The sequence below is a fragment of the Terrabacter sp. Root85 genome (genome assembly GCF_001429185.1).
In the GTDB taxonomy this organism is placed as follows: Bacteria; Actinomycetota; Actinomycetes; order Actinomycetales; family Dermatophilaceae; genus Terrabacter.
In genome coordinates this window covers 1-229160 of the sequence record NZ_LMIW01000013.1, presented here as the reverse complement: position 1 = coordinate 229160, position 229160 = coordinate 1, and the positions used below count along the sequence as shown (strand labels likewise).

Below are 229160 nucleotides of genomic sequence, written 5' to 3'. Positions count from 1 at the left end.
CAGGTGGTCGAGTCCCAGCTCGCTGCTCTCGGCGAGCTCCTCCTCGATGATCTCGTTGCAGAGGTCGATGCACTCGTCGCAGATGTACACACCGGGACCGGCGATGAGCTTCTTGACCTGCTTCTGGCTCTTCCCGCAGAAAGAGCACTTGAGGAGGTCTCCGCCTTCTCCGATGCGTGCCACCGATTCGCTCCTGGTTCGTCGGCGCCGAACGCTGGGGTGCACCCGGCAGGCCCCAACCTAGGGGCCGACTCCTATTAGACGACGAGGTGGCCCCCTCCCGCTCGCGCAACGCCGCTTGTCCGCTGATGGCGGACAAACGACGAGGCTGTCACTTGAACGGCGTTCCATTCGAATCGCGCTGTGGCGCATCGTCGCTGCCATCGGTCCGGCCACGCCGCCGACGGGTGAGGAGCCCGAGACCGATCGCCAGCGCGAGACCCCCGAACGTCACGACGAGCAGCCCCACGAGCGCGATGACGAGCATCGTCGTCAGCGACATCCCTCCGCCTCCCACGTCGACAGCCGCAGCACCGGGGAGCACGGCGCCGTCCGCAGCCGGCGCCCGGGCCGGACCGGCGGCAGCCATGAGGGCTCCGGCAGCATCGGTGCCGGTGGCGACGACGTCCTGGCAGCCGGTGCCCGTGAGCTCGCCGCCGGACTCGACGAGGGCGAAGACGTAGCTCCCGCCCGAGCTCACGAGGTCGGGACTCTCGGTCAAGGCCCGGACGTGCGTGGTCTGCGGCGCACTGCCCCGGTGGACCGCGCTGACCGCAATGGTCCAGGCGACCGGACGCGGGTTGTGGTCACCACCCGAGTCGTCCACCGCGGTGACGCGCCCGGTGAGCACGACGTCCGAGTCCGCGACCACCTGGGCGGGCTCGCGGCCCGCGCACGAGGCGAGCGCGGACGAGGGGGTCGCCACCAACCCGACGACCACGAGACCGACGAGCGCGACCAGCCGCACGACATACGTCCTCATGACGCGCAGCGTAGGGCGCGAGCTCCCGACGTGCCGCCTCGCCGGTCGCGCCGTGGCTGGATCGTTGCGGTCAAGCGGACGCCCCGACCGCAAACATCCCGCCACGGCGGGACCCACGCTCATGCCGGCTCCCGCAGGTCCTCCGACGTGCTCGGGAAGTGCCGCCGCCACTCGTCGTCGACCGGCGGGACCGGCATGCCACGGCCCCGCATCGCCGCGCGAATCCTGGACAGGGTCGCTGCCGGTGTGCGGTGGAGGTCCTTGGCGATGACGACGACGATGCGCCAGTCGTTGCCGTCGAGCCACTCGCGCCGGTCGCGGTCGGAGCCCCACTGCGTCTGCGAGTCCACCTGCTGCCACCCGTCGTACTCGATGACGAGGCCGTCGTCCGGATAGCTGAGGTCGAGACGGAACCGCACCTCACCGTGGGGCCAGTGGATCTTGTGGTTGACCACGGGTTCGGGCAGGCCCGACAGCACCATGAGCATGCGAAGGCGCGACTCCATGGCCGAGTCGACATCGGCGCGCACCAACCGTGCAGCCTTGCGAGCCAGCCGCCCACCCGTCCCTCGATGGGCGGTCGCTGCCTCGACGAGCAGGTCGACCGTCACTCGCTTCCGCCGCACGAGCGAGTCGCCGAGCACGACCAGGTCGACGAGGCTGAGCACAGCGGCGAGGTCGAGGAACGTCTGGACCGGGGTCGTGACGGGTAGGCCACGCCACCTCGTCGCCCGCTTCGGGCGGCCGCACCGATGGGTGCGGATGCCCTCGACCTGCGGACGGCGAGTAGGACAGGTCAGGTGCACGAAGCCGTCGTCCGGAACGACCGCTCCCCACAGGCGCGCTGCGCTGTGGTGCGAGACCGTTGCGTCCGGCGCGACGAGGAGGGCTCCCCTCGCCAGCAGGAGCGGCGTGAGCTCGGCCTCTCGGTCGACGTAGACGTCGTGGAAGAGCCGTCGAAACCGTGACGTGCGCAAGTGCCAGTCGGTGACGCCAGGAGGCCGCTGACCTCGGCGGAACGGCTGTGCAGTCGGCATGCCCGATCGTTGCGCGGTCCGGACGGCGTTCGCAGAAGTCGTCCACAGGCCTCCAGACCCCAGCCGTGGTGGGATGATCGCGGCCGCAGCGCCCGGTCCGCCGCAGAGATCCAGCCACGGCGGGACGAGGGCGGGTCAGGCGGACGTGAGGTCGCGGACGATCGCGACGTACTGCTCCTGCGCCGCCTCCGGGGCCGTGCCCGAGAGCTTGGCCCACGCGTCGTACTTCGCGCGCCCGACCGGGTTGGTGAAGCCGGGACGCGACCCGCTCACGTCGCCGGCCGTCGCCTGCTTGAAGAGGCCGTAGAGCCGCAGCTTGACCTCGTTGCCGGGGTCGGTCGTCAGGCCCTTGACCGACTCGACAGCCTGCTCGAACTCCGCACTCGCCATGACCGCACCTCCACGCTCGACACCAGGTTCACCGAACATCCAAGCAGGTACGCCGAGGGCCGGGTCCCGGCGGAGCCCGGCCCAGCGGCACACGTGCTCGTGACGAGCGGGAGGTCAGTCCTCGAGCGAGGCCTTGCGCGAGGCGAGGACCTCGTCGATGAGGCCGTAGGTCTTGGCGTCCTCGGACGACAGGATCTTGTCGCGCTCGATGTCGCTGCGGACCTGCTCGGACGTGCGCCCCGTGTGGTGCGCGAGGGTGTCCTCGAGCCACGTCCGCATGCGCAGCACCTCGTTGGCCTGGATCTCGATGTCCGAGGCCTGGCCGTAGTCGCCGCCCGAGAGCGCCGGCTGGTGGATGAGGATGCGGGCGTTCGGCAGGGCGAAGCGCTTGCCCGGTGCACCGGCGCCGAGGAGCACGGCGGCGGCCGAGGCGGCCTGTCCGATGACGAACGTCTGGATGTCGGGCCGGACGAACTGCATCGTGTCGTAGATGGCCGTCATGGCCGTGAACGAGCCACCCGGGCTGTTGATGTACATGAGGATGTCGCGGTCGGGATCGAGCGACTCCAGCACGAGCAGCTGGGCGATGATGTCGTCGGCCGACGCGTCGTCGACCTGCACGCCGAGGAAGATGATGCGGTCCTCGAAGAGCTTGTTGTAGGGGTCGGACCGCTTCATGCCGTAGGAGGTGCGCTCCTCGAACTGCGGCAGGATGTAGCGGCTCGAGGGCTGGGCCACCGCGAGGCGGTTGGTGGGTTCGATGTTCATGCGTGTCTCCAAGTCCTGGTCAGGCCGCGGTCAGTTCTCGGCCTTGGCGTCGGCCTGGCCGACACCCTTGCCCTCGACCGCCTGGTCGGAGCGGCTGAACACGTGGTCGACGAAGCCGTACTCCTTGGCCTCCTCCGCGCTGAACCAGCGGTCGCGGTCGGAGTCCTTCTCGATCTGCTCGACGGTCTGCCCGGTGTGCTCGGCGATGAGCTGCGCCATCTGCTTCTTGACGTAGAGCATCTGCTCGGCCTGGATCTTGATGTCGGTGGCGGTGCCGCCGATGCCGCCCGAGGGCTGGTGCATCATGACGCGGGCGTGGGGCGTGGCATAGCGCTTGCCCTGCGTGCCGGCCGACAGCAGGAACTGGCCCATCGAGGCGGCCATGCCCATCGCGACGGTGGCGACGTCGTTGGGGATCCAGTTCATCGTGTCGAAGATGGCCATGCCGGCGGAGATCGAACCGCCGGGGCTGTTGATGTAGAGCCAGATGTCCTTCTCAGGGTCCTCGGCCGAGAGCAGCAGCAGCTGCGCGGCGATGGCGTTCGCGTTGTCGTCGCGCACGTCGGACCCGAGGAAGATGATCCGCTCCTTGAGCAGGCGGTTGTAGATGTGGTCGTCCAGACCACCCGGCATGCCGTTGCCGTTGGCGGAGGTCTCCGAAATCACCGTGTCTCCATCGTCGAAGTGGTCCAGCCTCTCGCCACGGGATGTGGCGCCTGGCTGGCTCGTCACTGACCCTAACGCCCGACCCCTCGGCCAGATTTCCCGAACCGCGCCGTGTTCGCCGTGAGCGCACAAACCTGAGCGGGAGGGGCGCAACCACACGCACGGACCCCACCGGTCGTATGCCGTCCGGCGGGGTCGGTGGGTCGAGCGCGGTCAGTCGGTCAGGCCGTTGTCCTGGCCCGAGTCGCCGAGGTCGGAGGCGTCGCTCTCGGGGCCGGTCTGCTCGGACGCGTCGTCGAAGGAGCCGTTGCCGCCGGCCTGGTCGAGCGAGCGGTCCCGCGGCTCGTCGACGGCGTTGCTGCCGTCGAGGTTGCCGCGGTCGGCGTCGTCGCCCTGGCCCTGCGGCGCGGGCCCGTCGCTGCCGTCGTCGTGCCCGGGGACGTTGGTGCCGTCGGCGTCGGTGCTGTTGATGTCGGTGTCCGCCATGCCTGCGGCCGACTCGTCGGTGCTGCTCATCTCTGGCTCCCTCGTCGAGGTGCGTGCCGCCGGACGGCGACCGTAGGCCACGTACCCGGGCCACCGGGTGGACAACCGCGGGGACACCAGCGGGGCCACCCCGTAGGTGGGACCCGGACACGGCGTGAGGCCGGCTCCCGAGCGGGAGCCGGCCTCACGGCGTTCGTGGTGGTGACGGTCAGGCGTCGGCCTTCTCGGCCTTCGCCTCGTCGGTGCCCTCGGCGGCGTCGACAGCCTCGTCCTCGTCGCCCTCGGTGCCGGGAACGGCCTCGTTGAGGTCGATGACGTTGCCGGCGGTGTCCTTGACGGAGACCTTCTCGAGGACCGTGGCGAGCGCCTTGCGGCGGGCGACCTCGGCGACCATGGCGGGGATCTGACCCTCCTGGTCGAGCGACTGGGCGAACTGGTTGGGGTCCATGCCGTACTGCTGCGAGCTCATGACGAGGAACTCGATGAGCTCCTGCTGCTCGACCTTGACCTCTTCCTTCTCGGCGATGGCGTCGAGGACGAGCTGGGTCTTGAGGCCCTTGCGGGTGCTCTCGCCGACCTCGGCACGGTGCTCGTCGTCCTCGAGGCGACCCTCGCCCTCGAGGTGGCTGTGCACCTCGGCCTCGACGATGCTCTCGGGGATCGGGACCTCGATCTTCTCGAGGATGGCCTCGAGGAGCTGGTCGCGGGCCGCGACGCCCTGGGCGAACTTGGCGTCGACCTCGGCCTTGGCCGTGAGGTCGGCCTTGAGCTCGTCGAGCGTGTCGAACTCCGAGGCCAGCTGGGCGAACTCGTCGTCGAGCTCGGGCAGCTCGCGCTCCTTGACCGCGGTGACGGTCACGGTGCAGCTGGCGTCCTGGCCCTCCTGGTCGCCACCGGCGAGGGGGGCGGTGAACTGCTTGGTCTCGTCGGCCGTCATGCCGACGAGCGCCTCGTCGAGGCCCTCGAGCATGTTCTTGCTGCCGACCTCGTAGGAGACACCGGTGACCTCGTCGATCTGCTCGCCGTCGATCTCGGCGGACAGGTCGATGGAGACGAAGTCGCCGTCCTGGACGGCGCGGTCGACGCCCTTGAGCGTGCCGAAGCGGGCACGGAGGTCGGTGAGGCGCTGCTCGACGGCCTCGTCCTCGACCTTGGCCTCGTCGACGGTCAGCTCGATGTCGCTGAAGTCGGGCAGGTCGATCTCGGGACGCTTGTCGACCTCGGCCGTGAAGACGAAGTCCTCGCCGTCGGTCGCGGGCACCTGGAGGTCGGTGATCTCGGGCTGGCCGAGCGGGCGAACCTCGTTCTCCTCGAGGGCCTGGCCGTAGAACGTCGGAAGGGCGTTGTTGACGGCCTCCTCGAGGACGGCCGCACGGCCGACGCGCTGCTCGATGATGCGGGCCGGCACCTTGCCCTTGCGGAAGCCGGGCACCTGGATGTGCTCACCGATGTGCTTGATGGCCGCGTCGAGGCTCGGCTTGAGCTCCTCGAACGGGACCTCGACGGTCATCTTGACCCGGGTCGGGCTGAGGGTCTCGAGCGCACTCTTCACTGCGGGGTACTCCATAGGGGCTGGTGCCGACGTGGTCGTCGACGGTGAACGGACGGGCCAGCGCACCATGCTATAGGCCGCGCGGCGGATGGCTAAATGCGCGGATCGTCCGCCGGGCCCCCGCGCCTATGCTCGGGAGCCATGAGCACCCCTCCCGGCCCCTTCGCCTCCCCCGAGAGCGCCGCCCTGCGCCCGATCCAGATGGTGTCGGTCGCGGTCGGCATGGGAGCCCTGATGCTCAGTGCCGTGCGGATCCTCGTCGACCCGTCGGCGCCCCTGCCGTCACCGTGGGCCGTCGGCATCGTGCTTGCCACGCTCGTCGGGTCGGCCACCCTGATCCGCTACGTCGGGTATGCCGTTCCGGCGCTCCCGCACGGCCTGCCGCGCGAGAACGCGGAGACGACGAGCCTGCGCTACTTCACGTCGACGACGACCCTGCGCACCGCGCTGGCCGAGGCCCCCGTGCTCGTGGCGTTCGCGTGCTCGTTCGTCTTCACCCCGCACTCGTGGCTGACCCTGCTCATCGCGCTGCCGGGCGGGCTCGCGCTCTTCTGGGTGCACGGGTGGCCGTCGCCGCGCACGGCTGCCGCCGTCGAGGCCGGTCTCGAGGCCGACGGCGCCGAGAGCTGGCTCAGCGAGGCGCTCGGCTTCCGCTGAGCCCGAACTGACGTATGCCGTGTGGCGCGGGCTGAGGGACCGGCGCAGTCAGTCGACGGTCCCGCCGCTGCGCCAGTAGAACCCGTCGGCCCGGTCGAGGAAGCCCTCCTCGACGAGGTAGCGGCGCAGGGCCGCGACGTCGGGGTGGAAGGCGCGCAGGCGGTTGTTGACCTGGCTCTCGTCGTAGCGCTCGCCGGGCTCGAACTCCTGCGACAGCAGGTCGAGGACGACGAGGCGCTTGCGGATCTTCGTGGGGATGCTCGTCAGGGTGCCGTCGGCGGCGAGGAACGAGCGGAGGACGGCGTCGCGGTCGCGGAGGGCGTCTTGCAGGTCTGGGCGGAACATGCGACCCACGCTAGGAAGCGGGGCGTGCCGACGCCAAGGGAGTTTTGGAGCGGGCGACGAGAATCGAACTCGCGTGATCAGTTTGGAAGACTGAGGCTCTACCATTGAGCTACGCCCGCGGGGCACCGGTCTTGCCGGCGATCCGAGGCGTCAGCCTACTGGTTCGCGCCCGATGCACAGAAATCGACCCGCCCGCGCCGCGTGGGAAGAGGTCGGTTCGCCCGCCGGTTGTCGGCTACGATTCCGACGCCACGGGGTGTGGCGCAGCTTGGTAGCGCATTGCGTTTGGGACGCAAGGGCCGCAGGTTCAAATCCTGTCACCCCGACTTCGCGAAGCGGGGAAGGAAGCAGCCGACGCAGTCGGCCCTCCTTCCCCGCTTCGCTGCGTCGGGGAGACAGGATGCCGGGAGGCCGAGCAGGCGCGGCGAGGAACGAGCCGCGGCAGCGAGGCCGGCGTCCTGTCTCCCCGAGAGGCAGCGACGCGGCTCGGTCCGAAGGTCGTGGAGATCATCCGGCACCAGGCGCCGAAGGAACTCCTCGACCTGCCCGGCTGACGGTCGCACGGCTAGGGCAAGAGGTCCAGGCGCAGCTCATTGATCGTGCGCCCGGCCGCGATCCCCTTGGCCTCGAAGCCGTCCCGTGGCCGCCACTGCGGCCGGTCGATGCGATGGGCCTCGAAGCGCGGGTGTGCCGCGACCTCGGCGAGCGCGTGCTCGGCGTAGAAGTCCTGGTCGGTGGCGATGAGCACGTGGCCGCGCGGCTTGAGCACGCGCGCGAGCAGGTCGAGGTTGGCGGGGCTGACGAAGCGCCGCTTCGTGTGCTTCTGCTTGCGCCACGGGTCGGGGAAGAAGAGGTGGACGGCGTCGAACGTGGCATCGGTGACCCGCTCCTCGAGGAAGAGCACGGCGTCGCCGATCTCGACACGCAGGTTCGGCACCCCCGCCTCGTCGGCATCGGCGAGCATCCGGGCGAGTCCCGGGGTGTGGACGTCCATGGCGAGGATGTCGCGCTCGGGGAACGCGGCGGCATACGCGATCGCGGCGTGGCCGTGGCCGCAGCCGATCTCGAGCACGACGGGGGCGGTGCGCCCGAACGCGGCAGCGGGCTCGAAGGGCCCGTCTGGCACGGAGCGCGCGGGCGCGAGCCGCTCGACGCGGTCCTTGGTCAGGGACGACAGCCGGCCCCGGCGCACGAAGGTGCGGACGCGCGCGGGCGCGACGCCGGGCGGCAGGTCGGGCACGACGTGCTCCTTGCGCCGGTCGGGGCCGGCCTCGCGGGTCGGCGTCGTCGCTTCGGTGGGGTGCTCGCTCACGCAGGCATCGTAGTGACGGGCGGCGTCCACCCGAAGTTCGCGGCGGCACGCCTGCTCCGAGGAGGCCCGCGGGGCTACGGTGACAGGTGCACGGGGGCCACGAGACGGTCCTCGACGACGGAAAGGCTAGTCATGGGCGTCTTCGACAACATGAAGGACAAGGTCAGCGGGCTCGTCGACCAGCACGGCGACCAGGTGGGCGACGGCGTCGACAAGGCCGGCGACCTCGTCGACGAGAAGACGGGCGGCCAGTACGCCGACAAGGTCGACCAGGGTCAGGACGGCCTGAAGAACGCGCTCGACGGCCTCGACGGCCAGGACGACGACATCAACTGATCGTCACGGCCCCGCGCGCCGGGACGCGAGAGGCGGTGACCCGGCCGGGTCACCGCCTTCGTCGTGCACCGTCCGGGCCCCCGGAGGGTCGCGACCCGTCAGGTGCGCCAGATCGTCACGACGGCGCGGTCGTCGCCGAGACCGGCCGCGGCCTGGTCGCAGAGCCGCTGGGCGAGCCCCTCGAAGCCGGTGCGGATGAACGACTCGGCGCGGCCGAGCATGCGGTCGATGCCGTCGACGAGGGCCTTGTCGCGGGCCTCGATGACCCCGTCGCTGTAGAGCACGAGGGCGTCGCCGCGACGGATCGTGCCGGTCTCGCGGGGGTACTCGGCGTGGTCGATGACGCCGAGCAGCGGCCCGCGACCACCGGAGAGCATCCGCCAGCGGCCCGACCCGGCCGCGAACTGCGCGGCGGCGGGGTGGCCGGCGTAGCCGATGGTGAAGTTGCCGGTCTCGAGGTTGACGGCGACGTGCACGGCCGTCGCGAAGCCCTCGGGCCAGCGCAGTCGCAGCAGGTGGTTGTTGGCGGACTGGAGGAAGCCCCGCTCGCTCATCTCGCCGAGCAGGCCCCCCAGCGCGCCGGAGAGGAGCAGCGACCGGGCCCCGACCTCGCGACCCTTGCCGGAGACGTCGACGAGGGCGATCTCGAGGGTGCAGCCGTCGGTGGAGCGACTCGCGACGACGAAGTCGCCGGCGAAGCTGTCGCCGTACGCCGACTCGAGCGCGACCTCGGCCCCCCACTGCGCGGGCAGCGGCGGCAGCTCGCCCTGGGCGCGGAGCCGGTCGCGCATGTCGACGAGCATCGACTCACCCGTGACCCCGACGACGCCGACCTGGGCCCTGGCGTGCGAGAGCCAGATCATGAGCAGCATCGTGACGACGGTGACGATCTGCGCCCCCGTGGTGGTCGGCTTCACCGGACCGAGGTAGGCCCCGAGGATCGCCATGGCTAGGAAGAGGCCGATGTAGACGACGAGCAGGTAGCGCGGCTCGAGGAACAGGCCGGCGGCCACGACGATGAGGCCGTAGACGCCCCACGGGACCACCGTCGGCCACACGAAGACGGCCGCCGTCGCGAGGATGCTGAGGAGCAGGAACGCCGTGACGACGACCCAGGGGGCACGGCTGAGCCACGGGCCCAGGAGTCGGAGTCGTCGCATCGGTCCGGCAGCGTAGCGCGGGCGTCGAGAGACGGAGCTCTCGTTGTGGGCCACGTGCCTCCCTTGCGGCGATGAAGGGGGACGGCGGACGTCGCGACGTCAGCGTGCGTCCGAGTCCGGCAAAGCCGGCAAGTCCCCCGTGGTCTCGTACGCGGAAACCATACCCAGACGACGGCTGTGGCGCGCCTCATCCGTGAACTTCGTCGCCACGAAGGTGTCGACGATCTCCTTGGCGACGTCGTCGGCCGTGAACCGCGCCCCGATGGAGACGACCTGCGCGTTGTTGTGCTCGCGCGCGAGGCTCGCGAGCTCGGCGTTGTAGGCGAGCGCCGCCCGGATGCCGCTGACCTTGTTGGCCGCCATCTGCTCGCCGTTGCCCGACCCCCCGAGCACGACGCCGAGCGAGCCCTCGTCGGCCGCGACGGCCTCGGCCGCACGGAGCACGAACACCGGGTAGTCGTCCTGGGCGTCGTACGTGAACGGGCCGTGGTCGACGACCTCGTGGCCCGCGTCGCGCAGGTGCGTGGCGAGGGACTGGTGGAGCTCGTAGGCCGCGTGGTCGCCGCCGATGTGGATGCGCATGTCCGTCCTTGGGTGCGTCGAGTGAGGAAGGGTCAGGTGAAGATGGGACCGAGAGTGCGGGTGCGCTTGAGCTCGAAGAAGCCGGGCGTGCTCGCGACGAGCACGCAGCCGTCCCAGAGCCGGGCGGCGTCCTCGCCCTTGGGCGCGGGCGTCACGACGGGGCCGAAGAAGGCGACGCCGTCGACGGCGATGATCGGCGTGCCGACGTCGGTGCCGACGAGGCTGATCCCGCGCTTGTGGCTGCGGTGCAGGGCCGCGTCGTGCTTCTTGTGGTGGGCCTCCTTGGCCAGGTCGACGGGCAGGCCCACCTCCTCGAGCGACTCGCGGATGACCTCGTCGAAGTCGTTCATCTTGCGCAGGTGGATGCGGGTGCCCATGGCGTCGTAGAGCGGCTTGATGACGGAGTCACCGTGCGCCTCGACGGCGGCGATGATGACCCGGACCGGGCCCCACGCCTCGTCCATCCGTGCCCGGTAGGCGGCGTCGAGGTCGTGACGGTGCTCGTTGAGGACCGCGAGGCTCATGACCGACCAGGTCACCTCGATGTCGCGCAGCGTCTCGACCTCCATGAGCCAGCGGGAGGTCATCCAGGCCCACGGGCAGATCGGGTCGAACCACATCTCGACGGCGTCGCGGCTCGTCTTCGGGCTGTCCTTCACATCGGCCATGCGGCCCATCATGGCACTGCCACCTGCCCGCCCATCGCGGTGGTGGACGGGTCGGGGTTCCGTGCGAGGATGGCCCGCGACGACGGCGTCCGACCGACGATCCGTCGCGCCCCCAGCACCCTTCCCAGGAGGTCCCTACGTGCCCGGCAAGAACCTGACCCGCGACGAGGCGGCGAGCCGCGCCAGCATCCTGCGCGTCGACTCCTACGACGTCCGTCTCGACCTGACGACGGGTCCGGACAACTTCCACACCGTCACCACGGTCACGTTCAGCTGCTCCGAGCCCGGCGCCGACTCGTTCATCGACCTCATCGCCGACTCCGTCGAGAAGGTCACGCTCAACGGCGTGGACCTCGACCCCGCCGAGGTCTTCGCGGACTCCCGCATCGCCCTCGCCGGCCTGGCCGCCGAGAACGAGCTCACCGTCGACGCCACCGGCCGCTACACCAATACCGGCGAGGGGCTGCACCGCTTCGTCGACCCGGTCGACAACGAGGTCTACCTCTACACGCAGTTCGAGGTCCCGGACTCCCGGCGGATGTATGCCGTCTTCGAGCAGCCCGACCTCAAGGCGTCCTTCCGCTTCACGGTGACCGCCCCGGCGCACTGGAAGGTGATCAGCAACTCCCCCACGCCCGCCCCGCAGGCCGCCGGCGTGGCCGACGGCGTCGAGCGCGCGACGTGGTCGTTCGAGCCGACGCAGCGCATCTCCTCGTACATCACGGCACTCATCGCCGGCCCCTACGACGAGGTCCGTGACGAGGTCGAGACCCGCAAGGGTGTCGTGCCGCTCGGCGTCTTCTGCCGCAAGTCGCTGACGCAGTACCTCGACGCCGACAACATCTTCGACTGCACCAAAAAGGGCTTCGCGTTCTTCGAGGAGGAGTTCGACCAGCCGTACCCGTTCGAGAAGTACGACCAGATCTTCACGCCCGAGTACAACATGGGCGCGATGGAGAACGCCGGCGCGGTGACCTTCGTCGAGGTCTACATCTTCCGGTCCAAGGTGTCCGAGGCGAAGATCGAGCGCCGCGCCCTGACGATCCTGCACGAGCTGGCCCACATGTGGTTCGGCAACCTCGTGACGATGAAGTGGTGGGACGACCTCTGGCTCAACGAGTCGTTCGCCGAGTGGGCGTCGACGACGTGCCAGGCCGAGGCCACCGAGTGGACGAGCGCGTGGACGACCTTCGGGACGTCGGAGAAGGCGTGGGCCTACACCCAGGACCAGCTCTCCTCGACGCACCCGATCGCGGCCGACATGCGCCACCTCGAGGACGTCGAGGTCAACTTCGACGGCATCACGTACGCCAAGGGTGCGTCCGTGCTCAAGCAGCTCGTCGCGTATGTCGGGCGCGAGCCCTTCGTGGCCGCGCTGCGCGAGTACTTCCGCAAGCACGCGTGGGGCAACACGACGCTGGCCGACCTGCTCGGCGAGCTCGAGAAGGCCTCGGGCCGCGAGCTGACCGAGTGGAGCAAGCTGTGGCTCGAGACGGCCGGCGTCAACACGCTGCGCCCCGTCTTCGAGGTCGACGCCGACGGCCGCTACAGCTCGTTCGCGGTCACGCAGACCGCGACCGAGGAGTACCCGACGCTCCGCCCCCACCGCATCGGCATCGGGCGGTATGCCGTCCGTCCGGGTCAGGGCGGCGACGTGCTCGAGCGCATCGGCTACGACGAGGTCGACATCGCGGGAGAGCGCACCGACCTGGCCGAGCTCGTCGGCCAGGAGCAGCCGGACCTGCTGCTGCTCAACGACGACGACCTCGCCTACGGCAAGATCCGCCTCGACGAGCGGTCGCTCGCGACGGCGCTCTCCCTCCCCCGCGGTTTCACCGACTCGCTGCCGCGCTCGCTCGTGCTCGGCGCGACGTGGGACATGACGCGCGACGGCGAGATGCCGGCTCGTGACTTCGTCCGCTTCGTCCTCGAGTCGATGCCGGGCGAGACGGACTCCACGCTGCTGCGGGTCCTGCTCGGCCAGGTGTCGACGGCGGCCCGGCTCTACACGGCTCCGGAGCACCGGTCCGAGGTGTCGGCTCTGCTGTCGTCGTCCCTGCGCTCGCTCGCCGAGACGGCCGAGGCCGGCAGCGACGCCCAGTTCCAGCTCGTCGAGGCCTGGGCGGGCTCGACGTCCGACCCGGCCGACGAGGCTCGCCTGCGCGCGCTGCTGACCGGGACCGAGACGCTGCCGGGCCTCACCACCGACACGGAGCTGCGGTGGACCTTCCTCAAGGCCCTCGCGGCCCTCGGGGTGGCCGACGACATCGAGATCGAGACCGAGCTCGACCGTGACCCGACGGCCACCGGCAAGGAGCGCGCCGCCGAGGCGCTCGCCGCGCGACCGACCGCCGAGGCCAAGGCCGACGCCTGGGCCAAGGCCGTCGAGCGCAACGACCTGTCCAACCAGATGGTCGAGGCGGTCAGCGCCGGCTTCCGACGCAGCCGCGACCTGACGCTGCTCGAGCCGTACGTCGAGAGCTACCACGCGATGCTCGTCGACGCGTGGGCCGAGCGCAGCGTCGCCATCGGTGAGCGGGTCGTCGGCGGCTTCTACCCGTTCTCGCTCGCCAGCCAGGAGCTCAAGGACGCCTCGGACGCGTGGCTCGCGGCCAACGCCGACGCGGCGCCCGGCCTCGTGCGCACGGTCGCCGAGAACCGCGACACCATCGCGCGCGCCCTCGTGGCGCAGGAGCGCGACCGCCGCGGCTGAGCCCGTGGTGCGGGGCCGTCCGGACGGGCCGCCCCGCACCCAGGCTCCGCCGAGCCCGACTCCGAGCCTTCCTGACCGACCCTGACCGAGACCCTTGACGAGACCCTGACCGAGACTCCTGTGATCGACGCCTTCACGAACCTGACCGCTTTCGGCTCCACCCCGACACCCAGCCCGCCACCCGCCCAGGACCCAGCCATGACGCTTTCCATGCCCGACCTGTCGACCCTGACGTGGGCCGGGGTCGGCGACTGGCTCGCCGGTGCGCCGTTGCTGATCCTGACGACCGTCGTCCTCGGTGTCGTCGCGCGCTGGGTGCTGCACCGGCTCATCGACCGGGTGGTCGCGACGGCGACGTCCCGGCGGGCGGAGCACCTCGCGAGGATCCCCGGCGCCGGGCGGGCGCTACAGGCGGTGGGCGGCGTCGCCAACGCCCGCCACGTGCAGCGCACCGAGACCGTCGGAGCCCTGCTCAAGAGCATCACGACGTTCGTCGTCTTCGGGATCACCGCGCTCACGGTGATGTCGCTCGTGGGCATCCCCCTCGGGCCGATGCTCGCCTCCGCCAGCGTCGGCGGCGTGGCCCTGGCGTTCGGAGCCCAGAGCCTCGTCAAGGACTTCCTCTCAGGCGTCTTCATGATCGTCGAGGACCAGTACGGCGTCGGCGACGTCATCGACACGGGTGAGGTCGTCGGCACGGTCGAGAACGTGTCGCTGCGCGTCACCCAGCTGCGCGACGCGGGCGGCATGACGTGGTACGTCCGCAACGGCGAGATCATCCGCATCGGCAACAAGACGCAGGGCTGGTCGACGGCGATCGTCGACGTACCGATAGCCTACGACCAGGACGTCGAGAAGGCGATCACCGTGATCCGCGACGTCGTCGGCGTCATGGACGACGACGACGCCTTCAAGAACATCCTCCTCGAGGAGCCGAACGTCGTCGGCGTCGAGTCGATCGCGAACGGCGTCATCACGATCCGCATCATCGCCAAGACGATCGCCAACGAGCAGTTCGGCGTGCAGCGCGAGATGCGCGAGCGGGTCAAGGCGGCCTTCGACCGTGCCGGCGTGCGCAGCCCCCAGCCCGTCATGCCGCCCTACGGCGGGGCGGCCCCGCAGTGACCGCCGGCACCGCTCTGGGAGACTGGCCGACGTGACGTTCTACGACGACTTCGGTGGCCACGAGACCTTCGACCGGCTCGTGCGCGAGTTCTACCGCGGCGTCGCGGAGGACCCTCCGCTGCGTGCTCTCTATCCCGAGGAGGACCTCGGACCGGCGCAGGAGCGCCTGCGGATGTTCTTCGAGCAGTACTGGGGCGGACCCACGACCTACTCCGAGCAGCGTGGACACCCGCGGCTGCGGATGCGCCACGTGCCGTATGCCGTGACGCCCGACATGCGTGACCGCTGGCTGCTGCACATGATGAACGCCGTCGACACGCTCGAGCTCTCCCCCGAGAACGACGACCGGCTGCGTGACTACCTCACCCGGGCGGCATACTCCCTCGTCAACGCGCCGGGACCCGACGGCACCTTCTGAGCACGGCCTCACACTCCCGAGGACTCACAGCAACTCACAGCACATTCACGGGTCAGGGTCCTCGAGCCGGGTGTTCTCTGGAGTCAGGTGTTTCCACGGTCGGACCACGCGTCCGACGACGACGGAGGGATGCGGCATGGTGTCGATCAACAAGAAGGTGGCAGGCGTCGCCGTGGTGGGTGCCGCGGCAGCCGCCATCGGACTCGGTGTCTCACAGGGGGCCCGCGCCGACGACGCCACGACGACGACGACCCCCACCCCGACGGCGACCTCGACCTCGACCTCGACCCAGGGAGACCCCAACCAGGGCACGACCGACAGCACGCCGGGTAACGGGCGCGGCTGGGGCCCCGGTGGCCGCCACGGCGGCATGGGACCCGGCATGGGCAAGGGCGTGGACCTCGCGGCGCTCGCAACGAAGCTCGGCGTCGACCAGACCAAGCTCGAGGATGCCCTCAAGGCCGTGCGACAGGACCTCAAGGCCAAACCCACTCCCGGCCAGGGCACGGCGACGAAGCCCGACCCCGCGACGATGCAGGACGAGCTGGCGACGAAGCTCGCGAGCGAGCTGGGCATCGATGCCGCCAAGGTCAAGGCGGCGTTCGCCGACCTTCGCGCTGCGCACGAGGCCGATGAGCAGAAGGCGTTCGACGACCGCCTCGCGCAGGCCGTCAAGGACGGCACGCTGACCCAGGCGGAGGCCGACGCGGTCAAGAAGGCCGCCAAGGCCGGCGTCATCGACATGCACGACGGACCCCACTGACGGTGGGCTGACTGCGCCGACGCAGGGCGTCACACGGGTCCCGGGTGACGCCCTCAGCGTGTCGCGAGGTGCGCCCGCAGGGAGGGCACGACGTGGTTGCGCAGGAGCGGCGCGAGGTCGGCCGGCAGCTCGTCCTCGAGACCCAGCCAGCGCTGCTCGGCGATCTCGGCGAGCGGCGCCGGGGAGTCCTCGGGGAGCAGGTGGGTGACGTAGACCGTTGCGTCGACCCAGGCACCCGGCTCGTTCGCCGCGACGTCGTGGAACCGACCCAGCGGCTCCCCGACACCCGACACGTCGAGTCCGACCTCCTCCATCACCTCGCGGACGGCCGCCTCGCGCGCGGACTCGCCCGGGTCGATCTTGCCGCCGGGCAGCATGAACCGCGTCGAGCCGGCCTTGCGGACGGTGAGCAGGTGGCCGTCCCTCACGAGGCAGAACGCCGCGGTGACAAAGGTCGTCATGCCCCCGACGGTAGTGCCGACTCCTCGGCGGTCTGCTCCCCGGGCTCCCAACGCACCCGGTGACCCGTGATCCAGGCGCTCGAGCGCTCGGTGACGACGAAGCGGAAGACGAGCCGCATCATAGCGTCGCGGACCGCGCGGCCCGCCCGTCCCGGGATCTTCGAGCTGCTGCTGCGCGCACCGGCGGCGACGATGCGCTCGACGCGCGCCCGTCGCGCGGTGTCGTATGCCGTCAGGGCCTCCTCCACGGTGCCTGCATCGCGCAGGCACGTGGCGAGGACGACGGCGTCTTCGAGCGCCAGGGCGGCTCCCTGACCCGAGCTCGGGGACGGCGCGTGCGCGGCGTCGCCGATGACGACCATCCGGTCGCGGTGCCAGCGGGCGACACGCGGCAGGTCCTGGGTGTTGTCGGCCCAGAGCTCGAGCCGGCCGCTCCGCACGAGGTCGGCGGCAGGCCCGGCGTCGGCGGCGAGCAGCCCCTCGAGGTGGTCGCGCCACTGTTCCGGGGTGCGCGCCGCGCGTTCGGCCGGGGTGATCGCCGGGCCGGGGACGTTGACGAACCACACGACGTCGCCGTCTGGCGTCGGGTGGGCTCCGAAGAAGGCGCGCGACCCGAAGACGAAGTGCCACTCCCGGGCTGGGAGGGCGCCGGCGATCGACGTCGCCTCGGTGATGCCTCCGAAGTTCGTCAGCCCGACGTAGCGCGCCGGAGCGGCTTCGGGATCGATGGTGCGACGGACCAACGAGCGGACACCGTCGGCGCCGACGAGCAGGTCGCCCTCGAGCGTCGACCCGTCCTCGAGTGTCACCGTGACCCCGTCGGGGCGGCTCGCCACGTGCACGACCCGGCTGTCGTGACGCACGTCGATCCCGCGTCGCCCGGCCTCGTCGAGGAGAGCCGCGGCGAGGCGGGAGCGCTTCATGGTCACCGCGACGGTGCCGTCGTCGAGCGGCACGCCGAGGCTCATCGTGCCGAGCACGCGACCGGTGGCGCCGACCATGACATTGCGCTCGCTCGGGAAGCCGATCGGTGCGACGAGGTGCCGTGCGCCGAGCAGGTCGAGGGCGTGCAACCCGTTCGAGGCGAGCGTGAACCACGACCCGGCCTCGCCGTCGGACCGTGGCCAGGCCTCGAGGACGACGGGCTCGATCCCGGCCTGCTGGAGGGCGAGCGCGGCGGCCGGACCGGCGATGCCACCTCCCACGACGAGAGCCTTCATCTTGATATCCTTCCTTACGAGAATCGAATGTTTCGAGATTCGAAAGGTAAGGCCGATGTCGTCCGTCCGTCAACCCCCTGACCCCGGCAGGCGCGAGCAGCTCGTCCACGCGCTCGGGGACGCGATGCAGCAGTACCAGCGCTCGGTGCAGGCCTTCGACGACACCGTCGGGCGGGCCCTCGGCCTCGGACCGGCCGATCTGCGGTGCCTCGACTGGCTCGTCGACGGCCCGAAGTCCGCCGGCCAGCTGAGCACTGCGACGGGCCTGCGTCCGGCCGCGACGACAGCCCTCATCGACCGGCTCGCCAAGCGGGGCCTCGTGCGGCGGACGCGCTCTGAGGCCGATCGCCGCACCGTGCTCGTCGAGATGACCGAGCTGGGCCAGACGCGGACGTGGGAGGCCTACGGCCCGCTGGTCCGGGCCGGCCAGCCGATGCTCGACGAGCTGGACACCGAGCAGCTGGAGTTCATGGGCGACTACCTCCGCCGGATCACGGCGCTGACCGACGAGCACCGGACGCTGCTCGCTCGGCACGCACCCGAGCCCGCCTGACCGACGCCACCCCACGGCATACGCCGTCTGGTTCGCGCGCACGACGTGGCGGGCTCACCGGGTCGTGGGCGGACCCGCCTCGACGCGGCGGCGCACCTCGGCAAGACCGCGCGGCCCCGGCTCGAGGTCCCACCAGCTCTCGATCCACCACGTGGCGCCGGCCTGCTCCCAGGCGGCCGGCTGGGCGGGCTCGAGCGCGGTGAACGAGCCCCACGAGTCGGCCTCGATGACGACGTCGTAGGGCTCCGGGGCCAGACCCGCCTCCGCACGGAGCCGGTGCACCGCATCGACCACGGCCGCGAACGCCTCGACGGTCTTCGGCTGCCCGTCGGGCGGATGGATCGCGGGGATGAGGCCCTGCCAGCGCGCCGCCCGCTCGAGCGAACGCTGACGCCCACGCCCGGGCGTCGGTGCCCCGACGACCCAGACGGGCGGGTGGGGACGCTGCGGCGTCGGAGGCGGGAGCATGAAGTCGTTGGGCCCGGCGCTGTAGTGCTCACCGGCGTACGTGAAGGTCGAGGCGTCGCCGAGCAGGCCGGCGTAGATCGCCAGGCACTCGTCGAGCTTGCGGGCGCGCACCGCACGACCCTCGTCGGCCTCGAAGGCCGTCCACCCGGGGTGGAGAGCGCCGAGACCGACCGACATGAACGCCCGTCCGCCGCTGATCCGGTCGACCGAGCCGACGCGGGAGGCGAGGTCCCACGGGCGGTGACGGGAGGCCGGCGTCAGCAGGGTGCCGAGCCGGATGCGCTCGGTGACCATGGCGGCCGCGCCGAGCTGCACCCACGCGTCGACGCCGTAGAGCGCCTCCCAGCCGAGGACGGCGTCCCATCCCCGCTCCTCGCCGAGCCGCGCCAGATCGGCGAACTCACGCTCAGTGGCATACGGGACGACGAAGCCGCTCTTCATCCTCCGTTCCTACCAAGGGGCGGTGACAGCCGGGCACTGGCGACGCGTTGCAAGATGTTGCAGAACTTTCTTTGAGTTTTCGGCGTGATGCGGAACGATGGTGGCCCGTGACGCGATCAGCAACCCAGACCCTGAACCACCCGGCGCGCGACCTCGAGGTGCGCGAGGACGCCACCCCCGTGCACGCCGCGGACCGGCCGGACGCCGCCTGGTGGCGCCAAGCGGTGATCTACCAGATCTACCCGCGCTCGTGGGCCGACAGCGACGGCGACGGCATCGGTGACCTCCCCGGCATCACCTCGCGCCTGCCCCACCTGCGCGCGCTCGGCGTCGACGCCATCTGGCTCTCGCCGTTCTACACCTCGCCGCAGGCCGACGCGGGCTACGACGTCGCCGACTACCGCGACATCGACCCGATCTTCGGCACGCTCGCCGATGCCGACGCGATGATCGCGCGCGCCCACGAGCTCGACCTCAAGGTCATCGTCGACATGGTGCCCAACCACTCCTCCGACGAGCACGTGTGGTTCCAGGCCGCCCTGGCCGCCGGCCCCGGCTCGGCCGAGCGCGAGCGCTACATGTTCCGTGAGGGACGCGGTGAGCACGGCGAGCTGCCCCCGAACAACTGGGAGTCCGTCTTCGGCGGAGCCGCGTGGACCCGGGTCACCGAGGCCGACGGCAAGCCCGGCCAGTGGTACCTCCACATCTTCGACACGAAGCAGCCCGACTTCAACTGGGAGCACCCCGAGGTGCGCGCCGAGTTCGAGTCGATCCTGCGCTTCTGGCTCGACCGCGGCGTCGACGGCTTCCGCGTCGACGTCGCCCACGGCCTCATCAAGGAGCAGGGCCTGCCCGACACCGAGGAGGAGCGCACGACGATGCTCGGCCACTCCGAGCACGAGCACGGCCTCGAGGGGCTGCACGAGGCCGCCCCCGTCGAGGAGGCGCCGCGGATCGACCACACGAAGCGCAGCCCGATGTGGGACCAGGACGGCGTCCACGAGATCTACCGCGCCTGGCGCCAGATCCTCGAGTCCTACGGCACGCCCGACCGCATCCTCTGCGCGGAGGCGTGGGTCGAGCCGCAGGAGCGCGCCGTCGCCTACGTCCGTCCCGACGAGATGCACCAGGCGTTCAACTTCGACTTCCTCACCGCCTCCTGGACGGCCGAGGACCTGCGCGCCGTCATCACCTCGTCGCTGCACGCCGCGGACTCCGTCGGCGCCCCGTCGACGTGGGTGCTGTCCAACCACGACGTCGTGCGCCACGCCTCGCGTCTCGGCTTCGCACCGGGCACGCCCCGCATGAACGGCATCTCGGCGACCGACCCGCAGCCGGACCGCGCGCTCGGCCTGCGCCGTGCCCGCGCGGCCACCTCGCTCATGCTCGCGCTGCCCGGTGGCGCCTACATCTACCAGGGCGAGGAGCTCGGCCTGCCCGACTCCACCGACATGCCGGCCGAGTTCCGCCAGGACCCGACCTTCGCCCGCACCCACGGCGCCGAGACCGGCCGCGACGGCTGCCGCGTCCCGATCCCCTGGTCGGTCCACGGCCCCTCGCTCGGCTTCGGCCCGAGCGACAGCACGTGGCTGCCGCAGCCCTCCGTCTACGCCGACTACGCCGTCGACCGCCAGGAGGGCGTGGCCGGCTCGACCCTCGAGCTCTACCGCTCGCTCCTCGCCGCGCGCCGCGAGCTGTCCCTCGGGACCGGCTCGCTCACGTGGGTCGAGGGGTATGCCGGCGACGTGATCGCGCTGACCAACGGCTCGTCCCGGCGTGACCGGGTGCTCGTCGTCGCCAACCTCGGAGCCGAGCCCATCGCCCTCCCTGAGGGCGCGGAGCTCATCGTGGCCTCCGGGCCGCTCGAGGACGGCCTCGTCCCGACCGACACGACGGTCTGGGCCCGCTGGTCCTGATGTCCTGACGACGGGTCCACGACCCGCCCGCACGTGAGGCCCCGTCCTGCTGGACGGGGCCTCACGGCATACCCGGGCCTGTGGATGACGGCGGAGACGGCGTCGCGGGCTCTCCTACGGTCGGGGCATGACGCGCTACGCCATCGACTCCGACGGGGTGTCCCGGGAGCGGCTCGCGCTGGCGCACGACCCGGCGGAGCTGCGCGAGTGCGCGTCGCACGTGGCCACGGCGACCGCCGGCGCGATGGCCTCGACCGGCGACGAGGGCGACGTGCTGAGGGTCGAGCTCGACCGCTTCCGGGTGGTCCATGCCCACGCACTCGACGCCGTCGCCGATGCTGCCGGCGCCCTGGCCGACCGGCTCGACCGGTCGACGCTCGAGGCCCGGTCGGTGGAGCTCTTCGTGACCGCCGGTTTTGCTGGGGTAGCGGCGAGCAGCACTGTGAATCTTGGTGATCCGGTCAGCGCAGTGGCGCCGTGAGTCGCGTCCACGAGGTCGGCCACGCGTCCGCGGCGATTCCCGGCGACGTTGCGCTTCCCCTCCCGACGGGTGACGTCGCGGGTCTTCGTGCTGCGGCGCGCTCGCTCGGCCGAGCTGCGTCCCGGGCGCGTGCGACGGCCACGATGCGGGGGACGCTGGGACCGCGGCTCTCGGCCGTCTGGACCGGGGACGCGGCGACCGCGGCTCGCTCGGAGGCGGACGAGCTGGGCGCCCGCGCACGCCGTGTCGTCGAGGCGCTGCCCGACGCCTCCCGCTCGCTGCTGACGTATGCCGCCGCGCTCGACCACGCCCAGGCGCGCATCCGCTCGTTGCAGCGGCAGTGGGACGCTCTCGACGCCGAGCACGCGCTGGCTCTCTTGCGGATCGCAGCACTCCCCGATCCGACGGGTGCCATCGGGGTGCTGGTCACTGAGCGGGCTCGGTCGGAACAGGCGGAGGGGCGGGTCCGACTGAGCCGGACGTACGCCGGCGTCCTCGACGACCTGCGCGCGACGGCTCGGCGCTGCGCGAGACTCGTGGCGCGCGCTTCCGACGTGACGTTCTCGTCCGGGGCCTCGGCCAGTGCGGGACGGGTGCGCTCTGCTGTCACCGGCGGACTGTGGTTTGCCGACGGCGTGGTCGCAGCGCGGGCATCGCGCGACGCTGCTCTCGCCGACGGCCTGATGGCACGCACGGTCATGGCCGGGGGTCGCGCGTCGGGCGGGCTCACGGACGCCGAGGTGGCCGAGCTGGCGACGCATGTCCGTGCACGAGCGGACGACCCGGTCTACGCGCAGGCGCTGCTGTCGGAGATCGGGGCCGACGGACTCGCCAGGGTGCTCATGGCCGCCGGTGTGACCCGGAGCGCGTCAGGTGCAGACGTCGACACCGTCCGTGAGCTCCTCGGGGCGTTCGGCTCGCTCGTCATCACGGGCACGAGTCACGGAGCGCCCGTCGGGACCGACCCGCGGACGCGCGCCCAGCTGGCCTCCGGGGCGGCCCTGCTCGCAGACGACCTCGTCGCCGCTGTCGACACGGTCCAGGTGGACCCCGTGGGAGGGGGCCGGGCGACCGGGGCGTGGCTGTTGGGCCAGCTCCTCTCGGGCGCTCGGACCTCGGGTGACCGCCGTCGCCTACCCGGGCGGTTCGCGCGACGTGCAGCCGCCGCGGCGGCCACCGCCGAGATCGCTGAGACGCGCGATGACGACGTCGCCCTGGCGCACGGGACGACGCTCCATGCCGACGCCGGAGCGACGTTCGCGTCGTGGTTCGACGACGGCTCGCGCACCGGTGACCCCGTCCACGCCCTGCTCGGGCACGTCGTTGACGATCCAGCCGAGACGTCGGCGCTGCTGGCCGAACCGCTTCCGGACTCGGAGGTCCCTGCCGGCGCCCTGGCCAACAGCCGGGGTGACCGGATCACCCTGGGTGAGTACCTCGTGCGTCGATGGGTCGCCTACGAGGCCAACGGGATCGAGAGTCATCCCGATCTCCGGCTCTCGACGGACGCCGACCTCGCGAGACTCCTCTCGAGCGTGTCGACCGCGACCGACGAGGGGGCCGCCGAGACCCGGTCGCGGGTGATGCTCGAGGTCTCCCGCACCAGCACCCACGCGATGCTCGAGGCCTCGACCACGCACCTCTACTCGGGTGCCACCGCACCCCTCGAGCACCTCGTCGCCGACTGGCTCTCGGCGATGCGTCAGAACGTCGACGCCGCCCTCTCGACACCACTTTTGGGCGCAGCACCTGCCACGGGCTACGTCCGGCAGACCTCAGGGGGCATGGAGCCGTGGCTCGACGCCGAGGAGCTGACCGGAGTGGTCGGCGCCCTGGCCGTCGACACCGGGATGGGCTTGCGCGCCAAGGACGCCGGCGCGGCATACAGACGACTCGTCGACCGAGAGCTCCGAGCGGCGCAGGACACCGCGGAACGTGGTGGCGACGTGCCTCGCGATGTCGTTCGGCTGGGCTTCCTCGACCAGGCGGCCTCCGCCGCGCTCGTGGCCGTCGCCCGACGGCAGGACGTGCTGAACCGCTCGGCCTGGCAGGGACTTGCAGAGGCCGGTCACGTCATCGAGGAGATCCGTCGCGGGAGCCTGGCGGGCTTGGCGTCGACGGTGCGCACCTACGTCGACGGCGGGACGACGCGCACGGCCGACGACGACCTCGTCATCGCACTGGTCCGCTCCGACGTCGAGCTGGCGCAGACCGAGCTCGACGACGCACGACGGGCCCAGCTGGTGACGCGCATCGGTGCGGTCACCGGCGGTCGCGCCGACGTGCTCCCGGCCGTGCAGCTCGGAGCCGCCCGCGCTCCCCTGCTCCTGACGGTCGCCGAGCTCCGGGCGGCCCGTGACGCCGAGATCCGGGCTGCCTTCGACGCTGCCGTCAAGGACGGCTCGCGAGGCGGCGCCACCTCGGCCGCGGACCGCCTCAAGCAGCGCACCGCCCCCACCGACCGCGTCCGCGTCGTCGACCCATCCGTCGGGAGCCCAGCCCGTCCACTCGGCACGGTCGACGAGACCCTTGCCAGGGACGTCGCCCCTCACGAACGAGCGACTGCTACACGACTTGCGGCCCACGGATACGACGTCACGTTCCTGCCGGCGACCGGGCAGGGCAAGTCTGCCGATGCTCTCATCAACGGTGAGCGCTGGGAGTTCAAAGGAGTGAAGGGGAAGGGCAAGAGCACCGTGGTCGGCCTGCTCAGACAGGGGCGTAGGCAATCCCCACGGATGGTCCTGGACATGGCGGAGTCAGAGTTGTCGCTCGAGGAAGTCCTGCGCCAGGTCGACTACACACTGCGTCGTTACGATGGCATCACCGCCATCCGTGTCATCACCAAGGACGAGCGCATCGTCGAGAGGAGACCGTGAAGTGTCCGGATGGATGATCAACATCGACCTAGCCGTCGATGAGGTCGTACCCCTCCTGCAGGCGATGCCGGGCGCCCAAGCGGGTGGAACGCCCCCACCTGCTGCCGTGGTGTGGGAGGACGAGAGCTCGATCGAGATCTGGGACGCGTCCCCTGATGCAGGTACGGACATCAGCGTCTATGACTTCACGGAACGACGTGGATGGGTGGTCTTCGACTTTCTGGTCGACCGCACCGCTGCGAACATCTGGATGATGGACGATGGCGGCTTGCTGTTGAGCGGGCGAGGTGTCGACCCGGAGGGGCTGGGTCTGGACCTGGCGACGAACCGCACCCCGGTCAGGGTCATCCACCGCGACGACGACGGCGAGACCTCCGAGTGGAGTCCGCTGAAGAACAAGCGGGACGGCATCCTCGAAGACACCGACCGCTGACGGGCCGGTGGATCGCGGGGCACTCCGGGTCGGGAGCCCATCGGTGCACCCGCTGGCGCGCTGAACGGCCCGAATGGCTCCACGCCACCCACCTGGTGACCCATCTGTGACCAGCTCTCGCCACGCTACCCACGGCGGTTCACTGAACGCACGCGGGGCGAGTGTCCTTGACCTAGCATGGGCCTGCCGCAGCGCGCGGCCAGCGGTTCGAGACGACTTCCGGGGGGCGGGATGGACCTGCGCGACCACGATCGAAGCAGTCTTCGGCGCGGGATGCGAGGAGTCGCGCTTCATACCAGTCGAGGCTCCGTGGCGGAAGCGGCTGGGCTCGCAGTGACCTGCGTGCGAGCAACCGCTCGGTCTGGCGTGGCTCGAGCGTGAGTGCAGCCGACGGTCGACGGCGCCTCCACGCGTATGTCCTCGCAGCAGATCCCTGGTGGCTCGAGGAGAGCGTCTCGAGCTACTACGACATCGTGGATCGCATCGTGGTCTCCTACGATGAGGACTCCCTTTCCTGGACCGGCACCCCGCTGCCCGTCGCCGAATGCCTCGACCGGCTGCGCTCCGTCGATCCCCTCGGCAAGCTCGACTTCAGGCCGGGACGCTTCTCGCACTCCGACCGAACCGCGCTTGAGAACGACACCGCGCAACGCCAGGTCGCTCTCGACCAGGCATCCGATGGCGCGGACTGGGTGCTTCAGCTCGACACCGACGAGGTGCTGCTCGACCCCCATGCTCTCTTGGCTGCCATCGACGAGGCAGAGTCCCGCGCGTGCGGAGCGGTGGAGTACCCGGCCCGCTACCTGTACGCCCGGGCCCGCTCCGGCTGGATGTTGGAGGCCACCCGCCCGTTGTGGCGACGACGTGCCGGCTACCCCGGGCCGGTTGTCATCCGCCCCGGCGCCACACTCGTCCACTGCCGCCAAGGCACGCTGCCGATCCTGCGGGTCGACATGTCGGCGGTCAACACCGATCCCACGCATGCGCGGAATGCAATCGTTCACCGGGTGGTGCGTCCGGACCAGGCGATCCTTCACTACAGCTGGGTGAGGGACGACGACTACATGACTCGCAAGGCCGCCTGGTCGGGCCACAGCGACACGTACACGAAGATGCTCCGCAGCTGGCGATGGCGCACGCGCCGTCCCCTGCTGGCCGTCGCGCTCGGCTGGCTGCGAGCGGATCACGAGTGGCACAGGATCACACGGCTGTCGCCGGACCGACGGTACTGGAGAGGCGAGCATGAGTAGCCGACTGGTCTTCGTGAACAACAGCCGCGAAACCTTCACTCCGACGCACAGCGGGGCGATCGCGACGTGCATACGGTCCGTCAGCGAGCGGGCTCTGCTCGATGGGGTGCGACCGACGATCATCACCCGAGCCCACTCGTCCGTGTCGCAGACCGTTCCGTGGGGCAGCACGGTGGTCCTGCCGGCGATTCCGCCACCCCGCAGCGGGTTGGCCGGCAACGTTGACCGTGCTGGACGTCGACTGACCGGTTGGGCGCGGCCGGATCAACGGTCCTACGCGAAGGAGGTCGCGAGGGTGCTCCAGGGCGAGGCGCTCGACAGCGTCGTCCTGAGCAACGACCCGGAACTGGCCGTGTACCTTCGACGCCGGTTCCCGACGGTGCGCGTCGTCCACTGGTTTCACAACTTGGAGGTCTCGTCGGACCGATTTCGTCGGATGTATGCGGCAGACTCCGGCATCATCTCGATGGCGGTCAGCGCCTACCTGGCGCGGGCTGTTGAGCAGGTGTACCGGTTGACGCCCGGTCGCGTCCAGGTCAACCTCAACGGGGTCGATGTAGCGCGCTTCGTGGGCGCTGAGCGGCCAGAACGGGTTCCCGTCATCGGATTCGTCGGCCGGATCGCCGTGGAGAAGGGCGTGGACGTCCTCTTAGATGCTGCGACGCTGATCTCTGATCGCGGAATCGCCTTCTCGCTTCAGGTGACGGGAGACACCAACTGGGGAGAGAGGCACGGGAACTCCTACCTCGACAGCATCGAAGCGCGTATCACGTCGCTGAGGGCCCGTGGCGTCACGGTCAACACGCTTGGTCACGTCACTCACGCGGAGCTCCCGGCGGCGCTCGCAGCATCCGACATCCACGTGCTCCCGTCGCGTTGGGACGAGCCCTGCGCACTCGCGCTTCTGGAGGGAATGGCAAGCGGTCAGCCCGTGGTCGCCAGCGCAACGGGCGGATCGCCGGAGATCCTGGCGGGATCGGGCGCTCTCTTCAGCCGGGAGGATCCGTGCGCACTCGCCGGTGACCTCGAGCGTCTGCTCCGCGATCCAGGTCTACGCCGCCGCCGCGGAGTCGACGCACTGGTGCGCGCGCGGGAGCTGACGTGGCAGGCGACCTGGCAGCGCCTCGACGCACTACTCAAAGGGAACTCACGATGAAGCCCGACGCCACTGCTCCTGACGTGTCGGTGCTCATCTGCACTCGCAACCGTGCGGCTCGTCTCGCTACGTCGATCGAAGCGGTACTGCGATCAATGGACGTGGCTCAGGCCTCCGGGATCTCCAGCGAGCTGGTCATCATCGACAACGGATCCACTGACGCCACACCGAGCGTCGTCGCCGCCGCGGCCGAGGATCCCCGCGTCCGCCGAACGGTGGAGGCCCAGGCCGGCATCGGCCGTGCCCGCGAGCACGGCTGCACCATCGCGCGTGCGCAGGTGATTCTCTTCACCGACGATGACGTCATTGTGCCGGGCCCGTGGGTGCTCACCATGGCTCGCGCGATGCTCGACGGTGATGCGGATGTCGTCAGTGGCGGCATAGCCATGTCGGAAGGACTGTGGCGTCCGTGGATGACACCGACGCTGGCGGCGCGGTACTTCGCCCACAATCCGACCCCGCCTCTCAGCAACCCCGGACTTGCGGGCGCGAGCATGGGCATCACGTCCGAGGTGGCGAGGCGGATCGGGTTCGATGATCTGCTGGGAACTGCCCGCTGGCCCGGGGCGGAGGACGTCCTGCTGTACGTGCAGGCGCTCGAAGCCGGTTACCGCGTTCGCGGAGTGCGCGACGCGCTGGTCGAGCACCGCTTCGACGAGTCTCGCCTCGACGCTCGGCGGCTGCGTGGCATCGCCGAAGGCTATGGGCGGTGCGACGCCTACTACTTCCATCACTGGCTCCATGTTCGACTGGCGATGCCGCGGGTGCGGGAACTGAGCCACCGACTCAGGTACGCCGCACGATGCGTTGTCGCGGGCCGCGACCCGTACGACGAAGTTCTGCTCGACCGGCGACGATCGAGCGCCTTCCATCGCGAGCTGCGCCTCCTGCGTGACCAGCCCCGGCGGTACGCGTTCCGCGGGGTGGGCAGGGTCGGTCGGCCCGTGCCCGACGACGACCTCGCGGCGAGCTTCGAGGGTCCGACACGCTTCCGACAGTCTGGAGAGATCTGACATGCTCACCATCGCGGTCGTCATACCGACGTACAACCGACCTGGACGGGTGGTCGACTGCCTCCGCCACCTCGAGCAGCAAAGCCGGCGTCCGGAACGGATCGTCGTGGTCGACTCGTCGTCGGACAACAGGACCAGAGATGCCCTGAGGGCCTTCCCCGACGTGGTCTACGCCCGCAACCCATTGGGTCGCGGTCATACTCCGGAGTCGCGAGCCATCGGAGTCTCGCTGTGCTCGGAGGATGTGATCGCCTTCCTGGACGACGACGCCAACGCGCGCACGGACTGGCTCGTCGAGCTCGTGCGGAGGTACGACGACGCCACGGTTGACGGCGTGGGCGGGAGCGCGCTCAACGGCTACCCCGGTGAGCGCGAGGAGGGCATCGGCTCCATCGGTTTGCTCCTGCCCGACGGACGACTCACCGGCTTCTTCGCCTCGGACCCGGGCCGCGACGTCGACGTCGACCATTTGCTGGGAGCGAACATGTCGTTCCGCCGGCGGGCCATCGAAGCCGTGGGCGGCATCCATGGGGGCTACCCGGGGACGTGCCTACGTGAGGAGAGCGACCTTGCCCTGCGCGTACGCCAGCAGGGCGGACGCCTCGTCTACACCCCCGACGCGATCGTCGACCACCTGCCCGGCGAGTACGCCAAGGGGAAGCGGTTCGACCGACGGTACGTGTACTTCGCGAACCGGAACACCGTGGTCCTGTTAGGCAGGGTGTACGGGATCGGTTCGCCAATCGTGGGGAGGTATCTCGGACTCGCATCACGTGAAGTCCTGGATGAGCTACGACGCTCGGTCCGCGCGCTGAGCTCCGCTCCGCGTGTCGGGGCCACTGCGACCGCTCGGACCATGGTCGGCGGCGTCACGCGGGCCGCTGCGGTTGCCGCCGGGGTCGCGGCGGGCTTCCCCGCAGCCATGACCGGCATCCGACGCGACCGCGCCGCCATGCGGCGCTGAACGCATGCGCTTCACGTTCGTGTTGCCCGTCGACGAGTACTTCACGCCCGGCTGGTCGGGAGCCGTCGCGACGGTGACCCGGCAGCTCGTCACGGAGCTGGGCCTCATGGGACACGAGTGCGTGGTGCTCGCACCCGACGACGGCGAGGACGTGTATCCCGACCTGTCCGTGACGCGACTGGACTTCGGGCCGGCACATCCACGGCCCGTCGTGGCCCGCAAGCTCGCCAGCCTGGCGGCACGCGTGCGCGGCCTCCCCCGATGGGACTACGCCGCCTACTGGTCAGCGGTCCGACGGGGACTCGACCGAGCCCCGCACGGTGATGTCGTCATCGCGAACGACCCCGTCGCAGCAACCCGGCTGGCTCGTCGCGACCGGAAGGCGCGAGTCGTGCTCTGGCTGCACAACTTCCCGGACAGCCAAGCCACCGAAGCGCTGCGCGACGTTCCCGACGAGGTGCTGGTCCTCGCCGTCAGCGAGGCAGTGGCGCGGGCAACGGCAACCGGCTCGGACGGCCGCGTTTCGCCACTGGTGGTCCACAACGGCGTCGACACGCGCCTGTTCCACCCGCCGAGCGAGCCGCCGTCTGGTCGTCCGCTGCGCGTCGTCTGCCACGGAAGGATCGACCCGAACAAGGGCCAGGATGCGGCCGCCCTCGGCGTGGCGATGTTGCGTCAGGAGGGCCGCGACGTCGAGTTGACCGTCATCGGCGAGCTGCGCACCTTCGGATTCGATCAGGCCGTCGCCGACGCGTACGCCTCTCGGGTCGCCGACGCGGTGGCCCTCGCAGGGGGACGGATGCTCGGATGGATGCCCCACGACCAGCTCGCCGTGGAGCTGCGCACGTACGACATCGCCTGCGCGCTGTCGCGCGTGGAGGAGCCGTTCGGCCTCGCAGCCCTGGAGGCAATGGCATCGGGATGCGCGGTCGTCGCGACCTCGAAGGGCGGGCTGCCCGAAGTCGTCGGATCGGCCGGGGTGATGGTCGCACCTGACTCACCGGAGGAGGTCGCCGCAGCGATCCGCGGCCTGAGCGACCTCGAGCGGCTCCGCGACGTGCGGAGGGCGTGTTCGGAGCGCGCTGCAGGCCTGACGTGGAGTGCGACCGCGAACCGGTTCCTCCAGGTCCTCGACGAGCCTCGCCGAGCGCGTGCCGCCACGCGCGCAACTGACCGGCCACGCACCGATCCCCTGAAGAGCGACGGCACGGGCACGACCGGGTGAGCGCTCCGATCCGCTGGTGCGACGCTGGAGTCGCGTGAACACAGCACCGGACGGATCCGGAAGCACGTTGCGGTACCGATAATGTCGGCGTCATGGTGACGACACGGGCTTACCTCGCGCACACGCCCGTGGCGCTGGCCCACCGAGGCGGCTCGCTCTACGCGCCGAACGTCGGGCTCGAGAACACGATGACGGCCTTCGGCAACGCCGTCGACCTCGGATACACCCACCTCGAGACCGACGTCCACGTCACCCGCGACGGCGAGCTCGTCGCGTTCCACGACACGAGGCTCGACCGGGTCAGCAACGCTCGCGGGCGCATCCGCGACCTGCCCTGGTCCGAGGTCTCGCACGCCGAGGTCGGCGACAGCGGGCACGTGCCGTTGCTCACCGACGTCCTCGACGCGTGGCCCGACATCAGCCTCAACATCGACCTCAAGGCGCCGGGCACGGCCGAGCCGCTCTGGCGCATCATCGAGGAGCGCGGGCTGCACGACCAGGTCTGCGTCGGCTCGTTCTCCCAGCGCAACATCTCGCACTTCCGCCGCCTGTCCCGCGGCACCGTCGCGACTGCGGCGGCCCAGGTCGGCACGGCCCTGGCCCGCTTCGGACCCGGCGTCCTGACCTCGGTCTTCCGCACGCCGGCGGACGTCTTCCAGGTGCCTCCGTCGATCCCGCTGCGCGGACGGTCGGTGCCCGTCGTCACCCGTCGCCTCGTCGACACCGCGCACCGCTTCGGCAAGCAGGTCCACGTCTGGACCATCGACGACGCCGACGAGATGCGGCGGCTGCTCGACCTCGGCGTCGACGGGCTGGTCAGCGACCGCATCGACGTGCTCAAGGACGTCCTCCTCCAGCGCGGCGCGTGGACCGGGCACGCCTGAGCCGCCTCCCCGCGCCACGTCGCGACCCCGCCGCACCCCCGACCGCGGCGGACGGCATACGCCATCGGGTCAGCGGACGAGGACGTGCCCCCGCGACGTGCTGAGGCGCGTCCACCGGCCGTGGGCCGCGATCGACGCCGGCTCGCCCGGAGCCGTGAAGCCGAGCACGTGCGCACCGAAGGCGAGTCCCGCCGCGATGGGCGGCACGGTGTCGCTCATGGCACCCCAGGTCCGCCGCCGGAGCGCGTCGACCGCGTGACCCCCGGCGTTCTCGGGAGTGCCCTCGGCGACCTGCGAGATGCCTTGGCGCGCAATGGAGTCGATGGCCCCACCGTCGAGCTGGCCAACCGGCTCCCAGCCGTCCCGCGGGGGCGTGAGCCCGCTCCACGGAGCGCGGACGGTCGTCGGCGGGACGCTCAGCAGGGCGCTCGCGCCGTCGCGGGCGAGACGGTCGGCGACCGACGCGAAGGACACGGTCGTGTCGACGGCGTCGGAGGGCGCGATCGTCACGACGCGCATGCCGAGGACGGTGCCGTCACCCATCAGCCCCGTGCCCTCGATGACCGCCACCGTGGTGACGAGGAGAGTGCCGAGCACCTGGAGGCGCACGGCACCGTCGGGGTTGGCGCGGCTCGCCCGGGCGAGGTAGGTGCCGAGGTCGGCGAGACCGCGCGGGTCGCCGAAGTCGATCTGCGGCGTGCCGGTCACCGGCGTCGCTTCCGGAAGGGCGCGGGACCGCCGACGTGGGCCTGCACCGACGCGCGCTCGTCGGGGCGCATGCGCCGCGGCGCCTCGCTCGCGAAGTCGTAGAGCGCGAGCTCGGTCTCGGCGACGGCGTAGACCGGCCGCTCGCCCTCGCCGACACCGTCGGGGTCGGTGACGATGTAGGCGACGTCGAAGCCTGCGCCACCCACTCGCGAGACCCACATCTGGATCTCGACGGGGGCGTGTCGGAATCCGAGGGGGCGGCGGTACTCGATCTCGTGGCGCGACACGAGCACGCCCTCGTCGAGCAGGGTCTTGTCGCCCGCTCCCCCGCCCTCGAACCAGTCGCGGAACGCGATGACGCGCGCATCCTCGAGCAGTCGCAGGAACTGCACGTTGTTGATGTGCGCGTAGGCGTCCATGTCGGACCAGCGCAGCGACACGTGGGCGGCATACGGCGTGGCCTGCGGTTCGGTCTCCGTCATGCCCCCATCCTTCCAGCCGCCTGTCTCGCCGCTCGTCCACATCCCCTCGGTGGGACGCGGGCCCCTCCACAGCCCGGGTATGCCGGTCGGCCCGGTCGGTGGGGACCCGTAGGTTGGGTGCCATGACGTCACCCCCCGCCGCTCCCCCCGTTGCCGACGTCGACCCCGCCCTGCGCGAGCGGGCGACGACAGCGCTGCGGCGCCTCGTCGGGCGCGACGACGTCGACTTCCGCGACGGGCAGCTCGAGGCCGTCAACGAGCTCGTCGCCGGTCGTCGGCGCGTGCTCGTCGTGCAGCGGACCGGGTGGGGCAAGTCCGCCGTCTACTTCGTGTCCACCGCGCTGCGCCGTGCCGAGGGTGCCGGGCCGACCGTCATCGTCAGCCCCCTCCTCGCTCTCATGCGCGACCAGATCGCTGCCGCCGAGCGCGCCGGCATCAAGGCCGTCACCCTCAACTCGACGAACGCCGACGAGTGGGGCGCCGTGTCCGGTGCCCTCGCCCGCGGCGAGGTCGACGTCCTGCTCGTCAGCCCCGAGCGCCTCAACAACCCCCGGTTCCGCGACGAGCAACTGCCCGCCCTCGCCGAGTCGTGCGGGCTCCTCGTCGTCGACGAGGCCCACTGCATCAGCGACTGGGGTCACGACTTCCGCCCCGACTACCGCCGCATCCGCGACCTGCTCATGACGCTGCCCGAACGGACGCCGGTCCTCGCGACGACGGCCACGGCCAACGCGCGCGTGGTGACCGACGTCGTCGAGCAGCTCGGCGCTGGTGGCCGTGACGTCCTGACCCTGCGCGGCCCCCTTGCCCGGGCGTCGCTGCGGCTCGGGGTGCTGCCGCTCGCCGCACCAGAGCAGCGTCTCGCCTGGCTCATCGCGCACCTCGGTGAGCTGCAGGGGTCGGGCATCGTCTACGCCCTGACCGTGGCCGCTGCCGAGGACGTGGCGGTCGCGCTGCGCGAGGCCGGCCACAAGGTCGCTGCTTACACCGGCCGCACCGAGCCCTCAGAGCGGATCCGCCTCGAGGAGGCCTTGCGCGACAACGAGGTCAAGGCCCTCGTCGCGACCTCGGCCCTCGGCATGGGCTTCGACAAGCCCGACCTGGGCTTCGTCCTGCACCTCGGGGCACCGTCGTCACCCGTCGCGTACTACCAGCAGGTCGGGCGAGCCGGCCGCGCCACGGAGCGCGCCGACGTCCTCCTCATGCCGGGGCCCGAGGACAAGGACATCTGGCGCTACTTCGCGTCCGCGTCCATGCCCAAGCAGGACCAGGCCGATGCCGTCGTGCGCGCCCTGTCCGAGTCCCCCCGGGCCCTGTCGACGGTCGCCCTCGAGTCCATCGTCGACGTGCGCCGCACGCGTCTCGAGCTGCTCCTCAAGGTCCTCGACGTCGACGGCGCCGTGCACCGCGTGCCCGGCGGATGGACCGCCACCGGTGAGCCGTGGACCTACGACGCCGAGCGCTATGGACGCGTCACCGAGGCGCGCGAGCGCGAGCAGCAGCTCATGGTCGACTACGAACGCACCGACCGCTGCCGCATGGCCTTCCTCCAGCAGACCCTCGACGACGACTCCGCCGAGCCCTGTGGGCGGTGCGACCGGTGCACCGATCCCTGGTTCGACACGACGATCCCCGAGGCCGCCGTGAACACCGCCCGCTCGCGCCTCGAGCGCCCCGGCGTCGTCCTCGAGTCCCGTGCGCAGTGGCCGTCGGGCATGGACCGTCTGGGCGTCCCGCTCAAGGGCAAGATCGCGCCGTCGGTCTCGATGCAGGAGGGCCGCGCCGTCGCCCGCCTCAGCGACCTCGGGTGGGGTCAGCGGCTCCGTGAGCTGCTCCGCGGCGAGGACCGTGAAGTCCCCGCCGAGGTCGTCCGCGCCTGTGTCGACGTGCTCGCCGGGTGGGGGTGGCAGGAACGGCCGGCGGCCATCGTCTCCGTGCCGTCGCGTCGGCGCCCGCTGCTCGTCGAGTCGCTGGCCGCCGGCCTCGGACAGCTGGGACGGCTCCCCTACCTCGGTGCGCTCGACCTCGTCGAGGGCGGCCCCGTCGGCGAGCCCGGCGGCAACAGCGCCTTCCGGCTCGCCAACGTGTGGGGTCGGCTCGCCGTCGGCCCCGAGCTCGCGGCCTCGCTCAACGGCGTCCCGGGTCCGGTCCTGCTGCTCGACGACGTCAGCGACTCACGGTGGACGCTCACGGTCTGTGCCGGGCTGCTGCGCGAGGCCGGTGCGCCGGCCGTCCTGCCGATGGCCCTGGCGATGGAAGGGTGACGCGCGTCGCGGGCAGCAGCGAGCACTCGTCCGGGGCCACTAGGGTCGACCTGTGAGTGCCGACGCCCCCGCCGAACCGCGCCCGCTGCCCCCACTCGAGGACCTCATCGAGGTGCTGACCCTCCGTGACGTCGGCACCGCGCAGATCGCCGTCACCGACGTCCAGGGACGTGACGCCGCGGAGTCGATCGGCGCATCATCCGCCCGGGTCTTCGAGGGGCGCAGCCAGAAGATGCCGCACGGGCGCGTCTTCGGGGGTCAGGTCCTCGCCCAGTGCGTCATGGCCGCCGGCATCACCGTGCGTGACCTCAACGACGGCGACGGCGCGCGGCCGATTCACTCGCTGCACGGCTACTTCATGCGGCCGGGCGACGACACGCTGCCGATCCGCTTCGCCGTCGAGGAGATGCGCGACGGCAACTCGTTCTCGACCCGCCGTGTCCATGCAGTCCAGAAGGGCGCGCCGATCATGTCGATGGTGTGCTCGTTCCAGGAGCGTGCAGGGGGTCTCGACCACCAGAACGCGATGCCGCAGGTCGCCGGACCCGACGGGCTCACGTCGCTGGCCGACGCGTTCCGCGGCGTCGACCACCCCGGCGCCCGGCACCTCGCCGAATCGCGACCGATCGAGCTGCGGCCGGTCGAGAGCAACATGTTTCTCGACGCCGGGCCCGAGCAGGTCGCGACGAACCACGTGTGGATGCGCGCCATCGACCGCCTGCCCGACGACCCCCTGCTGCACGCCGCGGTCCTGGCCTACTCGAGCGACTACTCGCTCCTCGAGCCGGTGCTGCGCCGGCACGGTCTGGTCTGGACCGACCGTCGCCTGCGGGTCGCGAGCCTCGACCACTCGATGTGGTTCCATCGCGACGTGCGCGTCGACGAGTGGCTGCTCTACGCCCAGCAGTCTCCGTCGGCCGTCAGCGGTCGCGGCCTCTCGATCGGTGAGATCTTCAGCCAGGACGGCACCCTCGTCGCCACGACGGCCCAGGAGGGCATGGTCCGCGTCAAGGAGTCGTGACGCACCGGGGTGGGCTCCGCCAGATCGACCGGCAGTGGGCCCTGCCCCCTCACTCGCTCGCTCGTCCGCCCGCTCGCGTCAACGCTCGGTCTCACTCGAGTGACCTCTTCACCCCACGCCTACCACCGAGGGTGGGACCAGAGTGACGTGGCGGCCACTCGAGCTGCTGGGCGCTGGGACCAGGGAGACGTGGCGGCCACTCGCGTGGCGTCTGAGGTCAGGCGGTCGTGCGCAGGACGGCGACGTCGTGGCCGTCGAGGCTGACACCGTGCGAGTCGACGATCGGCGACCGCCCCCACGAGGCGAGCACGTGCTCGACCTCGCCCGCGAACGGGACGACGCCGGCGCGGCCCGCGAGGTTGGCCACCACGTGCACCGACCCGCGCGACAGGATCATCCAGCGGGCAGTCTCGTCGAAGGTCACCGTCGTGGCACGCAGGTCACCCGAGGCGACGTCCGGCTGCGTGCGCCGGACCTTGATGAGCTCACGGTAGAAGTGGAGCATCTCGTTGTGGCCCGGCGCATTCGGCTCGCTCCAGTCGAGCACGCTGTGCGCCCGGGTCGCGGGGTCCTGGGGGTCGGGGACATCGGCCTCGTCCCACCCGTGGGCGGCGAACTCGGCACGTCGGCCGGAGCGCACTGCGTCGGCCAGCCATTCCTCCTCGAAGGAGGTGAAGAACGCGAACGGCGTGCTCGCACGCCATTCCTCGCCCATGAAGACCATGGCCGTGAACGGGGAGAGCAGGTAGAGGGCGGCGCCGATCGCCTGCTGCCCGGGCGAGACCTGGTCGCTGATGCGGTCACCCGTCGCGCGATTGCCGACCTGGTCGTGGGTCTGCAGGTAGGCGAGGAACTCGTGCCCCGAGCGCGTCTCAGGGTCGACCCGCGCACCCCAGCGCTCGCCCCGGAAGGTGGAGACCCGACCGTCGTGCAGGAAGGCGTCGGTGAGTGTCTTGGCCAGCACCGAGATGGCGCCGCCCTCGGGCCACGCCTCGTTGCCGCCGGCGAAGTCGGCGTAGTAGCCCTGCGTCTCGCCGGTCAGGGCGACGTGGAGGGCGTGGTGGATGTCGTCGTCCCACTGGGCCGTCATGCCGCGGCCGCCCTCGGCGGTGGGCGTCACCATGACGGCGTCGTTGAGGTCACTTTCGGCGATGAGGTCGAGTGGCCGGCCGAGCTCGTCTGCGAGAGAAGTGGTCTCGCCGGAGAGCTGGGCGAGGATGTGCGGCTCGGACGTGTCGCGCAGCTCGTGCACGGCATCGAGCCGAAGCGCGTCGACGTGGAAGTCGCGGAACCACCGGACGGCGTTGTCGACGACCCAGCGGCGCACCTCGTGGCTGCCGTCCGCGTCGAGGTTGACGGCGGGCCCCCACGGCGTCGTGTGGGTGTCGGTGAAGTAGGGCCCGAACTCGGCGAGGTAGTTGCCGGTGGGACCGAGGTGGTTGTAGACGACGTCGAGGCACACGCCAAGGCCCCGGACGTGGCACGCGTCGACGAAACGCTGGAAGGCGGCCGGGCCGCCGTACGTCTGCTGGACGGCATACGGCGCGACCCCGTCGTAGCCCCAGCCGTGTGTGCCGGCGAAGGCGGCGACGGGCATGACCTCGACGATGTCGACTCCGAGCTCGACGAGGTGCTCGAGGTGGGCGATCGCCGCGTCGAAGGTGCCCTCCGGCGTGAACGTCCCGATGTGCAGCTCGTAGACGACGCCGCCGAGGACGCCACGGCCGTCACGGGTGCCGCGCCACTCAGCGTCACCCCAGGTGTGAGCCGCCGCGTCGAAGGTGCGGCTTGCCGCGTGGACACCGTGCGGCAGCCAGGCACTCCGCGGGTCGGGCCTGGGGTCGCCTCCGTCGATGCTGAAGGAGTAGTCCAGGGTGACGTCGTCCGGGCGCGGCCACGTCCACCAGCCGCCGTCGCCGGCGGTCATGGCGTGCCGCTGCGCCGCCGAGGTCGGCTCGGCGCCGGACCCGTCGACCCGGGCGACGACGACGTCGACCCGTGACGCTGATGGCGCCCAGACGCTGAGGCTCTCGGGGGTCATGACTCGTCCCGTACCCGCACGAGCAGCGCGACGGGCAGGCCGTCGTCACCGACGAGGTCGGCGAGGCGCGTGCGCCCACCGTCGAAGGTGCGCGCGGACACGACGTCGGACCAGCGCCCCTCGGGCAGGTCGAGGGTGGCGTCCCCGAAGCCGCCGGCGTCGGCGAGCCGGCCGGCGAGCCGCGTCACCACGGTCACGACCTCCACGTCGTCGCCCGTCCCCCGACCGAAGGCGACGGCGTGCTCATAGCCCGTCGCGACCGGGACATACGTTGCGTCCTCACCCGTGAAGCACTCGGGCCACTCGCGGCGCGTGCGCAGGGCGGCCGTGGTGACGAGCAGCTTCTCGTCGTCGAGGTCCGCCGGGGCGCCGCCGCCGTCGAGGCGGGCGAGCCGGTCGCGACGGTCGTCGTAGTCGACGAGCCGCCGGTTGTCGGGGTCGACGAGCGACAGGTCGACGAGGTCGGTCCCCTGGTAGACGTCAGGCACGCCCGGCATCGTCAGCTGGACGAGCTTCTGGCCGAGGACGTTGGCACGCGTCTCGCGCCCCGTCGAGTCGACCCAGTCCTCGACGTGGGCCACGATCTCCGGTGTCGTGACGACGCCCGAGACGAACCGCTCGACCGCCGACTCGTAGGCCTCGTTCGGCTCGGTCCAGCGCGTGAAGAGCTTCGACTCGCGGATCGCCTTGAGCGCGTAGGCCTGCAGCCGCTCCTCACTGATCGGCCACGCCCCGACGAGGGTCTGCCAGAGGAAGTACTCGGTGAGCGTGTCGAGCTCCTGGGCGCGGACCGGTGTCGCCAGCTCTCGTGCCGCGCGCACCCAGGTCGCCCACGCCTCCGGTCGTTCCGCGAGCACGAAGAGCCGCGCCCGCACGTCCTCGGACCGCTTCGTGTCGTGCGTCGAGAGCGTCGTCATCGACTGCGGCCACTCACCGAGCAGGTTCTCGGCGAACCCGTGGAAGGCGGACGTCGGCAGGCCCACCCGGGTCGGGTCGCCGCCGACCTCGTTGAGCCCGACGAGCCGGACGTACCGGTAGTACGCCGTGTCCTCGATCGCCTTGGCCATGGCGGGACCGCACGTCTGCTGGAACCGCACGACGAACTCGTCGCGCGCCGGCTCGTCCTGTGAGTCCCCCTCGCCGAGGGCGAGGTCGACGAGACCTTCGACGCACGCGCGGTCGAGCGAGTCGTAGCGGGATCCGGCTCCCTCGACGACGGCAAGCTCGAGCGGCTCGGCCGACAGACCTTCGCGTGGGTGGCCGGGGCGGATGTAGACGCGGTAGCGGTCCATGCCGACGAGCATCGCCTCGAGCACCTCGCGAGCGGCGACCTCCTCGAGGTCCGGCCGCGCCCGCGCGACGAGTCGCATGAGCCGGCTCACCTCGGTGGCAAGCATGACCTGGACGACCCACCGCTTCGACTCGGTGACGATGTCCCCGAGGTCCTGCCGCTCTCCGAGCAGCTCGGTCGACAGGTCGTCGAGGGGTTCGGCCCCGGCGGGGTCGACGAAGAGCCCGCCGATGCGCAGCAGCGCGTCGTAGCCGGTGGTGCCTGCCGTCCGCCACGAGTGCGGCAGGTGCTCCTCGCCCTCGAGGATCTTCTCGACGACGATCCACGCGTCACCGGTCGCCTCGGCGAGTCGCTCGAGGTAGCCCTCGGGGTCGGCGAGGCCGTCCGGGTGGTCGATGCGCAGCCCGTCGATCGCGCCGGAGCGGATCCCGTCGACGAGGAGGGCGTGCGTGGCGTCGAAGACCTCGGGCTCCTCGACCCGCACCGCGATGAGCGACGTGACGTCGAAGAAGCGGCGGTAGTTCACCTCGGAGTCGCCGACCGTCCACGACGCGAGGCGGTAGTGCTGGGCGTCGAGCAGCTCACCGATCGGCAGCCGCGGGTCCGTGCCGGGCGCGAGCGGGAAGACGTGGTCGTAGTACTGCACGACCGCCTCACCCTCGTGCTCCCCCACGGAGATGTCCCCCGCTGCGAGCACCTCGTCGAGCGGCGCCCCGAGCACCGGCATGAGGAGGTGCCCGTCCTGGGCGTCCCAGTCGACGTCGAACCACGTGGCGTATGCCGACTGCCGGCCCTCGCGGAGCACCGACCACAGCGGGCGGTTGAGCGAGAGCGGCGTCGGTGTCGTCATGTGGTTGGGCACGACGTCGACGACCACGCCGAGCCCGGCCTCGTGGGCGGCCTCGACGAGGCGGGCGAAGCCGGCGTCGCCGCCGAGCCCTGCCGCCACCGACGTGTGGTCGGTGACGTCGTAGCCATGCTTGGATCCGGCGGTGGCCTGCAGGATCGGCGACAGGTAGAGGTGCGTGATCCCCAGTGCCGCAAGGTGTTTCACCTGCGCGAGCGCGTCGCCGAGAGTGAAGTCCGGCTCGAGCTGGAGCCGGTGGGTCGAGACCGGTGCGCTGGCATACCTCACGCGGTGGCCTCCTCCGTGACGCCCGGGATGATGGGCGAGACGATCTCGCGTGGGCACCTCAGCACGACGATGCTGCGCGGCTGCACCTGGATCTGCCACGTGGCGTCGAGGTGGTTGGCCTCGACCTCGTGCAGGGCCGTGTCGATGACCGGGATCCACTCGGCGCCGTACTCCTCGTCGGGCAGCGTGAAGGTCAGCGGCTGGTCGTGAGCGTTGAACATCACGAGGAACGAGTCGTCGAGGATCTGCTGGCCGCGCGGGTCCGGCTCGGGGATCGCCGAGCCGTTGAGGAAGATCATGAGCGACTTGGCCAGGCCGTTGCTCCAGGCCTCCTCGTCCATGTGCTGTGCCTCGGGCGTGAACCAGGCGATGTCGCCGAGCTCGCTCTCGCCGCCGTGGTCGGCGTTGCCGGCGAAGAAGCGGCGACGCCGGAACACCGGGTGCTCGCGCCGCAGCTTGACGAGCGACTGGGTGAAGACGAGAAGCTTCTGGTCGTCCTCGTCAAGGACCCACTGGATCCACGAGATGTCGTTGTCCTGGCAGTAGCCGTTGTTGTTGCCGCCCTGCGTGCGACCGAGCTCGTCGCCGTGCAGCATCATCGGCACGCCCTGCGAGAAGAGCAGCGTCGTGAGGAAGTTGCGCTGCTGGCGCAGCCGCAGGTCGCGGATGACCGGGTCGTTCGTCGGCCCCTCGACACCGCAGTTCCACGAGCGGTTGTGGCTCTCGCCGTCGTTGTTGCCCTCGCCGTTGGCCTCGTTGTGCTTGTCGTTGTAGGACACGAGGTCGCGCAGGGTGAAGCCGTCGTGCGCCGTCACGAAGTTGATCGAGGCGATCGGCTTGCGGCCCGAGTGCTCGTAGAGGTCGCTGGATCCGGTGAAACGAGAAGCAAACTCGCCGAGGGCACCACCCTCACCGCGCCAGAAGTCGCGCACCGTGTCGCGGAACTTGCCGTTCCACTCGGTCCAGAGCGGCGGGAAGTTGCCGACCTGGTAGCCGCCCTCGCCGACGTCCCACGGCTCGGCGATGAGCTTGACCTGGCTGACGACCGGGTCCTGCTGGATGAGGTCGAAGAAGGCCGACAGCTTGTCGACCTCGTGGAACTGGCGGGCCAGCGTCGCGGCGAGGTCGAAGCGGAAGCCGTCGACGTGCATCTCGGTGACCCAGTAGCGCAACGAGTCCATGATCAGCTGCAGCACGTGCGGGCTGCGCATGAGGAGGCTGTTGCCCGTGCCCGTGGTGTCGTAGTAGTGGCTGAGGTCGTCGCTGACGAGGCGGTAGTAGCTGTTGTTGTCGAGCCCGCGGAAGGCCAGCGTCGGGCCCATGTGGTTGCCCTCGGCCGTGTGGTTGTAGACGACGTCGAGGATGACCTCGATGTTCGCCGCGTGCAGCGCCTTGACCATGGCCTTGAACTCGAGCACCTGCTGCCCGCGCTGGCCACCGGCGGCGTACTCGTTGTGCGGGGCGAGGAAGCCGATGGTGTTGTAGCCCCAGTAGTTGGACAGGCCGCGGTCGACGAGCGGCGCGTCCTGGACGAACTGGTGCACGGGCATGAGCTCGATGGCGGTGATGCCGAGGTCGCTCAGGTGCTTGATCATCGCCGGGTGCGAGATGCCGGCATAGGTGCCACGGATCTCCTCCGGGATCTCCGGGTGGAGCATCGTCAGGCCCTTGACGTGGGCCTCGTAGATGATGGTCTCGTGATACTCGTGGCGCGGCGGGCGGTCGTCGCCCCAGTCGAAGAACGGGTTGATGACGATGGAGTGCATCGTGTGGCGCACGTTGTCGTCGGTGTTGATCTTCGTCGTCGTCGCTGCCTTGGCGTCGCCGAAGGTGTACGAGTAGAGCGACTGGTCGTTCTCGGCCTGGCCCTCGATCGCCTTGGCGTACGGGTCGAGGAGGAACTTGCTCGGGTTGCAGCGGTGGCCGTTCGCGGGGTCGTAGGGTCCGTGCACGCGGAAGCCGTAGCGCTGCCCGGGCTGCACGTAGGGCACGTAGCCGTGCCACACGAAGCCGTCCGTCTCAGGCAGGTCGAAACGCGTCTCGTTCAGGTCGTCGTCGAGCAGGCAGAGCTCGATGCGTTCGGCGACCTCGGAGAAGACGGCGAAGTTGACCCCCGAGCCGTCGTACGTCGCTCCGAGTGGGTAGGGCTTGCCCGGCCAGATCTCCATGGACCTTCTTCCGTCGTTCGGTCGCGGCAACGCCGCGGCGCCACGGCGTGGCGACCTGCGGACGACGGTGGCCGCACAGCGCATTCTCCCCTGCCCGGGCCCGTCGAGCGCAAGCGGCCGTATGCCGGTCGGCGCGCCGTGCCGCGACGCGCCGTCCGGGCGGGGTGGAGAAAGGCGCTGCTCAGCCGGAGCGTCCCTGCTTCCAGTACCCCATGAAGGCGACCTGCGGACGGGGCATGCCTCCCTCGCCCACGAGGAGGCGCCGACAGGCCTTGACCGTGTCGGAGTCGCCGGCGACCCAGGCATACGTGTCGCGATCGCCTGGTCGTGGCCGCGCCCGCCGGGATGCCGTGACGTCGTCACCCGAGGAGCTGTGGGCCGGGGTCTCCCACACGGCGTCGTCGAGGTCGGTCGATGGGCCGAGGGACGAGGCGTCGGCGACGGCACGCTCCGGGTGCAGGTCCAGGCGCTCGCGCAGCACGGCGAGGGTCTGCTCGCCCCTGGGGCGGGCCCCGCGAGCGATCCAGTGACGCTCGATCCCGGCCGGGAAGCGGACGTCGAGGAAGTCCGTGGCGTCCGGCACCTCCACGACGGCCACGCCCCGGGTGCAAGCCGGCAGGGACTCGACGATGGACGCGAGCGCAGGCAGGGCCGTCTCGTCGGCGACGAGGAGCAGTCGCCCCGCGGCGCCCGGGTCGAACTCGATCCCTCCGAAGGCGTGTTCGTGACCGCGGCGCGGGGCAAGCAGGCCGACCTCGTCGCCGACGGCGGCTCGCGCCGCCCACGTGCCGGCGGGACCGGCAGCCGCGCCGCCTGCGCCGAGCGGGTTGGCCGCGCCGAGCGGGCCGTGACCGTGCAGCACGAAGTCGACGACGAGCTGGCGGTCGTCGCCCTCCCCCTCGACGCCGCGGGCCGTGTAGGTGCGCAGGTGACCACGGTCGGCCTCCGGCAGCGCGAGCCACGCGGCATACCACCCGTCGGGGTCGAGGAGCGCGCTCGGCGCCGGCCTCCCCGGCGACGGGATGAGCAGCTTGACGCGTTGGTCGAGCGTGGGCCCCTCGGGGCCGAGGTGCTCGAAACCGTTGCCGCCCAGACGGATCCGGACGAAGGACGGACTGAGTCGCTCGACCCGTCGGACGACGGCGGTCAGGAGCAGGACGGGGCTGACCGCGGTGGTGGTCACGAGGTGGCTCCGCTCTGGTGGTGGGTGGAGGTGGGCACGACGAGCGGCGAGCCGGTGACGGGGTCGGTGATGACACGGCTGCGGAGGCCGAAGACCTGCGCCACGAACTCCTCGTCGACGAGGTCGGCCGGCGCGCCGCTGCCGACGAGACGGCCGTCGCGCAGGGCAACGACGTGGTCGGCGTAGCGGGCCGCCAGATTGAGGTCGTGCAGCACCATGACGACGGTCGTCCCCCGGCTGCGGTTGAGGTCGCGCAACAGGTCCAGGACGTCGACCTGGTGCGCGAGGTCGAGGTAGGTCGTGGGCTCGTCGAGGAGCACGACGTCGGTCTCCTGGGCGAGGGTCAGGGCGATCCACACGCGCTGTCGCTGGCCGCCGGACAGCTCGTCGACGGGTCGCTCGGCGAGCTCGATGGTCCCGGTCGCCCGCATGGCCCTGGTGACAGCCTCGTCGTCGGCCCGCGACCACCGGCGGACCAGTTTGCGGTGCGGGTGCCGGCCGCGGCCGACGAGGTCGACGACGGTGATGCCCTCGGGCACGGGCGGGCTCTGCGGGAGGAGCGCGACGTGGCGGGCGAACCCCTTGGGCCGCAGCGACCAGACGTCGTCGTGGGCGCCGTCGGAGGCGAGGTGGACGCTGCCCTCGGTGGGGCGCAACAGACGTGCGAGCCCGCGCAGGAGGGTCGACTTGCCGCAGCCGTTGGGCCCGACGACGACGGTGATCCTGCCCGCCGGCACGTCGAGGTCGAGGTGCTCGACGACCCGCCGACCGTCGTAGGAGAGGGTGAGGTCGCGGGCACGCAGGGCCGTGCCGTCCACCGGGGTGGGGGCGAAGGTCGTGGAGGTCATGTCAGGCCTTTCCGGCTCGGCCCGCGGTGACGACGACCGCGAGCATGAGGGGTGCGCCGAGGGCGCCCGTGACGACGCCGACGGGGAGGTTGACGTCGGGGATGAGGTAGTCACCGGCGAAGTCCGACAGCACGACGACGACGGCCCCGATGAGCGCCGCCGCCCACAGCGAGGGGCGCCCACCGCAGAGGCGTCGCGCGATCGGCCCCGCCAGGAAGGCGACGAACGCGATGGGACCGGTCGCGCTCGTCGCGACGGCGGCGAGGGCCACGGCGACGACGAGCCCGAGACGAGCCCGACCTGCGGGCGCCCCGAGGGTCGCCGACAGGTCGTCCCCGAGCTCGGCGAGCCGCATCCACCGCGCGCACACCGCGAGCAGGGGCGCGAGCACGAGCACCGCGACCGAGAGCATCCCGATGACCGGCCACGTGGCGCGTGCGAGGCTCCCGGTGAGCCAGACGAGGGCAGCCTGCGCGTCCTGGATCGAGGTGCGCGTCATGACGAACTGGATGACGCTCGACAGGAGGGCGGCGACGCCGATGCCGACGAGCACCATCCGCTGGCCGGCGAGCGTGGTCCCCCGACCGACGGCATGCATGAGCAGGCCGACGGCCACGGCACCGACGAGGGCTGCGGCCGGCAGCCAGAGGCCCTGCGCGTCGAGGAAGGTCAGGGCGATGACTGCTGCGGCGGACGCGCCGACGCTGATGCCGATGATGTCGGGGCTCGCGAGCGGGTTGCGCAAGGTGGTCTGGAACATCGCACCCGCCGCCCCGAACGCCAGACCCGCGAGGAGCCCCAGCAGGGCACGCGGCACCTTGGCCTCCATGACGATGAAGGAGGCGCCCGGAGCGTCGGGGAGCGCCTCGCCCCGGAGGATGGGCAGCAGGTCGGTGAGCGCGACGACGTAGTCGCCGAGGAGCACGCGGACGAGGACTGCGGCGACGGCAGCCACCGCGAGGGTCGCGATGACGAGGCGCACCCGACGCGTGGGACGCCTGCGGGCTCGCACGACGCGGGCGAGGTCGGCGGGTTCTTCCGCGGCCACGGCACGCGGGTCGGCGCAGGCCCCGGTCGGGGTGAGCACGTCGGCGGTCACAGGCTCGCCATCCGTCCGCGGCGCACGAGCACGACGAAGAAGGGCACGCCGATGACAGCGGTCATGATGCCGGCCTGCACCTCGCTCGGCCGGGCCACGAGCCGTCCGACGATGTCTGCGGCGAGCAGCAGGATCGGCCCGGCGGCGAGACACACCGGGATGACCCGCCGGTGGTCGGGGCCGACGACGGAGCGGGCGACGTGCGGCACGACGAGGCCGAGGAAGCCGATCGGCCCTGCGAGCGCGGTCGAGGCGCCGCAGAGGACGGCGACGCCGACGGCGACGGTGGCCCGGGCGAGGATGACGTTCTCGCCGAGACCGCGGGCCAGGTCGTCGCCCAGCGCGAGGGCGTTGAGCCGGCGCACGGCGAGGAGGACGACGACGAGCCCCACGGCGAAGAACGGCAGCACGGTGACGACGAGGTCGAGCCCCCGGCCCCCGATGGTGCCGACCTGCCAGAAGCGGAAGGAGTCGAAGGACTGCTTGCTCGAGACGAGGAGCCCGGACGACCAGCTCGCGAGACCAGCCGCGACGGCGGCCCCGGCGAGCGTGAGGCGCAGGGGCGATCCACCACCGGCGAGCCCGGCGAGCGCGTGGACGAGGACGGCCGCGAGGCCGGCACCGGCCATCGCCCACCAGACGTAGCCGCTGAGCGAGCCGACGCCGAAGACCGAGATCGCCACGACGACGGCCAGTCCGGCGCCGGCGTTGACGCCGAGCAGTCCCGGGTCGGCGAGAGGGTTGCGGGTCAGCCCCTGCATCGCCGCGCCCGCGACGGCGAGGGCCGCACCGACGAGGACGCCCACGACCGTCCGGGCGACGCGGGCCTCGACGATGCCGCTGTCGGCCACGCCGTCGCCGTGGCCCGTGAGCACCTGCACGACGTCGCCGAGAGGAATCGCTGTGGATCCCAGCACGATCGACGCGACGACGGCCATGACGAGCACGACGAGCAGGGCGAGCAGGAGGGCTGCGAGCCCGGGGAGGGTCGCCTCGCCGGGGGCCACCCGCTCCTCCCGTGCTGCGGTCTGGGTGGCGCTCATCGGGCGGCGTCGGCCTTGTCGGCCGCGGCCGCCACGAGGGGCACGAAGAGACGGGTCATGTAGGGGATGGACAGCGGCGTCGGCGAGCTCATCGTCAGACCGACCTTCTGGTCCTTCGTCGCGACGAGCGCACCCGCCTTGATCGCGGGCATCTGGCCGACGAGCGGGTCCTTCCTCATGACCCCGACCTCGGAGTCCTCGGTGATGTACGTGAGGAAGACGTCGGCCTCGAGCGTCGAGGCACGCTCGGCGCTGACGGTCAGGTAGAACTCCTTGGAGCCCTTGGCCTGCTCCTCGACGACCGTCGCGTTCTTCATGCCGAGCTCGGTCAGCATCTGCGGCCGGAGGTCGCTCGGGGTGTAGAAGCCGATCTGCGACAGGTCGGTCGGGGCGACGTAGCCGTAGATGAAGGTCTTGCCGGCGAGCTGCGGGTACCTCGCCTTGGCCGCCTCGAGCGCCGCGACGGTCTTCGCCTCGACGGCAGCCGCCTGCTTCGAGCGCCCGAGCGCCTTCCCGATCGTCTCGAGCGAGTCCTGCCACGGCGTGCCGTAGGCGACCTCCGGGTAGGCGACGACGGGTGCGAGCTTGCTCAGCTTGTCGTACTCGTCCTTCGTGATGCCGGAGTTCGTCGCGAGGATGAGGTCGGGCTGCAGCCGGGCGATCTCCTCGACGGGGTTGCCGTCGGCGTCGTCGAAGCGTGTCGGCGCGGTGCCGCCGAAGGTGGCCAGCTGCGCGTCGAACCAGTCCGTCGAGAGGTTCGCGTTGCCGCCCCACGTCACCTTGGGGGCACCGACGGGGGCCACCCCGAGCGCCGCCACGTGGTCGGCGTCGGACCAGCCGAGGGTGACGACCCGCTGCGGCTCCTTCGTGATGGTGGCCGTCCCGAAGGCGTCCTTGAGGGTGACGGGGTATGCCGTCGGGTCGGCTCCCCTGGCGCCGGCCCCTGCCGCCGCTGCGCCCGCGGGGGTCGGGGCGGAGCCCCCGGTGGGTCCGGTGGTGCAGCCGGCGAGGACGAGGGCCGCGGCGACGGCGGCGAGGAGGGCGGTGCGAAGTCGCGACACGGTGGGATCTCTCTGTCGAGTCGACGAAACATTAGGTGAGGCTTACCTTAGTAAGCCTCACCTAACTGATGTCAAACCCGACCCGGCATGCGTCCGGCCCCGTGCGCTCGCACGGGGCCGGACGGCATACGTCGTCGTCGAATCGCCTTGCGGCGGAACGGATCTCCTAGAGGGCGCCACCCAGGGTGACGCCACCGTCGATCGTCAGCGTCTGACCGGTGACCCACGACGCGTCGCTGCTCAGCAGGAAGCTGACGGCGCCCGCGACGTCCTCGGGCAGGCCGAGGCGCTTCATCGGATAGGCGCGGACGACCTTCTCCTCGCGCCCCTCGTAGAGCGCCTCGGCGAACTTCGTCTTGACGACCGCGGGGGCCACGGCGTTGACCCGCACGTCGGGACCGAGCTCGTAGCCGAGCTCGGTCGTCAGGTGGATGAGCGCCGCCTTGGACACGCCGTACCAGCCGATGACGCCGCTCGCGCCCTGGCCGGCGACGGAGGCGAGGTTGACGACCGCCCCCGGATGGGCCTCGTCGCCGAGCCCGGCCGCGACGGCCTTCTTGATCCACGAGAAGGCGGCGACGACGTTGACGTCGAGCACCTTGCGCGCGATGTCGAGCCCGGTGTCGAGCATCGGCCCGTAGACAGGGTTGATGCCGGTGTTGTTGACGAGCAGGTGCAGCCCGCCGAACGTCTCGCGCGCCGCGCTGATGACCTCGTCCTGGTGGTCCTCGTCGGCTGCGTTGCCGGCGATGCCGAGGGCGTGCTCCGGACCGCCGAGCGTGGCGACCGCCTCGGCGAGCGCGTCCGGCTTGCGCGCCGTGATGACGACCTTGGCCCCCTCGGCGACGAGGCGCTCGGCGATCCCGAGACCGATCCCGCGGCTGGCACCGGTGATGATCGCGACGGCACCATCGTGGCGCCCGCCGCGTGCGTCGGCCGCCATCAGAAGCCGAGGTCCCGGCCGATGAGCTCTTTCATGATCTCGTTGGAGCCGGCCCAGATCTTCGTGACGCGGGCGTCGCGCCAGGCGCGGGCCACGCGGTACTCGTTCATGAAGCCGTACCCGCCGTGCAGCTGGACGCAGTGGTCGAGCACGTCGTTCTGCACCTCCGAGCTCCACCACTTCGCCTTGGCGGCGTCGACGGCCGAGAGCTTGCCCTCGGCGTGGGCCGCGATGCAGTCGTCGACGTAGGCCTCGGCGACCTCGATCTTCGTCACGAGCTCGGCCATGAGGAACTTGTTGTGCTGGAAGGCGCCGATCGGCTGGCCGAACGCCTTGCGGTCCTTGGCGTACTGGATCGTCTCCTCGAGGATCGCCTTGGCGTGCGCGACGTTGGAGACGGCGGCGCCGACGCGCTCCTGCGGGAGGCGCTGCATCATCGAGATGAAGCCCATGCCCTCTGGGCCGAGGCGGTTCTCGTCGGGGACGCGGACGTTCTCGAAGAAGAGCTCGGCCGTGTCGGACTCGTCCATGCCGACCTTGTCGAGCTTGCGGCCGTTCTCGAAGCCCTCCATGCCGCGCTCGACCATGAGCAGCGTGATGCCCTTGGCACCCTTGGACGGGTCGGTGCGCGCCGCCACGATGACGAGGTCGGCCTGGTAGCCGTTGGTGATGAAGGTCTTGGAGCCGTTGAGGATCCACGAGTCACCGTCCCGGACGGCGGTCGTCTTGAGCGCGGCGAGGTCGGAGCCACCGGAGGGCTCGGTCATGGCGATGGCGCAGATGAGCTCACCGCTCGCCATGCCGGGCAGCCAGCGCTGCTTCTGCTCCTCGGTGCCGAGGTCGACGATGTAGGGCGGGCACACGTCGGAGTGGATGCCGAAGCACGAGCTCGTCGCGGCGTTGAAGCGCGACATCTCCTCGGCGACGACGGCGTTGAAGCGGTAGTCGTCGACGCCGGCGCCGCCGAACTCCTCAGGGATGTCGAGGCCGAAGAAGCCCTGCTTACCGGCCTCGAGCCAGATGTCGCGCGGGATCGACTTGCCCTCGATCATCTCCTCGGCGCGCGGCGCGAGCGTGCGGGCGACGAACTCGCGCGCGGAGGCGCGCATCGCCTCGTGGTCCTCGTCGTAGATGTTGCGGGGCATAACGTCCTCCATCGGGCGTGCTCACGGGTGCGACGCGCTGGTACCCGTCGGTAACTAAGCGCTTGCTTAGTTTCCCTCCCCTGCGGCATGCTGTCAACGTGCCGCAGCCCACCACGACTCCGCCGTCCGTCGGCGCCCGGACGTCCGACCCCGACGCCTCGACCGTCGAGCGGCTCCTCCAGGCCGCGGCCCACGCGTTCGCCGACAAGGGCTTCCACGCCACGACCACCCGTGACATCGCCTCCGGGGCCGGGCTCTCGCCCGCCGGGGTCTACGTCCACTTCGGCTCCAAGGAGGAGCTGCTCTTCGCCCTGAGCCGCAGCGGCCACGAGTCCGCGCTGCGGCTCCTGCGCTCGGCCATCGCCGAGGGCTCGACGCCTGCCGAGGAGCTCGTCACCGTCATGGCGCGCTTCACCGAGTGGCACGTCGAGCAGTACCAGGTGGCCCGCGTCGTGCAGTACGAGCACCACCACCTGACCCCCGAGCACCACGCCGAGGTCCTCAAGCTGCGCAAGGAGATGGACTCCCTCGTGCGCGACGTCCTCGACCGTGGGGTGGCCGACGGCACGTTCTCCGTCGACGACAGCGCCGACACCGCGCTGGCCCTGCTCTCGATCGTCGTCGACGTGGCCCGCTGGTACTCCCCGACGATCCGACGCAGTCCCGCCGAGATCGGCGCGACGAACGCCGCACTCGCGCTGCGGCTCGTGGGCGCCGGGCACTGAGCGTGCCCCCATCGTGACCTCAGCCGTCACCGGCCACTCGGTGCTCCAGGTGCCGGTGCCGGCCCTCGAGCCGTTCGTCCTCGCCCGCACGCGGCACTACGACGCCGGCTACGTCTCGGCAGACCCGGACTTCGTCCACGCGCACGTCACGGCGCTCGCGCCGTTCCTCGACCTCGAGTCCCTGACGCAGACAGCGCTCGACGTCGTCGCCGAGATCGCCGCAGCGACAGAGCCTTTCGCGTTCACGCTCGAGGCCGTCGACACCTTCCCCAACGGGATCGTCCACCTGCTGCCCGAGCCGTCGGCGCCCTTCGCCGCCCTCACCTCGCGGCTGTGGGACGCCTTCCCCCAGTGCCCGCCGTATGCCGGTCGCTTCGGTGACGTCGTGCCGCACCTGACGCTCGACGCCCTTTCCGACGTGGTCACCGAGGAGTCGACCCGCAGGCTGGCCGCTCCCCGTCTCCCGGCCCGCTGCCGGGCCGAGCGACTCGACCTCGCGTGGTACGAGCCGGGCGCCTGCAGGGTGCTCCGGTCCTGGCGCCTCACCGGCGCCTGAGACGTCAGCTCGTCGTCGAGCCCATCGCCGACGTCGGCGTCACGGGGGCGGCGGCGCCCTCCTCGGGCGCGGCGGCGCCCTCCTCGGGCGCGGCGCCGTCCTCACGCGGCGGCGCTCCCGCAGGGCCGAGGTCGATGGTCAGCCGGGGCAGGAAGAACTGGACCAACGGGCCGATCGTCACGGCATACAGCACGGTGCCGAGGCCGACGGGTCCACCGAGCAGCCAGCCGACCGCGAGCACGACGACCTCGATGGTGGTGCGGACGAGCCGGATCGACAGCCCGGTGCGCCGCGCGAAACCCGTCATGAGCCCGTCGCGGGGGCCGGGACCGAGCTGGCTGCCGATGTAGAGGCCACCGGCGACGCCGTTGAGCACGATGCCGGACGCGAGGAGCGCCACCCGGGCCGACATCGCCTCGGGCGGCGCGATGAGGGCGAGACCCGCGTCGGCGGCGAGGCCGATGACGACGACGTTGGCCACGGTGCCGAGACCGGGCCACTGTCGCAGCGGCACCCAGAGCAGCAGGACGAGCGCACCGACGATGATCGTCACCTGACCGAAGGTCAGCGGCACGTGCGTGGCGATCCCGGCATGGAAGACGTCCCACGGGTCGAGGCCGAGCGTCGAGCGGATCATCATCGCCATGGAGACGCCGTAGAGCACGAGTCCCACGAGGAGCTGGACGACGCGGCGCGGGAGGCGGCCGGCGCGCAGCTGCTGGCGCGGCGTGAGGTTCGCGAGGGGGACGTGACGTCTCATACCGTCCATGATGCCGGCCAGTGGACTGCCTTTTAAGGGCCAGTCGTGGGACAGTGGACCGGTGCGCACCATCTCGGCCCGGTCACTGGCCCTGCTTCTCGGGTCCGGTCCTCTCCCCCGGCCGGCCTATCGCGGCCTCGCCGACGGCATCCGCCGGCTCGTCTCCGACGGACGGCTCCTCGTCGGGACGCGGCTGCCGAGCGAACGCACGCTGACGACCGAGCTGGGCCTGAGCCGCACGACCGTCGGTGCGGCCCTCGACGCCCTGCGCGACGAGGGGTTCGTCGCGACGCGGCGCGGCTCGGGAAGCGTCGTCTGCCTCCCGGCCGGGCCCTCGGGCCTCGCGCTTTCGCAGGCCGGCCTCATCCCCACCGACGTGCCGCCGGACGTCATCGACCTCACGTATGCCGCCCTCCCGGCCGCCGCCGGTGTCACCGCGGCCTACGAGCGGGCCCTTCTCGAGCTGCCGCGCTTCCTCGCGACCGCAGGCTACGACCCACGCGGGCTGCCGGAGACACGCGCCGCGGTGGCCGCCTGGTTCGAGGGCCGGGGGCTGTCAACCTCCCCCGACCAGGTCGTCATCACCTCCGGTGCGCACGGCGGACTGTCGGCCGTGCTCCGCTCCCAGCTGGACACCGGTGACCGGGTCCTCGTCGAGAGCCCCACCTACCCGAACGCCATCGTGGGGGTGCGGCGTTCGGCATACCGCGCAGTGCCCGCGCAGCTGACGGCGACGGGGTGGGACGTCGAGGCGATCGAGGTCGGGCTGCGTCAGAGCGGTGCTCGGGCGGCATACCTCATCCCCGACCACCAGAACCCGACCGGACTCGTCATGGATGCGCCCACGCGACAGGCGCTGGCCGGCGTGCTGGCCCGGGCGAACACCGTCCCGGTCATCGACGAGACGTTCGTCGAGCTCGGCCTCGACGACCCGGACGGCGCGGCACGAGCGGCGCCCTTCGCGGCCTCCTCCCCCGCCGCCCACACCCTCGGCAGCGCCGGCAAGACGTGGTGGGGCGGCCTGCGCGTCGGCTGGGTGCGAGCACCCCGCGGTGGTGCCGAGGCCGTCATCGAGGCCCGCCACAGCCTCGACCTCGGCACGGCGATCCTCGAGCAGCTCGTCGTCACCGACCTGCTGCGGCAGGGTGAGTCCCTGCTGACCGAGCGCCGGCGCGAGGCGCGATCCCGGCGCGACGCCCTCGTCACGGCCCTGCGCCAGCACGTCCCCGACTGGCGCCTCACGGTGCCCTCGGGCGGCCTCAACCTCTGGTGCGAGCTGCCGGAGGCCAGGGGCGACGAGCTCGCTCGGGTCGCCGAGTCCGCCGGCGTCCGGCTGGCCCGCGGTGGACAGTTCGGGGTCGAGGGCGGTTTCACCCGCTGGGTCCGGGTGCCCTTCTGCGTGGCACCCGACGAGGCCGACGAGGTCGGCCGACGGCTCGCCACCGCCTGGCAGCTCGCGCTCGGCGAACGCCCCACGACTCGCGAGGTCACGCCCCTCATCGCCTGACCGTGCCAGCGCCTCGGGGCTGCGAGACTGGCCCGGTGAGCAACGACGGAACCGGGCGCATCACCTCCTGCCGGTGGGAGCACGGCAAGGTCGTCGACGAGGGCTTCCCGCTCGAGGACGTGTCCGAGCTGCTGGGTCGCGAGGACTCGCTCATCTGGGTCGACCTGTGCGAGCCGGACCACGCCGGCCTGCGCGCCCTGTCCGCGGAGCTCGGGCTCGACCCCCACGCCGTCGAGGACGCCGTCTCCGCCGGCGAGCGACCGAAGGCGACCCGGCACGCCAAACACACCTTCCTCACCGTCTATGCCACCCGGCTCGAGCCCGGCGGCACCTCGACGGGCGCCAACGGTCCTGAGCCCCTGGGGCCGGAGTCCCGCCTGCGCACGGCACGGATCTCGGCGTTCGTGTTCCCGGGCGGCATCATCACCGTCCGCGGCAGCGACGAGGTCGACATGCAGCAGGTGCTCGACCGGTGGAACGACGACCCCGAGCTGCTCGCGCTCGGCGTCGGAGCACTCGTGCACGGGCTGCTCGACACCGTCGTCGACGGGCACTTCGAGGCGATCCAGCAGCTCGACGACGCGATCGAGGACCTCGAGGACCTCCTCTTCGACGAGAGCGGCCGCACGCACGCCGTCCAGGTGCGCACCTACCGGCTGCGCAAGGAGCTCGTCGAGCTGCGACGTGTCGTGCTGCCGATGCGCGACGTCGTCAACGCGGTGCTGCGTCACCGGGGTGAGCTCGACCAGCGGCACACCGAGCTCGACGGCTTCTACGACGACCTCTACGACCACGTCCTCCGGGCCGCCGAGTGGACCGAGTCGCTGCGCGACATGGTGACGACGATCTTCGAGACCAACCTGTCGCTGCAGGACGCCCGGCTCAACACGGTGATGAAGAAGCTCACCGGCTGGGCCGCGATCATCGCCGTCCCGACCGCCGTGACGGGATGGTTCGGCCAGAACGTGCCCTACCCCGGTTTCGGTCGACCCTGGGGCGTCCTCTTCAGCGCGGCCGTCATCGCCGGCGTGGCCGTCACGCTCTACGGCGTCTTCCGGCGCAAGGGCTGGATCTGACGCGAGAGGGCCGGGATGCGTGCATCCCGGCCCTCTCGTCGACGGCGTCGCCCTCGCTCGCGGTCAGTCGCGCGTCAGCTTGCGGTAGGTGACGCGGTGCGGACGGGCGGCCTCCGGACCGAGGCGCTCGACCTTGTTGGCCTCGTAGGACTCGAAGTTGCCCTCGAACCAGTACCAGCTGGCGGGGTTCTCCTCGGTGCCCTCGTAGGCGAGGATGTGCGTCGCGACGCGGTCGAGGAACCACCGGTCGTGGGTGATGACGACGGCGCAGCCGGAGAACTCGAGCAGCGCGTTCTCGAGGGAGCCGAGGGTCTCGACGTCGAGGTCGTTGGTCGGCTCGTCGAGGAGCAGCAGGTTGCCGCCCTGCTTGAGCGTGAGCGCGAGGTTGAGACGGTTGCGCTCACCACCGGAGAGGACGCCCGAGAGCTTCTGCTGGTCGGGGCCCTTGAAGCCGAACTGCGACACGTAGGCCCGTGAGGGGATCTCGACGTTGCCGACCTTCATGTGGTCGAGGCCGTCGGACACGATCTCCCAGAGGTTCTTCTTCGGGTCGAGACCCTCGCGGCCCTGGTCGACGTAGGAGATCTTGACGGTCTCGCCGATCCTGACCTCGCCACCGTCCGGCTCCTCGAAGCCGACGATCGTCTTGAAGAGGGTCGACTTGCCGACGCCGTTGGGGCCGATGACGCCGACGATGCCGTTGCGCGGGAGGGAGAAGGAGAGGTTGTCGATGAGGACGCGCTCGCCGAAGCCCTTCTTGAGGTTCTTCACCTCGATGACCGTCGAGCCGAGGCGCGGGCCCGGCGGGATCTGGAGCTCCTCGAAGTCGAGCTTGCGGGTGCGCTCGGCCTCGGCCGCCATCTCCTCGTAACGGGCCAGACGTGCCTTGCTCTTGACCTGACGACCCTTGGCGTTGCTGCGGACCCACTCGAGCTCGGTCTTGAGCCGCTTGGCCAGCTTGGCGTCCTTCTTGCCCTGGATCGTCAGTCGCTCGGACTTCTTCTCGAGGTAGGTCGAGTAGTTGCCCTCATAGGGGTAGAGGCGACCGCGGTCGACCTCGGCGATCCACTGGGCGACGTTGTCGAGGAAGTAGCGGTCGTGGGTGACCGCGATGACGGCGCCGGGGTAGCCCTCGAGGTGCTGCTCGAGCCAGAGGACCGACTCGGCGTCGAGGTGGTTGGTGGGCTCGTCGAGCAGCAGCAGGTCGGGCTTCTGCAGGAGCAGCTTGCACAGGGCGACGCGGCGGCGCTCACCTCCGGAGAGGTTGGTGACGGGCGAGTCCGGCGGCGGGCAGCGCAGGGCGTCCATCGCCTGCTCGAGCTGGCTGTCGAGGTCCCACGCGTCGGCGTGGTCGATGTCCTCCTGCAGCTTGCCCATCTCGGTGAGCAGCGCGTCGTAGTCGGCGTCGGGGTCGGCCATCTCGGCCGAGATCTCGTTGTAGCGGTCGAGCTTCGCCTTGATCTCGCCGGCGCCCTCCTCGACGTTGCCGAGGACCGTCTTGTCCTCGTTGAGGGGCGGCTCCTGCAGGAGGATGCCGACGGTCGCCCCGGGGGCCAGACGCGCCTCGCCGTTGCTCGGCTGGTCGAGTCCGGCCATGATCTTGAGGATCGTCGACTTGCCGGCGCCGTTGGGGCCGACCATGCCGATCTTCGCGCCGGGGTAGAAGGACATCGAGACGTCATCGAGGATGACCTTCTCGTTGTGTGCCTTGCGCGCACGGGTCATGGTGTAGATGTACTCGGCCATGCGCAGAAGGCTATCTGTCAGCGAGCGCGGCACCGAATCGGTGTCCGCGCTCGCGGACCCTCGTCGGCGTCAGGCCGTGAGCCGCTCGACGACCTCGTAGTCGTCGGTCTCGGGATCACCGGTGGCGAGCACCCCGCCGGCGTCGTCGCGCGCCCCGTCGGCCGGGGCCGCGCCGGGGTCGTAGTCGTCGTCGACGACCCCGTCCGCGTCGACGTGGGCGGGGCGCTGGTCGGCGACGGCCGACTCGCCCTCGGTCAGGGCGCGCACGGACGCCTGGACGTCGGGGTCAGCCGTGCGGTCCTGGCCGAGCGCGGCCGCGCGGCTGACGCGCTCGAAGCTCGCGCGTCCCCACGACAGGTCGTGACCGACGTGGTCGGCGTCGATCTCGGGCGAGGTGCGCGGCTGGCCGTCGTTGCCGACGTACTGCTTGATCGACAGGTTGCCCTCGACGATGACCGGCTGGCCCTTGCGCAGCGCCGAGGCCGCATTGGCCGCGAGCGCGTTGAACGCGATGACGCTGTAGAAGCTCGTGTCCCCGTCGACGAAGCGACCGTCGGCAGTGCGGCGGTAGGGCGTCGTGGCGACGCGGAAGGTCGTGAAGATGCTGCCGTTGCGGCCGTGTCGCTCGACGGGCTCGGTCACGACGTTGCCGTGCACGGTGATGCGGGTCTCGTTCATCGCTGCTCCTCGGAGGGTTCCAGGGGCGGCCTCGCGCCGCCTGCACCCACCCTCGGACGCGACGGGCCCGGGCGACAGCGGGCGTCAGCCGCCTGTGGACACCAGGACTCCGGGCCGAGGGGATGTGGACAGCGCCCCCTGCGCCCGGGGGCGCGTCAGCCGGCTGCGGCCTCGAGGTGCTCGCGGGTCTCGCGGTGACGCAGGAGGACCTCGTCGACGGGGATGAGGATGTGCTCGTCGGCCACGGCCGCCACGGACTCGGTCAGCCGCTTGCCGACGACGGTCCGCCGGTGCCGAGCCCCGACGCGCGCCCACCACCGGGACAGGATCCCGAGCCCGACACCGATCAGCACGCCGACGACGAGCATGACGAGCGGGAGCGGCAGGATGCCGACGGCGGGGGTCTCGGGGCGCGGGAGCTGCAGCAGCGCGAAGCCCCACAGCACGGCGTACCAGATGAGCCCGGCCAGGGCGACGAGACCCAGCACCCACTGGAGGATGTTGACGACGAACCACCAGACCGGCCGGCGCGCGCGAAGGGAGGTGCCGATGACAGCACGGTCGAGCGAGTCGCTCAGCGCGCCGTCGCCGCCGTCGACGGCGTCCTCGACGGCCTGGGCCCAGCGGACCGGCAGCCCCTCGGACGCGTCGCGCACGAAGCTGCGCGTGGCCAGGTCGACGGCAGAGGCGGTCGACACGGTCGGGGCCGGGATCGACGACCGGCCGAGCACGGCACGCACGTCGGCGCCGTCGATCTCGACGGGGATCGGCGGCCGTCCGCCGGTGCGGTCGAGACGGAGACGACGGAGCGGGTCCGAGGCGAAGCCCTTCGTCCATCGGGCGAAGAGCCAGCCGGTGTGCGCGAACGCCTCGCGACGGTAGTCGCGCGCGACGGCGTCGAGGACGATGGGGACACCCGCTGCGCGAGCCAGCGAGGTGTCGAGGGCCTCGCGCGGGACACGGCCCACGTCCGCCTCGGAGTCGGCGACCCCGGGACGCAGCTTCGTCGCGGCACCGACGACATCGGCCTTGAGGCGCTGACGCGAAGCGGCATGTCCGGCAACGGCATTCGCCAGTCGCTGCTTGAGCTCGGGAATCCCCTGGCCGGTCAGGGCGGACGTCGCGAGCACCTTGGCGTCGGCGACTCCGTCGGCCACGAGGAGCTTCGTGAGGTCCTGGGTGAGGACCTTGACACCCTCGGCGGTCAGACGGTCGGCCTGGTTGAGCACGCCGAGGGTGACGGCGTCGTGGTGCGACAGGAGGCTCACGAACTCGTCGTGCAGGCGGGCGTCGGCGTACTTCTGTGGGTCGGTCACCCAGACGAAGACGTCGACGAGCTCGAGCACGCGCTCGGCCTCACGACGGTGCTCGAGCTCGCGGGAGTCGAAGTCCGGCAGGTCGAGGAGCACGAGCCCGTCGAGGGAACCGGCGACCTGGACGGGCCTGTCCCCCGCACCGGCCGACGACTCGACGACGTGACGGGAGGCCACCCCCAGCCACTCGAGCAGCTCGGACGCGTCGGCGTCGCCCCAGAGGCCGGCCGTCGGGCGGGACGTCGTCGGGCGACGGGCACCGATCGTGGCGACGTCGGCGCCGACGAGGGCGTTGAAGAGCGAGGACTTGCCGCTGCCCGTCGCCCCGGCGAGGGCGACCACCGTGTGGTCACCGGCGATGCCGGAACGCTCGACGGCCCGGTCGACGACCCGTCGCGCGACCTCGACGCCCGAGGGGTCGAGCTCGTCGGCACCCGACACGAGCGCCATCGACAGCTCGGTCGTGCGCGTGCCCAGCTCAGCCGCCGAGACCGTCGCCACCCGGGCGCGGCCCATCCTGATCGGGCTCATCGCGCAGCCTTGACCGCTGCAGCGGCCGCGGTCAGGTGCTCGGTCTGGTCGGTGTCGACGTGCAACGTCGTGACAGCTCCTTCGTAGCGGGCGAGCTCGGCGGCATACAGCACGTCGACGCGCGCGGTCAGCTGCTCGCGGGCCTGGCGCGCGAGCTCTCGGACGGCCTGGTCGCCGAAGACGGCCTCGAGCAGCTTCTGGCCGACGACGGCCGTGCCGCCCGCGATGCCGACCTCGGCGCCCGTGATCCCAGCCGTGCTCGCGAAGGTCACGAGCATGAGGACCACGCCGAGACCGTTGACGCCGTAGGCCATGATCCGGGCCGTCGTGCGGCGGTCGCGACCCTCGTCGCGGACCATCTGGAGGATGTCGCCCTGCCAGTCGCGGACGAGGCGCTGGATCCGCTTGTCGAGGTCGGTGCCCGAGCGCGCGAGGGCCGGGTCGGCGGTGAGCAGCTGGTCGCCGCCGGGCAGGGTGCGCCACGAACGCGAGATGGCGCCCGCCGCGAGCTCGGCGCGGTTGACCACGAGGGACTCCACACCGGACTGGAGCGCCTCGCCGAGGTGGTCGGCCCGGGCCGGCTCTCCCTTGAGGAACGACGTGAACCGGTCGCGCACCCTCGAGACGGTCGACTCGACCTGCCGGAAGAACTCTCCGGTGCCGACGAACTCCTGCCAACGGGCGAGCACCTCGCCGCGCAGCAGCGTGCCGTCGAGCATGCCCGCGTGGACCTGCGCCCTGGCCTCGTCGTAGGCCGCTGCGGCCGCGTCGACGAGCGCCCGGCCCGCCGCGGTCTGGTCCTCGGAGGCGGCCACGAGCGACTGGGTGCGGGTGTCGAGCGAGACCAGCGCCCCCTGGAGGGTCTGGCGCACGACGTCGGCGCGAGCCTGCGCATCACCGGCGAGAGCCGCGAGCCAGCCCCGCAGTCGTTCGGTCTGGTCGGCAGGCAGCAGGCCGTCGACCAGCTCGGACTCGACGACCGTGAAGATCGGCGCCTGGTCGAGCCCCTGCTCGCGCAGCATCGACGCGAAGTGCGTGCGGATCTCGTCGACGGCGCCGGCGGGCACGCGGTCGAGGACGACGGCGACGGCGGTGCCGCGTTCGAAGGCCTCGCGCAGCAGCTCCCACGGGACGGCGTCGGCGTAGCGGGCGGCCGTCGTGACGAAGACCCAGAGATCGGCGGCCGCGAGCAGCTGCGTCGCCAGGTCACGGTTGGCCTCGACGACGCTGTCGATGTCGGGCGCGTCGAGCAGGGCCAGCCCGGCGGCGACCTCGTCCGTCGAGACGAGGCGCACCGCGCCCGGGCCGTCCGACGACGAGTGACGACCGGTGATGCGGGCCAGGGTCGGCAGGATGCGCGGACCCGAGAACCACGCGGCGTCGGAGGGGTGGTGGATGAGCACCGGCGAGCGGGTCGTCGGCCGCAGGACGCCGGGCAGGGTCACCTCGCGCCCGACGACGGAGTTGACGAGCGTCGACTTGCCGGCGCCGGTCGACCCGCCGACGACGGCGAGGAGCGGGGCGTCGAGCGAGGTCAGGCGCGGGATGACGTAGTCGTCGAGCTGGTCGAGCAGACGGGTGCGCGCCAGGCGCGCAGCCGGGGCCGACGAGAGGTCGAGGGGCATGGAGGCGTCGGAGACGGCAGACCGAAGTGCCTGAACGCTCGCGAGGAGACGGGCATTGCCCACCCCTGAATCACCTGCCACGCCCGTATCCTTCCGTGTCGCACTGGCACAACCAAACTGAAAGGCGGCGCGCCTCTACGACATACCCCGAGTCGTGACCTGAGAGTGCCACGCGGGCACCGGATCCGCCCGGTGGACACGGGCGTCCGGCCGCTCACTCGTCCGGCCGACCAGCCCGTTCCCGGCGCTCGGCCGCCACGGCACGGGCGACGTTGCCGTGGAGGTGGTCGGCACCGAGCCGTTCCATGACGCCGTCGAGCTCGAGCGTCGACCGCACCGAAGCCTTGAGCCTGGCCAGCCGCAGGACGACCCCGGAGTCCTCGGCCAGGTCGAGCACGTCGGCCAGCTTGGCCGACCCCTGGGAGTCGACGTAGTCGATGCCGCCGCAGTCCAGGACGATCCCCTTGACAGCCGGGTCCTCGTGGATGACCTCACGGACGCGGTCCTCGAGGGCGTCGGACGTGGCGAAGAACAGCCCTCCGTCCATCCGGATCACCACGATGCCGGGGACCGTCTCACCGTCGGGGTGGTCGGCGAGGTCGCGGTAGACGTCCGTGCCCGGCTCGCGTGCGAGCGTCGGGATGTGCGGTCGGGTGGAGACCTTGATGAGCCAGAAGATCGACAGCGCCACCCCGATGATGACGCCGGCCAGCACGCCGAAGACGAGCGCGCCGAGCAGCGCCGCGACGGCCACCGCGAAGTCGAAACGCTTGACACGGAAGAGGCGTCGCATCTCCGGGAGATCCATCATCCCCATGACGACGGCCTCGATGATGATGGCGGCCAGCACCGGCTTGGGCAGGTCGGAGAAGAGCGGCGCCAGGAGCAGCAGCGTCAGGAGGACCGCGAATCCCGTGGTGAGCGAGGCCAGCCCCGACTTGGCGCCGGAGTGGTCGTTGAGCGAGCTCGCCGACAGGCTGGTCGAGACGGGCATCCCCTGCAGGACGCCCGAACCGGCGTTGGCGAACCCCTGCGCGACCGACTCCTGGTCGATGTCGATCTGGTAGCGGTGCTTGGCGGCGAAGGCGCGCGCGTCGCCGGCGGTCTGGGAGAAGCCGATGAGCACCAGGGCGAAGGCCGCCACGGCCCCGACTCCGACGTGGTCCCACATCAGCTGCATGTCGGGCAGCACGAGGGTGGGCAGACCTCTCGGCACGTCTCCGACGAGGGCGACGCCGTGGTCACCCAGACCTAACAGCCACGAGGCGAGCAGACCGCCGACCACCAGCACGAGCGCACCCGGCACCTTCGGCGCGACGACGCGCAGACCGAAGACGACTGCCAGCGAGAGGACGCCCACCAGCACCGTCGTGCCGTGCGCGTCGCCGAGCGTCGTGAACCACGACCGCAGCTCCTGGAGCGGGTTGCTCCCCGACACCTTCGTGCCGGTGAGCTTGGGCAACTCGCCGATGACGACGTCGATCGCGGCCCCGAAGAGGAATCCGGTGACGACGGCACGGGAGAGGAACTGGGCGATCCACCCCATCTTCAGCACCGCGACGAGCAGGTAGAGGACCCCGGACGCGAGGGTGATCCCCGCGACGAACGACGCGACGGCCTTCTCGTCGGCGATGCCGGCCGCGAGGACGGCGCTCGCCGCGACGGCCGCGAGTCCCGAGCTCGGCCCGACCGAGATCTGCCGGCTCGTGCCGAAGATCGCGTAGAGGATCGCCCCGGCGGCTGCCGCGTAGAGGCCGTTCTGCACGGGAATCCCTGCGATGCCGGCATAGCCGAGGTTCTTCGGGACGACGAGCGCGAGGACGGTGACGCCGGCGATGAGGTCTCCCCTGAGCCAGCTGCGGTCGTACGAGCGCAGCCAGCCGATGATGGGGATCCTGCTGACTCCAGAGGCTCGATCCGACATGAGCGCGCCGCCCTCCCGTCAGGCGCGCGGGCGACACCGGGGGCGGTGCGATCCATCACACGCCGGCTGACGCCTCCAGCATCGCAGCCGACGACGGAGCGCGCCGAGTATTCCGGCAGGCCGGTGCACAGTGCCCCCGGCAGGACTCGAACCTGCGACCAAGAGATTAGAAGGCTCTTGCTCTATCCGCTGAGCTACAGGGGCGGGTCGCCCGATCCGGGCGCGGTCCAATGATAGGCACCGCGAGGCGCCGCGCCGGCTCAGGTCACGGGCGAGCCGACGAAGTCACGACGGTGCGACGTGATCGCCTCGAGCAGCACCAACTCGCGCTCCGACGCCCCGTCCTCGGCGGTGCCGTGGACGAGCCGCGAGCGCAGCAGCGCCAGGTCGCTCGCGCTGTCCTGGAAGGCGTCCATCGACCGCTTCGCAGGGCGACCGCCGTTCTGCCGCGCCCAGGCCCGCGCCGCACGACGCAGCCGCAGGTGGGAGAGCATCGTGACCTCGGCGTGGGTGAGCCAGCCGGCGTCGGCGTACGGCGAGAGGTAGCGCCCGATGAGCCGACCCTCCCGCCGACGCAGCCAGAGAAGGAAGCCGATGAAGGCGAGGAAGAGCGGCACCTGGTAGGAGACGTAGGCCGCGAAGAAGCCGTCCATCCCCGCGAGCGCCGAGAGGTTCCAGAGGCCGTGGAGCAGCATGGCGCAGAACCACCCGGCGAGGATCGAGACGACGCGCACCGCCGGACGTCGGGCGGACACGGCGATGCCGATCCCGATGCCGGTCAGCGACGTGAAGAGCGGGTGACCGAACGGACCCATGAGCCCACGGACGAGGAAGGTCGACGTCAGGCCCTCACCGCCGTACTCGTTGTAGGCCTGCCCGAGGTAGAGGATGTTCTCGCTGAAGGCGAAGCCCGCCCCGATGAGCCCGGCGTAGACGATGCCGTCGATGATCCCGTCGAACTCGCGCCGACGGAACAGGTAGATGAGCAGGATGCCGAGGCCCTTGAGCGTCTCCTCGGTGACCGGCGCGAGGTAGACGGCACCCGTCTCGAGCGGGTCGGTCCAGCGCGCCTCGACGAGCATCTTGAGGCCGAAGGTGTTGAGGAAGAAGGCACCGACGACGGCGACGAGCGCCCCCCAGAGGAAGGCGAAGACGATGTAGCGCGCCGGCTCCGCCTCGTAGCGGTCGAGCCAGAGGAAGGTCGGCACGATGACGAGCACCGGGATGATCGCCATGAGCGCCGACGTGACGATCGTCTGGGTCGTGAGCCGGTCGCCGAGGATGCCGAGCAGGATGAGCAGGCAGACGAGGAAGACCGACGCGGCGACGCCGATGGTGAGCGCGGTGCGCAGCATCGGCCGTCGGGTCGGGTTGCGCGCCGGGCTCCATTGCTGCTCCTGCCCGCCCGGGCTCGCGCCAGTCCCCTGTGTCGTCACGTCCCCTGAGGTCATGAGGGCAGGCTAGTGCAGCGCTGTGGCCGCCGACCGGGGCTCGTCCCCCTCAGCCTCTATGGTGGTCCGGTGAGTGACACCAACCACCGAGCCATCGCCGACCGGATCATCTGGATCGACTGCGAGATGACGGGCCTGTCCCTGAAGTCCGACGCCCTCGTGGAGGTGGCCGCCCTCGTCACGGACTTCGAGCTCAACCAGCTCGGCGACGGCATCGACGTCGTCGTCAAGCCGCCGGACGAGGCCCTCGAGCAGATGGACGACTTCGTCCGCGACATGCACACGAGCTCGGGTCTCATCACCGAGCTCGACTCCGGGGTCACGCTCAAGGAGGCCGAGCACATCGTCCTCGACTACGTCCGCACCTTCGTCCCCGAGCCGCGCAAGGCCCCGCTCGGCGGCAACACCGTCGCGACCGACCGCGGCTTCCTGTCGCGCGACATGCCCGTGCTCGAGTCCTACCTGCACTACCGCATCATCGACGTCAGCTCGATCAAGGAGCTCTCGCGCCGGTGGTACCCCCGGGTCTACTTCAACGCCCCCAAGAAGTCCGGCGGGCACCGGGCGCTCGCCGACATCCGCGAGTCGATCGCCGAGCTGCGCTACTACCGCCAGGCGGTGTTCGTGCCGCAGCCCGGCCCCGACAGCGCCACCGCCAAGGCGCTCGCGTCGCCTCACGTCATCGAGCACTGAGCGCTCCGGAGCAGCCCTTCGGGCGATGACGTATGCCGTCAGCGGTGCCGTCGACGGGGTGGTCACGAGCACCTCACGAGAGCCTGTAGCATTGTCGACGCCGTGACACGGCGCCGAGCCCTCGGGCCCGGCTCGTGTTGTGCATGGTGGGTGTAGCTCAGCTGGTAGAGCACCTGGTTGTGGTCCAGGTGGCCGCGGGTTCAAGTCCCGTCACTCACCCCAACGGTCCTGCTCGTCAGGACGAACGCATGGCCCGGCTCCCCGAGGGGAGCCGGGCCGTGCTGCATCTCGGACCGGTCCCGGGCTGAGGCAGGCCGGCGCCGATAGGCTCGTGCCAGCCGCTCACACCGGCCCGCAGCCCGCAACGCTGCTCTGCGGTCGCTTCCCCGACGACCCCGAGGTGACCCATGAACGACCCGAGCGCGCCGTCGGTGGACGCGCGGTTCTCACCGTCTGCCGGTCAGACCCTGGGCGTCGAGTGGGAGATCGGTCTGCTCGACCCGGCCACGCTCGACCTCACCTCGCGCGCTGTCGAGCTGCTCGGCCTCGCCAACGGACCCGAGGACACCGGTCACGCCCGACCGACGAAGTCGCGGTCGACCGTGACGCAGGAGCTGCTGCGCAACACCGTCGAGATCGTCACGGGCATCTGCGCGAACGCCGAGGAGGCAGCCGCGGACCTCGCCGACGGACTGGGGCGCGTCCAGCGCGCGGCCTCCGAGCTCGACGTCCTGCTCTACGGCGGCGGCGCGCACCCGTTCGCCCGGTGGGAGGACCAGGAGGTCACCGAGGGCCAGCGCTACGCGACGCTCATCGACCGCACCCAGTGGTGGGGCCGGCAGATGGTGATCTTCGGGGTCCACGTCCACGTCGGCGTCCGATCCGCCGCGAAGGTCTGGCCCCTCGTCAACGCCCTGCTGACCTACCACCCGCACCTCACGGCGCTGTCGGCGTCCTCCCCCTACGGCTCGGGGGCCGACACCGGCTACGCGAGCAACCGCACGATGCTCTTCCAGCAGCTGCCGACAGCCGGCCTGCCCTTCCAGTTCGAGACGTGGGCGCAGTACCGCGCCTACCTCCACGACGTCTTCACGACCGGGGTCGTCACCGACGCGAGCGAGCTGCGCTGGGACGTCCGGCCGTCGCTGCGCCTCGGCACCATCGAGGTCCGGGCCTGCGACGGCTTCTCGCGCCCGCAGGACGTGGCCGCCGTCGCCGCCCTCATCCACTGTCTCGTCGCCCACCTCGAGCACCAGCTCGACGAGGGCGTCCTCGCCCGCCCGCTGCCCCCGTGGCACGTGCAGGAGAACAAGTGGCGGGCGGCCCGCTACGGGCTCGACGCGATCATCATCCGCGACGCCGACAACACCGAGGTCCACGTCGTCGACGACGTCCACGACCTCCTCGAGCAGCTGCAGCCGACCGCGCGGCGCCTCGCGTGCACGCGTGAGCTCGCAGGGATCGAGGACATCCTGCGCGACGGCGCGGGCTACCAGCGGATGCGCGCGGCCGTCATGGACGACGGCACCGGCGACCTGAGGGCCGCCGTGCGCGCCATGCTCGTGTCAGACGGCCGGTGACGTCCGGCGGGGCCCGGCGGGCAACCGCGTCCGCTACTCCCCGACCGTCGCCATCGCCGTGCGTGCGGTCTCGCCGTCAGTGTCGGGCGGGAGCACCGTGAGGACGAGCCTGCCGTAGTTGCTCAGTGACAGCAGGACGTGGTCGGGGAAGCGACTGTGCTCGAACCAGCCGAGGTGCGTGATCCCGATCGGGCTGCGCACCGTGCGAGGTCCGTCCTCCCACCCGGCACGCTCGTAGCCGAACCGTGCGATCCGAGCGCGGGTGCGGTCGTGCACGGCGACGTCGAGCAGCGGCACCTCCACTCGGAGGTCGCTCGACCTCGGCCACCACACGCCGTCGGAGGCACTCATCCCCGGATGGGGCGACAGGGCGAGGCGACTCGTGAGCTCGTCGAGCGGCGGCCCGGCCGCGGCCTTCGGTAGGGAGGTGTCGATGGGCGGGGACAGGGGCATGGCGTTCACGGTGGCTCCTCCGGGAGCATGACGAGATGGGTGGCCGCGGCTCGCTCGTCACTTCCTGCCCTGGAGGACCGACGCCGCGCAAGGGTCGGGCCTCTGCTGCCGACGGGGCACCCTGACCGGGTGACCCTGTCTCCACTTCAGCGTACGCCCGCGGCGACGCACCGGCGCCTCGGCGGCATACCGCACAATGGGGTCATGCTCATGGGGAACAAGAAGGCCCAGCGGATCACGGTCGGTGTCATCATCGGTGTCATCGTCGTCAGCCTCGCGCTGTCACTCATCTCGACGGCGAGCGCGACCCCGTAGTCACGCGAATCCGCCCGCAGCACCGGGTCGCCCGGTCGCTGCGAGGGTCCTGGTGCGGGGCTCGGGACACCTCCGAGCGACCGATTTTGTCCCGGCGCGGGACGGCTGCTAACGTTTCCCCTCGTTGCGCCGCTAGCTCAATTGGCAGAGCAAGTGACTCTTAATCACTGGGTTCGGGGTTCGAGTCCCTGGCGGCGCACTTCAAGACCCCCGTTCGGAGCGATCCGGACGGGGGTCTTCCCTTTGTCCCTCTTGATTCGCGTATCAGGCTGACAGCGCCGCGCCTCCCTTGGACGATGGAGGTTCCACCCGGGGCGCGGGTGACCGCGTCGCCGGCTCGAGGGGAGATGCGATGAGCGGCTGGGACGACGAGCTGGACCGAGGCGACCAGTGCGAGCGGGAGGTCACGCCCGACCTGCCGTGGACCGAGGAGCCACCACCCCCGGGCCGCGGCGACCGCGGCGTCACGGTGCGCGGGCCGGGAGCGAGCGTCGGCAAGGCGCGCGCCTTCACGACGTACCTTCCCGTCGGGATGTGCTGCAACTTCGTGTGGAACTGCATCGCCGCTCCGCACACCTTCGGGCTGGCCGACGCCAACGCCGCCTGGGCACGCGCGGCGCAGCGCCGCGGTGGCACCGACGCCCCTGCGGGCGCCCCCGTCTACTGGGCGGGCGGCAAGCACGGCCACATCGCCCTGTCCGTCGGCGCGGGCCGCGTCCGTTCGACGGACTGGCCCGCCAAGGGCAAGGTCGGCGAGGTCGACATCGACGTGATCACGAAGGCCTGGGGCATCACCTACCGAGGCTGGTCGGCAGACTTCGCCGGCACCGCGATCCCCGGGCTGGGCGCGGGCCAGACCGCGCTGGCCGGTGGTGGCGGCGGCGCCGTCGACGACGAGGCGATCCGGCCGGGCAAGCGCAACCCCTCGGTCCGGCGCTTCAACCAGGCGCTGTGGGACTCGATGCCCGCCGACTACCGCGCCTCTCACCAGAAGGCGTGGATGAGCGAGGCCTCCGACCTCTACGGACCGGTGTCGCAGCAGGTCTGCTTCGACAAGTACGTCATGCTCAACCAGAAGGACCCGAAGAAGTGGCCACTGCCGACCAAGCCGGTGTGGCCCGGTCCGGGACTGCTGCGCAAGCTCGGACTGCGCCCCGACTGACGCCCGACCGACGCCCGACCGATGCCCCGACCGACGGAGCGAGCCTCAGAGGTAGAGGCCGGTCTGGCCGTCCTCGACGCGTCGCGCCGCGACGGCGTGAATGTCGCGCTCGCGGAGCAGGACGTAGTCCCTGCCGTGCAGCTCGACCTCGCCGCGGTCCTCCGGGTCGAAGAGGACGCGGTCGCCCAGCTCGACCTGGCGCACGTTGGCGCCGGTGGCGACGACCTCGCCCCACGCGAGGCGCTTGCCCACCGACGCGGTCGCGGGGATGAGGATGCCGCCGCCGGAGCGCCGCTCGCCCTCGTTCTCGAGGGAGACGAGGACGCGGTCGTGCAGCATCCGGACGGGCAGTCGGGCCGCCGCTGCGGCAGCATCCTTCCTGGCCACGGCAGTGGGTGGGCCGGCCGGCCGGATCAGCGCCGGCGACGCAGGAGGCCGACGGCGACCACGACGACGACGGCTGCCGCCACGACGGCGCCGATGCGCTCGATGCGCAGCTCGCCGTCCTCGGTGTGGGTGGCCGCGGCGAGGCGCAGCCTGAGGCCCTGCACCTGACGCTGGGCGATGACCTGCGGCTGGGCGCGGTAGGCCAGCTCGTTGACGGTGCCCTCGAGGCGCGCGCGGGCGGCCTGGATGTCCTGCTCGATCCGTGCGGTGTCGCTCATCTGGCTTCCTTTCGGGGGACGGTTGCGACTCTAGTCGGCGATGCCGAGGTCGCGGCGGAGCTTGGCCACGTGGCCGGTCGCCTTGACGTTGTAGAACGCATGGCTGACCTTGCCCTCCTCGTCGACGACGAACGTCGACCGGATGACGCCCTCGACGGTCTTGCCGTAGAGCTTCTTCTCACCCCAGGCGCCGTATGCCGTGTGGACCGCGAGGTCCTCGTCGCTGAGCAGCGGGATGGTGAGGTGGTCGCGCTCGCGGAACTTCGCCAGCTTGGCCGGCTTGTCCTTGGAGATGCCGACCACCTCGTAGCCGTCCTTCTTCAGCGAGTCCAGCGACTCGCTGAAGTCGCAGGCCTGCTTGGTGCAGCCCGGCGTCATGGCGGCCGGGTAGAAGTAGACGATGACCTTGCGGCCCGCGAAGTCGGCGAGGCTGACGGTCTGGCCGGTGTCGTCGGTGAGGCTGAAGGCAGGCGCCTGCTCGCCGGGCTCGAGTCGTGCGGTCACGATCTGCTCCTTCGTCGTCATGTCTGCCGGGCTCGTACCCGTTCCGGACACGAGGTCGGTCCGGCTGGTGCGGACGGCGGGACTCGAACCCGCACACCTAGGGCACAGGAACCTAAATCCTGCGTGTCTACCAGTTCCACCACGTCCGCTCGCGGGGTGCGCGGCCCCCACTGTAGTTGGCGGCGCCCGGGTATCAGGAGCCGCCGTCCGCGCTCCGTCTCCCATGACCCACGGACGAGGAGGTGCGTCATGGACAGGACGAACGCATCGGTCGGGGCCGCGCTCGACACGACGACGTGCCCGGAGTGCGGAGCCCTCGCCGAGGTGACGGAGCGCACGGTGCTCGAGAGCACCGACGGGCCCGTCGAGCACGCACGGGTCCTCTGCGTGGCCCGGCACTGGTTCCTCCTGCCGGCCGCGTCCCTGTCGAGCCCACCCGCACGCTCACCGGTCAGGACTAGCCTGCGCTCATGAGGCGCAACATCGGCACGGGCGGTCCGTGGGAGGGCGTCGTCGGCTACTCGCGGGCCGTCCGCGTCGGGGACACCGTGCACGTGGCGGGGACCACGGCGATCCGCGAGGGCCGGGTCGTCGCGCCCGGCGACGCGTACACGCAGGCCAAGGTCGCGCTCGAGATCGTCGTCGAGGCGCTCGCCGAGTGCGGGGCCTCGCCCGCGGACGTCGTGCGGACCCGGATGTTCGTCACCGACATCCGTGACTGGGAGTCGGTGGGTCGCGCGCACGGCGAGGTCTTCGCCGACGTGCGGCCGGCCTCGACGATGGTCCAGGTGACCGCCCTCATCGACCCCGACCTGCTCGTCGAGATCGAGGCCGAGGCCGTCGTCGGCTCAGGGACCCCCGGCGTCACTCCACCCTGACGTTGACGACGTGGATGCCGGTGGCGCCGTCGGGTGCGGGCGGCTCCTCGAGCGGCGACTGCACCTGCCCCTTGGCGTCGTAGGCGCGCACGCGGATGTCGTGGCTGCCCGGCGTCGCGTCCCACTCGTAGACCCACTGGCGCCACGTGTCGATGCTCGCGTCGGCGGCGAGGCGAGCCTCGGTCCAGGGCTGCTGGTCGACCTGCACCTCCACCTTGGAGATGCCGGTGTGCTGCGCCCACGCGACCCCGGCGACGGCGACCGTGCCGGCCTTGACGCTCGCCCCGGCCGTGGGGACGTCGATGCGCGAGGCCGTCTTGATCGGTCCGGTCGCCGACCAGCCACGCGGCGTCCAGTAGGCCACGTCGGCGGCATACGTCGTCACCTTGAGCTCGGTGACCCACTTCGTCGCCGAGACGAAGCCGTAGAGGCCCGGCACGACGACACGCACGGGAAAGCCGTGCTCGAAGGGCAGCGGCTCGCCGTTCATCCGGATCGCGAGCAGGGCGTTGCGGTCGTCGGTGAGCGCGCCGAGCGGGGTCGAGGCGGTGAAGCCGTCGATGCTCGTCTGGAGCACCATGTCGGCACCGGCCTTGGGGCCGGCCATCGCGAGGAGCTCGCGCACGGGCCAGCCGGTCCAGACGGCGTTGCCGATGAGGTCGCCCCCGACCTCGTTGGAGACGCATGTCAGGGTGACCAGCGCCTCTTGCATCTGCTTGCCCTGCAACGTCTTCCAGTCGATCTCGACCTCACGGTCGACCATGCCGGTGACCTTGAGGTTCCAGTCGTTGGCGTCGATGCGCGGCACGACGATCGCCGTGTCGATGCGGTAGAAGTCGGCGTTCGGGACGATGTACGGCGTCAGACCCGGCACCTTGAGCTCGGCGCCGGCGGGGATGGCGAGCTTCGTGCCCTTGAGCGGCGTGCTCTTGAGCGCGTCGCGCGAGACCGTGGCGGCCGCCGAGTCGCCCCCGAGGTAGCTGCCGGCGTATGCCGCGACGGCGCCGACCGCTCCCCCGATGACCCAGCGTCGGCCGGGACCGGCAGCGCCCGTCACGCTGGACGAGGGGGCCGAGGCGCGGCTGAGGAACCAGATGCCGGCTGCGGTGCCGAGGATCGTCGGCAGGACGTCTGCCGGGCCGGCGCCCGGACGGGTGAGCACCGCGGCCGCGCCGACGACCCCGACGACGGCGAAGACGACGAGGCCGGCGACGAGGTGGCGGCTCGCGAGCACGCCGACCGCGGCACAGGTGAGGGCGAGCACGACGACGGTGCCGACGAGCAGGGCCCGCTTGTCGTTGGTGCCGAAGGTCGCGATGGCGAAGTCCTTGAGCCACGGCGGCGTCCGGTCGATGAAGGCCCCGCTGACCGCCGCGATGGGTGCCGGCTGGCCCGAGGACTGGCCGACGGCCGTCAGCAGCGCTGCGGCGAGCGTCGCGAGCCCGACCGTGAGCAGCCCGGCCACCAGCCCGTCGACGGCGCCCCACCAGAGCGGACGGGCCGGCTGCTGTGGGGCGGTCTCGGGACGGGTCGCCGGGCTGGTGGTGGTCATGGCCTCAGGTGCTCCTTCAGGTGTGGCACGAGTGCACGGAAGGCGAGCGCCCGGTGCGAGACGTGGTTCTTCTCGTCGGCGTCGTACTCCGCCAGTGTGCGTTCGTTGCCGTCCGGCTGGTCGGATGGCACGAAGATCGGGTCGTAGCCGAAGCCGTTGGTGCCCCGCGGCTCGCGGCCCACGGTGCCGGGGAAGCGCCCGAGCTCCGCGGCCGAGCGTCCGTCCGGCAGCACGATGGCAGCGGCACAGACGAAGGCGGCGGCGCGGTGCTCGTCCCGGACGTCGCCGAGCTGTGCGAGGAGCAGCTCGAGGTTGGCGCGGTCCCCGCCCCCACCGGACCAGCGGGCGCTGAAGATGCCGGGCGAGCCGCCGAGCACGTCGACGGCCAGGCCGGAGTCGTCGGCGAGGGCGGGCAGGCCCGTCACGTGGGCCGCGGACGCGGCCTTGAGGATGGCGTTCTGCTCGAAGGTGACGCCGTCCTCGACGACGTCCGGCGCGTCGGGGAAGCCGTCGAGACCGACGATCTCGAGCCCGAGGTCGGCGCTGACGTCGGCGAGGATCTCGCGAAGCTCCTCGAGCTTGTGGGCGTTGCGCGTGGCGAGGACGACCTGCGTCACGGGGCGACCTCCCCGGCCAGGGCAGCGTGCTGCCGGTCGGTGAGGTCGGCGCAGCCCTTCGTGGCGAGGTCGAGCAGCTGGCCGAGCAGGTCGCGGTCGAAGGGCGCACCCTCGGCGGTGCCCTGGACCTCGATGAAGCGGCCGTCGCCGGTCATGACGACGTTCATGTCGGTCTCGGCGGTCGAGTCCTCGGGGTAGTCGAGGTCGAGGACGGCACGGCCCTCGACGATGCCGACGGAGACGGCTGCGACCGAGCCGGTCAGCGGCTGGGCCTTCTTGCCGATGAGGCCCTGGGAGCGGGCGTGCTCGACGGCGTCGGCCAGGGCGACGTACGCGCCGGTGATGGCGGCGGTGCGGGTGCCGCCGTCGGCCTGCAGCACGTCGCAGTCGAGGACGATGGTGTTCTCGCCCAGGGCCTTCGTGTCGATGACAGCGCGCAGGCTGCGCCCGATGAGGCGGCTGATCTCGTGGGTGCGGCCGCCGATCCGGCCCTTGACGCTCTCGCGGTCGGAACGGGTGTTGGTGGCACGGGGCAGCATGGCGTACTCGGCGGTGACCCATCCGGTGCCCTTGCCCTTGAGCCAGCGCGGGACGCCCTCCGTGAAGGACGCCGCGCACAGCACGCGCGTGCGCCCGAACTCGACGAGGACGCTGCCCTCCGCGTGGTCGAGCCAGTTGCGGGTGATCCGCACCTCTCGGGTCTCGTCGGGGGCACGGCCGTCATGTCGGTCAGTCATGCCCACGAGGCTAGCCATGACTCCACGCTAGGCCTCAATCGCGGGTGCGGGGACGGGCCCGGACGGCTCGTTCGTGAACCGTAAGGACCCGTCCCCGCGACGCGATGACGGGCTGTTCAGTCGAGCGTCTCGGCTGAGAGTCGCTCGACCACGTCGGCCGACAGCTCGAGGTCGACGGCCTGCACCGAGTCCTGGATGCTCTCGGGACGGGAGGCTCCCGGGATGGGCACGACGGTCGGCGCGAGCGCCAGCTCCCATGCGAGGGCCACCCGCTGCGGGCTCACGTCGTGTGCCTTCGCCACCTCTGCGAACGCGTCGTGCCGGCTCCCGAGGTCACCTGCCCTGCTGATGCCGCCCAGCGGGCTCCACGGCAGGAAGGCGATGCCGAGCTCGGCGCACAGGTCGAGCTCCGCGCGGCTGCTGCGGAAGGCCGGCGAGAACTGGTTCTGCACCGACACGAGGCGGCCGCCGAGCACATCCTGCGCCTCGCGGATCTGGGCCGGGTCGGCGTTGGAGATGCCGGCCATCTCGATGACTCCCGCGTCGAGCAGGTCCACGAGCGCACCGACGGACTCGGCATACGGCACGTCGGGGTCGGGCCGGTGGAACTGGTAGAGCCCGATGGCCTCGCCGCCGAGCCGCTGGAGCGAGGCCTTGGCGGCCTCCTTGAGGTGGTCGGGGCGGCCGTTCTGGGTCCAGGACCCGTCCCCCGGGCGCAGGTGCCCACCCTTCGTGGCGACGAGGACGTCAGCCGCGCTGCCGGACCACGACGAGAGCGCCTTGGCGATGAGGGACTCGTTGTGGCCCACCTCGCCGGCGTCACGGTGGTAGGCGTCGGCCGTGTCGATGAGGGTCACGCCGGCGTCGAGCGCGGCGTGGATGGTCCGGATCGAGCGGTCCTCGTCGGGCCGCCCCTCGATGGACATCGGCATGCCGCCGAGACCGATCGCGCTGACCTTCCTCGATCCGATGGTTCGCTGCTGCAACGGTGCCTCCTTGGTTCGGTCGTTCCGGTCGTCGGCGGACGTCCGGCGACTGCCGGGCGCGCGACGCACCGTCAAGGTCCATACCCGGCTTCGGGGGCCGTCACCCGCAGCCGGATCCGTCAGAGGCGGTAGGTGGCGTCCGGCTCGGCGAGCTCGACGCAGCCCGGCCACACGGCGGCAGCCTCCGCCCGACACACCTCGGCGTCGTTCCAGGCCGGGATGTGGGTCAGCATGAGGCGACGCACTCCCCCGGCCCGGACGGCCGCCTCGGCGGCCCGGCGACCCGAGAGGTGGATGTCGGGCACCGTGTCGCGGCCCTCGACGAAGGCCGAGTCGGCGAGCACGAGGTCGGCGCCCGTCATGAGCTCGTCGAGCTGGTCGCACGTGTCGGTGTCGCCGGTGTAGGCGAGCACACGACCGTCGGCCTCGACCCGGAAGCCGTAGGCCTCGACCGGGTGGTTGACGTGCACCGGCGTGATCGTGAACGGCCCGACCGTCACGGGCTCGCGGTGGCGCAGGTCGTGGAAGTCGAAGACGGACAGGACGCCCTCGGCCTCGCCACCGCCGTAGGCGCGGGCGAGGTGCACTCCGGTGCCCGCGGGCCCCCAGACCGGCATCGTCGCGCGCCCGGGACCGCCGGGGAGGTAGCGCATCATGACGTAGAGCCCGCACATGTCGATGCAGTGGTCGACGTGCAGGTGGCTGAGCAGCACCGCGTCGACGGCATACGGCTCGATGTGGCGCTGCAGGGCGCCGAGGGCGCCGTTGCCGAGGTCGAGCACGATGCTCCACGTGCGACCCTCGTGCTCGGTGCGGACGAGGTAGGACGAGGCGGGCGAGCGTGGACCCGCGAAGGATCCCGAGCACCCGACGATCGTGACGTCCACGTCACGAGCCTAGGTGCCGGCACCGACTCCGGCCCGGCGACATGGCGTCGGGTGCGTCACACCGTGCCGTCCGGGCGCCGGCCTTCGTCGTCGTCGACGTCCTCCTCGAGGTCGTCCTCGACGTCGTCGGCGTCGTATGCCGCCACGACGTCACGCAGGTCGGTTCCCATGAGCGCGTGGGTGAGGGTCTCCTGCAGCCAGGTGAGGAAGTCGTACCACGCCATCGCGTAGCCGAGCGGGTCGTCGTCGTCGATGTCGTCCATCGCGGCGTGCAGCGCCTCGGCGTCCTCCTCGGTGCGCATGCCCATGCGTTCCCCGAGCAGCAGGCGCACGTCGGTGAGCGCCATGAGGAAGGCCGGCGCCTGCGCCTCGTCGAGCACGACCCGGTTGCCGACGGCCCCGTCGACGCACGCGAGCGCGACGTCGAGGTTGCCGCTCTTGCGCTGGCGCAGGCCCTCCTCGGTGAGGCGACGGAACTCGGCCGCGATCTCGTCGTCACCGCGATGGGCCGTCGGCAGGAGCCGGTCGAGAGCCGGGTCGCGGTCGTCGAGCGACGCCGAGTCGGTCTGCTGGTCGGCTGCGCTCAGCGACAGGCCCATGGACGCCACGAGGTCGTCGAACGCGTCACCCGTCGGCTCGATCTCGGGCGAGAGCAGCAGGCGCGTCTGCTGCATGAGGCCGAGGAGCACCGTGCGCTCGGTGGACTCGAGGAGCGCGACGTAGTGGTCCTTCTCGCGCAAAAAGGCGCGGGCCATCAGCTGTCCTTCTCGAACGTGGCCCAGAGGCCGTAGCCTTGCAGCGCCTCCGCGTCGCGCTCCATCGACTCGCGGGGGCCGTTGGAGACGACCGCACGGCCCTTGACGTGCACGTCCATCATCAGCTTCTCCGCCTTCGGACGGGCGTAGCCGAAGTAGGTCTCGAAGACCCACGTCACGTACGTCATGAGGTTGACGGGGTCGTTCCAGACGATCGTCACCCACGGCACGTCGGGTGCGACGGCCTCGTCCGTGGAGGTCACCTCCTGCTCGGCGGGAGCGAGGGAGAGGGTGGCTGCGGTCACAGGGCCACCCTAGGTCCACCGAGGCCGCGGGGCAGACGGTCCCCGAGGCCCGCGACACCTAGGGTGGGCACGTGAGCCCGACGAGCCCTCGCGCCGCGAGCACGGCGCTGCTGACCGACCACTACGAGCTGACGATGCTCCAGGCCGCCCTCGCCTCGGGCGAGGCGCACCGGCGCTGCGTCTTCGAGGCGTTCGCCCGCCGGCTTCCCGACGGCCGCCGCTACGGGGTCATCGCGGGAACGGGCCGGGTGCTCGAGGCGCTCGAGCAGTTCCGCTTCGGCGACGACGAGCTGCGCTTCCTCTCCGACCGCAAGGTCGTCGACCGGGCCACCGTCGACTGGCTCGCCGACTACCGCTTCTCCGGGGACGTCAGCGGCTACGCCGAGGGCGAGTGCTACTTCCCGCAGTCACCGGTGCTCGTCGTCGAGTCCACCTTCGCCGAGGGCGTCATCCTCGAGACTCTCGTGCTCTCGATCCTCAACCACGACACGGCGATCGCGTCCGCTGCCTCGCGCATGACGACCGCCGCCATGGGCAGGCCCTGCATCGAGATGGGCTCACGACGCACCCACGAGGAGTCGGCCGTCGCAGCCGCTCGCGCGGCCTACGTCGCCGGGTTCGACGCGACGAGCAACCTCGAGGCCGGGCGTCGCTACGGCGTGCCGACGACGGGCACGGCCGCGCACGCCTTCACCCTCCTCTACGACTCGGAGAAGGAGGCCTTCACCGCGCAGGTCGAGTCGCTCGGCAAGGGCACGACCCTCCTCGTCGACACCTACGACGTGCGGACGGCCGTCGCTCTCGCCATGGAGATCGCCGGGCCCGGCCTGGGGGCGGTCCGGCTCGACTCGGGCGACCTGCTCATCCTGGCCACCGAGGTGCGCGCCCAGCTCGACGCGGCGGGCAACACCGACACCCGGATCATCGTCACCTCCGACCTGGACGAGTACGCCATCGCGGGCCTGGCTGCCGGACCCGTCAGCGGCTACGGCGTCGGCACGGCCCTCGTGACCGGCTCCGGGGCCCCCACGGCATCCATGGTCTACAAGCTCGTCCAGCGCGAGGACGCGTCCGGGCAGATGCAGGGCGTCGAGAAGAAGAGCAAGGACAAGACGTCGGTCGGGGGCCGCAAGTGGGCCATGCGGCGCCTTCGCGACGACGGGATCGCGCAGGCCGAGGTCATCGGCATCGGTGAGCAGCCGCGCGACGACGGCAACGACCGCCGGCTCATGATCGACCTCGTCCGCGCCGGCGAGGTCGTCGACCACCAGGACATCCACGAGGCCCGCGCCCGCCACGAGGCCTCGCGCGCGGAGCTGCCCCGGGCGGCGGCCCAGCTGTCGAGGGGCGAGCCCGTGATCCCCACCGTCTACGAGAAGGACTGAGCCATGGCCGGACCCACGCATGCCGACGGCGCACGGGCGCTGATCATCGTCGACGTCCAGAACGACTTCTGCGAGGGCGGGTCCCTCGCCGTCACCGGCGGCGCCGACGTCGCCCGCGAGGTGAGCGAGCACGTGGGCCGGCACGCCGCGGACTACGACCACGTCGTCGTGACCGCCGACTGGCACGTCGACCCAGGACCGCACTTCTCGTCGACCCCCGACTTCGTCGACTCGTGGCCGGTGCACTGCGTCGCAGGCAGCGAGGGTGCCGAGTTCCACCCGAGGCTCGCCGGCGCCCTGGGTCACGTCGAGGCGGTCTTCCGCAAGGGCGAGCATGCGGCTGCCTACAGCGGATTCGAGGGACGGTCGGTCGACGACCAGCACAGCACCCTTGCCGCATGGCTCACCGAGCGCGGCGTCTCCCGCGTCGACGTCGTCGGCATCGCCACCGACCACTGCGTGCGGGCCACCGCGGCCGACGCGCAGCGTGAGGGCTTCGAGGCCACCGTGCTGCTCGACCTCACCGCGGGAGTCTCCAGGTCCACGACCGACGCGGCCCTCGCAGAGCTGCGCGAGGAGGGTATCCGGCTGCTCGGCACACCACGGGTCGGCGGCTGACCCCGCTCCTCCCACGCGAGTGAGCGCCACGTCCCATCTGCGTTGGGTCACACGGGAATTCGCTCTCACTCGACTGGGGCTGAGCGCTCACTCGACGGGGGGAGGGTGAGGGGGTCAGCGGAGGACGGCTCGGAGGGCGCGGGCGGCGTGCTCGAGCCGCGGACCCACGGTGCGCACGTCGAGCGGCTCGAGCGAGACGACACCGACCGAGGCCTCGACGCCACCCGGGGCCGGGTCGGTGCGGGTCGACAGCGACACCGCGAGCCCGTGCGCCCCCGCCTGCAGCTCCCCGTCCGTGCCGACGACGCCGCGCTCCCCCGTCCGACCCGCGAGGATCGCCCGTCCCGCAGCGCCCTGGTCGAGCCGGTGCCGGGCGCCGGAGCGGTAGGCGACGTGGACGTCGGTCCACGACGGCTCGACGACGACGAGAGCCAGGGCCTCGTCGCCTTCGGCGATCGTCAGGTGTGCCGTCGCCCCCACGGCGTCGGCGAGCTCGCGCAGCACGGGCCGGGCCTCGCTGCGCACGACGGGAGTCACGGCCGAGGCGAGTCGGCTGATCCCCAGCGCGAGACGCACCCGCCCGTCGGATGCCCGGGAGACGAGGTGGTGGTCCTCGAGCGTCGTCACGAGACGGTAGACGACCGGCCGTCCGACGCCGAGGCCTGCAGCGAGCTCGGTGATCGTCAGACCGGCCGACCCCTCGGTGCCCGCCAGCGTCTCGAGAACGCGGATACCGCGATCGAGGGTCTGGGAGGACTCACCTCGAGGGGCGGCCGGACCGGGCACGCGGTCAGCCCTCGGAATGGGCGCCGCCGGGCGTCCTCGCGCGGCCCGCCCCCTTGGACCACGACATCGCGTAGAGGCCGTCGTCGACGGCCACACCGCCCTCACCGAGCTCGAGCGGACGGAACGTGTCGACCATGACGGCGAGCTCGTCGAAGCTCTCGACGCCGATCGAGCCCTCGGTCGCACCGGGCTGCGGGCCGTGCGGGTGGCCGCCCGGGTGCACCGAGACCGACCCCTTGCCGATGCCCGATCCCTTGCGGGCCTCGTAGTCGCCATCGACGTAGAACATGATCTCGTCGCTGTCGACGTTCGAGTGGTAGTAGGGAACGGGGATCGCGAGCGGGTGGTAGTCGACCTTGCGGGGCACGAAGTTGCAGATGACGAAGTTCCAGCCCTCGAAGACCTGGTGCACGGGCGGCGGCTGGTGGACGCGGCCGGTGATCGGCTCGAAGTCGCGCACGTTGAAGACGTAGGGGTAGAGGCAGCCGTCCCAGCCGACGACGTCGAGCGGGTGGAACGGCAGCGTGTGGATCGTGCCGACGACGCCACCCGGGCCGTTGCCGCGGTGCTTGATGTAGACGTCGGTCTCCTCGTCGGGGCTCGCGCCGACGTCCTCGGCGAGCAGCGGACCCTCGGGCTGGCGCAGGTCGCGCTCGCAGTAGGGGGCGTGCTCGAGGAGCTGGCCGTACTTGCTGAGGTAGCGCTTCGGAGGCGCGATGTGGCTGTTCGCCTCGATGCAGTACGCCCGCAGCGGCTCGTCGCCGGAGACCTCGGGGAGCCATCGGTGCGTCGTCGCCCTGGGGATGATGACGTAGTCGCCCTCGGCGACGTCGAAGGCGCCGAAGACCGTCTCGACGCGAGCCCGGCCGCGCTCGACGTAGACGCACTCGTCGCCGATCCCGTTGCGGTACCACGGGCTCGGCGCGCCGGCAACGGCATACGAGATGCGCACGTCGCCGTTGCCGAGGACGAGGCGGCGCCCCGTGACGACGTCGGTGCCCTCGACGGACGCGGCGTCGAAGAGGTCATGGAGCTTGAGGTGCCGAGGTGTCAGCGGGTGGTTCGGCGTCGTCGACTGGTCAGGCACCTCCCAGACGGCGGAGCCGACCGTCGTCGAGGGGATGTTGCGGTGGTAGAGCAGCGAGCTGTCGGAGCTGAAGCCCTCCTCGCCCATCAGCTCCTCGTAGTAGAGCTCGCCCGGGGCGCTCCCGGCGCCGGGTCGGCGGTGCTGGGTGTGCCGCTTGGGCGGGATGCTGCCGACCGACTGGTAGTGCGCCATGGGCGAGGGCCTCTCCGTCGAGCGCGTCCGATGAGCGGACGCTGGTGTATCGCTATTGCAACAGTGGAGTACGCTCCCGGACATGTCAAGGACGCCGTTCGCGCCCCTCTTCGACCGCCTCGTCGACGACGCCGCGGTCTTCCCGCCAGGGCTGGCCCCGCTCGACGTGGCCGTGCGCGAGCACCTCGACCGACGCACGGGTCCGTATGCCGTCCACATCGGGCCGCTGCTCGTCCCCGCCGCGTCGGCGGGCGAGCTCGCAGCCTTCGCCGCCACGGACCCCCGCACCGCCCAGGCACCGCTCGAGGTCAGCCTCGTCGTGCGCCCCGGCAGCCCGGCGCGGCCCCTCGTCGACGCGCTCGCCTCGCTGCGCGACGACGAGCGGGTGCTCGTCACGGCAGCCGAGCTCGGATGGTCACCCGAGTGGCGGCAGGTCCTCGACGCCGAGATCCCCGTCGTCGTCGAGGTGGGCCTCGGGGACGACCAGGCTCGCGGCCTCGACGACATCGCTGCCGCCGTCGACGAGGAGCACGACGTGATGGCGAAGTTCCGCACCGGGTCGACCCCGACGTGGCCGTGGCCCGACGAGGCGACGCTCGGCGGCTTCCTCGACGCCGTCGTGCTGCACGGCCTCCCGTTCAAGCTGACCGGAGGCCTGCACCACGCGGTCCGGGGCAACCACGGCGGCGAGCCGATGCACGGGCTGCTCAACGTCCTGCTCGCGACGCACGAGGCGCTGGGCGGTGCCGAGGCGCACGACCTGGCCGGCATCCTCGCTCGTCACCACGCCGAGGTGCTCGTCACTGCTGTCTCGAGCCTGCCCACGGAGGACGCGGAGCAGGTCCGCGAGAGCTTCACCGCCTACGGCTGCTGCGGCGTGCTCGACCCCCTGACCGAGCTCGAGGCACTCGGGCTGATCACCACCGAGGAGTCCCACGCATGACGCCGCCCACCCGGCCGAGCACCTGGCTCGACGTCCCCGCCGACCACCCGTTCGGCATCGACACCCTCCCCTACGGCGTCTTCAGCACGGTAGGCGACCCGGACCGGCGCGTCGGGGTGCGCATCGGTGACCTCGTGCTCGATGCCGGAGCCGTCGCTGCGATCGGCCGCGACGCCGGGCTCGTGGGTGACGGACCCGATCTCGCGACGGCATGGCAGACGCCGAGCCTCAACGCCTTCCTCGCCCTCGGCCGCCCGGCGTGGACCGTCGCCCGGGAGTGGCTGACCGAGGTGCTCCGCGACGAGGTGCACCGCGACGGCGTCTCGCCGCACCTGCACCCCGTGGAGGAGGTCACGCTCCACCTGCCCGTCGACGTCGCCGACTACGTCGACTTCTATGCGAGCGAGGACCACGCGAGCAACGTCGGCCAGATCTTCCGCCCGGACAACGCCGCGCTCCCACCCAACTGGAAGCACCTGCCCATCGGCTACCACGGCCGCGCCGGCACCGTCGTCGTGTCGGGCACCGACGTCGTCCGCCCGACGGGCCAACGCAGGGGCCCGAACGACCCCACCCCCGTGTTCGGCCCGAGCATCCGCCTCGACATCGAGGCGGAGCTCGGCTACGTCGTCGGCGGCGCGACCGCTCTCGGGTCACGGGTCTCGGTCGACGACGCGCCCGACCACCTCTTCGGCGTCGTCGTCCTCAACGACTGGAGCGCCCGCGACATCCAGGCCTGGGAGTACGTGCCGCTGGGCCCGTTCCTCGGCAAGTCCTTCGCCACGTCGGTCTCCGCGTGGGTCACCCCGCTCGAGGCGTTGACCGCGGCCCGCGTTCCCCTTCCGGGACAGTCGGATCCGGAGCTGCTGCCGTATCTGCGCGGTGACGCCTTCGGCCTCGACGTGCACGTCGAGGTCAGCCTCAACGGCACGGTCGTCTCGCGCCCCGAGCACGCCGGGATGTACTGGTCGCCGGCACAGATGCTCGCGCACCTCACCGTCAACGGCGCCTCCCTGCGTGACGGCGACCTCTTCGGCTCGGGCACGATCAGCGGCCCGACGCGCGACACCCGGGGCAGCCTGCTCGAGCTGACGTGGAACGGCACGGAGCCGCTGACGCTCGCCGACGGCACGACCCGCGGCTTCCTCGAGGACGGCGACACGGTCACCATGACGGCCTGGGCGCCGGGACCGGACGGCTCGCGCATCGGCCTCGGCGAGGTCACCGGCACCATACGACCCGCCCGCTGAGGGCTCTGGGGGCCGGCCTCAGTGGATGACGACCGGCGCCGCCTCGGCCTGGTCGTCGAGGAAGTGCGACTCCTCGTGCTTGCGGGGCAGGAACGACGCCGGGATCAGCGTCAGCGCCACGAGGATCGCGGCGACGAGGAAGGTGGCGCCGAATGCGTCGGCGGCCTCGGCCAGGCCCTGTTGCACCGCGGCCGGCCCGCCGACGTCGTCGACGAGGGTCGGGTCGTGCAGCGCCGCGATGGCCGGGCCGGCCAGCGCCGAGGCACTGAGGTAGTTCGTGAAGACCACGGAGATGACGGCGACACCGACCGAGCTCGCGATCTGCTGGGTGATGTTGAGCAGCGTCGATCCGCGCGCCACCTGGTGGCTCTGCAGCGTCTTGAGCGCCGAGGTCATGAGCGGCATCATCGTGCCGCCCATGCCGAGACCCATGACGAAGAGCACCGGGACCATGAAGCCCCAGTACGGGGTGTCGACACCCACCTGTGTCAGCGCGAACATCCCGCCCGTGATGGCCAGCAGCCCGAAGGGCACGATGCGGCCCACCGGGATGCGGTCCGACAGGGCGCCCGCGATCGGCATCGTCACCATCGCGCCGAGGCCCTGGGGCACCATGAGGAACGCCGCGTGGAGCGTGTCGAGTCCCCGCACCTGCTGGAGGTAGGTCGGCACGAGCAGCAGGCCACCGAAGAAGGCCGCGGCGAAGAGGAACATCGTGATCGTCGCGACGCTGAGGCGGCGGTTGCGGAAGAGCCGCAGGTCGAGCAGCGGGTGCTCGGGCCGGAAGCTGTAGAAGACGAAGGTGACGAGCATGACGAGCCCGATGCAGAGCGGGACGAGCACCTTCGTGGAGATGATCGTGCCCTCGCCGGGGATCGAGCTGATGCCGTAGAGGAAGAGCGCCAGGCCGGGCGACATGAGCAGCATGCCGACGACGTCGAAGGACTCGGAGGGCTCAGGGGCATCGGACGGCAGGGCCCACAGGGCGTAGAGCGCCGCGACGATGCCGATCGGCACGTTGATGAGGAAGATCCAGTGCCAGCTCGCGACCTCGATGAGCCAGCCACCGAGGATGGGTCCGAAGATCGGGCCGAGCAGCATCGGGACACCGAGGATCGCCATCAGCCGGCCCATCCGGGCCGGGCCGGCGGCGCGCGTCATGATCGTCATGCCGAGCGGCATGAGCATGCCCCCGCCGAGTCCCTGCAGCACGCGGAAGCCGATGAGGAACTCGATCGACCCGGCGGTGGCACACAGGGCCGAGCCGGCGGTGAAGAGCGCGACGGCGAGGACGTAGAGCCGCTTCGTGCCGAACCGGTCGGCGGCCCAGCCCGTGAGCGGGATGACCGTCGCGAGCGCGAGGGTGTAGGCCGTCACCGTCCACGCGACGGTGGAGTAGGGCAACGGCTGCTCGGGGCTCTCGGCGAAGACCGTCTGGAAGGTCGGCAGGGCGATGTTGACGACGGTGATGTCGAGGATCGACATGATCGCCCCGAGCACGACGACGCCGGCGATCTTGAGGACCGGCCCGTCGATCTTGTCGGGGTAGCTGGGCTGGCTGGTGGCGCTGGGAGCAGACACGATGACTCCGGGGGACGAGGGGTGCGCGACGGCATCGGCGCCGTGGGCGCGGGACTACCCGCGCAGTCTCCATTGTCGCGCCGACCACCGACGACGGCGCAAGGGAGTTACGCCGCCGGCCGAGCCGTCAGGGCATCAGCCCTGCTTGCGCGGCTGCTTCCCCTCGACGACCTGGGTGCTCGCGACCTTGTCGTGCAGGGCCTGGCGCTTGTCGTCCCACAGCGGCCAGAGGCCGTCGAGCAGGGACAGGAAGGGGACGAACTGACCGGCCAGCGGGACGAGCCGACGCATGACTGCGGTGCCCAGCGGCAGCGGGCCGGGCTCGGCGGCACGGCGGACGCTGATGCCGAGCGCCATCTTGCCGGGGGTCTGAGCGATCGTCGTCCAGAACACGAGGCAGTAGGCCGTCGCCACGAGCCACAGGAAGAGCGAGAACTGCACTGCGGGTCCGGTGAGCTCGTTCTGGATCTCGACGAGGCGCGCCTGGTCGCCGGCCTGGGCGGCGGTCACCATCTGGGAGAAGAGCTCGGACAGTCGAGGCGTCGCGAACCACGAGATGATCCCGCCGACGACGGCGAGGATGAGCCCGTCGACGACCCACGCCGCAAAACGCTTGCCCCACGGGGCGAGGGGCACCCCGTCGGCGGTGGTCTTGATGTTGTGCATCCACTGCGTGTTGGCGGGGGCCTGCTGGTAGTAGCTCTGCTGCGCCGGTGACTGGGTCTGCCAGCCGCTGCCCTGAGGCATCGGTGTCGTCGGCGTCGGGACGCCGGTGCGGTCCGGCGGGACCTGTCCCTGCGGGCTCTGCGGGCTCTGGTGCGGCAGGCCGATGGTGCTCTGCGCGATGGTCGGCGACTTCTTCGGGGCGGTGTGGTTGGTCCACGACACGCCGTCCCAGTAACGGAGCATGTCGGTGTTGCTGGGGTCGTCGTACCACCCGGAGGGCTGCTGGCTCATGCCCCAACTGTGCCACGGCATCGGCGTTCCCAGACCAGCGGCGCCCCGACTGGTGGCGGGTGCGCCTCGGCCCCGGCCCGTTCCCGCCCGAAGGCAGGGACCGGACCGGGGCCGAGGGTCACGTCGGTGCGACTCAGAGGTTGCCGCGCTTGTCCTGCTCGCGCTCGATCGCCTCGAAGAGCGCCTTGAAGTTGCCCTTGCCGAACCCGAGCGAACCGTGCCGCTCGATGAGCTCGAAGAAGACCGTCGGGCGGTCGCCGAGCGGCTTGGTGAAGATCTGCAGGAGGTAGCCGTCCTCGTCGCGGTCGACGAGGATCTTGCGCTTCTGCAGCTCCTCGATCGGCACCCGGACGTTGCCGATGCGCTCGCGCAGCTCGGCGTCCTCGTAGTACGAGTCAGGGGTGTCGAGGAACTCGACACCGTTGGCGCGCAGGGCATCCACCGAGGCGAGGATGTCGTTCGTCGCGACGGCGAGGTGCTGCGCGCCGGCGCCGCGGTAGAACTCGAGGTACTCGTCGATCTGGCTCTTCTTCTTCGCGATGGCCGGCTCGTTGAGCGGGAACTTGACGCGGTGGTTGCCGTTGGCGACGACCTTGCTCATGAGCGCGGAGTAGTCGGTGGCGATGTCGTCACCGATGAACTCGGCCATGTTCACGAAGCCCATGACGCGGTTGTAGAAGGAGACCCACTCGTCCATGTGGCCGAGCTCGACGTTGCCGACGATGTGGTCGAGGGCCTGGAAGAGACGCTTGGGCTGGCCCTCGCGGCGGACGATCGACGACGCGGTCGGGACGTAGCCGGGAAGGTACGGGCCGGCGTACCTCTGCCCGTTCACGGCACGCTGGACGAGGGTGTGGCGGGTCTCGCCGTAGGTCGCGATGGCGGCGGTGCGCACCGTGCCGTGCTCGTCGGTGTGGTCGGTGGGCTCCTCGAGGACCGTCGCACCGGCCTTGACGGCCTGGGCGACGCACTTGTCGACGTCGGGCACCTCGAGAGCGATGTCGACGACGCCGTCGCCGTGGCGGCGGTGGTGGTCGGCGAGGGGGCTGTCAGGGTCGACGGCGCCCTTGATGACGAAGCGGATCGAGCCGCTCTTGAGGACGAACGCCTTGTGGTCGCGGTTGCCGTTCTCGGGGCCCGAGTAGGCGACGAGCTCCATGCCCCAGGCGCTCTGGTAGTAGTGCGCGCTCTGCGTGGCGTTGCCGGCGACGAAGACGATCGCGTCCCATCCGGTGACGGGGAAGACGTCGGTGTTCTCGTCGTACTCGACGAGACCGACGAGCTGCTTGAGCTGGTCGAGGTCGAGGTCGGCCTCGCGCTCCTGGTCGGTGAGGTCGGCGGCCGGAGACGGCATCGTGTCGGTCATGGAGCGAGAGTGACCGAGAGCGTCGAGGTGTGCAACAGCGGCCTTCGCGGCTGAACACAGTGCACAAAGTGTTGCCCGTATGCCGTGTGGTGATGGACACTCTGTCCATGACCTCAGGAGCGGGACCGTCGGTGCGCGCACCGGTCGACGCGCTCGACTGCCGCATCCTGCTCCTGCTGCTCACCGAGCCGGGCATCGGCGTGCTCGGCGCCTCTCGCCGCCTGGGCGTGGCCCGCGGCACCGTGCAGGCCCGGCTGGACCGGCTGCAGCGCACCGGCGTGCTCCGCTCGATGGCCCCGGACGTCGACCCGGCCGCCATCGGCTACCCCGTGACGGCGTTCTGCACCCTCGAGATCCGGCAGGGTCGCGGTGGGCACTCCCCCGTCGTCGACCACCTCGCCGCCATCCCCGAGGTGCTCGAGGCGCACACGATCACCGGCTCCGGTGACGTGCTCATCCGCATCGTCGGTCGCGACAACGCCGACCTCCAACGGGTCATCGACCGCGTCGTCGACGACGCGCACGTGACGCGGGCCTCGACCGTCATCTCGCTCGCCACGCGCCTCGACCACCGCACGATCCCGCTCGTCGAGCACCTCCTCGACACGTCGTCCTGACGTGCGACGCTCGCACCACCTGCAGCACCGGAACGACCCACCGCACCACTCATCCCACCGAGCCGGACCAGGAGCCACCGTGACCGCCAACCCCTACGCACCGCGGCCCGACGTCGAGCTGACCCACCCGGAGTGGAGCCACAGCGCGACGATCTACCAGATCAACCAGCGCCACCTCACGCCCGAGGGCACGTTTCGCGCCGCCGAGGCGCACCTGCCCCGCATCCGCGACCTCGGCATCGACATCGTGTGGCTCATGCCGGTGCACCCGATCGGGGAGCTGAACCGCAAGGGCGTGCTCGGCAGCCCGTACGCCGTCAAGGACTACCTCGGCGTCAACCCGGAGTTCGGCACGCTGGAGGACCTGCGCCACTTCGTCGACACGGCCCACGGTCTCGGTCTGCGCGTCATCCTCGACTGGGTCGCCAACCACACCGCGTGGGACAACCCGCTCGTTGAGGAGCACCCAGACTGGTACGCCCGTGACTGGAAGGGCGACCTGCGCCCCACGCCATGGTGGGACTGGGACGACATCATCGACCTCGACTACGACAACCCCGACCTGCGTCGCTACATGACCGAGGCGATGAAGTTCTGGGTGCGCGACGTCGATGTCGACGGGTTCCGTTGCGACGTGGCCGGATTCGTGCCCGTCGACTTCTGGGACAACGTACGCCGCGAGCTCGACGAGATCAAGCCGGTCTTCATGCTCGCCGAGTGGGAGTCGCGCGACCTGCACGTCCGCGCCTTCGACATGACGTACGGCTGGAGCTGGAACGAGACGCTCCACAAGATCGCCCACGGCAAGGCCGACGTCGAGGCCCTCAAGGTCTACTACGCGTGGAACGACCGCTTCTACCAGCGCGACGCCTACCGGATGCTCTTCGTCAGCAACCACGACAAGAACGCGTGGGAAGGCACCGAGTACGAGCAGTTCGGCGACGCCCTCCTTCCGGCGATCGTCCTGTCCGTCGTCAGCGAGGGCATGCCGCTCGTCTACAACGGGCAGGAGGCGGGCAGCGACAAGCGGCTCATCTTCTTCGACAAGGACGAGATCGAGTGGCGCGAGGACGAGCAGGGCGAGCTCTACCGGCAGCTCTTCGCCCTCAAGAAGGCGCACCCCGCGCTGTGGAACGGTGCCGCGGGCGGGCGCATGGTGCGCGTCCCCAACTCGGCCGAGGCGGCGGTGCTGAGCTTCGTGCGAGCCGTCGGCGACGACCGGGTCTTCGGGGCGTTCAACTTCAGCGACGAGGACCGGACCGTGACGCTCGGCGACGGCCCGCAGGCGGGCTCGTGGCGTGACGCCTTCAGCGGCGAGACCCTCGAGCTGGCGCAGGGCCAGCAGTACACCCTGCCGGCCTGGGGCTACCAGGTCCTCGTCGGCGCCTGACGCGACGGAGCAGGGCCTCGGGCGCTCCTCCACGGGCGGCCCGAGGCCCCGGACGGCACAGGGGTCGTGTCCCGTCGACTGGTAGACGATCGAGCGCCCAGATCATGACGTGATCCCGTCGAAACCGTGCACGCAGCGGCCTTCGATCCGCGAGAATGGAGATGCGTACCCGTCGGTGCTCCCCTGTCCCGGCGGGTACGCCTCTGCCGTGCCGACGTCCCACCAACCGGTCGGCCGGGACGGGGCGTCCCGCTGAACTCCCAGGCGGCGGGACGCCCCCCGAGCGGACGGGGCATCCGCCGGCACGGGTCAGCGCCGGCGCGCCTCGACGAGGTGTCGCGTCGAGTGGGCGACGAACGGCCGGCCCGCCCGCATCCCGGCGTCGAGACGTTCGAGGGTCTCGCGGTAGGTCTCGACGGTGAAGTCCGGGACCCACCAGACGCACCGACGCAGGAGCCACACGACGGCGCCCACGTCGTACAGCTCCATCCGGCACCGCGCGGTCTTCAGGTCGACGACGTCGAGGCCCGCCGCGCGAGCCTCCCGGGCCTCGGCCTCCGGGTCGCGACCCAGCCGCTCCCGCGGGAGCGGGCCGAGGAACTGCTCGATGAGCTCGAACGCCGAGGCCGGGCCGACGTGCTGGGCGAGGTAGGTGCCGCCGTCGACGAGCACCCGCGCGATCTCGTCCCAGGCCGGCCGCACCGGGTGGCGGCTCGTCACGAGGTCGAAGGTCGCGTCCGGGAAGGGCAGCGGGTCACCCGGCGTGACGGGCACGACCTCGACGCCGCGGGGCCCGAGCAGGGCGCGCGCCCGCTCCATGTTGGGCGCCCAGCCCTCGGTGACGACCATCCGCTCCGGCAGCACCGGCACCTGCGCGACGATCTCGCCACCGCCGGTGTCGAGGTCCAGGGCAACCGTGGCCCTCGACAGCCGAGCGGCGAGGAGCCGGGCGTAGCCCCAGACCGGCCGCTCCTCGGTGGCTCGGCCGTCGAGCCAGCCGAACCCCCAGCCGGTCACGTCGGCGTCGACCGCCTCGTCCACGAGCTCCTCGAACGCACGCATCCGCTCATCCAACCGGCCCGTGGGCCCGGCCTCCACCGGATAACCGACGACGGCACCGGCCCGGCCGGGGCATCCCGGCCGGGCCCGCGACGTCAGGGCGTGACGGTGATCGGGCTCCCGTTGCTGACGAGCTTCCAGTCGACGCTCGAGAAGGCCGCCGGGTCGATGACCTTGTTGGCGGTCGCCCAGTCGATGAGCAGCTGGCGGATCTCGATCTGACGGTTGTAGACGACCGGGGCGGCCACGACGCCCGGGAAGTTGCCGCCTCCCGACTGGCGGTAGTTGTTGATCGCGACGACGAAGCGCGCGTCCGGCGCCACCGGGCTGCCGGCATTCGCGAGGTTCACGATCCGCGAGCCGACCGCCTTGGCGAGGTCGATGTCGTAGGTGAGGTCCGCGTCGAGCCCACCCATGACGTCGTAGTTGTAGTCGGGGGTCGCGTTGGCGTTGGTGATCGTGTCGGCGGCGACCGGGCCCGTCGTCGTGCAGGGCTTGAAGTACTCCGCGCTCTTCTCGAGGTACGCCTTGACCTGGGCTCCGGTGAGGACGATGCCGAGGAGGGTGTTGTCGTAGATGTAGAGGCCCGCCACGTCGCGGATCGTCACGTCGCCGGCCGGGATCGCGGCGAGCTTGTTGAACGGCGCGGCGATCGACAGGACCGGCAGGGACGCCTCGGGCGTGCCCGCGAGCGCCTTCTTGACCGCGTCGGCCTGGACGTAGTTGATGAAGTCGATCGCGGCGGTGTCCTCGTAGCGCGACGTGGACGCCGACATGGCCTGCGTGCACGTCCCGATGACGCCGTTGACGTAGGTCAGCACCTTCTGGTGGGCGGCTGCGACGGCGCCGGTCACAGCGGGGTCCTCGGGCGCGACGTTGGAGTTGTAGAGCGTCGCCTCGGAGTGGACGACCTGCCACTGGCCGCGCACCTTCTGGACGTCGATCGACATCCGCGTCACGCGCATGCCCCAGTAGTAGGGCTCGGAGAGGAGGACCTTCTTGCCGGTCTGCGCGTTCGTGACGTAGCGCTGCGGGATCTCGAGGTGCGCGTGGCCGACGAGGACGGCGTCGATGCCGGGGACCTGCTCGGCGAGCAGCGCGCTCGCGTTCTCGACGTAGGGCAGCGCGTCGCCCCACGACGACTTGCCGTTGTCGCCTGAGTGGCACGCGACGATGACGATGTCGGCGCCGGCGGCCTTGAGGCGGGGCACCATGACCTTCGCCTGCTCGATGATGCCGGGGAACTTCACCTTGCCCTCGACGTTGGCCTTGTCCCAGATCGCGACGCCGGGCGTCACGAGGCCGAGGATGCCGACCTTGATCGCCTTGGTGTCGGGCAGCTTGACCGTCTTGATGACCCACGGCTTGAAGACCGGGGCGCCGGTGTTCCAGTCGACGGAGTTGGCCGACAGGAGCGGGAAGTTCAGCTGCTTCTCGAAGGCGCGCAACGTGTCGAGGCCGTAGTTGTACTCGTGGTTGCCGAGCGCGGCGGCGTCGTAGCCGACCTGGTTCATCGCCGCGGCCATGGGGTGCGTCGAGCCGCCGGTGATGGGGTCGATCTTGGCGTAGTAGTACGCGAGCGGCGTGCCCTGGATCGTGTCGCCGGCGTCGATCGTCAGGGTGCGCTCTGCGCCGACCTCGGCCCGGATCGCCTTGATGATCGAGGAGGCCTTGGCCACGCCGATGTCGTTGGCCTTGGCGTCGGTGTACTCGGCGTTCTTGAAGTAGTCCCAGTTGTAGACGTTGCCGTGCAGGTCGGTCGTGCCGAGCACGGTCAGCCGGACGACCTCGCCGTTGGTGCCCGGGGCGGTGGCCGCCGGAGCGGCGTCGGCGGGCACGGCCGAGCGCACGGCCGCGAGCCCGGCGCCGCCGACGGCGGCGAGGGCCAGCAGCTGGCGACGGGTGGTGGAGGATCCGAGGAGGTCAGGGGTGTGGTCGGTGCTCATGTCGTCCTTCGCTGTCAGGTGCTCGATCGGAGCAGTCCCGGTGCACGGTGCGCGGCTCGCCCCCGAGGCGCAGTGCACGACCATAGCCGGACACTTCCGCCCATAGGCCGACAGCACCGGTCGGTTTCGTGAACCCTCAGCGTCGGCCGACGAGCCAGAGCCGGATCTTGTCGATGCGCTCGGTGACCTGCTCGGTCGAGGCGGCCGCGAGGTCGGGTCCGCCACAGACGCGCCGGAGGTCCATGTGGACGTTGGCGTGCGGCAGCCCCTTCTGACGGGCGTACGTCGAGACGAGCGTGTTGAGCTCCTTGCGCTGGGCGGCAAGGGCCCGGTGGGCGGCGACGGGCATGGGGGCGGTGGCGCCCTGGGGGGCCTTCTTGACCTGACGGCTCTGCCGCTCGCGGAGCAGCGCCGACACCTGGTCGGGCTCGAGCAGGCCCGGCAGGCCGAGGTACTCCTCCTCGTCCTCCGACCCGATCTGGGCGTGCATGCCCCACTGCTGCTTGTCGAAGAGCACGTGGTCGAAGTGGGCGTCGGACTCGAGCGCCTCGAAGGCGCCCTCGTCGAGGGCACCGCTCGCCTTGTCGGCCCGGTTGGCCTCGTCGAGCAGGCTCTGCTCCTCGGCCCACATCTGGCCGATGTCGTCAGGGTTGGGCTTGCGGTCGAGGGCGTGGTCGCGCTGCTCCTCGAGGCGCGCCGCGTGGTCGAGGACCACGGGCACCGAGGGCAGGAAGACCGACGCGGTCTCACCCCGCCGTCGGGCGCGCACGAAGCGTCCGACGGCCTGGGCGAAGAAGAGCGGCGTCGAGGTGGACGTCGCGTAGACCCCGACCGCGAGCCGCGGCACGTCGACCCCCTCGGACACCATGCGGACGGCGACCATCCAGCGCTCGTCGCTCGCCCCGAAGTCCTCGATGCGCTTGCTCGCGCCGAGGTCGTCGGAGAGGACGACCGTCGGGGCCTCGCCGGTCAACGAGCGGAGGATGGCGGCATACGCCCTCGCCTGGGTCTGGTTGGAGGCGATGACGAGGCCGCCGGCGTCCTCGACGTGGCGCCGCACCTCGGTGAGGCGCCGGTCGGCGGCGGCGAGGACCGCGGGGATCCACTCCCCCTTGGGATCGAGCGCCGTGCGCCACGCGTGGGCGACGAAGTCCTTTGTCATCGGCTCGCCGAGGCGCGCCTCGAGCTCGTCGCCGGCCTTGGTGCGCCAGCGCATGCTGCCGCCGTAGGCCATGAAGAGGACGGGTCGCACGACGCCGTCGCGCAGCGCCTCGGCGTAGCCGTAGGTGTAGTCGCTCGAGCTGACGAGGGTGCCCTCGGCGTCGAGCTCGTACGTGACGAACGGGATCGGCGAGGTGTCGGAGCGGAAGGGCGTGCCGGTCAGCGAGAGCCGACGGGTCGCGGGCTCGAAGGCCTCGCGGATGCCGTCGCCCCAGCTCTTCGCGTCACCGCCGTGGTGCACCTCGTCGAGGATGACGAGGGTCGAGCGCGACGTCGTCAGCTCGCGGTGCAGCGACGGGCGCGAGGCGACCTGCGCGTAGGTCACGGCGACACCGTGGTAGTCGTCGCTGTGCCGGCCGATGCTGTTGCTGAACTTCGGGTCGAGACTGATGCCGACGCGGGCGGCGGCGTCGGCCCACTGGGTCTTGAGGTGCTCCGTGGGAGCGACGACCGTGACGCGCGAGACGATGCCCGCGCTCAGCAGCTCGGTGGCCACGCGCAGGGCGTACGTCGTCTTGCCGGCGCCCGGTGTGGCGACCGCGAGGAAGTCGCGCGGCGACTTGCCGAGGTAGAGGTCGAGCGCCTCCTGCTGCCACGCGCGCAGCTTGCTGGCGGTACCCCACGCAGCCCGCTCTGGGAAGGCGGGTGGGAGGTGGAAGGCGGCCCCTGAACTCATAGAGAGGCCACCGTAACGAATCCCCGAGGACGACATGCCGAGGCCCCGCCTTGCGGGCGGGGCCTCGGCCTGGATGGTATGCCGCGCAGTCGGTTTCGCGACGTCGAGCAGGCGCGCTGGTGGTCACCGGCCGGCGCGGTACGCCGTCCACTGGGCCTGCATGCGCGAGACCTGGCCGGTCGTGAAGGTGTTCATGCAGGAGTCGTACGTGTAGTCCATGAAGTTCTTGATCGGGTCGAGGCCGGGGCTCGTGCACGTGTCGCGGCCGGTCGGGCACTGGTAGGCGGCGCTGGCCTCGGCGGGCGTGTCGTCGACGTAGTCGCCGTTGCCGTTACAGCCGCCCTGGAAGGTGTGGTAGAGCCCGACCCAGTGGCCGACCTCGTGGGTGGCCGTGTCGCCCTGATTGTAGTTCGTCGCGCTGCCACCGGGCAGGGAGGCCGTGAGGATGACGACGCCGTCCATGGCGTCGTAGGTGCCCTTGGGGAAGGTCGCCCAGCCCAGCAGCCCCTGACCGATGTTGGCCGAGTAGAGGTTGAGGTCAGCCATCGTGCCCTTGCGGAGCGTCGTCTTCATGCTCTTCTCGGCCGCCGAGCCGGGCGTCACGGTGTACCAGGACGAGTTGCTCGTCGAGTCGGAGCCGGCGAGGCTGAAGCTGAGACCGGTCCCCGAGTAGGCCTTGTTGAGGACGCTGATCTGGCTGCTGATCGCGCTGCCGCTGACGGTGCCCTGGGTGCCGTTGGTGATGGTGTGCCAGTAGACCTTGACCGTCGTCGGTGCGAAGGTGCTGCCCGTGCCCGGCTTGCCCTGCTGGCCCTCCCTGACGACCTTGCCCGACGAGTCCCGGGTCAGCCCCTTGGCCTCGAGGGCCTTGGTCAGGGCGGCCTCGTTGGCGCGCACCTGTGCGTCGGTCAGCTCGTGCGGGTCCTTGGCGGTGCCGTGGGTGCCGCGGGCTCCGACCGCGCCCACGGCCGCCGGGTCGAGGCACGCGGCGCTGCCGTGGCCCTCCATCACGGGCGCGGCCTGCGCCGGTGCGCCGAGGGATGCTGCGGCGAGTGCGAGCGGTGCCGCGAGCATCAGGGAGCGAAGCTTCATGGGGTGACCTTTCTCGTCCGACACGACGCCCGATCGGGCGACGATCCCAGCGACTGTAGGTACGCGACAGTCAGTGGCGGAGCCGGGGCGAGTAAAGAACCCTTAAGGAAAGCCCCTCGGTCGGGCGGTGGTGGTCAGGCACCCGCGGACGCGTCGCTCAGGACTGTCCGCCGCCGCCCTGGTCGCCGTCGCCGCCGTCCTGGGGGTCGCGAAGGCCTTCGTAGATCTCCTTGCAGACCGGGCAGACCGGGAACTTCTGGGGGTCGCGGCCCGGGACCCAGATCTTGCCGCAGAGGGCCACGACGGGCTCACCCGACAGCGCGCTCTCGAGGATCTTCTCCTTGCGCACGTAGTGCGAGAAGCGCTCGTGGTCACCGGGCTCCTGGAGCTCCTCGCGAACCTCCTCACGCTCGATCGTGGCCGTGCTCGTGCGCCGCAGCGGCTCCGGCTCGGGCTCGAACGGGTCGGGAGGCATCGTGCTCATGACGAGAGTGTATGCCGCCCTGCCGCACCCCGAAGGAGCCGCTCCCCCGCGGGATAGGCCCCCCACGACGCCGGGAGCGCGCCGGGTCGGCCGCTGAGCAGCACCGCCTCGACACCGGCCTCTGGGCCGTCCGGCGCCGGCTCGAGGCCGAGGCGCCGCAGGGTCTGGCGGGCCACCGCGACGGGAGAGTCGTGGATCGTCACACCGTCCCCGAGGGCCGCGACGATCCGGTCGACGACGAGCCCGTAGTGGGTGCACCCGAGGACGAGCGAGCGCACGCCCGCGGGGGTCTGCGACGCGGCATACGCGATGCAGGCGTCGACCGCGTCGGGGTCACCGGACTCGATGGCCTCGGCGAGCCCCAGGGCCGCAACGGCATACGTCTCGACGTCGGCGGCGAAGGCGTCGACGAGGCCCCTGAGGTAGTCGCTCGACGTCGTGGCAGCCGTGGCCCACACGGCGACCGGCCCTCCCCCGGCGGCCGCCGGGCGGATGGCCGGCACCGTGCCGATGACGGGGACGGCCGGCTCGAGCTCGGCGCGGAGGGCGCCCAGCCCGTGCACCGAGGCGGTGTTGCACGCGACGACGATCGCGGCCGGCTCGTGGGGAAGGGTGGCGCGCGCCGAGGCGAGGATCAGTCGCTGGACCTCGGCGGGCGTGCGCGGGCCGTAGGGCATGTTGTCCGGGTCGAGCGACAGCACGAGCCCGAGGTCGGGCCGCAGCGCGTGGAGGGCGTCGGCGTACCCGAGGAGCCCGAGACCGCTGTCGACGAAGGCAACTCGCCTGGTCGACCTCGGCATCCCGGGATGCTCCTCGGTGTCCGGCCGCACGGGCCCCGTGACGCCCATGTCAGTTCATCGACGGGTCGTCGGGGAAGTTCGCGACGTACGCGAGGCTGTCGCGCTGGCGTCGGAGCACCTCACGCCACAGCCCCTCCGGCCGCGGCGTGAAGGCGTCGCGCACCTCCGCATCGACGACGTACCAGTCGCCGCGCAGCACCTCGTTCTCGAGCTGGCCGGACTCCCACCCGGAGTAGCCGGCGAAGATCCGCAGCCCCGCCAGCTCGGCCGCGACGACAGGGGTCGGCACGTCGAGGTCGACGAGGCCGATCGAGCCGAAGAGGCGCTTGACCCCGAGCGGCTCCGGCTCGTCGCCCGGCACCGTGACGAGCCCCAGCGCCGACGACGTCGACACCGGCCCGCCCTGAAAGAGGACGTGCGGGGCGGTCACGACACGCTGCCAGCCCGGCAGCACCGAGTCCACCTCGGCCGACAGGGGCTTGTTGAGCACGACGCCCTGGGCGCCGCCGTCGTCGTGGTGGAGCATGAGGATGACGGACCGATGGAACACGTCACCCCCGACGGACGGCGTCGCCACGAGGAGGCGGCCGGTGTGGAACATCGAGCTCACGGGCCCAGCCTTCCACACCGGCGACTGCTCAGAAGCGCGCGCCCCGCTGACCACGGCGGTCGTCGTCGCCCCAGCGGGACACGAGACCGTCACCGCGGTCGGTGCGACGGCCCCGACGGTCGTCGGAACGACCGCCACCGTGCTGCGGACGCGAGCCGCTGCGCTGGCCCTGGCGCGGACCGCGCGGACCGGCCGGCCCACGACGATGCGCCTTGGGACCGGCGATGAGGCGCTGGAACTCGTCCTCGGCGATCGCGACACCGCTCGGGGTCGTCGCACCGGTCGCCGCGATGATCGCATCGCCGGGCGTGGCCCGCACGGGCGAGATCTCGAGACCGGCGTCCTTGAGCTGACGCTCCATCGTCCGACGCTGGTGCGGCAGGGCGAGGGTCACGACGGTGCCCTTGTCACCGGCGCGAGCCGTACGACCGGAGCGGTGGAGGTAGTCCTTGTGGTCGGCCGGCGGGTCGACCTGCAGGACGACCGAGACGTCGTCGACGTGGATGCCGCGGGCCGCGACGTCGGTCGCGACGAGCACCGGGAGGGTGCCGTCACGGAACGCGCCGAGCACGCGGTTGCGCTGGCCCTGGTTGAGGCCACCGTGGAGCGCGGCCGCCATGACGCCCTGCTCGCGCAGCTGGAGCGCGATGCGGTCGGCGCCGAGCTTGGTGCGACAGAACACGACGGTGCGGCCCTCGCGGTTGGCGACCTCGGCCGTGATGACCTTCTTGTGCTGCGGGTCGATGAGCAGGACGTGGTGGTCCATGCCCTCGACCGACGCGGTGGCGTCGTTCGTCGAGTGCGTCACCGGGTCGGTGAGGTACTTCTCGACGAGCGCGTCGATGCCGCGGTCGAGCGTCGCCGAGAAGAGGAGGCGCTGGCCGTCGGACGGGATCTTGTCGAGGCTCGTCGTGATCTCGGCCATGAAGCCCATCTCGGCCATGTGGTCGGCCTCGTCGAGCACAGTGATCGCGATGTCGTCCATCTCGACGGCGCCACGCTCGAGCAGGTCGTTGAGGCGGCCCGGCGTCGCGATGAGGATGTCGACGCCCTTGTTGAGCGCGTTGATCTGCGTCGTGTAGCTGAGGCCACCGGCGACGAGCTTGTGGCGCAGGCCGGCGACGTGCACGAGCGGCTCGAGCGCGTCGGAGATCTGCATCGCGAGCTCGCGCGTCGGCGTGAGGATGAGGGCGTGCGGCTTGCGCGGGCGACGCTTGAGGTCGGCCTCGAGCAGCCGGGCGATGAGCGGCAGGCCGAAGGCAAGGGTCTTGCCCGAGCCGGTCTGGCCGCGGCCGAGGACGTCCTTGCCGGCCAGCGCGTCGGGGATCGTCGCGGTCTGGATCGGGAACGGCGAGGTGATGCCCTCCCGGGCGAGGCGCTCGACGATCCGCTCGGGCAGGCCGAGAGCGGCGAAGCCGTTGTCGGCGGCGACGTCGACGGGTCCGTCGGACACGTCCGCGCGGGTCGACTTGGTCCAGGTGTCGGCGTCCATGCGCTCGGCCTCGGCGTCGTCGAAGCTCACGGGAGCCCGGTCGGCGAAGCGGTCGGCGAAGCGGTCGGCGCCACGGTCGTCGCGGCGCTCGAAGCGCGGGCGGTCCTCGCGGCGCTGGAAGCCACCACGGTCGCCACCACGGTCATCGCGGCGCTCGAACGACGGGCGGTCCTCGCGACGCTGGAAGCCGCGGTCACCACGGTCGTCACGACGCTGGTACCCGCCACGGTCGTCGCGGTCGCCACGGGGACGGTCGAACGACGGACGGTCCTCACGACGCTGGAAGCCGCGGTCACCACGGTCGTCACGACGCTGGTAACCGCCACGGTCGTCGCGGTCGCCACGGGGACGGTCGAACGACGGACGGTCCTCACGACGCTGGAAGCCGCGGTCACCACGGTCGTCACGACGCTGGTAACCGCCACGGTCGTCGCGGTCGCCACGGGGACGGTCGAACGACGGACGGTCCTCGCGNCACGGTCGCCACCACGGTCATCGCGGCGCTCGAACGACGGGCGGTCCTCGCGACGCTGGAAGCCGCGGTCACCACGGTCGTCACGACGCTGGTAACCGCCACGGTCGTCGCGGTCGCCACGGGGACGGTCGAACGACGGACGGTCCTCGCGACGCTGGAAGCCGCGGTCACCGCGGTCGTCACGACGCTGGTAACCGCCACGGTCGTCGCGGCGGTCGGACGAGGGGCGGTCGTCGCGGCGCTGGTATCCGCCACGGTCGTCGCGACGCTCGAAGCTCGGGCGGTCCTCGCGACGCTGGAAGCCGCGGTCGTCGCGGCGCTGGTAGCCACCACGGTCGTCGCGGCGGTCCGAGGAACGGTGCTCGTCACGCGGGGCTCGCCACTCGCGGCCACCGACGTGCGAGGAGCCCGACGATGCCGGGCGGGAGGTCTTGGGGCCGGAGAAGGAACCGGAGGACTTCTGTCCACCCTGTCCGCGGTGCGGCTTCTTGGTCGCGGCGGCCTTCTTCTCGGTGGACCAGCGGGCCTTCTTGGGCGCGCCGGAGGAGGTGTGCTTGGGCATTGCGTATTCAACTCTCTTGACTCGATGCAGACTTCGCCTCGAGCCGTGAGTCACACCACGACCATGCAGACGAGCCTCAGGCGCAGGAATCTCTGCGCCCCATGTGTACCGGTCCCCGGCATCTGTGCCGTCCGGTGTTCGGATCCGCTCCGCGTCGGTGCCGGGCCGCGCCGTCTGCGCGGTCTTCCGGTAGGGGTGTCACCTCGTCGGACGAGCCTGCCCGCCGGGCATCCCCGGCGCCATCTCTTCCGTCGTGATCCGAGGAGACCTCGGAGTCGGATGCCGCCAAGTCTACCAGCGACGCAGCCGGGCCCCGACCACGAGCACGGCCGCCCCGAGCGCCACGCCGACGAGGTCGACCACCGCGTCCCACACGTCGCCGGAGCGCCCGGGGAGGAGGAAGTGCTGCACCAGCTCGCTCACCGGAGCATGGATCGCGAAGATGACGACCGCGGTGCGCACGGACCGCAGGGCGCGCCCCACGGCATACGTCGGCACGGCGAAGACGAGGAGGTGCACGACCTTGTCGGTCCAGCTCACCGGGCCCTCGACGGTGACGACGGGCCAGTAGAGGACGAGCAGCTGCGTCACGACGGCCGCGACCGCCAGGCCGACGACGAGGCGCGAGGTGGGGGCGGACCGTCGCGGGAGGCTCGTCATGGCACCGCAGTCTAGGTAGGTTGCGACGAGGGCCCCGACCCGCTCCGCGAGGGCCGCGACGAGAGGAACCCCATGGGCAAACGCACGGTCACCGTCAACGGCGCCGGCAGGGCCGCCGTCTCCCCCGACGTCGTGCGCCTCGACCTGCGGGTCGGGCACGACGCCGACGACGTCGCGACGGCCCTCGCCGGGGCGGCCGAGGGCATCGCGAAGGTCGGGGCGGTCGTGCGCGACCACGACGTGGCCGACGCCGACATCCGCACCCTCGACGCGGGCGTCAACCAGCGTTGGGACAACACCGGTGTCGCGGTCGGCTTCACGGCCCAGCAGCGGCTCGCCGTCACCGTGCGCCGGCTCGAGTCGGTCGGCGAGATCCTCGAGGCCGCCGCGTCCGCGGTGGGCAACGCCCTGCTCGTCGACCAGGTGCGCCTCGACGTGTCCGACCGCAGCGAGGGACTGCGGCGCGCCCGGGAGGCCGCCTTCGCCGACGCCCGCGACAAGGCGCAGCAGTATGCCGCCCTCTCCGGCGCCGAGCTCGGCGCAGTCCTCGGGGTGGCCGAGGCGGGCACCATCCCGGTCCAGCGCCGCGAGATGAAGCTCATGGCGGCCTCGATGGACGCCGGCGGCATGCCCGTCGAGGGCGGTGACCTCGACCTCGGGGCTTCCGTCACCGTCACCTGGGAACTGCGCTGAGGGCGGAATACCCGTCACACGCCGATCGTTGGGAGAGACATGGCTACCACTGACCTGACCGCGCAGTCCTTCGAGAAGACCGTTCTCGACAACGACATCGTCCTGGTCGACTTCTGGGCGTCCTGGTGCGGCCCGTGTCGGCAGTTCGCCCCGGTCTACGACGCCGCCTCGCAGAGCGGTGACAACGAGGGCATCGTGTTCGGCAAGGTCGACACGGAGGCCGAGCAGTCCCTCGCATCGGCGGCGAACATCACCTCGATCCCGACCCTGATGGCCTTCAAGGAGGGCGTGCTCGTCTTCGCCCAGCCCGGTGCGCTGCCGCAGTCCGCGCTCCAGGACGTCATCGAGCAGGTCAAGAACCTCGACATGGCCCCGATCAAGGAGCAGATGGCGGCCGAGGCGGCCGGCGCCGCTTCCGGCGGCCAGACCGAGCAGGCCTGACGAGCCCGGACAGACGGCATACGGCATACGGCACAGACGAAGAGGGCGTCCCGCGAACGGGACGCCCTCTTCGTGCTTGTCAGCGACAGCGTGACGTGGCCACCACGTGAGTGGTGGAGGTGGCGGGAATTGAACCCGCGTCCGATGACGAGAAACCAGGGCTTCTCCGGGTGCAGTGCGCTATGGCTTTTCTCGGCCCCAGGGCTCGCACGCACGCGTCCCCTGACAGGCCCAGTTGAGTAAGAGTCCCGTGCAGCCCCCCAACATGACTGCACAGCAAGTTTCCTAGCTGATGCCAGACACTGAGTCGGAAACTAGCTCAGGCTGACAGACTTCGAGGCTCGCTCAGGCGGCGAGGGCGAAGTCGGTGCGCTTGGAATTGGCACCTATGGTTTTGCAAGGAGCGTTTACGAGATAACCCTGCATCCTCGACCCGCTTCCCCTGACATGTCGACCACCGTCGAAACCGATCACCCCCATGAGGGGTGTCCACGTCACGCTGTTCACTTGTCAAGCTGCTCTGCGTCCCACCGGGGTGGAGTCCACAGTATGCAGGAGGAACGCTCGGGCGGTCCAAGCCATTCCCGTCTCGGATGGGAACACCCCTCTCGGGAGCGACAGGCCCGCCACTAGGCTGCCGACCGTGGTCGACGCGGACCACACCCGTCGCCCCCGGCACCCTGGAGGTCCGATGTTCCGCAAGGTTCTCGTCGCCAACCGAGGCGAGATCGCCGTCCGAGCCTTCAGGGCCGCCACCGAGCTCGGCGCCCGCACGGTCGCCGTCTTCCCCTACGAGGACCGCAAGAGCGAGCACCGGCTCAAGGCCGACGAGGCCTACCAGATCGGCGACGAGGGCCACCCGGTCCGGGCCTACCTCGACCACGAGGCCATCGTCGCCCAGGCCGTCGAGGCCGGGGCCGACGCGATCTACCCCGGCTACGGCTTCCTGTCGGAGAACCCCCTTCTCGCCGAGGCGTGCGACGCCGCCGGCATCACCTTCATCGGTCCCCCGGCCTCGGTGCTGCACCTCACGGGCAACAAGGCCCGCGCCATCGCCGCCGCGCGTGACGCCGGCCTGCCGACGCTGCGCGGCTCCGAGCCCGGCACCGACCTCGACACTCTCGAGGCCGCGGCCGAGGACATCGGCTATCCCGTCTTCGTCAAGGCGGTCAGCGGTGGCGGCGGTCGGGGCATGCGCCGCGTCGAGGGCCGAGAGGGTCTGCGCGACGCGCTCGAGGCCGCCCAGCGCGAGGCCGAGTCGGCGTTCGGTGACCCGACGCTCTACCTCGAGGAGGCCGTGGTCAACCCGCGCCACATCGAGGTCCAGGTGCTCGCCGACAGCACGGGCGAGGTCGTCCACCTCTACGAGCGCGACTGCTCGCTCCAGCGCCGCCACCAGAAGGTCGTCGAGATCGCGCCGGCGCCCAATCTCGACGCGGCGACGCGCGAGAGCATGTGCGCCGACGCCGTCGAGTTCGCGCGCTCGATCGGCTACGTCAACGCCGGGACGGTCGAGTTCCTCCTCGGCGAGGACGGGCGCTACGTCTTCATCGAGATGAACCCGCGCATCCAGGTCGAGCACACGGTGACCGAGGAGGTCACCGACATCGACCTCGTCGTCATGCAGATGCAGATCGCGTCGGGCGACACCTTCGCGTCGATGGGCCTGCGCCAGGACGACATCCGCACCAAGGGCTTCGCGATGCAGTGCCGGATCACGACGGAGGACCCGGCCAACGGCTTCCGTCCCGACGCGGGCACCATCACCGTCTACCGCTCGGCCGGCGGCAGCGGCGTGCGCCTCGACGGCGGGACCGTCTTCGTCGGTGCCGAGATCAGCGCCCACTTCGACTCGATGCTCGTCAAGCTCACCTGCCGTGGGATGACCTTCCCGATCGCCGTGCGCCGCGCCCAGCGCGCCCTGGCGGAGTTCCGCATCCGCGGGGTCTCGACCAACATCCCCTTCCTCGAGGCGGTCCTCGGCGACCCGGTCTTCCAGGAGGGCCTGGCCACGACGTCGTTCATCGACCAGCGTCCCGAGCTGCTCTCCGCGCGGATCAGCGCCGACCGCGCGACGAAGCTGCTCAGCTACCTCGCCGACGTCACCGTCAACCAGCCCAACGGCCCGGTCACGACGCGGATCCGCCCCCGCACCAAGCTTCCCCAGCTCCCCGACGCGCCCCTGCCGCCCGGTGCCCGCGACCGTCTCGTCGCCGACGGGCCGGCGGCCTTCGCGCGAGCGCTGCGCGAGGCGAACGACGTCGCCGTCACCGACACGACGTTCCGCGACGCACACCAGTCGCTCCTCGCGACCCGCATGCGCACCCGCGACCTGCTCCACGTCGCCAAGCACGTCTCGCACCTGACGCCGCAGCTGCTCTCGATGGAGGCCTGGGGCGGCGCGACCTACGACGTGGCGCTGCGCTTCCTGGCCGAGGACCCGTGGGAGCGGCTCGCCGCGCTCCGTGAGGCCATGCCCAACATCCCGCTGCAGATGCTGCTGCGCGGGCGCAACACGGTCGGCTACACCCCCTACCCGACGGCCGTGACCGACGCCTTCGTGCGCGAGGCCGCGTCGACGGGCCTCGACATCTTCCGCATCTTCGACTCGCTCAACGACGTGTCGCAGATGCGCCCGGCCGTCGAAGCGGTGCTCGAGACGAACACCGCGGTCGCCGAGGTGGCGCTCTGCTACACGGGCAACCTGATGAGCCCCGGCGAGAAGCTCTACACGCTCGACTACTACCTCCACCTCGCCGAGCAGATCGTCGACACCGGCGCCCACGTGCTCGCCATCAAGGACATGGCCGGGCTGCTCCGCGCTCCGGCGGCGGCGCGGCTGGTCCGCGCGCTGCGCGAACGCTTCGACCTGCCGGTGCACCTGCACACGCACGACACCGCGGGCGGCCAGATCGGCACGCTCCTTGCCGCCATCGACGCCGGGGTCGACGCCGTCGACGCCGCCACGGCGACGATGGCCGGCACGACGAGCCAGCCCTCGCTCTCGGCCCTCGTCGCGGCGACCGACGACACCGACCGCCCGACGGGGCTCGACATCGAGAACGTCTTCGCGCTCGAGCCCTACTGGGAGGCCGTGCGTCACCTCTACCGGCCCTTCGAGTCGGGACTCGACTCCCCCACCGGCCGGGTCTACTTCCACGAGATCCCCGGCGGCCAGCTGAGCAATCTCCGGCAGCAGGCGATCGCCCTCGGTCTCGGCGACCGCTTCGAGGCGATCGAGGACATGTATGCCGCGGCGAACCGGATCCTCGGCAACGTCGTCAAGGTGACGCCGAGCTCCAAGGTCGTCGGCGACCTCGCGCTCGCGCTCGTCGGCGCCGGCGCCGACCCGAAGGACTTCGAGGACGACCCCCAGCGCTTCGACATCCCGGACTCGGTCATCGGCTTCCTCAACGGCGAGCTCGGCGACCCTCCCGGTGGGTGGCCAGAGCCCTTCCGCACCAAGGCGCTCGCCGGCCGCCAGTCCAAGCCGCGCCTCACCGAGCTGACGCCGGAGCAGGAGCAGGCTCTCGTCGAGGCCCCGCGACGCACCCTCAACGAGCTGCTCTTCCCCGGACCGACGAAGGAGTTCGAGAGCTCGCGCGAGTCCTACGGCGACCTGTCGGTGCTCGGCACCGTCGAGTTCCTCCACGGCCTCGAGGCAGGTGAGGAGTACGAGGTCGAGATCGAGCCGGGCAAGCGGCTCATCCTCGGGGTCCAGTCGATCGGCGAGGCCGACTCCAAGGGGATGCGCACCGTCATGTGCACCCTCAACGGGCAGTTCCGACCCATCACCGTCCGCGACCGCTCGGTCGAGGCAGACGTCAAGTCCGCCGAGAAGGCCGACGCGGGGGTCACGGGCCAGGTCGCAGCGCCCTTCGCCGGCGTCGTCACCCTCGCAGTGTCCGAGGGTGACACCGTCGAGGCCGGCGGCGTCGTCGCGACGATCGAGGCCATGAAGATGGAGGCCAACATCACGAGCCCCACCGGAGGCACCGTCTCGCGGGTCGCCATCGGCGCGCACCAGCAGGTCGAGGGTGGCGACCTGCTCGTCGTCATCGGCTGACGTCAGCCGCGTCAGCCGCGTCAGCCGCGTCCGAGTGCACGCACGAGGCCCAGCGCCTCCTCGACCGACCCCGTGACGTCGGGGATCGGGAAGAGGGTGGCGCGCACGACACGGTCCCGGTCGACGACGAACGTCTGGCGCTTGAGCCGGGTCGTGCCGCCCGCACGGAAGGTCGGCAGGCGCAGCGCGGTCGTCAGCTCGAGGTCGGCGTCCGAGAGCAGGGGGAAGCGGATGCGGTTCGCCGCAGCGAACGCGGCCTGCTCCCCCGGTCGCTGGGTCGAGACCCCGACGACCGAGGCCCCGAGGTCGGCGAACTCGCCGAGCCGGTCGCGGTACGTGCACGACTCGAGCGTGCAGCCGATGCCACCAGGGATCTCGTCGGCCCCGGGGAACGCGTTGCCGGGGTAGCAGTAGACCACCGTGAACGGCTCGTCGGTGACGGGGTCCAGGGCGTGCAGGCGCGGGATCGCCTGTCCGACGAGGCCGCTCACCCGGGTGACCTCGTTGGAGTCGGTGGCGGCACCGGCGTCGGGGCTCCCGTCGCCGAGCAGCCACGTGTCCCCGAACTCCTGCAGGGCAGCGAGGACCGGGAGCGCCCCCCGGCCGAGGGCGGTGAGGACGTACTCGTGCCGCGGCGGACGGTCGGAGTAGGCGCGGCGCTCGAGGACGCCGTCTGACACGAGGGCGTCGAGACGCTGCGCGAGGACCTTGCGCGAGATCCCCGTCTCGGCGACGAGCTGGTCGAAACGGGTGCGCCCACCGGCGACGTCGCGCAGGACGAGCAGGCTCCACGGGTCACCGAGGACGCCGACGGCGTGGGCGATGCCGCACGGGTCGACGGCGCTCGCGTGTCGCCTGGTCATGGCCTCATCCTAACTGAGTTCCTAAAAGAGACTCACTGTGGTCTGATGTTCGGGTGCGCGACCTCCGTGACCTCCCGAGCGTCGTCTGGGTGCTGGCCGCCGGGCGCTTCGTCAGCTCGGCCAGCGCCTTCCTCATGCTCTTCCTCGTGCTCTACCTCACCGGACCGCGGGGGCTGGGCGTCGTGCCGGCGGGCATCATCGCCGGCTCGAACGGTGTCGGCGCGCTCCTCGGGAACGTCACGGGCGGCCGGTTCGGCGACCGCTACGGCCACCGCCGGGTCCTGCTCCTCACGGCCAGCGTGGTCGGCGTCCTCACCGCCCTGATCCCGTGGCAGCCGGTGTGGCTGCTCGCCGTGACGATGCCGCTGACGGGCTACCTGGGCGCCGTCGCGTCCCTCGGGCAGGGTGCGCTCGCGGCACTCGCCGTGCCGGCCGGATCACGCCGGTCGTCGGTCGCCGTGAGCCGCGCCGCCTCCAACGCGGGCTTCGTCATCGGCCCTCCCGTCGGCGCCCTGCTCGCCACGCACGGCTACGACACGCTCTTCGTGGTCGACGGCGTCCTCACCCTCGTGCTGCGCCACGCCACGTCGCGCTTCCTGCCCGACGAGGCGCCGGTGGCCGCGGAGCCCGACGCCCCGGCCGGCCTCTGGCGGGCGGTCAGGGCCGACCGGTCGCTCCTGCTCCTCCTCCCGGGCGTCGTGCTCGTCGACCTCGTCTACCGTCAGCTCTACTCGACCCTCCCCCTGCACCTGCGCGACCACGGGCAGCCGCTCGCGCTCTACACGCTCCTCGTCGCGATCGGGTCGGGGCTCATCCTCGCGCTCGAGATCCCCGTGGCCCTCTGGCTCCGAGACCGACCTGCCATTCCCATCATCGCGACCGGATACGCCCTCGTGGCAGTCGGTTTCGTCATCTTCGGGCTCACGTGGATGGGCGTCACGGCCGCAGCAGTCGTCGCCATGGTGGTGCTCACCGCCGGCGAGATCCTCTACAAGACGACGGCAACCGCGCACGTCCTCGACGCGGCGCCCGCCCATCTCGTCGGCCAGTACCAGGGCCTCTACACCGGCGCCGCCACGAGCGGGACGATGCTCTCCGCCCCGCTGGGCGGGATGGTGTATTCCGTCGCGCCCGGTCTGCTGTGGCCGCTCTGTGGCGTCGTGGCCGGCGTGGGAGCCCTGCTCGCCCTCGCGTCGCGACGACCGTCCCGAGACGCCGAGCCGGCAGCGTCGTAGCGACGGCGTGTGTCACCGGGACCTGCCCCGCACCGAGGGTCACATCGATCCTGCGGGCTACCAGGAGCCGGAGGACGACCCGCCGCCACCGCCGCCGGAGAAGCCACCGCCGCCGGAGAAGCCGGACGATCCCGACGAGCCCGGCGTCGAGGTGAAGGTGCCCGTCGACGTCGTCGAGAAGGAGTCGACACCGTCGGCGATGCTCGTGAAGTCGGGGAAGGCGTTGCCGCTCCAGACGTACCACGTCGGCATCACGAGAGGCTGATTGGCGGCCTCGGCCGCCTTCGCGACGTCGGCGAACGTGCTGGCCCACCGGTCCGCGACACCGAAGACGACGGCATACGGCAGGTAGCGGCTGAAGATGTTGGACGCCTCCTCGAACACGATCTGCCCGGCCTCGGCGGTCGTGAGGTACTCCTTGAAGCCGAGGGACTGGGCGAGCACGGCCGAGCCCTCGGCGGTCTTGGCGGCCATCCGCCCGCCGAGGAACCAGACGATGAGGCCGGCGACGACGAGACCGATGCCGAGTGCGACCCCGCCACCGAAGCTGCCGCCGAGGATCGCGCTGATCGCAGGTCGGCCGTAGAAGAGCATGAGCCCGCCGAGCACGGCGATGACGAGCCCGAGGCCCTGCCACGCGCCGCGCTGGGTCTGGGGCGAGGAGCGGAACCATCCCCGTGTCACGACCTCCTCGTACATCCCGGACTGGATGCGCTTGAGGGTGCTCGCGAAGGTGTTCTTCATCTCCGAGAGACGCACGACGTCGCCCCGGCTGGAGAAGATGCCGTCGAGCAGCTGGCGCTCGTAGGGCAGCAGTCGCTCGTCTGCCGGGGGCGCGAGCCGGGTCAGCGTCCAGTCGGTGCGGCTGAAGGCTCCCCCGCCGTCGCTCTCCTCGATCCGGATGAAGCCGCGCACCGCGAGGTCGATGACCGTGGCCGAGACGTCGATCGGGTTGGCGGTCTCGTCGATGATCGTGCCGACCATGCCCGGCTGCACGCCCTTCGGCGGCTGGAACTGGACGGCGACGGTGGACGACCCGCCGCGCACCGTGGCGGCACTCGGGGTCCCGTCGCCCGCCGCGCCGGTGCCGTACGCCGGCGAGAGGCCCGGCGTGAGGTCGGCGTAGCGCTCGTCCCGACCGCGGGTCCAGACGAGGGCACCCATCACGGCCAGTGCCAGCACCGGAGCGCCGATGGCGCCGGCCCAGGCGGCGGCGTTGGCGGCCGGGGCCGCGTCGGAACCGATCGAGGACGCCGAGTCACCCTGTCGGACGTCGGGGCGCACGTTGCCGAAGGCCGAGGCCGGGTAGGAGGCGAGCACCGACATGGCATCCCCCGCGGTCAGCCCGGTGGCCGAGAACCTGGCCGGGTCGCCCTTCGTCGCCTGGCAGGGCGTGTCCGACCGGTTGACGCCCTGGTAGCAGGCCACCTGGGTCGGCGTCGCCGGCGCCTTGACGGTGATCGACACGCGGTCACGCACGGTGGTCTCGTTGGTCCCGAAGACGTTGTAGTAGAGCTCGACGGTGTCGGCCGTGCTCGAGTCGGCGGCCGGCTTGCCGTCGGCGGTGATCGGGTTGAGCACGTCATGAAGCGTGTAGCTGATGGTGTAGACCTGAGTGCCGCTGGTGTACTCGTCGAGGGAGCCGATCCGGATCTCCTTGGCCGCACCGCTGTCGGTGACGCGGAAGGCGTCGGGGGCGCCGCTCGGGCTCGACACCGCGACGTCCGTCAGGTCGTAGTAGCGGTAGCGGTTCTCCTCGCCGTTCCAGCCCATCCGCACCACGACGTCGCGGAAGATGCCGTGCTTCTGCTCGCCGCTCGGGAAGCGCCACGTGATGGTCTCGGTGACCTTCATGCTGCCGTCGGGCTGCACGTCGTAGACCGCGGCGAAGGAGTCCATGCCCTCGTCGCCGGCAGCCTGCGCGGTGGCCGGTACGAGCAGGAACAGCGCGGCTGCCAGGAGCAGACCCAGCACCCCGAGTCGGCGGCCGCGCGTCACGCTCGATCGGGTCGGTCCGGTCGGTCCAGCCATCGGAGTGCCTCCACGTCGTTGGTCCCTTGCATCCTGACACCGGACGCTGCGTCGGGTCGCGCGGTTCCGGCGGAAGGGTCAGCGGCGGCGGTTGGCCGCGCTCATCGCCCGGTCGGCCTCGCGGTTGTCCTGGCGCTCGCGCAGCGCGTGGCGCTTGTCGTACTCCTTCTTGCCGGTCGCGATGGCGATCTCGACCTTGGCGCGGCCGTCCTTGAAGTAGAGGGCCAGGGGCACGATGGTGCGCCCGCTCTCACGGGTCTTGTGCGCGATCTTCGTCAGCTCGGCGCGGTGCAGGAGCAGCTTGCGCTTGCGACGCGGGGCGTGGTTGTTCCACGTGCCGTTGAGGTACTCGGGGATGTGGACGTTCTCGAGGTAGAGCTCGTCACCGGTGAACATGGCGAAGCCGTCGACGAGGGACGCGCGCCCCATCCGCAGCGCCTTGACCTCGGTGCCGGAAAGGACGATGCCCGCCTCGAAGGTGTCGTCGATGAGGTAGTCGTGTCGGGCCTTGCGGTTGCTCGCGATGAGCGACCGCCCCTTCTCCTTCGGCACCAGACCGTCCTTCCGCCTTGAGGGTGTGTGGTCAGCGCACCAACGCTACCCCGAAGGGGCCCTCGGCTCAGAGTCGGTTTTGTCCGGGAGGGTTGGTCAGAGCCACTTGCGGGGGTTGACCGGCGTGCCGTCCTCGTAGGTGCCGAAGTGCAGGTGACAGCCCGTCGAGTAGCCCGTCGTGCCGGAGTAGCCGATGAGCTGGCCGCGGTTCACGCTGCCGCCGAACTTCACGATGCTCGACAGGTGGTTGTAGCTCGTGACGAGGTCGACGCCGCGGTGGATCCCGTGGTCGATGAGGATCTGGTTGCCCCACCCGCTCGCCCGCCAACCCGCGCGGATGATGTCGCCCGGCGCCGCGGCATACACCGGCGTGCCGCACGCGATGCCCCAGTCGAGACCGTCGTGCAGCATCCACTTCTGGAGCACTGGGTGCCACCGCATGCCGAAGCCGGAGGTCGTCGGGCCGATGGCGGGGTAGCTGAGGTAGTTCGACGGAGTCGGGTCGCTCTGCACCGGCGGCGGCGTCTTGGGGATGTAGACCTGTCCGCGCTTCTTGGCGGCGGCGGCCTTGGCCCGCTCGGCGCGGATCTTCGCGGCGCGCTCGGCGCGCAGCCTGGCCTGGCGCTTCTGCTCGGCGATCCGGGCCTGGCGGGCCCGCTCGACGAGGACGGCCTGCAGGCGGGCCGACTCGGCGCGGGCGGAGGCGAGGTCTGCGGCCTCGCCCTGCTTCTGCACCGCGAGGTCGGCGGTGTAGGCCGACTGCTTGGACTTCAGCTGGTCGAGCTGCGTCTTGGCCGCGGCGGCGTTCTGCGCGGCGGTGACGGCGTTGTTCTTGGCGATGATCGCCTGGTTCTTGGCCTGAGTGGCGGCCGCGGCGGCCGCCTCGGCCCCGCGCAGGGCGGCCTCGGCCTGTCGCTTGAGTTCGGCGATCTCGCCGCGCACCGAGGTGAGGTACGAGCGGGTCGAGGTGTTGTCGGCCGTCATCGCGGCGAGCTTGTCGATGGTGTCGCTGGCGACCGCGCTCGCGGTGTCGGCCATGACGAGTCGGTTCGCGAAGTCCTCGGGTGAGGTGGATCCGAAGACCATCCCGAGCTGCGACTCCTGGCCGGACCCCTGGAAGACCTCGGCGGCGTACGAGTCGAGGGCGTCCTGGCTGCTGACGAGGTCGGCGCCGCTCTTGGCGAGCTGCTCCTTGGCGCGCTGCTCGTTGGCCTTGGCCACGGCGAGCTTCTGGGCCACGGCCTCGTTGTGGGCCCGGGCCTTCGCCTCGGCGGCGATCGCGCGGGCCTCGGTGGCCTCGGCCGCCACCTGGGCGGCCTGGGCGCGCGCCTGGGCCGCCTGCGCGGAGGTGACGCGCTGCTGGGCGATCGGGAGCGCGGCGTTGGTGCGCTGGAGGTTGACGTAGGCGCGCGCGAGCGCGGCGTTGGTGCCCTCGAGCTGCTGACCGAGCGCGGCGATCTTCTGGTCGTTGCGCTTCTTCTGGTCCGACACGGAGTCGGCACGCGCGACGAGCGCCGATCCCAGGGAGACGGAACACGTGATGACGAGCCCGGCGGCCGTCAGCCTGGTCGCGGGCCCGCTCTTCTCAGAACGCCTCATGAGCCACATATGCTCCATTGGTACCACACGTCACTCGCGTTGGGGAGAAATCGTCACGATCAGGGCCGCATGCGGCCCGGGACAGCATGCGACGCCGCCTCGGCCCCCTGCAGCAAATTCGGGAAATTGTGCAGTTCGGGCCGCGTCAGACGCGCAGGTAACGGCGCAGCGTCACCCAGGACGTGAGGCTCGAGAGCACGATGACGCCGACGACGACGAACGGCGCGACGTAGTAGACGTCCGCCACCCCGATGAAGGCGGTGTCCGTCAGGGTCTGGCTCAGGAAGCCGACGACGCCGTAGCGCACCGTGGCCCAGAGCATGCCCATCGCCAGGACCGCGCCGAGCACGCTCGACAGGACGGTCTCCATGACGAACGGGAAGCGGATCGTGAAGTTCGAGGCGCCGACGAGGCGCATGATGCCGGTCTCACGCCGGCGGCTGAAGGCGGTCTGGCGGATCGTCGTCGAGATGAGCATGACGGCCGCGAGGACCATGAGTGAGGAGAGCGCGATCGCCGCCCAGGACACGGTGTTCATGAAGGTGAAGAACTTCTCGAGGAGCTTCTTCTGGTCCTGGACGTCGGCGACCCCGGGCATGCCCTTGATCGAGCTCGCGACGACGTCGAACTTCCCGGCGTCGTTGAGGTTGACCCGGTAGGAGTCGGCGAAGTAGGACTCCCCCGCCCGCGCGAGCGGCGAGTTCTTGTAGGTCTGCTTGAACCGCTCGAACGCCTCGTCGCGCGACTCGTAGTAGACCTCCTTGACCGTCGGCTTGAGGGCCTCGAGCTCGGCCTTGATCGCCGTGCGCTGGGCGTCGGTCGTGGCCTCGCCCGCACAGTTGGTGAAGCGGGTCTTCTCGGCGCAGAGCATCACCGTGACCTGGACGCGGTCGTACCAGTAGTCCTTCATGGTGTCGACCTGCCGTTGGCCCATGAGGCCGAGGCCGAGGAGGTACATCGAGATCATCGTGACGATGACGACCGAGACGGCCATCGAGAGGTTGCGCCGGAGGCCGTTGCCGATCTCGCCGAGGAGGAACTGGAATCGCATGTCGTGTCTCGCTTCGTCTCGCGCTCAGCGGTCGCTCGTCTGGACGGCCTTGTGCCGCCGGAAGATTCCGCTCTTGCCGCGTGGCGCGTCGGCATCGCGCCCGATGGGAGGCAGGCCCTCAGACTCGCCGTCCTGGTCGTATGCCGTGGGGTCCCCGTCGTCGTATCCGTCGGACACCTCGGGCTCGGCCGCGCGGCGCGGCGCCTCGGCCTCCTCGTCGAGCCGGATGCGCGGGATGGAACCGGTCGTGTAGTCGCCGGCCTCCATGTCGCTGACGAGCACGCCGCGGTCGAGGCGGATGACGCGCTTGCGCATGGCGTTGACGGTGACGGTGTCGTGGGTGGCCATGACGACGGTCGTCCCGGTGCGGTTGATGCGGTCGAGCAGCTGGACGATGCCCAGGCTCGTGTCGGGGTCGAGGTTGCCGGTGGGCTCGTCGGCGAGCAGGACCGGCGGCCGGTTCACGAAGGCCCGGGCGATGGCGACGCGCTGCTGCTCACCACCCGAGAGCTGGTGCGGCAGGCGCTTCTCCATGCCGGCCAGGCCCACGAGCTCGAGCGTCTCGGGCACCGTCTGGCGGATGCGGGCCCGGCTGCTGCCGAGAACCTGGAGGGCGTAGGCGACGTTCTGGAAGACCGTCTTGTTGGGCAGCAGTCGGAAGTCCTGGAAGACGCAGCCGATCTCGCGCCGCAGGGCCGGCACCTTGCGCTCCGGCAGCCGGTCGAGGTCGCGCCCCGCGACGAGGATGCGCCCCCGGGAGACGTCCTGCTCCTTCATGACGAGCTGCATCATCGTCGACTTGCCCGAACCGGACGTGCCGACGACGAAGGCGAACTCACCGCGCGGGATCTCGAGGCTGACGTCGTCGAGGGCCGGACGAGTCGTCCGCGGGTAGGTCTTCGTGACGTTCTCGAAGAGGATCATGCGACGGGCCTCGACTCGTACTGGACATCAGCTGGGCATCAGCGGGACGGCGGCTGGCCCCCGTGGCACGTGACGGCATACGCCGGCGTGAACAGGACCGGCTCCGAGGCTACGGGCCGACGGACGAAACCCCCGGAAAACGGCCGGCCCCGGCGTGGCGGCCCGCGATGCCCCGCCGGGGCTCAGCAGACGAGCGTCGTGAGGCCCTGGGCCGACTCCGAGCCGGCGCGGGAGAGCTTGCCCCAGCCCTGCGTGCAGAGCGAGGTCGTGCGGACCGGGGTCGAGTAGCTCAGCTGCTGGCGGCTGGCGCCCGTCGTGAAGCCGCGCGCCTCGGGCTCACCACGCACGGCGACGCCGGCGAGCGAGCGGTAGGCGAAGCCGCGCACGTGGTACTGGTCCCAGACGTAGACGGACGTGAAGTTCATCCACGCCGACCCTCGGGCGTCGCGGCACCAGCCGACGTACTGGCGGACCGTGAAGGCGGACATCCCGAGGTCGGAGACGACCTTCCGGTCGCCGATCTGGCGGACGCTGCTGCACGGCGGGGAGGCGCTGGTGGCGGCCGACGCCGCAGGAGCCAGCCCGACGGTGACGGTGGCGGCGACGAGAAGGGCGGCGAGGGTCGTGACGAGGCGGTGGAGGGGTGACATGGGCGGAACCTCTCAGGCGGGAGCGTGAGCTGCGCCGACCCACCCGTGGGCGGGGGCCGTCGGGTGGAGCCGACGACGCGACCCTACGAGCGCGGAGGCCGGCGCGCCCGCCGAAAGCGGAGATCGCCCGAGATGTCAGTCCTCGCGGCGGTTCTCACCGATCTGCCACCGGATGCCCGCCTCGATGAAGCCGTCGATGTCACCGTCGAAGACGGCGCTCGGGTTGCCGGTCTCGAACTCGGTGCGCAGGTCCTTGACCATCTGGTACGGGTTGAGCACGTAGGAGCGCATCTGGTCGCCCCAGCTCGCCTTGACGTCGCCCGCCATCTCCTTCTTCACCGCGGCCTCCTCGGCCTTGCGCTGCAGGAGCAGGCGCGACTGGAGGACGCGCAGGGCGGCGGCGCGGTTCTGGATCTGGCTCTTCTCGTTCTGCATCGAGACGACGATGCCGGTCGGGATGTGCGTCATGCGCACCGCCGAGTCGGTCGTGTTGACGCTCTGGCCACCGGGACCGCTCGAACGGAAGACGTCGACCTTGAGCTCGTTCTCGGGGATGTCGACCGAGTCGTCGCTCTCGATGAGCGGGATGACCTCGACAGCCGCGAAGCTCGTCTGCCGACGACCCTGGTTGTCGAACGGGCTGATCCGGACGAGGCGGTGCGTGCCGGCCTCGACGGAGAGGTGGCCGAACGCATACGGCACGTTGACCTCGAAGGTGGCGGACTTGAGGCCGGCCTCCTCGGCGTACGAGGTGTCCATGACCTTCGTCGGGTAGCCGTGGCGCTCGGCCCAGCGGAGGTACATCCGCATGAGCATCTCGGCGAAGTCGGCGGCGTCGACGCCACCGGCACCGGAGCGGATCGTCACGACGGCCTCCCGCTCGTCGTACTCCCCCGACAGCAGGGTGCGGACCTCGAGCTCGCCGACGTCCTTCTTCAGCGTGGAGAGGTCGCGCTCGGCCTCCTCGAGGGTGGCGGCGTCGCTCTCCTCCTGGCCCATCTCGACGAGGGTCTCGAGGTCCTCGATGCGCGCGTCCATCCCGAGGATGCGGTCGCGCTCGGAGTTGGCGCGGGAGAGGGCGCTCGTGACCTGCTGCGCCGCGTCGGGGTCGTCCCAGAGGTCGGGGGCGGAGGCCTGCTGCTCGAGCTCGTCGATGGTCCGGGCGAGCTCGTCGAGGTTCGTGACCCCGCGCACGGAGTCCATCGTCGCGCGCAGGTCCTTGATCTCTTGCGTGAAGTCAACAGCCACGATCGAACAGCCTACGGCAGCGGCGAGCCGCCCCGCGCACGCCGGGCTGCGCTCCCGGGGCATCTCCCACCCCGTGACCGGGGTCGCCGGTACGCGCATCGGGCCCACGGCATACGCCGTGGGCCCGATGTGGTTGTGGTGCAAGCTCCCCCGAGCAGTGGTGCGGGTCGATCAGTAGTTGCCGGCCATCCAGCGGATGTCGGCGGCCGTCGGCCGGGTGAGTGCCGTGTTGGAGTTCGTCGACGGGTACATGACGCTCTTGGCCGACGTCGAGTGCGGCAGGCCGCCGCAGTGGCCGAGCTCGTGGATGGCGAGGTGCTCGCCCGCGTACATGGTCGCGAACAGCGGGTCGAGACGAACGGTGCAGCCCGTGATGACACCTCCACCACTGACGAGGGTTGCATCACCGATCGCGCCGTCCGAGGTCGCCTGCTGCGCGAGGACCTTGATGTTGGCCTTGGTGGCGTCGCTCGTCATGGCCACGTTCCACCCTGACTTGCGCCACTCCGAGACTGCCTCAGCGACCTTGTACGAGTTGTTTCCGCCGGTGGAGTCGTAGACGAGTGCCTGGGTCGCCCAGTGGCCCCAGTAGGCCGCCGTGACGGTGGGCGTGGGGGTGGGCTTGGCGGCCTGCGAGGGTGCGGCCGCGCCGACGGCGAGACCGACGGCTGCGAGGACGACGAAGATGATCCGCTTCATGTGCCTTCTCCTGCTGTGGGGGATGTGCTGGGGGCTCAGGACTGATGGGGCTCCATGCGGTGTGTTCGGACAGACGCCGAGACCACCCGTGGGGTAGGTGGTCTCGAGGGGAGTTGGCGCTGTTTGTCCAAATTATCGACTTCGCGACGTAATGCGGCCTTTTTGACGATCTCTTGACCATTACTGGCGCGTTGGTGGGACAACTCCCAGATATGGGGGCACGACGAAGGCCCGCCCCGGATGCGGGGCGGGCCTTCGATCTGCGGCGTCGGTCGTGCGGAGCTGGGCTCAGCAGTACTTCGCGGTGCCGCCCCCGCTCCACGCGCACGTGTCGACCGTCGTGCCCGAGGCGTTCTTGAGGTATGCCGTGTCGCCCGAGTTGTTCCAGACGTACCAGGTCTTGTTGTAGTAGCGGTGCGTCGACGTCGCGGACCCGCGGCCGGTGTGGACCGTCACGGTGGCGCCCGCCTTGAGGGTGAAGGTCGGGAACCGGTAGGTGTAGCCGGTCTTGTCGCGCAGGGTCCAGCCGGTGAGGACGCGGTTGCTGCGCGTCGTGTTCTTGATGACGACGAACTCCGCGTTGAGGCTCGTGTTGCTGCCGGTGTCGGAGCCGGGCGAGTCGTACTGGACCTTGTAGATCATGATCGCCGGGAGCGCCTGGGCCGAGCTCGCGGCGGCGATGGGTGCGGCCACGGCGAAGCCGAGACCGGCGGTGGCCACGAGGGCCTTGGTGATGAACGTGCGCATGCTTCCCTGTCTGTCGTCGCGACCCCGTGGTCGCGGCACGTGCGGATGGCGCCGCCCTTCGGACGGCGCCATCACTCCCTGTCTCGACGTGCCACGCCGCCAGGCCTTGGACGTGCTGGGCGGTGTGGGCGTCGTCGACGGACGCTAGTGCGGATCAGTCTGGCGTGTGAGCGTTTTGGGGGTTTTTGCGTCGGTGAGTGGGCGATCAGGGTTGGCGACGTCCTGGGTGCGGCCCAGCTTCCCCCGACCACTCCGGTGCGAGCCACGACCCCCGCCGCGAGGACGGTGTCGGTGTCCACGTCGAGGCACAGGTAGGACATGGACTGGGTGCCGTCGGCCGAGAAGCGGTCGGGGAGCCAGAGTGCGCGGCTGGACGTCGTCATGGTGACGTCGCCCTTGCCGGAGCGCACGAGCACCGCGTGCGTGGTCGGCCGCTCGTGGTCGGAACATCCACCGGCTCCGGGCGCGAGGTGGAGCCACTCGAGCATGCGCGCCGTCGCCCACGCCGACCGACCGGTGGCCGGCGTGGCTTCGACCGAGACGAGGAACGCGTCGACCTGGCCGAGCACGAGCGTCCCCTTGTCGGCCACGAGCGCCACGGCGGCCAGGTGCTCCTGTCCGGCGGCGAGGCCGAGGGGCGCCACCTCGACGGCATCCTCCAGGGACTGCTCTCCGAGTCCGGGACGGGCGGGTCGGCAAGGAGGTCGGCGAGCTCGGCCTTCGCCTTGGCCAGCACAGCGGTGGCCTTGGCCAGCGCAGCGGTGGCCTCGGCCACGGCGGTGGCTGTTCCCGCCTTGGCGGTCGCGAGTCGCCCCCAGGGCGAAGGTGCTCACGGCGGCCCCCGAGGCGACCGAGCCGTTTCTGCAGCGGACTGCGACCCAAGGTCCGGAAGGTGTCGAGGGACACCGTGCACCCGGCAGTGGCGAGTGCGTCGACCACCGCGACCGCACACGTGGAGTCCTCGTGCGTCACGGCAGACGTCGCGCCGCAGCCTTGTCCGCCTCGGCCCGGGCCTTGTCCACTGCGGCTTGCTGGGCCTCGCGCCGCAGGTCAGCCGGAAGGTGCTCGAACGGATCGGGGTCGGCCGCGGGAACTCCTGTCGATCGGCGACGCGGATCAGGCGGTTGCGCCACGTATCTCCGTCACTCCTCTCGACGGACGGTGATCACGACAGGTGGTCCGTGTGCCGCGGCGCCGCCCCGAGTCACCCGAGCGGCGCACGGGCCCGGGACGTCACGGTGATGGTGACGCTGCCGCCGAGGGACTCGAGGACCCACCCACTCATCGGCAGCGTCGCCGTCCCCTGGATCGTGACGACGGCTGTGGCGCCGTCGCTCGTGCCGGTGTCGGGGACGACGGACCACGCGGTGATCCCGGACGGCAGCGGCGTGCGCGCCAGATGGGCCGTGGCGGCGCTGGCCACGGACTCGTCGGTGATGGCGAGCTGGTCGAGGACGCCGGCCTCGTAGGCGGCGCGCTCGTCCAGCGCGTCGGCGGCGTCGAGAGCCGCCGAGTCTGCGGCGTCGAGCAGGCGCATCCGCGCCAGCTGGGCCGCAGTGACGTCGACGGCGCCGAGGACCAGGAGGGTCGCGAGCACGAACAGGCCGAGGGCGAGGACGCCGATCTGGCCCTCGTCGCGGACTCGACGGTGACCTGTCCGAGCGCGGAGGCGACGGACGACGGCCCGGAGGCGGACGGCATACGTGCTCGTCATCGCGCCACGAACCGGTCGACGGAGGCGACGTGGACCGACGAGATGGTCACGGAGGCCGGCACGTGCGAGGCGATGAAGTCCGGCACGAGCGGGAGCCGGACCTCGATCGTCGCCGTGGAGGTCACCGTTCCGTCGGGGCGCAGGCAGGGAGAGCCGTCACACGCCACGGACACCGCTGCGGCGTCCTCGAAGGAGAAGTCGGTGAAGGCCAGCTGGGCCGCCGCTCGGGCGCGGGCATAGCCGTCGTCGTCGGACCGCGCCGTGACGAAGGCGCGGCCGGCCTCCCGCCCGGCCAGCGACGCCGAGAAGGAGGCTGCCTGGAGCCGAGCCGCGGTGAGCACGAGGTAGGTGAGCGGGAGCAGGAGCAGGAGGCCGAGGAAGATGAACTCGAGGATGGCGCGACCAGCCTCGACGTCACTCCGGCAGCCAGCCCGACCGGCGGCCCGGGCGAGGACGTCCTGCGGCCGGATCATCGGGTGCCTCCGGCCACGACCTGCTCCTCGCTGAAGGCGCGACCGGACACCGTGAGCGCGCCCGCGGGTCCGATCGGACCGATGACCGGCAGCGGCGCCGTCACGCGGACCTCCACGACGCGCACCCCCGAGGCGGTGACGGAACGGGTGGCGCTCACGTCCTGGGCGAACGTCGAGCTCAACGCCGAGGTGATGAGCGCCTCGGTGCGTGCGATGCCGTCACCGGGCTGCGCATCGGCTCGAGCGCCGTAGCGGGCGCCCTCGGACGCGGCCGAGATCAGCGTGTTGCGGACGTAGAGCGCCAGGCCGAGCTGGAACACCCCCATCGCCACGACCAGAAGGAGGGCAGCCACCATGACGAACTCCGCTATGGCAGAACCACGCTCGCGATCAGGTGCGCTGGTCGAGCGGTGCTCAAGTCGGGCCAGGAGCGACCCGGGCGTCACGGGCCCTTGACGTCCGAGATGGCGTCGCTGAAGAGCTGCCCGAGCTGGGGGCCGGCGAGGGCCCACAGCGCGGTGACGAGCCCTGCGGTCATGATCGTGATGAGGACCCAGCCGGGGACGTCCCCGCGGTCACGAGGGCCGGCGATCCGACGCGACACGGCGGTCGTGACGGCCGCTCGGGCTCGGGCGTGTGTGGTGATGATGCGGTTCATTCTCTTCTCCCTGTGTGGGACTGCGGTGACAGGACACTCGGTGGGCCGGGTGTCAGAGCTTGAGGTGGAGGAAGCTGAGGCCGGGGTAGAGCGCGAAAAGCACGGTCACGGGCAGGGTGAGGAAGACGATGGGGACCATCATGTAGATCTCCTTCTTCCCGCCCTCCTCCATGAGGGTGCGTCGCCCGTCCTCGCGGACGTCCTGCGCCTGGGCCCGGAGCACGTCGGCGAGCGGCGTCCCACGCTCGACCGAGCGCGTACCTTGTGCACCATGCCGACCCCGACCCGCGCCATCACGTACGCCCGCCAGAGCAAGGCCCGCGAAGACGACTCCGCCGCGTCGCCGGAAGCGCAGAGGCGCAAGACGAAGGCGCTCGTGGAGGCGCGCGGCTGGACGTTCGTGGACCACTTCGAGGACGTGGGCGCGAGCGGCTACGACCCCCGAGCGGCTCGCCCCGGGCTGGACGCCGCTCTCGATGCCATCCGGCGCGGCGAGGCTTCCGTTCTCGTCGTCTACCGACTCGACCGACTCACCCGGCGCGGCGTCATCGAGGCGGTCCGCCTCGTCGGCGAACTCGCCGAGAACGGCGCGAGCCTCCTCTCCGTGAACGAGCCCTTCCTCGACACTGGCTCGCCGATGGGCCGCGGCATCTTCGCCCTCTTCGCGGCGATGGCCGAGCAGGAGTCGGCGAGCATCTCGACGCGCACGAAGGCGAGCAAGGCCCTGCTGCGCGAGGCAGGCTCGCACGCCGGAGGACGCCCGCCCTTCGGGATGCGCGCCGAGAGCGTCCTCGACGGGCGCCTCGTAGTCCGGCGTCTCGTGCCTGATCTGGAGACCGCGGGCGAGGCCCGCAAGATCATCGCCCGGGTCATGGAGGGCGAGTCGGTCCGCTCCGTCGTCCGCGACCTCAACGCCCGGGAGGTCCGCACGATCAACGGCGCCGAGTGGGGCACCTCGACCCTCATGCGCTGGCTCCGCTCGCCGCAACTCGCGGGCTACATGCCCGAGGCCCGTGACGGCAAGGAGTCAGGTCCGAACGTGAAGCGCATCGCGCTCGCCGAAGATGGCTCGCTCATCCGCCCGTGGGAGGGCATTGTCTCGCCGGAGGCGTGGCACGCCCTCCAGCGCGTCCTCGACTCCCGAGCGCCCGTCCGCGGACGCGGCACGGCGCCCTCTCTCTTCGGCGGCTTCCTCATGGAGTGCGCCTGTGGCTCGCGCATGGGCATCGACCGGCGCCTCTCGGCGCCCGGAGGCGGTGCCTACCGCTGCATGAAGGCCCGTCGAGGGCAGACCGGATGCGACGGCGTGGCGGTCGCAGTCCGCCACTCAGAGGCGTACGTGACCGGCGAGGTGCTGCGGCGTCTCTCCCACCTCGACCCGGAGGACGAGGCGGACGCCGCGCTTCTGTCGGCGGCGTCGGAGCGGTTCGCCGCGAAGACGACCGCGAGCGCCGACATCGAGGCGCGTAGCGCCGCGCAGCGGGCGCGAGCGGAGGCGCTGGCGGCGCTGGACCGGCTGGACGACGACCGCGCTGCGGGCCTGTTCGACGGCGCGAACGGTGCCGAGCGCTACGCCCGTCAGGTGCGCAACCTGTCCGCGCGAGTGGAGGGCGCAGCTGCGACGCTCGAATCGCTCGCCCCGTCGGCGCCGGTCGTGCCCTTCCTCGACCTTCTCGCCTCTGCCGACGACCCGAGCGGCGACCCGCTCCTAGAGGGCCCCTGGGCCTCGTGGTCCGTCGAGGAGTGGCGCGAGTTCCTCGACCTGTTCCTCGTCCGTGTCGTCGTCAACAAGGGCAGGCACAGCGGCGGGAACTCCGCGTTCCGCGGCGCGGAGCGGCTGAAGTTCCACTGGCGCGCCTGACACGCTGCCGAGTCGCCCCGCCTAGCCTGAGCGCATGAGCAAGCAGGAGCGCGTCCTCTGCGCCAAGTGCCTCGGTCCCGCGGTCATGACTCGCACGCTCGATCATCGAGAGACGGGCGTCGTGACTGTCTGGGAGACCCGCTGCGAGTCGCCGGACTGCGGCGAGGAGACACGCTCCGCCTTGCCCGGCGACCACACGCGCTAGCGACAACTACCGAGGCCCTCGCCCTTCCACGGGTGGGGGCCTCTGGCGTCCCCGCGTCGGAGCTTCGTGTAAACGCCGCCCGAACGATGAGCAGACGGCACTGCGTCGGCCCATTCCTCTTGTGGCAACCACGCACCACCCGTGCGGCGCGTGAGCACAGACCTCACGACTGGCCCTCTACTCATGTAGCCAACGATCTGGCCGTGAGCACCTGACACGGTGCTGGCGGATTCCTTTCTTGACCCCCCCTGTGCCGTGCGCCCCCGGCGTCTTCGCCGCGGGCGCTTCTCATTTCGCAGATATCCGAACGACCGGCTCCGAGAGGAGGTGCAACGCCCATGCGCTGCCAGAACGACCCGAGTCACTTCCTTGACGCCGACGCGCGTTCCGATGCTCGGTTCTGCTCGGACCGCTGCCGCGCCTCGTGGAACCGCCGAGAGCGGAACCGCCGCATCGACGCCGCTATCGCGCTGGCCGAGGCCCGCGAGGCGCTCGACATCGTGGACACGCTCCGCGGCCTCTGATGCCGTACGCGCCTGTCTGACAAGCGATTCCGCCCCCGCCCTGCCCTGGGCTGGGCGCCTCCTCTCCGCCCGGGAGGGCGCCGCGTGGCGCGTTCCTGGGCCTCTGCTCCTCCTCGGTGCTCGTGAAGGTGTCGCCCGAGGAGGACCGCCCGCCCGTCGTCTCGTGCGGCTCCCTCGGTTTGCCATGCGCCGAGGTCCGAGCCCGGGCGGCGGGCGGGCACCTCACGCCTCCGCGGATCTCCGCGGCGGGATGAGGCTCTGGCGGGCCGTGCGCGGCGCCGCTCCTCGACGGAGGGGCGGCGTCGCCACACACCTACGCCGCCGAGCCCGCCCATGACACAACGCCGCCCGCCAGCGGCGCCTCACCCTGACAACGAACGGATTCCCTGATGACTGAGACCGACTGGGGCCGACGCCTCCAGCGAACACCGCTCCACGCACCCGGCGCCACACACGCCGGAGACCGCTCGACCTCGCGCAAGGTGTACGCCTTCGACGGCGACGAGCACCCGCAGACGCTCGACCTCCCGGGCCCGCGCGTGCTGGCCTCTCGCTGGCTCGCGCCAACCCTGCGCGACGCCGGGAATCGCCTCCGCCGACAGGGCGGAGCACTGCTCCTCCAGACCGGCGAGGAGACGCCTCTCCGCGTCGCACCCGACGCGCTGGCGGGTGTCCTCCTCGCTCGCCTGCGCGCGCTCCCGACGCCGACGCCGAGCGACTCCGAGACGTACGCCGCCCTCTGGGCCCTCGGCGCGCGGGTGCGTGAGCGCGACGCGCTCGACTACTTACGCGCCGTCGTGGGCCATGCGAAGACCGCAGCGACGAAGTACGAGCCGCCGAAGGTGGCACGTGGGCGTCGCGAGCCGCTGCCCGAGGACGAACGCAAGCGCCGGAGCCGCGCGAGCCTGAAGCACCGCGAGGGCGAGACCGCTCGCGCTTGGCTGCGCTTCTGGCTCGCCGACGACGAGGAGCCGCCCGCCGTGATCGGCACGCGCGCCCTGTACGACACGTACGCCGCGTGCCCTGTCCTCGGCGAGTGGCACGAGTACGCCGAGGACGACCCGGAGGACTGGCTCGACGGCGGCGGCGACGAGGAGGCGGGGCTCGACTGCCTTCCCCGCGTGGGCGGCGCGACCGGCTTCTACCGGGTCGCGGATGACGTGATCGGACCTCGACGCCGCGCAAGCGGCGGACGGGGCTCCGTGTACGTCACGACCGACGCGCGTCGGCGCGCGCTGGGCCTCGACACGCTCGCGGACGCCCTGGCTCGTCATGCCGCCGAGGCGGCGCCGGAGATGCCACTTCGACGCGCCGCGTAGGCGAGAGCTTCGACCGCCGAGCCTCCGGCGCTGCCCTTCGACGGGGCGGCGCCGGGGCCTCGGCGCCCTGACCTGAAACACCCTGAGAGAGGAACACCCGAACATGGCTGACCTGCCCGTGACCCTGACCCTCGCCGACGTGCCCGAGGAGATGCTCTCCGACGTGCTCGACCGCGTGGCGGCGCTCATGTGGGCCGAGATTCGGCCCGTGATGCTCCAGCGCGAGGAGGCCGCGAAGGCCCGCTCGCGCGCGGCGGAACGTTCGCCGAACGTGACGAGCCTCCCGGCGCGGCGTCGGCGCTCTGCCTGACGCCGGAGCGGCGCCGGGATGGGCGGGCTCTGTGTCAAAAACGCGTCACGATGACGCGCCAACGTGCATCTCTCCTTTACCTACCTAGGCGCTCTCTCTCTAGGAGGAAGAACGTCTAGTGCTCGTTGGCACACGTTCGTGACGCGTTTCTGACACACGCCCCCTCGCGCCCCGCTCCGGCGCCCTCGCGTGACCCGCGGGCCTCGCCGCCCGCCCTGCTCGGTGCCGCCTGGACTCTCCTGCGGCGCCCCTCTCGACCCCCGCGACTGATCCCCGCGGGCTCCCCGGTCCCGCCCCTCGCCCTCGTCCTTCGCGACGGGGCGGGGCTGGGCCATCACCCCTACCGAAGGACGACCCCGTGGCTCTCGCCGCCCTGCCCCCTGCCCCTGCTCCCCCCGTCGTCGCTCTCGCGGCCCCGACTGCCTCCTACGGCTCGACCTCCCCGGGCCTCCGCGTCGTGCGCCTCGTGGACGAGGCCGGCCGATTCGCTGGCCTCGACCTCGTGCCCTTCCCAGCGCCGAGCGCACGCCCGTGAGCGCCGCGCCTCTGGCTCTGCGGCTGGCCTCTTCGCTGGCTGCTCGGCATGACTCCGACGACGCCGCCCTCCTGCTGGGCGCTGCCCTCGCTCGGCGTCGCGCGTGGCTTGCTGGGACGCCGAAGCGCTGCCCCGGCTGCCGCACCGTGAAGACGACGGGCGCGTTCGGCCTCGACGCCTCGCGCCGTGACGGCTTCGCCACCTACTGCCGCGAGTGCCGCACCGACGAAGCAGCTCGACGCTCGGCGCGCATGTAAACGCGCCACCCTCCTGACCACACCGCCGCGGACGGCTTCCGCATCCCGCTCCTACACAAGGAGATTCCCGCATGTCCCTGACCATCCTTTCCCGGCGCTCGTCCAGCGACGCGCCCTCGCACGCCGCGCCCGTGACCGTGCTCCCCGACGACATCCCGCGCGGGCCCGTCCTCGTGACGGCGACGCCTCGCGGCGGCGAGCCCCGGTCCATTCGCCTGGACCTGTCCGACGACCCCACGGAGTCACACGCTGGCATCCTGCGCTCGCTCATCCGGCAGAAGCGCTCCGGCGAACTGGAGGCGCTGACCGTGGAGCCCGCTGCCGCTCGTGACGCCGATGCCTTCGCCGCCCGCATGGCTGCTCGCCGCGCTCGACTGGCGGCGGGCACGAAGTGAGCGCCCTGACGGCTGACCTCGCGAACCCGCTCCTGTCGCTCGTCTACTCCGGCGATCTGGCCCGGGAGGACATCGCCCCGTCTCTGGACTCCGGCGTGGCTGGCGAGCGCGCGTCGCGCATCTTCGCCGTGTCGCTCGCCGAGCACAACGCCGCGGCGAGCCTCTTCGACCTCATGGAGGCGCGCGCCCTGCTCGGGCTGCCCGCGTCGTCGTGGGCGATGACGAACGCGCCCGTCCGCCCGAAGAACACGCACGGCAAACGCCGCTCCCCGTCGGACCTCCGGCGCAACGCCGCTCGCCACGCGGCCCGCATGTCCGCCCGCTCCGCCCTCTCCGCCTGACCTCTCACCCCGAAGGACCACACACTCATGTCTCACTCGACCCCGACCCTGCCCGACAACGCCTCGACCGAGGACATCGTGGAGCACGCGCGCCTCGTGACGGCGACCGCTCGCGGCACCGAGGCGCCCGCTGCCGAGCCCGCTCCGGCGCTCGACCACTCCGCCGCCATCGCTTCCGCCGTCGCTCGCATGGAGGCGCTGAGGGACGAGCACCGCCCGGTGCCCATTCCCGGCGCCCACTCCGGCGTCCCGAGCGTCTTCGCCGACCCGCTCGACCAGCCGACGGCGGGCGCCATCCCGGACCTCCCACGCCTCATGGACGAGGGCCTCGTCCCGGAGGACGCCGACCTCCGCCTCCTCGCCGCCGAGCACACGCGCCTCTCGGACTCGTGGCTCGCCGCTGTCCGGGACTACCGGCTGGCGGAGGACGACCTCGCGGGCATCCGTTCGCTCGACGCTCGGTTCTCCGAGGAGATGCTCGCGACCGGCGACCTGTCCGACGACACCGTGAAGCGCATCGCCGCCGAGCACGCCGTGGAGGAGGCTGGCATCCGCGCTCGCATGGCGGCGGCTCGTGTCCGCGCTCGCACGTTCGCGGGCCCGCTGCGCGAGGCTGTCCTCGACCTGTCGATGGCGGCGGGCGCGCTCGTCCAGTCCGGCGCCGTCACGGCGACCGCGGAGGCTGGCGAGGCCGCGCTCGCCGAGGAACTGGCGGAGGCCGAGCGGACGCTCGCCCGGGTCCGCGGAAAGGTGGCACGGGTGACCGAGGCGGCACGGTACGTCTACGCCCTGCACGCCCACGACATCCGCGACACGCTGCCCGCGTTCGGCTCCCTGCCGATGCTGGAGGCGCCCGAGGAGGAGGCTCCTGCTCCTGCTCCGGCGAAGCGCTCGACGCGCAAGGCCGCGAACGCCTGACGACTGAGCGCATGACGCGCTGACGACGAGGGCTCGACCCTGCTCGCCTGACCGGCGACGGGCCGGGCCCTCGTCGCGTCCTGGCCTCGCCCTGGCTGGCTCTGGCGCTGCTCGTCGCGCTCGTCGTCGCTGCCCTGCTACGCGCTCGCCGCACTGAGAGCTTCGACTCTCACACGCACGTCGCGTGCTGCTCGCGGCGCTCGTCGCACCGCTCTCAACCCCGTGGGGGAGGCACCCCCTCCCCCGCCCTCCTCTGGGCGCGGTTCCTATAGCAGCAAGTCCAGCGAACGAAGTCCCCCGAACTCTCGAAGGGGCTCCCCGGGAACCTCCCGAGGGGCCTGTCCTGACCCTGAAAGGGGCCCTCATGACCGAACACGACCACGACCTCCCGGAGGCGCTCTGCACGCCGGGAGAGCGCCTCTGGCGCGGCATCCTCGCGGACTTCGACGCCCTCGGCGTGGAGCCTGACGCGCGAGACCTCCGATGGCTGGAGGACGCTGCCCGCCTCGCCGACCACATCGACCGACTGGAGGCCGCGCTCGCCGCGGCGCCCCTGACGGCGCGCGGCTCTCACGGCGGCACCATCGTCAACCCGCTGATCCCGGAACTACGCCAGACGCGAGCGCTCCTGGCCCTCACCCTCCGGCGCCTCGACCTCTCCGAGCCCGACGAGGAGGGCGCCGTGGTCAACCTCGCGACGGGCCGCTCTGGCATCGGCTCGGCGACGACCTCGACCGCGGCGCGCAAGGCTGCCGCTGCGCGTTGGGGGCGCTGATGGGACGCCGCTCCTCATCCCGGCGTCGCGTCGGCGTCCTCGTCCCGGGCGCGTACGCCGTCCTCCTCGCGAACGCCCGCAAGATGGCGGGATTCTGTGTCTGCGACCTCCCGCCGCTCGACCCTGACGCCGAGGAGCACTGTCTCCCGCACGAGCGCCTCGCCGCGCTGGAGGCAGGCGAGCCCGTCGTCACCTCGCCGCGCGCGTTCTCGTGGGCGCTGTCCGTCCCGCGGAGATTGGACGACCTCGGCGCCGTCGTAGCTGTCCACCCTGACGACCTCGTGACCGTGCCGGATGACGACGACTGACGCCGAGCCTGTCGCCCCGGACACGCTCCTCGTCACGCACCTCGTCGGGCTCGACACGGCGCCTGTCTCAACTGCTGTCGCTCTCGGCGCTGGCCCGTCGCTCCCTTGTGGCGATGTCTCGTGGTCTGTCCTCGTGTCGCTGCCACGCGACACCCGCCTCGCCTGACCTGTCCGCCTGTCCGCCCCTGTCCGAGGAGGCTCGTCATCTACACGTGGAACCCTGACCGCTACTCGCAACCGTCCGATCCATTCGCCGTGTGGCGCGCGGAGCCGCCTCGTCCGGCGCCGCCGGGGAAGGCGTGGCGCTCGTTCTACGCCTCCTCCGGGAGGGGCGCCGAGCACGCCGCCGCCGCGGCTGCCCTCCGCGCGCGCGTCCTCGCTGACGAGGAGCGCCGGACGCGCCCGCGCTCGCCGTACGTCGGGCCTGCACTGGCGGCGCGTCTCGGCGTTCCGGCGACGACATCGGCGACGCGCCCCCGCCCCTGACGGGGGCGGCTGCGAAGATCGCACACATGACGAACACGACAGCACAAGTCATCGAACCTGAGGCACTGGAGGTCGTCGGTCGCCTCCTCACCATCGGGCACGCCCACGGCATCGGAATCACCTTCGTCCCGGATGAGGACGGCTGGGCAGTCGGGCACATCCGATTCGGGGGTGGCGGCGGCGGGTTCTTCTCCACGGAGGCGGACTTGCTGACCGCAGTCACGGAAGCCGAGGCCCCACTGATCGAGATGGCAGAACGACTCCGAGGCCGCGACGGCTGACACGAAGGCCCCCACCTCGCGAGGTGGGGGCCTTTCGCCATTCTGCCTAGGTCCGCCTGCGGAACCATCCTCGCTTCGTCTTCGGCTCTGCCTGGACGCCGGTCGCGTGCACGACCATCTCGGCCATGTCCATCTCCAGGCACTGCGCGCTCACGCGATCCTGCTCGGTCCACAGCGCGCGGTCTTCGGGCAACGTCGCCATCCAGTCGGTAAGCAAGGTGGAGGCGACGGCCTTCAGGGTGAGCGCCTCGCCCGTGTCGAGTTTCACGAAGACCGCGAAGTCGTTGTCGGCCGGGACGTGGACCTTCTCCCCGGCCTCGACCTGACGCAGTGCTGACCGAGTGAGCGAGTCGGTTCGCGGGTCTCCCCGCGTCGCCTCGGCGAAGCTGCTCAACACCTCCCAAGTGATCCGCGTCAACGGGACTTCGTGTCGCATCTACTTCCCTCCCACCCGTCGTTCTCACCCTGCGCCGTCGCGTCGGCTGATGGCCTCCCGCGCGCCCGCAGGGAGCGCCTCATATAGGGAGGCGAGCCGCTTCGGTCGGGCAATCACCTGTTCGACGATCAGATTCAAGAGCTCGAACATCGCCTCTAGCAGTTCCCCGCCCTCGGCGAGTTCGATCTGCCCCGGATGAACCCCGTTGTTGCCGCCCACGCGCACGATGTCCATCGCCTGCTGCACCTGCGTCTCCAAGCCTCGGGAGACAAGCACGCCGATCTTCTGATGGAGGCTCTGACTCGACTCGACAAGACTGTTCACCAGCGTTTCCAGCGCAAGGCGAAGCAGCGCCGCGGCGCTGCGCGGTGAGAGCCCCGCCACCTCGCGCGCCTCGTTGTATAGGTTGACGACCTCGTCGGGCATGTCGCTGTGGGGTCTGGGCCCGATCCGCGCCGGAGGATCGACCAGCCTTAAGGCCGACCACACCGACCTCCTGCTGCAAGCCATGCATCGTGCCGTGCTCCACTGCTCGAAGGATTGGAAGCCTGCCACGCTGTCGTGCCCAAGATTTGCCCAGCGCTGATGCGCGTACGCGCCACAGTTCGGGCAATTGAAGGCTTCGAGACCCCTACTCGGAGCAACATAGTTCCCTGCTTCACTCATGCCGCGGGAGCCTAGCCTCGCATAGCCTTCATGCCATGGACGTTGCCGAACTCGTGCTGCAATATCTGCAAGCCCTGGCGTGGCCCTTAGTCGCGGTCGGAGCGCTCATCGCCTTCCGCAGACAGGTGTCAGAGAAGATCGGCCAGTTGAAGGACGTGAACACGCCCATCGGCGGAGGCACCTTCTTCGACAAGGCCGCTCGCGAGGTGGAGGCCAGCGCTGACGCCGCAGCCGAGGATCAGACCTTGCAGCCCATCTCCGGGTCGGACGGGGAGCCTTCCGCCAGCGAGGCAGGGGCAGAGGTGAACGGCGCCAAGGAGCCCTCACTGAGGGCTGAGGACCTTGGGAATCCCGTGGTAGAGCGCGCCATCCGTTGGATGACGAACAACGAGCGAGAATTCGAACTGGCACGGAAGGTCGCCATTGTCGATCCCAACGCCGCCGTCCTGACAGCCTTTCGTTACCTCGAACAGATCGCCTCGGATGGAGCCGCCCAGGCGGGAGTGCCGCCACGCGAGCGGCGTTCGGCCCTCGCGAGCGTCGAGGCATTGAGCCACAAGGGTTTGACTGACGAGTTCAACCCAGTCGTCAGGAACCTCGTCGGGCTCCGCAACGACGTGACTCACGGTGGCGCGGACGTATCGCTATCCGCTGCGCTCTCCTTCATCGCGGCGGCCGAGCGCGTGGGCACTGCGATTCGAGGGCTGACACTGTCGCGTGCGATTCACCCCGGGATGCAAGCGCGCAGCGAAATGATTCTGGGAGAGCCACGCGCTGGCTAAGACGAGGTGCTCATTGCACGCGCTCGACGGCGACGACGATGCCGTCGACGAAACGGGTCAGGCTCATCAACCCGGTGCGGTCGGCGAGACCCTGGAGTGCCGTGGGCAGGTTGGCCCCCGCCCGAGCGTCGGCCAGGCACCGACGCAGCTCGTCGGAGAGCTCTCCGCGGGACAGGCGGCAGACGCGTTCGAGCGCGCCGACGGCACCCTCTCCCGCGCTGACGGCAAGGGCGAGCAGCTCTGCGACGGTGGGGAACTCGGTGAGCATGCGGGCCTCGCGCCGGCTCGCGGCACGGCTGAGGAGGTAGTCGCGGCCGGCGATCCCGCCGAGCACCCCGACGATCACCATCGACACGAGGACCGGCACCGGAAAGCGTCGCTGCGCGACGGCGACGACGGCAGTGAAGGCGAGACCACCCAGTCCCCCGACTGCCCCGGCCATGACCTGCTCGGCGCGAAACCGTTCGACGTCCGCGGGCTGCCCCGCGCGGAGCTGTCGACGCGCCACGGACGGGGCGCCGCCGACGAGCGCGCCCACCCCGGACCCCAACCTGGCCACGTAGGGCGCGAGCAGCTCACCCAAGCCGAACGGACCACGCGACGGGGCCGGCCGGGCGAGCAAACTCGACGGGCGGGGCGTGTCGCGCAGGTAGGGCTCCAGGCGGTCGTCGAGGGTCGGGCGGCGGCTCGCCGGCAGTCCGGCGACGACGAGAGCGACGCCCGCGACGAGGCACACGCCCGCGCTCGCGCCGACCCACGACCACCCGTCGGCGACGAGCTCTCCGAGTCGACCCGCCAGCCCGTTCACCGGAGGACCCGCTCTTCCTCGGGGAGTCGCCCGATCCACACCATGGCCCGGTAGGCCACGACGCACAGCGCAGCCCCGACCGCGAGGACGGCCCAGCCCGTTGGCGACGCGTAGGCCGCGAGCGAGCTGCCGTTGAGGGCGAGCAGCCCGAGGACGACCCACGGGGCGCCGGCAGCGAGACGGGCTGCGTTGACCGTCCAGCTCTGCCGGGTCTCGAGCTCGGAGCGGGTGCGGGCATCCTCGCGCAGGAACGACGACAGGGTGCGGAGCAGCTTCCCGAGGTCGCTGCCACCCACCTCGCGGGCGATCCGGAGCGACTCGACGATGCGGTCTCCGACCGGGTCGCTGAGCCGGTCCTTGAGCCGGTCGAGACAGTCGTGGAAACGCCCTGTCGTCCGGTAGTCCTCCGCGAACGCGGCGAAGGCCGGACGCAGCTCGGCCGGACCGCGGACGGCGAGCTGCGACAGTGCCTCGGGGAGCGCCAGGCCCGCCCGCACGCCCGACGTGATGTTGTCGACGACGTCGGGCCACAGGTCGCGAAGCTTGTTGCGGCGCTTGCGCGCTCGCATTCGCACGAGCGAGAGCGGGATCGCGCCGGCCATGAGGCTGAAGCACAACGAGATCGGGACGACGCGCGTCAGGGCGAGGACCAGGACGAAGGCCACGACGAAGAGCACCACCGACCCGGCGACGACGTTGCCGGGCGTGACCGACGAGTACCCGGCCTGGGTGAGGTGGTCACGCAGCTCGACCATGAAGCCGCCCCTGTCGACCTTCTCGCGGGCGGGCTCCTGGGGCCAGGACGACCAGTAGACGAAGAAGACGCCGACGCCGAGCAACAGGCCGATCGCCAGCGGCGAGATCACGAGTCCGCCTGACCGAGAAGGGCCGCCACGTCGTAACCCGCCCGCTCGAAGGCCTCCCGGTGCGGCGGGAACCCGTCGGCCCGTCGCAGGGCACCCTCGCGCGTGACGAAGAGGTCGGCGATCTCGATGACGTCCCCCTCGGCCCGTCCGGGAACGGCAACGATCTCTCGGACCCGTCGGACGCCGTCGCGCTCGAGGGCGACGTGGACGACGACGTCGACCGCCGCCGCCACCGTCGGAACGACGAAGCGGCTCGAGACGTTCTCCCCGGCGAGCAGAGGCAGCGTGCACATCTTCGTGACGGCCTCGCGGGCGCTGTTGGCGTGCACGGTGCACATGCCCGGTACGCCGCTGTTCAGGGCGATGAGCAGGTCGAGGCTCTCCTCCTGCCGCACCTCGCCGACGATGATGCGCGACGGCCGCATCCGCAGCGCCTCCTTGACGAGGCGGCGCAGCGGGACCTCGCCCGTGCCCTCGAGGCTGGGTTGGCGGCACTGCATGGCGGCCACGTCGCGCTGCGGGATCTTCAGCTCGAAGACCTCCTCGCAGGTCACGATGCGCTCGCGGGGCGGGATCGCGGCGGCGAGGCAGTTGAGCAGCGTCGTCTTGCCCGCCTGGGTGCCGCCGGCCACGAGCACGTTGAGACCGCTCGCGACGGCGGCCTCGAGGAACGTCGCCGCCTGTCGGGGCATCGTGCCGAGCCGGACGAGGTCGTCGAGGTGGTCGGCCTTGACGACGAACTTGCGGATGTTGACCTGCCAGTGCGCCCTGCTGATGTCGGGGATGACGACGTGGAGCCGCGAGCCGTCGGCGAGCGTCGCGTCGACGAAGGGACTGCTGAGGTCGACGCGCCGGCCGCTGCTCTTGAGCATCCTCTCGACGAGGTCGCGCACGTCGTCGGCCGTCAGGATCGTGGGGGTCAGCTCGGCGATCCCGCCGCGGGCCACGAAGACGCGCGAGGGCTCGTTGATCCAGATCTCCTCGACGGCGGCGTCGTCGAAGTACTGCTGGAGCGAACCGTAGCCGGCGACGACGGCGAGGATCGAGTGAACGGCGAGTCGCTGGTCTCCGAGCGTCGGCAGACCCCCGTGCAGGGAGCGCTCGTCGTAGTCCTGCACGGCGTCCTGGACGAGACGGCGTACGGCCTTGGAGTCATGTGCGGGATCGAGACCCGAGCGACGGATCAGCTCACGGACCTCGCCCTCGACGTGGCGCACCGCTTCCTGTGTGGACATGCGTTCCCCTGAACCCTGTGAGTTGCTACGCCCGACATCCTGCCCGGACTGTCGCGATCTGGCGCGTCCAAGCTAGGTCAAATGCGTCCAAACGCGTGATCTTCTTCCACAGGGTCGCCGTGGGTGGTGCGAGCGCCGGGCACCGTAACGGGCCCCGGGATCTCGTCGCCGCCATCGTCCACACCTGTGCACGCGACCCCGGGCGACCGGCTCGCGGGCTGTCTCATGGGGGCACACGAGAAGGAGGATCCGGTGCGCCTGACCATGACCGTCGTCGACACCCGTGGGCTGGGCGCACGTCCGCGACACGTGACGATCGAGGCCCCGGCGGGCACATGCTTCGGCGAGATCCGTCCCGAGCTCACCGACGTCGCCGGCGTCCCGGGCTGCGGCTTCCGCACCGACGGTCGGCTCGTCACCGACGACGCCCTCGTCGGGGCACCGCCCCTCCTGCGGGGTGCCCTGCTGACCATCACCCGGCCGGGTGCTCCCATCGCGGTCGCGACGGGTCGAGGCGCCGTGCAGCTGCGGCTCGCCGGTGGCGTCGGCGCGGGGCGGGTCGTGTCCCTCGGCCGGGGCGAGCACGTCATCGGGCGAGCCGCGTCCGCGGACGTACGCCTCGACGACCCGGGCGTCTCCCGCGCCCACGCGGTCGTGACCGTGACGCCTCACCACGTCAGCGTCGTCGACCACCACCCGACCAACGGGTCATCCATCGAGGGGACGTTGCTGCCGAGCGACGGCGCGCGCCTCGAGCCCGGTCAGCTGCTGACCGTGGGGTCGACGACGCTCGTCCTGGGCGGCGTGGACGTCCGCGGCGGCCACCACGATGTCGTGGACGGCGAGGTCCGGATCCACCGCCAGCCGCGCTTCCGCGACGCGGGCGTCCCTCCGGCCGTCACCTTTCCCGAGGTCCCGTCGCGCCCGGACCGCCAGCGTGTGCCGCTCCTTGCCTCGCTGGCTCCGGTGGCGCTGTCGGCCGTGCTCGCCGCCGCGCTCTCCTCCCCCGCCCTCCTCCTCTTCGCCCTCATGTCGCCGGTCCTCCTCATCGGACAGTGGTGGAGCGACCGACGCGCTGGTCGGGTGTCGTATCGCCGGCAGGTCCGTGAGCACGCCGCGCTGCTGGCCCAGGCCCGCAGCGCCCTCGCAGAGGCCGTCGCGGCCGACGCGGCCGGCCTGCGCGCGGACCATCCCGACCTCGGCCACCTCGAGGCCGTCGCCCGTCGGCGCGGGACCCGGCTGTGGGAGCGACGGCCCTCGGACGACGACCACCTGGTGCTCCGCCTCGGGACCGCGACCCAGCCGACCCGGGTCGACGTGTCCGGTCCGGCACCCGACGGCGTACCCCACGTGAACGGGCTCCCCGCCCTGCTGGATGTCGCGACCTCGGGTGTAGTCGGGGTCGCGGGCCCCCGGGCCCACACGCTCTCGCTCGTCGGCGGCCTGCTCCTGCAGGTGGCGACGTGGCACACGCCCCGCACCGTCCAGGTCCATGTCCTCGCCGACACCCATGAGCACGCGCTCGACTGGGAGTGGGCCGCACACCTCCCCCACGTCCGGGACGACGACGGCTCGCCGGCGCGCGTCACCGGCCGCGCGGCAGACGTGGCACGCCATGTCTCGGCCCTCCGCGAGCTCGTCGACAGCCGACGTGGGGCGGACGACGGTCGCTGGACAGGTTCACGACGTCCTGCTCCCGACGTCGTCGTGCTCCTCGACGGAGCCAGCGGGCTGCGGTCCCGTCCGGGGGTCGCCGACCTGCTGCGCGACGGACCCACGGCCGGGATCGTCGCCGTCTGCGTGGACACGGACGTCTCCGCGCTTCCGGCCGAGACGCGCGCCACGGTGGAGCTGGACGCCGCCGCACCGGCGGCCACGGTTCGTGCGGAGGGGCACACCCTCACAGGGGTGGTCCCGGACCTGCCGTCGGTCGGCTGGCTCGAAGGCGTCAGCCGGGCCTTGGCGCCGTACGTCGACGCCACACCGGAGTCAGGATCGGCAGCGCTACCCCGTGACGTGTCGTTCGTCGAGCTGCACCGGGGCGCGGGCGTCGACCCCACGACCGGCGACGGCCTGGCGCTGTCGTGGGCACGCAGCACCGGTCGTCCGGTCGCCCTCCTCGGGCGGTCGACCGACGGCGACCTCATGGTCGACCTGGCGACGGACGGACCGCACGTGCTCGTCGGCGGGACCACAGGGTCGGGCAAGTCGGAGCTGCTCCAGACCCTCGTGACCGGCCTCGCCGTGAGCAACCGCCCGGACGAGCTCGGCCTGCTCCTCGTGGACTACAAGGGTGGCTCGGCCTTCGGCGACTGCGCGCGGCTGCCGCACACGGTCGGCCTCGTCACGGACCTCGACGCACACCTGACGGCGCGGGCGCTCACCTCGCTCGATGCCGAGATGAAGCGCCGTGAGCGGCTGCTCGCGCGGGTGTCCGCGCGCGACCTCGACCACTACCGGCGCTCCGCTGGCGTATGCCGTGAGCTCCCTCCGCTGTCCCGCCTCATCATCGTCGTGGACGAGTTCAAGGCCCTCGCCGACGAGTTCCCGGACTTCATCGCGGGCCTCGTGCGCGTCGCGGCCCTCGGTCGGTCGCTCGGTCTCCATCTCGTGCTGGCGACCCAGCGCCCGGCAGGCATCGTCTCCGCCGACATGCGGGCCAACATCGCCCTGCGCATCGCGCTCCGGGTCCGTGACCGCGCCGACAGCGAGGACGTCGTCGACGCCGCAGACGCCGCGTCGCTCGACCCGCGAGCGCCCGGACGAGCCTGCCTGCGCTCCGGCGACCGGAGCCTGACCATGGTGCAGACCGCCTACCTCGGCGGCGCGCTGGCCGAGGGGCCCGATTCGGCGGATCGCACCCGCGTCGTCCCGCGCGACCTGCTGGCCCCGATCGCCCCTCCCGAGGACGTCTCGGACGAGGAGCCCCGCCCCAGCGAGCTCCTCGCCGTCGTCGACGCAGCACGCGACGCCGCTCGTCGCGCCGGCATCCCCTCCCAGCCCTCTCCCTGGCTGCCGCCGCTGCCGACCGAGCTGACCCCGGCCGACCTGATGGTAGATGCGGCGACATCGTCGGGGTCGACGACGCTCGACGTGCCGATGGGTCTCGTGGACGTGCCCGACGAACAGCGACGGGACACCCTCTGGTGGCGCGCAGGCGACCGCGGCCACCTCGGCATCGCCGGTGGGCCACGCTCGGGTCGCTCCACCGCGCTCGTCACCCTCACCCTCGGCCTTGCCGGGAGCACCTCACCCGACGACCTGCACGTGCACGTGCTCCAGGGCGTCGCCGGGCCGTGCGCCGCACTCGCGTCGCTCCCGCACGTCGGGACCGTGACCGACAGCGCAGACCCGACACGCACCCGACGCCTCGTCGCCCGCCTCCTCCGACTGGTCGACGGCGACGAGCCCGCGGCCGCCCGCACCGTCGTGCTCGTCGACGGCTGGGAGTCGCTCGAAGAGGCCCTGTCGAGCCTCGACCACGGCGCCGCCGTCGACGAGCTGCACCGCCTGCTCCGAGACGGCCCCCGGGCGGGGGTGAGGTTCGCCGTCACGGGTGGCCGGGCCATCCTCTCCGGCAGGCTGCCGGGCCTGCTCGACCAGCGGTTGGCCCTCCACCTGCCCGACCCGCTCGACCTCACCCTGGCCGGAGTCTCCCCGGAGCTCGCCACCACGGCGAGGACGCCCGGACGGGCGATCGACCTCCGCACCGGCCACGAGGTGCAGCTGGCCGCGACCTCACCCGGCGAGGTCGCGGAGGCCGTGGCCCGGGCCGTGGACGTCCACCGTGCCGGCTCCCGGGACCGAGGCGGCTGCGTCCCCTGGCGCATCTCGGCGCTGCCGCAGCAGGCGCGGCTGGAGGACCTGCCACCGGTCCGGGACGGCTTGTGGGTCGGTGTCGGCGGTGACGACGCCGCACCCCTCGCCCTGCCGCTCGGGGCCGGTCACCGTCGCGTCGTCGTCGCGGGACAGAACAGGTCCGGGCGCTCGACCACCTTGGTGACCATCGGCGAGCAGCTGCTCAGGCTGGGACGAAGCGCCTGCGTCGTCAGTCCCCGCCGGTCCGTCCTGTCCCTGTGGGCGGCCGGCCGCGAGTGCCCGACCCTGACACCGCACGACGCCACGGAGCTCATCGGCAGGCGACGTGACGATCCAGATCTGTGCCTGCTCGTCGACGACGCCGAGCTCGTGGACGGCAGCCGGGTCGAGGCGCCGCTCGTCGAGGCTGCTCGCCTCGTCGACGACACGGAGGGCGTCGTCGTGGTCGCAGCGGAGCTGACCCGCGCGAACGGCGCCTTCCGCGGACTCCTCCCCGAGGTGTCGCGCGACGGGATCGGGATCCTGCTCGGTGCGACGGCCCCGGGCGACGGCGACGTGCTGGGTGTCCGTCTCGAGATCGACAGCACGCGCCGCGCCGGTCGCGGCCACCTCGTCGTCGACGGCCGCTCGACACCGGTCCAGGTGGCCCTGCTCGACCCCCCGGCGCACCGGACGTCGGACTCACCGCCCACGACGGCCCCCGCTCTGCCACTCTCGTGACGCACACCCCAGGCCCCCAGGAGGACCCATGCCGCGCGGCGCCCGAGAGATCACCCTGCGCTTCCTCGCCGCACCCACGGACGCGGGCTACTCCGGCACGGTCGGGGGCGGACGTGTGCTCGAGTGGATCGACAAGGCCGGCTACGCCGCGGCCGCGGGGTGGAGCGGGACGTACAGCGTCACGGCATACGTCGGCAACGTGCGCTTCACCCGGCCGGTCGAGGTCGGCGACCTCGTCGAGGCCACCGCTCGCATCATCCACACCGGAACGACGAGCATGCACATCCTCGTCACCGTCTCGGCCGGAAACCCCAAGGACGGCGACCTGCGCCCGACCACCGACTGCATCATGGTCTTCGTCGCCGTCGACGAGCACGGCCGGCCGACCCCGGTCGCCCAGCTCGTCCCGGAGGACGAGCACGACCGCGAGTGGCAGGAGAGCGCGGTCACCCGGATCGGTCTGCGCAACGAGATCGCCGCCGCCATGGCCGCCCAGACCTACAGCGACGCCGGCACCGCGCCCCGCGTCGTGCTGCGCTTCCTGGCCGCCCCGACCGACGTCAACTGGGGCGGCAAGGTGCACGGCGGCATCGTCATGCGCTGGATCGACGAGGCCGCGCACGTGCTCGCCACGCAGTGGACCGGCTCGGCGTCCAACGTCGCCGTCTACGCCGGCGGGGTCCGCTTCTACCGTCCGCTCCGGATCGGCCACCTCGTGGAGGTGGAGGCGCGACTGCTCCTCACCGGCACGTCGAGCATGCACATCAGCGTCCACGTCCGCTCCGGTGACCCCTCGACCGGCGACCTCGACCTGACGACCCACTCGCTCATCGTCTTCGTGCCGCTCGACGTCGGCGGCACGGCCCTCGCCGCGCGGCCCTGGGTGCCGGTCAGCGAGGAGGACGTGGCGCTGCGCGACCACGCGCAGGCCCTCGTCGAGATGCGCAACGAGGTCGACACCGAGCGCCACATCCCCTGACCACGCCGCTCGCTGACGGCCGGGCCACAGCCGGACCACGTCTGGCCCAGTCAGCCACCGACGGCGATGGCCTCGACCGTGCCGACGATCGCGGACGCGTCCGGGAGCGCCGCGATCTCTTCGGCCAGCGCGGCCGCCCTGGAACGGATGGCGGTGTCGCCGAGGACCCGGGTGAGGGCGCCGGCCAGCTCGGGCATCGCCTCGTGGCGACCTCCGAGGCGAAGTCCCGCCCCGACCTCCTCGATGCGCCGGGCGTTGACCTCCTGGTCGAAGGCGAAGAGCGGCACGAGCACCTGCGGCACTCCGGCGATCAGCGCGGACATCATCGTGCCGAACCCGCCGTGACCGACCACCGCCGACGCGACAGGCATGACGTCGTCCTGCGGCCACCACCGCTCGACGTGAGCGTTGTGCGGCCACGGCCGCAGGGTCTCGGGATCGCCCGCGTGCCCGGTCGTGAGGAACACCCGCACGGGCAGGTCGGCGAGCGCGTCGAGCGAGAGCCGGAAGACCGAGCTCAGCGCGTCGAAGCCCGCCGTCACCGACCCGAACGTCACGTAGACGAGAGGGAGGTCGGGATCGCCCCATCCGGACGGGACCTTCCCCGAGCCGGAGCGCGCCGCACCGTCGCGATAGCGGGTGACCCTCGGGACGTCTTGAACCGCAGCGTCGCTCGTGCCCGGACCGTGGTCCAGAACGTCGAGACTCGGTGGGACCTGTGACAGGACGGGCGCCGACGACATCGCCGCGGCGCACGACCCGTCGTCGAGGCCGGTGACGCAGTCGAGCTCGCCGAGCGGATCGACGAGCGCCTGCCCGGCCCACTGCTGGAGGCTCCCGAGCCCGATCGCCATCTCGACGTGCGGCACACCGGACCGCACCGCGGCGGCGAGCGACCCGAACTCGCACGGCTCGCGCAGGACGACGTCCGGCGCCCACGCGTCGACGAGCTCCTGCACCCGCGGCCAGGCCGCCTGCGCGTCGAGCCGACCGAAGACGTCCCGGACCACCGTCGCGTTGGCCTCCTCCGGGGTCATCGACGGCAGCCGCGCGAAGACCGGGCCCATGACCTCCTGCGGTACGTCGTCGAACGGCACGTGCTCGAGTCCGGCCCGCGCCACGTGGTTCGCGAAGGACTCCGGGGCCGCGACCCGCACCTCGTGCCCTGCCTCGACGCACGCCCGGGCCACCGGGACCATGGGGCCGAAGTGCCCCGTTCCCGCCGTCGTCGCGAAGAGCATCCGCATGTCGACCAGAGTCCCACCCGCGGCGGCGCGCGACGAGTGGTGTCGGACGGCATACACCCGCTGACGAAGGGGACACGCGGAGTTCACCCGATGGCCACCGAAGGAGCACCCACCCGCTCCCCCGGCGCTCCTAACGTCACAGACGGTTCCCAGCCGCGCCGACCAGAGGGGCGCGGCGGACTCACTCGCCGAAGGAGCACCCGCGTGACCCCCAAGCTTCTCCCCCTCATCGCCACGCCACGTCACGGCTCGCGCAGCCGCATGACGTGCCACTACCGCTGCAACGACGCCTGCGACGCCCCGGTCCCCAACGAGAGCGCCAACCCCGCGATGCGCGACCTCGTCGAGGGCGCTCTCGCCCGCCGGTCCGTCCTCAAGGGCGGCGCCATCGGCGCCGGCGCACTCGTCGTCGGCGGCCTCGCGACCGCCACCCCCGCCGCGGCCGCCGGCGCCAGCGCCGCAGCCGGCCGAAGCCGCACCACCGCGGACGTCGGCCGCGCCGCCTTCACGCCCGTCGCGCCCAACCGGGCCGACGCCGTGACGAACGCCCCCGAGTTCACCCACAACGTCGTCATCCGCTGGGGCGACCCGGTCGAGGCCGGCGCGCCCCGCTTCGACGCGCACGCCCAGACGCCGGAGGCCCAGGCCAAGCAGTTCGGCTACAACAACGACTACGTCGGCGTGCTGCCGCTCGACGGCCGACGCGCCCTGCTCGTCACGAACCACGAGTACACCGACGAGAACCTCATGTTCCCGACGGGCGAGTACGACGACGCCATGATCAAGAAGATCGCGATGGCCGCCCACGGCATGTCCGTCGTCACGATCGAGCGCGGACGCGCCCAAGGATCCTGGATCCGCGCCGACCACCGGCGCGCCCACCACAACCGCCGCATCACCGTGCACACCGAGTTCGCCTTCCACGGCCCGGCCGCCGGCCACAGCTTGCTCCGCACCGCAGCCGACCCGACGGGGACCCGCGTCAACGGCACCTTCGGCAACTGCGCCGGCGGCACGACGCCGTGGGGCACCGTCCTGTCCGGCGAGGAGAACTTCAACGGCTACTTCGACGCGAGCGGCGCCGTCGACCCGGCGAACGCCACGTCGTTCAAGCGCTACGGCCTCGCCACCGCAGCCGTGACGAACCGCGGCTGGTCGACCGTCGACGAGCGCTTCGACCTCACCAAGCACCCGCACGAGGCCTACCGCTTCGGCTGGGTCGTCGAGGTCGACCCCTTCGAGCCCGACTCGACGCCGGTCAAGCAGACGATGCTCGGCCGCTTCAAGCACGAGGGCGCCAACGTCACGATCTCCGACTCCGGCCACGCCGTCGCCTACATGGGTGACGACGAGCGCGGCGACTACCTCTACAAGTTCGTCTCGGCAGAACGCTTCCGCAAGGGCGACTCGCGCGCCGCCCGCACGCACAACAAGACCCTCCTGACCAAGGGCACCCTCTACGTCGCGAAGTTCGTCGGCGACGGCACGGGCGACGGCGAGTTCGACGGCGCGGGCACGTGGATCGCCCTCACCTCGGACACCCGGTCCCACGTCCCCGGCATGAGCGTCGCCGAGGTGCTCGTCAACACCCGGCTCGCCGCCGACACCGTCGGCCCGACGAAGATGGACCGTCCCGAGGACGTCGAGCCCAACCCCGTCAACGGCAAGATCTACGCCGCCCTGACGAACAACTCGGACCGCGGGGTGAAGTACCCGACCGACGAGACCAACCCGCTTGCCTCGAGCATGGTCCGCGCAAGCCTGGACGCACCGCTCACGAGCAAGTCGGGCAACCGCAACGGCTACGTCCTCGAGCTCACCGAGCTCGGGAACGACCACACCGCAATGACGTTCACGTGGGACCTCTTCCTCGTCTGCGGAGACCCCGCAGCGCCGGAGACGTACTTCGCGGGCTACGACAAGGCCAAGGTGAGCCCGATCAGCTGCCCCGACAACGTCGCCTTCGACGCCGTCGGCAACCTCTGGATCTCGACCGACGGCAACGTCCTCGGCTCCAACGACGGCCTCTTCCGGGTGCCGGTCTCCGGACCCGACCGCGGACGCGTCGAGCAGTTCCTCACCGTGCCGTTCGGCGCCGAGACGTGCGGCCCACTTGTCACCGAGGACCAGCGCTCGGTCTTCGTCGCCGTGCAGCACCCCGGTGAGACGGACGGCGCGACCTTCGAGACGCCGTCGAGCACCTGGCCGCACACCGACGGCTTCCCGCGCCCGAGCGTGGTCGTCTCCTACCGCCGCTGACCGAGCGGCACGACGCACGAAGGCCCGGCACCGTCAGGGGTGCCGGGCCGTCGTGCGTGACACGTCGTGACCACGAGTTGGTATGCCGTCCGGCTTCGCTCAGCGGGTGCGCGTCGGCAGGTGCGTGCGTGGCGCCATCCGCGGCCCGCGGCGCGGCCGGTGGTGCCCCGCGAGACCGAGCAGGTGCTGCACGCGGTAGCGGTGCCCGCGGTAGGGCTCGAGCAGCTCGGCGAGGCCGTCGTCGTCCACCGGGGTCCCGGTCAGAGCCCACCCGATGTCCTTGGCCACGTGGTAGTCGCCGAAGGACACGGAGTCGGGGTCGCCCAGCGCTCGCTGCGCCACCTCGGCGGCGGTCCACACCCCGACGCCCGGCAGGGCCCGCAGGCGACGGTGTGCCTCCGCGACGGACACGGACGCCCCCTGCTCGAGCCGGCCGGCATACCCCGCCGCCCGCACGACGGTGCGCGAGCGCGCGCCGTCGACGGACGCCTGCAGCCACGCCCATGACGGGACCGCCGCCCACCCGGCTGCCGTCGGCGGGGCCATGAGCCCCGGGAAGGGTCCGGGGGCCGGCTCGCCGAAGCGACGCACGAGCACGCGGTAGCCCGAGAACGCCTCCTGACCGGTCACCTTCTGCTCGATGACCGCCGGAGCGAGCGCGTCGAAGACGAGACCCGAGCGTGGCACCCGCCAGTGGGAGAAGCGCCGCCACGCCTCGGCGACGAGGTCGTGGTGGGGCTCGAAGCCCGAGGGGTCGTCGTCGTCGCCGAGGAGACCCGGCACGGCGTCGAGCAGCCACGCCGCTCCCGGACCCCACGCCTGGGCCTGCACCTCGGAGTCCCCGGGACGGCACACGAGGTGGAGGGTGCCGACGCCGTCGGGCGTCTGCGCCGCCCGCGTCACCGTGCCGTCGCGTCCGAAGCGTGAGGTCGGGTCACCCGAGCCCCGGCGGAAGACGCCGAGCTGGGCACGCAGCGCGATCTCGCGGTCGCTGCGCCACAGGCGGGTCGGGGCTTCGGGCACCACAACATCCTCGCCTACACTCGGCACCGTCGCCGCACGGGACGACCCGTCCGTCGACGAGCGACTCACACCCCCGCCCCACCGGCCCCACCGGCCGCCGCCGACAGACCGACAGGAACGAGGAACGATGGCCCGCGAGACGAGCCGAGACCGCCGCGAGCGCGTCGCCGAGATGCAGGCCGCCCAGAAGAAGGCCGAGCGCCGTCGCCTCTTCGTCGTGATCGGCGCCTGCGTGGCCGTCATCGCCATCATCGGCGCGGCCGTCGCCTGGGCGATCATCGGTGAGCAGAACAAGAAGGACGAGGCGCTCCAGAACATCAGCGGCGACGTCGCCGCCGCCTCGTGCGACCCCATCACCAACGACCCCGCGAGCGGCTCGAGCGACCACGTCGGCCCGGGCACCAACCAGCCGGACGTCACGAAGATCACGTACTCCACGGTCCCGCCGTCGAGCGGCAAGCACTTCGCCGTCCCGGCCGTCGACGGGCGTCGCGTCTACACCGTCGCGGACGCCCCGCAGATCGAGACGCTGGTGCACAACCTCGAGCACGGCTACACGATCCTCTGGTACGACCGCTCCGTCGAGAAGGAGCAGGCAGCCGCGTTCCAGGCCCTGTCGACCAAGGTCAACGCCATGAAGGAGTCGGCCAACAAGTTCCTCATCAGCCCGTGGGACCCCGCCCACGGCGCCTTCCCCGCGGGCAAGAAGTACGCCCTGTCCCACTGGGCCGCCGACGTCGACCAGGCCACCGGCAAGGTCGGCGCCCAGATGGGTCACCGTCAGCTGTGCGGAGGACTCAACACGACGGTCGTCGAGGACTTCGTCAAGAAGTACCCGTGGAGCTCTGCCCCGGAGCCCGGCGCCGCCTGAGCCCTCCCCCGTTCGCCTCCCAGCCCCCGGTGACCCACCGGGGGCTGGGTGCGTGTGCAGCGGGTTACTCTGCCGTCATGACGATCACCGGCGAGTACGTCCCCAGCCCCAGCGAGTGGGTCCGCAAGCAGGTCGAGACGATCGAGAGCACGGGCACCACCGAATCGGTCGACATCATGGGCCTGCCCGTGGTCATGCTGACGATGCGCGGCGCGAAGACCGCGGCGATCCGCAAGGTGCCGCTCATGCGCGTCGAGCACGACGGGTCGTTCGCCGCGGTGGCGAGCCAGGGCGGGGCACCGGCGCACCCGAACTGGTACCACAACCTCCTCGCCCACCCCGACATCGACCTCCAGGCCGGCACCGAGACGTTCCCCGTGCACGCCCGCGAGCTCGAGGGCGAGGAGCGCGAGCAGTGGTGGCAGCGGTGCGTCGCGGCCTACCCGCCCTACGCGGAGTACCAGACGAGGACGGACCGCCTCATCCCCGTCTTCGTGCTCGAGCGCCGCTGAGCGTCCGCGCGCGACGGGTCGGACCGCGACGGGTCAGACGCTGACGTCGCTCTCGGCGGCGGCGTGCCGCTCGGTGATGAGGTGGTGCGAGCGGGCGTAGAGCCACCCGCCGAGCGCTGCGACGACGTCGACGATCGTGACGATGAAGCGCGACATGATCGCGACGGCGGCCGCCGCCGGCGTCGGCATGGCCGTGGACAGGATGAGGGTGAGCAGTCCCTCGCGCGCACCCAGTCCGGCCGGCAGGACGATCGTCAGCATGCCGAGCGACACCGACAGGGCGTAGCCCGTCATCGCCGCCGTCGTGAGGTCGGGGTGCGGCGAGGCGTCCCCGGCGACCGCCCGGGCGAGCAGCAGGGTGTGCACGCCGAAGGCGACCCACACGAGGACGAAGATGACGACCGCGCGCATCACGGCACCCGCCGAGAGGCCGTGCTCGAGGGGCTCGCGCTTGATGGTGCGCAGCATCTTGTCGATGATCGCGTTGAGCAGCTTGGGCACGCAGAGCACGACGAGGATCGGGATGCCGAGGAGCAGCCACCAGTCGAAGCCCGACGAGGTGCTCGTGAGCAGGAACGACGCCGCCGGGAGCCCGACGAGCAGGCCCGTGAGCAGGGCCAGCCCGAGCGCGAGCAGGCCGGTCACGGCGGTGCGCCGACGCGGCACCTTGAGGTGGCTCGCGATGTCCGCCTGCACGAGCACCGACCACAGCGAGCCCGGGAGGTACTTGCCGAGCTGGCCGACGAAGTAGACGCCGGACGCGGGCGCGAGGTGCAGGTCGGAGCCGAGGTCGCGCAGCAGCGTCTTCCAGCCGATCATCGTCAGCCACGTGCCGATGCCTGCCGCGAGCGTCGACCACAGGAACGTCGTCCACGAGATCTTGTCGAGGTGGACGGACACGTCGGCCCAGTTGTGGACGACTGCGTAGACCACGGCTGCGAGCGTGATGAGCGCGATGGCCACGCGCAGGACGGTGAGGATCTTCTTACGGGTCATGTCGCACCCATCATCGCAGCGTCATCCGGGTGCTCAGCGCCGTCGCAGCGTGAGACGCACGAGGCCGTATGCCGCGTCGTCGGCCCGGGCGCGTGACGCCGCTTCCCGCATCCGGGCGTTGACGTCGCCGTCGAGGTCGCCGATGAGCACGAACCCGAGGTCGTGGGCGCGGGCCAGGATGCCACGCACGTCGGCGGGTCCGACGGCCCCCTCGGCCGCGCGCGGGCCGATCGGGACCGTGACGACGAGGAGGCCGCCGGAGCGCAGCGCCCACGAGGCCTGCTCGAGCACGTGGTCGACGTCGTCGGCGTCGCAGCCATGGGGGTGGATGCGGACGATGACGTCGAGGGATCCGGTGTCGACGTCGAGCGCCGCCACGCTCGGGTGCGAGCCGGTGAAGTCGATCTCGACGGGGGCGAAGCCGACCGCGCGGGCCCACCGGGAGAGGAGGGAGCGCGTGCCGCCCTCGTCGACGATCACGGCGCTCCGGCGGCCGTCGTCGCGCACCCGCAGGATCGCGGCGAGACTGCCGAGGGCCGCCCACGCCGAGACGCTGTCGAGGGATCGCGGCAGGCCGAGGATGCGTGAGAGCCGGCGGGCGTCGTCGGCCTCGTCGGGCTCGCCCAGCACGTCGGTCGCGAGCACCCACTCGGGAAGGTCGTCGGGACGGAGCGAGACGAGCGGACGCCGCGCCGCCACGGCCCGGGTCGCGCTGCGACGGGCCCGGCCGGCGACGCTGCGAGCCCCGCGACCCAGGACGCGGCGGGCGTGTGGGAGCAGGCCCTGCTCCGCCGGCCCATCGTCGTCCCTGGGGTGGAGGTCGTCGGGGTCGTCGGGGTCGTCGGGGTCGTCAGCAGGCACGCCGGGCTCGTCGGCGGGGAGGCCCGGGTCGCCGAGCAGCACGCTCTCGTCGACGGAGAGCGCCTCGAGGGTTCCGAGGTAGTGCGCCCACGGTCCCGACAGGTCGGGGGTCTGCACGCCCTCGGCGAGGCGGCGGCGGACGTCGGGGTCGCCGAGACGGCGCAGCGCACCCGCGAGCGCTCGCTCGTCCTCAGGCGGGACGAGGATCCCGTTGACGCCGTCGGCCACCTGCTGGGAGAAGGGGGCGATGTCGGAGGCGAGGACGGGCAGCCCGTGGGCGTGGCCGAGGATGACGTTCTGCGAGGCCGTCGCCGAGCGGTAGGGCAGCGCGAGCACGTCGTGGTCGGCGAGGAGCGAGGCGAGCGCGTCGGCGGGGACGTAGCCGTCGCGGATCTCGACCCGCCCGGCGAGCGCCGGGTCCGAGGCGAGGCGGCTGATCACGCCGCGGTTGGCGCCCCAGATCTCACCGGCGATCGTGAGGGTGACCTCGGGCACGGTCCGCATGGCGCGCAGGAGCACGTCGATGCCCTTGTACTCCCGGATCAGGCCGAGGGCGAGCAGGCGGGTGGGACCGGGCCGCGGTCCGCGGTGGATCGGGTCGCCCCCGGGGAGGTGGGGCGGGAGGTCGGCGACGGAGACTCGTCGGGCCCCCAGCTCGTGGGCCACCGTGGCCTGGTCGGCGCTGTGCACGAGCACGGAGTCGACGCGCGAGAAGAGCACTGACATGAGCCGGGCATCACCCGGGTGCGGCTCGTGCGGCAGGACGTTGTGGCAGACGACGACCGACTGAGGGCGCGGACCATCACCACCCGGCACGGCGCCAGCGGCCCGCAGCAGCGCCAGGTGGGCTGGGACGACGGGAGGCATGACGTGGACGACGAGGATCGCGTCGACATCGCGCAGCCGCCGACCGGCCCGCACCCACGTGTCGGGCCGAGCCCAGCTGAGCGCCCGGATCGTCCGCGGGAACGGAGGCACCTCGGGCACCCCGTCGGGCACGGACGCATCGGCGTGGTGCAGCTTCGAGGGGTAGAGGTGTGCCCACGACACGAGCGTGACGTCGTGCCCGGCGTCCGCGAGGTGGTGGGCGAGCATCGTCGTGTGCGCGGCGACGCCGCCCTTGTGCGGGTGGGTCGGGCCGACGATCGCGATGCGGAGCGCGGCCGAGCCCGTCGAGTCGTCCGTCATGGTGCCCCGACTCTAGTTCCCGGCCCCGGCTCCCGGGCGTGCTGCCGCGCGCGCCTCGCGTGTCGGTCAGGGCACCGACGGCGCTCTACGCTGGGCGCATGCAGAACGAGGACGTGTGGCTGGTCGTGCCGCTCTACGACGAGGCAGCCGTCATCGCCGACGTCGTGCGCGAGGCCCGCGCCGTCTTCCCCAACATCGTGTGCGTCGACGACGGGTCGCACGACGGGTCGGCCGACCGTGCCGAGCAGGCGGGTGCGGCCGTCGTGCGCCACCCCGTCAACCTCGGGCAGGGCGCGGCCCTGCAAACGGGCTTCGACTACGCCCTGGGCGACCCGGCCATGCGCTACGTCGTCACCTACGACGCCGACGGCCAGCACCAGATCCACGACGCCGAGGTCATGGTCGACCGCATCCGGCAGGGCGACGTGCGTGTCGTGTTCGGCTCACGCTTCCTTGACGAGCGCACCGACGCCTCGGCCTCGAAGCGGCTCGTCCTGCGGGCCGCGGTCGCCTACACGAACTTCACGACGGGCACCCGACTGACCGATGCGCACAACGGCCTGCGCGTCCTGCACCGTGACGTCGTGCAGCGCCTCGACATCACCCAGAACCGGATGGCGCACGCCTCCGAGATCGTCGCCCAGATCGGCTCGATGCGCTTCGACGGCGCGAAGGTCGCCTACGCGGAGGAGCCCGTGCACATCCTCTACACCGACTACTCCAAGGCCAAGGGCCAGTCGCTCTGGAACGCCGTCAACATCCTCGCGGAGCTGATCTGGCGATGAGTCGACAGAGTGTCATCCAGATCCTGCTCATCGCCGCGGTCCTCGCGATCGCCTGGCGGCTGCTCATCGGCTCGGGACAGCGCACGCAGGCGCTGCGTCGCCTGGGGCTGCTCTTCCTGCTCGGCCTCGTCATCTACTCGATCATCGACCCGAGCAAGACGTGGACCAACCTCGCCAAGGCGTTGGGGATCGGACGCGGCGCCGACCTCATCCTCTACGGGCTGGTCGTGGCCTTCCTCGGCTTCGTCGTGACGACCTACAAGCGCTTCCGTGCGATGGAGACGCGCTACACCCGCCTGGCGCGCCGCATCGCCCTCGACGAGGCGGGGTCCGCAGCCGAGCACGTGAAGTCGACAGGAACGGCTGTCACACTGTCCGGCGAAGTTCCCCCGTCCCCGAGCGTGAAGGCAGCCGATGCCGACTGATCCGAGCACTCCGCGTCGTCCCGGCCATGACGACGCCTACGTCGTCGACACCCGGCGTGGCCCCAAGCGACCCGGCGGCGCGGCCGTCGCCGCTTCGCGCATCGACGAGAGGGACGCCGGACCGGACACCCCGGCGCGTGAGCCCCGCTACCGCTGGCGCCGAGGACGCATCGCGCTCGTCGTGCTGCTCGTGCTGCTCCTGGCCTGGATCGGCTTCATGGTCTGGGTGCCGATGCAGGCGTGGGGGGCCGTCAACAAGGTCGACAACATCCCCGCTGGCGAGCGGCCCACCGACACGTCGGGCTACAACTACCTCCTCGTGGGCTCCGACAGCCGTGAGGGGTTGACCAAGGAGCAGCGCAAGAAGTACGCGACGGGCAACGCGGCCGGCAACCGCACCGACACGATCATGCTCGTCCACGTCTCCGAGAGCGGCGGCAAGCCGGTCATGGTCTCGCTCCCCCGCGACTCCTACGTGCCCATCCCTGGGCACGGCTCCAACAAGATCAACGCCGCGTACTCCATCGGCGGACCCAAGCTGCTGACCGACACCGTCGAGCAGGTCACCGGCATCCACGTCGACGGCTACATCGAGATCGGCCTGGGTGGCTTCGCCGCCGTCGTCGACAGCGTCGGCGGCGTCGACCTCTGCGTGCCGCGCGACATGAAGGACAAGAAGGCCGGCATCGACCTCAAGAAGGGCTGCCAGACGCTCGACGGTGGCAATGCCCTCGGCTACGTCCGCTCCCGCTACGAGGACCCGCTGGGCGACATCGGGCGCGCCGCCCGGCAGCGCCAGTTCCTCGGCGCGCTCATGAAGAAGGCCGCGACGCCCTCGACCGTGCTCATCCCCTGGCGCTACAAGAGCTTCGCCGACGCCTCCGCAGCGGGCCTCGCGGTCGGCCAGGACACGGGGATCGTGGACGCCGTCCGGGTGCTCCAGGCCATGCGTGCCGTCAGCAACGACGAGGGCCTCTCCCTGTCCGTGCCGACCTCCGACCTCGCCTACCGCACGAGCGCCGGCGCCCTCGCCGTCAAGTGGGACACCGAGCGCGCCAAGGCGCTCTTCAAGGCCCTCAAGGACGACGAGCCATTGACCGAGCCGCCAGCCGGCACCACCGTCGAAGGAGCGAAGAACAGCTGATGGCCGACCTGCTGCCCGCCGACGTGCTCGCGCGGATGGTCGCCGCGGACCCGGGCCGGCCGCGCCTGACGTGGTACGACGACGAGCCGGGACCGACCGCGGGCGAGCGCATCGAGCTCAGCGCCCGCGTCCTGGCCAACTGGGTCGCCAAGGCTGCGAACCTCCTCCAGGACGACGCCGCGGCGGGCCCCGGCACGACGGTCGGCATCGACCTCCCGGCGCACTGGCGCTCGCTCTACTGGGCCCTCGCGGCGTGGTCGGTCGGCGCGACGGTCGTCGTCGGCGACGCGGCCACCGGGGCCGACGTGCTCGTCACCGGCTCCCCCGCTGCCGCCGCCGGCCACGGAGGTGACGCGGTGCTCGTCTCGCTGCCGGCCCTGGCCCGTCGGCACCCGGAGGCCGACGATGCGGGTGGCGCCGTCGACGAGGCCCGCGAGCTGGCCACCCATGGCGACCTCTTCTCGCCGATGTCCGACGCCGAGCCCGGCGACGTCGCGCTGGCGGCGGACGGCGTCGACACGGCATACGGCGCCGTCGTCGCGCCCGAGGACGGCTGGGGCACGTCCCCGCGCGTCGTGCTCGGCGGCGCCCTCGAGCCGGTGCTGCGCCGGGCGCTCGCCGCCTGGGCGGTCGACGGGTCGGTCGTGCTCGTGCGCGGTCAGCGCGACGACCTCGCAGACCGCTTCGCCTCGGAGGGCGTCACCGTCGACGCCCGCGAGAGCGCCTGAGCGACAAGGCTCTACGCCGACAGCCGGTCGAAGAGCGACCAGGTCCGGGACGCGACGACCCCGGTGCTGGCGAGGCCCGCCCGCGCCTGCACGGCCTTGACGGCCTCGCGCGTCGCCAGGTCGAAGACGCCCGTCTGACGGACGCCGAGCAGGCGCTGCACGGCGACGACCTGAGGTCCCGTGTCACCCGCGCGCAGCACCGTCGAACGGTCGGCCACGAAGGGGAAGTCACGGGCCTCGAGGACGTCCCAGAGCTCGGGGGTCATGACCCCGGTCTGTGGCAGCGCGAGCGAGCGCTGCAACGAGACGACCTTGTCGCGTGTGACGGAGCCGAAGACACCGTCGACGGCGAGGCCGCCGAGCGCCCGTTGGAGGACGCGCACCGCGGCGCCGCGCGACCCGGTCGCGAGCGTCAGGCTCTTGTATGCCGTGTAGCTCGTGGCGATGTCGACGCTGGCGACCCCGGCGCTGCTGCGTGACGACGTGCTGGCATAGGTGGTCATGGCGAGGTCCCTCCCGGCCGTGGTGGTGCTGGTGACGAGCGCGACGGTGCTCGTCGTCGCCGACCAGCCGCGCGTGTAGAGCCGCTGTTGCGTGGCCGAGTCGGCGACACCGGTCTGCGGCAGCCCGGCGAAGCGCTGGTAGGCCGTCACCCGGGCGCGCGTCAGCGTGCCGTAGTAGCCGGTCGTCGGCAGCGAGCCGAGCCTGGCCTGGAGCGCCTTGACCGCCGCCGACGTCATCCCGAACCGCAGGGTCGGGTAGGCCTTCGTCGTCGTGCCGGACGCCGCAGCGGTCCCGGTCCAGCCGCGCACCCAGAGTCGGGCCTGCGTCACCGGGTCGGCGACTCCGGTCTGCGGCAGGCCGACGAACTTCTGGTACGCCGTCACCCGAGCCTGGGTCAGGCTGCCGTAGTAGCCGGTGGTCGGCAGCGAGCCGAGCTTGCCCTGGAGGGTCCTGACGGCGGCCGAGGTCGTCCCCGGCTTCAGCGTCGGGTAGGCCGCGGTCACGCTCCGCCACCCGCGGGCCGCGAGGATCTCCTGTGTCCGCAGGTCGGCGACGCCGGTCCGCGGCAGCCCGACGAAGGTCTGGTAGGCGACGACACGGGCCTTGGTCTGGTCGCCGAAGTAGCCGGTCGTGGGCAGGTTGCCGAGCCGGACCTGCAGCTGGCGCACCGCCTCGGAGCGCATGCCGTAGGAGAGCAGCACGGGCTTCGTCGTCACGGGCGTCGACGGCGTCGGGGTGCTGGGCGGGGTCGTCGGCAGCGTCGTCGCCGCCGGCGGGAGCGAGGTGAGGTAGCTGCGGGTCGCGACCCCCGTCCACCACGACGTGCGGCCGGCCGCCCCGTCGTAGTTGAAGCTGAAGTGCACGTGGTCCGTGTGGGGCGATGAGCCGTAGTACGGCGCCCAGCCCCGCTCCGTCGCGTAGGAGCGCCACATCTTGCGGTCGTGGATGATGTACATGATCCCGAAGCGACGGGCCATGGCGCCCTTGACGCCGTTCTTGTCGGGGGCGGTCAGCCACGCGAGCACCGACTGGGCGACGGCCTCCTGCGAAGGGTTGTCGACGTTGAGCATCCAGTCCCAGGCCCGCCCGTCGTAGTGCTCCGACGGACCGCTGCCGCAGGCGCGCCCGATGAGTCCCGTCGAGCCCATCCCGTAGTGAGAGGTCATGAGCCGGGCGAACGCGAGCACGCCAGGACGCGCCACGGGGTCGCAGACCGTCTGCTCCTGGTAGGGCACGTACACGTCGAGGGTGCTCGGGAGCGTCCGGGTCGGCGGCGCCTGGACCGCCGCAGCCGGGCTCGCCGTCATGGGCACGGTCAGCGCGGGAAGAGCGAGGACGAGGCCCAGTCGGTGTCGGCGCAAGGCCATGGTGAACCTCTTGTCAGGGGAGGGAGCGGGTTTACTCCCGCACCATTTATGCACTCCAGTCACACCCATCACAAGGCGGTTCGACGAATTACAGACGTGTTCTTCGCTGGGGTCACAAATGACACGACTGTCATTCCCTCCCCCGCACGCCGTACGGCATACGTGCTCGGCGACCACAGGTCGGCGCGCTCGTGTGGGACGACCCCACGGCACCCGGGCGCGACGGCGCGGATAGAGTCCGACCCATGGACAAAGTCGTCTCCACCCCCCAGGAGGCCATCGCCGGGATCAGCGACGGAATGTCGCTCTCGGTCGGCGGTTTCGGTCTCTGCGGCATCCCCTCCGTCCTCATCGCGGCGATCCACGACGCCGGCCTCACCGACCTCGAGGCCGTCTCGAACAACTGTGGCGTCGACGACTGGGGCCTCGGCATCCTGCTGCGCGACAAGAGGATCCGCCGCATGGTCAGCTCGTACGTCGGTGAGAACAAGGAGTTCGAGCGGCAGTACCTCTCCGGCGAGCTCGAGGTCGAGCTGACGCCGCAGGGCACGCTCGCCGAGCGCCTGCGCGCCGGCGGGTCCGGCATCGGCGCGTTCTTCACGATGACGGGCGTCGGCACCCAGATCGCCGACGGCGGACTGCCCTGGCGCTACGACGACTCCGGCACCATCGCCGTGGCGTCCCCGCCGAAGCAGACCCAGGACTTCGAGTGGATGGGCGAGACGAGGACGTTCGTCCTCGAGCAGGCCATCACGACCGACTTCGGGCTCGTGCGGGCCGCGAAGGGCGACCGCCACGGCAACCTCGTCTTCAACCAGTCCGCCCGCAACTTCAACCCGCTGTGCGCCATGGCCGGCCGCGTCACCGTTGCCGAGGTCGAGGAGCTCGTCGAGCCCGGCCAGCTCGACCCCGACGAGATCCACCTGCCCGGCATCTTCGTGCAGCGCGTCCTCCCGCTGACCCCCGAGCAGGCCGCTGACAAGCGCATCGAGCGCCGCACCGTCCGCCCGCGCACGACGACCGAGCAGGAGGCCTGAGATGGCTCTGACCCGTGAGCAGATGGCGGCCCGCGCCGCCGCCGAGCTGGCCGACGGTGCCTACGTCAACCTCGGCATCGGCTTGCCGACGCTCGTGCCCAACTACGTCCCCGACGACGTCGAGATCGTGCTCCAGTCCGAGAACGGCATCCTCGGCGTCGGCGCCTACCCGATCGACGGCGACGAGGACCCCGACCTCATCAACGCCGGCAAGGAGACCGTCACCCTGCGCAAGGGCGCGGCCTTCTTCGACTCGGCGACGAGCTTCGGGATGATCCGCGGCGGCAAGGTCGACGCCGCCATCCTCGGCGCCATGCAGGTCTCGCAGGGCGGCGACATCGCCAACTGGATGATCCCCGGCAAGATGGTCAAGGGCATGGGCGGCGCGATGGACCTCGTGCACGGTGCCAAGAAGGTCATCGTGCTCATGGAGCACAACGCCAAGGACGGCTCCTACAAGATCGTCAAGGAGTGCTCGCTGCCCTACACGGGGCGCGGCGTCGTCCAGCGCATCATCACCGACCTCTGCGTCCTCGACGTCACCGAGACCGGCCTCGTGCTGCGTGAGCTCGCGCCCGGGGTCACCGAGGCCGAGGTGCGCGAGAAGACCGAGCCCGAGCTCACGGTCGACCTCCAGCCGGCGCCGTCGCACGGCTGAGCCCCGGCCTCCGGACCACCGGGAAAGGCGCGGTCACGAAGGTCGTGACCGCGCCTTTTCCCATTCACCGGCAGGCGCCGGAATTTACCGTCCGCTGTCATTCACGGGACAGGCGATGCCGCATTTCCTGTGAATTCGGCTGGCACGGTCACGAATTGGCCACCAATGCCTTGCGTTCACTCCGATAAATGGGACATTTGGGACCATTGCGTCTTCCGACCCAGGAGTGACTCCCGTGCGCCCCATCCCCACCTCGTTCGCCGTCGTCGCGCTGACCGCCACCTTCATGGTGGTCCCCACCGTGACATCCGGCGCTACGCCGCGCCCCGTCTCACCGGTCGTCCACGACGTCGCCGTCCCGGCCGTCGCGGGCGTCGGCACGGGCACCGCGAAACGGTCCGCGACCGTTTCCGGGACCGCCGCCGCCACCGGTGACCGACACGGCGCGGGCGACCCCGTCGTGGCCACGAAGCAGGTCCAGGGTGTCGACTTCGACCTCGCCGGCGTCACCTTCGACACGACGCCACCCGCCGGCACCCACGTCGAGGTGCGCACCCACGGGGAGAGCGGGTGGTCGGGCTGGACCGACCTCGGCCTCGACGGCGACGGACCCGACCCCGGCTCGGCCGACGCCCGCCACGCGCGCCCGGGCACCGAGGCCGTGGCCGCGGCGGGCTCGGACGGGATCGACATCCGGGTCACCACCCCCGACGGCACCCTCCCGCGCGGTCTCCGGGCGAGTCTCGTCGACGGCGGCCGGTCGAGCGCGGACGACGCACTCTCCGCCCCCGCTGGTTCGGCCGTCGCGGCCGTCACCCGACCAACGATCATCTCGCGCGCGCAGTGGGGCGCAGACGAGAGCCTGCGCACGTGCGACGCCGAGCGCCTCCCCGGCTTCAAGGCCGTCGTCGTGCACCACACGGTCAACTCGAACACCTACACCGCCGACCAGGCGCCCGCCATCATCCGCTCGATCTACGCGTACCACACGCAGAGCCAGGGCTGGTGCGACATCGGCTACCAGATCCTCGTCGACCGTTTCGGCCGTGCGTACGAGGGCCGCAAGGGCAGCCCGGCCGGCTTCGTCCAGGGCGCCCAGGCCGGCGGCTTCAACGCCGAGACGACAGGCATCTCGGTCATCGGCGACTTCACGTCGGTCCCCTTCCCGGCCGCCACCCAGAGCACCGTGACCAAGCTCGTCGCCTGGGAGGCCGACCGGTCCCTCTTCGACCCGACATCGTCGGTGACGCTGACCTCCAGCGGCAACTCGAAGTTCGACCCGGGCCAGAAGGTGACGCTGCCGCGGACCGTCGGACACCGCGACCTCAGCCTGACCGGCTGCCCGGGCGACACGGCATACGCCAAGCAGCTGCCGACGATCCGCAGCAACGCCGGCGCGATCTGGCGTGACGGGCAATGGAACCCGATGGCCCCGCGGGCCGCGTCCGAGACCTACCCTCGCCCCACGAACGGTGTCCTGACGTTGGCGGGCCACGGATTCGGCCACGGCGTCGGCCTCTCACAGTGGGGTGCCTACGGCGCGGCCACGAAGGCCCTGACGTGGCAGCAGATCGTCGGCTTCTACTACCCCGGCACGACGCGCGCCGCCCAGGCCGACCCGACGCTGCGCGTGTGGCTCTCGGCCGTCGGCACGTCGGGCACCCAGTTCTCGAAGGTCAGCGGCATGGTCATCTCGGACGGCAAGCGGCAGTCCACCCTCTCGAGCGCGTACCGATGGCGCATCGTCCCGGAAGGCTCGGCCCTGACGCTGCAGGCGAACTCGGGCGCGGGCTGGTCCACCGTGACGACATGGCGGGGCTCGACGCTGCCGCTCACGGTGAGCCGCCCCTCCACGTCGTCGGTCCGGGTGCTGCTGCCGAGCGGCACCCAACGGGAGTACGCAGGGTCGGTCCGCGTCGTGCCCGTCTCCGGGAAGGCATACGCCGTCAACCTCGTCGGCTCCGAGCGCTACACACGCGCCGTGGTGCCCGTCGAGATGTCGGCGAGCTGGCCCGCAGCAGCCCTGTCGGCGCAGGCCGTGGCCGCCCGCACGTATGCCGCCCATTCGCGTGCCGCTGCCGGCTCCCGCGTCTACGACATCTGCGACGTGTCGTGCCAGGCGTACAACGGCATCGCCGACTACAGCTCGGCAGGCACCCTCGTGCGCCGCTACGAGGACACGCGCTCGACGAACGCCACGACGGCCACGGCCGGGACCGTCCTGACCTACGGAGGCAAGCCCGCCTTCACCCAGTACTCCGCGTCGAACGGTGGGCGCACGGTCAGTGGCGGCACGGCCTACCTCCCGGGCAAGACCGACCCCTACGACGGCGCGGTCGCCTCGTCGTCCAACCCGCACTCGTGGACTGCCACGCTCCCGGTCGGTTCGGTGGAGCGCGCCTACCCGACGATCGGACGGTTCGTCCGCCTGACGGTCGGTCCCCGTGTCGGTGGCGGCGGCAGCGGGACATGGGGAGGACGCGTCGCCTCCGTCACGCTGACGGGGTCGGCATCGACAGTGACGGTGTCGGCGGACGCCTTCCGCACCTCGCAGAAGCTGCGGAGCACGTGGTGGGTCGTGACGTCGACACCCCCGTGGTCGACGAACTTCTCCCCTCGTGACGTCACGGGCGACTCCCTCGCGGATGTACTTCTGCCATCGGGCGGCGCGATGAAGACCCTCTCGTACACCGGGTCCCTGAGCTTCACCGTGAGACAGATCGCGGGGAGCGGCTTCGCCGACATGCGAGCGACTGCCCTGATCGGGCCGTGGACCCAGGACAACCTCGGCGACGTCGCCGCCATCGACAAGGCGGGACAGGTGTGGGTCTATCCGGGCCTGGGACGCAGCAACCTCAATGCGGGGCGCACGCTGCTCGCGTCGGGATGGACCGGCGCCAGCCACATCCTGCCCGTGGGCGACTTCGACGAGGACGGCTACACGGACTTCGTCACGCGGTGGACCGACGGCAGAGTCGTGCTGCACCGAGGGAACGGAGCCGGCGGCATCCGGAGCAGTTCGACCATCGCGTCGGGCTGGAGCCGGCTGACGCAGCTCAGTGCTGGCGAGTTCACGGGTGACGGACATCCGGATCTCCTGTGCGTCCGGGCGTCCGACGGCGCCCTGGTGCTCTACCCGGGCTCGGGATCCGGAACCCTCGGTGCTGCACAGGTCATCGGTCTGGGCGGGTGGAACGCCATGAGCGCGGTCCGCGGCGCGGGTGACATCACCGGTGACGGCCGCGACGACATCCTGGCCCGACGCGCGAGCGACGGGAGGCTGCTCGTCTACCGCGTCCAGGGAGCGGCTCGGCTCACGTCTCCGCTCTCCGCGGGGACCTACGCGTCGACGGCCGCCTGGGGGCAGTAAGGCTGCCGTCGGCGGGGGCCCGGGACCGGGTGCATCGGTCCCGGGCCCCTTCCGTGGCGGTGTGCGAGCACCTCAGCCGAGGCTGGCGATGTGCTCGATGAGGCCGGTCGTCGACACCGACGGCGTGCGCGGCAGGTAGACGACCTCGCACACGTCGCCGACCCAGTCGAACTTGCCGGCCCAGTCGTCGCCCATGACGAGGACGTCGGCACCGTGCTCGACGATGTAGTCGCGCTTGAGCTCGAGGGACTCCTCGACGAAGACCTCGTCGACGACCTTGAGCGCCGAGATGATCTCGAGGCGCTCGTCCTGGTTGAAGACGGGCGGGCGACCCTTCTTCGCGATGTTGAGCGCGTCGGCCGAGACTCCGACGACGAGGCGGTCGCCGAGCTCGGCGGCTCGCTGGAGCACTCGGACGTGCCCGACGTGGAAGACGTCGAAGGTCCCGAAGGTGATGACGGTCCGGTGGGTCACTCTTCTCCTAGGGCAGGTGGACGGGGTGGGAGACCCATCGCGTCGTCAGCGAGGGTACCGGTCCGGGTGCTCAGCGACGAGTCGCCGCGGACTCGGCGGAGCGCACCGCGTCGGCCAGGGTCGTCTGGGCGAGACCACTGCCGTCGCTCACGGGGCCCCCGTCGGTGACGGCTGCCGCGAGCGCCTCGGCATCGAGAGGGGCGAGCACGACGCCGGCCGGCCGGGGCGCCGTGTCACTGGCGACGACGGTGGCTCCGGCCGCCTGGGCCTCCCGGACGATGACGGAGTCACCGTCCCAGCTCGTGGGCCGCAGGAACGTGCCGACGCGGGACAGGACGGCCGACACCTCGTCGGCGCTGGAGTCGAAGGCCACGGTCAGCCACGGCTCCACCTCGCCGAGACGACGCAGCGCCTCGACCTCCGGGGAGTCGTGGCCGTAGGCGAGGACCGTGAGCGTCGCGTCGCTCCAGCGCTCACGCACGCGACGGACCGTGTCGATGCCGAGCTGGGCGTTGTAGTGCGCCAGACCGGCGTTCGTCGCGAGGGCGAGTGCGTGGGGCTGCCGCTCGTACGGGCTCGGCACCGGAGCCGCGGACGAGTCGAAGGGCGTCACGACGGTGATCCGCGCACGCAGCGCGGCGGGGAGGATGGCCCCGATCTCGTCGTTGACCGCCCAGATCTCGTCATAGGCGTAGAGCGCGAGCACCAGGGCCCGACGGCGCCAGGCGGTCATCCGCGCGACCTGCCCCCCGGTCGAGCCGGAGTGGAGCACGAGGACGGTGCGGCCCGACAGCAGTGCGAAGACGGGTGCGAGCAGCATGGCCCGCCACAGGCGGGTCAGGTGCAGCAGGTGAAGCGACCGGTGCGTGAGCCGCGGCAGCATCGAGGCAGCGCGCCGCGCCGATCCCGTGTCGACGTAGGACACCGGGATGCCCTCTGCCCGAAGGACGCTCGTCAGCTGGGCGTGGCTCGTGCGCACCCCGCCGACCTCGCCGTGCTCCTGGGCCCACTGGAGCACCGGGAGCGGCGCGACCGACGCCTCGCTGCCGGTCATCAGTCGAGCCTCGAGCTGGACAGCACGCCCAGCAGATGGCCCCCGGCCGTGACGACGATGAGCGGCACCATCGCGATGACGAGGACCTGCGTGCCGAGCAGGTCGCCGTGGACGGCGTCGACGACGGCAGCGACGAGCGCGAGGATCGAGGCCTCGACGGCGACGAAGGCCCTGAAGATCGGCACGTAGTCGAAGGCGCGTCGCAGGCGCGCCATGCCCGACGCCTTGGGGCGGGCCGTGCCCTCGACGTCCTCGAGCGGCGGGCGTCCGGTCTTGGCGCGGGCCACGTGGACGAGGTCGGTGAAGGCCTTGTTGAGCAGGACGCCGAGCGCCACGAGCATGCCGAGCGCCGTCCAGCCCCCGACGTCGCCGGGCGCCGACAGGCTCCACCCGTCGGCTCGGAGGCCGATCGCGACGGGGATCGCCCCCTCGGTGACGTAGTGCCCGATGCGGTCGAGGTAGATGCCGGCGGGCGAGAACCGCTGGCGCCACCGGGCGACCTCACCGTCGGAGCAGTCGAGCAGGATCTGCAGCTGCATGGCGAGGACCGCGACGATCGGCCCGACGAGACCGCCGAACGGGATGGCGAGCGCACCGACGAGGCCGGTGAGGATCATCAGCCACGTGACGCCGTTGGGCGAGATGTGCGTCGGGAGGAGGGCGCGCGTCGCGTAGATCGAGAGGTGACGGATGTAGAGCGCGCCGGCCCAGTGCTCCGCGTTGTAGCGGGCGATGTGCTCGGGCGGCTGCGCGACGGCCTTGAGCTCGGCGATGCTCGGACGGTCGTTCGTCGGGTCGTGCGTCGGGTCGTGCGTCACGAGGAGCCATCCTGCCGTGTCGACCCGTCCGCTGCCGCATCGGTGGCCCCACCGGAGGGGGCCGACCCGATGACCGCGCGCCACGCGCGGGCGGACTCGGCGGCATACGCCACGATGAGCAGGACCGCGCCGACGAGCAGCGGCACGGCCGGCCGGTCGGTGAAGCCGCCGATGATCGCGAGGACGACGACGCGGCCCTCGACCCCGAGAGTGGCGCGGACGAGGGCGTGCGGCGTGCCGCGGCCGGTCTCGCGCAGCCGGTAGACGTTGTCGTAGACGTGCCAGCACACGGCCGCCAGCCACGCGTACGCGGCGGCGCGGGCGACCGGGTCACCGCCGGCGGCGAGGAGCAGGGCCGCCGCCTCGACGGCGACGAGCAGGCCGGGCAGCTGCCAGGCGAGCCGCCCGCGCCCGGTCGGTCGCGGCACGATGGCGAGGTCGACGAGGTGCGGCAGCGTGGGGTCGGGCTGGTCGGCGCGGAAGTGGTCCCGCCCGGTCAGGGCCTTGCCGAGGCGCCCCGCCTGGGTCCACGCGAACGCGATGGCTGACGCGACCCCGAGCGCCCACAGCAGGAGGGCAGGGCTGTGGAGGAGGAGCCCGACCGACATGACGAGGTAGCGCTCGGCGATGGGCAGGTGCAGCACCTGCTTGACGTCGCGGACGAGACGGGCGCGGCCCGTCGGCGCGGCCGGCACGTCGGTGCGGGCCCCCTGCGCTCCCCCGTCGCCGGGCACGTCGAGCGCGCGTGGCACGACGGGTCGGGCTGAGAGGGCACGGTGGCGGGTCGCGTAGGCGAAGTCCTCGGCGTGACGGACGGCTAGGAGGGCCAGCACGACGATGGCGAGCCACCACAGGTCGTCGCCCCGGCGCGCTGCGACCCACGCGACGGCCGCCACGAGCGTGAACTCCTTGATGCGGTCGCTGACCGCGTCGAGCCACCCGCCGAGGGGGCTGTAGCGACGCGTGAACCGGGCGAGCTCGCCGTCCACGCAGTCGACGACGAGCGAGGCCTGGAGCAGGACGGCGGCGAGCACCCACGTCCAGCGCGTGTCGAAGGCGGCGAGGGCGCACGCCGCCAGGCCGAGCAGGAGGCTGACGAACGTCACGACGTTGGGCGTCCAGCCGCGCCCGAGGCCGTATGCCGTGAGGCGACGTGAGAGCGGACGGATCGCGTGCGTCGAGAAGACGCCGTCATTGCCGCGCGAGGCGGCGCGGAGGCGCTGCTGCCACGCGGAGCCGACGACGCCGGGACGCTGCTCGTGGCCGCGCTCGACGGTGACGTGGGCCAGGGGTGTCGCGGCGACCGGGACCACGGCGTCGCGGACGACGGCGAGCACCGCCAGGTCGAAGACCTGGATGCCGGGCTCCCCTGCCGACTCGCTCGTCGCTGCCGCCCGAAGGACCTCGGCCACGCGGATGCGGTCGGACGCGGCGACGCGCAGGATGCCGGCGGCATACGTCGTCGGTCCGCTCACGACGTGCCGCACGGTCCCGACGGAGGTGACGCGTCGGGACACGGGGTCGACCCGCACGGGGGCGAAGCCGCCCGGCGCCACGTCGGAGGCGTCACCGCGCAGGTCGGTGACCGGGCCGTCGACGACCGCGGTCGAGGTCACGTCGCGCGGTCCGTCGAGCAGGTCGAGGAGGGCGACGGGGCTGATCCGCACGTCGTGGCTGACCACGACGAGCGGCACGTCGCTCGCGGCCGCGGCCACGTCCGCTGCGGCCAGCAGGTCCGAGGAGACCGTGTGCGCGTCGACGGGCGCGAAGTGGCGGGCGAGGCCGAAGGCCTCGAGCGACTCGAGCAGGTCCGACGCCGGGGCACCGCCGACCACGAGGAGGTCGCCACCGGAGGACCGGCCGTGCACGGCCCGGGCACGAGCGTCGCCGACGAGCGGGCGCTCGTCGAGCCTCACGAAGCGGCGTCCGCGTCGGCGTCGGCGTTGTACTGGGCGATCACCTCGTCGATGGGACCGTCGCTCTTGAGCTGGCCCGACGCGAGGTAGAGGCCACGCTCGGCGAAGCGACGCAGGTCGTGCTCGCTGTGCGACACGAGGAAGAGCGTCTTGCCGCCCGAGAGCATGTTCTCCATCCGCTCGTAGCACTTCTCGCGGAAGGCGCGGTCGCCGACGGCAAGGACCTCGTCGACGAGCACGACGGGCTGGTCGAGGGTGGTGATGAGCGCGAAGGCGATGCGCACCTGCATGCCGGAGCTGAAGTGGCGGAACGGCATGTCCATGCCGGCCTGCACCTGGGGGCCGGCGAAGTCGACGATCTCGTCGAAGCGAGCGTCGATCTGCTCCTTGGTCAGGCCGTGCAGACCCGCCGCTAGATAGACGTTCTCGCGCGCCGTGAGCTCACCGAGGAAGCCACCGGTCAGCTCGATGAGCGGGGCGACCCTGCCCCGGACCGTGGCGTGCCCCTCGTCGGGGAGCATGACGCCGGCGATCATCCGCAGGAGCGTGCTCTTGCCGCTGCCGTTGCCGCCGACGAGACCGACGGCCTCGCCCCGGGCGACGTCGAAGGAGATGTTCCGCAGCGCCCAGAACGTCTCGCTCGGCGCGCTGTTCTGTCGCTTGAGCACCATCTCGCGCAGCGACATGCGCCGACGACGGGAGCGGTAGAACTCGATCCCGAGGTTGCGCACCTCGATCACCGGCTTGGCCATCAGATCTCCTTCAGCACGGCCGGCTCGAGCCGCTTGAACACGAAAGCCCCCACGAAGAGCAGCACGACCGTCAGCACGACGGCCGAGCTGACCGACAGGATGTTCATCTCACCCTTGAAGAAGCCGGACCGGAAGAGCTCGAGGATGCCGCTCATCGGGTTGAACAGGAGCAGCTTCTGCAGCACCGGCGGCGCCATGTCGGCGCTGTAGAGCACGGGGGTGGCGTAGAAGCCGAGACGCAGCACGATGCGGACGACGCGAGCCATGTCGTTCACGAGCACGGTGACCGGCGCGAGGATCATGCCGATGCCCACGGACAGCAGGAAGGTCAGCACGAGCGAGACGGGCAGGAGCACGATGGTCCAGTGCAGCTTCGTCTGCCCGGTGATCATGTAGAAGATCGTGAAGGCGGCGATGACCGGGAGGGTCAGCACGAACTCGACACCCTTGGCGAGGACGACGCGCACGACCCACAGCTCACGCGGCAGGTTGGCCGACCGCACGAGCCGTGCCTCCGACAGCAGCGCCCGCGACGTCTCCGTCATGTTCTGGGCGAACCACTGCCACAGGAACAGGCCGGTCACGAGGTGCAGGAAGTAGGGCTGGTGGCCGCCTCGACGTGCCTGGAAGATCACGGTGAAGACGACCAGGTAGATGAGGGCCATCAGCAGCGGGTCGAGCACCGTCCACACCCAGCCGAGCACGCTGCCGGCGTACCGGACGCGCAGGTCGCGCTCCACGAGGGTGCGCACCACCTGACGGTTGGCCATGAGGCCACGGAACTGGGACACGCCGATCATGCGCGCAGACCACCTTCTCCTTCGTGCTGTCTCGAGGCCTCTGCATCCAGGGCCGGGCTGGGCGGTCCCCCACCCGATCCTCGCCGAAGTCTAGGGGTGCTCGCCATGTGCCGCGTCCACGGCCGCTACGGGTCCGTGCCGGGGCACTCTCGGGTCGGTCTAGGTCTGGCGCACCATCCGGGTGAGCCGCGCCTCGATGAGATCGGTCGAGGCCCGCACGAACCGCTGCGTCGCTGCGCCGGGGCTCGTGTCGCCGAAGTAGTGCCGCACGACCCCGGCCCGGGAGTCATCGGACGCCGACATCGCGTCGTCGAGGATGCCGATGATCTCGCGGGCGCGGTCGACCTCGACCATCGGCACGCTCGTGTTGAGCCGGGTCGGCTCGACGTCGGCGCGCGGGTTCGCGGGACGCGTCAGCACGAGCGGCTTGCCGGTGGCGAGCCAGTCGAGGGCCACGGCCGAGATGTCGGTGATGCACGCGTCGAGCCGGGCCAGGTGCCAGCCGAACGCCGTCTCCGTGTCGACGAGGTGCCCGGCCGCGGGGTCGGCGTGGTTGGCCTCCGCGACGAGGCGGGCCAGGTGCGTCGACGCCGTGCCGTATGCCGGGTCGAACGTCCCCGAGCGCGGGTGCGGTCGGTAGACGATCCGGAACCGGCGGTCGGCGAGCAGGCTGGTCAGCAGCGCCGCGCCGTGGGTCGCGATGGAGCCGTAGGCCATGCTCTGGCGGTCGCCCTCCCAGGTGGGGGCGTAGAGGATCGTGGTGCGCCCGTCGTCGGGCAACTGCGGCGCCTCGTAGGTGACGTCCGCCTGCGGCCGACCGATCTCGACCGCTCGCGTGGCGACGTCGAACTCGACGAGTGCACCGCTGAGGCGCTCGGCGGCGGCCGGTCCCGCGATGAAGACCCGGTCGTAGGCCTTGAGCTGGTTGGAGGCCATGTAGGACTTGTCGCTCTCGCCGTGGCTCACGAACACGTGGGCCGGCTCGGCGAAGCGCAACATCTGGAAGTTGCGGACGTTCTGGTTGACGTAGAGGACGAGACCGATCTCGTGGGCCGCCATGAACGCCTCGATGTCGGTGACACGAGGTCCGTGCAGGACCGGGAGCGGGCACTCGTCGAGGAGCAGGCTCGTCGTCTCGGGCATGCGCGAGATGACGACGACGGGCTGCGTCTTGGCCAGCTCCTGGAGGGGGGCGTACCACTGCCGGATCTGGTAGAGGTTGACCGGTTCGTCGGAGAAGTAGACGGCGCAGCGGAACGGGGCGTCGGTGCCGCGCTCGAGGCCCGAGCGCTCCATCCGCGCGGAGAGCTTGCGCTTGGCCATCTGGCGGCGGACGGCCTGCTGGCCCAGCTGAACCAGCAGCTTCGCGTTGTCGAGCACGATCGACGTCCCTTTCCGATGAGGTGTCGTGTGAGGAGAGGTCGGGCGGGGTCGCCCGCGGATCAGCGCTTGAGGCTGCTCGGGCTCGTCAGGAACCCTATGCCCCACGACCAGTGCATCGTCGCGAGGACGACGGGCGTCGCGGCCCGGGTCGCCGCCGACTCGCCCCTGCTGATGGCGAGTCCGCCGGCCGTCACGCCCGCGGCGTACGCCGCCGGGACGATCCAGGCGGGCGGCCACACGAAACCGGCGATCGTGGCCACCGTCGTGACGCCGACCATCGTCGGCGGTGCGAGGTAGCGCGGGTTGATGGTCCCCTCGTGGTGCCTCGCGACGACCCGGCGCCACCGTCCGTAGTGGAAGTACTGCTTGGCGAGGGCCTGGACGGATGCGCGGGGGCGGTAGGTGACCCTGAGGTCGGGTGTGAACCACACCTTGCCGCCCGTCTCGCGGATGCGGTGGTTCATCTCCCAGTCCTGCGCGCGGGCGAAGTGCGGGTCGTAGCCGCCCACTCGCTCGAGCGCCGCGCGACGGAAGACACCGAGGTAGACGGTGTCGGCATCGCCGGGCTCGCCGCCGGTGTGGAAGCGGGCGCTCCCGACGCCGAGCGGACTGCGCATCGCGGCGGCCACCGCGCGCTCGAAGGCCGACGTGCCCTGGGCGTCCATGATCCCGCCCACGTTGTCGGCGCCGACCCGGAGCAGCTCGGCAACCGCGACGCTGATGTAGTCGTCGGGGATCTCCGCGTGACCGTCGACGCGGACGATGACCGCGCCGGTGCTGGCGCCGATGGCGGCGTTGAGCCCGTCGGGCGTGCGCCCACTCGGGTTGGCCACGACGTGCACGCGGGCATCCGCGGCCGCGAGGTCGGCGGCGACCTCGTCGGTGCGGTCCGTCGAGGGCCCGAGCGCGAGGACGATCTCGAGCGGTCCGGAGTAGTCCTGCGCGAGGATCATCGCGACGGCGTCGCGAAGGTGCCTCGCCTCGTTGAGGATCGGCATGATGACGCTGACCGAGGGCTGGGGGTCAGGAGTCAGGTCCACAGGCGTCCTTCTCGTCGTCGGGTGTCATGGCGCGATGGCCCGGCCTCCCCGCGCGAGCGGCGCCCAGCCTACTTGAGGACGTGACGGGCCATGACCAGGCGCTGGACCTGGTTGGTGCCCTCGTAGATCTGGGTGATCTTCGCGTCACGCATCATCCGCTCGAGCGGGAAGTCGCTCGTGTAGCCCGCCCCGCCGAGCAGCTGCACGGCGTCGGTCGTGATCTTCATCGCGACGTCCGAGGCGTAGCACTTGGCGGCCGCACCGAAGAAGGTGAGGTCCTTGTCGCCGCGCTCGGACTTGGCGGCCGCGACGTAGACCATCTGGCGGGCGGCCTCGAGCTCCATCGCCATGTCGGCAAGCATGAACTGGATGCCCTGGAAGTCGGCGATGCGCGTGCCGAACTGCTTGCGGTCCTTGATGTAGGCCACCGCCTGGTCGAGGGCGCCCTGGGCGATGCCGACGGCCTGGGCGCCGATGGTGACGCGCGTGTGGTCGAGCGTGCGCAGGGCGATCTTGAGGCCGTCGCCGACCTCACCGACGACGCGGTCGCCGGGGATCCGGACGTTGTCGAAGATCAGCTCGCGCGTGGGGCTGCCCTTGATGCCGAGCTTGCGCTCCTTCGCGCCGAAGGTGAAGCCCGGGTCGGACTTCTCGACGACGAAGGCCGTGACGTTGCCGCCGCGAGGTCCGTCGGGGTCGGTGACGGCAAGCACCGTGTAGTACTCCGACACACCGGCGTTCGTGATCCACGACTTCTGGCCGCTCAGCACCCAGCCGTCGCCGTCCTGGCGGGCCCGGCACTTCATCGACGCGGTGTCGGAGCCGGCCTCGCGCTCGGACAGACCGTAGGAGAAGGTCGTCTCGCCCTTGGCGAGGGGCGGCAGGTAACGGGCCTTGACGTCGTCGTTGGCGGCGAGGATGAGCGGGAGCGAGCCCAGCTTGTTGACGGCCGGGATGAGGGACGCGGAGGCGTCGACCCGGGCGACCTCCTCGATGACGATGCACGTCGCGAGGGCGTCGGCACCGACGCCGTCGTACTCCTCGGGCACGTGCGGAGCGAAGAAGTCGGAGGCGACGAGGGCGTCGTGCGCCTCCTGGGGATAGCGCGCCTCCTCGTCGACGACGGCGGCGTACGGGGCGATCTTGTCCTCGGCGACCGCGCGGACGGCCTCCCTCAGGGCCTCGTGGTCCTCGCTGGTCCGGAACAGGTCGAAGTCGGCATTCGTGCTCACGAATCGTCATCCTACTCGCGAGTTCGGTTTAGTAGGACGTCCTAGTGATTCACGCCACGGCGCCGTCGACAGCATCAGAACGGTGGTGGGTCGTCGTCCGTCCCGAGCATGCTCGGCCGGCTCTTCGGATCCGGTGGGTCCGGTGGATCCGGTGGATCCAGCGGGGCGATGCCGGCGCGCCAGTTCTTGGGGTGGGTGGTGTAGGTACGGCCGGTGAGGGTGGTCCAGGTGAGGCCGTCGTCGTCGGTCGGGGTGGAGGTCCAGATGTCGTCGGTCTTGAGGTTGTGGTGGAGGCGGTGTTTGGCGTGGAGGTTGCCGACGCTGGTGGGTCCGGTGGGCCAGGGNGTGGTGTAGGTACGGCCGGTGAGGGTGGTCCAGGTGAGGCCGTCGTCGTCGGTCGGGGTGGAGGTCCAGATGTCGTCGGTCTTGAGGTTGTGGTGGAGGCGGTGTTTGGCGTGGAGGTTGCCGACGCTGGTGGGTCCGGTGGGCCAGGGGGTCTCGTGGTCGAGGTCGCAGCGGGTGGCCGGGACGTGGCAGTCGGGTCCGCGGCAGACCCCGTCGACGGCCTGGACGTGCTCGACCATGGCGCGCGTCGGGCNGTGGTCGAGGTCGCAGCGGGTGGCCGGGACGTGGCAGTCGGGTCCGCGGCAGACCCCGTCGACGGCCTGGACGTGCTCGACCATGGCGCGCGTCGGGCAGTAGCTGCGGGTCGGGCGGGACAGGGCCCGGCCGGTGGGCAGGTCGACGGGCAGGGTTGCCCAGACGGATCCGGGGCGGGTGATGATCTCGCGGGCGTGGGTGGCGGTGACCCAGCCGTGGCCGGGGAGCTCGCAGGCGGTGTCGGCCTGCCCGGTGGCGACCTCGAACGGGACGACGATCCACGCCAGCGCCGCCGCCTCACCCGCCGTCTCACCATCCGTCCCACCTTCAGCCTCACCCGACGCGGGTCCGGGGTGGCCCGGTCGGTGCAGCAGGGCGTCGGTGGCGAGGTCGGCGCGGAGCTGGTCGAGGCTGCGGGCATCGCCCGCGCCGCGCAGCCCCCGGGCGGTGGTGTCGANCCGGTCGGTGCAGCAGGGCGTCGGTGGCGAGGTCGGCGCGGAGCTGGTCGAGGCTGCGGGCATCGCCCGCGCCGCGCAGCCCCCGGGCGGTGGTGTCGAGGCGGTCCATGACCGCAGCGACGCTCGCGGCGTCGGTGGTCACGGTGAGCCAGCCCATCCCGTCGTCGGTGAGCCGGCCGAACACCCCGCGCCGGGACCTGGCGTGCGCGTGCCGTTCCTGGGCGCCGCGGGCATCGACCGACGCGACCGCCCGACGGAGGCGGGCGGTGAAGGTCCGTTGCGGGACGGGCTGCCCGTCCCGGGACGGGGCGAGCACCGCCTGCGCGACGGCGGTCACGTCCGCGTCCGGGAGCTGGGCGGTGTCGGAGACGACCTGCAGCGCCCGGTGCAGCGACAACCGACCGGCGCGCAGCGCACCGAGGACGACCCGGTGCCGCCGCGGTGCGGTGGCCAGCGCCAGCCGGCGGGCGACCTCCCCGGCGCCGACCCCGGTCGCGAGGGCGATCTCCTCGGTGACGACCCGCTCGGGCGAGACCCGCGCGGACACCCGGGCGACGGCCCCGACCGGGAGGGCGTCGACCTGTTGGGCCTCGATGCCGGCCAGCGCGCCGNTGACGACCCGCTCGGGCGAGACCCGCGCGGACACCCGGGCGACGGCCCCGACCGGGAGGGCGTCGACCTGTTGGGCCTCGATGCCGGCCAGCGCGCCGTACGCGGCGAGCAGGTCGGCCTCGAGGCGCGCCTTGGCGACCTCGAGCGCCTCGATCTCGGCCAGCACCCGCTCCCCGGCCCGCGCCAACCCCTCCAACGCCACCGCNGAGCAGGTCGGCCTCGAGGCGCGCCTTGGCGACCTCGAGCGCCTCGATCTCGGCCAGCACCCGCTCCCCGGCCCGCGCCAACCCCTCCAACGCCACCGCTGCAGCCGCACGCTCACCGGCCGTCACCCGGGCAGCATCACCGGTGCGCCCCGTCCCGCAGGCCACCGCAGCACCGGGAACACAGGTGAGTGCGGCATCCGCGCGCCAGCGCTCCAGCACCGGCTCCAGGGACCGGGCCAGACGGCGGCGATCGCCCGTCCACGCGACCCGCAGAGTCGTCCAGCACCCACCCGCCGGCACACCGGAGGACTCCACCGGTGACGGCGTGTACGGCACGGTGAGCCTCCTCTCGGTGATGCTTCGATGCATCGAGTAGAACAGGTGTTCGAACGACTTTCAAGAGGTGGACGATCCCCTGTGGACAACGAACCGCTCTGCCCTGCAAGCCATCCCGTCTGATTCGACCCGGCCCTACGCCGGTCTGAGGCCCTCGTCGGAAAGGGCCCGTCCACGATGAGGACACGCCCTCCCACGTGGCGGACACGCATACGTACACTCGCCGGTAGGTCATGAGCGCCAGCGACAAGCCCCGGCTCGCTGGCCGGCAACCCTCCAACCGCGGTGGGGTGCCCCGGGTGAAGACCTGGCCCGTCGACGCCACCCGGCGCTCGGGCAAGCGCGGAGAGCCTCTCTCCCGCACCGACCCGTCGGTGCACGGGGCCCGGTGACACGGGACCCGGTCAGCGACACGACCCAGGAAGAGCAGGACGACCGATGACCGAGCCCAACTGGTCCTTCGAGACCAAGCAGATCCACGCCGGCCAGGCCCCCGACAGCGCCACGGGAGCCCGCGCGCTGCCGATCTACCAGACGACGAGCTACGTCTTCAACGACACCGACCACGCCGCGAACCTCTTCGGGCTCAAGGAGTTCGGCAACATCTACACCCGTCTGATGAACCCGACGACCGACGTCGTCGAGCAGCGGATCGCGGCACTCGAGGGGGGCGTCGGCGCCCTCCTCGTGGCCTCGGGCCAGGCCGCCGAGACGCTCGCCGTGCTCAACATCGCCGAGGCGGGCGACCACGTCGTCGTCTCCCCCAGCCTCTACGGCGGGACGTTCAACCTCTTCAAGCACACGCTGCCGAAGTTCGGCATCGAGGTCGGCTTCGTCGAGGACCCGACGTCGATCGACTCGTGGCGCGCGGCGATCCGCCCCAACACCAAGCTCCTCTTCGGCGAGACCATCGCCAACCCCAAGAGCGAGATCCTCGACATCGAGGCCGTCGCGGCCCTCGCGCACGAGCACGGCGTGCCGCTCGTCGTCGACAACACCGTCGCGACGCCCTACCTCATCCGCCCGATCGAGTGGGGCGCCGACATCGTCGTTCACTCGGCGACGAAGTACCTCGGCGGTCACGGCACCTCGATCGCCGGCGTCATCGTCGACGCCGGCAACTTCGACTTCGGCGCCGACCCGGAGAAGTTCCCCAACTACAACACGCCCGAGGAGAGCTACCACGGGCTCGTCTTCGCCCGCGACCTCGGCGTCGGCAGCCCGCTCGGAGCCAACCTCGCCTTCATCCTCAAGGCCCGCGTCCAGCTGCTGCGCGACCTCGGCCCGGCCGCGTCGCCCTTCAACGCGTTCCTCATCGCCCAGGGCATCGAGACGCTGTCGCTGCGCATCGAGCGCCACCTCGAGAACGCCCACCAGGTCGCTGCCTTTCTCCAGGGTCACGACCAGGTCGAGAAGGTCGTGTGGGCGTCCTTGCCGGACAGCCCGTTCCACGCTCTCGCGCAGAAGTACACGCCGCGTGGCGCCGGCGCCGTGCTCTCGTTCGAGATCGCCGGTGGCCTCGAGGCGGGCAAGAGGTTCGTCGAGGCGCTGACCCTGCACAGCCACGTCGCGAACATCGGCGACGTCCGCTCGCTCGTCATCCACCCGGCCTCGACGACGCACTCCCAGGGCCCCGACGAGGACCGCCTCGCTGCCGGCGTGACGCCGGGCCTCGTGCGCCTCTCGGTCGGCATCGAGCACATCGACGACATCGTCGCCGACCTCGAGCAGGGCTTCACGGCCGCCAAGGCCTGACGCCACCGACCGACCCGCCCGAAACCGGGCTGAAGCGGATCGGCATGGCTGGCACGATGGCAGCCATGCCGATCCGCTACCCCGCCCCACTGCGCCCCGGCGACCGGATCGGCGTGACCTCGCCGAGCTCCGGCGTCTCCGACGAGCTCTGGCGACGGTTCGCGTATGCCGTCCAGTGCCTCCGCGACCGTGGCTTCGACGTCGTCGTGGGTGAGCTCAACCACGCGCCGAGCCACGTGAGCGGGCCTCGCGAGGCCCGCGCGGCCGAGCTCATGGAGATGCTCCTCGACGCGAGCATCCGGGCGGTCGTCCCGCCGTGGGGCGGCGAGACGGGCATCGACCTGCTCGACCTGCTCGATCTCGATGCGGTCGCCGCTGCCGAGCCGACGTGGTGCGTCGGCTTCTCCGACACCTCGACGTGGCTGACCCCCCTCACCCTCACGACCGGCATCGCGACGATCCACGGGCAGAACCTCATGGACACCCCGTATGCCGTGCCGGACGGCATACTCCACTGGGTCGACGTGGCGGGCGCCGCGGCCGGGGACGAGCTGCGGCAGCACTCCCCCGGGCGGCACCGTGCCGGCGGCTGGGACGACTACGCCGGCAACCCGACGGTGTCCGAGATGACCCTCGAGGGCCGAGGGACGTGGACCCGCATCGATCCGGGCCACGAGGACGCACCCGTCACGTTCTCCGGGAGGCTCGTCGCGGGGTGCGTCGAGACGGTGAGCTTCCTCGCGGGCGGCCGCTTCGCGGACATCGGTGCCTTCGCGCGCGACCACGCGCCCGACGGCACCGTCGTGCTCCTCGACATCGCCGAGTGGAACTCCTACGACATCTGCCGTGCCCTGCACGCGATGCGCCTGCGTGGTTGGTTCGACGCCGCGAACGGCATCCTCGTGTCCCGGACCAGCGCGCCAGAGCCGCACGGCTTCACGCAGCACGCAGCCGTCGTCGAGGCCCTGGGGATGCTCGGCGTGCCGATCGTCGCCGACGTCGAGTGCGGCCACGTCGCGCCGTTCCTCGCGCTCGTGCAGGGCGCCATGACGACGGTCGTCCACGACGGCGACACCCACACGGTCACGCAGCGGCTCGCCTGAGGCCGGTCGGCGGTGGCAGGTACGCTCGCCGGGTCATGGAGAAGCAGCTGGTCGGGTCCGAGCTCGAGGTCGGCGACGCCGAGGTGACGGTCGAGGCACCCGTCGCCGCGGACGAGGGCCCGCACGACGAGGGGGCCGCAGGTCGCGTCCTGCACGACGTCTTCGGCTTCACCTCGTTCCGCGGGGCCCAGCAGGAGATCGTCGACCGCGTCGTGGCGGGTCACGACACGGTCGTGCTCATGCCCACCGGCGGCGGCAAGTCCCTGTGCTACCAGCTGCCCGCGCTCGTGCGGCCCGGCGTCGGCATCGTCGTCTCGCCGCTCATCGCGCTCATGCACGACCAGGTCGAGGCGCTGCGCCTGCTCGGCGTGCGAGCGGCCTTCTGGAACTCCACCTCGTCCGCCGAGGAATCGGATGCCGTCCGCCGCGACGTGCGTGAGGGCCGCCTCGACCTGCTCTACGTCGCGCCCGAGCGCCTGCTCATGCCCTCGTTCCTGCGTCTGCTCGACGACGCGGCCACCGGCGCCGGCATCGCCCTCTTCGCCATCGACGAGGCCCACTGCGTGTCGCAGTGGGGCCACGACTTCCGGCCGGAGTACCTCCGCATCGCCGAGGTCACCGCCCGGTTCCCCGGGGTGCCGCGCATCGCCCTGACCGCCACCGCCGACGCGCTGACCCGCAACGAGATCCACCAGCGGCTGCGCCTCGACGGCGCGGCCGAGTTCGTCTCGAGCTTCGACCGGCCCAACATCCGCTACATCGTCGAGGAGAAGAGCGACGCGCGCGCCCAGCTGCTGCGTTTCCTCGAGAGCGGCAACGACGGCGCAGGCTTCCGCGGCTCCGCCGGCATCGTCTACTGCCAGTCACGCAAGCGCACCGACGAGATCTCGGCGCTCCTGCGCCAGCAGGGCTACGACGCCATCGCCTATCACGCCGGCCTGCCCAACGAGGCGAGGGCCGCCGCCCAGCAACGGTTCCGTCGTGACGAGGGCGTCATCGTCGTGGCGACCATCGCCTTCGGCATGGGCATCGACAAGCCCGACGTGCGCTTCGTCGCGCACGTCGATCTCCCGAAGAGCCTCGAGGGCTACTACCAGGAGACCGGTCGGGCGGGCCGCGACGGCGAGCCGGCGGTGGCGTGGATGGCCTACGGCCTCGCCGACGTCGTGCAGCAGCGCTCGTTCATCATGCGGTCCGACGGCAGTCCCGAGCACCGGCGCGTCGACTCGATGAAGCTCGACTCGATGCTCGGGTACGCCGAGGCCTCCTCGTGCCGCCGGCGTCTGCTGCTGGCCTACTTCGACGAGGAGTCCGGCGACTGCGGCAACTGCGACACCTGTCTGGAGCCGCCGCAGCTGTGGGACGCGTCCGTGCCCGCGCAGAAGGTGCTCTCGGCCGTGATCCGCACGGGCCAGCGCTTCGGCGCGGGGCACGTCATCGACGTGCTGCTCGGCAAGCGCACGGACAAGGTCGCGAGCTGGGAGCACGACCAGCTGCCGACCTTCGGGGTGGGCAGCGACCTCGCCGACCGGGAGTGGCGCTCGGTCATCCGCCAGCTCGTCGCGCGCTCGGTCCTCGTCCCCGATCCGGGCCGGATGGGCGCCCTCACCATCACGGAGGCGGCCCGTCCGATTCTCGACGGCGTGGAGAGGGTCGAGCTGCGCCGGCTCTCGGCCGCGCCGGCACGCAGCCGTTCGTCGTCGGGCTCGCGCTCGACCGGGTCAGGGTCCGGGGCCGGGGCCGGAGCCGGGGCCGGGGCCAGCCCTGCCGACCGGGCGCTCTTCGAGCTGCTGCGCACCCAGCGGCGGTCGATCGCCGACGCCGAGGGCGTGCCTGCCTACGTCGTGCTGCCCGACCGCACGCTCTGGGAGCTGGTGAAGGCCCGACCGGGCAGCACGGCCGACCTGCTCACGGTCAACGGCATCGGGCCGGTCAAGGCCGAGAAGTACGGCGCCGCGTTCCTGACCCTGTTGGCCGAGCACACCGGCTGAACGATCCTCGGCCTCAGCCGACGACCTCGTCGACGAAGCACCAGCGCCAGGCCTCACCCGGCTCGATGGAGCGCATCACGGGGTGCTGCGTCTCGTGGAAGTGCGCGGTGGCGTGCTTCATCTCGGAGGAGTCGCAGCAGCCGACGTGCCCGCACTGGAGGCACAGGCGCAGGTGCACCCACGTCGTGCCGTCGCGCAGGCACTCCTCGCAGCCCTCGGGCGTGCGCGGTTCGACGCACGAGTCAGTGTCCTGGAGGTGCTCGCAGGGCGCCTCGATCGTGTCCACGGGCAACATCTCACTCTCTGCCAGGCGGCTCTCCTGGTCGTCGATGCGGTCGAGCATGGTCTCCTCGAGGTCCAGCGTGCTGAGGACGACGCGCAGCACGACGTGGTCGGCCCGCCCCTCGTCGCGCAGCCGGAGCACCTCGTCGCGCTCCGCCTGCAGCATCTGCATCCGGGCGCGTCGGTAGCGGACGCTCGGCGTCTCGTCGTCGTTGCCGCTGCGGGGCCCGAGCCGCTCCCACATCTGGTTGAGCCGGTCCTCGGACCGCGACCGCAGCGTCTCCCGCGTCGCGTCGTCGACGCCCTCCATCCGGTCGAGCTCATCGAGGCCGGACCGGGTCGCGGCCTGCAGCACGGTGGCCGCCTGGAGCGCGTCCTCGCGCGGGTCGGGCCCGCGCACGTCGAGCCATCGGGCCAAGGCCGGCAGCGTCGTGCCCTGGATGAGCAGCGTGCCGATCGTGACGACGACCGCGATGAGGACGAGGACCTTCTGGTGCGGAGTCTCCGGGGGCAGCAGCAGGGCGGCCGCGAGCGTCACCACGCCTCGCATGCCGGCCCACGACAGGACGACGGTGTGCGTCCACGGAGCGTGGGCCTCGATGCGGAACACCCGCGTGCTGAGGAAGCGGAACGGCACGATCCAGAGCGGCCGCAGGACGAGCACGGCGACGAGCGTGCCGACCGCGGCCAGCGTGATCTGCCCGGCGGACAGGCTCGAGGTGCGGACGTCGGCGATGACGTAGAAGACCTGCAGCCCGATGAGGAGGAAGACGGCGTTCTCGAGGAGGAACTGGATCGAGGTCCAGTTGATGCGCTCGCTGAGGCGTGAGGCGCCGGTCTGGGTGCGCGGCGACTTGTGGCCGAGGACGAGACCGGCCGTCACGACGGCGATGACGCCTGAGGCGTGCAGCTCCTCCGCCGGGACGTAGGCCGCGAACGGCACCATGAACGACAGCACCGTGTCGAAGGCGGGCTCGGTCGAGAAGTGCCGGCGCAGCACCGACACGACGAGCGCGACGACGACGCCAATCGCGATGCCCCCGACCGACGCCCAGGCGAAGTCGAGCACGACGCCACCGAAGGACACCCCGCCGGACGAGACCCCCGACGCAAGACCCGCCGCGGCCAGCGCCGTCCGGAGGGAGACGAGGGCCGTGGCGTCGTTGACGAGCGACTCCCCCTCGAGGATGGACACGAGCCGGCGTGGGAGCCCGATGCGGCGGCCCACGGCCGTGGCCGCGACCGCGTCGGGCGGAGCGACGACGGCGCCGATGGCGAAGGCGACCCCGAACTCGAGGCCGAGCACCCACTGCAGGAAGAGCGCCACCCCGAGGGCCGTGAACAGCACGAGCCCGACGGACAGGCTGAGGATGACGCCCCGGTTGTTGCGGAAGTCCACGAGCGACGTCTGGATCGCGGCGGCGTACAGCAGGGGCGGGAGGATGCCGAGCAGCACGACCTCGGGGCTCAGGGCCACCTCGGGCACGAACGGCAGGTAGGACCCGAGGATGCCGATGACGATGAGGACGAGCGGCGGCGGCAGGTCGAAGCGGTCGGCGAGCCAGGACCCCCCGAGGACGGTGGCTGCGATCGCGAGCAGCCCGATGGCGATCTCCACGACGACATCCTGCCCCACCCCGTGGCGCGGTGCGTCGGCCGTCCGGCCCGGGCGAAGCAGGCCTAGACGAAGAAGGAGCGCACCGCCGCGATGACGCGGTCCTGGTCGGCGTCGGTCAGCTCGGTCGCGCAGGGCAGCGAGAGGCCTCGGGCGAAGAGGCCGTCACCGACAGCGCCACCCACGAGGGGCGCCGACAGGAACGGCGGCTGGTCGTGCAGCGGCCGCCACAGCGCGCGCGCCCCGACCCCGAGCCTGTTGAGGTGGTCGAGGAACTCGTCACGACCGCGCCCGTCGGCCTCGGGCACGAGGACCGAGTAGAGCCAGTACGTCGCGTCGAGGCCCTCGACCCGCGGCGGCAGGACGAGCGGGAGGTCGGCGAAGGCCGCGTCGTAGCGGGCCGCGATGCGGTGCTTGGCGGAGACGAACTCGTCGAGCCGCTCGAGCTGGGCGAGCCCGAGCCCGGCAGCGATGTTGGTGAGCCGGTAGTTGTAGCCGACCTCGTCGTGGAGGTAGCCGACGTCGGGCACCTTCGCCTGGGTCGTGAGGTGACGGGCGCGCGCGGCGAGGTCGTCGTCGTCGGTGACGATCATGCCGCCACCGCCGGTCGTCGCGATCTTGTTGCCGTTGAACGAGAAGCAGCCGATGCGGCCGACGGTGCCGGTGTGCCGCCCGGCGTAGGGACCGGACGTCCACGTCGCTCCGAGCGACTCCGCGGCGTCTTCGAGCACGGGTATGCCGTGCCGGTCGCAGGCGTCCATGAGCGGTCCCATGTCGGCGGGCTGCCCCAGCACGTGGACGATCTCGACGACCTTGGGCTGCGCCTCCCCCGCGGCAGCGCGGCGGTCGAGCTCGGCCGCGAGCAGGGCAGGGTCGATGTTCCACGTCGTCCACTCGGCGTCGACGAGGACGGGCCGCGCGCCGCAGTAGGCGATCGGGTTGACCGAGCCGACGAACGTGAAGTCGGAGCAGACGACGTCGTCGTCGCGACCGACCCCGAGCAGGAGCAGGCCGATGTGGATCGCGGCCGTGCCGGTCGCGCACGCGATGGCGTGCTTCGACCCGACCCGCTCGGCGAAGCGCCGCTCGAACTCCGAGACGAAGGGTCCGACGGACGAGACGAAGCCCGACTCGACGGCCTCGAGGACGTAGCGGCGCTCGAGCTCGCCGATGTTGGGGACCGCGAGCGGGATCGTGCCCTCGGGCCCGCGCGCTCCGGGCGCGTGCGCCTCGCCGGTCGTGGTCACCGGTGGTACCGGCCGGCCGTCTCGGGGTCGACGCGCGGCCGCAGCCACTCGGCGGTGGCGGCGAGGCCCTCCTCGAGCGACACGGTGGGCGCCCAGCCGAGCACCTCGTTGGCGAGCGACGGGTCGGACAGCAGGATCTGCACCTCGGACCCCTCGGGCCGGATGCGATCGCTCTCGGTGACGATCTCGGCGTCGCTGCCGGTGACCTTGCGGCACAGCTCGACGACGTCGCCGACGGAGACGGTGCGCCCGGTGCCGAGCTGGATCGTCGTGCCGGGCGCGACGTCGGCCAGAGCCGCGCGGACGAAGCCGTCGGCCGTGTCGGCGACGAAGGTGAAGTCGCGCTTCGGCGTGACGTCGCCGAGCTTGACCTGGCTCGCACCGGCGAGCAGCTGCGACAGGACGGTCGGGATGACGGCGCGCGTCGACTGGCGGGGCCCGAACGTGTTGAACGGGCGCAGCGTCGTCACCGGCGTCTCGAAGGACAGTGCGTACGACTCGCACATCTTGTCGGCCGAGATCTTCGTCGCCGAGTAGGGCGACTGGCCGCGCAGCGGGTGCGCCTCGGTGATCGGCACCGACTCGGGCGTGCCGTAGACCTCGGAGGTCGACGTGTTGACCATCCGCGGCGTGCCGTGGCGACGGACGGCCTCGAGCACGTTGAGCGTGCCGATGACATTGGTCTCGACGTAGGAGCGGGGAGCCACGTAGGAGAAGGGGATCGCGATGAGCGCCGCGAGGTGGAGCACGACGTCGACGCCCTCGGTCGTCGCCATGACGTGCTCGGGGTCGCGGATGTCGCCGAGGACGACCTCGGCCTGGCCGTCGCGGACCGCGGCCCGGAAGGTGTCGGACTCGTCGAGCCACCCCGTCGAGCCGTTGGAGTTGTAGAGGCAGAAGGCGCGCACGTGCGCCCCGTCGGCGAGCAGCCGCTCGACGACGTGCGACCCGATGAAGCCGTCGGAGCCCGTGACGAGGACGGTCTTGCCGGCGACCGAGCCCTCGACAGGTCGCGCGGTCAGCTCGATGTCGGGGATCTCACCGGTCGTGCTCTGAGCGGAAAGTGTTGTCACAGCTGCCTTTTCGTCGTCCATGGGTGCTCGTATGCCGTCTGCCACGTCAGCAGTGACCGTGGCGGTCACGTCGTCGCTCGCGCGGGCGCTCACGACTCGCCCTTCGCGCGGGCCAGGTCCTTCGGGGTGCCGACATCGATCCAGTCGCTCTGGATCGGCCACGCCGTCACCGGCTCGTCGCGCGCGAGACACGTCTCGACGAGGCCCGGCATCGTGCTGGCGCGCCCGCTGGGCAGCCAGGCGAGCGCCCGCGGCTCGACGGCATACACGGCGGCGTTGATGTCGAAGCTCAGCGTCGGCTTCTCCGAGACGCCGGTGACGCGCCCGTCGGTGCTCTCGACGACGCCGAACGGCACCTCGTGCTGGTAGGTGCGGGTCGCGACGGTGACGGCGGCGCCCGTCCGCCGGTGGGCGTCGAGCAGGTCGCTCGCGTCGAACTCGACCATGAGGTCGCCGTTCATGACGAGCACGGCGTGCTCGAGGTCGGGCCGCTCGTCGCGCAGGAGCGTCAGGGAGCCGGCCGTGCCGAGCGGTCGCTCCGGGTCCTCCCGGAGGTAGCGGACCGTGCACCCGAGGCGGGAACCGTCCCCGAGGTGCTCCTCGATCTGCTCGGCGAGGTAGTTGACGCTGACGTAGATCTCGCGGATGCCGTCACCGACGAGACCGAGGACGATCCACTCGAGGATCGAGCGGCCCGCGACGGTCATGAGCGGCTTCGGGGTGTCCTTGGTCAGGTCGCCGAGGCGCGTGCCGCGACCACCGGCCATGACGACGGCGACGTTGGGCAGCGGCGCTGAACCGACGACGTCCGACAGGGTGTGCAGGCCGACGAGGGTGCGGTCGTCGGCGAGCTCGGGCACGGCAGAGATGCGCAGGGCCTGCATGAGGTCGAGGACGAGCGCCCGCGGTGACCCGGCGGCGACGAAGTGCGGCGTCCGGGTGGCGTGGTCGAGGGCGGCGTCGTCGAGGCTCGTGCCCTTGAGGAAGGCTCTGCGCAGGTCGCCGTCGGTGAGCAGCCCGGCGAGGCGGTTCTCGTCGTCGACGAGCAGGCACACGAGGTTGCCGCTGCGGTCCACGACCTCGAGGGCGTCGCGGATCGTCGCGGTGGTCGGCGCGCACGCCGCGCGCAGGTCTCGCGCTGTCACTCCTCTTCCTCCTCGTTCGTGCGGCGCGCCCGTTGCCGGCCCACCACCCGTGCCGGGTGCAGGTCCACGAAGTGCTTGGCCCGTGGGGCGAGCGCCGCTGTCCGAACGATATCGAGGATGGCGGCGCTGGCCGTACCCGTGCCGTAGGGGTTGGCGACGTGCGCCGAGTGCTCCCGCCAGCGGAGGCTGAGGGCGGTGCGCAGCGCGGCCTCGACGGCCTCCCGGCCCTCGGCCGCGTGGACGACGTTGTCGCCCCGCAGCCGACCGCGCTGACGCTCGCCGATGTCGACGGCCGGCACGTGCAGGGTCGCGGCCTCGATGACGCCCGAGCTCGAGTTGCCGACGACGACGTCGGCGGCCGCGAGGACGCGCGGGTAGTCACGGCCGAGGGCGGCGACGAGCCGGAGGCGGGGCTCGCGTGCCGCGAGGCCGGTCAGCGCCGAGAGGATCTCGTCGCGCCCCTCGTCCATGCCCGGGTGGGTGGCGACGACGGTGCCGCACGCGGCGAGCGCAGCCTCGGCGGCCTCGCGCGCCCACTGCCCGACCGGGGCATCGGGCTGGGCGGTCGGCGGGTGGTAGGTGAAGAGGCCGAGCGGTCGCTCGACGGTCGTGCCGAGCAGCTCGCCGAGGTCGGCGTCCGCGATCGGCGACGCGGTCGCGAGCCGGTCGAGGCCGGGCGCGCCGGTCACGTGGACGCGGTCGGCCGGCTCGCCGAGCTGGCGCACCCGCGCCGCGGCGTCCTCGGATGCGACGCAGTGCTGGTCGGCGAGCTTGGTGACGGCGTGGCGGACCCGTTCGTCGAGCGCCCCCTCGGTCACCTCTCCCCCGTGCAGGTGCACGACCGGCACCCCGAGCAGGACGGCGGGAGGCACGACGTAGAGCAGCTCCCAGCGGTCACCGAGCACGACGAGGACGTCGACGTGCTCGTCCCGGAGCGCCCGTCCGCAGGCGCGCGCCAGCAGCGCACCCTGCTCGAGCTGGGCGTCCACCGTCACGGCCGTCATCGGCTCGGCGAGCGGCACGACGGCCCCGCGCCACTCGTCCGCCGTGACGCTCGAGGGCAGGGCCGCGACGAGGTCGTCGGCGGCATACATCACCCCGGTCAGGACGCGCAGGGTCACGTCGTTCGCCGACTGCAGGGCCTCGAGCACCGGCGACAGCGGTCCGAGGTCGGCGCGGGTCCCGACGAAGACGGCGACCGTGTGCGTGGGGGCCACGGGTCAGCCGACGAGGTCGGCGTCGGTGACCGGGGCTCCGGCCTCGACCGCGCGGGCCAGGACGCGTCCGCGGATGTCGACGGCGGGGCTGACGCCGCCCTCGGGGCGCAGCAGGTGCAGGTCGGTGCCCGCGAGCTCCGTGCCGGCCGGTATCGCGTGCGCCGCGTGCCACGACCGCCGGACGAGGACGGCGTTCTCCTCCTCCGACGGCATGCGCACCTTGACGCCGTCGCCGAGCGCCAGCGCGAGCTGCTTCGTCGTCGCGACGTAGTCGGTGAGCGCGTCCGGCTCGAGGCTGGCGAGGTGGTCGGGGCCGGGGAGGGTGCGGTCGCTCGTGAAGTGCTTCTCGAGGATCGGCGCCCCGAGCGCCACGGCGCCGAGCGCCGTCGTCAGCCCGGGCGTGTGGTCGGACCACCCCACGGGTATGCCGTGCAGCTCGGTCAGGCGCGGGATGACCCGCAGGTTGCACTCCTCCACCGGTGCCGGGTAGGCCGACACGCAGTGGAAGAGGACGAGGCCCGGCGCGTCGGCGCAGGCCTCGACGGCCGCCTCGACCTCGTCCTGGGTGCCCATGCCCGTCGAGACGAGCAGGACGACCCCGAGTCGGGACATCTCACGCAGGTAGGGCAGGTTCGTCAGCTCTCCAGAGCTGACCTTGAGCGCGGGCAGCCCGAGATCGACGAGCATCTCGGCGCTGTCGAGGTCGAAGGGCGTCGACAGGAAGGTCGTCCCCGCCTCGGTCGCGTGGTCGCGCAGCTCGACCCACGCCTCCTTGGGCAGGGTCAGGGCCTCGAGCAGGCTGCGCTGGTCGGCGCTACCCCCGCGGTCACGCTGGTAGGGCGTCGTCGCGGCCGCAGACGAGACGAGCTTGTCGGGTGAGAACGTCTGGAACTTCACCGCATCCGCGCCGGACGCGACCGCGATGTCGACGAGGCGGTGGGCCAGCTCGATGTCGCCGTTGTGGTTCACCCCGGCCTCGGCGATGACGTAGACGTCACCGGGGGTCGGGACCTCGACATCGCCGATCGCGACCGGGTGGACGGCGTTCAGGTGGTCGCTCATGCGGTGCCTCCGGTGGGGCGCGTGGCTGCGGGGACGCCGACGACGGTCTCGCCGTCCGCGACGGGTGTGGTGACGACGGCGCCGGCCCCGACGGTGACGCCCGACCCGACCGTGACGCCGGGAAGGACGCGTGCGCCGCTGCCGACGAGGGTCAGCTCGCCCACGGACGCGGCACCGAGGAGCACCGCCCCGGGCGCGACGTGGGTGCCGACGCCGACGGTGCAGTCGTGCTCGACGACCGCCGCGGTGTTGACGACCACTGCCTCACCGAGGGTGCTCGAGGGTCCGACGTGCGCGTGCTCGAGCACGACGCAACCGGCCCCGAGGACGCTGCGGGGAGAGACCGTCGCGGTCGCGGCGACGACGGGCGGGACCGAGATCCCGCGTGCCACGAGCTCTCGCACGAGCCGCGCGCGAGCCCGGTTGACACCGATGGCGACGACCGCGTGGAGTCCCTGCGCCGCGAGGAGCTCGAAGGCCTGACGGTCGTCGACGAGCACGTCGACGTGCCAGGACGCGCCTGCCGGGACGGCGCCCGAGACCGCGACGACGGCGTGACCGGCGCGCTCGAGGACGTCGACGACCGAGCGCGCGTGGCCGCCGGCGCCGAGGACGACCCAGCCGGTGCCGTCGCCCGTCATGCGGGTCCGCCCCGGTGGCCGAGCGAGGCCGCGGCCTCGCCGAGCGCGCCGCCGACCTTGCGGATGTTGTCGGGCTCGAGCACGGCGGGCACTCGCGGCGGGTCGAGCACGAGGCCCTCCCACGAGTTGCGCACGTAGTCGTGGACGAACCACTCGTCGATCGAGGCCTGGTCGGCCCGCAGCGACTCCCAGCCGCGGTCGGCGACGAACCGGGTCAGGTCGTCGGGCGACTCGAGCTGCGCGACGTTGCCCAGGCCGCTCCACGGCATCTCGGCGCCCGTGACGACGGGCAGGCCGAGGAGCCCCGCCTCGAGGCCGACCGTGCCGGTGGCGGTGACGGTGAAGACCGCCTGCTTCATCAGCTCGCGCGAGTCGGCGAAGGGGTCGATCGTGGCGATGTTGGGGTGCGCGTCGAACTGCGGCCAGTAGTCGGGGTCGCGGCGCCACATGAAGTGCGCGTGCTCCTTGACGGCGACCCCGATGTCGAGTGGTGCGAGCGCCTCGGCGAGCACGCGGGCGGTGTAGGCCTGGTCGCGCCACTCCTGGCCCATGACGTCGGCGCTCGACTCGGGCTGCACCTGCAGCGGCAGGAAGACGAACTTCTCGGGCACCGGGTCCCAGCGACGGTCCTGGTACTCGCGCAGGTTGAGCCGCGCCTTGACGGGGTTGAGCCACGGGAGCCGGGCGTAGTCCGAGGGCCGGGGAAGCTGGAGGTTCGCACCCCGGTCGACGGCGAACTCCTTGATGCGGTCGCTCGCGAGCCGCCAGATCTCCTGGCCGGTCTCGACCTCGAGGTTGCGGGCGAAGCCCATCGGCCGGCCGTGCTCGGCCCGCCACGTGTCGATGAAGGCCTGACCGGCGGCGAGGGCCGACGGGTCCTCGACCTGCCGCTCCCACAGGGTGATCCCCTTGGGCGCGCCGATGAGGCCGAAGCGGTCGGACGGGAGGCGTATGCCGCGCGGCCAGGTCGCGAGGCCACCGTGGTGGGTCACGAGGCCGGCCGTGAGCAGCTCGGACGTCACGGTGAACTCGACGAGGGCCAGGAGGGGGCCGCGACCCTCGATGGCCGCCTCGAGCTCCTCGGCGGCGAGGTTGAGGAAGTTCATCGCGGTGTCGACCCGGTTGCGGCGCAACGCCCGCTCGGACACGAGCAGGTCGAGGGGGTCGAGACCCACCCCGGCGCAGGCCCGTTTGAGGGCGGCGTGGGGCGCGAGGCCACTGACGACGTTGGCCTTGCGCGCGGCGGCATACGGCAGCCGGACGGTCGTGGCGCGCGGCGCGTGCCGGCGCACCCACGCGAGGTTGGCGTCCGTGCGGACGACGAGGATGAGGTCCTTCGTCTCGAAACCCGCGTGCACGAGGGCCGGGACGAGGAGGTCGTCGTAGCCCAACCCCATGTGGACGAGCGGTGTCACCACGAAAGCGTCTCTCCTGCGTGTCGGTGCGTGCCGGATCGAGGCGAGCCGGGCGAGCGCCTCATCCTATCCGCGCAGCACGCGCAGGATCCGCGGCGCGACGGCCACGGCGCCCGCCCCGACGAGGGCGGCGAGTGCGACGCGCACCCACGCAGCCGGCCCCTCCAGCGGCAGCACCGCACCCACGAGGGCGAGCGCGACACCGGCGAGCGCCACGACGGCCACCCGCGGCGGCCAGCGCATCGGCGAGTGGGTCCGCGCGAACCACGTCGTCAGGGCCATGAGCACGACGTAGCCCACGGCCTTGGCGATCGCGACGCCGACGACCCCACCCGTCGCGCCCGACCGCGGCGCGAGCCAGAGCGCGACGAGGACGACGACCGCGAGCGCGATGAGCGCGGCCCAGGCGAGCCGGCCGGTGCGCTCGGCGTCGAGCACGGCGAGCGACGAGCCCTGGTAGAGCATGTACGACACCGACACGGTGCAGATGATCCCGAGCGCGCCGACCATGGCGACGTGGTCGAAGCCGGGGTCGGCCATGACGGCGACGAGCCACGGCCCGAGCAGCGCCACCCCCGCCGCGCCCGCCGCGACCACGGTCGTCAGGGCGGTGCCCGTGCGGGCCGTCCACGCCCAGCGGCGGTCGATGGGGTGCGAGAGCACGAGCGGCCCCCACGCGTTGAAGAGGGCGACGGCGAGCACGAACGGCATGTTCCCGAGCTGCAGCGCCACCTGGTAGCTGCCCGCCCCGGCCTCGCCGACGAGCACCCTGGCCAGCAGCACGTCCCCGGAGAGCAGGCCGAGCATCGCGGCCGCCTGCGGCAGGAGGGGCGTGGCCAGGCGGATGCCCGCCCGGACCCGCTCGCGCTCGACCGTGGGCGGCAGCGGACGGCCGAGGACGAGGGCGAGGACGGCAGCCAGCACGACGACGACGACGTATGCCGTGAGGTACGTCCCCGCGGTCGGCTCGCCCCGCGCCGCCAGGAGTCCCGCGAGCTGTGCCCCGACGGTGGCGAGCACGGCGAGGGCGAGGAAGCCCCAGGGCTGGAGGCGCGCCCGCATCAGCGTCTGGCCGGCCACGACCGTCGTCAGTGCCACCGCGGCGACGACGAGCGGCACCCACTGTCGGAGGTCCGCGTGCCCGGTGGCGGAGAGGAGCAGTGCCAGCGCGAGGCCGACGACACCGAGCCCGAGGGCCAGCAGCACCATCGTCCCGGCCAGGGCCCGCGCGACCCGTGGGCCCTCGGCACCGCGGTGGTGCTCGCGGAGCACGACCTGCGGCAGTCCGGCGGCGGCGATGGTGCCGACCATCTGCACGACGACGAGACCTGTTGCGACGCGACCGAACTCGACGGCGCCGAGCACCCGGGTGGCGAAGGGCAGGACGAGGAGCACGCCGAGGCCCTGCAGCGCCGTGCCGACGAGGTAGACCACCGAGTGCGCTCCGAGCGAGCCGCTCGCGGGGGCGGCGGTGGGCGCGGTGCCTTCGGGCGTGCTCGTCACAGGCTCGAAGGTACCGGTGCGGGGCCGGCCCACCGCTCAGCCACCCGCGTCGTGCCCGGCGACCTGAGCGGTGCGCGGCGCCGTCCTCTAGCCTGCAGGTGTGCCCAGCCCGTCTCCGTCGTCGATGCCCGTGGTCGTGCGCGGCTCCGGCTCCATCGGGCAGCGGCACGCGCGGGTCTTCCGGCAGGAGGGCGCCGACGTCGCGCTCTGGCCGGTCCGCGACCGCGGGCTCGGGTCGGGCGCCGTCGACGACGTCACCGGCGCGCGCCTGCTCGACGACGCGACGGGCCCGGGCGCCCTGCCGGGCGCGCTCGTCGTCGTCGCGACCGACACCGCCCGGCACGTCAGTGACACCGTCCTGGCACTCGACGCCGGTGCGGCGTCGGTCCTCGTCGAGAAGCCCGTCGCCGGGTCGGCCCGCGACGCGGCCGTGCTCCGCGCCCACCCGCGAGCCCAGGACATCTGGGTCGCCGCGCCGCTCCGGGCGCACGAGGCCTTCCGCCACCTGCGCCGGCTCGTCGGCCGCATCGACGGACCGGCCTCGGCCCACGTGCGCTCGCAGTCGTGGCTGCCGGACTGGCGGCCCGACCGCGACTACCGCGAGTCCTACTCCGCCCGTGGCGACGAGGGCGGTGTGCTGCGCGACATGGTCCACGAGATCGACTACGCCGGCGTGCTCTTCGGCCGCCCCGACCTCGTCGGCTCGTTCCTCGAGACGAGCGGTCCGCTCGACATCGAGGCCGAGCAGGCCGCCACGCTGCTCTGGACCACCCGCGACCGCTTCACCGTGACCGCGCGGCTCGACTACGTCACCCGCCCGACGTCGCGCGGGGTCGTCATCCACACCTCGGACGGCATCCTCGAGTGGGACGTCACGCGCGCGATGGTTCGGCACACGACCTCCGACGGCGAGGTGAGCGAGCAGGTCTTCGAGCACGACCTGGACCGCGACATCGTCATGGGCACCCAGGCGCGGGCGGCCCTCGACCTCAAGCCGTGGTCCCCCGCGGCTCAGCGGATCGCCCGGGGAGCGCCGGCCACCCTGGGCGACGGCATCGACGCCGTCCGTCTCTGCGACGAGGCCAGGGCCTTGGCGTCGCAGGGCCCCCACCCCGACCCCGACACCGAGGACGGCTCGTGACCGACCACACCCCGCCCCGCGTCCTCGCGGTCATCCCGGCACGTGGCGGCTCGAAAGGCCTGCCCGGCAAGAACATCCGTCCGATGTGGGGCCTGCCCCTCATCGCCCACAGCATCCGTGCTGCGGCGATGACGCCGGAGGTCACCCGCTGCGTCGTGACGACCGACTCGGCCGAGATCGCCGAGGTCGTGCGCGCCCACGGTGGAGAAGCCCCGTTCCTGCGCCCGGCCGAGCTCGCGGCCGACGACACCCCCATGGCTCCGGTCGTGCGTCATGCCCTCGAGTGGGTCGAGAGCGACGAGGGCGGCTCCTACGACGCGGTGCTCCTCCTCGACCCGACGAGTCCCTCCCGGGTGCCGTCCCAGCTGGCCGAGGCCGTCCGACGCCTCGCCACGACGCCCGCCCTCGACGGCGTCATCAGCGTCTCCGAACCCACCTTCAACCCGGTGTGGGTGGGCGTGCGCCCCGACGGGTCCCGCGACGGCGCGCTCTCCCGCTACTTCGAGGCGGGCACGGGCGTCACCCGACGGCAGGACGTCGGCAGGTTCCTGCGGATCAACGGCAACTTCTACCTCTGGCGGGCCGACTTCGTGCGCCGCCTCGAGAGCTCGTGGTTCGACGAGGGCACCCACGAAGGGCTCGAGATCCCCGAGGCCCAGGCCTTCTCCATCGACGACGAGTACGAGTTCCGGCTCATCGAGGCCCTCATCGGCGCCGGGCTCATCACGCTGCCGTGGCTCGACGTCGCCGCCCCGATCGCCCAGACGGAGGACCCACGATGACGACCACGCCCACGACGGCGCTCACCGGACGCACGGCCGTCGTGACCGGGGGCGCCGGACCGCTCGGCCGCGTGCTCGCCGACGCCCTGGCGAGGGCGGGTGCCCGCGTCGTCGTCGTCGACCTCGACGAGGAGAGCTGCGCGGCAGCCGCCGCTGCGCTCCCCGGCAGCGACCATGTCCCCGTCGGCGCCGACCTTCTTGACCCGCAAGGGATCTCGCGCGTCGTCGACGTCGTCCGTGGACTCGGCGCCTGCGACGTCCTCGTCAACAACGCCGCGTTCACCGGCACCTCCGGAGTCCCCGGGTATGCCGTTCCCTTCGAGGAGCAGACCGACGACGCCTTCGCGATGGCGCTGGCCCTCAACCTCACGGCACCCTTCTCGCTGACCCGGCAGCTCGCGCCCCTCCTTGCCGCCTCAGGTCACGGGAGCGTCGTCAACGTGTCGAGCATCTACGGTCTCGTCGGGCCCAACATGGGTCTCTACGAGGGCACCCGGATGGGCAACCCCGCGGCCTACGCGGCGAGCAAGGGAGGCATCGCCCAGCTGACGCGCTACCTCTCGACGGTGCTCGCGCCCGACGTGCGGGTCAACGCCTTCGCCCCCGGGGGCATCGCGCGCGGCCAGGACGAGTCGTTCGTCGAGCGCTACGAGCAGCTCACGCCGCTGGGCCGGATGGGCACCGAGGACGACTTCCGCGGCGTCGTCACGTGGCTCGCCTCGGACGCGTCCGCCTACGTCACCGGTCAGGTCGTCGCCGTCGACGGTGGCTGGACCGCCTGGTAGGCCACCCTTCCGTCCCGGATCGAGGTGATGCCGGCACCCACGTGGGTGCCGGCATCACCTCGAACGGCGGGTTCGGAGCGGGAGCGTCAGGCCGTGAGCTCGGGAGCGACGGTCTGCTCGAAGAGCTCGATGCCCGAGCGGTCGTAGGCGGCCTCCGCGAAGTAGGTGATGGCATACGTCATCCCGCGGGCCTCCATGTCCTTGAGCATCGTGACGATCTTGTCGGGCGTCCCCACGGCGGGCTGCTTGCGGAGGTCCTCGACGGCAGCGGCGGCCTTGTCGTCGGCCACGCCGCCCTTGCGGAGCAGCTCGCCGTAGAACTGGAGGCGGTCCTCGACGTCGGCGTCGGTCTCGCCGATGACGACGTTGTAGTTGGCCGAGCGAACGATCTCGCCGAAGTCGCGACCGCGGTCGTCGCAGTGGCCCTTGAGGATCGCGCTCTTGTGGTCGAAGCCCTCGGGGCTGCCGTCGAAGTTCGTGTAGTCGGCGTACTCCGCCGCGATCTTCAGCGTCACCTTTTCGCCGCCGCCGGCGATCCACATCGGGATGCCGTTGAGTGCGCTGCCAGGGTGGCTCGTGCCCTGCAGGGGACGGGGCGCGCAGAGGGCGCCGTGGACCTGGTAGTACTTCCCGTCGAGCGTCGCCGAGCCCTTCGTCCACATGTCGCGGAAGACCTGGACGCCTTCGCGGAGCGCGCCGAGGCGGTCGCCCGCCTTGGGGAAGCCGTAGCCGTAGGCGCGCCACTCGTGCTCGTACCAGCCGGCGCCGATGCCCATCTCGGTGCGGCCGCCGGAGATGACGTCGACGGTCGCGGCGACCTTGGCGAGGTAGGCGGGGTTGCGGTAGGCCATGCACGTGCACATCTGCCCGAGCCGCACCCGGCTCGTGGCGGCGCCGAAGCCCGCCATGAGCGACCACGCCTCGTGCGTGGCCTCGCTCGAGGGCTGCGGCACGGTGTGGAAGTGGTCATAGACCCAGATGGACTCGAAGACGTCTCCGTCGTCGGCGTGCTTGGCGAGGTTGACCATGGCTTCCCACTGCTGGGCCGGCTCGATGCCGACGAGGTCCATACGCCAGCCCTGGGGAACGAACATTCCGAATCGCATCCCGCCATCCAACCACGGTCGGCTGGACCCCGTCGGGGCGCGATCCCGGCACGCAGACGTGTGAAGATGACGGGATGAGTCCGCACCACAACGACCCCGACGTCATCCGGGACCTGCTCCACACCCCGGCCACGTGGGCCGTCGTCGGTCTCGGTGACAACCCCGACCGCACCGCCTACCGCGTGTCCCTGTGGCTCCAGCGCGAGCTCGGCATCCGCCTCGTGCCTGTGCACCCGAGCGCGGCGACGGTGCACGGCGCGACGGGTTACGCGACGCTGGCCGACATCCCGGACGGCACCGTCGTCAAGGTCGTCGACTGCTTCGTCAACAGCGGCCGCGTCGGGCAGGTCGTCGACGAGGCGATCGCCGAGCGGGAGCGGCTCGGCATCGAGGCGCTGTGGCTGCAGCTCGGGGTCATCGACGACGAGGCCGCCGCTCGCGCGGAGGCGGCCGGACTCGCGGTCGTCATGGACACCTGCCCCAAGATCGAGTACCCCCGCATCCAGCCGGGTGACGGCGCCTCGGCCGTCACCGACTGACGCCACGATGGCGGCGGTCGTCCTCCACGAGCAGCGCTGGGGCGTGCCGAGCGGGCTGCCCTCCGTCCTGCTCGTGCACGCCACGGGCGACACGTCGGCGGACTGGGCCGACGTGGCGGCCGGTCTCGCCGTCGACCGCCTCGTCGTGGCCGTCGACCTGCGCGGGCACGGCGAGAGCCCCTGGCCCGGCAGCTATGCGCTGGCCGAGCTGGCCGAGGACGTCGTCATGGTGGCCGACTCCGTGGCGGCCGAGCAGGGCCGTCCGGTCGACGTCGTCGGCCACTCGCTGGGAGGCCTCGTCGCCTGCGTCCTCGCGAGCGGTCGCCCCGACCTCGTCCGGCGCCTCGTCCTCGAGGACGTGCCGGTCCCCCACCCTCGCGACCCCCGCCCGCCGGAGCGCCCCGACGGCGACCTCGCCGTCGACTGGGAGGCGGTGCTCCAGGTGCGCGCGCAGATCGACGAGCCCGACCCGGGGTGGCCGCAGGTCGTCGCCGCTGTCACCGCCCCGACCCTCGTCGTCTGGGGCGGCCCGAGCAGCCCCATGCCGGCCGAGCACGTCGCCGAGATGGCCGAGACCGTCGCCGACGGTCGCCTCGTGCGCATCGACGCGGGGCACCTCGTCCACGCCCACCAGCCCGTCGTGTTCACGGCGGCCGTGCGCGGCTTCCTCGCGCCGCCGGGCTGACCGAGGGCGTCTGCCGTCTGCCCGGTCCCTGGTCGCCCGTGGGAGCGGCGCCGGCTCAGTCGGTGAGGCCGCGGGCGACCTGCTCGCGCAGCGACGCTCCCTTGGCGTGCGCCTCGTCGCGCAGGTCGGCTTGGAAGGCGATCATGCGCTCGCGGACGTCGGCGGCGAGCTCGTCGGAGCCGGTGCCGACGATGCGCGCCGCCAGCAGGCCCGCGTTGCGGGCGCCGCCGATCGAGACGGTCGCGACCGGCACGCCGGCCGGCATCTGGACGATCGAGAGCAGCGAGTCCATGCCGTCGAGGTACTTCAGGGGCACCGGCACCCCGACGACCGGGAGCGGCGTCACCGACGCGAGCATCCCGGGCAGGTGCGCCGCTCCCCCGGCGCCGGCGACGACGACGCGGAGGCCGCGCCGGGCGGCGTCCTGGCCGTAGGCGATCATCTCGTCGGGCATCCGGTGGGCCGACACGACGTCGGCCTCGTAGGGGATCCCGAACTCCTCGAGCGCACGGGCTGCCTCGCGCATGACGGGCCAGTCGCTGTCGCTGCCCATGACGATGCCGACGACGGGCTCGGTGCTCTCGGTCATTCGGTGATCACTCCTCTGAGGTAGTCGGCCGCGTGCCCGGCGCGCTCGCGGGCGTCGTCCAGGTCGGCTCCACTGACGTTGACGTGCCCGATCTTGCGGCCGGGCCGCACGCCCTTGCCGTAGACGTGCACCTTGGCGCCGGGGTCGCGGGCCATGATGTGGCGGTACGCGGGGTAGAGGTGCTCGTAGTCGCCGCCGAGGACGTTGGCCATGACGGTCCACGGCGCCCGGGGGCGCGGGTCGCCGAGGGGCAGGTCGAGCACGGCACGCAGGTGCTGCTCGAACTGTCCGGTGACGGCTCCGTCCATCGACCAGTGACCGCTGTTGTGCGGACGCATCGCCAGCTCGTTGACGACGTAGGCCGACGTGCCGCCCGTGCCGGGGCGCACCTCGAACATCTCGACGGCGAGCACGCCCGTGACGCCGAGCTCGCCGGCGATGCGCAGTGCGGCCTCGGTGGCCACCGACGCGAGGTCCGGGTCGATCGCCGGGGCGGGGGCGAGCACCTCGGTGCAGACGCCGTCGGTCTGGACCGTCTCGACGACGGGCCACGCCGCGGCCTGGCCGGACGGGCTGCGGGCGATGAGGACGGCGAGCTCCCGCACGAAGTCGACCTTCTCCTCGAGGAGCAGGCCGTGCTCGAGCGGGCCGGGCTCGCCGATCCGCGAGATCCAGTCCGCGAGGTCGTCGGCCGAGGAGGCGACCGCCACGCCCTTGCCGTCGTAGCCGCCGCGCGGGGTCTTGGCGACGATCGGCCAGCCGACGTCGTCACCGAAGGCGGTGACCTCCTCGGCGGAGGTGGCACGCGCCCACCGGGGGCACGCGATCCCGAGGGCGGTGAGGCGCTCGCGCATCGCGAGCTTGTCCTGGGCGAAGTTGAGGGCGGCGCGCGTGGGGTGGATGGCCACCCCGTCGGCCTCGAGCGCCTCGAGGACGGCCGGCGGCACGTGCTCGTGGTCGAAGGTGACGACGTCGCAGTGCTGCGCGAAGGCGCGGACCGTCTCGAGGTCGGTGTGCTCACCGACCGGTGAGCTCGGCACGACGAGGGCCGCTGCCGCGGTGTCGCTCTCGGCAAGCACCGACAGCTGGACGCCCAGCTCGACGGCGGGGCCCTGCATCATGCGGGCCAGCTGTCCGCCGCCGACGACGCCGACGACGGGGAATCCTCCGGGGGCGCGCTTCGGCTGGGTCACGACGCCTAAGCGTAGTCGCCGTCAGCGGAGCGGGTCGTGGCGCCCCGGGACCGCTCCGGCGCGCCGGTCCGCGTCGCTCGAGCCGGCGGCCTCGTCCCCCTCGTCGGAGAGCACCGCCTCGACGTGGCTGGGGTCGGCGAGGTCGGGGTGGTGGGCACGCACGGCCGCGAAGGTCCACAGCTTGTTGAGCACGAACGACACGGGCGTGACGACGGCGATGACGATGAGCTGCGCCCAGTAGAGCCGGGTGCGGAAGCCCGTGGAGTCGTCGAAGACCGTCGGCGAGAGGTGGATCGGTGAGTCGAGGTGCATGAGGAGCGTCAGCAGCACGAGGCCGATGACCTGACCGAGCAGGCCCACGGCGAGGAACGGCCAGTACTCGTGCCACCAGCGGGCGTGCTTGGTCGTGCGGAAGGTCCACGTGCGGTTGAGCTGGAAGTTCCAGAGGTTCGCGACGAGGAAGGCGATGGTCGAGTAGACGTGGTACCAGCGGACGTTGAACTCCGTGCCCGGGACGCCGACGATCGCCTGGTCGAAGCTCGGCCCGAGCTTCTTGACGACGACGAGGGTGAGGAGGTTGACGAGCACGCCCGAGACGCCCACGGCCGCGAACCGGAGCAGCAGCAGCCAGTTGTGCCGGTGGCGCACGAACAGGAACTCATGCAGGCGCCTCACCGGGGCACCCTACCCCGGCAGACAGGGGGTCCCGTCGGCGTTCAGTCGGTCTCGGCCTCGGAGAGGAAGAGGGCGAAGCGCGCCGGCTGGGCCTGGACGAGGTCGAGGCGACCACCGTTGGACTCCGCGAGGTCGCGGGCGAGGGCCAGCCCGAGTCCGGTGCTGCCCCCGGCTCCGCTGCTGACCGAGCGCTCGAAGATGTGCGGGGCCATGGCGGCGGGCACGCCGTCGCCCTGGTCGCTGACCTCGACGATGACCGACGGGCCCGAACGACGTGCATGCACGTCGACGGTGCCCCGTCCGTGGACGAGGGAGTTCTCGAGGAGCGTCGAGAGCACCTGCGAGAGCGCGACCGGCGTCGACCGGACGAAGAGGCCGCGCTCGCCACGGACCCGCACCGAGCGGCGGGCCTGCTCGAAGGCGGGCTGCCACTCCCGCTGGAGGGCGGCGATGACGGAGTCCAGCGACACGGCCGGCGACGGCCCACCGGAGCCGCGGGTGCGACCGAGCAGGTCGTCGACGACGCGGGTCAGCCGCTCGACCTGGGCGATCGCGATCGTCGCCTCCTCCTTGACGACCTCGGCGTCGTCGGTCTCGGAGATCTCCTCGAGCCGCATGAGCAGGGCCGTGAGCGGGGTGCGCAGCTGGTGCGAGGCGTCCGCGGCGAAGTCGCGCTCGGCCGCGAGCGACTTCGTCATGTCGTGGGCCCGACGGGTCATGACGCCCGACACGTGGTCGATCTCGTCGATGTCCGAGTGCACCGGCGTCAGGCGCGCCTCCCCCGCGGCGAAGCGGGTGGCGAGGTGGACGAGCTCCTGGGAGGACTGCTCGACGTGCGCCCGGGTGCCCAGGGTTGCGACGTAGGCCGCGCCACCGCTCAGCGCGCCGATCCCGAGCATGACGGCCCCGAACCGGGCGATCCCCACGGACGGGTCGGAGGCGATCCAGGCGGTGACGGTGCCGGGTTGCTGCGTCACGGCCCAGGCGACGACCGCCGTCGACAGCAGCACGACGAGCCCGGCGCACACGACGGCCACGACGAGCGCCATCCGGTCGAGCACCCGGCGCACGGTCAGTCGACCTGGGGGCGCTCGAAGCGGAAGCCGACGCCACGGACGGTGGCGATGTACTGCGGGGACGTCGCGTCGTCGCCGAGCTTCCGGCGCAGCACCGAGATGTGCATGTCGAGGGTCTTCGTCGACCCGAACCACGCGGTGTCCCAGATCTCGCGCATCAGTTGCTCGCGCGAGACGACCTTGCCCTGCTCGCGCACGAGCACCCGCAGCAGGTCGAACTCCTTGGCCGTCAGCTGCAGCTCCTCGCCCTTGAACCAGGCGCGACGGCCGTCGGAGTCGATGCGGACCAGCTCACCGGACGGGACGGCCTCGGTGGGGGTGCGCCGCAGCAGGGCCCGCACCCGTGCGAGCAGCTCGGCGAGGCGGAACGGCTTGGTGACGTAGTCGTCGGCGCCGGCGTCGAGCCCCACGACCGTGTCGACCTCGTCGGCGCGGGCCGTGAGGATGAGGACGGGGATGGCGCGGCCCTCGGCCCGGATGCGGCGACACACCTCGAGCCCGTCGATCTTCGGCAGGCCGAGGTCGAGGAGCACGAGGTCGGGGTTCTCCTTGGCACCGTCGAGCGCAGCGACACCGTCCTCGCGCACGTCGACGTCGTAGCCTTCTCGCCGCAGCGCACGCGCCAACGGTTCGGAGATGGCTGGGTCGTCCTCCGCCAGGAGCACTCGGGTCATGTCACCGTCCTCAGGATCTGCCGGCCCGGGGGTGCACCGACCGTCGTGAGCCTATCGACAACCACCCGTTTTGCACCCTGACGCCCCTGCGACACGGCAGATGGGGCCTCAGCGACCGGGCCAGACCGGGCGCCGCTTCTCCGCGAAGGCGGCCACACCCTCGCGGCGGTCGCCCGAGAAGGCCGTCGCGCGCCAGCAGCCGTCCTCGATCTCCAGGCCCGCATCGAGACCCACGTCGGCGCCGAGACGCATGGCGCGCTTGGCGTTCCGCAGCCCGACGGGCGAGTTGGCCGCGATCGTCCGGGCCAGCTCCAGGGCCCGCTCACGTGCCGTCCCGGCAGCGACGACCTCGTCGACGGCGCCCAGCTCGAGGGCCTCGCGGGCCGGGAGACGCGCGGCCGTGAAGATGGCCCTGGCCGCCCGCGACCACCCGACCCGGCGCACGAGCAGCTGGGTGCCGCCCCCACCAGGGATGACCCCGACGCTCACCTCCGGCAGGCCGACGACGGCGCCCTCTCCCGCGACGACGAGGTCGCACGACAGGGCCAGCTCGAAGCCGCCCCCGAGCGCGAAGCCGTCGACGGCGGCGATGGCCGGCACCGGCAGGTCGAGGACGCCGGTGTAGGCCGCCCGGGCGATCGGGCGCTGCTCCATGAGGTCCGCGTCCGAGAAGCCGTTGCGCTCCTTGAGGTCGGCGCCGACGCAGAACGCCTTCGCGTGGCTCGAGGTCAGCACGACGCAGCGCACCGACTCGTCCGCCGCGACCCGGGCCGTGGCCGCAGCGATGGCGCGGGCCATCGCCGTCGACACGGCGTTCATCGCCTCGGGCCGGTCGAGGACGATCTCGGCGACGTGCGCGAGGTCCGGGTCCTCGAAGCGCTCGACGCGCACGAGGGTGGGCTCACCCGGCCCCGCGCTCGCGGTGGCGTCGGCTGCGGTCGGCGTTGACGGCATACGAAGGTCTCCTTCGGGGGTCACGCGTCGGTGCGCGACGGGGCTCGGTGGGAGGTGTCGGGGAGCGGCTCGCCCGAGACGGAGCGGCGGCCGGCGGACGTCGCCCGGCGCAGCAGCGAGGGGGTCACGGGGCCGACACCGCGCAGGATGCGGCGGCGCTGGCCGGTCAGCTCGAAGCCGGAGAGGCTCGCGAGCTCGCGCGCCATCGTCGCGTCGACGAGGACGCTCCCGGCCTGGGCCACGGCGGTCAGGCGCGAGGCGCGGTTGACCGTGGTGCCGAAGACGTCGCCGAGGCGGGAGATGATCGGTCCGCGCGCCATCCCGCACCGCACGTCGGGCAGCACGTCGTCGTCGGTCATCGTGTCGACGAGGTCGAGCGCGATGGCCGCTGCGGGCGCGGCGCCCATCGTCGTGAAGAGCACCTCGTCACCGACGGTCTTGATGAGCCGGCCACCGTGCGCGGTGATGACGTCGGCCGAGAGCGCCTCGAAGCGGGACACGAGCCGGGCGAGGTCGCGCTCGGACATCCGCCGGACGAGGGCCGTGAAGTTGACGAGGTCGGCGAAGCCCACCGAGCGCATCTTCGTCATGCCGTAGGACTCGGGGTCGGCGTCGGCGAGCATGCGCGCGACGGTGGCCGACAGGTGCCGGCGCCAGGCGTAGACGAGGAGCGGCTCGAGGCGGTCGGTGAGGACCGCGAGGCGCTTCGCCGTCTCGGTGGCGGTCTCGAGGCTCGGCACCGAGCGGGACTCGTGCTCGTCGTCGTCGGCCTCGTCGGCGAGGACCGCGCTCATGTGGTTCTCGACGGCCTCGGCGATGAGCTGCGACTGCCAGCCTGCGAGACGGTCGGCCGACCGGGCGAAGGCGCGGGTCATCGCGAGCGCCGTCGGCTCGTCGAGCAGCCCGTCCCGGACGATGCCCGCGACGGCGGCGAGCGCCTTCTGGTCGGCCTCGGTGAACAGCTCGTCGTCGGTGTCGACGACGGGGAAGCCCAGCGCGTGCCAGAACTTGCGTGCGGACAGCAGGGAGACCTCGGCGCCGCGGCTCACCTCGCGGCGGCGCAGCTCGAGCGGACGCCCCAGCAGCCGCTCCGTGTAGTCCTCGCTCACCCGCGCGACGGGCTCGGGGCCGTCGGCGCCCTGGGTGCCTCGGGTGCCCGGCTCGGTCATGGCCCGATCATGCCAGTCCACCGGCCGCGGGCCGGACGTGGACGACGTCACCGGCCGCAAAGGTCCGAACGCCGTGGTCGGTGCGCACGACGAGGGCGCCGTCGTCGTCGACGCCGACAGCGGTTCCCTCGACCGCGTCACCCGTCGGCAGGTGCACCCGCACCGTCAGCCCGATGGTCGAGCAGGCCGCGCGGTATGCCGTTCGCACCTCCGCTGCGCCGGACGCACCCGCCGCGTCGGTGCCGACTCCGGCTCCGGCCAGCACGGCCGTGAGCTCGTCGAGGTAGGCGACGAGGAGGTCCTCCCGGCTCACCCGGGCGCCGGCGAGCGCCAGGGACGTGGCCGTGTCGACGGGCAGCTCCTCCCGGGTCTGGTCGATGTTGACGCCGGTCCCGACGACGACCGCCTGACCGGAGCCGACGGTGACGAGCTCGCAGAGGATGCCGCTCAGCTTGCGGTCGCCGTCCTCGACGAGGAGCACGTCGTTGGGCCACTTGAGCCGGGCCGTCAGCGCGGCGCCGGTCGCCTCGGTCACCCGGCGCACCGCTCGCGACAGCGCGAGCCCGGCGAGCAGCGGCATCCAACCCGCCTGGGCAGGGTCGGCGACCGGTACCGCGACGCTGACGGCGAGCGAGGCCCGGTCTGGCACCGTCCAGGCCCGGCCGAGGCGGCCGCGTCCTCCGGTCTGGTGGTCGGTGAGGACGACCCACCACAGTCCGCGGTCCTCGAGAGCCCGCGCGGCGGCATACGCCCCCGTCTGCTCCGCCGTCCCGGTCAGCAGCTCCCGCAGCCGGGTGTTCGTCGACCCCAGGGCCGGGTGGAACTCCACCTCGCGCCACGGCCGTCCGGACGTGACCAAGGCCGCACTCACAGTCTCGATGTCGAGCGAATCGCGCACGTCCACAAGGCTAGAGTGCCGAGCATGGCCACCGATCACGCCGTCGCAGAACAGCCGACCAGCACGTCGCCGGAGAGCGCCACACCACAGGCGGAGGCGGCCCCGGGGCCCGACCTCACGACCACCGCCGGCAAGCTCGCCGATCTCAAGCGGCGCGTCGCCGAGGTCGCCAACGCCGGTTCGGAGCGCGCGGTCGAGAAGCAGCACGCCCGCGGCAAGAAGACCGCCCGCGAGCGCATCGAGATGCTCCTCGACGAGGGGACCTTCATCGAGCTCGACAAGTACGCCCGGCACCGCAGCAACAACTTCGGCCAGGACAAGAACCGCCCCTACGGCGACGGCGTCGTCACCGGCTACGGCATGGTCGACGGCCGCCAGGTGGCGGTCTTCGCCCAGGACTTCACCGTCTTCGGCGGATCGCTCGGCGAGGTCTTCGGCGAGAAGATCGTCAAGGTCATGGACTTCGCCATGAAGATCGGCTGCCCCGTCGTCGGCCTCAACGACTCCGGCGGCGCCCGCATCCAGGAGGGCGTCGTCTCGCTCGGCCTCTACGGCGAGATCTTCTTCCGCAACGTCCGCGCCTCCGGCGTCATCCCCCAGATCTCCCTCGTCATGGGCCCGTGCGCGGGCGGGGCGGTCTACTCCCCCGCCATCACCGACTTCACCGTCATGGTCGACCAGACCTCGCACATGTTCATCACCGGCCCCGACGTCATCAAGACCGTGACCGGCGAGGACGTCGGCTTCGAGGAGCTCGGCGGCGCGCTGACGCACAACAGCAAGTCGGGCGTCGCGCACTACATGGGCACCGACGAGCAGGACGCCATCGACTACGTCAAGGCCCTCCTGTCCTACCTGCCGAGCAACAACCTCGAGACCCCGCCCTCGTACGGCGAGGGCGAGGCCGACCTGTCGGTCACCGACGACGACCGCTGGCTCGACACGTGCATCCCGGACTCGCCGAACGTCCCCTACGACATGAAGCAGGTCATCGAGCACCTCGTCGACGACGGCGAGTTCCTCGAGGTCCAGCCCCTCTTCGCGCCCAACATCCTCACCGGCTTCGCCCGCATCGACGGGATGTCGGTCGGCATCGTGGCCAACCAGCCGCTCCAGTTCGCGGGGTGCCTCGACATCCACGCGTCGGAGAAGGCCGCGCGGTTCGTGCGCACGTGCGACTGCTTCAACGTCCCGGTCCTGACGCTCGTCGACGTGCCGGGCTTCCTGCCCGGCACGAGCCAGGAGTGGGACGGCATCATCCGCCGCGGCGCGAAGCTCATCTACGCATACGCCGAGGCCACGGTCCCCAAGATCACCGTCATCACGCGCAAGGCCTACGGCGGCGCCTACGACGTCATGGGCTCCAAGCACCTGGGCGCCGACATCAACCTCGCGTGGCCGACCGGGCAGATCGCCGTCATGGGCGCGCAGGGCGCCGTCAACATCCTCTACCGCAAGGAGCTCAAGCACACCGCGGAGCGGGGCGGCGACGTCGACGCCCAGCGCCAGGAGCTCATCGCCCACTACGAGGAGACGCTCGCCAACCCGTACGTCGCGGCCGAGCGCGGCTACATCGACACCGTCATCAGCCCCTCCAACACGCGGATGAACGTCACGCGCGCCCTGCGGGCCCTGCAGAACAAGCGCGAGACGCTCCCGCCCAAGAAGCACGGGAACATCCCGCTGTGACCGATCCCACGACCCCCGAGGCCGCCGACGTCGCGCCCACGATCCGCATCTCGGGTCACCCGACCCCCGAGGAGGTCGCGGCGCTCGTCGCCGTGCTGTCCGCCCTCGGTGGGGACGAGCCCGCACCCGAGCACGCCCGCTCGGCGTGGTCCGACCCGTCATGGCGGCTCGTCGGGCCCTCGGCACGCCACGGCGGGTGGCGCCGCACCGGTCTGCCGCGCTGACGCGAGACGCTTCGGTTGGCCGTCACCCGGCCTGCTGCCCTACGCTCGTTGCCCATGTCTGTCGAGTCGAGCCCCACCGTCCGGATCGCCGAGCGCTACTCCCTGCGTGAGCGCATCGCCGTCGGCGGCATGGGTGAGGTGCACCTCGCGACCGACGACCGCCTGGGCCGGCTCGTCGCCGTCAAGGTGCTCGCCGCTGGGTTCGCTGACTCCCCCGACTTCGTCGAGCGCTTCCGCCGTGAGGCCCTGACGGCCGCCGCGCTCTCCCACCCGAACATCGCCCAGGTCTACGACTACGGCGTCGACGGCGACTCCCACTTCATCGTCATGGAGTATGCCGAGGGCCAGGACCTCGCCCACGTGATCCGGGAGCACGGCCGGCTCACCCCCGGCGACGCGGTCCGCGTCGCCGAGCAGGTCTGCGCAGCGCTCGGCGCCGCCCACCGCGCCGGTGTCGTCCACCGTGACGTCAAGCCCGGCAACGTCATCATCCGTCCCGACGGCACCGTCAAGGTGACCGACTTCGGTATCGCCCGGGCGCTCGGGCAGGCGTCGCTCACCGATACCGGCACCGTGATGGGGACGGCCGCCTACGTCGCTCCCGAACAGGCCCGGGGCGAGGCCACGACGCCGTCGTCCGACCTCTACTCGCTCGGCATCCTGCTCTTCCAGATGCTGACCGGCTCGGTGCCCTTCGACGGCGACACCCCGGTCGCGATCGCGATGCGCCACCTCGACGAGCCGGTGCCGCTGCCCAGCTCGCGCGTCGCCGACCTGCCCGCGAACCTCGACGAGGTCGTCGTCCGCGCCACGGCCAAGTCACCGGCCGACCGCTACGCCGATGCCGACGCCATGGCTGCCGCGCTGGTCGGTCACGAGATGCGCGCCGACGCCGCCACCCGGGCCCTGCCGGCCGGCGAGGCGACCTCGGTGCTCGACCTCGGCGCCGGCGGCGCCAGCACGGCGATGATGCCGACCGTCGGTGTCCTCGCGGGCGGCGAGCGCACCGCCGTCCACCCGGCGCCCACGGCGTACGCCGATGCCACGGCCTCGGCCCGGCCCGTCCCTCGCGGGCCGGCCGTCACCCGACGCTCGAACGCGGCGAGCCGCCGCCGGTCCGGCCCGAGCCCCGTCGTCTGGGTGCTCCTCGTCGCCGTCGTGGCACTCGTCGGGATCCTCGGCTACGTCCTGCTGTCGGGTTCGGACGCGCCGACGTCCGCCGCTCCCGGCACGCGCCCGTCGGCGACCTCCCAGAAGCCGACGCCCGCACCGTCCACGACCGCCCCGCCGTCCGACGGCAGCACCGTCCCCGGCGGCCTCGTCGGCCAGCAGCGCGACGCCGCGGTCAACGAGCTGATCGGGCTCGGTGTCAACGTGCGCTGGGTGCTCGTGCGCTCGACGCAGCCGGACGGCGCGGTCATGGGCAGCTACCCCGCCGAGGGGCAGCCCATGGCGAAGGGGCAGACCGTCGCGCTCGTCGTCAGCCGCGGACACGCCCCTGACCGGGTCAACTCCTCCTTCGTCGTGCCCGACGGTCTCGTCGGCACGAGCGCCAAGGACGCGGAGAAGTCCCTCGGCGGCGAGGACGTCCGCGTCACACGGCTCACCGTCCCGTCCGACGGCGACAGCGGTCAGGTCCTCGCGACCTGGCCGTCGGCGGGCGCCCAGACCGCCGACGGGATCGTCGTGCTCGTCGTGTCGGGCGATGCCAAGGGCGGCTCGTCCGACGGCGACGGCTGAGCCACCGGCCGGGGTCGCGAACCGGCGCCCACAATGCACTGGCACGTGACCGCGGGCTGGATTACGTTCGCCGGGTGACCGCCAACACCCAGACCGCGCGACCCCAGACCGACGTCGACCGCATCGCGGAGACCTACTTCGACGCGTCCGTCGCCCTCAGCCCCATCAACGCGACCTTCCTCGGCGTCCCCGGCGCCGAGGAGGAGCTCGACGACCTCTCCCCCGCCGGAAACGCCGCCGCCTCGGAGCTGCGCCGGACGACGCTGGCCCGGCTCGCCGCCGCGAGCCCGACCGACGACGTCGACCGGGTCACCGTCGACGCCATGACCGAGCGCCTCCGGCTCTCCGAGGACCGGTATGCCGCCGGGCTCGACGAGATGTCCCTCAACGTCCTCGCGTCCCCGCTCCAGGCCGTCCGCGACGTCTTCGACCTCATGCCGCAGGAGACCGAGGACCACTGGCGCACGTTCGCCGTCCGCCTCACGAAGATCCCGGCCGCGCTCGAGGGGTACCAGGAGTCGCTGCTCCTCGCCCGCGAGCGCGGACAGGTCTCTCCGCGCCGCCAGGTCGAGGCCTGCGCCGAGCAGTCGCGCGACCTCGTGGCGGACGACGGCTACTTCGCCAAGGTCGTGGCCGACGCGACCGTGGGTGACACGCCGCTCGCGGGCGAGGTCAGGGACCAGCTCGCGGAGGGCGCGAAGGTGGCCGCGGCGGCCTACGCCGACATCGCCGACTGGCTGGAGCGCGAGCTGCTGCCGCACGCCCCCGAGGCCGACGCCTGCGGCATCGAGCGCTACCGGCTCGAGTCGCGCTACTTCCTCGGCGCCACGGTCGACCTCGAGGAGACCTACCGCTGGGGCCAGCAGGAGGTGGCGAGCCTGCACGCCCAGATGAGTGAGATCGCCGAGGGCCTCGAGGCCGGGGCGAGCGTGCAGCGAGGGGTCGAGATCCTCGACGCCGACGACCGCTACGCCCTGCACGGCACCGACGCGCTCAAGGCCTGGATGCAGGAGCGGGCTGACGAGGTCATCGCCGACCTGACGGACGTCCACTTCGACATCCCCGAGCCGGTCCAGCGCATCGAGTGCATGATCGCCCCGACGCAGACCGGTGGCATCTACTACACCGGCCCGTCCGACGACTTCAGCCGGCCCGGCCGCATGTGGTGGTCGGTGCCCAAGGGCAACACCGAGTTCCGGACGTGGAACGAGCTGACGACCGTCTACCACGAGGGCGTTCCGGGCCACCACCTGCAGGTCGCGCAGACGGTCTACCGTTCCGAGCTGCTCAACAAGTGGCGTCGCCTCGAGGCGTGGACGTCCGGCCACGGTGAGGGCTGGGCCCTCTACGCCGAGCGGCTCATGGCCGAGCTCGGCTACATGGACGACCCGGGCAACCGAATGGGCTGGCTTGCGGGACAGTCCCTTCGGGCCGCGCGCGTCGTCATCGACATCGGCGTGCACTGCGGGTTCGACGCCCCCGAGGAGGTCGGTGGCGGCGCGTGGGACTACGACAAGGCGTGGACCTACCTGACCCGCTACGGCTTCATGGACGAGAAGATCCTGCGCTTCGAGCTCAACCGCTACCTCGGCTGGCCGGGCCAGGCGCCCAGCTACAAGATCGGCGAGCGCCTGTGGCTGCAGCTGCGCGACGAGGTCAAGCAGCGCGAGGGGGACGCGTTCGACCTCAAGGCCTTCCACCGCCGTGCCCTCGACATCGGCGGCGTGGGTCTCGACACCCTGCGCGGCGCGGTTCTGCAGGAGATCTGATGGACTCAGGAGGCCCCCGACCCCAGCGGTCGGGGGCCTCCTCCGTCCCGGGCACCGCTCCCCATGGTCACCGCGTCGGCGCGCACCTATGCTGACGTCGCGTCCGACGAGAGCGCGGACGCCGACACAGCTCATACAGGGGAGACAACAGTGTTCAGCCACCGCCTTGCGGTCGGCCGGGCCCGGGGGACGATCGCGCGCCGTGCTGCGCGCCGCCTCCTGACCGTGCTGACCGCCGCCACCGTCGCGCTCGGGGTGCTGCCACTGGCAGCCCCGTCCGCCAGCGCCGCCACCTACACCATCAAGGGTCGAGTCACCGGACTCAGCTCGACCGGCACCGTCGTCGGGGTGCCTGACGCAGGCGTCTGGGTCTACGACGCCAACTACGACGACGCCGGCACCATCGCCTACGCGTCGGACGGCACCTACACCGCGACCTTCTCGGCGCCGGGGCCGTACCGCATCCAGGCCGGCTGCTGGGGCACGATGACGTGCGCCACCCAGTGGGGCATCGAGTGGTACGCGAACCAGGGCGCCTTCGGCAGCGCCACACCCGTCACGGCCGGCACCACCGCGACGGTCGCCGACATCCGGCTCGACCGCCGTTCGACGATCAAGGGCACGGTGAAGAACACTTCGGGGCAGCCGATCACGGCCTCCGAGATCAGCATCTCGAAGTCGACCGGGGGCAACCTCGTCACGGCCAGGCCCGCAGCCGACGGCACCTTCACGCTGACCGGCGTCGAGGCCGGTCCGAGCAACCTCATGGCCGAGGACACCTCGGGCCAGAACCTCTACGAGAACGAGTCCTGGAACGGCACCGCAAGCACGCCCGACTACGTCGACTGGTCGGTGCCCGCGGGCGTGACGGTCACCGGCGTGAACTTCGTCCTCGACCCGTGGACCGGCGTCGTCGTCAAGGTCACCGACTCCGCGGGCAACCCCCTGCAGAACATCAACTGGGACCTGCTCGAGTACCGTCCCGCCGAGGGCGACTGGTTGGGCCAGCAGTACGGCCCCAAGCTCACCTCCGCAGGCGGCACCGTCGCCGTGGGCACCGAGGTCGGCACGACGTACAAGTTCTGCGTCTCGGACACGTGGTACGACAACTGGGCACCCACGACCCGGTACCAGGACCGTTGCTGGGACGGGGCGACGACGGAGGCCACGGCCACCCCGTTCACCGTGACGACCGAGACACGGCGACGCGATCTCACGATCGTCCTCCCCGTCGCCGGCAAGGGCCTCACCGCCCGTGAGCCCTTCGTCAGCGGCACCCCCACCGTCGGCAGCACCCTCACCGTCGACCCGGGCACGTGGGCCCCCTCCGGCGTGGCTCTCACCTACGAGTGGATGAAGCCGAACGGCGCCGGCACCGGCTTCGTCGCGATCCCGGGTGCGACCGGTCGCACGTTCACCGTGACCAGCGACCTGCTGGGGACGTACGTCCTCGCCCGGGTCACCGGGACGCTGAGCGGCTACCGCAGCGCCCAGTACTACTCCAACGGCGTCGAGATCCGGTCGACGGCGCCGACGCTGGCGAGCCCGTTGACGATCACCGGATCGGGCGTCGCGGGCACGTCGCTCAACGCCTCGCACGGCGCCATCTCGCCTGCCGGCGACTGGTCGCCGAGCTACACCTGGGTCGTGGGGGGCGTGCCGCAGGACACCATGTGGGGCGGCCTGTCCCCCTTGGCCCTGACGAGCGCCATGGTGGGCCAGCGCATCACGCTGCGGATGAGCGCCTACCTCGACGGCGCGACGCTGCAGGTGAACGCCACCGGTCCGGTCGTGCTGGCCGGCACCGTCTCCGGCACGACACCGACGGTCACGGGCACGGCGAAGGTCGGCAGCACCCTCACCGCGGCCGCGGGCACGTGGGGCCCGACTCCGGTCACCCTCGCGTACCAGTGGTACGGCTCGGGCGTCGCGATCTCGGGTGCCACGGCGACCACGTATGCGTTGACCGCCAGCGACCTGGGGAAGGCGATGACCGTCAAGGTCACCGGCTCCAAGGCGAGCTACGCCTCGACGTCGAAGACGTCTGCGGCCACGACGGCCGTCGCCGCGGGCACGCTCACCGCCCCGACGCCGACGATCAGCGGCACCAAGGCCGTCGGCTACACCCTCACGGCGGTCCCCGGGACGTGGGGCCCGGCGCCGGTCACGCTGGCCTACCAGTGGTACCGCTCGGGCGTCGCGATCTCCGGCGCCACGGCGAGCACGTACAAGCTGACGGCGACCGACCAGACCAAGGCGATGACCGTCAAGGTGACGGGCACGAAGCCCGGCTACACGACGGTCGCCCGTACGTCTGCGGCGACGACCGCGGTGCTCGGCTCGTTCACGGCGCCCACCCCGACCCTGTCAGGCACGCAGCGGGTCGGCTACACCCTGACGGCCAACCTCGGCACGTGGAGCCCGGCCCCGACGACCATGACCTACCAGTGGTACCGGTCGGGCGCGGCGATCTCGGGGGCCACCGCGAAGACGTACAAGCTCACGAGCACCGACAAGGGCACGTACGTCAAGGTCCGCGTCATCGGCGCGAAGTCCGGCTACCTCACGAGGTCCGTCTACTCGACGCAGACGGCAGCCATCGGCTGACGCTCGGTCCCACGTGGGCGACCGACGGCGCTGCCTCCCCGGGGGCGGCGCCGTCGGCGTTCCCGACAGCGACCGCGCCGCCTACCATGGCGTCATGCCGCCGAGTCCCCTCCCCGACGTGCCCGCCGTCCAGCTCGTCCTCGCCTCCGCCTCCCCGGCTCGACGGGCGACCCTCCGCTCCGCCGGCGTCGAGCCGGTCGTCGTCGTGAGCGAGGTCGACGAGGACCTGACCGTCGCCGAGGCGACGGATCGCTACGGCCCGCTCGAGCCGGCCGACATCTCGCTGCTGCTGGCCCGCGCCAAGGCCGAGGACGTCGCGGCCCGCGTCGACGCGGGCGTCGTCGTGCTCGGCTGCGACTCGGTGCTCGAGCTCGACGGGGAGGTCCACGGCAAGCCGGGTGACGCCGCGGAGGCCGTGTCCCGGTGGCGCCGGATGCGAGGCCGGTCAGGGGTGCTGCACACGGGCCACTGGCTCGTCGACGAGCGCGGCAGCGGCGGCGCCACGCTGGGCGCGACGGCGTCCACGACCGTCCACTTCGCGAAGCTCTCCGAGGAGGAGATCGAGGCCTACGTCGCCACGGGCGAGCCGCTCACCGTGGCCGGGGCCTTCACCATCGACGGTCTCGGCGGCGCGTTCGTCACGGCTGTCGAGGGCGACCACCACAACGTCGTCGGCCTGTCCCTGCCGCTGCTGCGCGACCTCCTGGCCGATGCCGGGGTCGAGTGGTTCGACGTCGTCGGCGGGGTCGCGAGGGGCGACGGTCAGGGGTAGAGGTCGTCGGTGAGGTTCTCGATGACGAGGTAGTGCTCGGTCCACCACCACATCTGGGCCGCGCCGATGACGACGATCAGCCCGAGCAGCCAGTAGCGGTAGCGCCGCCACCAGCGCAGCTTGAGGAACCACGCGATGACGAGCGTCATCGGGAACGCGAGCAGGGCGTAGCGCACGCGGCTCGGCGTCGTGCTCGTCACGAGGATGATGTACGCCGGATAGGCGCCCGCCCAGCCCCAGATCTCCGGGCCCCAGCGCCACGAGTTCTTCGTCAGCATGAACCACGTGAACGCGGCGATGCCCAACACTCCCGCGACCTGCCCGACGACCCCCCAGTAGTCGTAGAGGAGGTTCCACCACAGGTAGAGCTTGATCTTCGTCTCGATGTTCCAGGCGAGCATCGTGTCGTTGTACGCGTTGGGCGTGTCGGTCGCGATCGTGACGATCGTCGGCCAGAGGAAGGTCAGGGCCCCCGCGTATGCGGCGAGCGCCGCCAACCCGACGCGCAGACGCACCGGGTGCTCGCCCTCGTCACCCTGCCGCCACCGGACGACCGCGTGGGCGATGATGACCGGCACCATCGCGATGACGACGTTGCGGCTCAGGGACAGGACGAGGAGCGCCAGAGCCACCCACCAGTACTGCCGCTTGCGGAGCAGCCACAGGACGGTGACGACGCCCAGCAGGGCCGTCGACTCGGTGTAGGAGGCCGAGAAGGCCGGCGACGCGATGAAGAAGCACGTGGCGACGACGGCGACGATCGCCTCCCAGCGACCGACGGCCTGGTCGACGAGCTTGAAGAGGACGTGCATCGCGGCGAAGCCGATGACGATCGACAGCGTCGGCGCGACGACGGCGAAGGGCAGGCCGGTGACCTTCATGATGAGTCCGGCGGTCATCGGGAACACCGGGAAGAAGGCCCACGGGTTCATGTCGATGCCGCCCCAGCCGACCCGGGGCAGCACCGCGGGGTAGCCCTGCTCGGCGATGACGCGGTACCACTGGCCGTCCCAGCCCGTCATGACCGCGGCGTAGCCGGGGTCGGCGGGCGAGGGGTAGAAGATGCGGATGTTGGCCGTGCCGATGGGCAGCGGGATCTGGTAGCGCGAGAGGTAGGTCGCGGCGACCCAGACGAAGAGACGCGAGACGGCGAAGACCGCGAACGGGAACCAGACCGGGAAGCGGCGCCAGAACGGCTGCTTCCGCTCGAGGTCCCGGTCGGGGTGCTCGAGCCTGTGACCGAGGCGCGGCTCAGACCGGCGGGACGGAGCGTCGGCGCTCGCTGAAGTGACGGTCACGCCGGGAAGCATAAGCCAGTCGGCGCACCAGGTCCGAGCGCAGCTCATCCGCCTCGATGATGGAGTCGAGGACCAGATCGGCCGCGAGACGCTCGATGTCGACGTCCTCCTCGTACTCCCGCCGCCGGTCTGCCACGAATCGTGCCTGTTCGTCCGGGTCGGCGATCTCGGCGATCTTGTTCGCGTAGACGGCGTTGACGGCAGCCTCCGGCCCCATCACCGCGATGCGCGCGGTCGGCAGCGCGATCGTGGCGTCAGGTCCGAAACCGGGTCCGCCCATGGCGTAGAGCCCCGCCCCGTAGGCCTTGCGGACGACGACGCAGAACTGCGGCACGGTCGCGGACGAGACGGCGCTGACCATCTTGGCGCCGTGACGGATGATGCCGCCGCGCTCGACCTCGGAGCCGATCATGAAGCCGGGCACGTCGGCGAGGTAGACGAGCGGGATGTTGAAGGCGTCGCACAGCCAGATGAAGCGCGCGGCCTTGTCGGCGCTGTCGGTGAAGAGCACGCCGCCCTTGACCATCGAGTTGTTGGCGACGATGCCGACGGTCTGGCCCTCGAGACGGCCGAAGCCGATGACGAGCTCGCCGGCCCAGAGGGGCTTGAGCTCGAAGAAGGAGTCGTCGTCGACGAGCCCGTCGATGACCTCGTGGACGTCGAAGGGCACCGACTCCCGCTCGGGCACGGTCGCACGGGTCAGCGGCGTCGCGGGCTCCTCGGCGGCATACGTGGGCGGGTGGTCGCGCCAGCTGCCGGGGACGTAGGAGAAGTAGAGCTTGGCCAGCTCGATGGCCTCGGCGTCGTCGTGGGCGAGCAGGTCACCGACACCGGAGACCGTGCAGTGCATCCGGGCGCCGCCCATCTCCTCGAGGGAGACCTTCTCGCCGACGACCATCTCGGCCATGCGCGGGCTTCCGAGGTACATCGACGCATTGCCCTCGACCATGATGATGAGGTCGCAGAAGCTGGGGATGTAGGCGCCGCCCGCGGCACTCGGACCGAAGAGGCAGCAGATCTGCGGCACCTTGCCCGAGAGCGCCACCTGGTTGTGGAAGATGCGCCCGGCGCCGCGGCGGCCGGGGAACATCTCGACCTGGTCGGTGATGCGGGCGCCTGCCGAGTCGACGAACCAGAAGACCGGCAGCTCCTCACGCAGTGCCATCTCGGTGGCGCGGACGATCTTCTCGACGGTCCGGGCGCCCCAGGAGCCGGCCTTGACGGTCGGGTCGTTGGCGATGACGATCGCCGCTCGTCCGTCGACGGTGCCGCGTCCCGTGACGACGCCGTCGGCCGGGAGACCCGGCGCCAGGGCGTTGGCGTAGCGGCCGTCCTCGACGAACGAGCCCTCGTCGAAGAGCAGCGCGATGCGGTCGCGGACGTAGATCTTGCCCTGCGCGTCGAGCTTGGCCTGGGCCTTCTCCGGCGCGCTGGCGGACGCCGTGTGGGCGGCCGCGAGACGGGTCCGGACGTCGGCGACGCGCGGGTCGCCGTGCGGGTCGCCGTGCGGGTCAGGGCTCGGCGTGGTGCCGGGGGTGGTGCTCGGTGCGGTCCCGGTCATGCCGGCAGACCCATCCCGCGGGCGATGAGCATGCGCTGGACCTCGGACGTGCCCTCGCCGATCTCGAGGATCTTGGCGTCGCGGTAGAAGCGGGCCACGGGGTACTCCTCCATGAAGCCGTTGCCGCCGAAGACCTGCGTCGCGATCCGGGTGGCCGTGACGGCGGCCTCGGTCGAGTAGAGCTTGGCGATGGCGGCAGCCTGCTTGACCTCCTTGACGGAGCGCTTGCCGGCGTGGAGCTCGTCCTTGAGCCACGCCGCCTTGTAGGTCAGCAGCCGGGCGCCCTCGACCATGACCGCGAGGTCGGCCAGCTGGAACGAGACGCCCTGGTTGACGCCGATCGGGCGGCCGAAGGCGACGCGGGTCTTCGCGTAGTCGGTGGCGAGCTCGAGGCAGGCCTGGGCGCAGCCGACGGCGAGTGCCGAGATGGCGATGCGGCCGTCGTCGAGGGTCTTGAGGAACTGCTTGAAGCCCTCCACCTCCGCGCCGAGGAGGTGGTCGGCGGGGACGCGGCAGTCCTCGAACGTGAGGCCGTGGGTGTCGGAGACGTGCCAGCCGAGCTTGTGGTACGCCGGCTCGACGACGAAGCCCCGGGTGCCGGCGGGCACCATGATCGCCGAGATCTGCGGCGAGCCGTCCTCGTTCGTGCCGGTGCGCGCGGTCACGGTGACGACGGAAGTGATGTCGGTGCCGGAGTTCGTGATGAAGGCCTTGGCGCCGTTGACGACCCACTCGTCGCCGTCGCGGACGGCTCGCGTGCGGGTCGCACCGGCATCGGAGCCGGCCTCGGGCTCGGTGAGGCCGAAGCCGGCGAGGGCGCGGCCGGCGACGAGGTCGGGCAGGAAGCGCTGCTTCTGCTCCTCGGTCCCGTAGGTGAGGATCGGGTTGATGCCGAGCCCCACGCCCGCGGACAGCGTGATGCCGATCGACTGGTCGACGCGGCCCAGCTCCTCGATGGCGACGCAGAGGCTGGTGAAGTCGCCGGACTCCCCTGCGCCGCCGTACTCCTCCGGCACGACGAGGCCGAACAGCCCGAGGTCACCCATCTTCGGCACGAGGTCGGCCGGGAAGTAGGCGGCGGCGTCCCACTTGGCGATGTGGGGCGCGACCTCCTTCTCGGCGAAGTCGCGGACGACCATCCGGAAGTCCTCGTGGTCCTGGCTGAGCTCGAACATCGCTGTTCTCCTGAAGGGGTGGCGGCCATCACGCGCTCGTGACGCGTGCTTGACGTTGACGTAAACGTAAAGCACTATCGACCCCATGACAAGTGACACCTCGACCACGCACCGGTCCTCGCGGACCGGCGAGACGTGGACCATCGCCCAGGTGGCCGAGGCGTTCGACGTCACCCACCGGACGGTGCGCCACTACGAGGACCTCGGGCTCATCTCCCCCGAGCGTCGCGGCACGCAGCGCGTCTACCACCGCCGCGACCGCACGCGCCTCGGCCTGATCCTGCGCGGCAAGCGGCTCGGTTTCCCGCTCGAGGAGATCCGCACGATCATCGACCTCTTCGACGCCCCGCGCGGTCGTCGCACCCAGCTCGAGTACGTCCTGGACCAGATCGACGAGCGCCGCACCGACCTCGAGCAGCGGCTGCGGGACGTGCAGGACGCCATCGCCGAGCTCGGCGAGTTCGAGCGCCGCTGTCGCGACGACCTCGGGCGCCTCGACCACGTGTGAGGGGCCGGGCCCCGCGTGACACGATGGGGACATGAGCGCTGAAGACACGAAGATCTCCGCCTACGCCCACCCCGAGCGGCTCGTCACGACCGAGTGGCTCGCGGAGCAGGTCTCGGCCGGCGGCATCGGCGGCCCGGACGGGATCGTGCTGCTCGAGTCCGACGAGGACGTCCTGCTCTACGAGACCGGTCACATCCCCGGCGCGCTCAAGATCGACTGGCACGTCGACCTCAACGACCCCGTGACGCGCGACTACGTCGACGGCGCCCGGTTCGCCGAGGTGATGGGTCAGCGCGGCATCAGCCGCGACACGACCGTCGTCATCTACGGCGACAAGAGCAACTGGTGGGCGGCCTACGCCCTCTGGGTCTTCAGCCTCTTCGGCCACGATGACGTCCGGCTGCTCGACGGCGGCCGGGCGAAGTGGGTCGCGGAGGGCCGCGAGCTGACTCGCGAGGTGGCGTCCCCGACGGCCGTGGACTACCCCGTCGCCGAGCGTGACGACGCCCCGATCCGCGCGTTCAAGGACGACGTCCTCGCGCACCTCGGCAAGCCCCTCGTCGACGTCCGCTCCCCCGGCGAGTACTCCGGTGAGCTGCTCCACATGCCCGACTACCCCCAGGAGGGGGCGATGCGCGGCGGACACATCCCCGGCGCGAAGTCGGTGCCGTGGGCGCGCGCTGCCGACGAGGACGGCTCGTTCAAGTCGCGCGAGGACCTCGAGGCGATCTACCTCGAGGAGCAGGGCCTGACGCCGTCCGACGACGTCGTCGCGTACTGCCGCATCGGCGAGCGCTCGTCGCACACGTGGTTCGTCCTGACCCACCTGCTCGGCTTCGAGGCCGTGCGCAACTACGACGGCTCGTGGACCGAGTGGGGCAACGCCGTGCGCGTGCCCATCGAGAAGTGACCCCGACGCGAGACAGGAGCCCCTCGTGAGCGACACCCCGCTGCCGGCCTCCCTGGCCGAGATCGCCGAGGACTTCCGCTCGGCGAGCAACGACCTCAAGCTGCAGCTCCTGCTGGAGTTCAGCGACGAGCTACCGGGACTGCCCGAGCGTTATGCCGGCCACCTCGACCAGCTCGAACGTGTCGACGAGTGCCAGTCGCCGCTCTTCCTCACGGTCGAGGTCGCCGACGGCCCCTCGCTCGAGGACCGGGTCGTCAGCCTCTTCTTCGACGCACCCGCTGAGGCCCCGACGACCCGCGGCTTCGCCGGCATCCTGCACGAGGGTCTCGACGGCCTCTCGGCCGCCGAGGTGCTGGGCGTCCCCGACGACGCCCCGATGCGCTTCGGTCTCGCCGAGGCCGTGTCACCCCTGCGCATGCGCGGGATGGTGGCCATGCTCGGCCGCATCAAGCGCCAGGTACGCGCCAAGACCGCCGTCTGACCCCGCCACTCACCGCGCCTATGTCAGTGCCCCACCCAGCGGGGCACTGACATAGCCGCCAACCCCCGCCGCCCGCCGGGCAACCACCCGCGCTCGCGCTGCTTGACAGCAACAGAACCTGGGATGTCTGCCGCGGACAGTGCGAGCGGGTGTGGGCCATCGAGGGCTGCGAGGGCATCGGCTACGTCACTGCCCCACCCAGCGGGGCACTGACGTAGCCGCCGAGCCCGGCCACCTGCTGGGCAACCACCCGCGCTCGCTACGTCACTGCCCCACGGGGCGGGGCAGTGACGTGGCGATCTGTCCACACCCCCCGGACGTGTCGCTCGCCTGTGGATCGTGAACGTACGACCTCGCTGCAGTGTCGGCACCGACGCCGATGATCACGACCATGAGCCCGGAACGGATGCAGGCAGAGGACGTGGTTGCGCGTTACGTCGTGCGGGCACGCCGACTCGCCGACCTCAGCCAGCGCGAGCTCGCAGCACGGGTGGGAGTCTCGTCGAGCACCGTGGGTCGCTACGAGACCGGCTCCGTGGCGCCTGGCTTCGGCATCTTCGCGGAGATCCTCGCGCTCGCGGGGCTCCACCTCGCCGTCGTCGACGGTGACGGGAACGAGGTGATGCCCGTGCCGGTCGACACCGTGCGGGACAACCAGGGGCGACGGTTCCCTGCCCACCTCGACGTCGCCCCTCCGGACGAGGTGCCCTTCGAACGCTGGGCTTTCCCGCGCTACGACCGGCCCGAGGCTCGGGGCTGGTTCCGCCACCGGGCCGCCCGGGACGAGCTGGCCGAGGCCGCACCCCTCAGAGGACGCCCGACCGACCATCCGACTGAGGCGGCGCTCACGCTGCGCCATCGCCTCATGCGAGGGCGGCAGCCTCGTATCGACGCACCACCGATGGCCGACGTCGAGTGCGCGTGCCTCGACGTCTGCTTCGAGGAGCTGTGCACCGCTGCATGTCCCTGCCAGTGCGAGCCGCGCGGCCTCAGGGTCCGCAGACGCCTCGCGCTCCCCGGCGAAGACGAAGGCGACGACGCGCGCCTGGGCCCGGCGGGGCGCCTCGGCACTACGCCGCCCATCGTGTAGTGCTCGGATGATCGTCGCCCACGGTGTCTGGCGGCGCTCGGGCACACCGACCCCCTCACGCAACACCAGAGCGCGGGAGCAACGGACGACACGTGGGTCAACCCCCGATGCGGGTGCGCACCTCGTAGAGCTCGGGGAAGAAGGTCAGGTCGAGGGCGCGGCGCAGGAAGTCGACTCCCGTCGAGCCGCCGGTGCCGGTCTTCTGCCCGATCGTGCGCTGCACGACCTGGAGGTGGCGGAAGCGCCACTGCTGGAAGTTGTCCTCGAGGTCGACGAGCTCCTCGCACGTCTCGTAGACGCCCCAGTGCTCGTTCGGCTCGGCGTAGACGGCCGCGAAGACGTCGACGAGCCCCTCGTCGTGGCGGTAGGGCTGGGTCCAGTCGCGGTCGAGCAGGCCTGCCGGGACGGCATACCCACGTCGACCGAGGTAGGCGAGGAACTCGTCGTAGAGGCTGGGCTCGTGCAGCAGCGCGTCGAGCGCCGAGCGGGCGCCCTCGTCGTGCGAGAACACGGCCACCATGTCGGCGTTCTTGTTGCCGAGGAGGAACTCGACCTCGCGGTACTGCGCCGACTGGAAGCCCGAGCTCGCGGCGAGGAAGGGGCGGATCTGCGCGTACTCGCTCGGCGTCAGCGTCGCGAGCACCGACCACTGGTCCGTCAGTGTGTGCTGGATGTGCTTGACGCGGGCGAGCCTCTTGAGCGCCGGCGCCAGCTCGTCGTCCCTGAGCAGGCTTCTGGCAGAACGGAGCTCGTGGATGAGGAGCTTGAGCCACAGCTCCGACGTCTGGTGCTGGATGATGAAGAGCAGCTCGTCGTGCTGGGGCGGCTCGCTCAGCGGCTGCTGCGCGCTGAGGAGGGTGTCCAGCCGCAGGTAGTCGCCGTAGGACATCTTGCGCGTGAAGTCGCGCTGGATCCCCTCCTCCAGGTCGCGCTTGCTGCGTCGGTCGGGCCCTCCCGGGGCGGCACTGTCCATGCCGGCGATCTTAGGGGTGGGGTCAGCGCGACCGCGGACGGATGCTGACGAGGTGGGACACGACGCCCGGCACCCAGCCGGTCTCGCCGCGCATCCACCGCGCACCGACGAGGTTGTGCGGCACGACCACCGTGTCGGCACGTGCCGCCACGAGGCCGAGGTCGGTGCCGAAGACGTCGGTGACGACGGCCCAGTCCCGCGCGCTGTGGCGCGCGAGGTGCTCGCCGATGGCCACGGCATACGTCTCGACGACGACGTCCGGCCCCTCTCCCGAGCCACCCTCGTCGGCCCAGCGGCGGTAGGCCGTGTCGTAGTGGGCGCCGATCGACGCGAGGTCGTCGACGTCCACCCCTTCAGCGGCGGCGTGCTCGAGCGCCGAGGCGATGCGGTCCCGCTCCTCGTCACCGAGCGGCACCGCGACCGGGCGCCCGGAGACGTCGGGGCCGAGCGCGTCGTCCGGGTCCTCGCCGACGTCGGGCTCCAGGCCCGCGGGCTCGTCGGTGTCGTCCTTGCCCTTGCGCGAGAACAGTCCCATGCCCGCCAATCTAGTGGCTCGGGCCCACCCCGGGTCAGGTCAGCCGAAGGTGTCCGGGTCGGGGCCGGTGCGCGTGCCCCGGTCGAGGCCCGCGAGGGCCTCGAGGTCGTCGTCCCCGAGGCGGAAACCGAAGATCTCGACGTTCTCCGCGATGCGGGCCGGGGTCACCGACCGCGTCAGCACGACGTTGCCGAGCTCGACGTGCCAGCGCAGCACGAGCTGGGCCGGCGTGACCGAGTGCTTGGCGGCGAGGTCGCGGACGACCGGGTCGTCGAGCAGGCCGGCGCGCACGGCGAGCGGGCTCCAGGCCTCGGTGACGATGCCGTGCTCGGCATGGAAGCCGCGCAGCTCACGCTGCTGGAGGTAGGGGCTCAGCTCGACCTGGTTGACCGACGGCAGGACTCCGGTCTCGTCGAGCAGGCGCTGGAGGTGGGGCACCTGGAAGTTGCAGACACCGACCGAGCGGACCCGGCCCTCGCCCTGGAGCTCGAGCATCGCCCGCCACGCGTCGACGTAGGCGTTCTGCTGGGGCGCCGGCCAGTGGATGAGGTAGAGGTCGAGGACCTCGATGCCGAGGCGCTGCATCGACGCGTCGAAGGCGGCGGCGACGTTCGTGTGGTCGTCGTTCCAGACCTTCGTCGTGACGAAGACGCCGTCGCGGTCGACGTCCTCGCGGGCGAGGACCCGGCCGACGCCCTCCTCGTTGCCGTAGATCCGGGCGGTGTCGATGTGGCGGTAGCCGTCGTCGAGGGCCTGCCCGAAGGCGGCGTCGACGGCACGGTCCGGGACCTCCCAGACGCCGAAGCCGATCTGCGGGATGGCCAGGCCGGGGGTGGAGGCGTGGCCGAGGTCGAGGGTCGGGGCGGACTCGTGTGTCGTCATGCCGTCCACGCTAGGTCGAGGCGGACCGAGGCGGTGTGCGCGACCTCACTCCGAGACGACCGGGAATACGCCGGATGACGCCGAATTGACGTGACGTCAGCCCGATAGAGTCCGATCCATGGCACCCATCAGCAAGGTACTGATCGCAAACCGTGGTGAGATCGCCGTCCGCATCGCGCGGGCGTGCGCGGACAGTGGGATCGCCTCGGTCGCGGTCTACGCCGACCCGGACCGGGATGCCCTGCACGTCAAGGTCGCCGACGAGGCGTACGCCCTCGGGGGCTCGACCCCCGGTGAGAGCTACCTCGTCCAGGAGAAGCTGCTCGACGTCGCCCGTCAGGCCGGGGCGGACGCGGTCCACCCCGGCTACGGCTTCCTCGCCGAGAACGCGTCGTTCGCCCAGGCCGTCATCGACGCCGGGCTGGTCTGGATCGGCCCCGGACCGCAGGCCATCGACTCGCTGGGCGACAAGGTCAAGGCGCGCCACATCGCCACGAAGGCCGGCGCACCGCTCGTGCCCGGCACGAAGGATCCCGTCTCCGGGGCCGACGAGGTCGTCGAGTTCGCCAAGGAGCACGGCCTGCCCGTGGCGATCAAGGCGGCCTACGGCGGCGGCGGACGCGGCCTCAAGGTCGCCCGCGCGATGGAGGAGATCCCCGACCTCTACGACTCGGCCGTCCGCGAGGCCGTGACGGCGTTCGGCCGTGGCGAGTGCTTCGTCGAGCGCTTCCTCGACCACCCACGCCACGTCGAGACCCAGTGCCTCGCCGACCAGCACGGCAACGTCGTCGTCGTCTCGACCCGCGACTGCTCGCTCCAGCGCCGCAACCAGAAGCTCGTCGAGGAGGCCCCCGCGCCCTTCCTCACCGAGGAGCAGCACACCGAGCTGCTCCGCGCGAGCAAGGCGATCCTCAAGGAGGCCGGCTACGTCGGCGCCGGGACGTGCGAGTTCCTCGTCGGGCCGGCCGGCGACATCAGCTTCCTCGAGGTCAACACGCGCCTGCAGGTCGAGCACCCCGTGACCGAGGAGGTCACCGGCATCGACCTCGTGCGCGAGCAGTTCCGCATCGCGAACGGCGAGTCCCTCGACTACGGCGACCCCGAGCCCCACGCCCACTCGATCGAGTTCCGGATCAACGGCGAGGACGCCGGCCGGGGCTTCCTCCCGGCCCCGGGCACCGTGAGCCGCATGGTCGTGCCGCAGGGCCCCGGCGTGCGCTGGGATGCCGGCATCGTCGAAGGCGACACGGTCGCCGGCGCGTTCGACTCCATGATCGCCAAGCTCGTCATCACCGGCCGCACCCGCGAGCAGGCCATCGAGCGCTCCCGTCGGGCGCTGGCTGAGCTGACCATCGAGGGCATGCCGACGGTCGTCCCCTTCCACCGCGCGGTCGTCGCCGACCCGGCCTTCGCACCGGCCGACGGCGCGCCGTTCACGATCCACACCCGCTGGATCGAGACGGAGTTCGACAACACCATCGAGGCGTATGCCGGCCCGGCGGCCGACACGGCCGAGGCGGAGGAGCGCCAGACCGTCGTCGTCGAGGTCGGCGGCAAGCGCCTCGAGGTCTCGCTCCCGGGCGGCCTCTCGCTCGGTGGTGGCGGGGGCGCCTCCGCGGCGAAGAAGAAGGCGCCCAAGCGGTCTGGCGGTGGCAAGTCCGGTGGCGCCGCCTCCGGCGACTCCCTCACGGCCCCGATGCAGGGCACCATCGTCAAGATCGCCGTCGAGGAGGGTGCGACCGTCGCGGCGGGCGACCTCGTCATCGTCCTCGAGGCGATGAAGATGGAGCAGCCGATCACGGCCCACAAGGCCGGTGTCGTCTCGGGCCTGACCGCGAAGGTCGGCGAGACCGTCACGTCGGGCGCCGTGCTCGCCGAGATCGCGGACGTCGTCGAGGCCTGAACGACGCAGAACGGACAACGACGAGGGCCGACCTGCCGCGAGGCAGGTCGGCCCTCGTGCGTGCGCCTCCGGGTGAGCGGCGCTCGCGTCAGCCCTGCCTGGCTGGCGGGTCGCCGAGGGTGATGTCACCCTCGCCCGATCCGGGCAGGTTGGGGTCGGGGACGCCGGGCAGGTCCTGCTCACCCGCGGGCTCGCCGGCTGGCGGGATCTCCGATGGTCCTGGTCCACCGGGCAGGTGGGGGTCGACGGGGGCCGGGTCGGTCGGGTCGACCGGGGGCCTCGGCTCGGTGGGTCCCGGAGCGGGCGCCGGGGTCGGGGTCGGGGTGGGCACGGGTTCCGGTGTGGGCGCAGGCGCCGGGGTCGGAGCCGGCTCGGGCGTCGGAGCCGGGGCGGGGCTCGGCGCCGGCGCGGGCGGGGGCGGCGGCTCAGGGGCGCCGGGCGGCTGAGTGCCCTCCGCGTCGGCTGGCAGCCCGAGGCTCTCCTTGAGCGTGTCGGTGCCCTGGTCGACCTGGTCTGCGTACTTGCCGCCGGTGCGCTCGTTGATGAGCTCCTCGGCCTTGTCGAGACCCTGCTCGGCCTGCTCGGGGTGACCCTTGACGAAGTCCTTGGCCTTCTGGATCCAGTCGCTCACTGCGTGTGCCTCCACGGTCCGACCTGCCCAGGAACGTCCGACCCGCGGCCCGGGCGACCTCCCTGACGTGGCGACGACGCCGCCACCGTCCCGACGCTACGCCTCTGGCACACTGCACGTGTGTTTGCGACCCTCACCACTGCCACGGCCGAGCAGCCCGTCTTCTCCGTGGCGAACCTCGTCATCCTCATCGTCGTGGCGGCGATCCTCTACCCGCTCCAGAAGAAGCTGCGCCAGGTGGTCTCGCGCCGCCGACGCGAGCGGTGGGCCGAGGAGGACCGGCGCGCAGACCTCGAGCGCGGTCCGGCAGACCGGCCGGCGCCGGGCGACGAGCAGCCCTGAGCCACCGACGGCGTATGCCGTCCGCCCGAGTCCCGCGGCGACGCTGGCCTGCGCCTCGTCCCGCGTCGTCCCGCGTCGTCCCGCGCGGGTGTCAGTCGGACTGGTGCAGCTGGCGCGCCGCCTCGGCGATCGAGCCGGCGAGCGAGGGATAGACCGTGATGGTGCTCGACACCTGGTCGACGCTGAGCCGGTTCTGCACGGCCAGCGCCACGGGGTAGATCAGCTCTGAGGCCTTCGGCGCGACGACGACGCCGCCGAGCACCGTGCCGTAGCCCTTGCGGCAGAAGAGCTTGACGAAGCCGTCGCTGATGCCCTGCATCTTGGCGCGCGGGTTGCGGGCGAGCGGCAGGGTGACCGACTCGACCTCGGGTGACTCGTCGGCGGCGTTCTGGCTGATGCCGACCGTCGCGATCTCGGGCTCGGTGAAGATGTTGGCGGCGACCCCCCGGACGTTGAGCGGCGACACGGCGTCGCCGAGCGCGTGCCACATGGCGATGCGGCCCTGCATGGCCGCGACCGACGCGAGGGGCAGCACCCCGGTGCAGTCGCCCGCCGCGTAGACGCCGCCGGCACTGGTGCGCGAGACGCGGTCGACCTGGACGTGTCCGGAGGGGCTGAGCTCGACGCCGGCCTCCTCGAGGCCGAGGCCCGCAGTGTTGGGCACGGACCCGACGGCGAGCAGCGCGTGCGAGCCCTCGACCGTGCGGCCGTCGACGAGGGTCACGACGACGCCGTCGGCGGTGCGCTCGACCGAGGCCGCACGCGACTTGTTGAGGACCTCCATGCCGCGCTTGCGGAAGACGTCCTCGATGACGGTGGCGGCGTCGGCGTCCTCGCCGGGCAGCACCCGGTCACGGGAGGAGACGAGGACGACCTGGGAGCCGAGGCCGAGGTAGGCCTGGGCGAGCTCGGCGCCGGTGACACCGGAGCCGATGACGATGATGCGCTCGGGCAGCTCCTCGAGGGAGTAGATCTGCTGCCAGGTGAGGATGCGCTCGCCGTCGGGCCGCATCGTGTCCATGACGCGGGGCGCAGCGCCCGTGGCGACGAGGACGACGTGGGCGGTGAGCTCCCGCGTCGTGCCGTCGGCGAGCTCGGCGACGACGCGCTCGCGACCGGCGAGCCGGGCGGTGCCGCGCAGGACCGTGACACCGACCTGCTCGAGGCTGCCCTGGATGTCAGCGCTCTGGGCGGCCGCGAGCTCGAGGATCCGGTCGTTGACGGTGTGCGCCTGGGCGACGGCGTCGGACACCTCGTCACCGTCGTCGTCCTGCAGACGCACGCCGAGGCGCGAGGCCGTCTCGAAGTCGGACATGTAGTCGGCGGTCGCGATGAGGGCCTTGCTCGGCACGCAGTCCGTGAGGACCGCCGCGCCGCCGAGGCCGTCCTTCTCGACGATCGCGACCCGCGCCCCGAGCTGGGCCGCGACGAGGGCCGCCTCGTAGCCGCCGGGGCCGCCGCCGATGATGACAACGGATGTCTCGCGCGTGATCACGGGACCATCCAACCATCCCCCGCGCCGAGGCCCGGCCGGCCCCCGAGCCGCCGCCCGGGGAGCGGTTCCTGCGCCGCGACGACCTCGCTAGAGTCCTGAGCGTGACCAGTTCCCACCGCGATCTCAGCGACCCCTCCACCGACCCCTTCGACGTCGCCGCCGACGCCGCCGCCGTCATCGCCGAGCGCACCGGCGTCGACCACCACGACGTCGCGCTCGTGCTCGGCTCGGGCTGGAGCCAGACCGCCGACCTCATCGGTGAGACGCTCGCGACCGTCGACAACGCCGACGTCCCCGGCTTCCACAAGGCCGCCGTCGCCGGCCACTCCGGCAGCATGCGCTCGGTCGCCATCGGCGACACCGGCCGCCGGGCCCTCGTCTTCGGCACCCGCACCCACTTCTACGAGGGACGCGGCGTGCGGGCGGTCGTCCACGGTGTGCGCACCGCGAAGGCCGCGGGCTGCTCGACGGTCGTCCTGACCAACGGGTGCGGCGGCCTCAACCCGGCCTGGGCGCCCGGCACCCCGGTCCTCATCCGCGACCACATCAACCTCACCGCGCACTCCCCCATCGAGGGTGCGAACTTCGTCGACCTCACCGACCTCTACACCCCGCGGCTGCGCGACCTCGCCCGCGAGGTCGACCCCGACCTCGACGAGGGCGTCTACGTCCAGTTCCGCGGCCCACACTACGAGACCCCGGCCGAGGTGCAGATGGCCAAGGTCATCGGCGGCGACCTCGTCGGCATGTCGACGAGCCTCGAGGCGATCGCCGCGCGTCAGGCCGGGCTCGACGTCCTCGGCATCTCGCTCGTCACCAACCTCGCCGCGGGCATCTCGGACCAGCCGCTGAGCCACGCGGAGGTGCTCGAGGCCGGCCAGGCCGCCGCCGAACGGTGCGGTCGCCTGCTCGCAGCAGTCGTGGGGCGTCTCTGATGACGACCGTCGACACGACCGAGACGTTGTATGCCGCGGCGCGCGCGTGGCGCGACGACGACCCCGACCCGACGACGCGTGACGAGCTCGATGCCGTCCTCGGGCGGGCCGCCGCGGGAGACGCGGAGGCCGCCGCCGACCTCGCCGACCGCATGGCGGGCCTGCTCGAGTTCGGGACCGCGGGCCTGCGCGGGGCCCTCGGCGCCGGCCCCAACCGGATGAACCGCAGCGTCGTCATCCGCGCGGCAGCCGGCCTCACGGCATACCTCAAGGACGAGGGGCGCGCCGGCGAGGCGCCGACCGTCGTCGTCGGCTTCGACGCGCGCTACAACTCCGACGTCTTCGCCCGCGACACGGCCGCGGTCGTCGTCGCGGCCGGCGGTCGGGCGCTGCTGCTGCCCCAGCCCCTTCCGACGCCGGTCCTCGCGTTCGCGATCCGCCACCTCGGCGCCGATGCCGGCGTCATGGTGACGGCGAGCCACAACCCGCCTCAGGACAACGGCTACAAGGTCTACCTCGGCGATGGCAGCCAGATCGTGCCGCCGGCCGACGCCCAGATCGCCGCCCACATCGGTCGCGTCGAACGGGTGGCCGACGTGCCCCGCGTGTCGGAGGGCTGGGAAACGCTGGGCGACAACCTCCTCGAGGACTACGTCGACGCCGTCGTCAGCGTCGTCGACCCGCACTCACCGCGCGACCTGCGCATCGTCCACACGAGCCTGCACGGCGTCGGCCACGGCACGGTGCACACGGCCTTCGTCCAGGCGGGCTTCGCGGCCCCGGTCGTCGTCGACGAGCAGGCCGTGCCGGACCCGGACTTCCCGACCGTCGCCTTCCCGAACCCCGAGGAGAAGGGTGCGATCGACCTCGCGCTCGCCCGTGCGCGCGCCGTCGGCTGCGACCTCGTCATCGCCAACGACCCCGATGCCGACCGCTGCGCCGCCGCCGTGCTCGATCCGGCGCTCGGCGACTGGCGGATGCTGCGCGGCGACGAGGTGGGGGCACTGCTCGGCGCGCACATCGTGCAGCGAGGTGTCTCGCGCCGCGACGTCTTCGCCAACTCCATCGTGTCCTCGCGCCTGCTCGCGTCGATCGCCAAGGCGGCCGGGCTCGCCCACGAGGAGACGCTGACCGGCTTCAAGTGGATCTCCCGCGTCGACCGGCTGCGCTACGGCTATGAGGAGGCGCTCGGCTACTGCGTCGCCCCGCAGCTCGTCCGCGACAAGGACGGCGTCAGCGCCGCCCTCCTGCTCGCCGAGCTCGCGGCCGGCCTCAAGGCGCAGGGTCGCACCCTCATCGACCTGCTCGACGACCTCGCGATCGAGCACGGCGTCCACGCGACCGACTCGTTTGCGGTGCGCGTCTCGGACCTCGCCCAGACCGACACCCTCATGGGCCGCCTGCGCGCCGAGCCACCCACCACCGTGGCCGGCGTCGACGTCGCCCGCGTCGACGACCTCGCGGAGGGCGACGGTGGGCTGCCGCCGACCGAGGGACTGCGCTACCACCTCGCCGACCGCTCGCGGGTCGTCGTCCGCCCGAGCGGCACCGAGCCCAAGGTGAAGGTCTACCTCGAGGTCATCGAGCCGGTGGCCGGTCCGGCGTCGCTCGGGGAGTCCCGTGCGGTCGCCGAGACGCGCCTCGCCCGGGTCCGGGCCGACCTGGAACGCCTCACGTCCCTGTGACGCCGCTCCACGCGTACGCCATCGACGGCGTACGCGTGGGGCCGGGTCACCCTGGCCCGTCGGAGCGGGCCCCGTCAGAGCGGGCCCCGTCAGACGACGAACGTGCCGATGACGAAGAACGCGAGGCCGACGAGGAGCAGGCCGACGGACGCCGGGTCCCAGACCTGGTGCGCGATGCGTGGCGTCCGACCGTCCTTGCGCTTGCGGTCGGCGCTCATCCGGGCCTCGACCTCGGCCGCGACGGCCTGCGCCTCGACCTTCGACTTCGCCGGCTCCTCGGTGGTCCCCTTGCCCCGCACTTTGTTGGCGCCCACGGTCAGCATGCCGCGGCCGTACCTCGGACGACCGGGGTCGGCCGGCACCCCCCACGCGGTGTAGCGGCGGCCGTCCGCCACGACCTCGAGCGCCCAGCGTGACCTGACCTCGCTGATGGCCGGCCACGTGACGTCGACGACCCGCAGCGGGTTGACGAGTCGGATCCCCTCGGCGTGGATGACGACGCAGGGGCGCACGACGAAGAGCCACAGGAGCACGAGTGCGAGCACCACGGTCGAGATGAGCGTCCAGCTGCGCGGCTCGGTCAGCACTCCGGGGACGAGCAGGGCGACGCCGGCCGCCGCGCCGATGACGCCGACGGTGACCGACGAGCCGGGCCGGAGCGTGCGGGCATCGCGCAGGGCGACGCGCTCGGGATGCTCCTCGGCGGGTGAGTCGGAGGGCAGCGGGGACACGTCGGGGCTCACGGACAGACTCTCTCACGCGTCACGGGCCGTCTCGATAGGTGGATAGACTCCCGTGGTGACAGTTAGCACCACGACGCGCACCGCGCAGGACCTCACCGCGCAGGCGCGGGACGTCCTCGGGGTGTCGCGCCTGACGAACCATGCCCTCACCTCCTGGCTGCACGGCCTGCCCGGAGTCGACCAGGTCGGCTGCGAGGCGCGGGCCGCGTCCCTCGGCACCCGCTCGATCAAGACGACGAGCAAGGCCTGGGCGATCGACACCGCCATCGGGATGATCGACCTGACCACCCTCGAGGGCTCCGACACGGTCGGCAAGGTCCGGTCCCTGTGCGCCAAGGCCCTCGTGCCCGACCCGCTCGACCCCACGACGCCGCGTCCCGCCGCCATCTGCGTCTACGGCGACATGGTCGCGACCGCGAAGGCCGCGCTCGCCGATAGCGGCATCCACGTCGCCGCGGTGGCGACGGCCTTCCCGTCCGGTCGCGCGAGCATGCCGGTCAAGCTGGCCGACACCCGCGACGCCGTCGAGGCCGGCGCCGACGAGATCGACATGGTCATCGACCGCGGTGCGTTCCTCTCGGGTGACTACCTCACCGTCTTCAACCAGATCACCGAGGTCAAGCAGGCCTGCGGCACGGCGCACCTCAAGGTCATCATGGAGACCGGCGAGCTCGTCACCTACGACAACGTCCGCCGCGCCTCGTACCTCTCGATGCTCGCGGGCGGTGACTTCATCAAGACCTCCACGGGCAAGGTGCAGCCCGCCGCCACCCTGCCCGTCACGCTCATCATGCTCGAGGCCGTGCGCGACTGGCGCGACCTCACCGGCAGCCAGGTCGGCGTCAAGCCGGCCGGTGGCATCAAGACGACCAAGGACGCCATCAAGTACCTCGTCATGGTCAGCGAGATCGCCGGCGACGACTGGCTCTCGCCCGAGTGGTTCCGCTTCGGTGCCTCGAGCCTGCTCAACGACCTCATCCTCCAGCGTCAGAAGCTCGCCACGGGTGCCTACTCCGGCGCCGACTACGTGACGATCGACTGACTGTGACTGCCTGACTGACCGACCGCGCCTCACACGACAGCGCCCACGAAAGACACCCTGATGCCGAAGTTCGAGTACGCCCCAGCGCCGGAGTCGCGCGCCATCGTCACGATCGAGAAGTCCTACGGTCTCTTCATCGACGGTGCGTTCACGCGTCCCAAGGCGACCTTCCCCACCGTCAACCCCGCCGACGAGACGGTCCTCGCCGAGGTGAGCCAGGCCGGCCCCAAGGACGTCGACAAGGCCGTCGCCGCGGCCCGCCGCGCCTACGAGGGCGTCTGGGGCCGGATGAGCGGCGCCGAGCGCGGCAAGTACCTCTTCCGCATCGCCCGCATCCTGCAGGAGCGCGCCCGCGAGTTCGCCGTCCTCGAGTCGCTCGACAACGGCAAGCCGATCAAGGAGACCCGCGACTTCGACGTGCCGACCGCCGCCGCGCACTTCTTCTACCACGCAGGCTGGGCCGACAAGCTGGAGTATGCCGGGCTGGGTGCTCCCGGGGACGCGCCGGCCCGCGCGCACGGTGTCGTCGCACAGATCGTCCCGTGGAACTTCCCGCTGCTCATGCTCGCGTGGAAGGTGGCGCCGGCGCTGGCCACCGGCAACACGGTGGTGCTCAAGCCCGCCGAGACCACTCCGCTCAGTGCGCTGCTCTTCGCCGAGGTGTGCCAGCAGGCCGACCTGCCCGCCGGAGTCGTCAACATCGTCACGGGTGACGGCCGCACCGGTCAGGCGCTCGTCGAGCACCCTGACGTCGACAAGATCGCCTTCACCGGCTCGACCGAGGTCGGCAAGATCATCGCCCGGTCGATCGCCGGGACCGCCAAAAAGGCCACCCTCGAGCTCGGTGGCAAGGCCGCCAACATCATCTTCGACGACGCGCCCATCGAGCAGGCCGTCGAGGGCATCGTCGGTGGCATCTTCTTCAACCAGGGCCAGGTCTGCTGCGCCGGCTCGCGCCTGCTCGTCCAGGAGAACATCCACGACCAGGTCATCGCCAAGCTCAAGCGGCGCCTGCAGACGCTGCGCGTCGGCGACCCCCTCGACAAGAACAGCGACCTCGGCGCGATCAACTCGCGCGAGCAGCTCGACCGCATCACGATGCTCGTCGACGCGGGGGTCGCCGAGGGTGCCGAACGCTGGAGCCCGGCATGCACGTTGCCCACCAAGGGCTTCTGGTACCCGCCCACGCTGCTGACCGGCGTCTCGCAGACGCACCGCGTCGCGACCGAGGAGATCTTCGGCCCGGTCCTGACCGTTCTGACCTTCCGCACGCCCCAGGAGGCGGTGGCGAAGGCCAACAACTCCGCCTACGGCCTCTCCGCCGGTGTCTGGACCGAGAAGGGCTCGCGCATCCTCTGGATGGCTGACCAGCTCAAGGCCGGCGTCGTCTGGGCCAACACCTTCAACCGCTTCGACCCCAGCTCGCCGTTCGGCGGCTACAAGGAGTCGGGCTACGGCCGCGAGGGCGGTCGCCACGGCCTCGAGGCCTATGTCACCACCGCCCCTTCGACCCTGACGGGAGCCGCCCGATGAGCCGCCTCGACGTGCGCAAGACCTACAAGCTCTACATCGGGGGCAAGTTCCCGCGCAGCGAGTCCGGGCGCTCCTACGAGGTCGTCTCGGCCTCGGGCGAGTTCCTCGCCAACGCGGCCATGGGCTCGCGCAAGGACGTCCGCGACGCGGTCGTCGCCGCGCGTGCCGCCCTGCCCGGCTGGTCGGGTGCCACCGCCTACAACCGCGGGCAGGTGCTCTACCGCGTCGCCGAGGTGCTCGAGGGTCGCCGCGCCCAGTTCGTCGAGGAGGTCGCCGCGAGCGAGGGCCTGACGGCTCGCGCGGCGGGTGCCGTCGTCGACGCCGCGATCGACCGTGTCGTCTGGTACTCCGGGTGGACCGACAAGATCGCCCAGGTGCTCGGCAACCTCAACCCGGTCGCCGGACCGTTCTTCAACGTGTCGGCTCCCGAGCCGACGGGTGTCGTGGGAGTGCTTGCGCCGCAAGCCTCCTCGCTGCTCGGGCTCGTGTCCGTCGTGGCCCCGGTCATCGCGTCGGGCAACACGGCCGTCGTCGTGTCGTCGGCCGCTCGTCCGCTGCCGGCGGTGACCTTCAGCGAGGTGCTCGCGACGTCCGACGTGCCCGGTGGCGTCGTCAACATCGTCACGGCACAGACCGCCGAGGTCGCCACGTGGCTCGCGGCGCACCGCGACGTCAACGCCATCGACCTCACCGGTGTCGCCGGCGCCGAGGGCGTCGACTGGGCCGCGCTCGAGGCGGAGGCCGCCGGCAACCTCAAGCGCGTCTACCGACCGGCTCTGGCCGACGGCGCTCCCGTCGAGCCCGACTGGAACGCCGACCCCGGTCTCGGTCGCATCCGGGCCTTCGTCGAGACGAAGACCGTCTGGCACCCCAAGGGTCTCTGACCCGGTCCCTGGACCTGGTGGAGGAGGGCGAGGTGGCGTCGGTCGACCACCGCTCGGGCGACACCGCGGGCGAGCAGCCCGCGGGTCGGACCGGCACCGACCCCGCCGGTGCGCCGGCGACCGGCGGGACCGGCCGTGACCGCCGCCGCGTCATCCTCCTGACCGGACCGAGCGGAGCCGGCAAGAGCCGGCTCTCGGCACGCCTCAGCACCACCCACGGGTGGCCGGTCGTGCGGCTCGACGACTTCTACCGCGAGGCGAGCGACCCGCAGCTGCCCCGCTCCCCCCTGGGCATCCCCGACTGGGACCACGCCGACTCGTGGGACGCCCAGGCCGCGGTCGAGGCGCTGCGGAAGCTGGTCGACGACGGCCGCGTCGAGGTGCCCGTCTACGACATCGGCGCCTCTGCGGTGACGGGTCGGCACGTCGTGGAGGCCCGCCCCACCGACTTCGTCCTCGCCGAGGGGCTCTTCGCGGGACGTCTCGTCGAGCCGCTGCGCCGGGAGGGACTGCTCGCCGATGCCCTGTGCGTGCGCCAGAACCGCAGCCTGACGGCCCTGCGCCGCTTCGTGCGTGACCTCTCAGAGCGTCGCAAGCCGCCTCACATCCTCGTGCGCCGTGGGCTCGCCCTGTGGCGCGACGAGCCCCGGGTCGTCGCACAGGCACGCGCAGACGGCGCCCGCTGCCTGCATCCCCGACAGGCGGAGTCCGAGCTCGGCACCCTCCTCGGGGTCGGTGCCTCGACGTGAGGCTCGTCGGTCTGCTCGGAGGCATGAGCTGGGAGTCGAGCGCGGAGTACTACCGCCTCGCCAACGAGATGGTCCGTGAGCGGGTCGGCGGCCTGGCCTCGGCGCGACTGCTCCTGCACTCCGTCGACTTCGCCGAGGTCGAGCGGCTCCAGGCGGAGGACCGCTGGGACGAGGCCGGCGCGCTGCTCGCGACGGCGGCCGCGGGACTGGAGGCCGGCGGGGCCGAGCTGCTCGTGCTGTGCACCAACACCATGCACAAGGTGGCTCCCGCCATCGAGGCTGCCGTCTCGATCCCCCTGCTGCACATCGGCGACGTGACCGCGCGGGCAGTGCGCGCTGCGGGCCTCGAACGAGTCGGTCTGCTCGCCACCTCCTACACGATGGAACAGGACTTCCTGCGCGAGCGTCTCGCTGGTCACGGGCTCACCGTGCTCGTGCCCGACGGCGGCGACCGCGCGGTGGTCCACCGCATCATCTACGAGGAGCTGTGCCTCGGCGTCGTGACCGAGGAGTCCCGGCAGGCCTACCGCGACGTCATCGCGCGGCTCGTCGCTGCCGGCGCCGAGGGTGTCATCCTCGGCTGCACCGAGATCGAGCTGCTCGTCGACCAGTCCGACGCGGACGTGCCGGTCTTCCCGACGACGCGCCTGCACGTCGAGGCCGCCGTCGACGCCGCGCTCGCGGACGACTGACCTCTCTGTCCCTCACGCCACACGGCCGGTTCGAGGTGATCGCGCGCCCCCAGCGGGCGTCACGGTCACCTCGGACCGGGCGAGGTACGGACGCTCTCAGGCGATGGGCGGGGCCTGGTAGCCGAGGGCTGCGTAGCCTGGCTTGATGACGTCGTCGATGAGTGCCAGACGCTCGTCGAAGGGGATGAAGGCCGACTTCATGGCGTTGATCGTCACCCAACGCAGGTCCTCGAGGGTCCAGCCGGCCTCGTCGCGCAGCAGGGCCGCCTCCTTGCTCATCGACGTGTCGCTCATGAGCCGGTTGTCGGTGTTGAGCGTGACGCGGAAGCGCAGGCGACGCAGCAGCGTGATCGGGTGCAGCGCGATCGACGGCGCCGCGGAGGTCTGCAGGTTGCTGCTCGGGCACATCTCGAGGGGGATGCGCTTGTCGCGCACGTAGGCCGACAGGCGCCCCAGACGCACGCGGTCCAGCTCGAGCGACGTCAGCGCGTCGGCCTCGTCCTTGTTCCCCTCGACCCACTGCGCGAAGGGTGCGCCGTCGATGGTGATGTCGTCGACGATGCGGACACCGTGACCGAGACGGTCCGCGCCGCACCACTGGATCGCCTCCCAGATCGACGGCAGACCGAAAGCCTCCCCGGCGTGGATCGTGAAGTGGAAGTTCTCGCGGCGGAGGTACTCGAACGCGTCGAGGTGACGGGTGGGCGGATAGCCGGCCTCTGCGCCGGCGATGTCGAAGCCGGACACGCCCTCGTCGCGGTAGCGGATCGCGAGCTCCGCGATCTCGGTCGACTTCGCCGCGTGGCGCATCGCCGTGAGCAGCGAGGTGACCCGGATCGGGTGACCGGCGGCCGCCGCCTTGGCCTCTCCGTCGCGCAGACCGGCGTTGACGGCCTCGACGACTCCCTCGAGCGTCAGACCCCGGGTCAGGTGCTGCTCCGGCGCATAGCGGCTCTCGGCGTAGACCACGCCGTCGGAAGCCAGGTCCTGGGCGCACTCGCTCGCGACCCGGAACAGGCCCTCGCGCGTCTGCATGACGGCCAGGGTGTGGTCGAAGGTCTCGAGGTAGCGCGGGAGCGACCCCGAGTCGGCGCTCTCACGGAACCACGTGCCGAGGGCGGCCGCCTCGGTCTCGGGCAGGGCGTCGTAGCCGACGTCCGCGGCCAGCTCGATGATCGACTGGGGGCGCAGGCCGCCGTCGAGATGATCGTGGAGCAGGACCTTGGGAGCGCGCAGCACGTCGTCCGAGCTCACGACGCGTCCCCGGCCGCCGTGTCGGCGTCCTCCTCGCGATGGACCGAGTCCGGGCTGAAGGCCGGCAGGCAGACGGCGACGTACTCCGCGCCCTCGGGACCGCACGAGTAGCGGATGCGCTCACCGCCGCGCGTGATCACCGACTGGCCTGCGCCCACCTCGAGCGTGCCGCCGTCGTGGTCGATGAGCACCGTGCCGGCGAGAACGAGCGTGATCTCGTCGAACTCGGGGGCCTGGAAGGGCTCGGACCATCCGGCCGGCGCCACCATGCGAGCGACCGAGACCGAGCCCTGCAGACGGGCGTCAGGAGTGTTGACGGCACCGATGTGCTCGTCGATGACCTTGCCACCGGGAACGGGGATGCGGGTCGGGGAGGGGATGAGTTCAGGCACGGACCAACCCTAGTCCCTCCGACTTGGACGCCCCATCCCCTGACGGTGAGCGGCCCGACGGGGATCGGACCGGTGTCGGAACGGCAGAGCCACACCGTCAAAAGGGGCATGGAAATGCGACAACCCCGCCAACGGTGTTGGCGGGGTTGTCGTGAATGGTTGTCCGGCTGCGTCCTACTCTCCCACACCGTCACCAGTGCAGTACCATCGGCGCTGAAGGGCTTAGCTTCCGGGTTCGGAATGGAGCCGGGCGTTTCCC

The 229160-nt window shown here is 71.6% G+C and carries 215 protein-coding genes, 6 tRNA genes, 1 rRNA gene, 1 other RNA gene, 1 pseudogene and 1 riboswitch (1 of these 225 running past the window's edge); of the genes and pseudogenes, 93 read left to right on the top strand and 131 right to left on the bottom strand.

Translation table 11 applies throughout. From position 1 onward, the window contains the following. From clpX to tig, 8 genes are all read right to left on the bottom strand, one after another. Window positions 1-183 carry the 5' end (the start) of an ATP-dependent Clp protease ATP-binding subunit ClpX gene (gene clpX, locus ASE25_RS20275; protein WP_020144518.1) on the bottom strand. It extends 1095 nt beyond the left edge of the window, so the window shows 183 of its 1278 coding nt (coding positions 1-183); its start codon is at window positions 181-183; the stop codon falls past the left edge of the window. 148 nt (window positions 184-331) lie between these two features. After that, the gene (locus tag ASE25_RS20270; RefSeq protein WP_157623523.1) at window positions 332-982 is read right to left on the bottom strand and encodes a hypothetical protein; all 651 of its coding nucleotides are present in this window, start codon (window positions 980-982) and stop codon (window positions 332-334) included. A 119-nt stretch (window positions 983-1101) separates the two neighbouring features. Continuing rightward, on the bottom strand, window positions 1102-2019 hold the full coding sequence (locus tag ASE25_RS20265; protein ID WP_235508767.1) for a hypothetical protein: 918 nt from the start codon (window positions 2017-2019) through the stop codon (window positions 1102-1104). 135 nt (window positions 2020-2154) lie between these two features. Then, on the bottom strand, window positions 2155-2409 hold the full coding sequence (locus tag ASE25_RS20260) for an acyl-CoA-binding protein (RefSeq protein ID WP_056775935.1): 255 nt from the start codon (window positions 2407-2409) through the stop codon (window positions 2155-2157). 114 nt (window positions 2410-2523) lie between these two features. Beyond that, window positions 2524-3177 carry an ATP-dependent Clp protease proteolytic subunit gene (locus ASE25_RS20255; protein WP_056759361.1) on the bottom strand — a complete coding sequence of 218 codons (654 nt, stop codon included), beginning with the start codon at window positions 3175-3177 and terminating at the stop codon, window positions 2524-2526. Between the two features lie 30 nt (window positions 3178-3207). Beyond that, window positions 3208-3810 carry an ATP-dependent Clp protease proteolytic subunit gene (locus tag ASE25_RS20250; RefSeq protein ID WP_056777619.1) on the bottom strand — a complete coding sequence of 201 codons (603 nt, stop codon included), beginning with the start codon at window positions 3808-3810 and terminating at the stop codon, window positions 3208-3210. 246 nt (window positions 3811-4056) lie between these two features. Continuing rightward, entirely contained in the window at window positions 4057-4359 is a 303-nt protein-coding gene (locus ASE25_RS20245) for a hypothetical protein (protein WP_056827175.1), read from the bottom strand. Between the two features lie 178 nt (window positions 4360-4537). Further along, window positions 4538-5881 carry a trigger factor gene (tig, locus tag ASE25_RS20240; protein ID WP_056775932.1) on the bottom strand — a complete coding sequence of 448 codons (1344 nt, stop codon included), beginning with the start codon at window positions 5879-5881 and terminating at the stop codon, window positions 4538-4540. 141 nt (window positions 5882-6022) lie between these two features. Here tig and ASE25_RS20235 point away from each other — a divergent pair, with 141 nt between their 5' ends. After that, on the top strand, window positions 6023-6538 hold the full coding sequence (locus tag ASE25_RS20235; RefSeq protein ID WP_056775930.1) for a hypothetical protein: 516 nt from the start codon (window positions 6023-6025) through the stop codon (window positions 6536-6538). A 48-nt stretch (window positions 6539-6586) separates the two neighbouring features. Here the strand turns inward: ASE25_RS20235 and ASE25_RS20230 are convergent, their stop codons facing one another. Together ASE25_RS20230 and ASE25_RS20225 are read right to left on the bottom strand one after the other, a co-directional pair. Further along, entirely contained in the window at window positions 6587-6883 is a 297-nt protein-coding gene (locus tag ASE25_RS20230; protein ID WP_056775929.1) for a DUF2087 domain-containing protein, read from the bottom strand. A gap of 45 nt (window positions 6884-6928) precedes the next feature. Next, window positions 6929-7002: transfer RNA gene (locus ASE25_RS20225), tRNA-Gly, on the bottom strand. 133 nt (window positions 7003-7135) lie between these two features. Between ASE25_RS20225 and ASE25_RS20220 the strand changes: the two genes are divergently transcribed. Next, window positions 7136-7209 (top strand) — tRNA-Pro (locus ASE25_RS20220). 239 nt (window positions 7210-7448) lie between these two features. Here the strand turns inward: ASE25_RS20220 and trmB are convergent. After that, the gene (gene trmB / locus ASE25_RS20215) at window positions 7449-8195 is read right to left on the bottom strand and encodes a tRNA (guanosine(46)-N7)-methyltransferase TrmB (RefSeq protein WP_082623011.1); all 747 of its coding nucleotides are present in this window, start codon (window positions 8193-8195) and stop codon (window positions 7449-7451) included. Between the two features lie 132 nt (window positions 8196-8327). On the opposite strand from trmB, the gene ASE25_RS20210 reads away from it, so the two are divergent. Next, entirely contained in the window at window positions 8328-8531 is a 204-nt protein-coding gene (locus tag ASE25_RS20210) for an antitoxin (protein ID WP_056775927.1), read from the top strand. Window positions 8532-8629: 98 nt separating this feature from the next. Here ASE25_RS20210 and ASE25_RS20205 read toward each other — a convergent pair whose 3' ends face one another. From ASE25_RS20205 to ASE25_RS20195, 3 genes are all read right to left on the bottom strand, one after another. Continuing rightward, window positions 8630-9691: a PP2C family protein-serine/threonine phosphatase gene (locus tag ASE25_RS20205; protein WP_235508766.1), complete on the bottom strand. Its 1062-nt coding sequence runs from the start codon at window positions 9689-9691 to the stop codon at window positions 8630-8632. 99 nt (window positions 9692-9790) lie between these two features. Continuing rightward, a complete protein-coding gene (locus ASE25_RS20200) occupies window positions 9791-10273 on the bottom strand; it encodes a ribose-5-phosphate isomerase (RefSeq protein ID WP_056775923.1) in 483 nt (160 codons plus the stop codon). A gap of 32 nt (window positions 10274-10305) precedes the next feature. Next, a complete protein-coding gene (locus tag ASE25_RS20195; protein ID WP_056827173.1) occupies window positions 10306-10941 on the bottom strand; it encodes a hypothetical protein in 636 nt (211 codons plus the stop codon). Window positions 10942-11080: 139 nt separating this feature from the next. Here ASE25_RS20195 and pepN point away from each other — a divergent pair, with 139 nt between their 5' ends. The 4 genes from pepN (at window position 11081) to ASE25_RS20175 (ending at window position 15960) form a co-directional block, all read left to right on the top strand. Then, entirely contained in the window at window positions 11081-13654 is a 2574-nt protein-coding gene (gene pepN, locus ASE25_RS20190) for an aminopeptidase N (protein ID WP_056827172.1), read from the top strand. A 198-nt stretch (window positions 13655-13852) separates the two neighbouring features. Beyond that, window positions 13853-14779 carry a mechanosensitive ion channel family protein gene (locus tag ASE25_RS20185; RefSeq protein ID WP_235508765.1) on the top strand — a complete coding sequence of 309 codons (927 nt, stop codon included), beginning with the start codon at window positions 13853-13855 and terminating at the stop codon, window positions 14777-14779. A gap of 31 nt (window positions 14780-14810) precedes the next feature. Continuing rightward, window positions 14811-15197 carry a globin gene (locus ASE25_RS20180; protein ID WP_082619777.1) on the top strand — a complete coding sequence of 129 codons (387 nt, stop codon included), beginning with the start codon at window positions 14811-14813 and terminating at the stop codon, window positions 15195-15197. A 136-nt stretch (window positions 15198-15333) separates the two neighbouring features. Further along, window positions 15334-15960 (top strand): hypothetical protein, encoded by a 627-nt coding sequence (locus tag ASE25_RS20175; protein ID WP_056827171.1) that lies wholly within the window; start codon window positions 15334-15336, stop codon window positions 15958-15960. Between the two features lie 53 nt (window positions 15961-16013). Here ASE25_RS20175 and ASE25_RS20170 read toward each other — a convergent pair whose 3' ends face one another. After that, window positions 16014-16421, bottom strand: coding sequence for an NUDIX domain-containing protein (locus ASE25_RS20170; protein ID WP_056775915.1), 408 nt, complete (start codon window positions 16419-16421; stop codon window positions 16014-16016). Next, a complete protein-coding gene (locus tag ASE25_RS20165; protein WP_056827170.1) occupies window positions 16418-17641 on the bottom strand; it encodes an NAD(P)/FAD-dependent oxidoreductase in 1224 nt (407 codons plus the stop codon). Before ASE25_RS20165 ends, ASE25_RS20170 begins: the two co-directional genes overlap by 4 nt. A 55-nt stretch (window positions 17642-17696) precedes the next feature. Here ASE25_RS20165 and ASE25_RS20160 point away from each other — a divergent pair, with 55 nt between their 5' ends. Further along, window positions 17697-18194 (top strand): MarR family winged helix-turn-helix transcriptional regulator, encoded by a 498-nt coding sequence (locus ASE25_RS20160; protein ID WP_056827169.1) that lies wholly within the window; start codon window positions 17697-17699, stop codon window positions 18192-18194. Window positions 18195-18248: 54 nt separating this feature from the next. On the opposite strand, the gene ASE25_RS20155 is transcribed toward ASE25_RS20160, so the two are convergent. Next, complete coding sequence (locus ASE25_RS20155; protein WP_056827168.1) at window positions 18249-19103, bottom strand: LLM class flavin-dependent oxidoreductase; 855 nt, start codon at window positions 19101-19103, stop codon at window positions 18249-18251. A 107-nt stretch (window positions 19104-19210) separates the two neighbouring features. On the opposite strand from ASE25_RS20155, the gene ASE25_RS20150 reads away from it, so the two are divergent. The 10 genes from ASE25_RS20150 (at window position 19211) to ASE25_RS20105 (ending at window position 31304) form a co-directional block, all read left to right on the top strand. Further along, a complete protein-coding gene (locus ASE25_RS20150) occupies window positions 19211-21019 on the top strand; it encodes a glycoside hydrolase family 13 protein (RefSeq protein ID WP_082619776.1) in 1809 nt (602 codons plus the stop codon). A gap of 127 nt (window positions 21020-21146) precedes the next feature. Further along, the gene (locus ASE25_RS20145; RefSeq protein ID WP_056775907.1) at window positions 21147-21500 is read left to right on the top strand and encodes a hypothetical protein; all 354 of its coding nucleotides are present in this window, start codon (window positions 21147-21149) and stop codon (window positions 21498-21500) included. Next, entirely contained in the window at window positions 21497-24379 is a 2883-nt protein-coding gene (locus ASE25_RS20140) for a hypothetical protein (RefSeq protein ID WP_056827167.1), read from the top strand. Before ASE25_RS20145 ends, ASE25_RS20140 begins: the two co-directional genes overlap by 4 nt. A 13-nt stretch (window positions 24380-24392) precedes the next feature. After that, window positions 24393-24812 carry a hypothetical protein gene (locus ASE25_RS20135; protein ID WP_157623521.1) on the top strand — a complete coding sequence of 140 codons (420 nt, stop codon included), beginning with the start codon at window positions 24393-24395 and terminating at the stop codon, window positions 24810-24812. Between the two features lie 377 nt (window positions 24813-25189). Beyond that, window positions 25190-26062, top strand: coding sequence for a hypothetical protein (locus ASE25_RS20130; RefSeq protein ID WP_056827165.1), 873 nt, complete (start codon window positions 25190-25192; stop codon window positions 26060-26062). Further along, a complete protein-coding gene (locus ASE25_RS20125; RefSeq protein WP_082623009.1) occupies window positions 26055-27218 on the top strand; it encodes a glycosyltransferase family 4 protein in 1164 nt (387 codons plus the stop codon). The genes ASE25_RS20130 and ASE25_RS20125 overlap by 8 nt, the downstream gene beginning before the upstream one ends. Next, window positions 27215-28231, top strand: a complete 1017-nt coding sequence (locus ASE25_RS20120; protein WP_082623008.1) for a glycosyltransferase family 2 protein — start codon at window positions 27215-27217, stop codon at window positions 28229-28231. The genes ASE25_RS20125 and ASE25_RS20120 overlap by 4 nt, the downstream gene beginning before the upstream one ends. 1 nt (window position 28232) lies before the next feature. Next, window positions 28233-29195, top strand: a complete 963-nt coding sequence (locus tag ASE25_RS20115) for a glycosyltransferase family 2 protein (RefSeq protein WP_056827162.1) — start codon at window positions 28233-28235, stop codon at window positions 29193-29195. Between the two features lie 4 nt (window positions 29196-29199). After that, complete coding sequence (locus ASE25_RS20110; protein ID WP_056827161.1) at window positions 29200-30420, top strand: glycosyltransferase family 4 protein; 1221 nt, start codon at window positions 29200-29202, stop codon at window positions 30418-30420. A 92-nt stretch (window positions 30421-30512) separates the two neighbouring features. Next, a complete protein-coding gene (locus ASE25_RS20105) occupies window positions 30513-31304 on the top strand; it encodes a glycerophosphodiester phosphodiesterase (RefSeq protein ID WP_056827160.1) in 792 nt (263 codons plus the stop codon). A 69-nt stretch (window positions 31305-31373) separates the two neighbouring features. Here ASE25_RS20105 and ASE25_RS20100 read toward each other — a convergent pair whose 3' ends face one another. Together ASE25_RS20100 and ASE25_RS20095 are read right to left on the bottom strand one after the other, a co-directional pair. After that, on the bottom strand, window positions 31374-32012 hold the full coding sequence (locus ASE25_RS20100) for a hypothetical protein (RefSeq protein WP_056827159.1): 639 nt from the start codon (window positions 32010-32012) through the stop codon (window positions 31374-31376). Beyond that, window positions 32009-32494 (bottom strand): thioesterase family protein, encoded by a 486-nt coding sequence (locus ASE25_RS20095; protein WP_056827158.1) that lies wholly within the window; start codon window positions 32492-32494, stop codon window positions 32009-32011. The genes ASE25_RS20100 and ASE25_RS20095 overlap by 4 nt, the downstream gene beginning before the upstream one ends. Before the next feature lie 122 nt (window positions 32495-32616). Here ASE25_RS20095 and ASE25_RS20090 point away from each other — a divergent pair, with 122 nt between their 5' ends. Both ASE25_RS20090 and ASE25_RS20085 read left to right on the top strand, forming a co-directional pair. After that, window positions 32617-34758 carry a RecQ family ATP-dependent DNA helicase gene (locus ASE25_RS20090; protein ID WP_056775896.1) on the top strand — a complete coding sequence of 714 codons (2142 nt, stop codon included), beginning with the start codon at window positions 32617-32619 and terminating at the stop codon, window positions 34756-34758. A 52-nt stretch (window positions 34759-34810) separates the two neighbouring features. Further along, window positions 34811-35779 (top strand): acyl-CoA thioesterase II, encoded by a 969-nt coding sequence (locus ASE25_RS20085; protein WP_056827157.1) that lies wholly within the window; start codon window positions 34811-34813, stop codon window positions 35777-35779. Window positions 35780-35996: 217 nt separating this feature from the next. Here the strand turns inward: ASE25_RS20085 and treZ are convergent, their stop codons facing one another. From treZ to ASE25_RS20035, 10 genes are all read right to left on the bottom strand, one after another. Continuing rightward, a complete protein-coding gene (treZ, locus tag ASE25_RS20080) occupies window positions 35997-37820 on the bottom strand; it encodes a malto-oligosyltrehalose trehalohydrolase (protein WP_056827156.1) in 1824 nt (607 codons plus the stop codon). Continuing rightward, a complete protein-coding gene (gene treY / locus ASE25_RS20075) occupies window positions 37817-40246 on the bottom strand; it encodes a malto-oligosyltrehalose synthase (protein WP_056827155.1) in 2430 nt (809 codons plus the stop codon). Before treY ends, treZ begins: the two co-directional genes overlap by 4 nt. Further along, window positions 40243-42414: a glycogen debranching protein GlgX gene (gene glgX / locus ASE25_RS20070; RefSeq protein ID WP_056827154.1), complete on the bottom strand. Its 2172-nt coding sequence runs from the start codon at window positions 42412-42414 to the stop codon at window positions 40243-40245. Before glgX ends, treY begins: the two co-directional genes overlap by 4 nt. 181 nt (window positions 42415-42595) lie before the next feature. Continuing rightward, window positions 42596-43597 (bottom strand): siderophore-interacting protein, encoded by a 1002-nt coding sequence (locus tag ASE25_RS20065; RefSeq protein ID WP_056827153.1) that lies wholly within the window; start codon window positions 43595-43597, stop codon window positions 42596-42598. Continuing rightward, a complete protein-coding gene (locus ASE25_RS20060) occupies window positions 43594-44445 on the bottom strand; it encodes an ABC transporter ATP-binding protein (protein ID WP_056827152.1) in 852 nt (283 codons plus the stop codon). Before ASE25_RS20060 ends, ASE25_RS20065 begins: the two co-directional genes overlap by 4 nt. Window position 44446: 1 nt before the next feature. Continuing rightward, window positions 44447-45544, bottom strand: coding sequence for an iron chelate uptake ABC transporter family permease subunit (locus tag ASE25_RS20055; protein WP_056827151.1), 1098 nt, complete (start codon window positions 45542-45544; stop codon window positions 44447-44449). Further along, complete coding sequence (locus ASE25_RS20050) at window positions 45541-46587, bottom strand: iron ABC transporter permease (protein WP_056827150.1); 1047 nt, start codon at window positions 46585-46587, stop codon at window positions 45541-45543. The genes ASE25_RS20055 and ASE25_RS20050 overlap by 4 nt, the downstream gene beginning before the upstream one ends. Further along, complete coding sequence (locus ASE25_RS20045) at window positions 46584-47648, bottom strand: iron-siderophore ABC transporter substrate-binding protein (protein ID WP_056827149.1); 1065 nt, start codon at window positions 47646-47648, stop codon at window positions 46584-46586. The genes ASE25_RS20050 and ASE25_RS20045 overlap by 4 nt, the downstream gene beginning before the upstream one ends. Before the next feature lie 166 nt (window positions 47649-47814). Continuing rightward, a complete protein-coding gene (locus ASE25_RS20040; RefSeq protein WP_056827148.1) occupies window positions 47815-48591 on the bottom strand; it encodes an SDR family oxidoreductase in 777 nt (258 codons plus the stop codon). Then, window positions 48591-49736: an acyl-CoA dehydrogenase family protein gene (locus ASE25_RS20035; protein WP_020144477.1), complete on the bottom strand. Its 1146-nt coding sequence runs from the start codon at window positions 49734-49736 to the stop codon at window positions 48591-48593. Before ASE25_RS20035 ends, ASE25_RS20040 begins: the two co-directional genes overlap by 1 nt. A 98-nt stretch (window positions 49737-49834) precedes the next feature. On the opposite strand from ASE25_RS20035, the gene ASE25_RS20030 reads away from it, so the two are divergent. Together ASE25_RS20030 and ASE25_RS20025 are read left to right on the top strand one after the other, a co-directional pair. Further along, the gene (locus ASE25_RS20030) at window positions 49835-50461 is read left to right on the top strand and encodes a TetR/AcrR family transcriptional regulator (RefSeq protein ID WP_056775868.1); all 627 of its coding nucleotides are present in this window, start codon (window positions 49835-49837) and stop codon (window positions 50459-50461) included. Between the two features lie 13 nt (window positions 50462-50474). Next, the gene (locus ASE25_RS20025) at window positions 50475-51017 is read left to right on the top strand and encodes a 2'-5' RNA ligase family protein (RefSeq protein WP_056827147.1); all 543 of its coding nucleotides are present in this window, start codon (window positions 50475-50477) and stop codon (window positions 51015-51017) included. Between the two features lie 4 nt (window positions 51018-51021). Here the strand turns inward: ASE25_RS20025 and ASE25_RS20020 are convergent, their stop codons facing one another. Further along, the gene (locus ASE25_RS20020; RefSeq protein WP_056827146.1) at window positions 51022-51777 is read right to left on the bottom strand and encodes a YitT family protein; all 756 of its coding nucleotides are present in this window, start codon (window positions 51775-51777) and stop codon (window positions 51022-51024) included. Between the two features lie 61 nt (window positions 51778-51838). On the opposite strand from ASE25_RS20020, the gene ASE25_RS20015 reads away from it, so the two are divergent. Next, window positions 51839-53284, top strand: coding sequence for a PLP-dependent aminotransferase family protein (locus ASE25_RS20015; protein WP_056775863.1), 1446 nt, complete (start codon window positions 51839-51841; stop codon window positions 53282-53284). A 35-nt stretch (window positions 53285-53319) separates the two neighbouring features. After that, the gene (locus ASE25_RS20010; RefSeq protein ID WP_056827145.1) at window positions 53320-54360 is read left to right on the top strand and encodes a magnesium transporter CorA family protein; all 1041 of its coding nucleotides are present in this window, start codon (window positions 53320-53322) and stop codon (window positions 54358-54360) included. A gap of 63 nt (window positions 54361-54423) precedes the next feature. On the opposite strand, the gene ettA is transcribed toward ASE25_RS20010, so the two are convergent. The 7 genes from ettA to ASE25_RS19975 all read right to left on the bottom strand — a co-directional run bounded on the left by ettA (window position 54424) and on the right by ASE25_RS19975 (window position 63628). Beyond that, on the bottom strand, window positions 54424-56106 hold the full coding sequence (gene ettA, locus ASE25_RS20005) for an energy-dependent translational throttle protein EttA (protein ID WP_056775859.1): 1683 nt from the start codon (window positions 56104-56106) through the stop codon (window positions 54424-54426). A 69-nt stretch (window positions 56107-56175) separates the two neighbouring features. Next, window positions 56176-56784 carry a single-stranded DNA-binding protein gene (locus ASE25_RS20000; RefSeq protein WP_056827144.1) on the bottom strand — a complete coding sequence of 203 codons (609 nt, stop codon included), beginning with the start codon at window positions 56782-56784 and terminating at the stop codon, window positions 56176-56178. 155 nt (window positions 56785-56939) lie between these two features. Then, window positions 56940-58628 (bottom strand): GTPase, encoded by a 1689-nt coding sequence (locus tag ASE25_RS19995; protein ID WP_056775855.1) that lies wholly within the window; start codon window positions 58626-58628, stop codon window positions 56940-56942. Beyond that, complete coding sequence (locus tag ASE25_RS19990) at window positions 58625-60253, bottom strand: dynamin family protein (RefSeq protein WP_235508764.1); 1629 nt, start codon at window positions 60251-60253, stop codon at window positions 58625-58627. The genes ASE25_RS19995 and ASE25_RS19990 overlap by 4 nt, the downstream gene beginning before the upstream one ends. Window positions 60254-60467: 214 nt before the next feature. Continuing rightward, the gene (locus ASE25_RS19985) at window positions 60468-62177 is read right to left on the bottom strand and encodes a SulP family inorganic anion transporter (protein WP_056775852.1); all 1710 of its coding nucleotides are present in this window, start codon (window positions 62175-62177) and stop codon (window positions 60468-60470) included. A gap of 131 nt (window positions 62178-62308) precedes the next feature. Further along, window positions 62309-62381: transfer RNA gene (locus tag ASE25_RS19980), tRNA-Arg, on the bottom strand. A 56-nt stretch (window positions 62382-62437) separates the two neighbouring features. Next, the gene (locus ASE25_RS19975; RefSeq protein ID WP_235508763.1) at window positions 62438-63628 is read right to left on the bottom strand and encodes a PrsW family intramembrane metalloprotease; all 1191 of its coding nucleotides are present in this window, start codon (window positions 63626-63628) and stop codon (window positions 62438-62440) included. Between the two features lie 69 nt (window positions 63629-63697). Here ASE25_RS19975 and orn point away from each other — a divergent pair, with 69 nt between their 5' ends. The 3 genes from orn to ASE25_RS19960 all read left to right on the top strand — a co-directional run bounded on the left by orn (window position 63698) and on the right by ASE25_RS19960 (window position 65901). Next, a complete protein-coding gene (gene orn, locus ASE25_RS19970) occupies window positions 63698-64321 on the top strand; it encodes an oligoribonuclease (RefSeq protein WP_200959189.1) in 624 nt (207 codons plus the stop codon). Between the two features lie 146 nt (window positions 64322-64467). Then, window positions 64468-64543 (top strand) — tRNA-His (locus ASE25_RS19965). Between the two features lie 185 nt (window positions 64544-64728). Further along, window positions 64729-65901, top strand: a complete 1173-nt coding sequence (locus ASE25_RS19960) for a glutamate--cysteine ligase (RefSeq protein ID WP_056827142.1) — start codon at window positions 64729-64731, stop codon at window positions 65899-65901. A gap of 33 nt (window positions 65902-65934) precedes the next feature. Here ASE25_RS19960 and ASE25_RS19955 read toward each other — a convergent pair whose 3' ends face one another. Next, window positions 65935-66354, bottom strand: a complete 420-nt coding sequence (locus ASE25_RS19955) for a DUF5994 family protein (protein WP_235508776.1) — start codon at window positions 66352-66354, stop codon at window positions 65935-65937. Window positions 66355-66795: 441 nt separating this feature from the next. On the opposite strand from ASE25_RS19955, the gene ASE25_RS19950 reads away from it, so the two are divergent. Beyond that, window positions 66796-66868: transfer RNA gene (locus ASE25_RS19950), tRNA-Lys, on the top strand. Window positions 66869-67021: 153 nt separating this feature from the next. Beyond that, window positions 67022-67831 (top strand): hypothetical protein, encoded by an 810-nt coding sequence (locus ASE25_RS19945; protein ID WP_056827141.1) that lies wholly within the window; start codon window positions 67022-67024, stop codon window positions 67829-67831. Window positions 67832-67876: 45 nt separating this feature from the next. Here ASE25_RS19945 and ASE25_RS19940 read toward each other — a convergent pair whose 3' ends face one another. The 4 genes from ASE25_RS19940 to ASE25_RS19925 all read right to left on the bottom strand — a co-directional run bounded on the left by ASE25_RS19940 (window position 67877) and on the right by ASE25_RS19925 (window position 69149). After that, window positions 67877-68170 (bottom strand): co-chaperone GroES, encoded by a 294-nt coding sequence (locus tag ASE25_RS19940; RefSeq protein ID WP_056827140.1) that lies wholly within the window; start codon window positions 68168-68170, stop codon window positions 67877-67879. 74 nt (window positions 68171-68244) lie between these two features. Further along, a complete protein-coding gene (locus tag ASE25_RS19935; RefSeq protein WP_056775840.1) occupies window positions 68245-68496 on the bottom strand; it encodes a DUF3618 domain-containing protein in 252 nt (83 codons plus the stop codon). A gap of 30 nt (window positions 68497-68526) precedes the next feature. Further along, complete coding sequence (gene bcp / locus ASE25_RS19930; RefSeq protein ID WP_369793517.1) at window positions 68527-69021, bottom strand: thioredoxin-dependent thiol peroxidase; 495 nt, start codon at window positions 69019-69021, stop codon at window positions 68527-68529. Window positions 69022-69065: 44 nt separating this feature from the next. Continuing rightward, window positions 69066-69149: transfer RNA gene (locus tag ASE25_RS19925), tRNA-Leu, on the bottom strand. A gap of 100 nt (window positions 69150-69249) precedes the next feature. On the opposite strand from ASE25_RS19925, the gene ASE25_RS19920 reads away from it, so the two are divergent. Both ASE25_RS19920 and ASE25_RS19915 read left to right on the top strand, forming a co-directional pair. Then, window positions 69250-69474: a hypothetical protein gene (locus tag ASE25_RS19920; protein ID WP_056827139.1), complete on the top strand. Its 225-nt coding sequence runs from the start codon at window positions 69250-69252 to the stop codon at window positions 69472-69474. Next, window positions 69471-69878 (top strand): RidA family protein, encoded by a 408-nt coding sequence (locus ASE25_RS19915; protein WP_056775837.1) that lies wholly within the window; start codon window positions 69471-69473, stop codon window positions 69876-69878. The genes ASE25_RS19920 and ASE25_RS19915 overlap by 4 nt, the downstream gene beginning before the upstream one ends. On the opposite strand, the gene ASE25_RS19910 is transcribed toward ASE25_RS19915, so the two are convergent. The 7 genes from ASE25_RS19910 to clpS form a co-directional block, all read right to left on the bottom strand. Beyond that, window positions 69865-71430 (bottom strand): molybdopterin-dependent oxidoreductase, encoded by a 1566-nt coding sequence (locus tag ASE25_RS19910; protein WP_056827138.1) that lies wholly within the window; start codon window positions 71428-71430, stop codon window positions 69865-69867. The genes ASE25_RS19915 and ASE25_RS19910 overlap by 14 nt on opposite strands. Beyond that, window positions 71427-72047, bottom strand: coding sequence for an RdgB/HAM1 family non-canonical purine NTP pyrophosphatase (gene rdgB / locus ASE25_RS19905; RefSeq protein ID WP_056827137.1), 621 nt, complete (start codon window positions 72045-72047; stop codon window positions 71427-71429). The genes ASE25_RS19910 and rdgB overlap by 4 nt, the downstream gene beginning before the upstream one ends. Further along, the gene (gene rph, locus ASE25_RS19900; RefSeq protein WP_056827136.1) at window positions 72044-72784 is read right to left on the bottom strand and encodes a ribonuclease PH; all 741 of its coding nucleotides are present in this window, start codon (window positions 72782-72784) and stop codon (window positions 72044-72046) included. The genes rdgB and rph overlap by 4 nt, the downstream gene beginning before the upstream one ends. 116 nt (window positions 72785-72900) lie before the next feature. After that, window positions 72901-73770: an aldo/keto reductase gene (locus tag ASE25_RS19895; protein WP_200959187.1), complete on the bottom strand. Its 870-nt coding sequence runs from the start codon at window positions 73768-73770 to the stop codon at window positions 72901-72903. 119 nt (window positions 73771-73889) lie between these two features. Further along, the gene (locus ASE25_RS19890) at window positions 73890-74657 is read right to left on the bottom strand and encodes an MBL fold metallo-hydrolase (protein ID WP_056775830.1); all 768 of its coding nucleotides are present in this window, start codon (window positions 74655-74657) and stop codon (window positions 73890-73892) included. Between the two features lie 56 nt (window positions 74658-74713). After that, on the bottom strand, window positions 74714-75412 hold the full coding sequence (locus ASE25_RS19885; RefSeq protein ID WP_056827135.1) for a DUF2017 domain-containing protein: 699 nt from the start codon (window positions 75410-75412) through the stop codon (window positions 74714-74716). Continuing rightward, on the bottom strand, window positions 75412-75717 hold the full coding sequence (gene clpS, locus ASE25_RS19880) for an ATP-dependent Clp protease adapter ClpS (RefSeq protein ID WP_056827134.1): 306 nt from the start codon (window positions 75715-75717) through the stop codon (window positions 75412-75414). The genes ASE25_RS19885 and clpS overlap by 1 nt, the downstream gene beginning before the upstream one ends. A gap of 71 nt (window positions 75718-75788) precedes the next feature. Between clpS and ASE25_RS19875 the strand changes: the two genes are divergently transcribed. Beyond that, complete coding sequence (locus ASE25_RS19875; RefSeq protein ID WP_056775824.1) at window positions 75789-77102, top strand: nicotinate phosphoribosyltransferase; 1314 nt, start codon at window positions 75789-75791, stop codon at window positions 77100-77102. 3 nt (window positions 77103-77105) lie between these two features. Then, entirely contained in the window at window positions 77106-77720 is a 615-nt protein-coding gene (locus ASE25_RS19870; protein ID WP_056827133.1) for an isochorismatase family protein, read from the top strand. 114 nt (window positions 77721-77834) lie between these two features. On the opposite strand, the gene ASE25_RS19865 is transcribed toward ASE25_RS19870, so the two are convergent. After that, window positions 77835-78506: an IclR family transcriptional regulator gene (locus ASE25_RS19865; protein WP_056775821.1), complete on the bottom strand. Its 672-nt coding sequence runs from the start codon at window positions 78504-78506 to the stop codon at window positions 77835-77837. 4 nt (window positions 78507-78510) lie between these two features. Then, window positions 78511-79785 (bottom strand): homogentisate 1,2-dioxygenase, encoded by a 1275-nt coding sequence (locus tag ASE25_RS19860; protein WP_056827132.1) that lies wholly within the window; start codon window positions 79783-79785, stop codon window positions 78511-78513. Between the two features lie 82 nt (window positions 79786-79867). Between ASE25_RS19860 and ASE25_RS19855 the strand changes: the two genes are divergently transcribed. Next, window positions 79868-80728, top strand: a complete 861-nt coding sequence (locus ASE25_RS19855; RefSeq protein ID WP_056827131.1) for a hypothetical protein — start codon at window positions 79868-79870, stop codon at window positions 80726-80728. After that, the gene (gene fahA, locus ASE25_RS19850) at window positions 80725-81978 is read left to right on the top strand and encodes a fumarylacetoacetase (protein WP_056827130.1); all 1254 of its coding nucleotides are present in this window, start codon (window positions 80725-80727) and stop codon (window positions 81976-81978) included. The genes ASE25_RS19855 and fahA overlap by 4 nt, the downstream gene beginning before the upstream one ends. Window positions 81979-81996: 18 nt before the next feature. On the opposite strand, the gene ASE25_RS19845 is transcribed toward fahA, so the two are convergent. The 3 genes from ASE25_RS19845 to hppD form a co-directional block, all read right to left on the bottom strand. Further along, the gene (locus tag ASE25_RS19845) at window positions 81997-83559 is read right to left on the bottom strand and encodes a DHA2 family efflux MFS transporter permease subunit (protein WP_056775814.1); all 1563 of its coding nucleotides are present in this window, start codon (window positions 83557-83559) and stop codon (window positions 81997-81999) included. A gap of 135 nt (window positions 83560-83694) precedes the next feature. Further along, a complete protein-coding gene (locus ASE25_RS19840; protein ID WP_056827129.1) occupies window positions 83695-84516 on the bottom strand; it encodes an RDD family protein in 822 nt (273 codons plus the stop codon). A 133-nt stretch (window positions 84517-84649) separates the two neighbouring features. Continuing rightward, window positions 84650-85882 carry a 4-hydroxyphenylpyruvate dioxygenase gene (gene hppD, locus ASE25_RS19835; protein WP_056827128.1) on the bottom strand — a complete coding sequence of 411 codons (1233 nt, stop codon included), beginning with the start codon at window positions 85880-85882 and terminating at the stop codon, window positions 84650-84652. A gap of 107 nt (window positions 85883-85989) precedes the next feature. Here hppD and ASE25_RS19830 point away from each other — a divergent pair, with 107 nt between their 5' ends. Continuing rightward, a complete protein-coding gene (locus tag ASE25_RS19830; RefSeq protein ID WP_056775809.1) occupies window positions 85990-86499 on the top strand; it encodes an Lrp/AsnC family transcriptional regulator in 510 nt (169 codons plus the stop codon). A 79-nt stretch (window positions 86500-86578) separates the two neighbouring features. Beyond that, window positions 86579-87889, top strand: coding sequence for an alpha-amylase family glycosyl hydrolase (locus tag ASE25_RS19825; protein WP_056827127.1), 1311 nt, complete (start codon window positions 86579-86581; stop codon window positions 87887-87889). Between the two features lie 309 nt (window positions 87890-88198). Here ASE25_RS19825 and ASE25_RS19820 read toward each other — a convergent pair whose 3' ends face one another. From ASE25_RS19820 to ASE25_RS19775, 9 genes are all read right to left on the bottom strand, one after another. Then, window positions 88199-88951 carry a methyltransferase domain-containing protein gene (locus ASE25_RS19820; protein WP_056775805.1) on the bottom strand — a complete coding sequence of 251 codons (753 nt, stop codon included), beginning with the start codon at window positions 88949-88951 and terminating at the stop codon, window positions 88199-88201. A 92-nt stretch (window positions 88952-89043) separates the two neighbouring features. Then, window positions 89044-90894 (bottom strand): bifunctional UDP-sugar hydrolase/5'-nucleotidase, encoded by a 1851-nt coding sequence (locus tag ASE25_RS19815; RefSeq protein ID WP_056827228.1) that lies wholly within the window; start codon window positions 90892-90894, stop codon window positions 89044-89046. Between the two features lie 136 nt (window positions 90895-91030). After that, complete coding sequence (locus ASE25_RS19810) at window positions 91031-92791, bottom strand: DEAD/DEAH box helicase (protein ID WP_056775802.1); 1761 nt, start codon at window positions 92789-92791, stop codon at window positions 91031-91033. A 123-nt stretch (window positions 92792-92914) separates the two neighbouring features. Then, a complete protein-coding gene (locus tag ASE25_RS19805) occupies window positions 92915-93883 on the bottom strand; it encodes a zinc metalloprotease (protein ID WP_056827126.1) in 969 nt (322 codons plus the stop codon). Window positions 93884-94040: 157 nt separating this feature from the next. Next, entirely contained in the window at window positions 94041-94367 is a 327-nt protein-coding gene (locus tag ASE25_RS19800; protein WP_056775799.1) for a DUF3039 domain-containing protein, read from the bottom strand. Continuing rightward, the gene (locus tag ASE25_RS19795; RefSeq protein WP_056827227.1) at window positions 94364-95167 is read right to left on the bottom strand and encodes a glutamate racemase; all 804 of its coding nucleotides are present in this window, start codon (window positions 95165-95167) and stop codon (window positions 94364-94366) included. Before ASE25_RS19795 ends, ASE25_RS19800 begins: the two co-directional genes overlap by 4 nt. Before the next feature lie 49 nt (window positions 95168-95216). Then, window positions 95217-95768, bottom strand: coding sequence for a YqgE/AlgH family protein (locus tag ASE25_RS19790; RefSeq protein WP_056777592.1), 552 nt, complete (start codon window positions 95766-95768; stop codon window positions 95217-95219). A 37-nt stretch (window positions 95769-95805) separates the two neighbouring features. After that, a complete protein-coding gene (locus tag ASE25_RS22545; RefSeq protein WP_056827226.1) occupies window positions 95806-97269 on the bottom strand; it encodes a DEAD/DEAH box helicase in 1464 nt (487 codons plus the stop codon). A gap of 1328 nt (window positions 97270-98597) precedes the next feature. Then, window positions 98598-98966, bottom strand: coding sequence for a VanZ family protein (locus tag ASE25_RS19775; protein ID WP_056827124.1), 369 nt, complete (start codon window positions 98964-98966; stop codon window positions 98598-98600). 72 nt (window positions 98967-99038) lie between these two features. Between ASE25_RS19775 and ASE25_RS19770 the strand changes: the two genes are divergently transcribed. Together ASE25_RS19770 and trxA are read left to right on the top strand one after the other, a co-directional pair. Then, window positions 99039-99659 (top strand): SIMPL domain-containing protein, encoded by a 621-nt coding sequence (locus ASE25_RS19770; protein ID WP_056827123.1) that lies wholly within the window; start codon window positions 99039-99041, stop codon window positions 99657-99659. Window positions 99660-99698: 39 nt separating this feature from the next. After that, window positions 99699-100100 carry a thioredoxin gene (trxA, locus tag ASE25_RS19765; RefSeq protein ID WP_056775794.1) on the top strand — a complete coding sequence of 134 codons (402 nt, stop codon included), beginning with the start codon at window positions 99699-99701 and terminating at the stop codon, window positions 100098-100100. Window positions 100101-100211: 111 nt separating this feature from the next. Here trxA and ssrA read toward each other — a convergent pair. Then, window positions 100212-100578: a transfer-messenger RNA gene (ssrA, locus tag ASE25_RS22540) on the bottom strand. 213 nt (window positions 100579-100791) lie between these two features. Here ssrA and ASE25_RS19760 point away from each other — a divergent pair. Then, entirely contained in the window at window positions 100792-104166 is a 3375-nt protein-coding gene (locus tag ASE25_RS19760; RefSeq protein WP_056827122.1) for a pyruvate carboxylase, read from the top strand. A gap of 20 nt (window positions 104167-104186) precedes the next feature. Here ASE25_RS19760 and ASE25_RS19755 read toward each other — a convergent pair whose 3' ends face one another. Continuing rightward, entirely contained in the window at window positions 104187-105029 is an 843-nt protein-coding gene (locus tag ASE25_RS19755) for a winged helix-turn-helix transcriptional regulator (protein ID WP_056827121.1), read from the bottom strand. A gap of 53 nt (window positions 105030-105082) precedes the next feature. On the opposite strand from ASE25_RS19755, the gene ASE25_RS19750 reads away from it, so the two are divergent. Further along, on the top strand, window positions 105083-106264 hold the full coding sequence (locus tag ASE25_RS19750) for an MFS transporter (RefSeq protein WP_056827120.1): 1182 nt from the start codon (window positions 105083-105085) through the stop codon (window positions 106262-106264). 57 nt (window positions 106265-106321) lie between these two features. Here the strand turns inward: ASE25_RS19750 and ASE25_RS19745 are convergent, their stop codons facing one another. The 15 genes and pseudogenes from ASE25_RS19745 to ASE25_RS22535 form a co-directional block, all read right to left on the bottom strand. After that, window positions 106322-108295 carry a DUF2207 domain-containing protein gene (locus ASE25_RS19745; protein ID WP_056827119.1) on the bottom strand — a complete coding sequence of 658 codons (1974 nt, stop codon included), beginning with the start codon at window positions 108293-108295 and terminating at the stop codon, window positions 106322-106324. 78 nt (window positions 108296-108373) lie between these two features. Beyond that, window positions 108374-108847 carry an SsrA-binding protein SmpB gene (gene smpB, locus ASE25_RS19740; RefSeq protein WP_056775785.1) on the bottom strand — a complete coding sequence of 158 codons (474 nt, stop codon included), beginning with the start codon at window positions 108845-108847 and terminating at the stop codon, window positions 108374-108376. A gap of 96 nt (window positions 108848-108943) precedes the next feature. Then, window positions 108944-110446, bottom strand: coding sequence for a M23 family metallopeptidase (locus tag ASE25_RS23725; protein ID WP_304437924.1), 1503 nt, complete (start codon window positions 110444-110446; stop codon window positions 108944-108946). 145 nt (window positions 110447-110591) lie between these two features. Further along, on the bottom strand, window positions 110592-111497 hold the full coding sequence (gene ftsX, locus ASE25_RS19730) for a permease-like cell division protein FtsX (RefSeq protein ID WP_056827118.1): 906 nt from the start codon (window positions 111495-111497) through the stop codon (window positions 110592-110594). A gap of 24 nt (window positions 111498-111521) precedes the next feature. After that, complete coding sequence (ftsE, locus tag ASE25_RS19725; protein ID WP_056827117.1) at window positions 111522-112421, bottom strand: cell division ATP-binding protein FtsE; 900 nt, start codon at window positions 112419-112421, stop codon at window positions 111522-111524. A gap of 182 nt (window positions 112422-112603) precedes the next feature. Then, window positions 112604-113071, bottom strand: a complete 468-nt coding sequence (locus ASE25_RS19720) for a hypothetical protein (protein ID WP_056827116.1) — start codon at window positions 113069-113071, stop codon at window positions 112604-112606. Between the two features lie 135 nt (window positions 113072-113206). Next, window positions 113207-114319 (bottom strand): peptide chain release factor 2, encoded by a 1113-nt coding sequence (prfB, locus tag ASE25_RS19715; RefSeq protein ID WP_056775775.1) that lies wholly within the window; start codon window positions 114317-114319, stop codon window positions 113207-113209. A 171-nt stretch (window positions 114320-114490) separates the two neighbouring features. Then, a complete protein-coding gene (locus ASE25_RS19710) occupies window positions 114491-115018 on the bottom strand; it encodes a matrixin family metalloprotease (protein WP_056827115.1) in 528 nt (175 codons plus the stop codon). 288 nt (window positions 115019-115306) lie between these two features. Continuing rightward, entirely contained in the window at window positions 115307-115765 is a 459-nt protein-coding gene (locus ASE25_RS19705) for a lamin tail domain-containing protein (protein ID WP_056775772.1), read from the bottom strand. A 71-nt stretch (window positions 115766-115836) separates the two neighbouring features. Next, on the bottom strand, window positions 115837-116409 hold the full coding sequence (locus tag ASE25_RS19700) for a hypothetical protein (protein WP_056827114.1): 573 nt from the start codon (window positions 116407-116409) through the stop codon (window positions 115837-115839). Window positions 116410-116969: 560 nt separating this feature from the next. Next, a complete protein-coding gene (locus ASE25_RS19695) occupies window positions 116970-117479 on the bottom strand; it encodes a pilus assembly protein TadG-related protein (protein ID WP_056827113.1) in 510 nt (169 codons plus the stop codon). Beyond that, window positions 117476-117952: a hypothetical protein gene (locus ASE25_RS19690; RefSeq protein ID WP_056827112.1), complete on the bottom strand. Its 477-nt coding sequence runs from the start codon at window positions 117950-117952 to the stop codon at window positions 117476-117478. Before ASE25_RS19690 ends, ASE25_RS19695 begins: the two co-directional genes overlap by 4 nt. Further along, window positions 117949-118323 (bottom strand): TadE family protein, encoded by a 375-nt coding sequence (locus tag ASE25_RS19685; protein ID WP_255358432.1) that lies wholly within the window; start codon window positions 118321-118323, stop codon window positions 117949-117951. Before ASE25_RS19685 ends, ASE25_RS19690 begins: the two co-directional genes overlap by 4 nt. Window positions 118324-118394: 71 nt before the next feature. Further along, window positions 118395-118610: a hypothetical protein gene (locus ASE25_RS19680; protein ID WP_056775764.1), complete on the bottom strand. Its 216-nt coding sequence runs from the start codon at window positions 118608-118610 to the stop codon at window positions 118395-118397. Window positions 118611-118662: 52 nt separating this feature from the next. Next, window positions 118663-118863: pseudogene (locus tag ASE25_RS22535) on the bottom strand (pilus assembly protein TadB); the annotation flags it as partial. Window positions 118864-118881: 18 nt separating this feature from the next. Here ASE25_RS22535 and ASE25_RS19675 point away from each other — a divergent pair. From ASE25_RS19675 to ASE25_RS19630, 12 genes are all read left to right on the top strand, one after another. Further along, on the top strand, window positions 118882-120471 hold the full coding sequence (locus ASE25_RS19675; protein WP_056827110.1) for a recombinase family protein: 1590 nt from the start codon (window positions 118882-118884) through the stop codon (window positions 120469-120471). 34 nt (window positions 120472-120505) lie between these two features. Then, on the top strand, window positions 120506-120676 hold the full coding sequence (locus ASE25_RS22945) for a hypothetical protein (protein WP_157623519.1): 171 nt from the start codon (window positions 120506-120508) through the stop codon (window positions 120674-120676). Window positions 120677-121014: 338 nt separating this feature from the next. Continuing rightward, complete coding sequence (locus tag ASE25_RS19670) at window positions 121015-121200, top strand: hypothetical protein (RefSeq protein ID WP_056827109.1); 186 nt, start codon at window positions 121015-121017, stop codon at window positions 121198-121200. Window positions 121201-121589: 389 nt separating this feature from the next. Next, complete coding sequence (locus tag ASE25_RS19665; protein ID WP_056827108.1) at window positions 121590-122519, top strand: hypothetical protein; 930 nt, start codon at window positions 121590-121592, stop codon at window positions 122517-122519. Between the two features lie 103 nt (window positions 122520-122622). Further along, window positions 122623-122829, top strand: a complete 207-nt coding sequence (locus ASE25_RS19660; protein WP_056827107.1) for a hypothetical protein — start codon at window positions 122623-122625, stop codon at window positions 122827-122829. Window positions 122830-123187: 358 nt separating this feature from the next. After that, entirely contained in the window at window positions 123188-123364 is a 177-nt protein-coding gene (locus tag ASE25_RS22940) for a hypothetical protein (protein ID WP_157623517.1), read from the top strand. 328 nt (window positions 123365-123692) lie between these two features. Then, complete coding sequence (locus tag ASE25_RS19655; protein WP_056827106.1) at window positions 123693-124016, top strand: hypothetical protein; 324 nt, start codon at window positions 123693-123695, stop codon at window positions 124014-124016. Then, entirely contained in the window at window positions 124013-124357 is a 345-nt protein-coding gene (locus ASE25_RS19650; RefSeq protein ID WP_056827105.1) for a hypothetical protein, read from the top strand. The genes ASE25_RS19655 and ASE25_RS19650 overlap by 4 nt, the downstream gene beginning before the upstream one ends. 27 nt (window positions 124358-124384) lie before the next feature. Next, entirely contained in the window at window positions 124385-125275 is an 891-nt protein-coding gene (locus ASE25_RS19645) for a hypothetical protein (RefSeq protein ID WP_056827104.1), read from the top strand. 364 nt (window positions 125276-125639) lie between these two features. After that, window positions 125640-126050: a hypothetical protein gene (locus tag ASE25_RS19640; protein WP_056827103.1), complete on the top strand. Its 411-nt coding sequence runs from the start codon at window positions 125640-125642 to the stop codon at window positions 126048-126050. Then, the gene (locus tag ASE25_RS19635) at window positions 126050-126358 is read left to right on the top strand and encodes a hypothetical protein (protein ID WP_157623515.1); all 309 of its coding nucleotides are present in this window, start codon (window positions 126050-126052) and stop codon (window positions 126356-126358) included. Before ASE25_RS19640 ends, ASE25_RS19635 begins: the two co-directional genes overlap by 1 nt. Window positions 126359-126870: 512 nt before the next feature. Next, the gene (locus ASE25_RS19630; protein ID WP_056827101.1) at window positions 126871-127125 is read left to right on the top strand and encodes a hypothetical protein; all 255 of its coding nucleotides are present in this window, start codon (window positions 126871-126873) and stop codon (window positions 127123-127125) included. A gap of 46 nt (window positions 127126-127171) precedes the next feature. On the opposite strand, the gene ASE25_RS19625 is transcribed toward ASE25_RS19630, so the two are convergent. Then, complete coding sequence (locus tag ASE25_RS19625) at window positions 127172-127522, bottom strand: hypothetical protein (protein ID WP_157623513.1); 351 nt, start codon at window positions 127520-127522, stop codon at window positions 127172-127174. Window positions 127523-127585: 63 nt separating this feature from the next. Continuing rightward, entirely contained in the window at window positions 127586-127987 is a 402-nt protein-coding gene (locus ASE25_RS23095; protein ID WP_162260624.1) for a DUF4145 domain-containing protein, read from the bottom strand. 275 nt (window positions 127988-128262) lie between these two features. Here ASE25_RS23095 and ASE25_RS19615 point away from each other — a divergent pair, with 275 nt between their 5' ends. Further along, complete coding sequence (locus ASE25_RS19615; RefSeq protein WP_056827098.1) at window positions 128263-129009, top strand: hypothetical protein; 747 nt, start codon at window positions 128263-128265, stop codon at window positions 129007-129009. Window positions 129010-129019: 10 nt separating this feature from the next. Here ASE25_RS19615 and ASE25_RS19610 read toward each other — a convergent pair whose 3' ends face one another. The 3 genes from ASE25_RS19610 to ASE25_RS19600 are packed head-to-tail and all read right to left on the bottom strand — an operon-like array spanning window position 129020 to window position 131918. Continuing rightward, window positions 129020-129817: a type II secretion system F family protein gene (locus ASE25_RS19610; RefSeq protein WP_235508762.1), complete on the bottom strand. Its 798-nt coding sequence runs from the start codon at window positions 129815-129817 to the stop codon at window positions 129020-129022. After that, window positions 129814-130680 (bottom strand): type II secretion system F family protein, encoded by an 867-nt coding sequence (locus ASE25_RS19605; RefSeq protein ID WP_056827225.1) that lies wholly within the window; start codon window positions 130678-130680, stop codon window positions 129814-129816. The genes ASE25_RS19610 and ASE25_RS19605 overlap by 4 nt, the downstream gene beginning before the upstream one ends. Continuing rightward, the gene (locus tag ASE25_RS19600) at window positions 130680-131918 is read right to left on the bottom strand and encodes a CpaF family protein (protein ID WP_056827097.1); all 1239 of its coding nucleotides are present in this window, start codon (window positions 131916-131918) and stop codon (window positions 130680-130682) included. Before ASE25_RS19600 ends, ASE25_RS19605 begins: the two co-directional genes overlap by 1 nt. A 252-nt stretch (window positions 131919-132170) precedes the next feature. On the opposite strand from ASE25_RS19600, the gene ASE25_RS19595 reads away from it, so the two are divergent. Together ASE25_RS19595 and ASE25_RS19590 are read left to right on the top strand one after the other, a co-directional pair. Then, a complete protein-coding gene (locus tag ASE25_RS19595; RefSeq protein WP_056827096.1) occupies window positions 132171-136457 on the top strand; it encodes an FtsK/SpoIIIE domain-containing protein in 4287 nt (1428 codons plus the stop codon). A gap of 28 nt (window positions 136458-136485) precedes the next feature. Continuing rightward, window positions 136486-137436 carry an acyl-CoA thioesterase gene (locus ASE25_RS19590; RefSeq protein ID WP_056827095.1) on the top strand — a complete coding sequence of 317 codons (951 nt, stop codon included), beginning with the start codon at window positions 136486-136488 and terminating at the stop codon, window positions 137434-137436. A 50-nt stretch (window positions 137437-137486) separates the two neighbouring features. On the opposite strand, the gene ASE25_RS19585 is transcribed toward ASE25_RS19590, so the two are convergent. Continuing rightward, window positions 137487-138683: a glycosyltransferase gene (locus ASE25_RS19585; protein ID WP_157623511.1), complete on the bottom strand. Its 1197-nt coding sequence runs from the start codon at window positions 138681-138683 to the stop codon at window positions 137487-137489. Window positions 138684-138887: 204 nt separating this feature from the next. Here ASE25_RS19585 and ASE25_RS19580 point away from each other — a divergent pair, with 204 nt between their 5' ends. After that, on the top strand, window positions 138888-140942 hold the full coding sequence (locus ASE25_RS19580) for a PhoX family phosphatase (RefSeq protein WP_056827093.1): 2055 nt from the start codon (window positions 138888-138890) through the stop codon (window positions 140940-140942). A 99-nt stretch (window positions 140943-141041) separates the two neighbouring features. On the opposite strand, the gene ASE25_RS19575 is transcribed toward ASE25_RS19580, so the two are convergent. Then, on the bottom strand, window positions 141042-141968 hold the full coding sequence (locus tag ASE25_RS19575; RefSeq protein ID WP_056775751.1) for a DNA-3-methyladenine glycosylase: 927 nt from the start codon (window positions 141966-141968) through the stop codon (window positions 141042-141044). Window positions 141969-142092: 124 nt separating this feature from the next. Between ASE25_RS19575 and ASE25_RS19570 the strand changes: the two genes are divergently transcribed. Next, entirely contained in the window at window positions 142093-142836 is a 744-nt protein-coding gene (locus ASE25_RS19570; protein WP_056827092.1) for a DUF3105 domain-containing protein, read from the top strand. A gap of 77 nt (window positions 142837-142913) precedes the next feature. Beyond that, entirely contained in the window at window positions 142914-143348 is a 435-nt protein-coding gene (locus ASE25_RS19565) for a nitroreductase family deazaflavin-dependent oxidoreductase (RefSeq protein WP_056775748.1), read from the top strand. A gap of 33 nt (window positions 143349-143381) precedes the next feature. On the opposite strand, the gene ASE25_RS19560 is transcribed toward ASE25_RS19565, so the two are convergent. Continuing rightward, window positions 143382-144344, bottom strand: a complete 963-nt coding sequence (locus ASE25_RS19560) for a lysylphosphatidylglycerol synthase domain-containing protein (protein ID WP_056775746.1) — start codon at window positions 144342-144344, stop codon at window positions 143382-143384. Window positions 144345-144377: 33 nt separating this feature from the next. Then, window positions 144378-146393, bottom strand: a complete 2016-nt coding sequence (locus ASE25_RS19555) for a glycosyltransferase family 4 protein (RefSeq protein WP_056827091.1) — start codon at window positions 146391-146393, stop codon at window positions 144378-144380. Between the two features lie 98 nt (window positions 146394-146491). Here ASE25_RS19555 and ASE25_RS19550 point away from each other — a divergent pair, with 98 nt between their 5' ends. Genes ASE25_RS19550 through ASE25_RS19535 form a run of 4 tightly spaced genes read left to right on the top strand, consistent with a single transcriptional unit; the run spans window position 146492 to window position 149475 of the window. Continuing rightward, complete coding sequence (locus ASE25_RS19550; protein WP_056827090.1) at window positions 146492-147178, top strand: glycosyltransferase family 2 protein; 687 nt, start codon at window positions 146492-146494, stop codon at window positions 147176-147178. Next, window positions 147175-147603 carry a DUF2304 domain-containing protein gene (locus ASE25_RS19545; protein ID WP_056775741.1) on the top strand — a complete coding sequence of 143 codons (429 nt, stop codon included), beginning with the start codon at window positions 147175-147177 and terminating at the stop codon, window positions 147601-147603. The genes ASE25_RS19550 and ASE25_RS19545 overlap by 4 nt, the downstream gene beginning before the upstream one ends. After that, window positions 147593-148747, top strand: a complete 1155-nt coding sequence (locus tag ASE25_RS19540) for an LCP family protein (protein WP_056775738.1) — start codon at window positions 147593-147595, stop codon at window positions 148745-148747. Before ASE25_RS19545 ends, ASE25_RS19540 begins: the two co-directional genes overlap by 11 nt. Further along, window positions 148747-149475 carry a TIGR03089 family protein gene (locus ASE25_RS19535; RefSeq protein ID WP_056775736.1) on the top strand — a complete coding sequence of 243 codons (729 nt, stop codon included), beginning with the start codon at window positions 148747-148749 and terminating at the stop codon, window positions 149473-149475. Before ASE25_RS19540 ends, ASE25_RS19535 begins: the two co-directional genes overlap by 1 nt. Before the next feature lie 11 nt (window positions 149476-149486). Here ASE25_RS19535 and ASE25_RS19530 read toward each other — a convergent pair whose 3' ends face one another. Then, a complete protein-coding gene (locus ASE25_RS19530) occupies window positions 149487-151346 on the bottom strand; it encodes a peptidoglycan-binding protein (RefSeq protein ID WP_056827089.1) in 1860 nt (619 codons plus the stop codon). Window positions 151347-151591: 245 nt separating this feature from the next. On the opposite strand from ASE25_RS19530, the gene ASE25_RS19525 reads away from it, so the two are divergent. The 3 genes from ASE25_RS19525 to ASE25_RS19515 all read left to right on the top strand — a co-directional run bounded on the left by ASE25_RS19525 (window position 151592) and on the right by ASE25_RS19515 (window position 156411). Continuing rightward, window positions 151592-152383, top strand: coding sequence for a CoA transferase subunit A (locus ASE25_RS19525; RefSeq protein ID WP_056827088.1), 792 nt, complete (start codon window positions 151592-151594; stop codon window positions 152381-152383). 1 nt (window position 152384) lies between these two features. Then, window positions 152385-153041, top strand: coding sequence for a 3-oxoacid CoA-transferase subunit B (locus ASE25_RS19520; protein ID WP_056827087.1), 657 nt, complete (start codon window positions 152385-152387; stop codon window positions 153039-153041). A 235-nt stretch (window positions 153042-153276) separates the two neighbouring features. Next, a complete protein-coding gene (locus ASE25_RS19515) occupies window positions 153277-156411 on the top strand; it encodes a SpoIID/LytB domain-containing protein (protein WP_056827086.1) in 3135 nt (1044 codons plus the stop codon). Window positions 156412-156483: 72 nt separating this feature from the next. On the opposite strand, the gene ASE25_RS19510 is transcribed toward ASE25_RS19515, so the two are convergent. The 11 genes from ASE25_RS19510 to ASE25_RS23570 all read right to left on the bottom strand — a co-directional run. Further along, window positions 156484-156885 (bottom strand): adenylyltransferase/cytidyltransferase family protein, encoded by a 402-nt coding sequence (locus ASE25_RS19510; RefSeq protein WP_020144383.1) that lies wholly within the window; start codon window positions 156883-156885, stop codon window positions 156484-156486. 70 nt (window positions 156886-156955) lie between these two features. Next, entirely contained in the window at window positions 156956-157939 is a 984-nt protein-coding gene (locus ASE25_RS19505; protein WP_056827085.1) for a glycosyltransferase, read from the bottom strand. After that, entirely contained in the window at window positions 157939-158757 is an 819-nt protein-coding gene (locus ASE25_RS19500; protein WP_056827084.1) for a CDP-alcohol phosphatidyltransferase family protein, read from the bottom strand. The genes ASE25_RS19505 and ASE25_RS19500 overlap by 1 nt, the downstream gene beginning before the upstream one ends. Next, window positions 158754-160673 carry a DUF5941 domain-containing protein gene (locus ASE25_RS19495; protein ID WP_056827083.1) on the bottom strand — a complete coding sequence of 640 codons (1920 nt, stop codon included), beginning with the start codon at window positions 160671-160673 and terminating at the stop codon, window positions 158754-158756. The genes ASE25_RS19500 and ASE25_RS19495 overlap by 4 nt, the downstream gene beginning before the upstream one ends. Then, window positions 160670-161425 (bottom strand): ABC transporter ATP-binding protein, encoded by a 756-nt coding sequence (locus ASE25_RS19490; RefSeq protein WP_056775721.1) that lies wholly within the window; start codon window positions 161423-161425, stop codon window positions 160670-160672. The genes ASE25_RS19495 and ASE25_RS19490 overlap by 4 nt, the downstream gene beginning before the upstream one ends. Then, the gene (locus tag ASE25_RS19485; RefSeq protein WP_056775719.1) at window positions 161425-162225 is read right to left on the bottom strand and encodes an ABC transporter permease; all 801 of its coding nucleotides are present in this window, start codon (window positions 162223-162225) and stop codon (window positions 161425-161427) included. The genes ASE25_RS19490 and ASE25_RS19485 overlap by 1 nt, the downstream gene beginning before the upstream one ends. Before the next feature lie 159 nt (window positions 162226-162384). Continuing rightward, window positions 162385-163605: a CDP-glycerol glycerophosphotransferase family protein gene (locus tag ASE25_RS19480; RefSeq protein ID WP_056827082.1), complete on the bottom strand. Its 1221-nt coding sequence runs from the start codon at window positions 163603-163605 to the stop codon at window positions 162385-162387. 62 nt (window positions 163606-163667) lie between these two features. After that, a complete protein-coding gene (locus ASE25_RS19475; protein ID WP_082623002.1) occupies window positions 163668-164648 on the bottom strand; it encodes a glycosyltransferase family 2 protein in 981 nt (326 codons plus the stop codon). A gap of 68 nt (window positions 164649-164716) precedes the next feature. Further along, on the bottom strand, window positions 164717-165880 hold the full coding sequence (locus ASE25_RS19470) for an acyl-CoA dehydrogenase family protein (protein WP_056775716.1): 1164 nt from the start codon (window positions 165878-165880) through the stop codon (window positions 164717-164719). Window positions 165881-166938: 1058 nt separating this feature from the next. Continuing rightward, window positions 166939-167485, bottom strand: a 547-nt coding sequence (locus tag ASE25_RS23575; protein ID WP_235508774.1) for a DUF222 domain-containing protein, incomplete at its 3' end; no start/stop codon positions are given. A gap of 271 nt (window positions 167486-167756) precedes the next feature. Beyond that, window positions 167757-168092: hypothetical protein (locus ASE25_RS23570; protein WP_235508761.1), on the bottom strand; the 336-nt coding region annotated here is incomplete at its 3' end. Window positions 168093-168321: 229 nt separating this feature from the next. Then, window positions 168322-168441: riboswitch (SAM riboswitch) on the top strand. Window positions 168442-168530: 89 nt separating this feature from the next. Here ASE25_RS23570 and ASE25_RS19455 point away from each other — a divergent pair. Genes ASE25_RS19455 through recQ form a run of 3 tightly spaced genes read left to right on the top strand, consistent with a single transcriptional unit; the run spans window position 168531 to window position 172941 of the window. Continuing rightward, the gene (locus ASE25_RS19455; RefSeq protein WP_056827079.1) at window positions 168531-169847 is read left to right on the top strand and encodes a bifunctional o-acetylhomoserine/o-acetylserine sulfhydrylase; all 1317 of its coding nucleotides are present in this window, start codon (window positions 168531-168533) and stop codon (window positions 169845-169847) included. Between the two features lie 44 nt (window positions 169848-169891). Next, entirely contained in the window at window positions 169892-170950 is a 1059-nt protein-coding gene (locus ASE25_RS19450; protein ID WP_235508760.1) for an LD-carboxypeptidase, read from the top strand. A gap of 35 nt (window positions 170951-170985) precedes the next feature. After that, a complete protein-coding gene (gene recQ / locus ASE25_RS19445; RefSeq protein ID WP_082623001.1) occupies window positions 170986-172941 on the top strand; it encodes a DNA helicase RecQ in 1956 nt (651 codons plus the stop codon). Between the two features lie 13 nt (window positions 172942-172954). Here the strand turns inward: recQ and ASE25_RS19440 are convergent, their stop codons facing one another. From ASE25_RS19440 to ASE25_RS19400, 9 genes are all read right to left on the bottom strand, one after another. Next, on the bottom strand, window positions 172955-174841 hold the full coding sequence (locus ASE25_RS19440) for a Na+/H+ antiporter (protein ID WP_056827077.1): 1887 nt from the start codon (window positions 174839-174841) through the stop codon (window positions 172955-172957). Window positions 174842-174903: 62 nt separating this feature from the next. Continuing rightward, entirely contained in the window at window positions 174904-176085 is a 1182-nt protein-coding gene (locus ASE25_RS19435) for a DegT/DnrJ/EryC1/StrS family aminotransferase (protein WP_056827076.1), read from the bottom strand. Next, the gene (locus ASE25_RS19430) at window positions 176082-177158 is read right to left on the bottom strand and encodes an SDR family NAD(P)-dependent oxidoreductase (protein ID WP_235508759.1); all 1077 of its coding nucleotides are present in this window, start codon (window positions 177156-177158) and stop codon (window positions 176082-176084) included. Before ASE25_RS19430 ends, ASE25_RS19435 begins: the two co-directional genes overlap by 4 nt. An 89-nt stretch (window positions 177159-177247) precedes the next feature. Continuing rightward, on the bottom strand, window positions 177248-178303 hold the full coding sequence (locus tag ASE25_RS19425) for a nucleotidyltransferase family protein (protein WP_056773201.1): 1056 nt from the start codon (window positions 178301-178303) through the stop codon (window positions 177248-177250). Further along, a complete protein-coding gene (gene neuC / locus ASE25_RS19420; protein WP_056827075.1) occupies window positions 178300-179520 on the bottom strand; it encodes a UDP-N-acetylglucosamine 2-epimerase in 1221 nt (406 codons plus the stop codon). Before neuC ends, ASE25_RS19425 begins: the two co-directional genes overlap by 4 nt. Window positions 179521-179523: 3 nt before the next feature. Then, window positions 179524-180582 (bottom strand): N-acetylneuraminate synthase family protein, encoded by a 1059-nt coding sequence (locus tag ASE25_RS19415; RefSeq protein ID WP_056827074.1) that lies wholly within the window; start codon window positions 180580-180582, stop codon window positions 179524-179526. Next, window positions 180579-181223 carry a NeuD/PglB/VioB family sugar acetyltransferase gene (locus ASE25_RS19410; RefSeq protein ID WP_056827073.1) on the bottom strand — a complete coding sequence of 215 codons (645 nt, stop codon included), beginning with the start codon at window positions 181221-181223 and terminating at the stop codon, window positions 180579-180581. Before ASE25_RS19410 ends, ASE25_RS19415 begins: the two co-directional genes overlap by 4 nt. Continuing rightward, on the bottom strand, window positions 181220-182641 hold the full coding sequence (locus ASE25_RS19405) for a hypothetical protein (protein ID WP_235508758.1): 1422 nt from the start codon (window positions 182639-182641) through the stop codon (window positions 181220-181222). Before ASE25_RS19405 ends, ASE25_RS19410 begins: the two co-directional genes overlap by 4 nt. 63 nt (window positions 182642-182704) lie before the next feature. Further along, window positions 182705-184141, bottom strand: a complete 1437-nt coding sequence (locus ASE25_RS19400; RefSeq protein ID WP_056827220.1) for a lipopolysaccharide biosynthesis protein — start codon at window positions 184139-184141, stop codon at window positions 182705-182707. A 100-nt stretch (window positions 184142-184241) separates the two neighbouring features. Between ASE25_RS19400 and ASE25_RS19395 the strand changes: the two genes are divergently transcribed. The 3 genes from ASE25_RS19395 to ASE25_RS19385 are packed head-to-tail and all read left to right on the top strand — an operon-like array spanning window position 184242 to window position 186849. Next, the gene (locus ASE25_RS19395) at window positions 184242-185282 is read left to right on the top strand and encodes a Gfo/Idh/MocA family protein (RefSeq protein ID WP_235508757.1); all 1041 of its coding nucleotides are present in this window, start codon (window positions 184242-184244) and stop codon (window positions 185280-185282) included. Further along, window positions 185279-186064 carry a cytidylyltransferase domain-containing protein gene (locus tag ASE25_RS19390; protein ID WP_056827071.1) on the top strand — a complete coding sequence of 262 codons (786 nt, stop codon included), beginning with the start codon at window positions 185279-185281 and terminating at the stop codon, window positions 186062-186064. Before ASE25_RS19395 ends, ASE25_RS19390 begins: the two co-directional genes overlap by 4 nt. After that, window positions 186061-186849 carry an SDR family oxidoreductase gene (locus ASE25_RS19385; RefSeq protein WP_056827070.1) on the top strand — a complete coding sequence of 263 codons (789 nt, stop codon included), beginning with the start codon at window positions 186061-186063 and terminating at the stop codon, window positions 186847-186849. Before ASE25_RS19390 ends, ASE25_RS19385 begins: the two co-directional genes overlap by 4 nt. A gap of 86 nt (window positions 186850-186935) precedes the next feature. Here the strand turns inward: ASE25_RS19385 and ASE25_RS19380 are convergent, their stop codons facing one another. Then, window positions 186936-187955 (bottom strand): LLM class F420-dependent oxidoreductase, encoded by a 1020-nt coding sequence (locus tag ASE25_RS19380; protein ID WP_056827069.1) that lies wholly within the window; start codon window positions 187953-187955, stop codon window positions 186936-186938. 74 nt (window positions 187956-188029) lie between these two features. On the opposite strand from ASE25_RS19380, the gene ASE25_RS19375 reads away from it, so the two are divergent. Together ASE25_RS19375 and ASE25_RS19370 are read left to right on the top strand one after the other, a co-directional pair. Beyond that, window positions 188030-188494 (top strand): CoA-binding protein, encoded by a 465-nt coding sequence (locus ASE25_RS19375; protein WP_056827068.1) that lies wholly within the window; start codon window positions 188030-188032, stop codon window positions 188492-188494. A 7-nt stretch (window positions 188495-188501) separates the two neighbouring features. Next, window positions 188502-189179 (top strand): alpha/beta fold hydrolase, encoded by a 678-nt coding sequence (locus tag ASE25_RS19370; RefSeq protein ID WP_056827067.1) that lies wholly within the window; start codon window positions 188502-188504, stop codon window positions 189177-189179. Between the two features lie 55 nt (window positions 189180-189234). Here the strand turns inward: ASE25_RS19370 and purE are convergent, their stop codons facing one another. From purE to ASE25_RS19330, 8 genes are all read right to left on the bottom strand, one after another. Continuing rightward, the gene (gene purE, locus ASE25_RS19365; RefSeq protein WP_056773176.1) at window positions 189235-189768 is read right to left on the bottom strand and encodes a 5-(carboxyamino)imidazole ribonucleotide mutase; all 534 of its coding nucleotides are present in this window, start codon (window positions 189766-189768) and stop codon (window positions 189235-189237) included. Further along, a complete protein-coding gene (locus tag ASE25_RS19360) occupies window positions 189765-190961 on the bottom strand; it encodes a 5-(carboxyamino)imidazole ribonucleotide synthase (protein WP_056773171.1) in 1197 nt (398 codons plus the stop codon). Before ASE25_RS19360 ends, purE begins: the two co-directional genes overlap by 4 nt. A 21-nt stretch (window positions 190962-190982) precedes the next feature. Then, a complete protein-coding gene (locus ASE25_RS19355) occupies window positions 190983-191636 on the bottom strand; it encodes a GtrA family protein (protein WP_056827066.1) in 654 nt (217 codons plus the stop codon). 41 nt (window positions 191637-191677) lie between these two features. Continuing rightward, a complete protein-coding gene (locus tag ASE25_RS19350) occupies window positions 191678-192706 on the bottom strand; it encodes a sensor histidine kinase KdpD (protein ID WP_056827065.1) in 1029 nt (342 codons plus the stop codon). A gap of 2 nt (window positions 192707-192708) precedes the next feature. Continuing rightward, window positions 192709-193386, bottom strand: coding sequence for a response regulator transcription factor (locus ASE25_RS19345; protein WP_056773162.1), 678 nt, complete (start codon window positions 193384-193386; stop codon window positions 192709-192711). A gap of 108 nt (window positions 193387-193494) precedes the next feature. Continuing rightward, the gene (locus ASE25_RS19340) at window positions 193495-194340 is read right to left on the bottom strand and encodes an enoyl-CoA hydratase/isomerase family protein (protein ID WP_200959185.1); all 846 of its coding nucleotides are present in this window, start codon (window positions 194338-194340) and stop codon (window positions 193495-193497) included. Window positions 194341-194360: 20 nt separating this feature from the next. Then, entirely contained in the window at window positions 194361-195509 is a 1149-nt protein-coding gene (locus ASE25_RS19335) for an adenylate/guanylate cyclase domain-containing protein (protein WP_056827064.1), read from the bottom strand. 7 nt (window positions 195510-195516) lie between these two features. After that, complete coding sequence (locus ASE25_RS19330) at window positions 195517-196407, bottom strand: biotin--[acetyl-CoA-carboxylase] ligase (RefSeq protein WP_056827218.1); 891 nt, start codon at window positions 196405-196407, stop codon at window positions 195517-195519. A gap of 24 nt (window positions 196408-196431) precedes the next feature. Between ASE25_RS19330 and ASE25_RS19325 the strand changes: the two genes are divergently transcribed. The 6 genes from ASE25_RS19325 to ASE25_RS19300 all read left to right on the top strand — a co-directional run bounded on the left by ASE25_RS19325 (window position 196432) and on the right by ASE25_RS19300 (window position 205208). Further along, window positions 196432-198096 (top strand): acyl-CoA carboxylase subunit beta, encoded by a 1665-nt coding sequence (locus tag ASE25_RS19325; RefSeq protein ID WP_056827217.1) that lies wholly within the window; start codon window positions 196432-196434, stop codon window positions 198094-198096. Next, entirely contained in the window at window positions 198093-198320 is a 228-nt protein-coding gene (locus ASE25_RS19320; protein ID WP_056773157.1) for an acyl-CoA carboxylase subunit epsilon, read from the top strand. The genes ASE25_RS19325 and ASE25_RS19320 overlap by 4 nt, the downstream gene beginning before the upstream one ends. A gap of 54 nt (window positions 198321-198374) precedes the next feature. Further along, window positions 198375-200060, top strand: coding sequence for a Stk1 family PASTA domain-containing Ser/Thr kinase (gene pknB, locus ASE25_RS19315; RefSeq protein WP_056827063.1), 1686 nt, complete (start codon window positions 198375-198377; stop codon window positions 200058-200060). 74 nt (window positions 200061-200134) lie between these two features. Further along, complete coding sequence (locus tag ASE25_RS19310; protein ID WP_056827062.1) at window positions 200135-201829, top strand: DUF885 domain-containing protein; 1695 nt, start codon at window positions 200135-200137, stop codon at window positions 201827-201829. A gap of 150 nt (window positions 201830-201979) precedes the next feature. Beyond that, the gene (locus tag ASE25_RS19305; protein ID WP_056827061.1) at window positions 201980-204436 is read left to right on the top strand and encodes a carboxypeptidase regulatory-like domain-containing protein; all 2457 of its coding nucleotides are present in this window, start codon (window positions 201980-201982) and stop codon (window positions 204434-204436) included. Window positions 204437-204530: 94 nt separating this feature from the next. Further along, on the top strand, window positions 204531-205208 hold the full coding sequence (locus ASE25_RS19300; RefSeq protein WP_056773222.1) for a nucleoside triphosphate pyrophosphatase: 678 nt from the start codon (window positions 204531-204533) through the stop codon (window positions 205206-205208). Here ASE25_RS19300 and ASE25_RS19295 read toward each other — a convergent pair. Genes ASE25_RS19295 through ASE25_RS19285 form a run of 3 tightly spaced genes read right to left on the bottom strand, consistent with a single transcriptional unit; the run spans window position 205199 to window position 209242 of the window. Continuing rightward, window positions 205199-206506: a hypothetical protein gene (locus tag ASE25_RS19295; protein ID WP_235508756.1), complete on the bottom strand. Its 1308-nt coding sequence runs from the start codon at window positions 206504-206506 to the stop codon at window positions 205199-205201. The genes ASE25_RS19300 and ASE25_RS19295 overlap by 10 nt on opposite strands. After that, a complete protein-coding gene (locus ASE25_RS19290) occupies window positions 206460-208067 on the bottom strand; it encodes an acyl-CoA carboxylase subunit beta (protein WP_056773143.1) in 1608 nt (535 codons plus the stop codon). Before ASE25_RS19290 ends, ASE25_RS19295 begins: the two co-directional genes overlap by 47 nt. Then, window positions 208064-209242, bottom strand: a complete 1179-nt coding sequence (locus ASE25_RS19285; protein WP_056827060.1) for an acyl-CoA dehydrogenase family protein — start codon at window positions 209240-209242, stop codon at window positions 208064-208066. The genes ASE25_RS19290 and ASE25_RS19285 overlap by 4 nt, the downstream gene beginning before the upstream one ends. 85 nt (window positions 209243-209327) lie before the next feature. Here ASE25_RS19285 and ASE25_RS19280 point away from each other — a divergent pair, with 85 nt between their 5' ends. The 4 genes from ASE25_RS19280 (at window position 209328) to ASE25_RS19265 (ending at window position 212231) form a co-directional block, all read left to right on the top strand. Further along, a complete protein-coding gene (locus ASE25_RS19280; RefSeq protein WP_056773138.1) occupies window positions 209328-209750 on the top strand; it encodes a MerR family DNA-binding transcriptional regulator in 423 nt (140 codons plus the stop codon). A gap of 31 nt (window positions 209751-209781) precedes the next feature. Continuing rightward, window positions 209782-210660 carry a sulfurtransferase gene (locus tag ASE25_RS19275; protein ID WP_056773135.1) on the top strand — a complete coding sequence of 293 codons (879 nt, stop codon included), beginning with the start codon at window positions 209782-209784 and terminating at the stop codon, window positions 210658-210660. 25 nt (window positions 210661-210685) lie between these two features. Further along, window positions 210686-211141, top strand: a complete 456-nt coding sequence (locus tag ASE25_RS19270; protein WP_056827059.1) for a SufE family protein — start codon at window positions 210686-210688, stop codon at window positions 211139-211141. 391 nt (window positions 211142-211532) lie between these two features. Next, window positions 211533-212231 (top strand): helix-turn-helix domain-containing protein, encoded by a 699-nt coding sequence (locus tag ASE25_RS19265; RefSeq protein ID WP_162260623.1) that lies wholly within the window; start codon window positions 211533-211535, stop codon window positions 212229-212231. Window positions 212232-212328: 97 nt separating this feature from the next. Here the strand turns inward: ASE25_RS19265 and kynA are convergent, their stop codons facing one another. Genes kynA through ASE25_RS19250 form a run of 3 tightly spaced genes read right to left on the bottom strand, consistent with a single transcriptional unit; the run spans window position 212329 to window position 214621 of the window. Further along, window positions 212329-213204 carry a tryptophan 2,3-dioxygenase gene (gene kynA, locus ASE25_RS19260; RefSeq protein ID WP_056773122.1) on the bottom strand — a complete coding sequence of 292 codons (876 nt, stop codon included), beginning with the start codon at window positions 213202-213204 and terminating at the stop codon, window positions 212329-212331. A gap of 22 nt (window positions 213205-213226) precedes the next feature. Further along, on the bottom strand, window positions 213227-213739 hold the full coding sequence (locus ASE25_RS19255) for a DUF3806 domain-containing protein (protein ID WP_056827057.1): 513 nt from the start codon (window positions 213737-213739) through the stop codon (window positions 213227-213229). A gap of 39 nt (window positions 213740-213778) precedes the next feature. After that, a complete protein-coding gene (locus ASE25_RS19250) occupies window positions 213779-214621 on the bottom strand; it encodes an aldo/keto reductase (protein ID WP_056827216.1) in 843 nt (280 codons plus the stop codon). 118 nt (window positions 214622-214739) lie between these two features. Between ASE25_RS19250 and ASE25_RS19245 the strand changes: the two genes are divergently transcribed. After that, a complete protein-coding gene (locus ASE25_RS19245; protein ID WP_056827056.1) occupies window positions 214740-216524 on the top strand; it encodes a biotin carboxylase N-terminal domain-containing protein in 1785 nt (594 codons plus the stop codon). An 88-nt stretch (window positions 216525-216612) separates the two neighbouring features. Here ASE25_RS19245 and ASE25_RS23565 read toward each other — a convergent pair whose 3' ends face one another. Beyond that, window positions 216613-217155, bottom strand: a complete 543-nt coding sequence (locus ASE25_RS23565) for an antitoxin (RefSeq protein WP_056827055.1) — start codon at window positions 217153-217155, stop codon at window positions 216613-216615. Between the two features lie 120 nt (window positions 217156-217275). Between ASE25_RS23565 and ASE25_RS19235 the strand changes: the two genes are divergently transcribed. Then, a complete protein-coding gene (locus ASE25_RS19235; protein WP_056773095.1) occupies window positions 217276-217497 on the top strand; it encodes a hypothetical protein in 222 nt (73 codons plus the stop codon). 91 nt (window positions 217498-217588) lie between these two features. Here the strand turns inward: ASE25_RS19235 and ASE25_RS19230 are convergent, their stop codons facing one another. Next, a complete protein-coding gene (locus ASE25_RS19230) occupies window positions 217589-218992 on the bottom strand; it encodes an NAD(P)H-quinone dehydrogenase (protein ID WP_056827054.1) in 1404 nt (467 codons plus the stop codon). Between the two features lie 101 nt (window positions 218993-219093). Here ASE25_RS19230 and ASE25_RS19225 point away from each other — a divergent pair, with 101 nt between their 5' ends. After that, window positions 219094-219927: a purine-nucleoside phosphorylase gene (locus tag ASE25_RS19225; protein ID WP_056827053.1), complete on the top strand. Its 834-nt coding sequence runs from the start codon at window positions 219094-219096 to the stop codon at window positions 219925-219927. Next, a complete protein-coding gene (locus tag ASE25_RS19220) occupies window positions 219927-221612 on the top strand; it encodes a phospho-sugar mutase (RefSeq protein ID WP_056827052.1) in 1686 nt (561 codons plus the stop codon). The genes ASE25_RS19225 and ASE25_RS19220 overlap by 1 nt, the downstream gene beginning before the upstream one ends. A gap of 89 nt (window positions 221613-221701) precedes the next feature. Here the strand turns inward: ASE25_RS19220 and ASE25_RS19215 are convergent, their stop codons facing one another. Then, window positions 221702-222355: a PH domain-containing protein gene (locus tag ASE25_RS19215; protein ID WP_056773083.1), complete on the bottom strand. Its 654-nt coding sequence runs from the start codon at window positions 222353-222355 to the stop codon at window positions 221702-221704. A gap of 55 nt (window positions 222356-222410) precedes the next feature. Between ASE25_RS19215 and deoC the strand changes: the two genes are divergently transcribed. From deoC to ASE25_RS19190, 5 genes are read left to right on the top strand one after another with little or no spacing between them, the layout of a single operon-like run. Beyond that, window positions 222411-223397, top strand: a complete 987-nt coding sequence (gene deoC, locus ASE25_RS19210) for a deoxyribose-phosphate aldolase (RefSeq protein ID WP_082623017.1) — start codon at window positions 222411-222413, stop codon at window positions 223395-223397. Between the two features lie 60 nt (window positions 223398-223457). After that, the gene (locus ASE25_RS19205) at window positions 223458-224930 is read left to right on the top strand and encodes an aldehyde dehydrogenase family protein (RefSeq protein WP_056773080.1); all 1473 of its coding nucleotides are present in this window, start codon (window positions 223458-223460) and stop codon (window positions 224928-224930) included. Next, on the top strand, window positions 224927-225814 hold the full coding sequence (locus tag ASE25_RS19200; RefSeq protein ID WP_056773078.1) for an aldehyde dehydrogenase family protein: 888 nt from the start codon (window positions 224927-224929) through the stop codon (window positions 225812-225814). Before ASE25_RS19205 ends, ASE25_RS19200 begins: the two co-directional genes overlap by 4 nt. Window positions 225815-225846: 32 nt before the next feature. Then, entirely contained in the window at window positions 225847-226563 is a 717-nt protein-coding gene (locus ASE25_RS19195) for a uridine kinase (protein WP_235508755.1), read from the top strand. Then, window positions 226560-227255 carry an aspartate/glutamate racemase family protein gene (locus tag ASE25_RS19190; protein WP_056827050.1) on the top strand — a complete coding sequence of 232 codons (696 nt, stop codon included), beginning with the start codon at window positions 226560-226562 and terminating at the stop codon, window positions 227253-227255. The genes ASE25_RS19195 and ASE25_RS19190 overlap by 4 nt, the downstream gene beginning before the upstream one ends. Window positions 227256-227351: 96 nt before the next feature. On the opposite strand, the gene ASE25_RS19185 is transcribed toward ASE25_RS19190, so the two are convergent. The 3 genes from ASE25_RS19185 to rrf all read right to left on the bottom strand — a co-directional run. Further along, the gene (locus ASE25_RS19185; RefSeq protein WP_056827049.1) at window positions 227352-228509 is read right to left on the bottom strand and encodes an adenosine deaminase; all 1158 of its coding nucleotides are present in this window, start codon (window positions 228507-228509) and stop codon (window positions 227352-227354) included. Continuing rightward, a complete protein-coding gene (locus ASE25_RS19180; RefSeq protein WP_056773071.1) occupies window positions 228506-228901 on the bottom strand; it encodes a cupin in 396 nt (131 codons plus the stop codon). Before ASE25_RS19180 ends, ASE25_RS19185 begins: the two co-directional genes overlap by 4 nt. A gap of 161 nt (window positions 228902-229062) precedes the next feature. Then, window positions 229063-229160: ribosomal RNA gene (gene rrf / locus ASE25_RS19175) — 5S ribosomal RNA — on the bottom strand; the annotation flags it as partial.

Coding starts and splice junctions, on each gene's coding strand:
- ASE25_RS19800 (WP_056775799.1), bottom strand. CDS start 94,367: ATGAGCACGATGCCTCCCGACCCGTTCGAGCCCGAGCCGGAGCCGCTG.
- ASE25_RS19760 (WP_056827122.1), top strand. CDS start 100,792: ATGTTCCGCAAGGTTCTCGTCGCCAACCGAGGCGAGATCGCCGTCCGA.
- ASE25_RS19555 (WP_056827091.1), bottom strand. CDS start 146,393: ATGACGGACGACTCGACGGGCTCGGCCGCGCTCCGCATCGCGATCGTC.
- ASE25_RS19520 (WP_056827087.1), top strand. CDS start 152,385: ATGGCTCTGACCCGTGAGCAGATGGCGGCCCGCGCCGCCGCCGAGCTG.
- ASE25_RS19250 (WP_056827216.1), bottom strand. CDS start 214,621: ATGACGACACACGAGTCCGCCCCGACCCTCGACCTCGGCCACGCCTCC.
- glgX (WP_056827154.1), bottom strand. CDS start 42,414: ATGGAGATCTGGCCGGGCAAGCCCTACCCACTCGGAGCGACGTACGAC.
- ASE25_RS19775 (WP_056827124.1), bottom strand. CDS start 98,966: ATGACGAGCCTCCCGCGACGGTCCGCCCCCACCTCGCGCCTCGTCGTC.
- ASE25_RS19665 (WP_056827108.1), top strand. CDS start 121,590: ATGACTGAGACCGACTGGGGCCGACGCCTCCAGCGAACACCGCTCCAC.
- ASE25_RS19505 (WP_056827085.1), bottom strand. CDS start 157,939: ATGACCGGCAGCGAGGCGTCGGTCGCGCCGCTCCCGGTGCTCCAGTGG.
- ASE25_RS19410 (WP_056827073.1), bottom strand. CDS start 181,223: ATGACGGGCGACGGCACCGGCTGGGTCGTCCTCGGCGCCGGCGGCCAC.
- ASE25_RS19545 (WP_056775741.1), top strand. CDS start 147,175: ATGAGTCGACAGAGTGTCATCCAGATCCTGCTCATCGCCGCGGTCCTC.
- ASE25_RS19675 (WP_056827110.1), top strand. CDS start 118,882: ATGCCGACCCCGACCCGCGCCATCACGTACGCCCGCCAGAGCAAGGCC.
- ASE25_RS20200 (WP_056775923.1), bottom strand. CDS start 10,273: ATGCGCATCCACATCGGCGGCGACCACGCGGCCTACGAGCTCCACCAG.
- ASE25_RS19705 (WP_056775772.1), bottom strand. CDS start 115,765: ATGCGCACGTTCATCACCAAGGCCCTCGTGGCCACCGCCGGTCTCGGC.
- ASE25_RS19720 (WP_056827116.1), bottom strand. CDS start 113,071: ATGTCACCCCTCCACCGCCTCGTCACGACCCTCGCCGCCCTTCTCGTC.
- ASE25_RS19290 (WP_056773143.1), bottom strand. CDS start 208,067: ATGACCGGGACCGCACCGAGCACCACCCCCGGCACCACGCCGAGCCCT.
- ASE25_RS20270 (WP_157623523.1), bottom strand. CDS start 982: ATGAGGACGTATGTCGTGCGGCTGGTCGCGCTCGTCGGTCTCGTGGTC.
- hppD (WP_056827128.1), bottom strand. CDS start 85,882: ATGACCGACACGATGCCGTCTCCGGCCGCCGACCTCACCGACCAGGAG.
- ASE25_RS19340 (WP_200959185.1), bottom strand. CDS start 194,340: ATGCCGTCAACGCCGACCGCAGCCGACGCCACCGCGAGCGCGGGGCCG.
- ASE25_RS19565 (WP_056775748.1), top strand. CDS start 142,914: ATGACGATCACCGGCGAGTACGTCCCCAGCCCCAGCGAGTGGGTCCGC.
- ettA (WP_056775859.1), bottom strand. CDS start 56,106: ATGGCCGAGTACATCTACACCATGACCCGTGCGCGCAAGGCACACAAC.
- ASE25_RS19325 (WP_056827217.1), top strand. CDS start 196,432: ATGGCCACCGATCACGCCGTCGCAGAACAGCCGACCAGCACGTCGCCG.
- ASE25_RS19840 (WP_056827129.1), bottom strand. CDS start 84,516: ATGAGCCAGCAGCCCTCCGGGTGGTACGACGACCCCAGCAACACCGAC.
- ASE25_RS20235 (WP_056775930.1), top strand. CDS start 6,023: ATGAGCACCCCTCCCGGCCCCTTCGCCTCCCCCGAGAGCGCCGCCCTG.
- ASE25_RS19945 (WP_056827141.1), top strand. CDS start 67,022: ATGAGCGGCTGGGACGACGAGCTGGACCGAGGCGACCAGTGCGAGCGG.
- ASE25_RS19455 (WP_056827079.1), top strand. CDS start 168,531: ATGACCGAGCCCAACTGGTCCTTCGAGACCAAGCAGATCCACGCCGGC.
- ASE25_RS19540 (WP_056775738.1), top strand. CDS start 147,593: ATGCCGACTGATCCGAGCACTCCGCGTCGTCCCGGCCATGACGACGCC.
- ASE25_RS19935 (WP_056775840.1), bottom strand. CDS start 68,496: ATGAGCGACACCGCACGGATCGAGCAGGACATCCAGGCCGCCCGCGCG.
- kynA (WP_056773122.1), bottom strand. CDS start 213,204: ATGGACAGTGCCGCCCCGGGAGGGCCCGACCGACGCAGCAAGCGCGAC.
- ASE25_RS19205 (WP_056773080.1), top strand. CDS start 223,458: ATGCCGAAGTTCGAGTACGCCCCAGCGCCGGAGTCGCGCGCCATCGTC.
- ASE25_RS20245 (WP_056827175.1), bottom strand. CDS start 4,359: ATGAGCAGCACCGACGAGTCGGCCGCAGGCATGGCGGACACCGACATC.
- ASE25_RS20175 (WP_056827171.1), top strand. CDS start 15,334: ATGGTGTCGATCAACAAGAAGGTGGCAGGCGTCGCCGTGGTGGGTGCC.
- ASE25_RS20185 (WP_235508765.1), top strand. CDS start 13,853: ATGACGCTTTCCATGCCCGACCTGTCGACCCTGACGTGGGCCGGGGTC.
- ASE25_RS20135 (WP_157623521.1), top strand. CDS start 24,393: ATGATCAACATCGACCTAGCCGTCGATGAGGTCGTACCCCTCCTGCAG.
- ASE25_RS19695 (WP_056827113.1), bottom strand. CDS start 117,479: ATGACGAGCACGTATGCCGTCCGCCTCCGGGCCGTCGTCCGTCGCCTC.
- ASE25_RS19640 (WP_056827103.1), top strand. CDS start 125,640: ATGACCGAACACGACCACGACCTCCCGGAGGCGCTCTGCACGCCGGGA.
- ASE25_RS22545 (WP_056827226.1), bottom strand. CDS start 97,269: ATGGACGCCGACACCTGGACCAAGTCGACCCGCGCGGACGTGTCCGAC.
- ASE25_RS20105 (WP_056827160.1), top strand. CDS start 30,513: ATGGTGACGACACGGGCTTACCTCGCGCACACGCCCGTGGCGCTGGCC.
- ASE25_RS19525 (WP_056827088.1), top strand. CDS start 151,592: ATGGACAAAGTCGTCTCCACCCCCCAGGAGGCCATCGCCGGGATCAGC.
- ASE25_RS20165 (WP_056827170.1), bottom strand. CDS start 17,641: ATGAAGGCTCTCGTCGTGGGAGGTGGCATCGCCGGTCCGGCCGCCGCG.
- ASE25_RS19975 (WP_235508763.1), bottom strand. CDS start 63,628: ATGACCTCAGGGGACGTGACGACACAGGGGACTGGCGCGAGCCCGGGC.
- ASE25_RS19560 (WP_056775746.1), bottom strand. CDS start 144,344: ATGACCCGTAAGAAGATCCTCACCGTCCTGCGCGTGGCCATCGCGCTC.
- ASE25_RS19770 (WP_056827123.1), top strand. CDS start 99,039: ATGGGCAAACGCACGGTCACCGTCAACGGCGCCGGCAGGGCCGCCGTC.
- purE (WP_056773176.1), bottom strand. CDS start 189,768: ATGACCGAGAGCACCGAGCCCGTCGTCGGCATCGTCATGGGCAGCGAC.
- ASE25_RS20095 (WP_056827158.1), bottom strand. CDS start 32,494: ATGACGGAGACCGAACCGCAGGCCACGCCGTATGCCGCCCACGTGTCG.
- ASE25_RS19660 (WP_056827107.1), top strand. CDS start 122,623: ATGGCTGACCTGCCCGTGACCCTGACCCTCGCCGACGTGCCCGAGGAG.
- ASE25_RS19710 (WP_056827115.1), bottom strand. CDS start 115,018: ATGAAGCGGATCATCTTCGTCGTCCTCGCAGCCGTCGGTCTCGCCGTC.
- ASE25_RS20195 (WP_056827173.1), bottom strand. CDS start 10,941: ATGGCCGATGTGAAGGACAGCCCGAAGACGAGCCGCGACGCCGTCGAG.
- ASE25_RS20260 (WP_056775935.1), bottom strand. CDS start 2,409: ATGGCGAGTGCGGAGTTCGAGCAGGCTGTCGAGTCGGTCAAGGGCCTG.
- ASE25_RS19530 (WP_056827089.1), bottom strand. CDS start 151,346: ATGGCCTTGCGCCGACACCGACTGGGCCTCGTCCTCGCTCTTCCCGCG.
- ASE25_RS19645 (WP_056827104.1), top strand. CDS start 124,385: ATGTCTCACTCGACCCCGACCCTGCCCGACAACGCCTCGACCGAGGAC.
- ASE25_RS19805 (WP_056827126.1), bottom strand. CDS start 93,883: ATGAAGCTTCGCTCCCTGATGCTCGCGGCACCGCTCGCACTCGCCGCA.
- ASE25_RS22945 (WP_157623519.1), top strand. CDS start 120,506: ATGAGCAAGCAGGAGCGCGTCCTCTGCGCCAAGTGCCTCGGTCCCGCG.
- ASE25_RS19490 (WP_056775721.1), bottom strand. CDS start 161,425: ATGGCCAAGCCGGTGATCGAGGTGCGCAACCTCGGGATCGAGTTCTAC.
- ASE25_RS19910 (WP_056827138.1), bottom strand. CDS start 71,430: ATGACCACCACCAGCCCGGCGACCCGTCCCGAGACCGCCCCACAGCAG.
- ASE25_RS19920 (WP_056827139.1), top strand. CDS start 69,250: ATGGACAGGACGAACGCATCGGTCGGGGCCGCGCTCGACACGACGACG.
- ftsX (WP_056827118.1), bottom strand. CDS start 111,497: ATGCGATTCCAGTTCCTCCTCGGCGAGATCGGCAACGGCCTCCGGCGC.
- ASE25_RS20040 (WP_056827148.1), bottom strand. CDS start 48,591: ATGGCGGCCGACGCACGCGGCGGGCGCCACGATGGTGCCGTCGCGATC.
- ASE25_RS20170 (WP_056775915.1), bottom strand. CDS start 16,421: ATGACGACCTTTGTCACCGCGGCGTTCTGCCTCGTGAGGGACGGCCAC.
- ASE25_RS19220 (WP_056827052.1), top strand. CDS start 219,927: ATGACGACCGTCGACACGACCGAGACGTTGTATGCCGCGGCGCGCGCG.
- ASE25_RS19370 (WP_056827067.1), top strand. CDS start 188,502: ATGGCGGCGGTCGTCCTCCACGAGCAGCGCTGGGGCGTGCCGAGCGGG.
- ftsE (WP_056827117.1), bottom strand. CDS start 112,421: ATGATCCTCTTCGAGAACGTCACGAAGACCTACCCGCGGACGACTCGT.
- ASE25_RS20060 (WP_056827152.1), bottom strand. CDS start 44,445: ATGACCTCCACGACCTTCGCCCCCACCCCGGTGGACGGCACGGCCCTG.
- ASE25_RS19985 (WP_056775852.1), bottom strand. CDS start 62,177: ATGTCGGATCGAGCCTCTGGAGTCAGCAGGATCCCCATCATCGGCTGG.
- ASE25_RS19915 (WP_056775837.1), top strand. CDS start 69,471: ATGAGGCGCAACATCGGCACGGGCGGTCCGTGGGAGGGCGTCGTCGGC.
- ASE25_RS19450 (WP_235508760.1), top strand. CDS start 169,892: ATGGCTGGCACGATGGCAGCCATGCCGATCCGCTACCCCGCCCCACTG.
- ASE25_RS20160 (WP_056827169.1), top strand. CDS start 17,697: ATGTCGTCCGTCCGTCAACCCCCTGACCCCGGCAGGCGCGAGCAGCTC.
- ASE25_RS19415 (WP_056827074.1), bottom strand. CDS start 180,582: ATGAGCGACCACCTGAACGCCGTCCACCCGGTCGCGATCGGCGATGTC.
- bcp (WP_369793517.1), bottom strand. CDS start 69,021: ATGACGACGAAGGAGCAGATCGTGACCGCACGACTCGAGCCCGGCGAG.
- ASE25_RS19485 (WP_056775719.1), bottom strand. CDS start 162,225: ATGATCGGCGTGTCCCAGTTCCGTGGCCTCATGGCCAACCGTCAGGTG.
- ASE25_RS19885 (WP_056827135.1), bottom strand. CDS start 75,412: ATGGCCCGCGCCTTTTTGCGCGAGAAGGACCACTACGTCGCGCTCCTC.
- ASE25_RS20145 (WP_056775907.1), top strand. CDS start 21,147: ATGACGCGCTACGCCATCGACTCCGACGGGGTGTCCCGGGAGCGGCTC.
- ASE25_RS19670 (WP_056827109.1), top strand. CDS start 121,015: ATGCGCTGCCAGAACGACCCGAGTCACTTCCTTGACGCCGACGCGCGT.
- ASE25_RS20125 (WP_082623009.1), top strand. CDS start 26,055: ATGAGTAGCCGACTGGTCTTCGTGAACAACAGCCGCGAAACCTTCACT.
- ASE25_RS19600 (WP_056827097.1), bottom strand. CDS start 131,918: ATGTCCACACAGGAAGCGGTGCGCCACGTCGAGGGCGAGGTCCGTGAG.
- ASE25_RS19755 (WP_056827121.1), bottom strand. CDS start 105,029: ATGACCAGGCGACACGCGAGCGCCGTCGACCCGTGCGGCATCGCCCAC.
- ASE25_RS19990 (WP_235508764.1), bottom strand. CDS start 60,253: ATGCCCCTCGACCTCTCGTCGGCCCCGGCTGCGCGCCTGGCGCGCACC.
- ASE25_RS20155 (WP_056827168.1), bottom strand. CDS start 19,103: ATGAAGAGCGGCTTCGTCGTCCCGTATGCCACTGAGCGTGAGTTCGCC.
- ASE25_RS19300 (WP_056773222.1), top strand. CDS start 204,531: ATGCCGCCGAGTCCCCTCCCCGACGTGCCCGCCGTCCAGCTCGTCCTC.
- ASE25_RS20230 (WP_056775929.1), bottom strand. CDS start 6,883: ATGTTCCGCCCAGACCTGCAAGACGCCCTCCGCGACCGCGACGCCGTC.
- ASE25_RS20205 (WP_235508766.1), bottom strand. CDS start 9,691: ATGCGACGACTCCGACTCCTGGGCCCGTGGCTCAGCCGTGCCCCCTGG.
- ASE25_RS19590 (WP_056827095.1), top strand. CDS start 136,486: ATGCCGCGCGGCGCCCGAGAGATCACCCTGCGCTTCCTCGCCGCACCC.
- ASE25_RS20020 (WP_056827146.1), bottom strand. CDS start 51,777: ATGAGACGTCACGTCCCCCTCGCGAACCTCACGCCGCGCCAGCAGCTG.
- ASE25_RS19940 (WP_056827140.1), bottom strand. CDS start 68,170: ATGCTGCACGACCGCGTCCTCGTCTCCCTCGAGAACGAGGGCGAGCGG.
- ASE25_RS19820 (WP_056775805.1), bottom strand. CDS start 88,951: ATGCGTGCGTTCGAGGAGCTCGTGGACGAGGCGGTCGACGCCGACGTG.
- ASE25_RS19680 (WP_056775764.1), bottom strand. CDS start 118,610: ATGAACCGCATCATCACCACACACGCCCGAGCCCGAGCGGCCGTCACG.
- ASE25_RS19690 (WP_056827112.1), bottom strand. CDS start 117,952: ATGATCCGGCCGCAGGACGTCCTCGCCCGGGCCGCCGGTCGGGCTGGC.
- trxA (WP_056775794.1), top strand. CDS start 99,699: ATGGCTACCACTGACCTGACCGCGCAGTCCTTCGAGAAGACCGTTCTC.
- ASE25_RS19655 (WP_056827106.1), top strand. CDS start 123,693: ATGTCCCTGACCATCCTTTCCCGGCGCTCGTCCAGCGACGCGCCCTCG.
- ASE25_RS19860 (WP_056827132.1), bottom strand. CDS start 79,785: ATGGCGCACTACCAGTCGGTCGGCAGCATCCCGCCCAAGCGGCACACC.
- ASE25_RS20120 (WP_082623008.1), top strand. CDS start 27,215: ATGAAGCCCGACGCCACTGCTCCTGACGTGTCGGTGCTCATCTGCACT.
- recQ (WP_082623001.1), top strand. CDS start 170,986: ATGGAGAAGCAGCTGGTCGGGTCCGAGCTCGAGGTCGGCGACGCCGAG.
- ASE25_RS19870 (WP_056827133.1), top strand. CDS start 77,106: ATGGCCGGACCCACGCATGCCGACGGCGCACGGGCGCTGATCATCGTC.
- ASE25_RS23095 (WP_162260624.1), bottom strand. CDS start 127,987: ATGCCCGACGAGGTCGTCAACCTATACAACGAGGCGCGCGAGGTGGCG.
- ASE25_RS20090 (WP_056775896.1), top strand. CDS start 32,617: ATGACGTCACCCCCCGCCGCTCCCCCCGTTGCCGACGTCGACCCCGCC.
- ASE25_RS19830 (WP_056775809.1), top strand. CDS start 85,990: ATGACCTCAGGAGCGGGACCGTCGGTGCGCGCACCGGTCGACGCGCTC.
- ASE25_RS19280 (WP_056773138.1), top strand. CDS start 209,328: ATGACAAGTGACACCTCGACCACGCACCGGTCCTCGCGGACCGGCGAG.
- pknB (WP_056827063.1), top strand. CDS start 198,375: ATGTCTGTCGAGTCGAGCCCCACCGTCCGGATCGCCGAGCGCTACTCC.
- rph (WP_056827136.1), bottom strand. CDS start 72,784: ATGACTGACCGACATGACGGCCGTGCCCCCGACGAGACCCGAGAGGTG.
- ASE25_RS20255 (WP_056759361.1), bottom strand. CDS start 3,177: ATGAACATCGAACCCACCAACCGCCTCGCGGTGGCCCAGCCCTCGAGC.
- ASE25_RS19815 (WP_056827228.1), bottom strand. CDS start 90,894: ATGAGCACCGACCACACCCCTGACCTCCTCGGATCCTCCACCACCCGT.
- ASE25_RS19380 (WP_056827069.1), bottom strand. CDS start 187,955: ATGCGATTCGGAATGTTCGTTCCCCAGGGCTGGCGTATGGACCTCGTC.
- ASE25_RS19375 (WP_056827068.1), top strand. CDS start 188,030: ATGAGTCCGCACCACAACGACCCCGACGTCATCCGGGACCTGCTCCAC.
- ASE25_RS19855 (WP_056827131.1), top strand. CDS start 79,868: ATGTCAAGGACGCCGTTCGCGCCCCTCTTCGACCGCCTCGTCGACGAC.
- ASE25_RS19535 (WP_056775736.1), top strand. CDS start 148,747: ATGGCCGACCTGCTGCCCGCCGACGTGCTCGCGCGGATGGTCGCCGCG.
- ASE25_RS19635 (WP_157623515.1), top strand. CDS start 126,050: ATGGGACGCCGCTCCTCATCCCGGCGTCGCGTCGGCGTCCTCGTCCCG.
- ASE25_RS19790 (WP_056777592.1), bottom strand. CDS start 95,768: ATGTTCCACACCGGCCGCCTCCTCGTGGCGACGCCGTCCGTCGGGGGT.
- ASE25_RS19245 (WP_056827056.1), top strand. CDS start 214,740: ATGGCACCCATCAGCAAGGTACTGATCGCAAACCGTGGTGAGATCGCC.
- ASE25_RS19550 (WP_056827090.1), top strand. CDS start 146,492: ATGCAGAACGAGGACGTGTGGCTGGTCGTGCCGCTCTACGACGAGGCA.
- treZ (WP_056827156.1), bottom strand. CDS start 37,820: ATGACCCCCGAGAGCCTCAGCGTCTGGGCGCCATCAGCGTCACGGGTC.
- ASE25_RS19570 (WP_056827092.1), top strand. CDS start 142,093: ATGGCCCGCGAGACGAGCCGAGACCGCCGCGAGCGCGTCGCCGAGATG.
- ASE25_RS20110 (WP_056827161.1), top strand. CDS start 29,200: ATGCGCTTCACGTTCGTGTTGCCCGTCGACGAGTACTTCACGCCCGGC.
- ASE25_RS19810 (WP_056775802.1), bottom strand. CDS start 92,791: ATGAGTTCAGGGGCCGCCTTCCACCTCCCACCCGCCTTCCCAGAGCGG.
- ASE25_RS19995 (WP_056775855.1), bottom strand. CDS start 58,628: ATGAGCCCGATCAGGATGGGCCGCGCCCGGGTGGCGACGGTCTCGGCG.
- ASE25_RS19275 (WP_056773135.1), top strand. CDS start 209,782: ATGAGCGCTGAAGACACGAAGATCTCCGCCTACGCCCACCCCGAGCGG.
- ASE25_RS19285 (WP_056827060.1), bottom strand. CDS start 209,242: ATGTTCGAGCTCAGCCAGGACCACGAGGACTTCCGGATGGTCGTCCGC.
- ASE25_RS20250 (WP_056777619.1), bottom strand. CDS start 3,810: ATGCCGGGTGGTCTGGACGACCACATCTACAACCGCCTGCTCAAGGAG.
- ASE25_RS19335 (WP_056827064.1), bottom strand. CDS start 195,509: ATGACCGAGCCGGGCACCCGAGGCACCCAGGGCGCCGACGGCCCCGAG.
- ASE25_RS19255 (WP_056827057.1), bottom strand. CDS start 213,739: ATGGGACTGTTCTCGCGCAAGGGCAAGGACGACACCGACGAGCCCGCG.
- ASE25_RS20050 (WP_056827150.1), bottom strand. CDS start 46,587: ATGAGCGCCACCCAGACCGCAGCACGGGAGGAGCGGGTGGCCCCCGGC.
- ASE25_RS20000 (WP_056827144.1), bottom strand. CDS start 56,784: ATGAACGAGACCCGCATCACCGTGCACGGCAACGTCGTGACCGAGCCC.
- ASE25_RS19615 (WP_056827098.1), top strand. CDS start 128,263: ATGGACGTTGCCGAACTCGTGCTGCAATATCTGCAAGCCCTGGCGTGG.
- ASE25_RS19795 (WP_056827227.1), bottom strand. CDS start 95,167: ATGCCGAGGTCGACCAGGCGAGTTGCCTTCGTCGACAGCGGTCTCGGG.
- ASE25_RS19385 (WP_056827070.1), top strand. CDS start 186,061: ATGACGACCACGCCCACGACGGCGCTCACCGGACGCACGGCCGTCGTG.
- ASE25_RS19745 (WP_056827119.1), bottom strand. CDS start 108,295: ATGGCTGGACCGACCGGACCGACCCGATCGAGCGTGACGCGCGGCCGC.
- ASE25_RS19200 (WP_056773078.1), top strand. CDS start 224,927: ATGAGCCGCCTCGACGTGCGCAAGACCTACAAGCTCTACATCGGGGGC.
- ASE25_RS20265 (WP_235508767.1), bottom strand. CDS start 2,019: ATGCCGACTGCACAGCCGTTCCGCCGAGGTCAGCGGCCTCCTGGCGTC.
- ASE25_RS20115 (WP_056827162.1), top strand. CDS start 28,233: ATGCTCACCATCGCGGTCGTCATACCGACGTACAACCGACCTGGACGG.
- ASE25_RS19960 (WP_056827142.1), top strand. CDS start 64,729: ATGAACGACCCGAGCGCGCCGTCGGTGGACGCGCGGTTCTCACCGTCT.
- ASE25_RS19265 (WP_162260623.1), top strand. CDS start 211,533: ATGAGCCCGGAACGGATGCAGGCAGAGGACGTGGTTGCGCGTTACGTC.
- ASE25_RS19955 (WP_235508776.1), bottom strand. CDS start 66,354: ATGCCCCTGTCCCCGCCCATCGACACCTCCCTACCGAAGGCCGCGGCC.
- ASE25_RS20035 (WP_020144477.1), bottom strand. CDS start 49,736: ATGCCCCGCAACATCTACGACGAGGACCACGAGGCGATGCGCGCCTCC.
- ASE25_RS19585 (WP_157623511.1), bottom strand. CDS start 138,683: ATGCGGATGCTCTTCGCGACGACGGCGGGAACGGGGCACTTCGGCCCC.
- fahA (WP_056827130.1), top strand. CDS start 80,725: ATGACGCCGCCCACCCGGCCGAGCACCTGGCTCGACGTCCCCGCCGAC.
- ASE25_RS23725 (WP_304437924.1), bottom strand. CDS start 110,446: ATGAGGCGTTCTGAGAAGAGCGGGCCCGCGACCAGGCTGACGGCCGCC.
- ASE25_RS19345 (WP_056773162.1), bottom strand. CDS start 193,386: ATGACCCGAGTGCTCCTGGCGGAGGACGACCCAGCCATCTCCGAACCG.
- ASE25_RS19630 (WP_056827101.1), top strand. CDS start 126,871: ATGACGAACACGACAGCACAAGTCATCGAACCTGAGGCACTGGAGGTC.
- ASE25_RS20210 (WP_056775927.1), top strand. CDS start 8,328: ATGGGCGTCTTCGACAACATGAAGGACAAGGTCAGCGGGCTCGTCGAC.